Annotated in this window: 187 protein-coding genes and 2 pseudogenes (1 of these 189 cut by a window edge); 83 read left to right on the plus strand and 106 right to left on the minus strand. The window is 71.4% G+C overall.

The genetic code is table 11. The features are described 5' to 3' along the window. From FRCN3DRAFT_RS44770 to FRCN3DRAFT_RS0216345, 6 genes are all read left to right on the plus strand, one after another. Positions 1-813 (plus strand): ABC transporter ATP-binding protein (locus FRCN3DRAFT_RS44770; RefSeq protein ID WP_007520500.1); only part of this gene is annotated, 813 nt, incomplete at its 5' end. 31 nt (positions 814-844) lie between these two features. Further along, on the plus strand, positions 845-1,780 hold the full coding sequence (locus FRCN3DRAFT_RS0216325) for a zinc-dependent alcohol dehydrogenase (protein ID WP_007520498.1): 936 nt from the start codon (positions 845-847) through the stop codon (positions 1,778-1,780). A gap of 29 nt (positions 1,781-1,809) precedes the next feature. Continuing rightward, the gene (locus FRCN3DRAFT_RS0216330; protein WP_051466276.1) at positions 1,810-2,349 is read left to right on the plus strand and encodes a nuclear transport factor 2 family protein; all 540 of its coding nucleotides are present in this window, start codon (positions 1,810-1,812) and stop codon (positions 2,347-2,349) included. A 31-nt stretch (positions 2,350-2,380) separates the two neighbouring features. Continuing rightward, a complete protein-coding gene (locus FRCN3DRAFT_RS0216335) occupies positions 2,381-3,331 on the plus strand; it encodes a 3-carboxyethylcatechol 2,3-dioxygenase (RefSeq protein WP_007520494.1) in 951 nt (316 codons plus the stop codon). A gap of 77 nt (positions 3,332-3,408) precedes the next feature. Next, positions 3,409-4,710 carry an acyl-CoA dehydrogenase family protein gene (locus FRCN3DRAFT_RS0216340; protein ID WP_007520492.1) on the plus strand — a complete coding sequence of 434 codons (1,302 nt, stop codon included), beginning with the start codon at positions 3,409-3,411 and terminating at the stop codon, positions 4,708-4,710. A gap of 79 nt (positions 4,711-4,789) precedes the next feature. Next, complete coding sequence (locus tag FRCN3DRAFT_RS0216345) at positions 4,790-6,073, plus strand: amidohydrolase family protein (protein ID WP_027140650.1); 1,284 nt, start codon at positions 4,790-4,792, stop codon at positions 6,071-6,073. Here the strand turns inward: FRCN3DRAFT_RS0216345 and FRCN3DRAFT_RS0216350 are convergent. From FRCN3DRAFT_RS0216350 to FRCN3DRAFT_RS0216375, 6 genes are all read right to left on the minus strand, one after another. Next, positions 6,042-7,685, minus strand: a complete 1,644-nt coding sequence (locus FRCN3DRAFT_RS0216350; RefSeq protein WP_232794061.1) for a GGDEF domain-containing protein — start codon at positions 7,683-7,685, stop codon at positions 6,042-6,044. The genes FRCN3DRAFT_RS0216345 and FRCN3DRAFT_RS0216350 overlap by 32 nt on opposite strands. 331 nt (positions 7,686-8,016) lie before the next feature. After that, positions 8,017-9,108, minus strand: coding sequence for a vWA domain-containing protein (locus FRCN3DRAFT_RS0216355; RefSeq protein ID WP_007519969.1), 1,092 nt, complete (start codon positions 9,106-9,108; stop codon positions 8,017-8,019). Then, positions 9,108-10,067, minus strand: a complete 960-nt coding sequence (locus tag FRCN3DRAFT_RS0216360; RefSeq protein ID WP_007519967.1) for a VWA domain-containing protein — start codon at positions 10,065-10,067, stop codon at positions 9,108-9,110. Before FRCN3DRAFT_RS0216360 ends, FRCN3DRAFT_RS0216355 begins: the two co-directional genes overlap by 1 nt. Then, positions 10,064-10,951, minus strand: a complete 888-nt coding sequence (locus tag FRCN3DRAFT_RS0216365; RefSeq protein ID WP_007519965.1) for a DUF58 domain-containing protein — start codon at positions 10,949-10,951, stop codon at positions 10,064-10,066. The genes FRCN3DRAFT_RS0216360 and FRCN3DRAFT_RS0216365 overlap by 4 nt, the downstream gene beginning before the upstream one ends. Before the next feature lie 8 nt (positions 10,952-10,959). Beyond that, positions 10,960-12,105 (minus strand): AAA family ATPase, encoded by a 1,146-nt coding sequence (locus FRCN3DRAFT_RS0216370; RefSeq protein WP_007519962.1) that lies wholly within the window; start codon positions 12,103-12,105, stop codon positions 10,960-10,962. A 28-nt stretch (positions 12,106-12,133) separates the two neighbouring features. Further along, positions 12,134-12,922 carry a S1C family serine protease gene (locus FRCN3DRAFT_RS0216375; RefSeq protein ID WP_027140652.1) on the minus strand — a complete coding sequence of 263 codons (789 nt, stop codon included), beginning with the start codon at positions 12,920-12,922 and terminating at the stop codon, positions 12,134-12,136. A 137-nt stretch (positions 12,923-13,059) separates the two neighbouring features. On the opposite strand from FRCN3DRAFT_RS0216375, the gene FRCN3DRAFT_RS57120 reads away from it, so the two are divergent. Further along, a complete protein-coding gene (locus FRCN3DRAFT_RS57120; RefSeq protein WP_269799826.1) occupies positions 13,060-13,191 on the plus strand; it encodes a hypothetical protein in 132 nt (43 codons plus the stop codon). Positions 13,192-13,834: 643 nt separating this feature from the next. Here the strand turns inward: FRCN3DRAFT_RS57120 and FRCN3DRAFT_RS0216385 are convergent. Together FRCN3DRAFT_RS0216385 and FRCN3DRAFT_RS0216395 are read right to left on the minus strand one after the other, a co-directional pair. Next, positions 13,835-14,167 carry a putative quinol monooxygenase gene (locus FRCN3DRAFT_RS0216385; protein ID WP_007519958.1) on the minus strand — a complete coding sequence of 111 codons (333 nt, stop codon included), beginning with the start codon at positions 14,165-14,167 and terminating at the stop codon, positions 13,835-13,837. A 349-nt stretch (positions 14,168-14,516) separates the two neighbouring features. After that, positions 14,517-14,957 carry a nitroreductase/quinone reductase family protein gene (locus tag FRCN3DRAFT_RS0216395; RefSeq protein WP_007519956.1) on the minus strand — a complete coding sequence of 147 codons (441 nt, stop codon included), beginning with the start codon at positions 14,955-14,957 and terminating at the stop codon, positions 14,517-14,519. A gap of 71 nt (positions 14,958-15,028) precedes the next feature. On the opposite strand from FRCN3DRAFT_RS0216395, the gene FRCN3DRAFT_RS0216400 reads away from it, so the two are divergent. Next, complete coding sequence (locus tag FRCN3DRAFT_RS0216400; protein WP_027140653.1) at positions 15,029-15,460, plus strand: MarR family winged helix-turn-helix transcriptional regulator; 432 nt, start codon at positions 15,029-15,031, stop codon at positions 15,458-15,460. Positions 15,461-15,580: 120 nt separating this feature from the next. Here the strand turns inward: FRCN3DRAFT_RS0216400 and FRCN3DRAFT_RS0216405 are convergent, their stop codons facing one another. The 5 genes from FRCN3DRAFT_RS0216405 to FRCN3DRAFT_RS49545 form a co-directional block, all read right to left on the minus strand. Further along, a complete protein-coding gene (locus FRCN3DRAFT_RS0216405) occupies positions 15,581-16,597 on the minus strand; it encodes an asparaginase (protein ID WP_035928133.1) in 1,017 nt (338 codons plus the stop codon). Between the two features lie 231 nt (positions 16,598-16,828). Further along, a complete protein-coding gene (locus FRCN3DRAFT_RS44775) occupies positions 16,829-19,609 on the minus strand; it encodes a tetratricopeptide repeat protein (protein WP_157845221.1) in 2,781 nt (926 codons plus the stop codon). A gap of 355 nt (positions 19,610-19,964) precedes the next feature. Next, complete coding sequence (locus FRCN3DRAFT_RS0216415) at positions 19,965-20,420, minus strand: hypothetical protein (RefSeq protein ID WP_027140654.1); 456 nt, start codon at positions 20,418-20,420, stop codon at positions 19,965-19,967. A 441-nt stretch (positions 20,421-20,861) separates the two neighbouring features. After that, complete coding sequence (locus FRCN3DRAFT_RS0216420; protein ID WP_007517651.1) at positions 20,862-24,881, minus strand: CHAT domain-containing protein; 4,020 nt, start codon at positions 24,879-24,881, stop codon at positions 20,862-20,864. A gap of 482 nt (positions 24,882-25,363) precedes the next feature. Then, the gene (locus FRCN3DRAFT_RS49545; protein ID WP_198535985.1) at positions 25,364-26,254 is read right to left on the minus strand and encodes a response regulator transcription factor; all 891 of its coding nucleotides are present in this window, start codon (positions 26,252-26,254) and stop codon (positions 25,364-25,366) included. A 248-nt stretch (positions 26,255-26,502) separates the two neighbouring features. On the opposite strand from FRCN3DRAFT_RS49545, the gene FRCN3DRAFT_RS0216430 reads away from it, so the two are divergent. Continuing rightward, positions 26,503-27,213, plus strand: a complete 711-nt coding sequence (locus tag FRCN3DRAFT_RS0216430) for an alpha/beta hydrolase (RefSeq protein ID WP_007517648.1) — start codon at positions 26,503-26,505, stop codon at positions 27,211-27,213. Positions 27,214-27,364: 151 nt separating this feature from the next. On the opposite strand, the gene FRCN3DRAFT_RS0216435 is transcribed toward FRCN3DRAFT_RS0216430, so the two are convergent. Then, complete coding sequence (locus FRCN3DRAFT_RS0216435; RefSeq protein ID WP_007517646.1) at positions 27,365-27,805, minus strand: hypothetical protein; 441 nt, start codon at positions 27,803-27,805, stop codon at positions 27,365-27,367. A 220-nt stretch (positions 27,806-28,025) separates the two neighbouring features. Between FRCN3DRAFT_RS0216435 and FRCN3DRAFT_RS0216440 the strand changes: the two genes are divergently transcribed. Then, complete coding sequence (locus tag FRCN3DRAFT_RS0216440; protein WP_007517645.1) at positions 28,026-28,469, plus strand: group II truncated hemoglobin; 444 nt, start codon at positions 28,026-28,028, stop codon at positions 28,467-28,469. Positions 28,470-28,690: 221 nt separating this feature from the next. On the opposite strand, the gene FRCN3DRAFT_RS0216445 is transcribed toward FRCN3DRAFT_RS0216440, so the two are convergent. After that, entirely contained in the window at positions 28,691-29,521 is an 831-nt protein-coding gene (locus FRCN3DRAFT_RS0216445; protein WP_007517643.1) for an alpha/beta fold hydrolase, read from the minus strand. Positions 29,522-29,656: 135 nt separating this feature from the next. On the opposite strand from FRCN3DRAFT_RS0216445, the gene FRCN3DRAFT_RS0216450 reads away from it, so the two are divergent. Next, positions 29,657-30,220: a GNAT family N-acetyltransferase gene (locus FRCN3DRAFT_RS0216450; protein WP_027140655.1), complete on the plus strand. Its 564-nt coding sequence runs from the start codon at positions 29,657-29,659 to the stop codon at positions 30,218-30,220. Between the two features lie 259 nt (positions 30,221-30,479). On the opposite strand, the gene FRCN3DRAFT_RS0216455 is transcribed toward FRCN3DRAFT_RS0216450, so the two are convergent. The 3 genes from FRCN3DRAFT_RS0216455 to FRCN3DRAFT_RS0216465 all read right to left on the minus strand — a co-directional run bounded on the left by FRCN3DRAFT_RS0216455 (position 30,480) and on the right by FRCN3DRAFT_RS0216465 (position 32,461). Then, the gene (locus tag FRCN3DRAFT_RS0216455) at positions 30,480-31,154 is read right to left on the minus strand and encodes an ATP-binding protein (protein ID WP_007517640.1); all 675 of its coding nucleotides are present in this window, start codon (positions 31,152-31,154) and stop codon (positions 30,480-30,482) included. 17 nt (positions 31,155-31,171) lie between these two features. Beyond that, positions 31,172-31,783, minus strand: coding sequence for a dihydrofolate reductase family protein (locus FRCN3DRAFT_RS0216460; protein WP_007517638.1), 612 nt, complete (start codon positions 31,781-31,783; stop codon positions 31,172-31,174). 210 nt (positions 31,784-31,993) lie between these two features. Next, positions 31,994-32,461, minus strand: a complete 468-nt coding sequence (locus FRCN3DRAFT_RS0216465; RefSeq protein ID WP_007517636.1) for a hypothetical protein — start codon at positions 32,459-32,461, stop codon at positions 31,994-31,996. A gap of 468 nt (positions 32,462-32,929) precedes the next feature. Here FRCN3DRAFT_RS0216465 and FRCN3DRAFT_RS0216470 point away from each other — a divergent pair, with 468 nt between their 5' ends. Next, a complete protein-coding gene (locus FRCN3DRAFT_RS0216470) occupies positions 32,930-33,760 on the plus strand; it encodes an SAM-dependent methyltransferase (RefSeq protein ID WP_007517634.1) in 831 nt (276 codons plus the stop codon). 48 nt (positions 33,761-33,808) lie between these two features. Here FRCN3DRAFT_RS0216470 and FRCN3DRAFT_RS0216475 read toward each other — a convergent pair whose 3' ends face one another. After that, positions 33,809-34,738, minus strand: a complete 930-nt coding sequence (locus tag FRCN3DRAFT_RS0216475) for an alpha/beta hydrolase (RefSeq protein WP_007517632.1) — start codon at positions 34,736-34,738, stop codon at positions 33,809-33,811. Between the two features lie 117 nt (positions 34,739-34,855). Here FRCN3DRAFT_RS0216475 and FRCN3DRAFT_RS0216480 point away from each other — a divergent pair, with 117 nt between their 5' ends. After that, a complete protein-coding gene (locus tag FRCN3DRAFT_RS0216480) occupies positions 34,856-35,308 on the plus strand; it encodes a MarR family winged helix-turn-helix transcriptional regulator (RefSeq protein WP_007517631.1) in 453 nt (150 codons plus the stop codon). Between the two features lie 44 nt (positions 35,309-35,352). Here FRCN3DRAFT_RS0216480 and FRCN3DRAFT_RS53110 read toward each other — a convergent pair whose 3' ends face one another. Both FRCN3DRAFT_RS53110 and FRCN3DRAFT_RS0216490 read right to left on the minus strand, forming a co-directional pair. Then, complete coding sequence (locus tag FRCN3DRAFT_RS53110) at positions 35,353-35,490, minus strand: hypothetical protein (protein ID WP_007517629.1); 138 nt, start codon at positions 35,488-35,490, stop codon at positions 35,353-35,355. A 105-nt stretch (positions 35,491-35,595) separates the two neighbouring features. Beyond that, the gene (locus tag FRCN3DRAFT_RS0216490; RefSeq protein WP_007517627.1) at positions 35,596-36,111 is read right to left on the minus strand and encodes an AMIN-like domain-containing (lipo)protein; all 516 of its coding nucleotides are present in this window, start codon (positions 36,109-36,111) and stop codon (positions 35,596-35,598) included. A gap of 366 nt (positions 36,112-36,477) precedes the next feature. Between FRCN3DRAFT_RS0216490 and FRCN3DRAFT_RS0216495 the strand changes: the two genes are divergently transcribed. Next, the gene (locus tag FRCN3DRAFT_RS0216495; protein WP_007517625.1) at positions 36,478-37,317 is read left to right on the plus strand and encodes a MerR family transcriptional regulator; all 840 of its coding nucleotides are present in this window, start codon (positions 36,478-36,480) and stop codon (positions 37,315-37,317) included. A gap of 100 nt (positions 37,318-37,417) precedes the next feature. Next, the gene (locus FRCN3DRAFT_RS0216500) at positions 37,418-37,744 is read left to right on the plus strand and encodes a VOC family protein (protein ID WP_007517624.1); all 327 of its coding nucleotides are present in this window, start codon (positions 37,418-37,420) and stop codon (positions 37,742-37,744) included. A 202-nt stretch (positions 37,745-37,946) separates the two neighbouring features. Here FRCN3DRAFT_RS0216500 and FRCN3DRAFT_RS0216505 read toward each other — a convergent pair whose 3' ends face one another. Next, positions 37,947-39,170: a lipase family protein gene (locus FRCN3DRAFT_RS0216505; RefSeq protein ID WP_198535986.1), complete on the minus strand. Its 1,224-nt coding sequence runs from the start codon at positions 39,168-39,170 to the stop codon at positions 37,947-37,949. A gap of 332 nt (positions 39,171-39,502) precedes the next feature. Between FRCN3DRAFT_RS0216505 and FRCN3DRAFT_RS0216510 the strand changes: the two genes are divergently transcribed. From FRCN3DRAFT_RS0216510 to FRCN3DRAFT_RS0216525, 4 genes are all read left to right on the plus strand, one after another. Then, complete coding sequence (locus FRCN3DRAFT_RS0216510; protein ID WP_007517621.1) at positions 39,503-40,117, plus strand: PadR family transcriptional regulator; 615 nt, start codon at positions 39,503-39,505, stop codon at positions 40,115-40,117. Further along, positions 40,114-40,842: an ABC transporter ATP-binding protein gene (locus FRCN3DRAFT_RS0216515; protein ID WP_007517619.1), complete on the plus strand. Its 729-nt coding sequence runs from the start codon at positions 40,114-40,116 to the stop codon at positions 40,840-40,842. Before FRCN3DRAFT_RS0216510 ends, FRCN3DRAFT_RS0216515 begins: the two co-directional genes overlap by 4 nt. Continuing rightward, complete coding sequence (locus tag FRCN3DRAFT_RS0216520; protein ID WP_007517617.1) at positions 40,839-43,343, plus strand: ABC transporter permease; 2,505 nt, start codon at positions 40,839-40,841, stop codon at positions 43,341-43,343. The genes FRCN3DRAFT_RS0216515 and FRCN3DRAFT_RS0216520 overlap by 4 nt, the downstream gene beginning before the upstream one ends. A 310-nt stretch (positions 43,344-43,653) precedes the next feature. Then, positions 43,654-45,951: a putative bifunctional diguanylate cyclase/phosphodiesterase gene (locus FRCN3DRAFT_RS0216525; RefSeq protein ID WP_232794062.1), complete on the plus strand. Its 2,298-nt coding sequence runs from the start codon at positions 43,654-43,656 to the stop codon at positions 45,949-45,951. On the opposite strand, the gene FRCN3DRAFT_RS0216530 is transcribed toward FRCN3DRAFT_RS0216525, so the two are convergent. After that, entirely contained in the window at positions 45,909-47,096 is a 1,188-nt protein-coding gene (locus FRCN3DRAFT_RS0216530; protein ID WP_051466915.1) for a citrate synthase/methylcitrate synthase, read from the minus strand. The genes FRCN3DRAFT_RS0216525 and FRCN3DRAFT_RS0216530 overlap by 43 nt on opposite strands. Before the next feature lie 141 nt (positions 47,097-47,237). Between FRCN3DRAFT_RS0216530 and FRCN3DRAFT_RS0216535 the strand changes: the two genes are divergently transcribed. Next, positions 47,238-48,602, plus strand: coding sequence for a citrate synthase (locus FRCN3DRAFT_RS0216535; RefSeq protein WP_232794063.1), 1,365 nt, complete (start codon positions 47,238-47,240; stop codon positions 48,600-48,602). A 21-nt stretch (positions 48,603-48,623) separates the two neighbouring features. Next, positions 48,624-49,463 carry a class I SAM-dependent methyltransferase gene (locus FRCN3DRAFT_RS0216540; protein WP_007517609.1) on the plus strand — a complete coding sequence of 280 codons (840 nt, stop codon included), beginning with the start codon at positions 48,624-48,626 and terminating at the stop codon, positions 49,461-49,463. A gap of 215 nt (positions 49,464-49,678) precedes the next feature. On the opposite strand, the gene FRCN3DRAFT_RS0216545 is transcribed toward FRCN3DRAFT_RS0216540, so the two are convergent. After that, positions 49,679-51,307 carry a tetratricopeptide repeat protein gene (locus tag FRCN3DRAFT_RS0216545; RefSeq protein WP_007517607.1) on the minus strand — a complete coding sequence of 543 codons (1,629 nt, stop codon included), beginning with the start codon at positions 51,305-51,307 and terminating at the stop codon, positions 49,679-49,681. Positions 51,308-51,671: 364 nt separating this feature from the next. Between FRCN3DRAFT_RS0216545 and FRCN3DRAFT_RS0216550 the strand changes: the two genes are divergently transcribed. After that, positions 51,672-52,148: a hypothetical protein gene (locus FRCN3DRAFT_RS0216550; RefSeq protein ID WP_198535987.1), complete on the plus strand. Its 477-nt coding sequence runs from the start codon at positions 51,672-51,674 to the stop codon at positions 52,146-52,148. Between the two features lie 912 nt (positions 52,149-53,060). Here the strand turns inward: FRCN3DRAFT_RS0216550 and FRCN3DRAFT_RS0216555 are convergent. Together FRCN3DRAFT_RS0216555 and FRCN3DRAFT_RS54095 are read right to left on the minus strand one after the other, a co-directional pair. Then, a complete protein-coding gene (locus tag FRCN3DRAFT_RS0216555) occupies positions 53,061-53,438 on the minus strand; it encodes an Mth938-like domain-containing protein (protein WP_007517605.1) in 378 nt (125 codons plus the stop codon). Positions 53,439-53,642: 204 nt separating this feature from the next. Beyond that, the gene (locus FRCN3DRAFT_RS54095) at positions 53,643-54,209 is read right to left on the minus strand and encodes a hypothetical protein (protein ID WP_131803646.1); all 567 of its coding nucleotides are present in this window, start codon (positions 54,207-54,209) and stop codon (positions 53,643-53,645) included. An 849-nt stretch (positions 54,210-55,058) separates the two neighbouring features. Between FRCN3DRAFT_RS54095 and pip the strand changes: the two genes are divergently transcribed. Then, positions 55,059-56,054 carry a prolyl aminopeptidase gene (gene pip, locus FRCN3DRAFT_RS0216565; protein ID WP_007511865.1) on the plus strand — a complete coding sequence of 332 codons (996 nt, stop codon included), beginning with the start codon at positions 55,059-55,061 and terminating at the stop codon, positions 56,052-56,054. A 561-nt stretch (positions 56,055-56,615) separates the two neighbouring features. Continuing rightward, on the plus strand, positions 56,616-56,984 hold the full coding sequence (locus tag FRCN3DRAFT_RS0216570; protein ID WP_007511866.1) for a TraR/DksA C4-type zinc finger protein: 369 nt from the start codon (positions 56,616-56,618) through the stop codon (positions 56,982-56,984). Between the two features lie 269 nt (positions 56,985-57,253). Here the strand turns inward: FRCN3DRAFT_RS0216570 and FRCN3DRAFT_RS0216575 are convergent, their stop codons facing one another. Both FRCN3DRAFT_RS0216575 and FRCN3DRAFT_RS0216580 read right to left on the minus strand, forming a co-directional pair. Then, a complete protein-coding gene (locus FRCN3DRAFT_RS0216575) occupies positions 57,254-57,706 on the minus strand; it encodes a YdeI/OmpD-associated family protein (protein WP_007511867.1) in 453 nt (150 codons plus the stop codon). 70 nt (positions 57,707-57,776) lie between these two features. After that, positions 57,777-58,391 carry a TetR/AcrR family transcriptional regulator gene (locus tag FRCN3DRAFT_RS0216580; RefSeq protein WP_007511868.1) on the minus strand — a complete coding sequence of 205 codons (615 nt, stop codon included), beginning with the start codon at positions 58,389-58,391 and terminating at the stop codon, positions 57,777-57,779. 217 nt (positions 58,392-58,608) lie between these two features. Between FRCN3DRAFT_RS0216580 and FRCN3DRAFT_RS0216585 the strand changes: the two genes are divergently transcribed. The 13 genes from FRCN3DRAFT_RS0216585 to FRCN3DRAFT_RS0216645 all read left to right on the plus strand — a co-directional run bounded on the left by FRCN3DRAFT_RS0216585 (position 58,609) and on the right by FRCN3DRAFT_RS0216645 (position 72,876). Further along, positions 58,609-59,466, plus strand: coding sequence for a sugar phosphate isomerase/epimerase family protein (locus FRCN3DRAFT_RS0216585; RefSeq protein ID WP_007511869.1), 858 nt, complete (start codon positions 58,609-58,611; stop codon positions 59,464-59,466). 71 nt (positions 59,467-59,537) lie between these two features. Further along, positions 59,538-60,590 carry a 2,3-butanediol dehydrogenase gene (locus FRCN3DRAFT_RS0216590; RefSeq protein WP_007511870.1) on the plus strand — a complete coding sequence of 351 codons (1,053 nt, stop codon included), beginning with the start codon at positions 59,538-59,540 and terminating at the stop codon, positions 60,588-60,590. 98 nt (positions 60,591-60,688) lie between these two features. Next, positions 60,689-61,954: an amidohydrolase family protein gene (locus tag FRCN3DRAFT_RS0216595; protein ID WP_007511871.1), complete on the plus strand. Its 1,266-nt coding sequence runs from the start codon at positions 60,689-60,691 to the stop codon at positions 61,952-61,954. A 53-nt stretch (positions 61,955-62,007) separates the two neighbouring features. After that, on the plus strand, positions 62,008-62,364 hold the full coding sequence (locus FRCN3DRAFT_RS0216600; protein ID WP_007511872.1) for a VOC family protein: 357 nt from the start codon (positions 62,008-62,010) through the stop codon (positions 62,362-62,364). A gap of 320 nt (positions 62,365-62,684) precedes the next feature. Continuing rightward, positions 62,685-63,269: an RNA polymerase sigma factor gene (locus FRCN3DRAFT_RS0216605; protein WP_232794064.1), complete on the plus strand. Its 585-nt coding sequence runs from the start codon at positions 62,685-62,687 to the stop codon at positions 63,267-63,269. After that, the gene (locus FRCN3DRAFT_RS0216610) at positions 63,266-64,336 is read left to right on the plus strand and encodes a maleylpyruvate isomerase family mycothiol-dependent enzyme (RefSeq protein ID WP_007511874.1); all 1,071 of its coding nucleotides are present in this window, start codon (positions 63,266-63,268) and stop codon (positions 64,334-64,336) included. Before FRCN3DRAFT_RS0216605 ends, FRCN3DRAFT_RS0216610 begins: the two co-directional genes overlap by 4 nt. 201 nt (positions 64,337-64,537) lie before the next feature. Further along, complete coding sequence (locus FRCN3DRAFT_RS44785) at positions 64,538-65,221, plus strand: TetR/AcrR family transcriptional regulator (RefSeq protein ID WP_007511875.1); 684 nt, start codon at positions 64,538-64,540, stop codon at positions 65,219-65,221. Positions 65,222-65,328: 107 nt separating this feature from the next. Then, entirely contained in the window at positions 65,329-65,544 is a 216-nt protein-coding gene (locus FRCN3DRAFT_RS44790; RefSeq protein WP_007511876.1) for a hypothetical protein, read from the plus strand. 226 nt (positions 65,545-65,770) lie between these two features. Beyond that, positions 65,771-66,418, plus strand: coding sequence for a response regulator (locus tag FRCN3DRAFT_RS0216625; RefSeq protein WP_027140663.1), 648 nt, complete (start codon positions 65,771-65,773; stop codon positions 66,416-66,418). A gap of 262 nt (positions 66,419-66,680) precedes the next feature. Beyond that, the gene (locus tag FRCN3DRAFT_RS0216630) at positions 66,681-68,282 is read left to right on the plus strand and encodes a bifunctional aminoglycoside phosphotransferase/ATP-binding protein (RefSeq protein WP_007511879.1); all 1,602 of its coding nucleotides are present in this window, start codon (positions 66,681-66,683) and stop codon (positions 68,280-68,282) included. 172 nt (positions 68,283-68,454) lie between these two features. Further along, complete coding sequence (locus FRCN3DRAFT_RS0216635) at positions 68,455-70,275, plus strand: sensor histidine kinase (RefSeq protein WP_106410465.1); 1,821 nt, start codon at positions 68,455-68,457, stop codon at positions 70,273-70,275. A gap of 172 nt (positions 70,276-70,447) precedes the next feature. Next, entirely contained in the window at positions 70,448-72,520 is a 2,073-nt protein-coding gene (locus FRCN3DRAFT_RS0216640) for a hybrid sensor histidine kinase/response regulator (RefSeq protein WP_007511881.1), read from the plus strand. After that, on the plus strand, positions 72,517-72,876 hold the full coding sequence (locus FRCN3DRAFT_RS0216645) for a VOC family protein (protein ID WP_007511882.1): 360 nt from the start codon (positions 72,517-72,519) through the stop codon (positions 72,874-72,876). The genes FRCN3DRAFT_RS0216640 and FRCN3DRAFT_RS0216645 overlap by 4 nt, the downstream gene beginning before the upstream one ends. On the opposite strand, the gene FRCN3DRAFT_RS44795 is transcribed toward FRCN3DRAFT_RS0216645, so the two are convergent. The 3 genes from FRCN3DRAFT_RS44795 to FRCN3DRAFT_RS0216660 all read right to left on the minus strand — a co-directional run bounded on the left by FRCN3DRAFT_RS44795 (position 72,866) and on the right by FRCN3DRAFT_RS0216660 (position 76,192). After that, positions 72,866-74,185: a nucleotide disphospho-sugar-binding domain-containing protein gene (locus tag FRCN3DRAFT_RS44795; protein WP_007511883.1), complete on the minus strand. Its 1,320-nt coding sequence runs from the start codon at positions 74,183-74,185 to the stop codon at positions 72,866-72,868. The genes FRCN3DRAFT_RS0216645 and FRCN3DRAFT_RS44795 overlap by 11 nt on opposite strands. 157 nt (positions 74,186-74,342) lie before the next feature. Continuing rightward, positions 74,343-74,978: a TetR/AcrR family transcriptional regulator gene (locus FRCN3DRAFT_RS0216655; protein WP_035924845.1), complete on the minus strand. Its 636-nt coding sequence runs from the start codon at positions 74,976-74,978 to the stop codon at positions 74,343-74,345. A 314-nt stretch (positions 74,979-75,292) separates the two neighbouring features. Then, a complete protein-coding gene (locus FRCN3DRAFT_RS0216660) occupies positions 75,293-76,192 on the minus strand; it encodes a LysR family transcriptional regulator (RefSeq protein WP_007511887.1) in 900 nt (299 codons plus the stop codon). A 364-nt stretch (positions 76,193-76,556) separates the two neighbouring features. On the opposite strand from FRCN3DRAFT_RS0216660, the gene FRCN3DRAFT_RS0216665 reads away from it, so the two are divergent. Together FRCN3DRAFT_RS0216665 and FRCN3DRAFT_RS0216670 are read left to right on the plus strand one after the other, a co-directional pair. Beyond that, positions 76,557-77,309 (plus strand): FkbM family methyltransferase, encoded by a 753-nt coding sequence (locus FRCN3DRAFT_RS0216665; RefSeq protein WP_007511888.1) that lies wholly within the window; start codon positions 76,557-76,559, stop codon positions 77,307-77,309. 73 nt (positions 77,310-77,382) lie between these two features. Further along, complete coding sequence (locus FRCN3DRAFT_RS0216670) at positions 77,383-79,506, plus strand: hypothetical protein (RefSeq protein WP_007511890.1); 2,124 nt, start codon at positions 77,383-77,385, stop codon at positions 79,504-79,506. A 40-nt stretch (positions 79,507-79,546) separates the two neighbouring features. Here the strand turns inward: FRCN3DRAFT_RS0216670 and FRCN3DRAFT_RS44800 are convergent, their stop codons facing one another. Together FRCN3DRAFT_RS44800 and FRCN3DRAFT_RS0216680 are read right to left on the minus strand one after the other, a co-directional pair. Further along, complete coding sequence (locus FRCN3DRAFT_RS44800) at positions 79,547-80,977, minus strand: DUF6596 domain-containing protein (protein WP_007511892.1); 1,431 nt, start codon at positions 80,975-80,977, stop codon at positions 79,547-79,549. A gap of 21 nt (positions 80,978-80,998) precedes the next feature. After that, positions 80,999-81,364 (minus strand): YciI family protein, encoded by a 366-nt coding sequence (locus FRCN3DRAFT_RS0216680; protein WP_007511894.1) that lies wholly within the window; start codon positions 81,362-81,364, stop codon positions 80,999-81,001. Positions 81,365-81,904: 540 nt separating this feature from the next. Between FRCN3DRAFT_RS0216680 and FRCN3DRAFT_RS0216685 the strand changes: the two genes are divergently transcribed. Continuing rightward, a complete protein-coding gene (locus FRCN3DRAFT_RS0216685; protein ID WP_007511896.1) occupies positions 81,905-82,330 on the plus strand; it encodes a cupin domain-containing protein in 426 nt (141 codons plus the stop codon). Between the two features lie 109 nt (positions 82,331-82,439). Next, complete coding sequence (locus FRCN3DRAFT_RS51545) at positions 82,440-83,966, plus strand: toll/interleukin-1 receptor domain-containing protein (RefSeq protein WP_007511898.1); 1,527 nt, start codon at positions 82,440-82,442, stop codon at positions 83,964-83,966. Here FRCN3DRAFT_RS51545 and FRCN3DRAFT_RS54100 read toward each other — a convergent pair. Beyond that, positions 83,963-84,127, minus strand: a complete 165-nt coding sequence (locus FRCN3DRAFT_RS54100; RefSeq protein ID WP_007511899.1) for a hypothetical protein — start codon at positions 84,125-84,127, stop codon at positions 83,963-83,965. The genes FRCN3DRAFT_RS51545 and FRCN3DRAFT_RS54100 overlap by 4 nt on opposite strands. A 146-nt stretch (positions 84,128-84,273) precedes the next feature. Here FRCN3DRAFT_RS54100 and FRCN3DRAFT_RS0216700 point away from each other — a divergent pair, with 146 nt between their 5' ends. After that, positions 84,274-85,533: a TIR domain-containing protein gene (locus FRCN3DRAFT_RS0216700; protein ID WP_007511900.1), complete on the plus strand. Its 1,260-nt coding sequence runs from the start codon at positions 84,274-84,276 to the stop codon at positions 85,531-85,533. Between the two features lie 40 nt (positions 85,534-85,573). On the opposite strand, the gene FRCN3DRAFT_RS0216705 is transcribed toward FRCN3DRAFT_RS0216700, so the two are convergent. From FRCN3DRAFT_RS0216705 to FRCN3DRAFT_RS0216720, 4 genes are all read right to left on the minus strand, one after another. Next, the gene (locus tag FRCN3DRAFT_RS0216705; RefSeq protein ID WP_007511901.1) at positions 85,574-87,316 is read right to left on the minus strand and encodes an FAD-binding dehydrogenase; all 1,743 of its coding nucleotides are present in this window, start codon (positions 87,314-87,316) and stop codon (positions 85,574-85,576) included. Between the two features lie 140 nt (positions 87,317-87,456). Next, a complete protein-coding gene (locus FRCN3DRAFT_RS0216710) occupies positions 87,457-88,557 on the minus strand; it encodes a phosphotransferase (RefSeq protein ID WP_007511902.1) in 1,101 nt (366 codons plus the stop codon). Between the two features lie 370 nt (positions 88,558-88,927). After that, on the minus strand, positions 88,928-94,177 hold the full coding sequence (locus tag FRCN3DRAFT_RS44805; protein WP_007511903.1) for a caspase family protein: 5,250 nt from the start codon (positions 94,175-94,177) through the stop codon (positions 88,928-88,930). Positions 94,178-94,346: 169 nt separating this feature from the next. After that, a complete protein-coding gene (locus FRCN3DRAFT_RS0216720; RefSeq protein WP_007511904.1) occupies positions 94,347-95,090 on the minus strand; it encodes a class I SAM-dependent DNA methyltransferase in 744 nt (247 codons plus the stop codon). 198 nt (positions 95,091-95,288) lie between these two features. On the opposite strand from FRCN3DRAFT_RS0216720, the gene FRCN3DRAFT_RS0216725 reads away from it, so the two are divergent. Continuing rightward, positions 95,289-95,549 (plus strand): hypothetical protein, encoded by a 261-nt coding sequence (locus tag FRCN3DRAFT_RS0216725; RefSeq protein ID WP_007511906.1) that lies wholly within the window; start codon positions 95,289-95,291, stop codon positions 95,547-95,549. Between the two features lie 121 nt (positions 95,550-95,670). Here FRCN3DRAFT_RS0216725 and FRCN3DRAFT_RS0216730 read toward each other — a convergent pair whose 3' ends face one another. From FRCN3DRAFT_RS0216730 to FRCN3DRAFT_RS0216750, 5 genes are all read right to left on the minus strand, one after another. Next, positions 95,671-99,216: an ATP-binding protein gene (locus tag FRCN3DRAFT_RS0216730; protein WP_007511908.1), complete on the minus strand. Its 3,546-nt coding sequence runs from the start codon at positions 99,214-99,216 to the stop codon at positions 95,671-95,673. Positions 99,217-99,248: 32 nt separating this feature from the next. After that, entirely contained in the window at positions 99,249-102,623 is a 3,375-nt protein-coding gene (locus tag FRCN3DRAFT_RS0216735) for an AAA domain-containing protein (RefSeq protein WP_027140666.1), read from the minus strand. Between the two features lie 280 nt (positions 102,624-102,903). Next, positions 102,904-103,029: a hypothetical protein gene (locus FRCN3DRAFT_RS57125; RefSeq protein ID WP_269799827.1), complete on the minus strand. Its 126-nt coding sequence runs from the start codon at positions 103,027-103,029 to the stop codon at positions 102,904-102,906. Between the two features lie 693 nt (positions 103,030-103,722). Beyond that, entirely contained in the window at positions 103,723-104,517 is a 795-nt protein-coding gene (locus tag FRCN3DRAFT_RS51550; protein ID WP_007511913.1) for a VOC family protein, read from the minus strand. A gap of 186 nt (positions 104,518-104,703) precedes the next feature. Then, positions 104,704-106,119, minus strand: a complete 1,416-nt coding sequence (locus FRCN3DRAFT_RS0216750; RefSeq protein WP_007511914.1) for an FAD-binding oxidoreductase — start codon at positions 106,117-106,119, stop codon at positions 104,704-104,706. A gap of 213 nt (positions 106,120-106,332) precedes the next feature. Between FRCN3DRAFT_RS0216750 and FRCN3DRAFT_RS0216755 the strand changes: the two genes are divergently transcribed. Beyond that, on the plus strand, positions 106,333-107,886 hold the full coding sequence (locus FRCN3DRAFT_RS0216755; RefSeq protein ID WP_007511916.1) for a DHA2 family efflux MFS transporter permease subunit: 1,554 nt from the start codon (positions 106,333-106,335) through the stop codon (positions 107,884-107,886). Then, positions 107,870-108,472: an acyl-CoA-like ligand-binding transcription factor gene (locus tag FRCN3DRAFT_RS0216760; RefSeq protein ID WP_007511918.1), complete on the plus strand. Its 603-nt coding sequence runs from the start codon at positions 107,870-107,872 to the stop codon at positions 108,470-108,472. The genes FRCN3DRAFT_RS0216755 and FRCN3DRAFT_RS0216760 overlap by 17 nt, the downstream gene beginning before the upstream one ends. Positions 108,473-108,616: 144 nt before the next feature. On the opposite strand, the gene FRCN3DRAFT_RS0216765 is transcribed toward FRCN3DRAFT_RS0216760, so the two are convergent. After that, complete coding sequence (locus FRCN3DRAFT_RS0216765) at positions 108,617-109,468, minus strand: alpha/beta fold hydrolase (protein WP_035928194.1); 852 nt, start codon at positions 109,466-109,468, stop codon at positions 108,617-108,619. A gap of 72 nt (positions 109,469-109,540) precedes the next feature. On the opposite strand from FRCN3DRAFT_RS0216765, the gene FRCN3DRAFT_RS0216770 reads away from it, so the two are divergent. Beyond that, complete coding sequence (locus tag FRCN3DRAFT_RS0216770; RefSeq protein ID WP_083401836.1) at positions 109,541-110,173, plus strand: TetR/AcrR family transcriptional regulator; 633 nt, start codon at positions 109,541-109,543, stop codon at positions 110,171-110,173. Here FRCN3DRAFT_RS0216770 and FRCN3DRAFT_RS0216775 read toward each other — a convergent pair. From FRCN3DRAFT_RS0216775 to FRCN3DRAFT_RS0216830, 12 genes are all read right to left on the minus strand, one after another. After that, positions 110,151-111,299 carry an isopenicillin N synthase family dioxygenase gene (locus tag FRCN3DRAFT_RS0216775; protein WP_007511925.1) on the minus strand — a complete coding sequence of 383 codons (1,149 nt, stop codon included), beginning with the start codon at positions 111,297-111,299 and terminating at the stop codon, positions 110,151-110,153. The genes FRCN3DRAFT_RS0216770 and FRCN3DRAFT_RS0216775 overlap by 23 nt on opposite strands. A 241-nt stretch (positions 111,300-111,540) precedes the next feature. Next, entirely contained in the window at positions 111,541-112,980 is a 1,440-nt protein-coding gene (locus FRCN3DRAFT_RS0216780) for an aldehyde dehydrogenase (protein WP_007511927.1), read from the minus strand. Positions 112,981-113,137: 157 nt separating this feature from the next. Then, entirely contained in the window at positions 113,138-113,794 is a 657-nt protein-coding gene (locus tag FRCN3DRAFT_RS44815; protein ID WP_007511930.1) for a helix-turn-helix domain-containing protein, read from the minus strand. Between the two features lie 138 nt (positions 113,795-113,932). Continuing rightward, positions 113,933-115,027: an ABC transporter substrate-binding protein gene (locus FRCN3DRAFT_RS0216790; RefSeq protein ID WP_007511932.1), complete on the minus strand. Its 1,095-nt coding sequence runs from the start codon at positions 115,025-115,027 to the stop codon at positions 113,933-113,935. 136 nt (positions 115,028-115,163) lie between these two features. Beyond that, positions 115,164-116,717 (minus strand): ABC transporter permease, encoded by a 1,554-nt coding sequence (locus FRCN3DRAFT_RS49555; protein WP_007511934.1) that lies wholly within the window; start codon positions 116,715-116,717, stop codon positions 115,164-115,166. Next, the gene (locus FRCN3DRAFT_RS0216800; RefSeq protein ID WP_007511936.1) at positions 116,710-118,431 is read right to left on the minus strand and encodes an N-acyl-D-amino-acid deacylase family protein; all 1,722 of its coding nucleotides are present in this window, start codon (positions 118,429-118,431) and stop codon (positions 116,710-116,712) included. The genes FRCN3DRAFT_RS49555 and FRCN3DRAFT_RS0216800 overlap by 8 nt, the downstream gene beginning before the upstream one ends. 16 nt (positions 118,432-118,447) lie before the next feature. After that, positions 118,448-119,311, minus strand: a complete 864-nt coding sequence (locus FRCN3DRAFT_RS44825; protein ID WP_007511938.1) for an alpha/beta hydrolase — start codon at positions 119,309-119,311, stop codon at positions 118,448-118,450. A 1-nt stretch (position 119,312) separates the two neighbouring features. Further along, complete coding sequence (locus FRCN3DRAFT_RS0216810; RefSeq protein WP_007511940.1) at positions 119,313-120,167, minus strand: phytanoyl-CoA dioxygenase family protein; 855 nt, start codon at positions 120,165-120,167, stop codon at positions 119,313-119,315. Then, positions 120,164-121,135, minus strand: a complete 972-nt coding sequence (locus FRCN3DRAFT_RS44830) for an ABC transporter ATP-binding protein (RefSeq protein ID WP_007511942.1) — start codon at positions 121,133-121,135, stop codon at positions 120,164-120,166. The genes FRCN3DRAFT_RS0216810 and FRCN3DRAFT_RS44830 overlap by 4 nt, the downstream gene beginning before the upstream one ends. Next, positions 121,132-122,217, minus strand: a complete 1,086-nt coding sequence (locus FRCN3DRAFT_RS0216820; RefSeq protein ID WP_007511943.1) for a 2OG-Fe(II) oxygenase family protein — start codon at positions 122,215-122,217, stop codon at positions 121,132-121,134. Before FRCN3DRAFT_RS0216820 ends, FRCN3DRAFT_RS44830 begins: the two co-directional genes overlap by 4 nt. A gap of 105 nt (positions 122,218-122,322) precedes the next feature. Then, positions 122,323-122,787: a potassium channel family protein gene (locus FRCN3DRAFT_RS0216825; protein WP_007511945.1), complete on the minus strand. Its 465-nt coding sequence runs from the start codon at positions 122,785-122,787 to the stop codon at positions 122,323-122,325. A 233-nt stretch (positions 122,788-123,020) separates the two neighbouring features. Further along, positions 123,021-124,358 (minus strand): cytochrome P450, encoded by a 1,338-nt coding sequence (locus tag FRCN3DRAFT_RS0216830; RefSeq protein ID WP_007511948.1) that lies wholly within the window; start codon positions 124,356-124,358, stop codon positions 123,021-123,023. Positions 124,359-124,540: 182 nt separating this feature from the next. Here FRCN3DRAFT_RS0216830 and FRCN3DRAFT_RS0216835 point away from each other — a divergent pair, with 182 nt between their 5' ends. The 9 genes from FRCN3DRAFT_RS0216835 to FRCN3DRAFT_RS0216880 all read left to right on the plus strand — a co-directional run bounded on the left by FRCN3DRAFT_RS0216835 (position 124,541) and on the right by FRCN3DRAFT_RS0216880 (position 135,691). Then, positions 124,541-125,512, plus strand: a complete 972-nt coding sequence (locus FRCN3DRAFT_RS0216835; protein ID WP_007511949.1) for an NAD(P)H-dependent flavin oxidoreductase — start codon at positions 124,541-124,543, stop codon at positions 125,510-125,512. A gap of 585 nt (positions 125,513-126,097) precedes the next feature. Further along, entirely contained in the window at positions 126,098-127,054 is a 957-nt protein-coding gene (locus FRCN3DRAFT_RS0216840) for a carbon-nitrogen hydrolase family protein (RefSeq protein ID WP_269799828.1), read from the plus strand. A 761-nt stretch (positions 127,055-127,815) separates the two neighbouring features. Continuing rightward, the gene (locus tag FRCN3DRAFT_RS44835; RefSeq protein ID WP_007511956.1) at positions 127,816-129,087 is read left to right on the plus strand and encodes an aminotransferase class I/II-fold pyridoxal phosphate-dependent enzyme; all 1,272 of its coding nucleotides are present in this window, start codon (positions 127,816-127,818) and stop codon (positions 129,085-129,087) included. Positions 129,088-129,288: 201 nt separating this feature from the next. Further along, positions 129,289-129,708, plus strand: coding sequence for a nuclear transport factor 2 family protein (locus FRCN3DRAFT_RS0216855; protein ID WP_007511959.1), 420 nt, complete (start codon positions 129,289-129,291; stop codon positions 129,706-129,708). Positions 129,709-129,783: 75 nt separating this feature from the next. After that, entirely contained in the window at positions 129,784-130,251 is a 468-nt protein-coding gene (locus FRCN3DRAFT_RS0216860; RefSeq protein WP_007511961.1) for an NUDIX domain-containing protein, read from the plus strand. 330 nt (positions 130,252-130,581) lie between these two features. Continuing rightward, positions 130,582-130,704 (plus strand): hypothetical protein, encoded by a 123-nt coding sequence (locus FRCN3DRAFT_RS57130; protein ID WP_269799829.1) that lies wholly within the window; start codon positions 130,582-130,584, stop codon positions 130,702-130,704. Then, complete coding sequence (locus FRCN3DRAFT_RS0216870; protein WP_007511966.1) at positions 130,695-134,000, plus strand: ATP-binding protein; 3,306 nt, start codon at positions 130,695-130,697, stop codon at positions 133,998-134,000. The genes FRCN3DRAFT_RS57130 and FRCN3DRAFT_RS0216870 overlap by 10 nt, the downstream gene beginning before the upstream one ends. Before the next feature lie 45 nt (positions 134,001-134,045). Beyond that, on the plus strand, positions 134,046-134,690 hold the full coding sequence (locus FRCN3DRAFT_RS0216875) for a hemerythrin domain-containing protein (protein ID WP_007511968.1): 645 nt from the start codon (positions 134,046-134,048) through the stop codon (positions 134,688-134,690). Then, a complete protein-coding gene (locus FRCN3DRAFT_RS0216880; RefSeq protein WP_007511969.1) occupies positions 134,690-135,691 on the plus strand; it encodes a pyridoxamine 5'-phosphate oxidase family protein in 1,002 nt (333 codons plus the stop codon). The genes FRCN3DRAFT_RS0216875 and FRCN3DRAFT_RS0216880 overlap by 1 nt, the downstream gene beginning before the upstream one ends. A gap of 32 nt (positions 135,692-135,723) precedes the next feature. Here the strand turns inward: FRCN3DRAFT_RS0216880 and FRCN3DRAFT_RS0216885 are convergent. Further along, positions 135,724-136,230 (minus strand): annotated as a pseudogene (locus tag FRCN3DRAFT_RS0216885) (aromatic ring-hydroxylating dioxygenase subunit alpha); the annotation flags it as partial. A 309-nt stretch (positions 136,231-136,539) separates the two neighbouring features. Between FRCN3DRAFT_RS0216885 and FRCN3DRAFT_RS0216890 the strand changes: the two are divergent. The 3 genes from FRCN3DRAFT_RS0216890 to FRCN3DRAFT_RS0216900 all read left to right on the plus strand — a co-directional run bounded on the left by FRCN3DRAFT_RS0216890 (position 136,540) and on the right by FRCN3DRAFT_RS0216900 (position 139,858). Then, complete coding sequence (locus FRCN3DRAFT_RS0216890) at positions 136,540-138,912, plus strand: 2OG-Fe(II) oxygenase (protein WP_051466280.1); 2,373 nt, start codon at positions 136,540-136,542, stop codon at positions 138,910-138,912. A gap of 303 nt (positions 138,913-139,215) precedes the next feature. Further along, entirely contained in the window at positions 139,216-139,518 is a 303-nt protein-coding gene (locus FRCN3DRAFT_RS0216895; RefSeq protein ID WP_007511972.1) for a nucleotidyltransferase family protein, read from the plus strand. After that, positions 139,442-139,858, plus strand: coding sequence for a HepT-like ribonuclease domain-containing protein (locus FRCN3DRAFT_RS0216900; protein ID WP_232794065.1), 417 nt, complete (start codon positions 139,442-139,444; stop codon positions 139,856-139,858). The genes FRCN3DRAFT_RS0216895 and FRCN3DRAFT_RS0216900 overlap by 77 nt, the downstream gene beginning before the upstream one ends. A 900-nt stretch (positions 139,859-140,758) precedes the next feature. On the opposite strand, the gene FRCN3DRAFT_RS0216905 is transcribed toward FRCN3DRAFT_RS0216900, so the two are convergent. The 5 genes and pseudogenes from FRCN3DRAFT_RS0216905 to FRCN3DRAFT_RS44840 form a co-directional block, all read right to left on the minus strand. After that, positions 140,759-141,766 (minus strand): LacI family DNA-binding transcriptional regulator, encoded by a 1,008-nt coding sequence (locus FRCN3DRAFT_RS0216905; protein ID WP_007511975.1) that lies wholly within the window; start codon positions 141,764-141,766, stop codon positions 140,759-140,761. A gap of 31 nt (positions 141,767-141,797) precedes the next feature. Beyond that, on the minus strand, positions 141,798-143,150 hold the full coding sequence (locus FRCN3DRAFT_RS0216910; RefSeq protein WP_007511976.1) for an amidohydrolase family protein: 1,353 nt from the start codon (positions 143,148-143,150) through the stop codon (positions 141,798-141,800). Continuing rightward, a complete protein-coding gene (locus FRCN3DRAFT_RS0216915; protein ID WP_007511977.1) occupies positions 143,147-144,286 on the minus strand; it encodes an NAD(P)/FAD-dependent oxidoreductase in 1,140 nt (379 codons plus the stop codon). The genes FRCN3DRAFT_RS0216910 and FRCN3DRAFT_RS0216915 overlap by 4 nt, the downstream gene beginning before the upstream one ends. 484 nt (positions 144,287-144,770) lie before the next feature. Further along, a pseudogene (locus tag FRCN3DRAFT_RS56225) lies at positions 144,771-144,881 on the minus strand (flavodoxin); the annotation flags it as partial. Between the two features lie 166 nt (positions 144,882-145,047). After that, positions 145,048-145,554 carry a (2Fe-2S)-binding protein gene (locus tag FRCN3DRAFT_RS44840; RefSeq protein WP_269799857.1) on the minus strand — a complete coding sequence of 169 codons (507 nt, stop codon included), beginning with the start codon at positions 145,552-145,554 and terminating at the stop codon, positions 145,048-145,050. 450 nt (positions 145,555-146,004) lie between these two features. Here FRCN3DRAFT_RS44840 and FRCN3DRAFT_RS54115 point away from each other — a divergent pair, with 450 nt between their 5' ends. Next, positions 146,005-146,313 carry a hypothetical protein gene (locus FRCN3DRAFT_RS54115; protein WP_131803600.1) on the plus strand — a complete coding sequence of 103 codons (309 nt, stop codon included), beginning with the start codon at positions 146,005-146,007 and terminating at the stop codon, positions 146,311-146,313. A 292-nt stretch (positions 146,314-146,605) separates the two neighbouring features. Here the strand turns inward: FRCN3DRAFT_RS54115 and FRCN3DRAFT_RS55115 are convergent, their stop codons facing one another. Continuing rightward, positions 146,606-147,694 carry an aromatic ring-hydroxylating oxygenase subunit alpha gene (locus tag FRCN3DRAFT_RS55115; protein ID WP_007511982.1) on the minus strand — a complete coding sequence of 363 codons (1,089 nt, stop codon included), beginning with the start codon at positions 147,692-147,694 and terminating at the stop codon, positions 146,606-146,608. 133 nt (positions 147,695-147,827) lie between these two features. Between FRCN3DRAFT_RS55115 and FRCN3DRAFT_RS0216935 the strand changes: the two genes are divergently transcribed. Continuing rightward, complete coding sequence (locus FRCN3DRAFT_RS0216935; RefSeq protein WP_083401827.1) at positions 147,828-148,979, plus strand: sigma-70 family RNA polymerase sigma factor; 1,152 nt, start codon at positions 147,828-147,830, stop codon at positions 148,977-148,979. Here FRCN3DRAFT_RS0216935 and FRCN3DRAFT_RS49570 read toward each other — a convergent pair. The 3 genes from FRCN3DRAFT_RS49570 to FRCN3DRAFT_RS44860 all read right to left on the minus strand — a co-directional run bounded on the left by FRCN3DRAFT_RS49570 (position 148,890) and on the right by FRCN3DRAFT_RS44860 (position 151,289). Continuing rightward, positions 148,890-149,381 carry an STAS domain-containing protein gene (locus FRCN3DRAFT_RS49570; RefSeq protein ID WP_007511985.1) on the minus strand — a complete coding sequence of 164 codons (492 nt, stop codon included), beginning with the start codon at positions 149,379-149,381 and terminating at the stop codon, positions 148,890-148,892. The genes FRCN3DRAFT_RS0216935 and FRCN3DRAFT_RS49570 overlap by 90 nt on opposite strands. A 156-nt stretch (positions 149,382-149,537) precedes the next feature. Continuing rightward, positions 149,538-150,116 carry a hypothetical protein gene (locus tag FRCN3DRAFT_RS0216945; protein ID WP_035924855.1) on the minus strand — a complete coding sequence of 193 codons (579 nt, stop codon included), beginning with the start codon at positions 150,114-150,116 and terminating at the stop codon, positions 149,538-149,540. 27 nt (positions 150,117-150,143) lie between these two features. Continuing rightward, positions 150,144-151,289, minus strand: coding sequence for an NAD(P)H-dependent amine dehydrogenase family protein (locus tag FRCN3DRAFT_RS44860; RefSeq protein WP_051466282.1), 1,146 nt, complete (start codon positions 151,287-151,289; stop codon positions 150,144-150,146). Between the two features lie 232 nt (positions 151,290-151,521). Here FRCN3DRAFT_RS44860 and FRCN3DRAFT_RS0216955 point away from each other — a divergent pair, with 232 nt between their 5' ends. Both FRCN3DRAFT_RS0216955 and FRCN3DRAFT_RS49575 read left to right on the plus strand, forming a co-directional pair. Further along, positions 151,522-153,252, plus strand: coding sequence for an N-acyl-D-amino-acid deacylase family protein (locus FRCN3DRAFT_RS0216955; RefSeq protein WP_007511991.1), 1,731 nt, complete (start codon positions 151,522-151,524; stop codon positions 153,250-153,252). A 1-nt stretch (position 153,253) separates the two neighbouring features. Continuing rightward, complete coding sequence (locus FRCN3DRAFT_RS49575; RefSeq protein WP_051466283.1) at positions 153,254-153,916, plus strand: TetR/AcrR family transcriptional regulator; 663 nt, start codon at positions 153,254-153,256, stop codon at positions 153,914-153,916. On the opposite strand, the gene FRCN3DRAFT_RS0216965 is transcribed toward FRCN3DRAFT_RS49575, so the two are convergent. From FRCN3DRAFT_RS0216965 to FRCN3DRAFT_RS0216975, 3 genes are all read right to left on the minus strand, one after another. Continuing rightward, entirely contained in the window at positions 153,900-156,215 is a 2,316-nt protein-coding gene (locus tag FRCN3DRAFT_RS0216965) for a molybdopterin-dependent oxidoreductase (RefSeq protein WP_007511995.1), read from the minus strand. The two genes, FRCN3DRAFT_RS49575 and FRCN3DRAFT_RS0216965, sit on opposite strands and share 17 nt — an antisense overlap. A 182-nt stretch (positions 156,216-156,397) precedes the next feature. Beyond that, positions 156,398-157,078, minus strand: a complete 681-nt coding sequence (locus tag FRCN3DRAFT_RS0216970) for a potassium channel family protein (RefSeq protein WP_007511997.1) — start codon at positions 157,076-157,078, stop codon at positions 156,398-156,400. Between the two features lie 65 nt (positions 157,079-157,143). Continuing rightward, entirely contained in the window at positions 157,144-158,475 is a 1,332-nt protein-coding gene (locus tag FRCN3DRAFT_RS0216975) for a TrkH family potassium uptake protein (protein ID WP_007511998.1), read from the minus strand. Between FRCN3DRAFT_RS0216975 and FRCN3DRAFT_RS57135 the strand changes: the two genes are divergently transcribed. Next, positions 158,452-159,297, plus strand: a complete 846-nt coding sequence (locus tag FRCN3DRAFT_RS57135; RefSeq protein ID WP_083401834.1) for a condensation domain-containing protein — start codon at positions 158,452-158,454, stop codon at positions 159,295-159,297. The genes FRCN3DRAFT_RS0216975 and FRCN3DRAFT_RS57135 overlap by 24 nt on opposite strands. On the opposite strand, the gene FRCN3DRAFT_RS0216985 is transcribed toward FRCN3DRAFT_RS57135, so the two are convergent. The 9 genes from FRCN3DRAFT_RS0216985 to FRCN3DRAFT_RS44875 form a co-directional block, all read right to left on the minus strand. Beyond that, positions 159,266-160,306: an LLM class F420-dependent oxidoreductase gene (locus FRCN3DRAFT_RS0216985; RefSeq protein ID WP_007512000.1), complete on the minus strand. Its 1,041-nt coding sequence runs from the start codon at positions 160,304-160,306 to the stop codon at positions 159,266-159,268. The two genes, FRCN3DRAFT_RS57135 and FRCN3DRAFT_RS0216985, sit on opposite strands and share 32 nt — an antisense overlap. A gap of 242 nt (positions 160,307-160,548) precedes the next feature. Beyond that, positions 160,549-160,947 (minus strand): hypothetical protein, encoded by a 399-nt coding sequence (locus FRCN3DRAFT_RS49580; protein ID WP_007512001.1) that lies wholly within the window; start codon positions 160,945-160,947, stop codon positions 160,549-160,551. Positions 160,948-161,057: 110 nt separating this feature from the next. Next, a complete protein-coding gene (locus FRCN3DRAFT_RS0216995; protein WP_007512002.1) occupies positions 161,058-161,675 on the minus strand; it encodes a LysE family translocator in 618 nt (205 codons plus the stop codon). A 51-nt stretch (positions 161,676-161,726) separates the two neighbouring features. Continuing rightward, complete coding sequence (locus FRCN3DRAFT_RS58170) at positions 161,727-161,951, minus strand: DinB family protein (protein ID WP_007512003.1); 225 nt, start codon at positions 161,949-161,951, stop codon at positions 161,727-161,729. A gap of 15 nt (positions 161,952-161,966) precedes the next feature. After that, the gene (locus FRCN3DRAFT_RS58175; RefSeq protein WP_007512004.1) at positions 161,967-162,398 is read right to left on the minus strand and encodes a hypothetical protein; all 432 of its coding nucleotides are present in this window, start codon (positions 162,396-162,398) and stop codon (positions 161,967-161,969) included. Beyond that, positions 162,391-162,873 (minus strand): SRPBCC family protein, encoded by a 483-nt coding sequence (locus FRCN3DRAFT_RS0217005; protein WP_007512005.1) that lies wholly within the window; start codon positions 162,871-162,873, stop codon positions 162,391-162,393. The genes FRCN3DRAFT_RS58175 and FRCN3DRAFT_RS0217005 overlap by 8 nt, the downstream gene beginning before the upstream one ends. Next, positions 162,873-163,256, minus strand: a complete 384-nt coding sequence (locus tag FRCN3DRAFT_RS0217010; RefSeq protein ID WP_007512006.1) for an ArsR/SmtB family transcription factor — start codon at positions 163,254-163,256, stop codon at positions 162,873-162,875. Before FRCN3DRAFT_RS0217010 ends, FRCN3DRAFT_RS0217005 begins: the two co-directional genes overlap by 1 nt. A gap of 214 nt (positions 163,257-163,470) precedes the next feature. Further along, complete coding sequence (locus FRCN3DRAFT_RS0217015; RefSeq protein WP_007512007.1) at positions 163,471-164,142, minus strand: response regulator transcription factor; 672 nt, start codon at positions 164,140-164,142, stop codon at positions 163,471-163,473. Next, a complete protein-coding gene (locus FRCN3DRAFT_RS44875) occupies positions 164,139-165,320 on the minus strand; it encodes a sensor histidine kinase (RefSeq protein WP_007512009.1) in 1,182 nt (393 codons plus the stop codon). The genes FRCN3DRAFT_RS0217015 and FRCN3DRAFT_RS44875 overlap by 4 nt, the downstream gene beginning before the upstream one ends. 114 nt (positions 165,321-165,434) lie before the next feature. Between FRCN3DRAFT_RS44875 and FRCN3DRAFT_RS0217025 the strand changes: the two genes are divergently transcribed. Then, positions 165,435-166,190 carry an ABC transporter ATP-binding protein gene (locus FRCN3DRAFT_RS0217025; protein ID WP_027140668.1) on the plus strand — a complete coding sequence of 252 codons (756 nt, stop codon included), beginning with the start codon at positions 165,435-165,437 and terminating at the stop codon, positions 166,188-166,190. Continuing rightward, complete coding sequence (locus FRCN3DRAFT_RS0217030) at positions 166,187-167,020, plus strand: ABC transporter permease (protein WP_007512011.1); 834 nt, start codon at positions 166,187-166,189, stop codon at positions 167,018-167,020. Before FRCN3DRAFT_RS0217025 ends, FRCN3DRAFT_RS0217030 begins: the two co-directional genes overlap by 4 nt. Positions 167,021-167,025: 5 nt before the next feature. Here the strand turns inward: FRCN3DRAFT_RS0217030 and FRCN3DRAFT_RS0217035 are convergent, their stop codons facing one another. Continuing rightward, positions 167,026-167,724 (minus strand): vWA domain-containing protein, encoded by a 699-nt coding sequence (locus FRCN3DRAFT_RS0217035; protein ID WP_007512012.1) that lies wholly within the window; start codon positions 167,722-167,724, stop codon positions 167,026-167,028. Positions 167,725-168,056: 332 nt separating this feature from the next. On the opposite strand from FRCN3DRAFT_RS0217035, the gene FRCN3DRAFT_RS0217040 reads away from it, so the two are divergent. Continuing rightward, positions 168,057-168,803, plus strand: a complete 747-nt coding sequence (locus FRCN3DRAFT_RS0217040; RefSeq protein ID WP_007512013.1) for a CoA transferase subunit A — start codon at positions 168,057-168,059, stop codon at positions 168,801-168,803. Then, positions 168,800-169,441: a CoA transferase subunit B gene (locus FRCN3DRAFT_RS0217045; protein WP_007512014.1), complete on the plus strand. Its 642-nt coding sequence runs from the start codon at positions 168,800-168,802 to the stop codon at positions 169,439-169,441. The genes FRCN3DRAFT_RS0217040 and FRCN3DRAFT_RS0217045 overlap by 4 nt, the downstream gene beginning before the upstream one ends. Positions 169,442-169,589: 148 nt before the next feature. Here FRCN3DRAFT_RS0217045 and FRCN3DRAFT_RS0217050 read toward each other — a convergent pair whose 3' ends face one another. Together FRCN3DRAFT_RS0217050 and FRCN3DRAFT_RS49585 are read right to left on the minus strand one after the other, a co-directional pair. Continuing rightward, entirely contained in the window at positions 169,590-175,607 is a 6,018-nt protein-coding gene (locus FRCN3DRAFT_RS0217050; RefSeq protein ID WP_084174258.1) for a WD40 domain-containing protein, read from the minus strand. Between the two features lie 117 nt (positions 175,608-175,724). Continuing rightward, on the minus strand, positions 175,725-177,860 hold the full coding sequence (locus FRCN3DRAFT_RS49585; protein ID WP_007512016.1) for a serine/threonine-protein kinase: 2,136 nt from the start codon (positions 177,858-177,860) through the stop codon (positions 175,725-175,727). 139 nt (positions 177,861-177,999) lie between these two features. On the opposite strand from FRCN3DRAFT_RS49585, the gene FRCN3DRAFT_RS0217060 reads away from it, so the two are divergent. Further along, positions 178,000-178,935: an aldo/keto reductase gene (locus FRCN3DRAFT_RS0217060; protein ID WP_007512017.1), complete on the plus strand. Its 936-nt coding sequence runs from the start codon at positions 178,000-178,002 to the stop codon at positions 178,933-178,935. Positions 178,936-179,170: 235 nt separating this feature from the next. Continuing rightward, a complete protein-coding gene (locus tag FRCN3DRAFT_RS57745; RefSeq protein ID WP_007512019.1) occupies positions 179,171-182,362 on the plus strand; it encodes an AAA family ATPase in 3,192 nt (1,063 codons plus the stop codon). On the opposite strand, the gene FRCN3DRAFT_RS0217070 is transcribed toward FRCN3DRAFT_RS57745, so the two are convergent. Continuing rightward, positions 182,359-182,901, minus strand: a complete 543-nt coding sequence (locus FRCN3DRAFT_RS0217070) for a hypothetical protein (protein WP_007512020.1) — start codon at positions 182,899-182,901, stop codon at positions 182,359-182,361. The genes FRCN3DRAFT_RS57745 and FRCN3DRAFT_RS0217070 overlap by 4 nt on opposite strands. Positions 182,902-183,035: 134 nt before the next feature. On the opposite strand from FRCN3DRAFT_RS0217070, the gene FRCN3DRAFT_RS0217075 reads away from it, so the two are divergent. Both FRCN3DRAFT_RS0217075 and FRCN3DRAFT_RS44890 read left to right on the plus strand, forming a co-directional pair. Further along, a complete protein-coding gene (locus FRCN3DRAFT_RS0217075; RefSeq protein ID WP_007512022.1) occupies positions 183,036-183,710 on the plus strand; it encodes a response regulator transcription factor in 675 nt (224 codons plus the stop codon). A gap of 38 nt (positions 183,711-183,748) precedes the next feature. Continuing rightward, complete coding sequence (locus FRCN3DRAFT_RS44890; RefSeq protein WP_232794066.1) at positions 183,749-185,224, plus strand: sensor histidine kinase; 1,476 nt, start codon at positions 183,749-183,751, stop codon at positions 185,222-185,224. On the opposite strand, the gene FRCN3DRAFT_RS0217085 is transcribed toward FRCN3DRAFT_RS44890, so the two are convergent. Beyond that, a complete protein-coding gene (locus FRCN3DRAFT_RS0217085) occupies positions 185,142-186,110 on the minus strand; it encodes an alpha/beta hydrolase (RefSeq protein WP_007516464.1) in 969 nt (322 codons plus the stop codon). The two genes, FRCN3DRAFT_RS44890 and FRCN3DRAFT_RS0217085, sit on opposite strands and share 83 nt — an antisense overlap. Positions 186,111-186,492: 382 nt before the next feature. Between FRCN3DRAFT_RS0217085 and FRCN3DRAFT_RS0217090 the strand changes: the two genes are divergently transcribed. Then, the gene (locus FRCN3DRAFT_RS0217090) at positions 186,493-187,317 is read left to right on the plus strand and encodes an alpha/beta hydrolase (RefSeq protein ID WP_007516462.1); all 825 of its coding nucleotides are present in this window, start codon (positions 186,493-186,495) and stop codon (positions 187,315-187,317) included. A 77-nt stretch (positions 187,318-187,394) separates the two neighbouring features. Here FRCN3DRAFT_RS0217090 and FRCN3DRAFT_RS0217095 read toward each other — a convergent pair whose 3' ends face one another. The 3 genes from FRCN3DRAFT_RS0217095 to FRCN3DRAFT_RS0217105 form a co-directional block, all read right to left on the minus strand. Next, positions 187,395-188,030, minus strand: coding sequence for a response regulator (locus FRCN3DRAFT_RS0217095; protein WP_007516459.1), 636 nt, complete (start codon positions 188,028-188,030; stop codon positions 187,395-187,397). Positions 188,031-188,117: 87 nt separating this feature from the next. Next, positions 188,118-189,089, minus strand: coding sequence for an LLM class flavin-dependent oxidoreductase (locus FRCN3DRAFT_RS0217100; protein WP_007516457.1), 972 nt, complete (start codon positions 189,087-189,089; stop codon positions 188,118-188,120). A gap of 9 nt (positions 189,090-189,098) precedes the next feature. Then, positions 189,099-191,426 (minus strand): MMPL family transporter, encoded by a 2,328-nt coding sequence (locus tag FRCN3DRAFT_RS0217105; RefSeq protein WP_007516455.1) that lies wholly within the window; start codon positions 191,424-191,426, stop codon positions 189,099-189,101. Positions 191,427-191,692: 266 nt separating this feature from the next. On the opposite strand from FRCN3DRAFT_RS0217105, the gene FRCN3DRAFT_RS0217110 reads away from it, so the two are divergent. The 3 genes from FRCN3DRAFT_RS0217110 to FRCN3DRAFT_RS57140 are packed head-to-tail and all read left to right on the plus strand — an operon-like array spanning position 191,693 to position 193,733. After that, a complete protein-coding gene (locus FRCN3DRAFT_RS0217110) occupies positions 191,693-192,907 on the plus strand; it encodes a sensor histidine kinase (protein WP_007516453.1) in 1,215 nt (404 codons plus the stop codon). After that, on the plus strand, positions 192,904-193,581 hold the full coding sequence (locus tag FRCN3DRAFT_RS0217115) for a response regulator (RefSeq protein ID WP_007516451.1): 678 nt from the start codon (positions 192,904-192,906) through the stop codon (positions 193,579-193,581). Before FRCN3DRAFT_RS0217110 ends, FRCN3DRAFT_RS0217115 begins: the two co-directional genes overlap by 4 nt. A gap of 29 nt (positions 193,582-193,610) precedes the next feature. Beyond that, positions 193,611-193,733, plus strand: coding sequence for a hypothetical protein (locus FRCN3DRAFT_RS57140; RefSeq protein ID WP_007516450.1), 123 nt, complete (start codon positions 193,611-193,613; stop codon positions 193,731-193,733). A gap of 104 nt (positions 193,734-193,837) precedes the next feature. On the opposite strand, the gene FRCN3DRAFT_RS0217125 is transcribed toward FRCN3DRAFT_RS57140, so the two are convergent. From FRCN3DRAFT_RS0217125 to FRCN3DRAFT_RS0217190, 14 genes are all read right to left on the minus strand, one after another. After that, entirely contained in the window at positions 193,838-194,719 is an 882-nt protein-coding gene (locus FRCN3DRAFT_RS0217125; protein ID WP_027140669.1) for a TIGR03854 family LLM class F420-dependent oxidoreductase, read from the minus strand. Positions 194,720-194,818: 99 nt separating this feature from the next. Further along, positions 194,819-197,290: a tetratricopeptide repeat protein gene (locus FRCN3DRAFT_RS0217130; protein WP_007516447.1), complete on the minus strand. Its 2,472-nt coding sequence runs from the start codon at positions 197,288-197,290 to the stop codon at positions 194,819-194,821. 8 nt (positions 197,291-197,298) lie between these two features. Continuing rightward, entirely contained in the window at positions 197,299-197,889 is a 591-nt protein-coding gene (locus tag FRCN3DRAFT_RS0217135; RefSeq protein WP_232794067.1) for a hypothetical protein, read from the minus strand. A 53-nt stretch (positions 197,890-197,942) separates the two neighbouring features. Further along, on the minus strand, positions 197,943-198,395 hold the full coding sequence (locus FRCN3DRAFT_RS51580; RefSeq protein ID WP_232794068.1) for a maleylpyruvate isomerase N-terminal domain-containing protein: 453 nt from the start codon (positions 198,393-198,395) through the stop codon (positions 197,943-197,945). A 73-nt stretch (positions 198,396-198,468) separates the two neighbouring features. Next, positions 198,469-200,121, minus strand: a complete 1,653-nt coding sequence (locus FRCN3DRAFT_RS0217145; protein WP_158072946.1) for a carbamoyltransferase family protein — start codon at positions 200,119-200,121, stop codon at positions 198,469-198,471. Between the two features lie 11 nt (positions 200,122-200,132). Continuing rightward, positions 200,133-202,343 carry a B12-binding domain-containing radical SAM protein gene (locus FRCN3DRAFT_RS0217150; protein WP_007516440.1) on the minus strand — a complete coding sequence of 737 codons (2,211 nt, stop codon included), beginning with the start codon at positions 202,341-202,343 and terminating at the stop codon, positions 200,133-200,135. Positions 202,344-202,442: 99 nt separating this feature from the next. Continuing rightward, complete coding sequence (locus FRCN3DRAFT_RS0217155; RefSeq protein WP_007516437.1) at positions 202,443-203,438, minus strand: hypothetical protein; 996 nt, start codon at positions 203,436-203,438, stop codon at positions 202,443-202,445. Further along, complete coding sequence (locus tag FRCN3DRAFT_RS49590; RefSeq protein ID WP_007516435.1) at positions 203,435-205,465, minus strand: HEXXH motif domain-containing protein; 2,031 nt, start codon at positions 205,463-205,465, stop codon at positions 203,435-203,437. Before FRCN3DRAFT_RS49590 ends, FRCN3DRAFT_RS0217155 begins: the two co-directional genes overlap by 4 nt. Continuing rightward, positions 205,462-206,730 (minus strand): FxsB family cyclophane-forming radical SAM/SPASM peptide maturase, encoded by a 1,269-nt coding sequence (locus FRCN3DRAFT_RS44905; RefSeq protein ID WP_007516433.1) that lies wholly within the window; start codon positions 206,728-206,730, stop codon positions 205,462-205,464. The genes FRCN3DRAFT_RS49590 and FRCN3DRAFT_RS44905 overlap by 4 nt, the downstream gene beginning before the upstream one ends. A gap of 125 nt (positions 206,731-206,855) precedes the next feature. Further along, the gene (fxsA, locus tag FRCN3DRAFT_RS50675; protein WP_027140673.1) at positions 206,856-207,056 is read right to left on the minus strand and encodes an FxSxx-COOH cyclophane-containing RiPP peptide; all 201 of its coding nucleotides are present in this window, start codon (positions 207,054-207,056) and stop codon (positions 206,856-206,858) included. 353 nt (positions 207,057-207,409) lie between these two features. Continuing rightward, positions 207,410-208,339 carry an aromatic prenyltransferase gene (locus tag FRCN3DRAFT_RS0217175; protein WP_007516428.1) on the minus strand — a complete coding sequence of 310 codons (930 nt, stop codon included), beginning with the start codon at positions 208,337-208,339 and terminating at the stop codon, positions 207,410-207,412. A 224-nt stretch (positions 208,340-208,563) separates the two neighbouring features. Next, positions 208,564-212,421, minus strand: a complete 3,858-nt coding sequence (locus FRCN3DRAFT_RS0217180; RefSeq protein ID WP_007516427.1) for an ATP-binding protein — start codon at positions 212,419-212,421, stop codon at positions 208,564-208,566. Between the two features lie 120 nt (positions 212,422-212,541). Further along, positions 212,542-213,453 (minus strand): ABC transporter permease, encoded by a 912-nt coding sequence (locus tag FRCN3DRAFT_RS0217185; protein ID WP_007516425.1) that lies wholly within the window; start codon positions 213,451-213,453, stop codon positions 212,542-212,544. Beyond that, positions 213,450-214,460: a daunorubicin resistance protein DrrA family ABC transporter ATP-binding protein gene (locus tag FRCN3DRAFT_RS0217190; RefSeq protein WP_007516423.1), complete on the minus strand. Its 1,011-nt coding sequence runs from the start codon at positions 214,458-214,460 to the stop codon at positions 213,450-213,452. Before FRCN3DRAFT_RS0217190 ends, FRCN3DRAFT_RS0217185 begins: the two co-directional genes overlap by 4 nt. 106 nt (positions 214,461-214,566) lie before the next feature. On the opposite strand from FRCN3DRAFT_RS0217190, the gene FRCN3DRAFT_RS0217195 reads away from it, so the two are divergent. Then, on the plus strand, positions 214,567-215,328 hold the full coding sequence (locus FRCN3DRAFT_RS0217195) for a TetR/AcrR family transcriptional regulator (RefSeq protein WP_007516421.1): 762 nt from the start codon (positions 214,567-214,569) through the stop codon (positions 215,326-215,328). 224 nt (positions 215,329-215,552) lie between these two features. Further along, the gene (locus tag FRCN3DRAFT_RS0217200; RefSeq protein ID WP_007516420.1) at positions 215,553-216,761 is read left to right on the plus strand and encodes a cytochrome P450; all 1,209 of its coding nucleotides are present in this window, start codon (positions 215,553-215,555) and stop codon (positions 216,759-216,761) included. Here the strand turns inward: FRCN3DRAFT_RS0217200 and FRCN3DRAFT_RS44910 are convergent. The 3 genes from FRCN3DRAFT_RS44910 to FRCN3DRAFT_RS0217215 all read right to left on the minus strand — a co-directional run bounded on the left by FRCN3DRAFT_RS44910 (position 216,706) and on the right by FRCN3DRAFT_RS0217215 (position 221,039). Further along, positions 216,706-217,476, minus strand: coding sequence for an alpha/beta hydrolase (locus FRCN3DRAFT_RS44910; protein ID WP_007516419.1), 771 nt, complete (start codon positions 217,474-217,476; stop codon positions 216,706-216,708). The two genes, FRCN3DRAFT_RS0217200 and FRCN3DRAFT_RS44910, sit on opposite strands and share 56 nt — an antisense overlap. A 48-nt stretch (positions 217,477-217,524) precedes the next feature. After that, positions 217,525-218,403 carry a metallophosphoesterase family protein gene (locus FRCN3DRAFT_RS0217210; RefSeq protein ID WP_007516418.1) on the minus strand — a complete coding sequence of 293 codons (879 nt, stop codon included), beginning with the start codon at positions 218,401-218,403 and terminating at the stop codon, positions 217,525-217,527. Positions 218,404-218,672: 269 nt separating this feature from the next. Then, on the minus strand, positions 218,673-221,039 hold the full coding sequence (locus tag FRCN3DRAFT_RS0217215; protein WP_007516417.1) for a nuclease-related domain-containing DEAD/DEAH box helicase: 2,367 nt from the start codon (positions 221,037-221,039) through the stop codon (positions 218,673-218,675). A gap of 919 nt (positions 221,040-221,958) precedes the next feature. Between FRCN3DRAFT_RS0217215 and FRCN3DRAFT_RS0217220 the strand changes: the two genes are divergently transcribed. Then, positions 221,959-223,107, plus strand: coding sequence for a type III polyketide synthase (locus FRCN3DRAFT_RS0217220; protein WP_007516415.1), 1,149 nt, complete (start codon positions 221,959-221,961; stop codon positions 223,105-223,107). Between the two features lie 403 nt (positions 223,108-223,510). Then, a complete protein-coding gene (locus FRCN3DRAFT_RS0217225; protein ID WP_007516414.1) occupies positions 223,511-224,395 on the plus strand; it encodes a hypothetical protein in 885 nt (294 codons plus the stop codon). 81 nt (positions 224,396-224,476) lie between these two features. On the opposite strand, the gene FRCN3DRAFT_RS0217230 is transcribed toward FRCN3DRAFT_RS0217225, so the two are convergent. After that, on the minus strand, positions 224,477-225,094 hold the full coding sequence (locus FRCN3DRAFT_RS0217230) for a MarR family winged helix-turn-helix transcriptional regulator (RefSeq protein ID WP_007516413.1): 618 nt from the start codon (positions 225,092-225,094) through the stop codon (positions 224,477-224,479). Positions 225,095-225,262: 168 nt separating this feature from the next. Here FRCN3DRAFT_RS0217230 and FRCN3DRAFT_RS0217235 point away from each other — a divergent pair, with 168 nt between their 5' ends. Then, positions 225,263-225,898 (plus strand): FMN-dependent NADH-azoreductase, encoded by a 636-nt coding sequence (locus FRCN3DRAFT_RS0217235; RefSeq protein ID WP_007516412.1) that lies wholly within the window; start codon positions 225,263-225,265, stop codon positions 225,896-225,898. Between the two features lie 202 nt (positions 225,899-226,100). Continuing rightward, positions 226,101-226,628 carry a DUF3291 domain-containing protein gene (locus tag FRCN3DRAFT_RS0217240; RefSeq protein WP_035924864.1) on the plus strand — a complete coding sequence of 176 codons (528 nt, stop codon included), beginning with the start codon at positions 226,101-226,103 and terminating at the stop codon, positions 226,626-226,628. 51 nt (positions 226,629-226,679) lie between these two features. On the opposite strand, the gene FRCN3DRAFT_RS0217245 is transcribed toward FRCN3DRAFT_RS0217240, so the two are convergent. Further along, positions 226,680-228,149, minus strand: coding sequence for an MFS transporter (locus FRCN3DRAFT_RS0217245; protein WP_232794069.1), 1,470 nt, complete (start codon positions 228,147-228,149; stop codon positions 226,680-226,682). A 118-nt stretch (positions 228,150-228,267) separates the two neighbouring features. Between FRCN3DRAFT_RS0217245 and FRCN3DRAFT_RS0217250 the strand changes: the two genes are divergently transcribed. Together FRCN3DRAFT_RS0217250 and FRCN3DRAFT_RS55120 are read left to right on the plus strand one after the other, a co-directional pair. Next, positions 228,268-229,092 (plus strand): helix-turn-helix transcriptional regulator, encoded by an 825-nt coding sequence (locus FRCN3DRAFT_RS0217250; protein WP_051466929.1) that lies wholly within the window; start codon positions 228,268-228,270, stop codon positions 229,090-229,092. A gap of 81 nt (positions 229,093-229,173) precedes the next feature. Beyond that, positions 229,174-229,752: a hypothetical protein gene (locus FRCN3DRAFT_RS55120; protein WP_007516408.1), complete on the plus strand. Its 579-nt coding sequence runs from the start codon at positions 229,174-229,176 to the stop codon at positions 229,750-229,752. A gap of 206 nt (positions 229,753-229,958) precedes the next feature. Here FRCN3DRAFT_RS55120 and FRCN3DRAFT_RS0217265 read toward each other — a convergent pair whose 3' ends face one another. Next, a protein-coding gene (locus tag FRCN3DRAFT_RS0217265) for an ABC-F family ATP-binding cassette domain-containing protein (RefSeq protein WP_007516406.1) crosses the window boundary here: on the minus strand, positions 229,959-230,686 show its end. 967 nt of this gene lie beyond the right edge of the window; the window shows 728 of its 1,695 coding nt (coding positions 968-1,695); its start codon lies beyond the right edge, outside the window — the gene reads right to left on this strand; it ends in the stop codon at positions 229,959-229,961.

Raw genomic sequence — 230,686 nt, forward strand, 5'->3', positions numbered from 1 at the left:
GGGACGACCGGCACCGCCCGGGTCCCCGACGCCGCTGGCACACCGCTGGTGCTCGAGATCACCGGCGTGCGCGCGGGCTACGGCGCCGTGGAGGTGCTGCACGGCGTCGACCTGGCCCTGCGCGCCGGCGAGGCGCTCGCGCTCATCGGCGCGAACGGTGCCGGCAAGACGACGCTCTGCTCGGTCGTCACTGGCGGCCTGCCGGTGACCAAGGGGGTGATCCGGCTCGGAGGCACGGACGTGACGGCGTTGCCGCCGCACCGGCGGGTCCGGCACGGCGCTTTCCTCATCCCCGAGGGACGGGGCATCTTCCCTGCTCTGACGGTGGACGAGAACCTCTCGCTGTGGCTGCCGGGCGAGCCGGACCGGGATGCCGCCTACCGCCGGTTCCCGGTGCTCGGTGAGCGTCGCGGCCAGCTCGCCGGGTCGCTGTCCGGCGGCGAGCAGCAGATGCTGGCGCTCGCGCCGGCGCTGGTCAAGCCGCCGGACCTGCTGATCGTCGACGAGCCGTCGCTCGGCCTCGCCCCGCTGATCGTCGCCGAGGTGTACGCGGCGCTGCAGGAGCTGCGCGCGGCCGGCACGGCGATCCTGCTGGTCGAGGAGAAGGCCCACGACGTCGTCGCGCTCGCCGACCGGATCGTCTTCATGGCCGCCGGCCGGGTGTCCTGGGAGCGGCCGACCGACCAGGTCGACTCGGACCTGCTGGTCCAGTCGTACCTCGGCATCAGCGACGTCTCCGCCGAGCCCGCCGAGCCCGCCGAGCGCCCCGGGGCCGCGAGCGCGATGCCCCAGACCGCCACCCCCCTTGCCTAGTACCCACCGCGTAGACCATGAGGGAGTAACCATGAAAGCCGTACGTGCCGCGGAAGGCGGCGTCCAGGTCGTCGATCTTCCCGAGCCGCCCGGTACCGGCGAACTCCTCCAGATGCGCTCGACGAGCATCTGCAGCTCGGATCTGCTCTACATCTCCTACGGCTGCCGCTTCATCCTCGGCCACGAGCTGGCCGGCGTCGGCGAGGACGGCGGCGGGTACATCGTCGAGGCGATCTACGGCTGCGGCGAGTGTGCCCAGTGCCAGAGCGGGCAGTTCAACCGCTGCCCGACGCACGGCGAGCACTCGCTCGGGTTCAGCGCCGACGGCGGCATGGCGGAGCAGTTCCGCGCGCCCGCCCACCGGCTGGTCCCGCTGCCCAACGGCCTCGACCTGCGCGACGCGGCCCTCGCCGAACCCGCCGCGGTCTCCTGGCACGCGTTACGGCTGGCCGGCACCAGCGCGAACACCCGGGTCGCCGTCGTCGGCGCCGGCGGCCTCGGCCTGCTCGCCGTCGCCGGCGCGCGCCGGCAGGGCGCCGAGGACGTCGCGATCGAGGCGCGGTACCCGCACCAGATCGAGGCCGCCGAACGGCTCGGCGCGAAGATCGGCGTCGAGGGCCAGTACGACGTGGTGGTCGAGGCGGCCGGGAACCCGGCCGCCCTCTCCCAGGCGATCGATCTCGTCGCGCCCGGCGGCACGATCGTCGTCGTCGGGGTCTACATGGGCCCGATCGAGGTCAACTGGCTGCCGCTGTTCCTCCGCGAGGCGCGGCTGCTGCCGTCGGTCGGCTATTGCCACCACGGCTCCGGGCGGGAGATGGCGGACGCCGCGGCCATGCTCGCCGATGACCCCGAGATCGTCCAGACACTCGTCACGCACCGCTTCCCGATCGAGGACGCCGAGGAGGCCTTCCGGGTCGCGGGCGACAAGAAGTCGGGCGCCATCCGCGTCATGCTCGAACCGTAGGAAGCGCCGAGGAGGGTGGCACGGCGGTGATGCACCTGCGTCGGATCCGGCGCGAGCGCGGGCGAGCCCTCCGGGGCGTGGACCAGCGGCTCGACGAGCTGGAAGGCCGGCTGCGCGCGGCGGAGGACCAGCTGGACATCCTCCGCCTGCTCAACCGTTACGGCCCGCTGGTCGACAGCGGGTCGGCGGCCGAGGCGGCCGACCTGTGGGTCGCCGGCGGCGGCTATGACTTCACCGGCGTGACCGGCGACGGCACCCGCGTCGAGGCGCCGCGTGGACTGGCCGCCCTGTACGAGGGCGACGTGCACGCGGGCCTGGTCGCCGCGGGCGTCGCTCACCTCACGGCCACACCCCACATCGCCCTTCACGGTGAGACGGCCGAAGCCGTCGGCTACTCCCTCGTGATCCGCAAGGAGGACGACCGCTGGTTCGTCTGGCGAGCCGCCATCAACCACTGGGCACTGGCACGCACGGCCGACGGCTGGCGAATCACGGAGCGCTACAACCGTGTGCTCGACGGATCCGCCGAATCGCGCGCCACCATGCGCCGAATCCTCGCCAGCCCGTAGAGCACGCTCCGCCGCGCAATCGGAGGTTGCGATGCCTTTGGCTCTTTGCTGCATGTCCCATAGCCCGCTACTCGATATAACCGAACAACGCCCGGAGCTGGAGACGGACGTTCGGGCGGCGCTGTCCGCCGCCCGCGCGTTCGCCGAGGATTTCGCTCCCGATATCGTCGTCGCCTTCGTCCCCGATCACTTCAATGGTTTCTTCTATCGCCTTATGCCGCCGTTCTGCCTCGGGCTGGCGGCCACGACGGTGGGGGACTACGCCAGCCTGGCGGGCACCCTGCATGTGCCGACCGGCCTCGCGTGGGCGTGCGCGCAGGCGGTGCTCGCGGACGGAGTCGACCTGTCGATCTCCCACCGGATGGAGCTCGACCACTCCACCGCGCAGCCGCTGCGCGAACTGTTCGGGGGGCTCGACACCCGGCCGGTGATCCCGGTGTTCGTCAACTCGGCCGCCGCCCCGCTCGGACCGTTGTCACGAACCCGCCAGCTCGGGGCCGCCATCGGACGGTTCTTCGCGGGACGTGACGAGCGGGTGCTGCTGGTCGGCTCCGGTGGGCTTTCGCACGACCCACCGATGCCCACCCTCGACAGCGCGCCCCCGGCCGTGGCCGAGCGCCTCGTGTCCGGTCGTCCCCTGACGCCCGAGGAGGCGGAGCGCAAGCACGCGGGAGCCGTCGCCGAAGGTCTGCGCCTCGCCGACGGCTCCAGTGAGCGCCGGCCGCTGAGTCCCGAATGGGACACCGAGTTCCTCTCCCTGGTCACCAGCGGCGCGTTCACCGAGCTGGACGGGTGGAGCAACGACGAGGTCGGTCGGCATGGAGGCGGCGCGCACGAGATCCGGACCTGGATCGCCGCGTACTCCGCGCTCGACGCGGTGGGTCCCTACGAGGTGACCTATCGCTACTACCGCCCGATTCCCGAGTACATCGCCGGCTTCGCCGTCACCACGGCTCGGCCCGGCGGCACCGGACATCCATGACCGGGACGTCATCCGTGCCCGGCGACACCGGCCGGCGTCGGTGACCGACCTGCCGCGAGTAGAAGGGCTGAGGACCTGTGGGCTGGGATTTCGAAACAGACCCGGAGTACCAGAAGAAGCTGGACTGGGTCGACGAGTTCGTCCGGGAGGAGGTGGAACCGCTCGACCACATCTTTCCGCACCAGCAGTTCGACCCGATGACGGACGAGATGCGCCGGGTGATCAACCCGTTGAAGGAGGAGGTTCGGCGCCAGGGGCTGTGGGCCACCCATCTTGCACCCGAACTGGGCGGCCAGGGCTTCGGCCAGCTGAAGCTGGCGCTGCTCAACGAGATCCTGGGCCGCACCCTGTGGGCATCGGTCGTCTTCGGCACCCAGGCACCCGACACCGGTAACGCGGAGATCATCGCTCACTACGGCACGCAGGCGCAGAAGGACAAATATCTGCAACCCCTGCTGGACGGCGAGTGCTTCTCCAGCTACTCGATGACCGAGCCGCACGGTGGCTCGGATCCGACCCAGTTCACCTGCCGCGCCGTCAAGGAGGGCGACGAGTGGGTCATCAACGGCTGGAAGTACTTCTCGTCCAACGCCAAGACGGCGTCGTTCCTGATCGTCATGGTGGTGACGAACCCGGACGTGAGCGCCTACCGGGGGATGTCGATGTTCCTCGTCCCCACGGACACCCCCGGCGTCAACATTGTGCGTAACGTCGGCCTCTTCGGCGAGCCGATGAACGAGGGTTATCACGCGCTGATCCACTACGAGGACGTGCGCGTGCCGGCGGACGCCCTCCTCGGCGAGGAGGGCCAGGCGTTCGCGGTCGCGCAGACCCGGCTCGGCGGTGGCCGGATCCACCACGCGATGCGCACGATCGGCCTGGCGAACAAGGCGCTCGACATGATGTGCGAGCGGGCGCTCAGCCGAACGACCCAGGGTGGCCTGCTGGCGGACAAGCAACTGGTCCAGGGCTTCATCGCCGACTCGTACGCCCAGCTCGCCCAGTTTCGGCTGTTCGTGCTGTACACGGCCTGGGAGATCGACCGGTACAACGACTACAACCGGGTACGGAAGGACATCGCCACGGCGAAGTTCGTCATGCCCGCGGTGCTGCACGACATCGCGTGGCGGGCGATGCAGGTGCACGGGGCGCTCGGCACGACCAACGAGATGCCGCTGTTCCAGTACGTCCACCTCGCCGCCGTGCTGGGCCTGGCCGACGGCCCGACCGAGGTGCACAAGGTGACCGTCGCGCGCCAGGTACTCCGCGACCACACCCCGGCCGCCGGCATGTGGCCCAGCGAGTGGATCCCCGGGAAGACGGAGGAGGCGCAGCGGAAGTTCGCCAGCGTGCTCGACCTGGAGATCGGGAACCTGTGACAGCCCCGGGCCCGTGTGAGCGCAACGGGCTCGTGCCCATGACATTTCTATCTATTCTATCTATGAGCGGAGGCTCGGCATGAAAGCGGAAGACCTCATCCTGATCAGCGTCGACGACCATCTTGTCGAACCGCCGGACATGTTCGAGGGGCGCCTGCCGGCGAGGTTCACCGACGCGGGGCCGAAGGTCCTCCGTCGTGAGGACGGCTCGGATGTGTGGACGTTCAACGGTTCGGTCATCCCGAACGTGGGTCTGAACGCGGTGGCGGGGCGGCCGAAGGAGGAGTACGGCGTCGAGCCGACCGCCTTCGACGAGATGCGCCCTGGCTGTTACGACATCCACGAGCGGGTCAAGGACATGTCCGCGGGCGGGGTGCTGGGCTCGATGTGCTTCCCGTCGTTCCCGGGTTTCTCCGCTCGGCTGTTCGCGGCCGCGGACGACAAGGACCTGGCGCTGAGCGTCGTCCAGGCGTACAACGACTGGCATATCGACGAGTGGTGCGGCGCCTACCCCGGCCGGTTCATCCCGATGGGCCTGCCGGTGCTGTGGGACCCGCAGCTGGCCGCGGCGGAGGTCCACCGGCTCGCGGCGAAGGGCTGCCATTCGATCACCTTCACCGAGAACCCGGCGACCCTGGGCTACCCGAGCTTCCACGACGCGCACTGGGATCCGCTGTGGAGGGCGCTGGTCGAGACCGACACGGTGCTCTCGATCCACCTCGGCTCGTCGGGCAAGCTCACGTTCACCGCGCCCGACGCCCCGATGGACGTCCTGATCACCCTGCAGCCGATGAACATCTGCAGTGCGGCGGCTGACCTGCTCTGGTCGCGGGTGCTCAAGGAGTTCCCGACGATCAAGATCGCGCTGTCCGAGGGTGGGACCGGGTGGATCCCGTACTTCCTGGAGCGCCTGGACCGGACCTACGACATGCACCACCTGTGGACCGGTCAGAACTTCGGCGGGAAGCTGCCGAGCGAGGTGTTCCGGGAGCATTTCCTGACGTGTTTCATCGAGGACCCGGTCGGTGTGGAGCTGCGCCACAAGATCGGTATCGACAACATCGCGTGGGAGTGCGACTACCCGCACTCGGACTCCAGCTGGCCGTGGCCGGGCGAGGAGCTGCTCAGGTCCGCGGTCGGGGTGCCGGCTGAGGACGTCAACAAGATGTCGTACGAGAACGCGATGCGCTGGTACTCGTTCGACCCGTTCGCGCACCGGCCGAAGGAGAAGAGCACCGTCGGGGCGCTGCGCGCCGAGGTCGCCGGCCACGACGTGGAGATCCGCCCGTTCGACAAGGGCCGCTTCGAGATCAAGCACGACGGCATCTCGCTCAGTGAGATGGCCGAGAGGTCCAACGCCTGACGGCGTCGTGGGCGACGCGCCGCACGACGGTCCGGCGCGCCGCCCACCCCACGGGCGTCTCCCGGCCGTAGGCACTGGTCACCTCGACGTCGATGGCACCGTCGTGACCATCGTGGATGGTCACGACGGTGCCATCGACGCGCTTCGCCCTGTACATGGCCAGATCCGCCTGGTGCAGCAGCATCTCCGACGCGGCGGTGGCGCCGGGCTCCGCGACGGCCAGTCCGACGCTTCCATGCACCGAGCGCGACGCTCCGGCGAGCTCGCAGGGAGCCGCGACGGCCTCGGCGATCCGCTGGCCGAGCCTCCGTGGCTCCTCGGCGGAGCCCTCGAACAGGATCGCGAACTCGTCACCACCGAGCCGGGCGACGGTGTCCTCCCGCCGGACCGCGTGCATGAGCCGGTCCGCGGTCAGCCGCAGCAGATCGTCACCAACCGCGTGCCCGAATTCGTCGTTGACGTTCTTGAAGTTGTCCAGGTCGCAGAACAGCAGGACCAACGGCTGCGGATCGCGGTCGCGGTTTCGCCGGTCGACCGCGTGCCGCAGCCGGTCGTTGAACAGCGTCCGGTTCGCCAGCCCGGTCAGTGGGTCGTGAAATGCCTGGTACAAGAGCTGACGCTGGCTGGCCCGGTAGCCGGCCAGCAGGCTCGCGTTGTCCCATAACGTCACGACCTGTCGGGCCAACGCCAGGGCCAGCAGCCCGAGCAGCGCGAACATCTCCGCCCGCGGGATCGGGCCCGACGTCACCAGCTGCACCAGGGTGAGCAGACCGACCGCGCCCAGCGGCACATACGGCAGCGTCAGGTGCAGTACCTGCAGCAGGCCAGGTCGCTGGTGCGCCCGGTGGTCATGGTCATCCGGCTCGGCCACGGGCGGCGCCGCTGCTCGCGCCGGGGCGACCGCCGCGAGCCCGATCAGCAGCATCGCCGCGACGAACCCGGTGGAGAACGGCGGAGGAACGACCTCCCAGCGGCGAACATCGGCGGCGACATAGCTGGCCGCCACGATCGCGAGCACGACCATGCCCGCCGCGAGCAGACCGAACGCGGGCCAGAAGCGCGGCCGCCGGAACGTGCCGAGCAGGAACACCGTCACCGACAGGGTCAACGCACCCATAGAAAGCGTCGACATCGTCAGGACGGAACCCAGGCTGTACATGTCTCGCAGCAGCGCGTCCCTCAGCACCAGCTCCCAGACGAGCAGCGCCAGCGCGCCGACCACGAGCAGGCTGTCCAGCACGGTCACCGCGAGCCAGCGCCGGCTGGGTAACGGCGGATGCGGGGGACGATCGCTTGGGTACATCCCGAGCGCGCCGCGGCCGTCGGGACCCCGGTCCAGCGGGTCCGTCGGTATCGTGAGCAGCCCGGCAAGCGCGAGCCCGTAGCAGATGAGATAGCCAAGATCGGGTGGGTGCAGCATCGGCAGGTTGGTCCCGGTAGCGGGAGCGGACCACGCGGCCGTGACCACCCCGGCCATCGCCAGGACCGCGGCCGCCCCCGTCAGCCATCGCCACCGTCGTTCGACTCCCCGGTGCCGCCAGCCTTCGACCCCGCAGCACACGGCGGCGGCCGCGGCGGCGACGCTCGCCGCGATGGGCTCTACCAAGACCATCGCCGACCTCGGCGCCGTGAGATCGACCGTCAGCGCGGCCACGAAGAAAGCGACCGCGGCGATCACCATCCGGCGGAAGGCCCGGGGGCCGGCCGACGCTGGCCGAGAGCACGATGCAGCCACCCGGATAAATGTTCCCGCTCCGGCTCATGGTGAATCGGTCCACCGCTCAGGTGTTCCGGTGGAAGTTACCCGGAACAGGAATCTCATTTCATGGGCGGTATTTCTGATGAAACGGGTTCCACGGCGGCCCTCATACCGGGACAGCCCGTCCTGACATGCTGGTGATGGTCGTCGGGCTGCCCGTCGGGTGTGGCCCGGCGACACCCGATCAGCCGCTCTCGCGCGCTGGCCCAGACCTGCTCGGTGGGAGGCGCACCCGGTTCCACCACAGGGACAGAGCGACGGCCGCGGCGACGAACAGGGCGCCGACGCCGGCGAACACGGCGGCGATGTCCTTGTGCCTGTGCGTGACGGTGATGTTGCTGGGGAGCGCGGTCAGCGCGTCCTGAAGCTGCCCGGCGTTCTGCGCCCGGTAGTAGCTGCCGCCGGTGGCGCCCGCGACCTGTCGCAGCGCGTCCTCGTCGATGGTCTGCGGCCTGCGGTCGCCGAACCGACCACCACCCCCGCCGCCGAAGCCCCCGCCACCACCGAAGGGGCTGTCGCCGACCTGCGAGCTGCTGCACACCATCGGCGACGGCGTCGTCGTGCCGAAACCGATCGTGTAGACGCGCAGGCGGCGCGCCGCGGCCTCCTTCGCCGCGGTCTGCGGATCCACGCCCTGGGTGTTCGCGCCGTCGGTGAGCACGACGATGACGTCGGCCGCGTACTGGGACCCGGTGCTGCCACCGTCGAGGTTCACCCCGGTCGGCGGGACGGCCGGGTCGACGTCGGCGATGGCGTCGATGGACGCGAGGATTCCCTGGCCGATGGCGGTGCCGCGCGACGTCGTCAGGGTCTTCAGCGCCGCCAGCAGCTTGTCGGTGTCGTCGGTCGGCGGGACGAGCAGGCCGGCGACGCCCGCGAAGGTGACCAGGCCGATGCGGGAGCCGCCCGGTTGCGCCCGGATGAAGTCGGCGGCCGCCTTCTCGGCGGCGGTGAGGCGGTTCGGGGCGACGTCGGTGGAGCACATGGAGCCCGAGACGTCCAGCGCCAGCAGGATCGTCGTCGAGTTGGACGTGACGGGGACGGTCGCCTGCGGACGGGCCGCGCCGAGCCCGAGCGCGGCCAGCCCGACGAGCAGCAGGGCGGCGGGGACGCGCCGGCGCCACAGCGTCCGGCCCGCCACGGCGACACGGACCAGCGCGACCGACGTGACGCGCACGGCGGCGCGCCGGCGCCGCCGCCGGGCCCACCAGGCGACGGCCGGCAGCAGCGGTATGGCCAGCAGCGTCAGCAGCGCCCACGGCCAGGTGAGCGACATCAGACGACCCTTCCCGTGCGCAGGACGGTGAGGACCCCGCCGGCGGCCAGCAGCAGGATGGCGAACGCGATGAACGCCCCGGCCAGCGGAAGGTCCTCGTTGTGGGTGGTCAGCCGCAGGTCGATGGTCGACGCGACGCCGTCGAGCTCGGGCGTGTCCGACGCGGGGTGGTACGAGCCGTCGGTCGTCTGGGCGATGGCCTTCAGCGTGTCCTCGTCCAGCGCGGTGTGCAGCCGGTAGCCGTCGACGGTGACGACCCCGCCGGCCGCGGTGCCGACGCCGACCGTCTCGACGTGCACGCCGGCGGCCTGGGCGGCGTCGGCGGCGGCCTCGGTGGCTTCGCCGCTGCCGCCGTCCTCGCCGTCGGAGAACAGCACGATGGTCGCCGAGCTCCAGTAGCCGAGGTCGGGCACGGTGCCGTCCGGACCCAGCCGGACGGTCTTGCCCGTGATCGCGGACAGCGAGGTGAGGAGCGCGTCCGCGAGCGAGGTGCCGCCGGTGACGCTCAGGCGGTCGATCGCGGCCTCGGCCTCCGCGTGCTCGGCGCTGGGCAGGTGGGTGGTGATCCCGCCGTTCTGGAAGGCGACGACGCCGACGTTGACGCTGCCGGGCTGGGCGTCGACGAACGCGGTCGCGGCCTTCTTCGCCGCGTCCAGCCGGGTGGGCTCCACGTCGGTCGCGGCCATGCTGTTCGACACGTCCATGGCGACGATCACCGTCCCGGCGGCGCGGGAGACCGGGACGGACGCCGCCGGCCCCGCCGCCGCCACCGAGAGCACCGCGATCCCCGCGAGGCTCAGCCACAGGCCGAACTGGGGGGCACGCCGTCCCGCGGCGGTGGCCACGCCGGCCGCGGCGAGCGCCGCCCGGCGCCGGCGGGACGCCTTCACGGTGGCGACGGCGAGCGCCGCCACGACCAGCGCACCGAGGACGAGCAGCCAGGGAACGGCGAGGCTCACGGCCGCCTCCACTGGGTACTGGCGACGACCCCGACCAGGGAGGTGAGCAGGTCGCGGTCGGTGTCGATCCGGTGCATCGGGACCCCCGCCCTGCGCATGCGGCCGGCCGTCTCGGCCTCGCGCTCCGCCACGGCGTCCCGGAACCGGGCCCGCAGCAGCGGGTCGCTGGAGTCGACGAGCAGCTGCTCGCCGGTCTCGGCGTCCTCGACGAGGACGAGCCCGGCCTCCGGCAGGTCGTCGTCGGCCGCGTCGACGACGCGCAGCGCCACGACGTCGTGCCGATGCGCGAGACGCAGCAGCGGCCGGTCCCACTCGCCGGTGCCGATGAAGTCGGAGACGACGATGATCAGCGACCGGCGCCGCGCCACCGACGCGGCGGTCGCCAACATCGCGGCGAAGTCGGTGGTGCCCGCCGTGGACGGCGCCGCGGCCGTGCGGTCCAGCTCATGGCCGATGCGCAGCACGTGGCCGCGGCCGGTGCCCGGCGGCACCACCCGCGTCGCGGCGCCGTCGTGCAGCAGCGCGCCGACCCGGTTGCCGCCGCGGGCGAACAGCCTGGCCAGCGTCAGCGCGAGCTCGGCCAGCACGTCGTGCTTGCCCCGGCCCGGCGTTCCCACCGTCATCGACGCCGACCGGTCGAGGACGAGCCACAGGGTCAGCTCGCGATCTTCGGTGAACTGGCGCACCTGCGGCTCGTCCAGCCGGGCGGTCGCGTTCCAGTCGATGCGGCGGGCGTCGTCCTCCTCCATGTAGCCGCGCAGGCCGGCGAAGTCGAGGCCCGCGCCGCGGTACGCCGTCCGGTAGGAGCCCAGCACCCGCCCGTCGAGACGGCGGACGACCCGCCACTCCAGCCGGAGCAGCAGCCGATCGGGCGCACCGGTCATCGCGCGGCTCACCGGTCCCGCAGCGGGACCTCGGGCATCGGCACCGCCGTCAGCACGCCGGCGATGACCGTGTCGGGATCGACGTCGTCGGCCAGCGCCTCGTACGACAGCACGACGCGGTGGCGCAGCACGTCGGGGGCGAGCTCGCGCAGGTCGTGCGGCACGACGTAGTCCCTGCCCCGCAGGTATGCCAGCGCGCGGGCGCCCAGCACCAGGTTGATCGACGCGCGCGGGCTGGCGCCGTAGGTGACGTAGCGCTCCAGCTGGCCGAGCCCCACCGTCCCCGGCGAGCGGGTCGCCGTGACCAGCCGCACCGAGTAGTCGACGACGGCCGGGTCGACGTACACGCCCTGGACGCCCGCCCGCATCCGCACCAGGTCCTCGGGGGAGAGGATCGCCTGCGGCGCCTCGGGCGGCCGCAGGGCCCGGTCGACGATGGCGTGCTCCTCCACCGCCGTCGGGTAGCGCACGACGACCTTCATCATGAAACGGTCGACCTGGGCCTCGGGGAGCGGATAGGTGCCCTCGGACTCGATCGGGTTCTGGGTCGCCATCACCAGGAACGGGTCGGGGACGTGGAAGGTCTCGCGCCCGATGGTCACCTGACGCTCCTGCATGACCTCCAGCAGCGCGCTCTGCACCTTCGCCGGGGCTCGGTTGATCTCGTCGGCCAGCAGCAGGTTGGTGAAGACGGGGCCGAGGGAGGTCTCGAACTCGCCGGTGTGCTGGCGATAGACCCGGGTGCCCACCAGGTCGGCGGGCAGCAGGTCCGGCGTGAACTGGATGCGTTGGAACTGGCCGCCGATCGCCCCGGCCAGCGACTTCACGGCCAGCGTCTTGGCGAGCCCCGGCACGCCCTCGACGAGCAGGTGGCCGCCGGAGAGCAGGCCGATCGCCATCCGCTCCAGCAGCATGTCCTGCCCGACGATCGTGCGTTTGACCTCGAACAGCACCTGCTCGAGCGGGCTGGCGCCGGGAGGCACGGCGGTCGCGCCGTGCGCCGTGGCGTTCGCGCCGCCCGCCGTCGCGGCGCTCGCGGGGATGGTGCCGCTTCCCGCGGTCGTCGCGTTCCCGCCGGTCGGCCGCTGGGTGCCGCCGCCCTTGGGCCCCATCAGGGTCAGGTATCGCCGCTCGGCGTCGTCCTGGTTCGACATCGTTATCTTTTGGATACCTTCCGTGATGTCAGATCTGGGGTCCGCGGCCGTCGCCAGGCCCGTTGCCGCCGCCGAGCGCGCTGCCGATGGGCACCGCGAAGCCGATGCCGGCGAACGCGTCGTCATGGCCCGGGTCGGCGATGGAGACGACGATCCCGACGACCAGGCCGTTCGCGTCGAGGAGCGGGCCGCCGGAGCTGCCGGGATTCACCGAGGCGTCGAACTGGATGAGGCCGGTGAAGGTGCCGCTGTCCGTGGGGGCGGTGCGGTCCACACCCGAGATGACGCCCGACGAGACGCTGTAGGTCAGCCCGAGGGGGTTGCCGACGGCGACGACGTCGCCGCCGATCTCGACCCTGCCGCCGAGCGTCGCCGGCACGACGGTCTGCGGCAGGGTTTCCGGGGAGAGCGTCGCGATGTCGGTCTTCGGGTCCGCCGAGGCCACCGTGGCGGCGGACGTGGTGCCGTCGGCGAAGACGAGGCTGATGTCGCCGCCGTCGGCGATGACGTGGTTCGCGGTGAGGACGGTGCCGTCATCGGCGGCGATCACGCCCGAGCCGAGCGACCCGTCGGCCGTGCGCACCACGACCACCGACGGCCCGATCCGCTGGTAGATGTCCGCGACGCTCGGCGTCTTGGCCGCGGTGGGGCTCGCCGACACGGCCGGGTCGGGCAGCGCCGCCGAGCCGTCATCGGGACGCAGCGCGAGCGCCACCACTGTGACGACCAGAGCGACGATGAGGACACCGCAGCCGACCAGCACGCCGAGGGCGCTCCGCGGGCCCCATGCTGCCCGAAGGCCGGACCAACGCGCCATAGCCCGACACTGCGGGCCATACCTTAGCCGTACCTGAACAAACACTGTGGCTGATGCGAAATGCTACCGATTCTTTACCTGATACGACGCAGGAAACCGTGCCGGACTGGCGCACACCTCGGCGGCCGGTATCGGTCGTGAGCTGTCTGCCAGGTGCCGACCCGCAGGTGGCGGTCATCAGGCGAGGTGCCTGCGTCGTGGCCGGCACCGGCACGGGCGGCACCGGCACCGGCACCGGCGGTGGCACCGGCGGTGGCGCGGCCGGCTGAGTGGTCGCGGCCGGCCAGCCACTCGTCGGCGGAGCCGGGCTGGGCGGACTCCTGGCTCACACCAGATCATGGGCGGGCCATGATCTGGTGTGATGTTTGGCGTCCTGGCACGCAAGAACGCAATCACCGTGGAATTGCTTTGGCGATCGCGGAGTCAACCCCGCTTGGAGCCCGGCCCGGGCTCGGTCGGGGCGCCGTCCGGGCGCTCGTGCGGCCGCGTGCTCGTCCTGTCCGACGTCAGAGTCACAACCAGCGCCGTTTCGCGCCCATGACGTCTGACCCGACGCCGGGATCCTGCTGGCGCCCGCCGCGACGCGGGTTAGAAGCGACCGGCCGCCGCTGCGCGCTGCCCGCCCATCCATCCATGGGCTGTGGCGGGCGGGAAGCCGGGATCCGCCCCACAACCCATGACCGGATCCGATGCGAGACCTGAGTAATTAGGGTTCCTCGCTCTGGCTCCGATAAATCCACCAGATGACCAGCGAACTCCAGCCCGGCCGGCCGTCGGCAATTGCGATCGTGCCAGGTAGCCACCCGGGCCGGGCCTGATCGCTGACGGCCTGGGCAAGGCGAAAGGTGGGGTGGGCGATACACCGGGTCGCAGCCGTTCCGCCGTTGCGGTGGTCCGGCCAGCTCCCGCCGGTCAGTCTCCCGCGGGCACGGCCATCTCGCCGAGCAGGGACCAGTCGTCCTGCGGAATGGTCACGTTGACGATGCGCGGGGTTTCGGCCAGATGCTGGGGCAGCATCTGGCGCGCGGCCTGGAAATGCGCGGACTGGACGTGCGCGGCGCCTGCGTCGTCGTCCCGGAATGCCTCCACGAGAACGTATTCCGCGGGGTCCTCGATGCTGCGCGACCAGTCGAACCACAGGCAGCCCGGTTCGCTCCGGGTGGCCCGGGTGAATTCCTCGACAATGACCGGCCACCGGTCCGCCTCCTCGGGCCGGACGCGGAACTTGGCGGTGATGAAGATCATCGGACTCCCTTGTCGACGTCGACTTGGTCGCTGGCATGGGCCGCATCAGGCGCGGGCTGGCCGCATCCGGCACGGCTGGCCTTATCCGGCGCATCCGGCTGGCTGGCCGCACGATGTCGCGCCCATGAAGCCGGTGCCGGTGTCGCGCTGAGACCCTACGCGACGGTCAACCGCCGGTCGCGGCGTGGCGACCACTCATGATCGCCGCGACCGTGTCGTCGCCGTCATCGTTTCGGCGAATTCGCAACCGCGGCAACACGGTGGCGACGATCAACCCAAGCGAGTCGCCGGGCGATCGCTGACGGGGGCGGCTGGGGCGCCATGGTCGTTCCCGCCGAGCGCCTCTTGGTCAGGTCCGCGGGGTGGAGCGGGTGATGCGGAAGGTCGGATGGTCCGCCGGGTCGGGCAGGGCGCGGAAGGACGCGCCGACGGTGGGCATCCGGCCGTAGAGCGCCAGATAGGCGTCGATCAGTGGCGGCCGGGCCGGCGCGGGGACGTCGGTGACCTCGATGTCCTCGGTTCGGCCCTCGTGGTCGAGCCGGCCGTGGCCGGCGGCGGTCAGGTTGAGCGCCCAGTCGGTCTGGCCGCGGGCGGCGATGAGGTACCGCTCGCCGTCGTGTTCGAGGACGGCGACCGGGACCCGTCGCGGGCGGCCGCTCTGCCGGCCGTCCACCGAGAGCTGCCAGACGATCTCGGGGCGGAAGCGGGCCGCCATCCGGTTGCCGACGACGCGGGCGAACCACGGCGGCCTCAGGTAGCGGCGGGACGTGTCGGCGGGGTGTGTGCTCATGGCAACAACCGTAGACATCGAACGTTTCGATGTCAAAGCGTTAGACATCGAAGTGTGAGTATGCTTGCGGCGTGCCTCCCACCCGTTCTCCGATCGGCCTCCACCTGGCACGGACGGCCCGGGTGGTCAGCCGCGCGTTCGACGAGGCGCTGGCGGCCGGCGGCGGGTCCATGCCGCTGTGGCTGGTGCTGCTCAACCTCAAGACGGGCGCCACCCTGGCCAACCAGCGCGAGCTGGCCCAGGCCGTGGGCATCCGGGAGGCGACGCTCACCCATCACCTCAACGCCATCGAGGGCCAGGGTTTGATCACCCGGCGGCGCGATCCGGCGAACCGGCGGGTGCAGACGGTGGAGCTCACCCCGGCGGGGGAGGAGGCGTTCCTGCGGCTGCGCACGATCGTCGTCGACTTCGACCGCCGCCTGCGTGACGGTTTCACCGACCAGGAGATCGCCGGTCTCGAGCGGCAACTCGACCGGCTCGTGAACAACGTCGCGGGCGCCTGACCGAGCCGATTCGACCACCGCGACCGCGACCACAACCGCCACCATCGCTTCGACCGCCGCGGATGCGCTGTCGCCGTGCCGCCGCGCCGGCGGGCGGAGGCCGGCCTCGCGAACTGTGGACTACCGGTGGGAGTCAGGCCCCTCGACCGCGGCGCGGAGGTCCGCCGACCAGCCGAGTGCACCGACCCGCTCGCCGCCACCGGTGACGGGGACCGTCCGCCATCGCTCGACGGACTGGCCCCGGCAGCGCCAGTAGCTCAACGCCGCGGCGAGCAGTGGCCCCAGCCCGCGTGCCGCGCCGTCGTCGAGTTTGGCGGCGAATGACCGCCCGTCGGGCAGCGAGGCGGCGATCACCGCCTCGGCACCGTCCTTGGCGAGCAGACCCGGCACATCCGCGAGGAGGTGCGTGATGGGTCGATCAGTTCCGCCAACGTGCACGGGATGGTCCCTCACCGCCGAGGACACGAGGGCGGCGGATGATCCGTCCGCGGCCCGGCTCAGGGCGGCGAAGGACCGCGCCAGCCCGGTCAGACTGATCGCGTGCGCGGGCGCGCCGCACCCGTCGATCGCGGTCGCGGCGACCGGCTGCCCGGCATACCGCCCGACCGCGTCCCGGATGAGAACCTGCAGCGGATGCGTCGGCAGCCGGTAGGTGCTCGTTTCCCATCCGGCCGCGCGACACGTCGCGAGCATGGCGGCGTGCTTGCCCGAGCAGTTGTGGCAGATCCGCGCCGGCTCGCCACCCTGCCTGACCCACTGGACGCGGGCTTCCTCGCTGCCGGGCCACGCCGGCGGGCAGAGGAGCGCGCCCTCATCCAGGCCCGCGGAGGTCAGGATCGCCCTGGCCGTCTGACGGTGCACGGGCTCGCCGTCATGGCTTGCGGCCGCCAGCGCCAGGTGCTCGCGCCGCCCCGGATAGCCGGCATCGACCATGGCGGCCGCCTGGAGCGGCTTGAGCGCGGAACGGGCGAAGACGGGCCGGTCCGGCGAGCCGAAGGAGACCTCGACCGCGCCGTCGGCATCGAGCAGAACCAGCGAGCCACGGTGCCAGGACTCGACGATTCCCGCCCGTGTCGCCGTAAGCAGGACCGGGTTCGCGACGCTATCCAGATCCACGCCGCCTGCTTGTCCGGGCATGCGCACCAGTATCGGCACCCGTGGTGCCCGCGGCGCTCGGCACTGTCACGAGGCCGAGTCTTCCGCCGCTCCCGCGCCTGCGCGTCTTCATGTCGCCGGAGACACTGTTCTGCCGAGCAAAGACGACGCCTCTCGAAGTGGCGGCTCGTATTGCTGAGCCGTCGGCTTTCGCGATCAAGAAGCATCGACTCGCCGCAGGGCGCTGGCGCGCTGAACTCTCGGCGTGTCTCGTCATGATTCCGATCCGTCTGTCACAAGCGCCTCGCAGGCCGCGAGGTTGCCCCGGGTCGTCCGGCAATTCGGGTGGTCGGGACCGTAGACGGCCTCGCCGATCGCGAGCGCCCGCTGAAACAGCGGCACCGCGTCCCCAACCCGGCCCAGGGTTCGCAGCGCCAACGCCAGGTTGTTCAGGCGCGTGGCGATGTCGGGGTGGTCGGGGCCGTAGACGGCTTGGCCGATCGCGAGCGCCCGTTGGAACAGCGGCACCGCCTCCCCGACCCGGCCCAGGTCTTGCAGCGCCGACGCCAGGTTGTTCAGCACGCTGGCGACGACGGGGTGGTCGGGGCCGTAGACGGCCTCGCCGATCGCGAGCGCCCGCTGAAACAGCGGCACCGCCTCCCCAGCCCGGCCCAGGGTTCGCAGCGCCAACGCCAGGTTGTTCAGGCGCGTGGCGATGTCGGGGTGGTCGGGGCCGTAGACGGCTTGGCCGATCGCGAGCGCCCGTTGGAACAGCGGCACCGCCTCCCCGACCCGGCCCAGGTCTTGCAGCGCCGACGCCAGGTTGTTCAGCACGGTGGCGACGTCGGGGTGGTCGGGGCCGTAGACGGCCTCGTCGATCGCGAGCGCCCGTTGGAACAGCGGCGCCGCCTCCCCGACCCGGCCCAGCGCTTGCAGGGGCAACGCCAGGTTGTTCAGGCGCGTGGCGACGACGGGGTGGTCGGGGCCGTAGACGGCCTGGCCGATCGCGAGCGCCCGCTGGAACAGCGGCACCGCCTCCCCAGCCCGGCCCAGGTCTTGCAGCGTCAACGCCAGGTTGTTCAGATCGGTAGCGACCTCGGGGTGGTCGGGGCCGTAGACGGCCTCGTCGATCGCGAGCGCCCGTTGGAACAGCGGCACCGCCTCCCCAGCCCGGCCCAGGTCGTGCAGCGCCGACGCCAGGTTGTTCAGCACGCTGGCGACGACGGGGTGGTCGGGGCCGTAAACGGCCTCGTCGATCGCGAGCGCCCGTTGGAACAGCGGCACCGCCTCCCCAGCCCGGCCCAGGCCTCGCAGCGCCAACGCCAGGTAGCTCAGCGCGCGGGCGACGACGGGGTGGTCGGGGCCGTAGACGGCCTCGTCGATCGCGAGCGCCCGTTGGAACAGCGGCACCGCCTCCCCGACCCGGCCCAGGTCTTGCAGCACCGACGCCAGGTTGTTCAGGCGCGTGGCGACGACGGGGTGGTCGGGGCCATAGGCAGCCTCACCGATCGCGAGCGCCCGCTGAAACAGCGGCAACGCCTCGGCGGGTTGGGCCTGCTCCTGGAGAAACGTCGCTGTCCGGTCACACAGCCAGGACAGGTCGCCCGCCGTAGCAGGCGGGTCGGCCTGGCAGGGTGCCGCGAGACCAGTCGGATCGTCGGCGCTGTCCAGCACGGTGCGGGCGTGGGCAAGCAGCGCCCACCAGCGTGGCCAGCCTTCCGGGGCACGCGTGATGTTCTCAGGCAGGTCGGCACGCAGCAGCCCGACCAGGACCGCCACCAGCTCCGCGCGGCGGACCTCGCCGAGCTTGCGGCGGGTCGCGGCGGCCACCAACCGGTGTACCCACACCGCCGCGGTGTCCCGACTGGCCAGGCTGTAGCCGACCAGTGCCCCCACCAACCGCGCCCAGGCAAGCCGATCGCCCGCGGCCTCGGCCAGCAGCCCGCCACCGAGCAGCTCCGCCCGGCCCTCGAACAAGTCCAACGGCACCGGCTCCGGCGCGAACAGCGCCAACAGCTCCAGCAACTCCACCGCCGCCGGCGCCGTCACCGACAGCCGCTCGATGGACAGGTCCCACAACGTGGCGACCGTCTCCCCAGCTCGATCCGCGACCCCCCCAAGCGCGATCACGTCCTCCAACCGCTCGACCAGCCAGCTCGCCAGCTCCGCCAGCGGCGTACCGGTCTGCGCACAGAACCCCGCCGCCTGCTCCAACGCCAACGCCAGATCGCCGAGCAAATCGGCCACCCCGTCCGCCACCACCGGATCGACCCCTGCAAGCCGGTCGGACAACAGCGCCACCGACTCCGCCCGAGGCAATGTCGGTACCTGCACCGTCGCGCGCGGCCCACCCCAGCCGGCCCGCCGCGAGGTCACCAGCAGCCGGCCCCACCGGTCCGTCGGCCGCAACGGCGCCACCGCCGCCGGATCCTCGACATTGTCGAAGATCAGCAGCCACGGCCGGCCACGGCGCCGCAGCTCCGCGAACACCGCCGCCGGCTCCGCCCCGGTGGGCAACTCCAACGCCTCGCCCAGCTCAGCCAACCGGCCAGCAATCAGATCCGCCCGCTCCGCCGGCACCCACCACACCACGTCGAACTCGTCCTCATGCCGGTAGGCGTACTCAACCGCCAACGCCGTCTTACCGACCCCACCCATCCCGGCCAGCGCCACCACCGACACCGCAGCCCCCGCGGTCAGTTTGTTGGCCAACTCCGACAACTGCTCCTGGCGGCCCACGAACCCCACCACCGGCGGCGGGACGTTCCACACCGACGGCCCCGCCGGGCCATCGTCCCCACCCGCGGCAAAGACCTCGTTGCTGGGAAACTGCTCGCGGGCTGCCTCCAACAGCCGACGCCTACCATCGCGGACCGCGCCGGCCGCGAGCAGCCGCGAGACCTCCCACCAGAACTCCTCCGCACTCAGCCCATGCCAGGCGGGCTGGCTACGCCGGGGCAGGTCAACCGACACCAACAGCGGCCCCGCCGACATCAAGTCCCCGAACATCTCAGCGAACGCCCGGACCTCCCGGCCCGACAGACCGCGTGCCACCTTCGCCACCCCCGACAGCACAAGCCGACCAAGGGCGCACGGCCCGTCACGCTGGCAACCAGCATCCCATCCGCCACCCGAACCGGATGTTTGACCTTCTAGGGCTCATCGCCAGACTGATCCCACCTGACAGACACCTGTCACGCAGCGGTGAGTCCCCAGCCGGTCGGAGCCCTCCGCGGCGGACCTACCAATCGCTACGTAAAGGGAGCGGTTCCCGGCGGGGCATCGCTGAACGCGTTACACCGTCGTGTTCGAAGCGAAGGGTTCCGTCTCCCGGTGACGCAGGGTTCGTACCCGCTCCCCAGTCCGAGCCGAGCGGACCGGTCAGTTCTCGGTAGAAATGGCAGGGCCCCTACGTGAGACGGTAGGCGAGCTGGCCGAACGGGCAGGGCTCGACGCCGCGGCCCTCCCATCGTGGCGTCCCGTCGGGGCCGAGCCGAGGCTCGAGAACGACCGTCCGCCCGTCGACGGCCACCTCGGGCCAGGTGGTGTTGAGGTTGTCCATGACGTGGTCCTGGAGCGTCGAGGCGATCTCCATCGCTACACCCTCTGGGGTGTCCGCGAGGTCGTCGAGGCCCTTCACGTTGACGAAGCTCTTCCCGATCAAGTCGGCCACCTTGAGCAGCAGCAGATGGGCGGAGGGCTTGGTGGGGATGACCCAGGTATCGATGTCCGGAATCAGCGCTACGACGTCGCCGGGCCGCGCCGGGTCGAAGTCGATCAGCCGCACATCCCAGCCCGCCACGGGCGAGCCGGCGAAGTCGGCCAGGATGGCGGGCAGCCAGGCAGATACCGAGGCGTACTCCACACGAGTCAAGGTACTGACCAGGGTTCCGACGGGCGACGGGTTTATGCGGGCGCACCCTATGCGCATCCCAGGGCTGGTACCGGTCGCGCTGGCGCAGGCTCCAGGCCAGCATCAATTGGCAATGGGGCCGACTCCTGGTCCGCAACCGCGTTGCACACGCCGCACGGCTCGGACGCAGTACGCCGGCCACCGCACCGCCAGACCCCCGTTGACGAAGCCGTCCCCGAAACAGCCCCGAAGAAGCCGAAAGCGGTATAGGGCGATCGGGTAAACCTGCTGGTCAGCATCCCGGCGGAACGGGCAGGACGGCGCCCTCTCGTAGCGGCGGCCTGTCGTGCCGAGTCGCCGATTCTTGCGATCAAGAAGGCAGGGCGGGTACCGCGCGATGGCGGGCGGACGTGCTCGTGGAGCACGCCGTCGCGATTCCCCGCGTCCGCGGGGTCATGGGCCGGTGTGGATGTGGGAGGCCCACAGGGATGGCCGCGCGCTGGCGAGATCACGCAGCCGCCTGGTGGCGGCGTGCAGGGCGGTAGCCGGGTCGACGGGGATCCTCGCGGTCAGCGCCTTGTAGACATCGTCGGCGAGGCCGACGGCGACGCCGTCGTTGATCGGCCACAACGTGGCGATGACATGCCGGTAGCCGGCGAGCTGGAACGCGGACGCCAGATGGATCGCCTCGTCCGGCAGCCGCCCACCGGGACGGGCGGTCGAGCAGGCGGACAGGTAGGCCAGCTCGGCGTCGAGGCGCAGCCGCGCGACATCGACGACGGTGAACGAACGATCTCGGTGGTCGTGCAGCAGCAGCCGACTGGTCGATGGGTTGGCCAGATCGCTTGAGCCGTGGCAGGCGAAGTGCGCCCATCGTCCGGCGGGAAGCGCGGCGTGCACGGTCTTCCACCGGGCCTGCTCCCCGAGCAGGGCCGTGACTCTGCCGGGCAGATACCGACGCAGCGTGGCGAGTTCCGCCTCGGCTCCAGGCAGGTCGAGGCTGGCGTCGTCACCTGGGTTGCCAGGCGGGGCGGGCGTGCGCGGCATGACGACCGCGACCATCCGCCGTCCGTCGGCATCCGCGTGCTCGACGCTCGCGAGGCGGCGAGCGTGCGCCAGAGCGCGCAGGGTCGGAGTGTAGGAGGACACCACCTGATCGATCACGGTCGATGGGTGGGCCCCGATACGGGTCTCGTGCCGCCCCGCGGCATGCACCGGCAGGAACGACAGCATGCCCGACAGGCACCACCACACCCGCGGCAGCGCGCCTTCCGTGAGGGATGCCGCGAGGAGACCGTGCCGATCCATCTGACGGAGAACCGGACTGGCGAGCCGATCCCACAGCCAACCCAGGGTCGTGGACAGCCGGTCCTGCGCCTGGTCCTTCTCGTCCTTGGTCGTCCGCTGCGAGGACAGCGTCTCCACGGCGGTCATGAAGGCGAGCACCTCGTCGAAGACCGCCTGCGGCGTCAGGTCTCCAAGGTCCACAGGCTCACCGGCCCCGTCCTCGGTGAGAACCAGCGCGTACGAGCCGAACTCGGACACGGCAACCATCACGACCGACCCGCCGGCCGCTGCCCTGGCCAGCTCCGCCGCCGACTGCGGACGCAGGAATCCGTTGAACCCCGACCGGTTCCGGATCTCGGCGACCACCTCATCGAACTGCTCGCGGAGCCTCCGCCGGTACTGGACCAGCCCTCCGACGCCGTTCGGGCGACTGGCGTTCTCACCCGCCCCTGGCAGTGCGCCCCACTCGGCCGGCTCGGGCCGGTCGAGTTCAGCCGCCAGTGCGACGAACCGGTCATGTAACTCCGCGTGCCGTGCCTGGAGATCGTTCAGGTCGCCCCGGGTGTCCAGTGCCTGCCCCAGCAACACCCCTCGCCCTTGTTCGAACAGTTCCAGTGCCCGGTCTGGATCACCCGTCCGAACCGCGCACACCGCCGCGTCGGCGCTCAGCCCGCCCACCTCCGCGAGCAGTTCCTCCCGATCCGCCCGTGGCAACTCGCGCGCCACCACCTCACCCTGCAGGCCGAGCGCCGCGGTAAAACCTTCCACCGCCGCCTCCCACCGACCCCCGGCCGCAGCGGCGCTGCCCCACACCCTCGCGGCGCGAGCGCGTTGACGAGGCGACGCGACCTCCATCCCGGTTGCCTGTCCACTGACATTCATGGCGGCTTCCAGATCCGCGGGGTCGCCCGTTCGCTGAAACCGGACATGCAGGAACGTCGCGAGGTTCGCCAGGTACATGGCCTGCTCGGGATGGTCGGGGACCGCGGCCTCGATCGCCGATCGGCAAGCGTCCACCGCGGCGTTCAACTCGGCCGGTTCGGCGGTCCGTTCAAACCTGGTGTACAGGGCCATCCCCAGGTTTGACAGGTACATGGCCGTGTCGGGATGGTCGAATGGGCTCGCCGCCACCGCTTCCCGAGCCGCCTCTACTGCCGCGTGCAGGTCGGCAAGCTCCCTGGTGCGGTCAAAGCGCACCAGCAGAATCGTTCCGAGGTTCGAAAGGTATCCGGCACGGTCGGGGCGATCGCCGGCGGCGTCCGCCGCCGCCTGGCCCACCTCTACCGCGGCATCCAGATCCGTGGGCTCTCCCGTCCGCCCGAACCGGATCCGCAGGGCGAGCCCGAGGTTGGACAGTGTCCCGGCACGACGCGGGTGACCGGCCCCTGTGGCCGCCACCGCTGCCCGGCACATCTCCACCGCCGCGTCCAGATCCCCGAGCAGGCCGGTCCGCTCGGACCGCACCCGCAGCGCGAGCCCGAGGTTGGTCAGATAGATAGCCCGATCTGGGTGGTCAGGGACGATCTCCACCGCCGCCTTGCCGGCCTCGACCGCCGCATCCAGGTCCGCGAGCTCCCCGGTCCGCCCGAACCGCACCCGCAGCGCGAGCCCGAGATTCGACAGCATTCCGGCGCGGCCGGGCTCGTCCGCGGCGGTCGCCGCCACCGCCGCGCGCGCGACCTCCACCGAGGCTTCGAGATCCGTGAGAGCTCCGGTCCGTTCGAATCTCGCGCGCAGCGCGAGCCCGAGGTCCGACAGGCGACCGGCGAGGCCCGGCTCGCCGGGAGCGGTCGCCGCCACCGCTTCACGGCCCGCCTCGACTGCGGCGTCCAGGTCGGCGAGCGCTCCCGTCGACTGGAACCGGAGCAGCAGGGCGGACCCGAGTGCGGACAGGTAGGCGCCGCGGTACGCATTGCGGGCCGTCGAAGCCGCCACCGCCTCCCTGCACATCTCCACTGCCGTGTTGAGATCCGCGAGCGCTCCAGTCTGCTCGGAGCGGTCCCGCAGAACGATCCCGAGGCCGACCAGGTAAGTGGCACGGCCGGGATCGTCGAGTGCCGCGGCGGCGACTGCCGTCTGGCAGGCTTCCACCGAGGCGTCCAGGTCTGCGAGCGCCCCCGTCCACGAGGACCGTATTCGCAGGGCTTCCCCGAGATTTGCCAGGCGTCCGGCATAGTCCGGGTGGTCAGCCGTCGTGACCTCGACGGCAGCCCGGCTCGCGTCGACCGCGGCGTCCAGATCCGGCAACGCCCCGGTCCGCCCGAACCGCGCGTGCAGGGTGCCCCCGAGATTTGCCAGAAACCGAGCATGATCGGGGTGGTCGAGCGCGGTGGCGTCCACGGCCGCCCGGCCCACTTCCACCGCCGTGTCCAGATCCGCCAGCACTCCCGTCCGCTCGAACCGAACCCGCAGGGTCGTTCCGAGGTTGGACAGATACCCGCCCCAGTTCGGGTGGTCGGGCCCGGTGGCGTCCACGGCCGCCCGGCCCACTTCCACCGCCGTGTCCAGATCCGCCAGCACTCCCGTCCGCTCGAACCGAACCCGCAGCGCGCCGCCGAGGTTCACCAGGTACGCGGAGTGGTCGCGGCCACCGGCGACAGCGGCGTCCACGGCAGCCCGGCCCGCGTCGATGGCGGCATCCAGATCCGCGAGGTCGGCGAGGGCACCAGACCGCTCGAACCGGGCCTTGAGAGCCACCCCGAGGTTCGACAGCAGCGCGGCGCGGTCGAACGAGCCCTCCGGGAACGCGGTGAGCGCGCCGCGCAGGAGGTCGGCGGCCGCGCTCAGGGCGACGACGTCGCCGGTACGCAGACCGCGTTCGAGGAGCTCGACGGACTGGTTGGCCCAGTCGTGGGGAATCGCCGGCGAGACGCGCTGCAGTTGATGGAAGTAGGCCCGAGCCTCCACCGGAATCGCCGCGGGCTGGGCCCGGTGGACGGACTCCAACAGCCGAAGCGCGACGGCCAGATCGTGCTGGTCCTCGCCCACGGGCAACAGCAGATAGCGATACCAGTGCACCATGCCCGCCGAGTAGCAGACATCCAGATCCCTCGCCGGATCATGAACCGCCGCCACCAGCGCCTCTACCTCTGCCAACGCCTCGTCGTCCAGCACGACGGACGCATGATGATCGGTCGCAAATCTGGCGAGACGCGCCCGCACCGCGTCGAGTAGACGTTCCCGCATCTCTGAGCCCTCGTGCTCGCCGTATTGAACCGCCCCGGTCCTGCCCACTCCATGCGCTTTTTCGACGTCGTGCTCACGCCTCACACCGATCACTCAGCAGATCTGACCACGAAGGTTCTGAGCCAGGGCAGGCATCCGCCAGTTCCTCGACGTCGGCACCAGCCTCCCACCTGGCAAACCCCGCACAAGGCAGTTCAGGCAATCGCGCCACGGTCCCGGCCTCACCAGCACAGCGACCACTCACGCCAAACCAAGCCCCAAACCACAGATCTTCGCGGTGATGGGGTCGACGTGTACAAGACCCGTCGAACTTCGCTCGTGTGTAACCAAGGGGTGGTACCGATCGTGCTGGCGTAGGGGGCATGGCCGACCGCACTGCCCTGGGGCAGCTTCTCGATCTACAGGTACTCGCCGCGCAGTCGACGCTGTCGCCTGATGACCTCGTCAACGGATCACACGCCGGGCCGCCCTCAACGGTTTGATCAACGAACGCGATGCTTCTCGCCTGTGTCCGTGACGACGTCTGGCGCCACGAGGCCCGCCGGCGGCAGCTCGGCCCTGGTCGGCGGGGCCGGCCCCGCCGAAGCGGACCGGACGCCCGCGAGGCCGAGGCGCTGCGCCAGGAGCACGGCGTTCACGCGGTCGTGCACGCCGAGCTTGCGGTAGATCTTCTCCTGGTGCTTGACGACGGTGCGGGCCGAGATTCCCAGGCGGCGGGCGATCGCCACCGGGCTCAATCCGTCCGCAAGCAGCGCGAGGACGACGGTCTCACGGTCGGTGAGGCCCGCGTCGGCGGCCCTCGGCCCCGGTAGGGCCGGCGGCTCACCGATGGGCGCGAGGCCGCGTCGGAGGCGGTCGGTCTCGCGCAGGTGGCGCTCGATGGCGACGAGCAGCGGCTGCAGCCGGTCCAGGTAGGCTCGTTCGCGGTCATTGAACTCGCGGCCGGTGCGCGCGGCTCCGACGTAGTGCAGCTCCGAGCCGGCTCGCCGCAGCGGGATCAGAACCTGGGCGAACGAGCCTTCGAAGCGCTCCCGCGCCACCACATGCTCCTCCGAGGTCAGCCAGCCGTCGTCGGCGACCTCGCCCAGTGTCCGCGGTGCGAGGTCGACGCCGGTAGCGAAGCTGCGCACCAGCGGATGGACGGCGACCTCGGACGGCGTCCAGGGAATCCGCCCAGTCCAGGCGCCTCCGTCGAGCACCTGCGACCAGATGCCGCCGCTGGGCCACCGGACCTGGAAACAGCCGGCGAGACGAGCGTGGAGCACGGCCGCCAGTTCTCCGCAGACAGCCGGCCAGAACTCATGCGGGTTGTCCAGCAGCGAGATTGTCAAGTCCAGCAGCCGGTTCAGTTCGGCGTGTGACGGTGCTCCCACGATCTGCATCATGGCAGCCCGAGCGCGTCTCATCTACGCAAATCCTCGTATAGCCGGCACGGCGATCGCGCGGCATTCTCTTCGCAAGGGGACGACCGGTGGGTCCGTGGTGTCCGCGGCCGACGCCTGGTTTCGGACGGAGTCCCGGCGCTGCCCGCCGTGGTCCACTCGCCGTCCACGAAACCTGATCGGCCCGACTGCCGGGCTGTTCTCGCGTCCAGACCGTCATGGAGGAGTGATTCTTCGCGATGCCTACCGACAAGCCCGCCATTGTTTTGATCCACGGGGCGTTCGCCGATGCGTCCGGTTGGAGTGATGTGGTCGCGAGGCTTCAGGCCCTCGGCTTCACCTGTTACGCCCCGGCCAACCCGTTGCGCGGTGTGATCAGTGACGGTGAGTATATCCGCGCGTTCGTCTCCACTATCGACGGCCCGGTCGTGCTGGTCGGGCATTCTTACGGTGGCAGTGTGATCACCAACGCCAGCACGGGGAACGCCAACGTCAAGGCCCTGGTCTACGTTGCCGCCTTCGCGCCGGAGGAGGGTGAGGCGCTGGGTGCCGCGCTCGCGCTGGGTGACGGGAGCACCGACCTGGCCAAGCATCTGGTGCTCCGGCCCTATCCGGGCGCTCCCGAGGGCGACGCCGACGCGTATATCGATCCGGAGTACTTCCACGAGTTGTTCTGCGCCGATGTCGACGCGGGGCAGGCGGCGGCCATGGCGTCGAGCCAGCGCGGCTTCGCCGCGTCGTGCCTGTCGACGCCGTCGGGGACGCCAGGGTGGCGCACGATTCCGAGCTGGTATCTCGTGGCGGCGAACGACGCAACGATCCCACCGGAGGCCGAGCGGGTGATGGCGGCGCGCGCCGGCGCGCACACAATCGAGGTGGCCAGCTCCCACGTGGCCATGGTCAGCCACCCGGTGGAGACGGCCGACCTGATCATCGCCGCCGCCAGCTGACGATCGCCGAGCCCGGCCCACCGGCGGTCCCCACGCTCGGTGGACCGGGCTCGGCGCGCGGGTCCGCTTCGATCTCGCTGCTGCCCACCCGCCACCGCCTTGCGGTAAATCGGGCATGTGTAGCCCGGGGTGTGCCGGCCATGCTTGCCGGCTAGATCTCCTCGTCCTTCGCCATCTCGTCCCATGGAAGATCGCGAAGATCGAGGCCAGCGGTCTCATCCGACGGGAGCACCGCGGTGGGCTGCATCCACACCACAACGAGCCGCGATCGGTACAGAGGCGCGTCCGGACCGGTGTCTACGGCGCTGGACTCGAACATCCCGACGCAGATCACTCGGGGCAGCAGTTCCTCGGGTCCGAAGGGTAGGTGCCGCCCGGGCTGTGCTTCCGGATACTCTCTGATCGGTGGAATGACGTGCACAGGCGATCCGGGAAAGCGGTGCGCACCCTGCTGCGGCAGATTTGCGACCATCCTGTCATTGATGTATCTGAACGGGTAGCCCTCGATCAGGCCGTCGTACGTTCCCGTCATCCAGACCTGGCTGAGATAGGTCCGGCGGCCGGACGACAGTGTGATCATGGTGAGGGCCATGCCCCGCAGGCTACCGCCAACGGCTACTTCTTGATCACAGGTGCATGTCGGGCGCCAGCGCCGGGCACGTTGTGTGTGCAATCCGGGGGCGTGCGCGACCAAGGGCTGGTACCGATCTTGGTCGTGCGCGCCCGCGCCGCCGCGCGGTACGCCGGGTGAACGCTTTCTATGGTGTCGGTACGGGGGGTTCTTCTCCGCAACGACGGCCCGGAGGCATCCTGTGACAAAGTCGTTGTACGAGCACGCGGGCGGCGACGAGGGCCTGCATCGACTCGAGGAACTGTTCTACGCGAAGGCACTGGCTGACCCGGTGCTGCGGACACTGTTCACCGAGCGGGTGGCGACCCACGTCGACCACCTGACGTGGTTCACCGCCGAGTCGTTCGGCGGACCTGACCGTTTCACCAGGCAGCTTGGCTTCCAGTATCTCATCGACGTGCACCGCGGTCTGAAGATCACCGATGAGCAGCGGGACAGGTTCGTCACCGCGTATCTCGAGGCGCTGGACGAGGCCGGCATGCCAGACGACGCGCCGTTCCGGCAGGCGTTCCGCGAGCATGTCGAGTTCGGAGCCCAGGTCGCTCAGCAGAACTCTCACGCCGTCACTGACTCCGATCTGCACCCCATCCGCGAGGTACCGACCTGGAACTGGCCGGAGGACTGATCGAAGTGGAGTCCGCCGACACGGGCTCCGCCTCGCGTGTGCGGCGCGGCGGTGGTACCGGTCGTGGTCGGCCAGGATGGCGGGCAGCCAGGCAGATACCGAGGCGTACTCCACGCGAGTCAAGGTACTGACCATGGTTCCGACGGGCGACGGATCTACGCCGAAGCACCCTATGTGCAACCCGAGGCTGGTACCGATCGTCCTGGCTCACGCCGAGCTGGTTACACCGTGGCGAAGGCCGTGAGGATCGCGTCGCGGACCACGGATGGTTGTTCGACCCAGGGGGCATGCCCGGCGGCGTCGAACACGATCCGGCTTGCGGCAGGCAGGGCCGCGAGAAGGGAGTCGGTCGCCTGCCAGGGGCGCGGGTCGTCAGAGCCGAGGAGCATGGTGACCGGTCGACGCAGGCCGGCGGCAAGGGTGAGGAGATCCGCCGTGTCGCGATCCGCCCAGAGCTGCCGATGGGCCGCGGCGTTCACCTCGACGTCCGGGGGGCGGGTAGCCCACAGGGCGGCGGCGTGGTCGAGGGCGGCGGGACCAGGCGAGAAGTCAGGCCGCCACTGCAGCAGGCACCACTCGCGCTCCTCGGCTGGGTCACGTTGGCGACTGCCAAGCTCTGTCCACCGAAGCAGGTCCGCTCCCAGACGGCGCTCCCGCTCGGCGACGTATCCGTCACGAAATCCGTCGCCCGCGCCGACTCCGGCGATGTAGACGACGCCGGCGACATGGCCGGGAAAATGCGCGGCGTAGCGCAGGGCGAGCTCGGCGCCCCAGGAGTGCCCGACCACGCCCCAGCGATCGACTCCTAACGCGGCCCGCAGCTGGTCCAGGTCGTTCACAGCCTGCTCGACGGTGAACCGCCCGCCGCCGCCGTCAGTGGACCGTCCGCAGCCGCGCTGATCGAATCTGATCACCGTGAACACGTCGTCCAACAGCGCGGCCAGGGGCGCGAGGTAATCCCACAGTCCCGGGCCGCCATGGCACAGCACAAGTGGTGGGCCGTTACCGCTGACCGCGGTCCACAACAGCGTGCCGTCGGACAGCTCGACCACGCCGTGATCCTATAACCGTGATCCCGGAGCGGTGCCGATCGCGCTCGCTCACAGACCAGGCGCGGTCGTGTTCCCGATCCACGTCGACCGAGAAACGGGTTGCCGTCGTCGCCAGGCGCCCTTACCGTCCGGCGCGTGAATCTTCGCCGTGAGTCAGCCCGTGATCGGGAGTCCGTGCGAAACGTCGTCACACGGGCATTCGGCGGCGAGCACGGAAAGGTCGTGTCGGGCCTCGTCGACGACCTTCGCGCCACCATCACGCCTGGTGACGGCCTTTCGCTCGTCGCCGAGCACGATGGCAAGGTCGTCGGTCACGCGATGTGGACACGCAACCTGCTCGACGCGCCCCGGCGGCTGGTCGAGGTCCAGGTCCTCAGCCCACTGGCGGTGGTTCCCGAGCACCAGAAACGCGGTATCGGCTCGGCCCTCATCCACCGCGGACTCGACATCCTCGCCGAATCCTCGGTGCCCCTCGTCTTCCTCGAGGGTGACCCCGGCTACTACCGTCGCTTCGGCTTCGTGCCCGGCGGGGACCTGGACTTCCGCAAGCCGTCGCTGCGCATTCCGGACGCGGCCTTCCAGGTCGTCACACTTGCGGCCTACCAGCCGTGGATGACGGGGACACTGGTCTACTCGGAACTGTTCTGGCGGCACGACGCGGTCGGTCTCCGCGAGCCCGAGACGGAGACGATCACCTAGTTGGACGTGCGCGACCCGGGGCCGCTACCCGGCGCCTTTGCGTAGGGCGGGTCACGTCTGGTGGCGGCCCGCCGTGAGCGGTCAGGCCGCGAGCCCTGGGACCACGTCATGCCGGGCGAGCAAGGTGAGCAGGGGTTCGTGGCCTTGGTGATGTCCCACTGCTTCGCGGCGAGGCCGGCGATCCGGACGCCTGCGAGGTTGTTCTCGTACACGCCCGGGCGCTGCTGGTCTGACCCCCGGAAGGCGGGCCCCGCCGACGTCAGGCGTCCCAGCGGATGTGGCGAATTTGGACGGCGAGTTGGCGGGCCTGGCGAATGAGCGGTCTGGTCGCCTCTGGCGCGAGGGCGATTCCCGCGTGTGTGGCGATGTCGTCGGCGACGGCGGAGATGGACAGCTTGTCCGTGTGGACGTGACGGGCGAACGCGGGCATCTGGAGGATGTCGAGGGAACGGCTGAGTCGGCGGCCGCTGTAGCTGCGGGAGGTTTCGCCGCGGCGGTGGATGCGCCTGGTCATGGTCGCGGGGGTCGCGAGCAGGGTGACGTAATGGACGCGGTGTCCGGCGGCTGTGACCGCGGCCGTCAGCTCGGCGAGCAGTTCGGGATTGAGGACGGTCATGGGTGCGATTACGGGGTCCTCGCCGCCTTGTAGGGCCAGAGTGAGCATCTCGCCTACCGCGTGCGGCCACAGGGGGATCTGTCGGAAGTCGATGCGCCGAGCCTTTGGCAGCATCTTGCGCATCGCGAAGCCGAGGTGTTCGGGGTCGCTGACGAAGCTTCCGGGCAGTCTGCGGTGGAGGTTGTAGGCGACCTGGGTCTTCCCGACGGCGTTCGGACCGTTGATCCAGATCAGGGTCGCCACGGCGGGAAGCATAGCCAAGCAGGATTTCGAAAAGATCGGGCGTCCGGGCAACCTCGTGTCCACCACCACCACCACCGGCCGCCGCCTCCGAGCTACGTGCCGATGCGCGCGCGGGGTATGTCGTACACGACGTGGGTGACACGGCTGCCCTGGATGATCTGCGCGGCGTCCGCGAGCAGGACGGGGTCACCGGGCCCACCTACGCCGAAGAACGGCCGGCCGGAGCCGAACACCACTGGCACTACGCTCATCACTACGCGGTCGATAAGCCCGAGCCGCAGTGCCTGGCCGCCGACGTTCCCAGCGGTGACCGTGACGTCACGATCACCTGCGTACTCCCTTGCCTGTGTGATCGCGGCCCTGACGTCGTCGACGAACGTGAACGGCGCCTCGTCGGCGTAGTCCCAGGCAGTCGGTGCCTTGTGGGTGACCACGAAGACATGCTCGCCGGCCGCCGGGCGTCCGTGCCAGCCGTTGGTGAGGTCGAACAGCCGCCGCCCGATCACCGCGGCGGCCACGTTCGCGTGCTGGGTCAGCATGAACTCGGCGGACGCGTGGGTCGTGTGGAACGCCCGCTCGTCGTCGTGAAAGGTCCAGGTGACCTCGCCGTTGCCGTACCAGTCGAACAGCGGTCCGACTGCGTCGTCGAGGTCGGCGACGAACCCGTCCAGGGAGACCGCCGCACTCATGATCGCGATGCCCATGTCTGTTCTCTTCCGCTTGGAGTACCGACGGAGGGGCAGACTGGGCGCGAGCCCTCAACTCATCGGTTGACGAGAAGTGTGGTGAACCGGGTACGGGGACCACGGTTCCGCATCGGAACGGTGAGCCGGGCTCCTGAGTGCGGGCTGCCACTGCCCTGTGCTGTCGGTCGACAAGCCAGCCGCCTTCGCGCCAGGGTTACGGTGACGTCGTCAGGGGCGGTTGAGTGCCCAGGCGGCGGCCAGGGCCAGACCTGTGAAGAGAAGCACCAGCACTACGCCGCCGAGGAAGAAGAACCCGACCGTCTTCACCAGCGCGACAGCCACCGGGACGGTGGCGGCCAGGACGAGGAAGCCGCGGGCGGTGACTGGTGCCCGCAGCAGCGTGAGCCACGTCCTGGCCGGGCCCTGCCCTTCCTGGCTCAGGTCCGTCATCACGGCCGGGACCAGTCGCAGCGTCCCCCACGACAGGGCGGCGAACGCGACGGACAGTCCGAGGGCGTAGAGGAAACCGACTGCGCTGCCGAACGCGTTGAACGACGCACCAGCGCCGACGGCGGTGCAGACGAACGCGAGGTACCAGGGCACGGTCCGGTCCTGTCGGGCCTGGCCGGCCAGCCGGCGAGCCTGCGCCATGCGCTCGGCGCGCCGAGCGCCCCTCGTGGAACCCGCGACGTCCATCGGTGATCTGCTCCCTCCGCACGGCTCACGAACCCACTGATGCTCCACGTCCATCGTCTCGCCCCGGATCCGAGGACGCAGGGAATCGCCGGATTCGGCCGCAGGCCATGGCTCGCGAGCCATGGCCTGCGGCGCTTCCTCCGTCGGCGGTCTCAGGCCGCCGACAGGGCGGTCAGGTGCCGTGACAGGAATGGCCGGCGCGACGACCGAGGTCAGGGGTGTCCGTCGCCGATCCGGAGACGTTGCGGCGGTCGCTGGCGGGCTTCGGACGCTCGATGACTGGCTGTAACCCCGGCACGCCGACATGCCCCGGATGCAGGCGCGTGCGCGGCTCCGGCGGTCGCCCAACGGGGTGGGCCCGTGTCGGAGTGAAGTGTCGATGGTGTAGGAATTGTGCTGATCAGTTCACTACGGGTGTTTGATCATGATATGGGCCGCTTGGCCGGGACTCGACGAGGAAGGACGTGGATGTCCGACCAGCAGCAGGAACTCGGCGCCGCCACCGCGCAGCCGGAGCCAGCCGAGATCGACGTGACCCGGCCGAGCATCGCCCGGGTGTATGACGCGGTCATCGGCGGCAAGGACAACTTCGAGGTCGACCGGGCCATCGCCGCGGAGGCGCTGCGGATCGTGCCGGAGATCGGCGACGTGGGCCGGTACAACCGGGCCATCCTCCGTCGGGGCGTCACCTTCCTGGCCAGGGAGGCCGGGATCCGCCAGTTCGTCGACCTCGGCTCGGGGCTGCCGACCGTCGAGAACACGCACCAGGTGGCTCAGCGCCACGCGCCGGACGCGCGGGTCGTGTACGTCGACAACGACCCGATCGTGCTCGCGCACGGGCGTGCCCTGCTGGCCGAGAACGACAACACGGACGTCGTCACCGCCGATCTGCGCGAGCCGGCCGACGTCCTCGCCCGCCCCGAGATCGCCAAGCACATCGACCTGTCCCAGCCGGTGGGTGTGCTCCTCATCGGGGTCATCCACCATCTCGGTGACGACGAGGACCCGGACGGGATCGTGGCCACCTACCTGGACGCCGTGCCGTCAGGGAGCTACCTCTTCCTGACCCACTTCTGCGCGTCCAGCCCGGATGCTCTGGCGCTCGAGGACGCCATGCTGCGAGATCTGGGCACCGGTCGGTTCCGCACCCTGGAAGAGATCACCGGTTACTTCCAGGGGCTGGAACTACTGGACCCGGGTGTGGTCTACCTGCCCGAATGGCGGCCCGACGAGCCGGTGAACCACCCGTTGACGGTGGGGCAGCGCCTGATGGCCGGCGGGATCGCTCGCAAGCCGTAGCTGTTGGCGTATGTCTGTGTCCAGGCGGCTGAAGCCGGGGGTGGCGGGTCAGGAGACCGGCGACGTCGCCAGGTGCCGTGACAGGAAACGGCCGGCGCGGTCGAGGGCCTCGTCGGCCTCGTCCAGCGCCCCGGTGAAGTTCTGGAACACGTGGGGAACGCCCGGCCAGACCTCCAGCGTGACGTCTACGTCATGAGCACCCGCCTGACCGGCGAGGCGCACGGCGTCGTCGAGCAGGATCTCGTGTGACCCGACCTGCGCGAGCAGGGGTGGGAGCCCGGAGAGGTCGGCGAGCACCGGGCTGGCCAGCGGGTCCGAGGGGTCGTGGCCGGCGAGGTACCAGTCGGCGAGGGTTCCGAGACGCTCGCGGGTGAAAAGCGGGTCGATGCCCTGCTTGGTCCGCAGGCTCGCGCCGGCGAGGGTGAGGTCGGTCCACGGCGAGAGGACGACGGCGGCCGCTGGCTGGGGGAGCCCGGCGTCCCTGACCGCCACCAGCGCGGCGACGGCGAGGCCGCCCCCGGCCGAGTCGCCCGCCACGGCGACGCGGTCGGGACCGATTCCGGAGTCGAGCAGTTCGCGGTAGGCGGCCAGGGCGTCGTCCACGGCGGCCGGGAACGGGTGCTCTGGCGCGAGGCGGTAGTCGAGGGACACCGCCTTCGTTCCGGCTCGGCGTGCGAGCAGCACCGCGAGCCGCGCACCGGTTCGGGCCGATCCGATGGCATACCCGCCACCGTGCAGGTAGAGCAGCACCGTGCCCCCGTCGGCTCCCGCCCGGCCGTCGCGGCTGTCGGCGCCGGCGACGTCGAGCACGAGCGCGGGGCGTCCGCCGAGGGTCGAGTCGCGGGCGGTGACGTCGCCGGGCGGCGGCTGGGCCTGTCGCTGCTCGAACGCGTCGCGCTGCTGCTCGATGGAGGCGGTCTGGTCGTAGGGTGCGTTCCGCAGCAGGGCATCCACCGCGTCGCGCTGTTGCTGGCTCATGTCGGACCTCCATCCACGCTGACGACCCCCGTGGGACGATGGATTCCCGGGAATCCATCGCATGCTCGCAACCGGATTCCTGGGAACTAGATTCCAGGGAATCCAGTGAGTGGGTGGATGGCGACCGAGGTCACGCAGTTGTTCATCGATCTCGTGCGGGTGGAGACCCGGCTCTACAACGCGGTCGACGCGCGGCTCCGGGCGGCGCACGGACTCACCGCCGGGCAGTACCAGCTGATGCAGATCATCAGCGAGCGCGACACCTGCCGGGTCCTCGACCTCGTTCAGGAGACCGCCATCACCGTGGGCGCCGCGAGCAAGGCCGTCGACCGCCTGGAGGCCGCGGGCTGGTGCCGCCGCGCCGCCAACCCGGACGACCGTCGCTCGTCGCTGCTCTCGCTGACCCCGGCGGGATCAGGGCTGCTGGCCCAGGCCCGTCCGACCTTCGAGGAGGAAGTGGCGGCCCGTGTCGTCGGCGTCGTCACCGGGCCGGCTCTCCAGCAGACCGCGATCTCTCTCGCCGCGCTGCGCTTCAGCCTGGAACGGCATCAGCGCGCCGGTGAAGCCTGAACCAGCCCTCGGGCCGGTCAGGCCCGGGATGCGTGTTCTCCTTCTCAGCCGATGACCGCCGGCGCGAGGGCGGCCGCCGTCAGGCGGGCCGGGGTGCCGGTGCCGTCGGCTGGGACGGTCCACAGGTCGGCGCCGTAGCCGCCGGCGAGGGCGTAGGCGACGGTGTGGTCGTCGAGCCACACGGCCTGGTCATCGACGCTGCGAAGAACGGGCCTCCCCTCGGGGAGGCCCGTTCCAGCGCGTGAACCCGGCGGCCGGGACGATCATGCAGGCGGCCGGCGGCGGATCTACCTGGTCGGAATCGACACGGTCACGCAGCCTTCCATACGGTCGACGGCCGGGTGTACGGGCGGCGCGGGCGCGGGTTCACGCAGCCCGATGAAGTAGGTGACCACGCCCTCGAAGTCGCCTCCGAGGCGGACCTGGACGACGTTGGTGGTCGCCGGGACGGGGAACAGGTCACGCGGGGCCGTCGGCCCGCCGCGCTCGTCGTGGGCCGCGGCACCCCGGAGCACCACCTGGACGAACGACTGGCCTCGCACGGCGACGGGAAGGCCAGAGCCGTCCTGGATCAGCGCGGACCGCGGCACATACCGGGCCGTGACGTCCATGGGAGCGGCCGGTTGGAAACCGAACCGGATCAGGTCCGCGTGGGCGCTGGCCGCGTGGACGGTATGGATGCTCGTCAGTACTGGCACGACGGGCGTCGCTGGCGGTCCGCCGGCTCGCGCCGGAACCGTCAGGACGGCCAGGCCCAGAGTGAGAAAGAACAGCGCACTCGCTGCCGTGCACGACCTCTTCATGATTCGCCACCAATTTCCTTTCAGGTCCGGATGTTCCTGCCCGGGCCGTCGCGAGAAAGCCGTGGTGGAAACCGGGCGAGGCGGCGGAGAGCATCCGCCGGCCCGCTGACCAGAAGCCGGAATGAGCGTGTCGCGTGATTGACGTCGGTATGGGTGGCCCACCTCCGTTCGCCGCGCCCAGCATGCGCGACCCCGGAGCCCGCCGCCAGTCGTCCCCATGGCCGTCCACCGCCGGTGGTGGCGACCAGCGGGGCGGGTGCGGCCGGCCGACACCGAAGGGCCGCCACCGGGCCCGACGCCCGCCCTCGAGGATCGCAGCCCGGACGGTATTGACTCTCCCGTTGCCGGAGGGTCGAAGCTCAACCCATGTTCGAACCGGACCCCGTCGTGTCGATCGGTGAGTTCTCCCGCCTCACCTACCTGAGCGTCAAGACGCTGCGGCACTACCACGACGTCGGCCTGCTGGAGCCGGCCTCGATCGACCCGTCGACCGGCTATCGGCGCTACTCGCTGGACCAGGTCTCGCGGGCGCATCTGATCCGCCGGCTGCGGGACCTGGACATGCCGGTGCCGGAGGTGCGCGCGGTCCTGCGGGCGCCCGACGACGGGGCGCGCGACGCGACCATCCGGTCCCACCTGGAGCGGATGGAGGCGGAGCTCGCCAGAACGCGGGGCGTCGTTGCCTCGCTGCGCGAGCTGCTCTCACCCGTACCGGCCGCGCCGCTGGCCGTGACGTTCCTGGACGTGGCGGCGCAGCCGGTCTTCGCCGTACGGGCGACCGTAGCGGCGGCCGACGCGGGTGACTGGTACGCGGACGCACGGCTGCTGCTGGACTCCGCGCTCGCCCACGTCGACGTGCGCGCGGCCGGGCCGCACGGGGCGACCTGGTCCCACGAGTACTTCGAGGACGAGCGCGGCGAGGTCGTGGCGTTCGTGCCGGTCCCGCCCGGCGCCTCGCCTCGCCCGCGGGATGCCGCCGCGGGCGTCGAGGGCGTCGAACTGGCCGGCGGACGGTTCGCCGTCGCCGAGCACATCGGCGGGTTCGACGACTTCGACCGCACGTACGGCGCGCTCGGCAGCCATGTCGTCCGCCACGCGGCCGGCCTCTCGGACGCGATCCGTGAGGTCTACCGCGTCGGGCCGGGCGGCGACGACCCGTCCGCCGCTCGTACCGACGTCTACTGGCCCGTCCAGGCCGCCGCCTGAGAACCGACCCATCCGATCCGACCGACCCATCCGATCCGACCGACCCATCCGACCGACCCGATCTGACCGACTCGACCAACCCGACCGAAAGGGACCTCCGATGTCTCTCGCCATTGCCAACGTGGTCGTCGACAGCACCGACACGCTCGCGCTCGCGCGGTTCTGGTCCGACCTGCTCGGCGCGCCGATCGCCGACGGCGCCACCGCCGACTGGGCGACCGTCACGAGCACGCCGCCGTTCTCCTTCGCGCTCGTCCCGGACAGGAACCCCGGCAAGAACGTGCTGCACGTCGACCTGGCGTCCGCGGACGCCGCGGCCGAGGTCGACCGGGCGGTCGGCCTCGGCGCGAAGCGGGTCGCCGACCACGATGGCTGGACGACCCTGGCCGACCCGGAAGGCAACCTGTTCGACATCGCCGGCCTCTGAACCGCCGGCTGCTGACCTTCCCCTCCGGGACACGCTCCCAGCGCATGATCGTATGGACCAGCTCCTGGGGCAGCCCGTGCCTGTCGGCGAACGTTCCCCGCCATCCCGCGCGGCGTGTAGTCGACCGCGTGGCTGACCACGAGGCGACGCGTCCGCATCGATGGCGCGGCGTGCGACGCGCGTCGCACGCCGCGCGGGCGCTTCACCGCTGGGTGAGGTCGCGCAGGAGCCGCAGTGAACCGAGGGCGGAGACCGGGAGCCGGGCCGTGACCGGCCAGGCCTTCGGTAGCGGGAGGTGCCGCATCGACGGCAGTGGAATCGACGGCAGTGGAACAGGCAGAGGAACACGGCACCGCGGAAGATCGGAGATCTTCTCCGTCCGGTCGTCGCCGTACTCGCTGCGGTGGTTGGCGCAGGCCTCGATGTAGTTCTGCGGGAAGTGATCGGAGATCGTGTAGGGCAACAGCCCGCTGAAGATCGGGATCTGCTCCAGGGGAAACGCGAGGAAGGCCCCACCGAAGCCAAGAATGCTGGGCATCTGGCGGATCGGCCGAGTGCTCGCCGTCCACTGCCCGTCGTAGCGGTACTCGGCGCCGAAGTGGGTGAAGGGGCCGAGGTCGGCGGCCGGTACCCGGGGCACCGGGTCCTGCCGGTAGATGTAGCGAAACACCGGCGCCCGGTACGCCCGCGGCACGGTCGCGTAGCCCTCGTCGATCCCGGCCGGGCCGACCATGGGCTGACCGAAGGTGTAGACGGCCCGCAGCGCCGTACCGAGCTCGTCCTGGTACGCGGGGTCGGTCATGAGCATCAGGCCCATGATCGCTGCCATGGCTCCACCGAGGCTGTGGCCCGTGACGTAGAGCGCCGGTCTTTCGCGGTCGGCGAGCCGCGCGGGCGCGGGTGAAGGCTTGCCGGCGTCCTCCAGGGGCCGCCTCGCCATCGCGAACTGAAGGGTCCGCAGGACCTCGGACCTGGTCGACCGCAGATTCCGGTAGAAGCCGGCGTGCACGGGGTAGGCGCTGCGACCGCCGAGATCGACCAGGCTTGGCTCGCGCGAGTGGATCTCCATGTCCGTAAGCCAGTTCATCAGGCTGGACGGGTCGGTGCCGCGGTATACGAGAATGACGACGTCTCGGTTCTCGCTCTGCACGACGAAAACCGTCGAGCGTATGAGCATGGCGTCGTTTCGCTCGGTGATGATGCGGCACCTGTTGCGGGGCAGGCCCATCCGCACCAGCATGGCGGACAGTGCGTTGATACCCCGCGGCTCGTCAGGGTCGCGCTGGGTGGACTCGACCTCCCCGTACGCGTACCCGGAACAGACCGCCAGAACGTGGCGGACCACGTCATCCGGCTGGTCGTCACGCGCGAGCCCGGCCAGGCGTCGTTCCAGACCTCGATACACCGGGAAATTCTTGCTCTTCACGTCGCGCTTATAAGGTCGAATATCGTCGTAACCCAGAACCTGGGCGTTACTAATCAGCATTTTTCGGCCCTCGAGCTCTGTCCTCGTTTTCCGCGGCCCAGCTTGTCGGCCCCAGTCTCGCGGGCCGTTGCGCGATACGCCGGACGTCGACCGGGCCACGTCCTCGGTGTCGGCTACCCGGTGTCGGCCGGCTGGCTCGCGCGTGAGCGACCGCGGTGCCTGTTGGCCGCCCCGGGCTCATCGGTCAAGGCGCCGGTCCGGGTTCCGGGGGTTGCGGGCAGCGCCTGTATACCGGGTATGCTACTGGGTATACCTCGAAAGGATGGGTGCCCATGAGCGTGCGACATGCCCTGCTGGCCCTGCTGAGCGAGGGGCCGAAGTACGGGCTCCAGCTGCGCCAGGAGTTCGAGGCGCGCACCGGTGAGGTCTGGCCGCTCAACGTCGGCCAGGTTTACACGACCGTCGCCCGGCTGGAACGGGACGGACTGGTCGCCTCCGACGACAGCGAGGACCCGGGGCCGCAGCGGGCCTACCGGATCACGCCGGAGGGGGGCGAGGAACTGGCCGCCTGGCTGCGGACACCGCCGGCGGCAGAGGCTCCGCCCCGGGACGAGCTGGTCATCAAGATCCTGGTGGCGGCACGGCTGCCTGGCGTCGACGTCGCCCAGATCATCCAGGCGCACCGGCGCCACCTGGTCGAGACGATGAGCAGGTTCACCCGGCTGAAGCAGGACGCCACCGAGGACGACCTCGGCCTGCTCCTGGTCGCGGACGCCGAGATCTTCCGGCTGGAGGCGTTCGTGCGGTGGCTGGACGCCGCGGACGCGCGCCTGCGTCACCATGCGCCGGTGGCCGTTTTCCCGGCGGTCCCTTCGACGGCCGAGGGCCCCACCGCCGCGGCGGGGGCGCCGGCACGGCGCGGCTCGGGCGCGAGGGCGGCCCGATGACGACCACCATCCTCGAACTGCGCGGCGTGACGAAGGTATACGGCTCGGGTGCGACCGAGGTGCACGCGCTGACCGACGTCGACCTGACCGTCCGGGCCGGCGAGATGGTCGCCGTGATGGGGCCGAGCGGCTCGGGCAAGTCCACCCTGCTCACGATCGCGGGCAGCCTGGAGCAGCCGACCAGCGGAGAAGTCCTGGTCGAGGGCACCTCGTTCGCCGGCATGTCGGCGGGCGACCGGGCCCGGATGCGCCGCCGGTACATCGGCTACGTCTTCCAGGACTACAACCTGCTTCCCGGCCTGACCGCGGCCGAGAACATCGCGCTACCGCTGGAACTGGACGGGACGCGGGCCAGGAAGGCGGCCGCGGCCGCGCGCCGCGCCCTGGACGACGTGGGCCTCGCCGACCGGGCGCGCAGCTTTCCCGACGAGCTGTCCGGCGGGCAGCGCCAGCGGGTCGCGATCGCCCGCGCGCTCGTCGGCGAGCGCCGGTTGCTGCTGGCCGACGAGCCAAGCGGCGCGCTGGACACCCAGACCGGCGAGGTGGTCATGCGGCTGCTGCGCGGGGCGTGCAAGGCCGGGGCCGCCACGGTGATGGCCACCCATGACGCCCAGCTCGCGGCCTGGGCTGACCGGGTCGTGTTCGTTCGCGACGGCATGATGGTGGACGAGTCCGGCCCGGCGGCCGGCCCGGAGTCGCTGCTCGCCGCGGACGCGCCCCGATGAGCGTGCAGGCGCCACCGCGCCCGCCCGCTCCGACACCCGCTCCCGGTCCCGGGCCGGCCCCGGATGGCCAGGACCGACGCGGCCCGGCCGAGGGCGGGCTGCCGGCCCGGCGGGCGATGGTGCGGTGGGCGTGGCGGATGCTGCGCCGCGAGTGGCGCTCCCAGGTGCTGGTGACGCTCCTGCTCCTGCTGGTCGTGACGGTCGCTGTGGTCGGCGGCACCGCCCTGTACAACGCCCCGCCGCCGTCCGACCCGGTCATGGGCCGGGCCGACACCATCTACATGCTGAGCCCGCGGGACAACACCCAGGCGCTCGCCGCGGACCTCGCGACCCTGCGCGCCCGGTTCGAGGTGATCGACGTCGTCGGTCACACTCCACGGCCGGCCCCGGGCCTCGCGCTCCCGGTCGACTATCGCGCGCAGTCGCCGCACGGGACGTACACCGCCGGGATCCTCGGCCTCGTCCGTGGCCGTTACCCGTCCGGGCCCGGCGAGGCCGCTGTGACCACGGGGATGGCCGAACTGCTCGACCTGCGTCTCGGCGGCAGCGTCGGGCTGGACGGGCACCCGCGGGCCATCGTCGGCATCGTCGAGAACCCCAGCGACCTGAAGGACGACTTCGTCCTGGTGGCGCCTTCGACGGGCCCGCCGCCGAAGTCGGTGTCGGTGTTCGTCGGGGCCGACGTGCGCCACACCGACGACCAGAGCCTGAAGACGCTCTCGCAGCGCATGGGCCATGGGCCGGACCGCCAACGTGTCGTGATCGTCACGCTCATCCTGGCCGGGGCGACGATCCTGCTGCTCCTGGTCGCGTTCGTGGCCGCCGCCGGGTTCGCCGCCCTGGCCCACCGTCGGCTGCGCCAGCTTGGCATGCTCGCCGCCGTCGGCGCCACGGGCCGCCACATCCGACTGATGATGATCGCCACCGGTCTGTTGGTCGGCCTGGCCGGGGCTGTCGGCGGCACCGTCGTCGGACTCGCCCTCTGGCCGGCGGCGACGGGCTGGCTGACGTCGGCCAGCGGGCACCGGGTGGACCGGCTCAACATCCCGTGGCTCCTGGTCGGCGCCGTCGTGGCACTGGCGGTGGGGATGTCGGCCGTGGCGGCGTGGTGGCCGGCCCGGACGGTGTCCAGGCTCCCGGTCACTCTCGCGCTCGCGGGTCGCCCGCCCGTGCCGCGGTCCAGCCGGCGGCCGGCGGCGCTCGCCGTGGTCCTGCTCGCCGTCGGGCTCGGCTGCCTCGCCGCGGGGGAGAAGGACAGCCCGGCGCTGACGGTCGGGGGCACGCTGGCCACCGCGCTGGCGATCCCGTTCGCGGGGCCGTTCGCGATCATGCTGCTCGGGCGGCTCGGCGCCCGCGCCCCAATCGCGGTGCGGCTGGCGCTGCGCGACCTGGCCCGCCACCAGGCGCGGGCCGGGGCGGCCCTCGCCGCGATCAGCCTGGCGCTCGGCGTCCCCGTGGCCGTCGTCGTCGTCGCGACGGACATCCAGGCGACCCCGACGAGCGGGAACCTGAGCGATCGTCAGCTGATCGTCCGCATGGCCCAGCCCGGCGTCCCGGCCCAGGTCATCCCCATCCGGACGGAGTCACAGCTGCGCGACCTGTCGGCGGCGGTCGACCGGATGACGACCGGGCTGCCCGGCCCGACCGTGCTCCCGCTGGACATGGCGTACGACCCGGCCGCGCCAACCGAGGTCGAGCCCGAGGGCGGAGAGCCCGCCCGGCACGCCCAGGAGCTCGAGCTCCCGATGCACGGGCACATGTACGAGGCCGTGTCGGTCTATGTCGCCACGCCGGAGCTGCTGCGGCTGCTCGGCGCCGACCCGGCCGGGATCCCCGCGTCCACCGAGGTGGTCACCAGCCGCGACGGTTCTCTGCGCCGGTTCAGCGCCGACCGTACCGAGGTGGAGCCGTCCACCACCCGGATCCGGGGCAGCGGCTACTCCTCCCTGCCGGACACGCTGTTCACCGCCGGCACGGTGCGTCGCTGGGGGCTCACGCCCGTGCGCGCCGGATGGCTGGTCGAGTCCGCGCAGCCGATCACCACGGCGCAGCTGGCCGCGGCCCGCAGCCTCGCCGCCGAGGCCGGGCTGACCGTCGAGGCCCGCGACGGGCAGGGATCCGTCGGGACGGTCCGGGCCGGCGCCACGGCCGGTGGGCTGCTCGTCGCGCTCGCCGTGCTGGCGATGGCCGTCGGCCTGATCCGGGGCGAGGGTGCCGCCGACCTGCGGACCCTGACGGCGACGGGCGCGACCGCCCGGGTCCGGCGCACCATCACGGCGGCGACGGCGGCCGGCCTCGCCCTGCTCGGGGTGCTGCTGGGAACGGCCGGCGCGGGGCTCGGCCTGCTGGCGGTGTACCGGCACGACCTCGGGGTGTTCGGCCGCATACCGGCGATCTACCCGCTGCTGTTCCTCGTCGGAGTGCCGCTGGCCGCCGCGGTCGGCGGCTGGCTCATCGCTGGGAGGGAGCCGGCGAACATCGCGCGCCGCCGCGGGGACTGACAGCGCCTGGGCAGGACAGCGGGCCGGGCGTTCAGCCGGCCCGAACTCCGTCGGCTGAACGCCCGTGCTGGTCACGCTGGTTGGCCCGATTTCAGCGGTCCCTGTATGGGCAGACTCGGCGTGGGTCGGCTGTGCCCGCGAGGTGAGTTCTCCGGCGCAGCCGGCGGACAGGGGTTTGCTGTATGCGCAGGCGAAGTACGTTATGAAGACCGGCGGTTGGTCGGCGACGCGCCACGTCGCGTTGGCTGGCCTGGTTTATCTCGTTCTCGTGGCTTTGTGCGCGATTCTTCTTCCGTCACATGCGGGTGCCGTGGTCGCTGGTTCCGCGGCCGCTGTCGTGAGCCTGGCGACGGTGGGCTGTCTGGCCTGGACGGCCCGGCGCGCCCAGGGGGCTGACCGGCGGTGGCGACTGCTCATCGAACTGACGCTGGTCCCCTTGGTCTTCGCGCTGGCCTGGCACATCAGCTGGCAGGTTGAGCACGGATCGGCCCACGCGACCCGCCTGCCCAGGTCGGCCGAGGCTTTCCTGCTGATCGTTGCGCTGGCGCTGGCCGGCGTGTTGACTTTCCCTACCGATCCACTCGATGCCGCGGATCGTCGCGTCGGTGAGGGCCGGGCGGGGCGCCGGTGGTATGCGATCACGGTGCTCGACAGCGTGGTGGCCGTCGGTTCCGTCGTGCTCGTCGTGTGGCCGACCCTGTTGGCGCCGTTGGTCCAGGCGCGGCATCTTGACAGCGGCGCCTTGGTGAACTCGGTGGGATCGGTCGTCGGTTTCCTGCTCCTGGTGGCGGGTGTCCTGCTCCTGGCGACGTTCCGACGGCCTCGGTCGGGGCTCGCGCTGGCGCTGCTGGGCGCGGGTCTCGGCGCGATGATGCTGTACTCGGCCATCAACCTGATCTTGACCGTCCAGGGTAGTAGCAGCATTTCACCGACCATGGACGTCCTCGCTGTCGCCAGCTGGTTGCTGATCCTGCTGGCCTGTCTGGTTCCGGTGCCGAGCTCGGCCGCGTCCGTCCGCCGCCGCGATCCGCGGATCCTGTGGCTGCAGGCCGCGCTGCCCTACCTGGCGCTGGGCGTCGTCGGCGGGCTCGCGATCGGCGAGCTGATCGCCGACGGCGCCGTCGGCCGCGTCGAGACCTATGGTCTGCTCGGCCTGCTGTTCGTGGTTGTGATCAGGCAGATGGCGATGCTGGGCGAGAACACCCGGCTGCTCGTGTCGGTCCGGGCGAGCCAGCAGGAGCTGCATCACCAGGCGTTCCACGACCCGCTCACCGGCCTGGCGAACCGGGCGCTGTTCGCCGACAGGATGGAGCAGGCGCTCGCGTTCCGGGACGGCCGGCCGTTCGCGCTCGTGTTCTGCGATCTCGACGACTTCAAAAGGGTCAACGACACGCTCGGCCATGACATCGGCGACGAGCTGCTCCGGATCACCGCGGCCCGGCTCCGCAGCGCCGTCCGGTCCGAGGACACGGTCGCCCGGCTCGGCGGGGACGAGTTCGCGCTGCTCGTCGAGGGCGGCCATGACGACCCGGAGACGGTGGGCACACGGCTGGCCGCGACGATCCGCGCGCCGTGCCTGCTGGCGGGCCGCTCCCGGCCGGTCGGTGCCAGCCTCGGCCTGGTCATGGCCGACCCGGCCCGGCACCCGGTGGCCGACTCCCTGCTGAGGGACGCGGACCTGGCGATGTACGCGGCGAAGCGCCAGGGCAAGGGCGGGCTGGTCGTCTACCGGCCGGACCTGTCCACGCCCGAGTCGGCCCCGCAGATCCGCGCCCATCTCGATCAGGCGCTGCGCGGCGACGATCCCGACAGCGTCCTCGGAGTCCACTACCTGCCGGTGGTCGATCTGCGCTCCTCGCGGACGGTCGGTCTCGACGCCGCGCCGTGCTGGAGCCGGCCGCGGACGGGGCAGTTCTCGTCCGAGTCGCTCTACCGGCTCGCGGACGAGGCCGGGCTGAGCCTGCCCCTGCTCGACGTCGTCCTTCGCCAGACCTGCCGAGACCTGGCGGCGCGCGGCGCTCGCCCCGCCGACGCGCCCGCCTTCGTCACCGTCCCGATGAACCGCGACCTGGAGCAGACACCTGTCGCCGGCATCGTGGACCTCCTCGTCGACCACGACCTGCCCCCGCGAGCGATCATCCTCACGCTCACTGGCACCTGTGGCCAGCCGGACCTGACCGCCGCGGGCCCCATCCTGCGACGCCTCGCCGCCCGCGGCGTCCGTCTCGCCCTCGACGGGGTCGGCGGCGAGGCGAGCATCTTCGCGGCCTGGCAAGCCCTGCCCATTGAGATCATCAGGCTTGACCGGAGTCTCACCCGCGCCGGCGACGCGTCGGCTCGGGAGCGTACCGCTCTGGTCCGGGATGCCATCCTCGCCGCCGCGGCCCGGCTCGACCTCATCGTGATCGCCACCCACCTCGGCGAGCCGGCCCAGGCCCGCGAGCTCGCCGCAGCCGGCTGCCACCTTGGCACGGGCCCCCTCTACGGCCCGCCGCACCCGATGAACGAGGTACCCGCGGCCGTCGACCTCGGCGAGGCCGCCGGCGCGCGAACGCGCGACTGGCGTCAGCCGGTGGGTATTGGCCGCGGTGGCGGCGGCCCGATGTAGCGGGCCGCGGGGCGGATAATCTTGCTGTCCATCGCCTGCTCCAGGATGTTCGCGCTCCAGCCGACGGTGCGTGCCGCGGCGAAGGTCGGCGTGAACATCTCCCGCGGCAGCCCGCACAGCTCCATGACGACGCCGGCGTAGAACTCGACATTGGTGTGCAGCTCGCGGCCGGGTTTCAGCTCGGCAAGGATCGCCACGACCTGCTTCTCCGTCGTGACCGCGAGGTCGACCAGCGCGCCGCCCATGCTCTCGGCGATCTCCCGCAGCATCCGGGAGCGGGGGTCCTCCGTCCGGTACACGGCGTGCCCGAACCCCATGATCCGATCGCCGGCGAGGACGCGCTCGCGGATCCAGCCGTCGATGCGGTCGGGAGTGCCGATCGCGTCCAGGGTGTCCAGCGCCCGGCTCGGCGCGCCGCCGTGCAGCGGGCCGGACAGCGCCCCCAGCCCGCCCACCAGGCAGGCCACCAGGTCGGCGCCGGTCGACGCGATCACTCGGGCCGTGAAGGTCGACGCGTTGAACCCGTGGTCGATCGTGGCGATGAGGTACTGCTCGACGGCGCGGGCCCGGTCGTCGGTCGGTTCGACGCCGGTCAGCATGTAGAGGTAGTTGGCCGCGTATGGCAGATCGTCCCTCGGCTCGACGGGTTCCAGCCCGTGCCGCAGGCGGTGGAGCGCGGTGAGCAGGGTGGGGACGAGCGCCGTCGCGAAGAGCGCGTCGTCGAGCCGTTCGTCGGGGGTCAGGTCATAGAGCGGGCGGATGCCACGGGCCCCGGCGGCGGCGGACAACGCCGCGCCGAGAGAGGCGAGCGGCCTCGCGTCCTTCCCGGACTCCGCCAGGACGGGAAGCAGCTCTCGGAGTGGGCCGGGAAGGTGGCGAAGGGGCGCCGTCCTGGCCTGGAAATCGGCGCGCGCGACCGCGTCGGGCAGCCGCCCGAAGAACAGCAGATGCCACACGTCCTCGAACGTCCGCTTCCGCGCCAGTTCCACGGCCGAGTACTCGCGGTAGTGGTAGAAGCCCTCGCGCCCGCGCACGTCGCCGAGCTCGGTATCGGTGACGACGACTCCGCTGAGGCCCCGGGGCACCGTGACCGTCGACGACTCCCGCACGGCGGTCGAGCCGCCCGGTTCTGTGGTGATCGACATCATTATCTCCTCCGATCGTCACTCTGCGATCATTGATAAATGTTGTCAACGTTGATTACAGTCAACGTGACTTGGGAGACAGGTCGAGGTGGGGAGTCCTCAAGGGGAGGAGTCCTCACAGTGGCTCGAAGGGGAGTCGGAGTGGCGGACGATCGTCCCCGCGCGCGGGACGGCCTGGCGCTCGCCGTCGGCGAGGGCGGCGGCCAGGAGCGCGACCAGAAGCGTGACCAGGAGACTGGCCAGGAGAGATTGACGACCCAGCAGGTCGCCGACCTCCTCGGGGTGAAGACGCAGACGGTGTACGCCTACGCGAGCCGAGGCCTGCTGACCAGCGAGCCGGCTCCGGACGGCCGCGGCAGCACCTTCGACGCCAGCCAGGTCGAGGCTTTGGCCGGCCGGCGCCCGCGGGGCCGGGCGCGGGCCGCCGACCCGGCCGAGGAACAGTTGACGGCGCACACCGGGATCACGCTGAGTGAGCGCGGCCGGCTGTTCTACCGCGGGCGCGACGCCGTCGAACTGTCCACACGGCAGGGTTTCGAAGCGGTCGTCGGCTGGCTGTGGGACCTCGGTGAGGACCTCGGCGACGGCCGTGGCACGAGTCCCGGTGACCCACGCCCCGTCGATCTGCGCGCGTCGGACGAGGTGGTGTCCGCCGTGAGGCGTAACGGCGCGACGCTGCCGGCGCACGTCCGGCTGAATGATCGGCTGCGGGTGGCCGTCGCGGTCGCCGCCTCCGCCGACCCGCTGCGGTTCGACCTCCGCCGGGAGAACGTGCTCGCGAGAGGCGCCGCGGTGATCTCGGTGATGGTGGAGTCGTTGCCGCTGGCAGGCACCCGCCGAGCCACCGAGCCGCCGGGCGTCTCGCTCGCCGAGCGGCTCTGGCCCAGGCTCGCGCCCGGACCCGGCCCCGGCGGCGCGGACGCCGTTGCCTGCCTGGACCGGGCGCTCGTGCTGCTCGCCGACCACGGCCTGGCCGCCTCGACGATGGCCGCGCGGGTCGCGGCCTCGGCCCGGGCGAACCCCTACGCGGTGGTGTCCGCCGGCCTCGGCGCGCTCGACGGCCCGCTGCACGGCGCCGCCAGCGGGCTCGCCCACCGGATGCTGACGGATGTGCTGGCCAGCGGAAACGCCATCGGGGTCGTCTCCGACCACCTGCGGTCCGGGCTGCCGATCCCCGGCCTGGGCGCCCGTCAGTATCCGGGGGGCGATCCGCGGGCCCGGGCGCTGCTGGAGTCGGCGCGTCGCCTCCCGGGCGCCGACGAGATCTTGTCCGCCGTGGACGCGGTGGTGCGGGCCGCGGCCGGGAGCGGCGAGGCGCACGCCAACATCGACCTCGCCCTGGCCGCGTTCACCCTGCTCGCCGGAATGCCCACGGAGGCCGGGGAAGTGATCTTCGCCGTCGCCCGCACCGCCGGCTGGATCGCGCATGCCCTGGAGGAGTACCGGGAGCCGGCGCTGCGCCTGCGCCCCCGCGGCGTCTACACGGGCCCCCGCCCGGCACTCTGATGCTCACAGTAGAACTGGAGAATGGAGGAAGGCACGAACGGCCAGCGGCTCCGATATGCCGACGGTGTTCTCGGTGGTCCGGACGAGGCGGAACGCGTCCGGCTCGCCGCGATGGCCGAGGTCTGTGACCCGACGACGATTCGCGTCTTCGGCGATCTTGGCGTCGACGCCGGCTGGCGGTGCCTGGAAGTGGGCGCTGGCGGCGGGTCGATCGCGGTCTGGCTGGCAGGACGTGTCGCCGCCGCCGGCCACGTCGTCGCGACCGACGTGGACATCCGCTATCTGGCCGAGCTCGCCGCCCCGAACCTGACCGTCCTGCGCCATGACGTGACCCGGGACCCCGCACCCGACGGCGGGCCGTTCGACCTCATCCACGCCCGGTTCGTCCTGGAGCATCTTCCCGAACGGGAGGACGTCCTCGACCGGCTCCTGACCTGGCTGAGGCCCGGCGGCACGATCGTGCTCGAGTCGATCGCCCGGTTCCCCGTCGACTCCGCACCACACGCGCCGTTCCGTGACGCCATGCTCGGCATCGACCAGGCACTCGCGAAGACCATTGGCACGGATTCCGGCTGGGCACGTGGCTTCCCCGGTCCACTGGTGGCCCGGGGCCTCGCCGACGTAGGGATGACCGTCCAGCTACCGACCACCGGCGGCGCCAACGCGTCCGCGCGGTGCTGGACCCTGACGTTGAGCCGCCTGCGTCCGCATATCCGCCGTCTTGAGCTCGCCTCGGATGCCACGCTGGACGAGGCGCTTGACCAGCTCGCCGATCCATCCTTCTTCGACGTCGCCTTCGCGACCGCCATCGCCTGGGGCCGGGTGCCGGTTTCCGGCTACGGAACCAGTTCGCAGGCGTGACGGCGGTAGAGCCCCGTCCGGAGAGATGGTGATCGCTGGTGGTGCATGGGACCGGGCGTCCGCCTGACCGCCGGGAGCGGCTCCGAAAGATCCACGAAATGCCTCGACCCGCGCTACCCACCAACCCCGACAATCGAGAATGCTGTCGGATTCTGCGGCCACTGGCATAGGTGTACCGCGTATCGAAGGTTGCCAGTGCCGCGTCCGGGACTGTTTCACGGGACACTCCCCGCGTCCGGCGACATTCGTCCCGGCAACCCCGCCCCTGGCGGCGATTGATCGCTACCCGGCTCATAGGTGCGTGCCGCCAGGTCGCCCACCTGGTTGAGCGTGTAGGCGAGGTTTTGGGCGGTGGTGAGGGTTTGGGGGTGGTCGTGGCCGAAGGTGTGGCGTTGCCGGGCGAGGGTGTCTTCGTTCAGGGTTCGTGCTGCCTGGTGGTCGCCCAGCTGAATGAGCGTGTAGGCGAGGTTTTGGGCGGTGGTGAGGGTTTGGGGGTGGTCCGGGCCGAGGGTGTGGCGTCGTCGGGCGAGGGTGTCTTCGTTCAGGGTTCGTGCTGCCTGGTGGTCGCCCAGCTGAATGAGCGTGTAGGCGAGGATGTGGGCGGTGGTGAGGGTGTCAGGGTGGTCCGGGCCGAGGGCGCGGCGTTGCCGGGCGAGGGTGTCCTCGAACAGGGTGCGGGCCGCCTGGTGGTCGCCCAGTTCGATGAGCGTGCACGCGAAGTTGTAAGCGGTGGTGAGGGTTTGAGGGTTGTCGTAGCCGAAGACTAGCCGTCGTCGGGTGAGAGCGTTGTCGTACAGGGTGCGGGTTTCCTCGCTCAGGATGCGCATCGCCTGGTGGTCGCCCAGCTGGTTGAGCGTGTAGGCGAGGTTTTGGGCGGTGGTGAGGGTGTCGGGGTGGTCCGGGCCGAGGGTGTGGCGTCGTCGGGCGAGGGTGTCCTCGAACAGGGTGCGGGCCGCCTGGTGGTCGCCCAGCTGAATGAGCGTGTAGCCGAGGTTTTGGGCAGTGGCGAAGGTGTCGGGGTGGTCTTGGCCAAGCGTGTGGCGTTGCCGGGCGAGGGTGTCCTCGTTCAGGGTTCGTGCTGCCTGGTGGTCGCCCAGCTGAATGAGCGTGTAGGCGAGGTTTTGGGCAGTGGTGAGGGTTTGGGGGTGGTCGTGGCCGAAGGTGTGGCGTTGCCGGGCGAGAGTGTCCTCGAACAGGGTGCGGGTGCCCTCGTAAAGGGCTCGTGCCGCCTGGTGGTCGCCCAGCTGGTTGAGCGTGTAGGCGAGGTTTTGGGCGGTGGCGAAGGTGTCGGGGTGGTCGTGGCCAAGCGTGTGGCGTCGTCGGGTGAGGGTGTCTTCGGCCAGGGCTCGCGCCGCCTGGTAGTCGCCGAACACGATGAGCCCGTAGGCGAGGAGGTGAGCGTCGGCGAGGGCATCAGGGTGGTCGTGGCCGAGGGTGCGGCGTCGTTCGGCTAGGCGCAATCCGAGCTGCAAAGGCTCCGCAGGGTCCTTGAGTACGTCAGGATTTGTCGGGCTGGATATGGTCGAGTCCGGGCGCGACGGCGTCGTGCCTGGGAGCGTCGGCATGGCCGGGCCAGCCGACCGGGCGGCGGCACTCGCAAGGAACACGGGGTTTGCCGGAAACAGTGCCAAAGCCGCCGCGAACAACCGTGCGGGACCGTCTTTCACAAGCCCGTTCGTCAGCAGGACCGACACCGCGCCCCAGAATCCGTAGGCATCGGTCGCTGTCCAGGACGGATGCCGGCGAGTTGGCACGCCTGCGGTCGCCAGCACGTGTCGCGCACTGAACGGATCCGGGAACACGTCCGCGAACGCCCCGATCTCGTGCTCTGACAAGCCGCTCATCGGCAGCCACCCCCCGTCGCCCCGACCTAGGCCGCCAGCTGTGCTACGCCAACGACCCCGACTGAATCATTCCATCAGGAGCGGGATAACGCCGCGCACCAGACGGGCTGAACCGACACAGTCCGCGTCTGGCTGCCCGATCCACGTGGGCCGGACCGGTCCACGGTGGACTCGTCGACCGTCCAGGATTCAGGCAACGGCGCTCCAGGAGTCTGGATGCCGTGTGACCTGAGTCACCAATCTCGCTATGGTTCGCCGTTTTACTGCGGTGATTGGCTGAGGCCATGGCTGGCCAAGCGTCCGAGAGCCCCTTGCCGGCCGCCCTGATGTCACCTGGCGGGCACGTGATGCGAAGATCGGAAGGGTGACCTCCGAGGCTTCACCGAGGGCAGAGCAGTCGTACGCCGACCACGACCCCGCCGCGCACCACCCGCATGAACAAGCAAACAACGACGCGGTGGGGCAAGCGGCGATGGTTCGATCCACGTTGATCCTCATTGGCTACTGGGCCGGCGAACGCGCCGAGGGCTGGCCTTCACCGGAGGATTTCATCGACGTGGGCTGGGACGTCGACGAGCGGGACGTCGTCGGGAACTACCTGCGGCGCGGGTTCGTCGCCCGCGCCTACATGGGCCTCTCGCCATGCCGGATCTGCGGTCGCCACAACGGCTCCCTTGAGCTGAGCGACGGAACCTACATCTGGCCCGAGGGACTGGCACACTACGTCGCCGACCACGGCGTACGTCCTCCTGAGCCGTTCGTCTCCCATGCGTGGGCAATGATCGATGCGTTCGAGGCGGCTAGGCGCGACGAATCCTGGTGGCGCAGCCAATACCACTGACCACATAGAGATCTGCACGGCGTGACCACCGCGGATGGCCGCGGTGATCGACCACGGCGAAGGTCTGCGCCGGGCCGCGGGCTGGCCAGGTGGGCAGGGAGGTGCAGCCCCCAGCGGTGCCGGCACCGTGTCACACTGCCCACCCGCCCCGCCACCCCCGAAGATCGCCAGATCTGTAGCCGAATCCGAACCACGAGCCCTCGCTAATTCGGATTGCCGTACAGACCTGGCGATCAAGCGCATTCATCGCCGTCTGGTGGGTGTGGGCGTCAGCGTGGTCCAGCGGCCGGCCGTCCTGTGACCTGGACCATCATTTGCGATGTGGTTAGCCGTTTCGCTGCGGCGACTAGCCAATGGCAGTACCCGCAAACAGAGGGCCGCCGGGCTGGCCAGGCAGGCAGGCAAGTAAGCAACCCCTAGCGCTGCCGGCGCCGCGTCGGACACCGTCCGCCCGCCAGCCGCCGCTGAAGATCGCCAGATCTGTAGCCGAATCCGAACTACGGAGCCTTCGTCAGTTCGGATTGCCCTACAGATCTGGCGATCAAGCACGCTCAGCACCGTCCGATCGGCGCGGGGGTCGGCGTCGGGGTGGTCCGGCGGCCAGCTTGGTTGTGACCTGGGCCACCATTTGCGATGTGGTTCGCCGTTTCGCTGTGGCGATTGACTGGACCTGCGTGGATCTTGCGGCCGGGCCGCCGTCGGCAGGGGCTTGATCACCATCTGTGCCTTCCAGTGGTCGTGATCCGGTCTCGCGGACAACCACCGGAGGGTGGAAACGGCGATCAGCGACCGACGCGGCGCACCGCGCCGCCCGGAGCGGGTCTGTCGCGGTGAAGGATCCGCCGATCCGCCGATCCGCCATCGGCCAGCGCATGACATGCGCCATCGTTCACCAAACGGCACTGCACGGGATCAGCAGGTGCTGTGGAACAGTCCGCCAACCGGCTCTGCCTCGGCGAGCCGGTTGTAGATTTCGACCGCCTCGGTGGTTTCGGCGACGTGGACCACGACCCCGTGCTGCTCCAGCAGCGTAAGCGTCGCCTGGTCCGTCAAAAGGCGAAGTTCCATGCCGCGCGACAGTACGACCGTTGTCGCACCATGGGCTAGGAGTTCCTCGACGTCGGCCGGCTGGATCCCTGGTTCGTGCCGGGTACCGGTCTCCGACCAGTCCCAGTCTCGCCCGCCGCCCGGGTAGAGCTTGAAATCCTTACCCGGTGCCAGCCCCTTGACCCGCATCTCACCCCACGAGACATGCAGGATTCGAGGTGACTGGCTCACCGACTCGGCCACGGCCGTCCTCTCCTCGGTTGCCCGACATGCCAGCCAAGGATCATCCAGCGAGGCTGTTGACCCCGCAAGAGGTAGGGGTCCGGAGATCTGCCGCCGACCACCTCCGCAAGATCCACGGGAAAGATCCTGGAGCTGCCCCGAACCGTCGCCTTGCCTCGGCCGGCTGAGGCAAGAGACCCATCTGGTGCGGCGACACTGGTCCGGTCACACGATTGCCTGGCAGATGCTGGCCAGCCCCATCGCGTGATCGGCCGCCCATTGGGCGCGCCGAGGAAGCGTGTCAAGGACGTCATCGACGTCGCATGGCGCGGAGTCGAGAAGCGCCTCCTCGACCCGGCCGAGTACCTGGTCGCGCTCCAGCTGGGAGAAGGCAAACGCCGCCTGAATGTCCGGTAGCGCTGCCGTGAGCTGGCTCGGGGTCAGGATGAAGTTGCCGAGGAATCCGGGCAGCAACCGGGCGCGCGCTGGTCCGATCGCGTAGAACAACGCCTCGGGAGCAGGCCGTCGACGGGTGACCTGCACATCGGTGAGCACTTCCGATGTGCATTCGTGGGCGAAGGTCCAAAGCTCTTGCCAGCAATCGTGGGTGACGGCGGAGAAGATCTCGGCGAACGACGCGTCCGGCTGGCCGTGGTCGAGCCAGCGCTGCCAACCCGCCTGCAGGTCCTTCCGGGACGCGTATCCGTCGAACAGACTTGTCCAGATGGGGCCCCACCTGTCCAATACCTGGGCGTCAACGGCGGAGACCGCCCACAACATGCTCACGCTCACGTCGGCACGGTACGTCACGGATCTGTCGCCGGCGTCCGGGGATCTCTCGACGCCGGGCCAGTACCCGCTGCGCCAGGGGTGCGGGCGGCTGGGTAGTCACCCCCCAGGTGCAGCGTGGCGGCGAGGTTGGCGGCGACGAGACAGTCGATCACACTCGGCAATGATGTAGTCCACGTCGCCATTCTGTATACGGTTCGCCGTTTCGCTGCGGTCGATGACCGATGGCAGATGACAGCGCTCCGCCACATCGAACACCGCCGGTCTCCAGATGGCGACGTCCACGGGGCGCCGACCGCTGGGCTCCGCACCCTGCCAACCAGCCAGACCTCCGCGCTCGACAACTTTGATCGCCAGTTCTGTATCCGGATCCGAACTGGCCACGGCCCGGAGTTCGGATCCGGATACACATCTGGCGATCTTCGAAGGCGGGGGGTGGGATGAGGCTGGGAAACAGCGCCGGGGCGGGTTGGGATCGGCGCCGCGGGGTGTCGCTGCCTGCCTGGCGTCCGTGCGGTCGCTACGTGGCCCGGCGCCGGCGAGATCCACATCGCCGACTGGTTTGCGGTTCGTCGTTTCGCTGTGGCGACGGACGGATCTGTGCGGATCTTGTGATCAAGCCGCCGTCGACAGAGACTTGATCACTGTTTGCGCCCTCCGGTGGCCGTGATCCGGGCCCGCATACAGCCATCGGAGGGCAGGAACGGCGATCAGCGACCGCCGCGCCGCGCCGCGCCGCGCCGCGCCGCGCCGCGCCGCGCCGCGCCGCGCCGCGCCGCGACGCGCCGACCGGGGTAGGTCCACCGTGGTGAACATCGCGGTTGCGGTCAGGGCCGGCGAGGGAGGAAACAGGTGAGGGAGTTGTTCCCGCCCATCGAGCCGTACGCGCATGGCTTTCTCGATGTCGGCGAGGGCCACCAGATCTACTGGGAGACCAGTGGCGACCCGGACGGCAAGCCCGCGTTGTGGGTGCACGGCGGCCCTGGCAGCGGCGGACGCCGTGGCAGTCGCCGGATGTTCGACCCCGACGTCTATCAGATCGTCCTGTTCGACCAGCGCGGTTGTGGCCAGAGCCGGCCCCATGCCGCTGATCCGGCCGTCAGCCTGGAGCACAACACCACCGAGTACCTGATCGCCGACATGGAGCGGCTGCGCGAGCACCTTGGCATCGAGCGGTGGCTCCTCTATGGCGGCTCGTGGGGCTCGACGCTGATCATCGCCTATGCCGAGCGTCACCCCGACCGGGTCTCGGAGGTCATCCTTGTCGGCGTCACCATGACCAGGCCCGAGGAGATCGACTGGCTCTACCGCGGTGTGGGCCGTTTCCTGCCCGCCGAGTGGGAAGCCTTCCGCGATGCCTTGCCGACGGCGTACCGGGATGGCGATCTCGTCGCCGCCTACAACCGACTGTGCAACAGCCCGGACCCGGCGGTCCGGATGAACGCGGCGCGGTCCTGGTGTGCATGGGAAGACGCCGTCATCGCCCACGAGACGCTCGGAGCCCCGGGCCAGTACGGCAGCAAACCCGACGATGCGCTCCTGGCGTTCGTCCGCATCTGTACGCACTACTTCGCCCACGACGCCTGGCTCGAGGACGGCCAGCTGCTACGCGACGCCCACCGGCTGGCCGGCATCCCGGCGGTGTTGGTCCACGGCCGGCTCGACCTCGCCAGCCCGCTCAAGACCGCCTGGGACCTCGCCACGGCGTGGCCCGACGCGGAACTGAAGGTCATCGCCGAGTCCGGACATACGGGCAGCCCCGCTACACAAGAAGTGATCATGAAAGCGGCTGAACGGTTCAGCCAAGCCGACGCTGGCCCACGGCGCTCGTCCGGCCAATCGAGGTGAACTCTGTCGGCGGCGGCACCATCGGCGGCTGCCGATGGTGCCGCCCGATGCGATCCAGACCGCCATTCGGGATGTGGTTCGCCGTTTCGCCGCGGCGATTGACCGAATCTGTGCGGTTCCTGTGACGGGGCCGCCGCCGACCGGGGCTTAATCATCGTTTCCGCCCTCCGGTGGCTGTGATCCGGTCCCGCGGACAGCCACCGGAGGGCGGAAACCGCGATCAGCGATCAGCGATCAGCGACCGGCGATCAGCGACCGGTCGGCGCGGCGCACCGCGCCGACCGGAGCAGGTGATCGCGGTGATGACTCTCGGCCAGCCGGCCCCTGGCGTGCGCCGCGATTCACTATTTGTTCGCCGTCTCGCTGCGGGCTGACTGCTACGTCTATCTGCGGGTGAGCCAGGCGCGAGGCTGCCGGCCGGCGATGAGCCAAGCCGGCCCGCAGCGTTCCACTCGGCCAGCAGCACCTCGCGCGGCCGCTGCCAGACACCGGCCTTGTGCCAGTCGCGCGGCCGCAGGTCGAGAAGATGACACCTACCCGGATGTATACGATCATGTGGGCATGCCGGAGCAGATTCCCGATCACCTCGACTTTGTGGGCCGCGGCTGGCATCCGTTACTGAGACACCTGCACGAGCAGTTGCTGGCCGTCAGCCCCACCTACAGCGTCCAGCAGGTCAAGGAGAAGTACGGCACCCTGCGTGTCCAGCTCTACACCGGCATGCTGCGCCACCTGAACATGGGGAACACCGACTGGCCCGACCCCGATCAGTCGGCACGCTACAAGGCGGAGGACGACGCGGCGATCGCCCTCGTCCACGCCGCCGAGCAGGAGTCAGCCAGGATCTGTGAGGCCTGCGGCGATCCAGGCGAACCCCGTCAACGCGCCTGGACCAAGACCCTCTGTGACAACTGCGCAGCCCACCGCTGAGCTCGCCATTTTGCTGCGGCGATTGACCGAACCCGCGCGGACCGGTGACCGGGCCGCTGCCAACAGGGACCTGATCGCCGCTTGTGCCCGCCGGTGGTCACGATCTGGCTCTGCGGGCAACCACCGGCGGGCAGAAGCGGCGATCAGCGACCGTGCGACGTACAGCGCCGATTCGGAGTGAGTCCGCCCCGATCACAGGACCTGAACGGGGCCGCGCGAGCCGCATCCGACGTCCGTCGACACTGGCGACGTCCGGACAGCGGGTCGCCTCAGCGGTTGCGGCGCCCGGCGCTCAGGGCCTCGACGGTCTTGGTGATGCGGGTCTGGCGGGTCTCGGGCTTCTTGGCCTCGGTCACCCACCGGACCCATTCCTTGCGGTGCGAGAAGGCGAGCTGGTCGAAGGTCGCCTGCGCGGCGGGCGCGCCCGCGATCGCGGCCGCGAGGTCGTCGGGAACCTCGACGACCCGTGGGGCGGCGTCGAGTGCCAGTTCCACGTCGACCTCGTCCCCGGCGGACACCCCGGCCGCGCTCCGGTTCTCGGCGGAGAGCGGTATGAGATACCGGCCGCCCATGGGCGCGACCGTGGTCCGGTAGGTGTGCGGCCCGATCGTCACGGTGACCTTGGGCCGCTTGCCGCTGTTCAGCTCGGTGACGACGTCCGCGGGCACCTCGATGCCCGTCGCCGTGTTGCCATGCAGCTCGACGGTCGCGCGGAATCTCACCCGTATGAGTATGGCGGCGCCGCGTTTCTCGACGGTCGGCAGTCCGAAGGGGACGGTCAGAAGGGGGCGGTCAGAAGGCGCCGGGATGGACGGCGCGCATGGCGTCGTCGAGGATCCGGTCCAGGGGAGCCTGGCCGTTGTTCCTCTTCCAGGCGCCGTTCGCCGCCTCCAGGCAGGCGAGCGCGGCGCCCACTACCGCTGTGGCCAGCGTGTCGACGTCCGTGCCGGAGCGGGCAGGGGCGAGGCGGGGCGCGACGAGCGGGATGAGCCGGTCATGCCACCTGCACTGCTTCTCCAGGTGCCGGGCCCGCAGGTCGGGATTGCCGTCGACCAGCTGACGGAACGCGAGGGCGTCTCGCGGGTCGCGGGCGGGGTAGGCCAGCAGGACGTCGAAGGCGCGGCGCAGCGCGGTCCAGGCATCCTCGTCCGCGGGCCGGGCCGCCAGGGCGTCTACGAGTGTTCCGCCGACGCTGTCCAGATCGCCGAGAACGACGTCCTCCTTCGACGCGAAGTAGCGGAAGAAGCTGCGGCGGGAAATACCGGCGGCGGCCGCGATCTCGTCGACCGTCGTCGCGTCGTAGCCCTTGCTGGCGAACAGGTCCATGGCGACGGCGAGCAGCTCGGCGCGCACCGCCCGGCGGGTGCGCTCGCGTAGGGGGAGCGCCGTCGCCACCTGAGCCGTCATGATCGCAGTATACCCGGTGCCATAATCGCGGCCTGATATCAAGAGTGGCACTCGGTGTCGTGCCGGGCGTAGAGTGCCGATGCGCGTGGGGCGGACGCGCTCGGCCGGACGGCGAGACATATCCAGCGGAGCGGCCGGTCTGCCAGCCGGGTCGCCGACAGCCTGGCTCGACTCTCGACGTAGAGGAACGCGACGTACGCGACGTAGAGGACACGGGATGCGTGAGGCGCCGGACGGCACCGACTGGGTGCTGTGGTCGGGAACGCTCGGCCTGAACAGTCCGCTCGAGCGGCGGATCGACGCCGCCGTCGCCGGCGGGTTCCACCGCCTGTCGATTAGCCCGCTCGACGTGGCGCTGGCCGAGGAGGCGGGCACCAAACCCGAGGATCTGGGCCTGCGGCTGCGCGACGCCGGCCTGGGCATCGTCCTTGACGGGTTCATGAACTGGTACGAAGGCGAGCCGATACCGGCCGCCCGGTCCGTCGCCTTCACCGCCGACGAGGTGCTGCGCATGTGCGAGGCGCTCCCGGCCGAGTCGCTGACGGTGTTCTCCCGGCCGGCCTGCGAACTGCCGCCAGCGCAGGTCGCCGCGTCGTTCGGCCGGCTGTGTGACCGTGCGGCCGACGTCGGCACCCGCGTCCAGCTGGAGTTCCTCGCGATGATGGCGATCAGCGACCTGCCGGCCGCCGCGGCCGTCGTGGCGGGTGCCGACCGCGCGAACGGCGGCCTGGTCCTCGACACCTGGCACTTCTTCCGCGGCAACCCCGACTACGCCGCGCTCGAGGCGCTCCCGAGCGGGCGGATCTTCACCGTGCAGGTGTCCGACGGGGGAGCCGAGCCGCGGGGGACCATCGCCCAGGACACCTTCCACCGGCTGCTGCCCGGCGACGGCTGCTTCGACCTTCTCCGGCTGTTCCGGGCACTCGACCGGATCGGCGCGCTCGGCTCGCTGGGGCCGGAGGTCATCTCGCCCGCCACGGAGGCCATGGTCCCGCGCGAGGCCGCCCGACTGGCCAGAGACCGGGTACAGGCCCTGATCGACGAGGTGTCCGGCAACGTCACGGAAGAGGAGTGAGCAATGGGAGACGACCGCGGAGCCGCGGACTTACGACACCGGCCCACGCCCTCCGTCGCGGTGGACGCTTCATGATCGCGGCACGGTTACACGCCAACGAGGACGTGCGGATCGAGGAGATTCCCGAGCCCGAGCCGGCCGCCGGCGAGGTGAAGATCGCCGTGGCTCACAACGGGCTGTGCGGCACGGACCTGCACGAGTACTTCTCCGGGCCGCGGGCCTGCACGACCACGCCGCACCCGCTCACCGGCGGGGTTCTGCCCCAGATCCCGGGTCACGAGTTCGCCGGAACGGTCACCGCCGTCGGCGAGGGCGTCACGGACGTCGCGGCCGGCGACCAGGTGTGCGTGGAACCGCTGTACTCCTGCGGTGACTGCGACCGTTGCCAGGCCGGGCTGCCGCAGCTGTGCCGCCAGGTGATGACACACGGGTTGTGCTCACACGGGGGCGGCCTGGCCCAGTTCACCGTCGTTCCCCGGGCGATGGTGCACGCGATTCCCGACTCGATGTCCCTGGCGGACGCCGCGCTCGTGGAACCGATGTCGGTCGCCTTCAACGGTGTGCTCCGCTCCGGAGCCCAGGCGGGTGGGTCCGCCCTCGTGCTCGGCGCGGGACCGATCGGGGTCGGTGCCGTTCTCGGCCTGCGCGCCGTCGGCGTGGACGACATCCTGGTCGTCGAGCCGGTGGCGGCTCGCCGCGCGGCCGTGGCGGCGCTCGGCGTCGCGCAGGTCCTCGATCCGGGCGCCGTCGACGTCACCGACGAGGTGCGCGGCCGGACGAAGGGGCGCGGCCTCGACGCGGTCGTCGACTGCGCCGGTGCGCCCGGGACGTTCGCGCTCGCGCTGGCCGTGCTGCGCGCGCGGGGGCGCTACGTCGGGGTCGCGTTCTCCGACCGGGAGGTGAGCTTTCCGGCCTGGGTGCTGGCCCGTGGCGAGATCGAGCTCACCGGGTCGCTGGGATACGCCCCGGGGGTGTTTCGGCGGGTGATCGACCTGATCGCGGGCGGTGCGTACCCGACGGCGGGGTGGGTCGAGCACGTCGATCTCGACGATCTTCGTGCCGCGCTGCTGGACCTGCGGGCCGGCCGGCGGATCAAGGTCCTGGTCGACCTGCCCGCGGCCTGACGCCCGCCCGCCTCCGCACCCTCCGCACCCTTCGACCTTTCTCACCCTTCCGGACGCCAGCCACGGTGAATGCCAGCCACAGTGAGAGGAGCGGTCCCATGCGCATGGACGACATGATTCTGGTGAGCATCGACGACCACATGATCGAGCCGCCCGACATGTACGAGAAGCACGTCCCGGCCAAGTGGCGGGACGAGGCTCCGAAGGTCATCCGCAACGAGCAGGGATTGGACCAGTGGGTCTTCCAGGGTGAGGGGACCTCGACGAACTTCGGCATGGCCGCCACCGTGGGCTGGCCAAGCGAGGAATGGGGATTCAACCCGGGGACCTACTCGGAGCTGCGCCCGGGCTGCTTCGACGTGCACGAGCGGGTGCGGGACATGAACGCGAACGGCGTGCTGGCGTCGATGTGCTTCCCGACCATGGCCGGCTGGAACGCCAGGACCTTCACCGAGTCGCGTGACAAGGACATCGCGCTCGTGATGCTCCAGGCCTACAACGACTGGGTCATCGACGAGTGGTGCGGCACCTACCCCGGCCGGTTCATCCCGCTGGGCATCGTCCCGATGTGGGACGTCGACCTGGCCGTGAAGGAGATCCGCCGCATCGCGCGGAAGGGCTGCCGGTCCATCAGCTTCCTGGAGGCGCCGCACGCCTGGGGCTTCCCGAGCTTCCTGTCGGGTCACTGGGACCCGATGCTGCGGGCGCTGTGCGAAGAGAACATGGTGCTCTCGCTGCACATCGGCGCCGGCTTCAGCCTGATCAAGAAGCCGGACGAGGCCCCCGTCGACCATCTCATCATCCTGACCTGCCAGATCTCGGCGATCATCGCGCAGGACCTGTTGTTCGGCCCCACGCTGCGGCGCTTCCCGGATCTCAAGGTCGCCCTGTCCGAGGGTGGCATCGGCTGGATCCCGTTCTACTTCGACCGGGCCGACCGGCACGTCCAGAACCAGGCGTGGCTGCACAGCGACTTCGGCGGCCGGCTCCCGTCGGAGGTGTTCCGCGAGCACATCCTGGCCTGCTACATCACCGACCCCTCCGGGCTCGCGCTGCGCGACCGGATCGGCATCGACACCATCGCCTGGGAGTGCGACTACCCGCACACCGACACGACCTGGCCCACGTCGCCCGAGTTCGCCTGGAAGGAGTTCCAGGACGCTGGCTGCACCGACCCGGAGATTGACAAGATCACCTGGCGGAACGCATGCCGCTTCTTCGGCTGGGACCCGTTCGCCCACACTCCCAAGGAGCAGGCGACCGTCGGCGCGCTGCGCGGGCAGGCGGGGGACGTCGACGTGACCCGGATGTCCCGGCATGAGTGGCGCAGGCGCAACGAGGCGGCCGGCATCGGCGTCTTCTGAGTCTCCGTCACAGGCGTCTTCTGACTCTTCTGAGATCGCGGGGTCCACTACCCATGCCACGGTTCCACCACGCCAACCTCGGTGTTCCGCCGGGCCTGGACGACGCCGAGGGCGCGTTTCTCGTCGACGTCCTCGGCTACCGGAAGATGGATGTACCGCCCGACCTCGCCGACGTCGCCCGGTGGTACGAGGCGGACGACGGCAGCCAGATCCACCTGAGCATCGATCCCGACCACCGGCCCGCGGCGCGGGCCCACACGGCCATCGAGGTCGACGAGGACGTCGAACGCCGGCTCGACGCCGCCGGCGTCGCCTACCGGTCCGGCGGCCGGGGCGATCTGGCGGTGACGTTCTGCGCCGACCCGGCCGGCAACCTCTGGGAGCTGCGCCGGCACACGCGAACACCATGACCATGACGTGGTCCACGTCATACACGTGGTCCACGTCATACTCCGACCGGTGATCCGCCCGCGACGGGCGCGCGAATGTGCGGTGACCCCGCGCGCACGTCGCGAGGCGGGGACCGTGAGCGGAGGCCGCGCATGAGCAACGGCGAGATCAGCAGGGGTGGCTACGGGGCATCTGCCCGGTGACGGTCTCCTTCTCGACGCCGGTGTTGGGCGGTGTGGATTCCATTCCGACGTGGCCTTCTTTCACCGCGTGGAGCGGGCCGGACAACCTTGGACCATGCGCTACGATGACCTCCCGCCGGCTGGGGGGTGGACATGCTGTGACGGGCGACAACGCGCACCCGGTGGTGGGGCTCACGCAGCGGGACACGGAGCTGCACGGCCGGCTGGTCGCCGGCGACGAGCGCGCGCTGGACGAGATCTACGCATTGTTCGGAATCCTGGTGCACGCGCTCGCGTATCGGGTGACCCGGGACCGGGACGCCGCGAATGACATAGCCCAGGACGTCTTCGGCTATTTCTGGGAACATCCGCTGGCGTATGACCCCCATCGTGCCGGACTGCGAACGTGGCTGGCGATGCTGGCGCACCGGCGGTCCGTCGACTGGGTGCGCGGTGAGGAGCGGCGCCGCCGCCTGGCCGCACCGGAGCTTCACGGCCCGTTCGAACTGCCAGGCGTGGACGAGACCATCGAGGCGGCCGACACGTCCTGCCGGGTTCGCCTAATCGTGCGCGATCTGCCCGACACCCTACGGACCGCGGTTGAACTGGCGTTCTATCGGGAAATGACCTACCGCGAGGTGGCGGCCGAGCTCGGAATACCGGAAGGCACCGCGAAATCGCGAATGCGAAACGCCCTCGCGCGTATCGCCCGAACTCTCGCCGCGGAAGGCATCGGCGAATGACCATGGGTGACGCGCACCTGCCCGAGGGGCGCCTGAGCGCGTTTCTCGCCGAACAGGCGATGGACCTGTGCGGCGCCGACGAGGCCCGGTTGATCGCCGGGCACACCTCCGCCTGCCCGACGTGCGCGGACGCCTTGGCCTCGATCACGGCTGAGGCCGAGTGGCGGGAGGTCGACGACCTGTTGCTCGCCCTGGGCGACGTCGGCGAGCTTCCCGATGCCCCCGTGCCGGCCCGGCTGCGGGCGCCGGCCCGCGCGCGTCGGCGCCCGGCACCGCGGGTGCCCGCGTTCGCCGCTCCCTTCGCCGCCGCGGCCGGCATCCTCGAGTCGGTGCTGGCCGAGGTGGGCGATGACGCGCTGCGCGGGCCCAGCCCCGTGCTGACCTGGCGGGTGGGCGACCTGGTCGCGCACCTCGCCGCCGGCAACGCCCTGCTCGCGACGGCCCTCGGCGTCGCGGTCGAACCCCCGCCTGGCTCGGCCGTGGGCCTGGTCGGCCACACCGAGCGGCTGCTCGCCTGGGTCACCGGCTGGCCGCGCGAGCGCGTCCAGGCGCTGTGGCGCCACGACGTCGAGGCGATCGCGGCGAGGCTGAACGCCGAGCCGGAACTCGCCTCGCGCCACGTCGAGGTCGACGGTGTCCGGCTGCCGGTCGCGGACCAGCTGACCGCCCGAGCTTTCGAGACCTGGGTACACGCCCGCGACATCGCCGCCGCGGTGGGCATGCGGGTACCCGCACCGCCCGTCGACAGCCTCGGCGCGATGGCGGACCTCGCGGCCAGGCTTCTGAGCACCCTGCCTCCGCGCGCGGCCACCGCCCCCGCCGGCACCGTGCGCCTGACGCTCACGGGCCCGGGTGGCGGCTCCTGGCTGGTCCAGGTCGGCGGCGAGGGCGCCGCCGACCTGCCCACGGCTGACCGGCCCGAGGCCGAGCTGACCCTCGACACCGTCGAGTTCTGCCTGTTGGTCGCGGACCGCGTGCATCCGGCCCGCCTGGACGCCGAGATCTTCGGCGACGACGCCCTCGCCGCCGAGCTCCTCGTGATCGCCCCCCAGCTGTCTGGCCCCTGACCGGAGGCCTGTGCAGCGTGCGCCCGGCGGGGGGGCGCCCGGCCCGCGGCCTGTCGGGCGGGCGCGCGGCCGCGATCCCCGTAACGTGGACAGGATGTGGCCACGCGGGAAAGCTCCGGAGATTCGTGCCGCCTGGCCGCGCCGCGCCGCCGGTCCGGCGGCGGCCGCGGCCATGTCGCCGCCGACGACAGTCTTCCGGTCATGAGCGCGCGGCCGGCTCCCGGCGTGGACGACCTGGCCGCTGACCCGGCGCCGATGTCCACACCAGGCATGGCTCCGGCGCGGACGTCGCGGCAGGCGGACCTGTTCGACGCCCTGCTGGGGATCTTCCTGACGGAGGGGTTCGCCCAGTTCACCCTGGCGGACCTGGCCGCCCGGCTGCGCTGTTCGAAGAGCACGCTCTACGCGCTCGCGCACAGCAAGGAGCAGCTCGCGGTGGCGGTCGCCCGGCATTTCTTCCGCGCCGCTGCCGAGCGGATCGAGAACGACGTCGCCGCCGTGGCCGCGGCGAGCCCCGCCGAGACCGTGGGCGCCTACCTGGGCGGCGTCGCCCGCGAGCTCCGGCCCGCCTCGTCGGCGTTTCGCCGTGACCTGGCGGCGAACCCGGCGACCCGCGCCGAGTACGAGCGCAACACCCGCATCGCCGCCCGCCGGATCCGCGAGCTGGTGGCCGCGGGTGTCGAGGCCGGGGTGTTCCGCGGGGTCGACGCGGCCTTCGTCGGCCAGGCGGCGACGACGGTGATGTCGGCGATCCAGCGCGGCGACATCACCGCCGCCACCGGCCTGTCGGACGCGGACGCCTACGCCGAGTTGGCGAGTCTCCTGCGCCACGGCCTCGCCGGCCCGGTTCCCGGCGCCACCGCCACCAAAGTGCCCGGCTCTTAGCCAGGTAGTGGCCCGAATCTAGCCATCTCCCTGTTGTCGTCCGGGCTTGTTCCGTCCACCATGGGCCTGTGCCGACCTGCGAAGAAATTGCTTCTATCGAGGATTCCGTGGACCGGGCAGCCCACGCGAACGAGCTGATCTGGCGCAACCATCCACGGCCCACGCAGCTGCGCCAGCTGCGGGCGGACGCCCTGCGCGCGGCGCTGCGCGAGGGCACGGACGTGACCGAGATCGCCAGCCGGCTCGGTGTCCGGTCCGACGACATCGCCTGGATGACCAGCCACGAGACGTCCACCTGGCCAGCGCGGCCCGTCACCCGCTGACGCCTCCGCGCGTCAGCGACCCGAACAGCCACGCATCCGCCGTCCGACCGCCCGACTGGCCCGGCCGCCCGGCCGAGTGTTGGGCGGTCGGCGGGAGGGTGGGTCCTACCGTCAGCCATCAGCCGCCGGTCGGGACTAAGGTCCCGGCCGCGCGGTCCGTACCGACCGACGCCGACCGACCAAGCGCGTCACCTGCGCGGCGTCGTCCGCGCGTATGGTTTTGATCATGAGCGATGTGCGGGTGTTCCTCCTGGATGATCACGAGATCGTTCGGCGTGGTATCCGGGAGATGCTCGAGGACGCGGGTGATCTGCGGGTGGTGGGTGAGGCGTCCACGGCGGAGGAGGCGTTGCGGCGGATTCCGGCGGTGTCGCCGGATGTGGCCGTGCTGGATGCCCGGTTGGGGGACGGCAGCGGTATCGATGTGTGCCGTGAGATCCGTTCGGCGCATCCGGAGATCGGTTGTCTGATCCTGACGTCGTATGACGACGACGACGCCCTGTTCTCCGCGATCATGGCTGGTGCGGCGGGTTACCTGCTCAAGCAGATCAGGGGGACAGATCTCGTCGGTGGGATCCGTGAGATCGCCGCGGGCCGGTCGTTGCTCGACCCGGCGGTCACGCAGAGGGTCCTTACCCGTCTGCGGGAGGGGTCGACGGGGGACCCGAAGCTGGCCACGTTGGGGGTCCGGGAGCGTGAGATCCTGCGGCTGGTCGCCGAGGGCCTGACGAACCGGCAGATCGCCGGCCGGATCCACCTGTCCGAGAAGACCGTCAAGAACTACGTCTCCTCGATCCTGGTCAAGCTCGGCCTGACCAGCCGCACCCAGGCCGCCGTCTTCGCGACCCGGCTCGGCGCCGGCTCCCGCGGCTGACGGCGCGCCCTCCCGCGCACCCACCACCTCCCTCCGTCCGCCGGGCGAAACCGGCCAGGACGATGCCGGGTTGCCCGTTTCGCGGCGGTGCGCGCGTGGGCAGGAGTCTCCGATGGGTCCAACCGTCCCGAGCCGGACACGCCAAACGCCGCCGGACGGCGGTCCGAACGGCCCCGCCGCCGGCTACGTCCGGCGCCCCGACAGCACCCCTGGCGACGGCGATGCTGGACGGGCCGCAACCAGACCGCGCCGAGGAGGCCCGATGCCCGGGCACGACACCGTCACCGCCCCCGCGGCCGCGCGCGGCCCGGGTCCCGCAGGAGCCGGCCGGCCCGGGCGGTCAGGGCGGCCCGAACGGGAACGGGCCGCGGGCCCCAGCCGCGGCCGATGGGACGTGGACGCCGTACCGCGCGGCGAGACGACCGAGACGCACAGCGCGACGCTCACCTTCGCCGTTGACCTGGTCTACAAGGTCAAGAAGCCTCTCGACCTAGGGTTCCTCGACTTCCGTACCCGCGAGGCCCGGCTGGCCGCCTGCGAGGACGAGGTCGCGCTCAACCGGCGCCTCGCCCCCGACGTCTACCTCGGCGTCGCCGATCTGCGCGACGGCGAGGGCCGGCTCGTCGACCACGCCGTGGTGATGCGCCGGCTACCCGAGCGACGCCGGCTGTCCACGCTGGTCCGGCGCGGTCAGCCCCTCGACGAGGCGCTGCGGGCGGTCGCGCGCCGGCTCGCCGCCTTCCACGCCGCCTGCGCGACGTCGCCGCAGATCGAGGCGGCGGGGAGCCTCGACACGCTCGCGGGCCTGTGGCGCGAGGGCGTCGAGGGAGTAGCGCCCTTCCGGGACGGCATCCTGGACGGCCAGGTCATCGACGAGATCGACCAGCTCTCGGGCCGCTACCTGGCCGGGCGGGCGCCGCTGCTGGCGGAGCGGATCCGCACCGGCCGGGTCCGCGACGGGCACGGCGACCTGCAGGCCGACGACATCTTCTGCCTGCCGGATGGCCCGCGCATCCTCGACTGCATCGAGTTCGACCAGCGGCTTCGGGTCGGCGACGTGCTCGGCGACGTGGCGTTCCTCGCGATGGACCTGGAACGGCTCGGCGCGCGCGAGGAGGCCGAGCGGTTCGTCGGCTGGTACCGGGAGTTCTCCGGCGAGACGCACCCGCCGTCGCTGGAGCACCTCTACATCGCCTACCGGGCGTTCGTCCGCGCCAAGGTGACCTGCGTGCGGTCCGGGCAGGGGGACGGGGACGCCGCCGACCTCGCCCGTCGGCTGGCCGCGCTCACGCTCGACCACCTGCGCCGCGGCCGGGTACGCCTGGTGCTGGTGGGTGGCCTGCCGGGCACCGGGAAGTCGACGCTCGCCGGCCAGCTGGCCGAGGCCGAGGACGGCTGGGCGCTGCTGCGCTCGGACGTGGTGCGCAAGGAGCTCGCCGGCCTGCCGGTGGACGCGCCGGCGCCGGCGGAGCTCAACCCGGGCATGAACGCCGGGATCTACGCGCCGGCGGCGACCGAGGCCGTCTACGCCGAGCTGCTGCGTCGCGCCGGGCACGCGCTCGCGCACGGCGAGAACGTGCTGCTGGACGCCTCGTGGTCGTCGGCCGCCGCCAGGGCCGCCGCGGCGCGGCTCGCCACCGCCGCGGCGGTCGACCTCGTCGAGCTGCGCTGCGTGACCGCGCCCGAGGTGGCGGCCGCCAGGATCGCCCGGCGGGCGGCCGGCGGGCGGGACGCCTCCGACGCGACGGCGGCGGTGCACGCCGCGATGGCGGCCCGCGCGGACCCGTGGCCGACGGCGACGGTGATCCACACGACCGCCCCGCCCACCGAGTCGGCCGCGATGGCCCGCCGCCGCCTGCGCTAGCCAGCCCCACCCTGTGGCTGCCCCGTCCCCGCCCGTCCCGCGTCTGCCCCGCCCGCGCCGGTCCCGGTCCCGCGGCGCGGCCTGACCTGGCCGGCCGACCACCGGGAAAGTGATGCGAGCAGCGCTGACTGACCCCCACCTCCAGGGGGGCATCGGCTACGGTGTCGGGGACATGGGACCCGATCCGACCGCCCGGCCGGCGCCTGGCGGTGCCGCGCCGGCGCAGCGTGTCGGGGCTCGGCAATCCGAGCCGCCGAGCGAGGAGCGGCCGGGTGAGGAACTGGAGTTCCCCGGCGTCGCCCGGCTCGAGCTCGACGAGCTGCTGCTGCAGCTCGTCGACCGGGCGCAGGACGTCATGGCCACGCAGGGCCGGCTGCGCGGGCTGCTACGCGCGACCAGGACCGTGGCCTCCGACCTCAGCCTCGACGTGGTGCTGCGCCGGATCGTCGAGGCCGCCTGCGAGCTGGTCGACGCCAGGTATGGCGCCCTGGGCGTGACCGCGAAGGGCGCCGACGCGTTGGAGCAGTTCATCCACGTCGGCATCGACCCTCGGCTGGTGGCCGAGATCGGGCACCTGCCGCGCGGCGAGGGCGTGCTCGGCGCCCTGATCCACGACCCGCGGCCGGTACGCCTGGAGAACATCGCGGATCATCCCGGCGCGGTCGGCTTCCCGCCCGGCCATCCGACGATGCGCACCTTCCTCGGTGTGCCGATCCGGGTGCGCGGCGAGGTGTTCGGCAATCTGTATCTGACCGAGAAGCGCGGTGGGCGGGCGTTCACCGCGGAGGACGAGGAGCTGGTGCTGGCGCTCGCCGCGAGCGCCGCCGTCGCGATCGACAACGCCCGGCTCTTCGGCCAGGCGCAGCACCGTGAGCAGTGGCTGCAGGCGTCCGCCGACATCACCCGGCACCTGCTCGGCGACGGTGACCGGCCGCTGGAGCTGATCGTGCGGCGCGCGCGCGAGGTCGCCCGGGCGGACACGGCCGCGCTGGCGCTCGGCGCGCACGACGCGGGGCACCTGCGCCTGGACATCGCCGCCGGCGCCGGGGCGGCGCGGCTGGCGGGTGGGGTACTCGCCGTCGACGAGTCGCTGGCCGGGCGGTCGATCCGCGAGCACGCGCCGCTGTTCGCCGCGGAGGCGCCGGCCGAGATCGCCGAGCTGCTCGCTGGCGAGCCCGACCTCGGCCCGGTGATGGTCGTCCCGTTGATCACCTCGCGTACCAGCGCGGGCGCGGTCATCCTCGGGCGCGGCCGGGGCGCGGAGCCGTTCACCGACGCGGACCTGGAGATGGCGGCCGCGTTCGCCGGGCACGTCGCGATCGCCCTGCAGCTCGCCGAGTCGCGTGCGGCGCAGAACCGGCTGACGGTGCTCGAGGACCGCGACCGCATCGCCCGCGACCTGCACGACCACGTCATGCAGCGGCTGTTCGCCGTCGCGCTCGGCCTGCAGGGGCTGGCCGAGGCGGAGGACCAGCCGAACCGGGCGAAGCGGCTGGCGACCTACGTCGACGACCTGGACTCGACGATCCGCGAGATCCGCCAGACGGTGTTCGAACTGCGAGGCCGGTCGGCGGTCGGCGGCGCGGGCCTGCGGACGGCCCTGCGCGGCATCGTCGACGAGACGACCAGGGCATTCGGCTTCGAGCCGCACCTGCTCGTGGACGGCCCGCTGGACAGCGCCGTCGACCCGGCCGTCGCCGACCACCTGTTCGCCGTGGTGCGGGAGGGCCTGTCGAACGCGGCCAGGCATGCCCAGTGCCGGGGGGCGTCGGTCACGGTGACCGTCGCGGCCGGCTGGGTCAGCGCCGAGATCGTCGACGACGGGGTCGGAATCGGCGAGCCGAGCCGGCACAGTGGGCTCGCGAACATGCGCAGCCGCGCCGAGGAGCTGCACGGCTCGTTCGAGATCGGTCCCGGCCCCGACGGCGTCGGGACCCGCGTCGCGTGGGCGGCCCCCTGTGCCCTGCCGGCACCGATCCCAGACCAGGCCTGAGGGGGGAGTGCCGGCCGTGTCCCACGTGTAGGCCGGGTCTCCCGTGCTACCCGTGCCCCGGCGTGTCGGAGCCGGCGATCCCGGGTGATACCGACAGCTTTCGAATATCGTGTTCTTCCTGGAAGGGTGCCACTAGGGGCAGGATAGTCGTCATGCCGACGGAATATTCGCTATGACCGGCCAGGTCGCGGCGTTCGCGAACACCGTCATCTTGTCGACCTACTTGGCGATCTCGCTGACGATCGCGCGCGGCCTCTGGAAATCGCGCCAGTGGCGCAACAACAAGCTGGGTACTGCAACTGCCGCGATCTTCTTCACCTGCGCGGTCGGGCACGGCCTGCATGCCGTGTTGTACTTCAGCGTCGCCGCGAACCCGTCGGCAGGGGCCTTCCACATACACGGCGGCGAGCTGGGCGGCCTCGGGCTTGCCAGCGCCGTCTGGGACGTGGTCACGGCGTTCGTCGGTATCTGGTACTGGTCACTGCGTGGACGTTTCCCGGCGCTTGTCCGCGGCGCGGCCGTGTTCGAGGACCTGCGGCTGCGCCAGACCGCGGAACGCAAGCTGCGGCTGTCCGAACAGCGATACCGCGGAATTGTGGAGACCACCAGTGAGGGCGTCGTCCTCATCGACGCCACCGGCGCCATCGACTACTCCAACGCCCAGTTCGCCGCTCTCGTCGGTCATACGCCGCGCGAGGTGTACGGCATGACGTTCGCCGACCTGGTGCTGCCCAGCCACCGGGGGCCGCTGCTGGCCGCGCTGGCGGCGGTTCGTGAACGCGGCACCCAGCGCATCGAGGTCGAGCTCGCCCCCGCCGGCGGCTCGCCGGGTGACGGCCGTGGCCACAGGGTGCACGCGCAGATCGCGCTCACCGCCCGCGCCGACAGCGAGACCGGACCGGCCGGGACGCAACGCGCCGCCCTCCCGCCGGCGGACGGCCACGGCCCGGGGGGCGCGACGCCCTCGGACAGCTTCGGCGGGGCGCTCGCGATGGTCGCCGACGTGACCGAGCGGCGCAACGTGGAGGCACAGCTGCGGCAGTCGCAGCGGCTGGACGCGGTCGGCCAGCTCGCCGGCGGCGTGGCGCACGACTTCAACAACCTGCTCACCGTGATCGACGGTTACGCCGCCCTTCTGCTCGGCGAGGTCGAGGGGCCGGTCCGCCGCGACGTCGTCGCGATCCGGGACGCGGCCGCGCGCGCCTCGGCGCTCACCCGCCAGCTGCTCGCGTTCTCCCGCACCCAGGCGATCCAGCCGCAGGCCGTCGACGTCAACGAGCTCGTGGGCGGCGTCGAGGACATGCTTCGCAGGCTGATCCGGGAGAACATCCAGATCGTCGTGCGGGCCGAGGCCCAGAACGCGATCGTCTGGGCCGACCGCGGCCAGCTCGAGCAGGTGCTCATCAACCTGGCGGTGAACAGCCGGGACGCGATGCCCGACGGCGGCCAGCTCACGATCAGCACGGCGCGCGCCCTGCTCACGCCGGCCACGCACGCGCCGGCCGGCATCGGCGTCGACGGCGCGAGTGGCGGCCTGGCGGAGCATGTGCTGCTCACCGTCGCGGACACCGGCGTCGGCATCCCGGAGGAGATCCGCGGCCTCATCTTCGAGCCGTTCGTCTCGACGAAGGAGGCCGGCCAGGGCACCGGGCTGGGCCTGTCGACCGTCTACGGCATCGTCCGCCAGGCGGGCGGCCAGGTGCTCGTCGACTCGGTGCGCGGCGTCGGCACCGTCGTGCGGGTCTACCTGCCGGCCACGTCGTCGGCGCCGAACGCGGCCAGCCCCCGGCGGGACACCGACGAGATCTCCGGCGGGCGCGGGACGGTACTGCTGGTCGAGGACGACGGGCAGGTGCGCCGGCTGACCGAGCGGATCCTGCTCATGGCGGGCTATGACGTGCTGACCGCCGCCGACGGCCCGGAGGCGCTCGAGCTCGCCGAGAACGCGCCCGCCCTCGACATCCTGGTCACCGACGTGATGATGCCGAGGATGAACGGCCGCCAGCTCGCCGACCTGCTGCGCGCGTCCCGCCCCGGCCTGCCGGTGCTGTATGTGTCCGCCTACCACCGGGGCATGATCAACCCGACGCCCGTCGCGTCGCACGGCGTCGCCCACGTGGAGAAGCCGTGCTCGCCGGCGGTGCTCACCGAGAAGGTCAGCGAGCTGCTCGCCGCCGCGAAGACAACCCGCCGCGTCCCTGGCCTGCGTCCTCAACCCACCGGTCTCACGACGGGAGGATCATGATCGGGAAGCTGCAGACGATGGTCCTGGACTGCCCCGACCCGCTCGCGCTCGCCGAGTTCTACGGTGCGCTGCTGGGCCTGTCGGTCACCAAGATCGAGGCGGACTGGGTGGTGCTCGGCGGCCCGGCCGGCGCCCGCCTGGACTTCCAGCTCGCGCCCGACCACGTCCCGCCGAGCTGGCCGGACCCGGCCCGCCCGCAGCAGATGCACCTGGACATCGAGGTCGACGACCTCGACGAGGGCGAGCGGCGGGTGCTGGAGCTCGGCGCGACGCTGCTGTCCAGGGACCAGTCCCCGGACAGTTTCCGCGTATTCGCCGACCCCGCCGGCCACCCGTTCTGCCTGGTCACCGAGTAGTCCCTGCCCTGCGCTGCCGGCCGGAGGGGCGGACGCGGGTCAGCGGGCCGCGCCTGTAAGCGGGGCCGGGCAGGGAGCGGCGAGCTCCTCGACGGCGTCGGCGAGGCGGTCGGGGCCGCCGTTCGCGCGCATCCGCTCGGCCGCGGCCCGGGCCGCGGGCGCGGCCTCGATCGCCGCGTGGACGGCCGCGCGCACGCCGGTCGGCGGTGAGCCGCTTGGCGGGCAGCACCAGGCCGGCGCCGGCCTCGGCGACCCGGCGCGCGACCTCCGGCTGGTCGCGGCCGAACGGCACCGCGACGACGGGCACGCCGGCGGCGATCGCCTTCTGTGTGATCCCCATGCCGCCGTGGCAGACGACCGCGGCCGCGTGCGCGAGCACCGGCCCGTGCGGCACGAACCGCTCCACCCGCACGTTGCCGGCGGACTCCAGCCGCGCCGTGTCGTACGCCCCGCCGAGGGTGACCAGCACCCCTACCAGCTCGCCGCGCAGCGCCTCGACGGCGACCTCGGCGAGCCGCTCGTCGCCCTGGTAGTCGGTCGACGTCGTCACCAGCACCCAGGGGGCGCCCGGCTCGGCCAGCCAGTCCGGCGTCTCGGCCGGCGGGTCCCACTGCTGGGCGCCAACGAAGCGCACGGACTCCGGCAGGTCGGCCCTCGGGTACTCGAGCGGGTCGCCGGTGAGTACCAGCAGCCGGTCGGACGTGAGCACATGGTCGAACGGGCTGGCCAGCGGCGCGAGCCCGGCTTCGGCTCGCATCAGGTTGAGCGGCGGAAGCATCGCCTTCCCGAACTGGCGGATCACCACCGGCCACAGCGCCCGGTCGCGCAGCCGGCCGAGCGGGCCGCGGGCCGGGGCGAGGCCGAGCCCGTAGGGCGGAATGCCCGCCCCGCGCAGCGGCAGCAGTGACGGCAGCGTGGTCGCCCAGCGCGGCCCACCCGCGCGGGCCGCCGCCTCGGCGGCGACGGCGGCGCCGTAGGCGTTGATGTCGACGAGGACGACGTCCGGGTTGAAGGTCTCGATGGCCGCGGTGAGGTCTGCGCGCTCGGCGGGGCCCCGCGCCATCAGCCCGCCCAGTGCCCGTCGCAGACCGTTCGGACCCGTCTCCTCGGCGGGCGTCGCGACCGGGATCGCGTCGATCCGCGGATCGGTGGGGACGGCGTCGAGGCCGGCGTCCCGGGCGACGCCGACGAGCTCCGCGCCGACGCGTACCTGGACGTCGTGGCCCCGGCGGCCCAGCTCCAGCAGGCCGGGGACGAGCGGGAAGAGGTGCCCGGGGGCGGTGGTGACATGGACGAGGACGCGCGCCATCGCTGGCTCCGTTCAGGGGGAAGGGCAGGGTGGGACGCGGCCACGCGGGCCGCGGGTCAGCTGGTGTGGGTGGGCGCCGGCCGAGGCCGGCGAGGTGGGACGTGACGGATGGTCCGCGCGTCGCGACGAGGACGCTCGGGCGTGGTTCGGCGTTGGTTCAGGGGCGGCGGCCGGTCGCCGCTGTCGACGTGGCGAGGCAGGCGGCGATGAGGTCCGCGACCGCGGCCTGGGATGCCTCCACCGTCAGGCCGGCGTCCTGGCGCAGGACGTGCCAGAACTCGACGCCGGTGATGGCGAGCAGCCGGCCCAGCAGGTCGTCGCGCGCCGGTGGCCCCGCGGCGGCGAGGCGGGTGGCGAGCTGGTCGTGGAACGCCGCCTCGACCCAGGCCCGGTGGGCGAGCCGGCCGTCGGTGGCGGTCCCGGCGACCGCGGGTGAGATGTCCTCCTGGCTCAGGGACCTGCGGATGACGGCGCCCCACCGCTCGTACTGGCTGGCGACGCGGGCGGCCACCTCGGCCGGTTCCGCGGTGTCCGGCGCGCCGCGGGCCGCGCCGATCATCGGCCCGACCCATGCGTTCACGGCGGCCACCAGCCCGTCCTTGGTGCCGACCCGGCGGATCACCGTCTGCAGTCCGACACCGGCCCGTTCGGCGACCGCGGCGAGGGTGATCTGGTCGATCGGCCGGTCGGTGAACAGCTCGAGCCCTACGGTCAGGATCCGCTGGGTGGTGGCCTCCGCCGCCACCGCGCGCTCCCGCTGCCGATACGGCCGGGCCGCTCCCGCTTCTTTCACGGGAATTACGATACCGCGAAATATCCCGGCGCGGATCGCCGCCCCCTGTCGTCCGCGCGTCATCGGCCGGTTCTGGACGTCGGGAGGGACAGCTCCCGGACAGATACCGGCACGCCCTCGACGAGGGGGCCCGAGCTGGAATCATGGTCAGCACGGGGGATTACGGGGGACCGCGGGGGCAGGAGGTATGGGGATGCCGGTGACGGCTCCCCATACCCCTGGGTAGCGCGGAACGGCCCGGGTAGCGGAGAAGGACTCCAGCCCGGCTGGCCCGCGCCCGCCGGGTCCCACCTGCCGGGCCGTGCCCGCGTGGGTTATGCCGCGCGGCCGAGGCGCAGGCAGCGGTCGAGGAACTGCGCGGCGGTGGCGGACGGGGGACCGCCGGGTCGAGTGGCGATCACCACCTGGTAGCGAGGCGGGTGTGGCTCGATGGCGAGGAAGCGGATGTCGCGGGTGCGTTCGGCCAGCGACGCGGGGACGAAGGCGCAGCCGATCCGGTAGCGGACGAGGTCGACGACGGTCGCCAGGTCGCTCAACTCCACCTGGGTGCCCCGCTCGGCCAGGCCGGCGGCGGCGAACGCCTTGTCCACGGCGGCGCGCACGCCCCAGCCGGTGGGGAACTCGATGAGGTCGAGCCCGGCGGCCTCCTCGAGGGTGAGCGCGGCGCGGCCGGAGGCGGCGAGCGGGTGGTCGACGGCGCAGGCGAGCGCGACCGTCCCCGTGTGCAGCGCGTGCAGGCGCAGGTCCCGCACCGGCCCGGTGGTGATCAGCACCGCCAGGTCCAGCTCGCCGGCCCGGACCATCGCGGCGTGGGACGTGGCGGCCGCGGGGTCGGGCGTGGCCAGCTGGACCTGGACGTACGGGTGCTCGGCGCGGAAGGCCGCCAGGGCCGCGAGCACCGAGCCCGGGGTGAGGCTGTGCAGGATCCCCAGCGAGAACGTGCCGCGCGCGCCCTCGCGTACCTCGGTGACCACCTGCCTCGCCTGGCGGACCGCGCCCAGCACCCGGCGCGCCTCGGGGACCAGCGCCCGGCCGGCCTCGGTGAGCTCGACGTGCTGTGTCGTGCGCTCGAACAGGTCGACGCCCAGCTCGCGCTCCAGCGACCGGATCGACGCCGACACGCCGGACTGCACCATGTGCAGTCGCGCGGCGGCCCTGGTGAAGCCGCCCTCCTCGGCGACCGCCAGGAAGTGCTCCAGCCTGCGAGGTTCCACGTTCCGTCCCGGTTCTGCTCCAGGTCCCCGCCAGTAATCACTATCAGTGATGAAGCCGGCGAAGATCAATGTCGGACCATGATGGGTCGCGCGCGGGCCGGAAGCGTGACAGCACCCGCGACGGACGCCACCACGCCGTGGCCTGCCTGGTGAGACGTCGCTCCACCGGTCCGCGTTGCGCCGGAGCGCCACCTCGACGCCGGGTCGCCGGGTCGTGGCCGGACAACGGAGTCACTGCGCGCCGCGGAATCCTGGAAAGCCCGCCGAATGTGAACGTGCTGCGGGGAGTGACCGATCAGCGGTGAATCGCGAGCCGGGAGCGCCCCGTTCATCGACGTCCGAGCGGTTCCCCTATCGTGCGGGCATGGTGAAGGCCAGTCCTCGCTGGGTTGCCCGTAACGTGGTCCGCCGGATCCCGCCGGCCAATGCTCGCATGCCGCTGACCATGTGGGCCGGCCTCTGGGGAGGCCCCGCCGGCCCCGGAATCGACGCGGTGTCCATCGTCAAGCGGATCGCCGACCAGGCGGACCATCCGCTGACCGTCGTCCAGATCGGCGCCAACGACGGCGAGATGGGCGACCCCCTGCACGACGTCATCGTCAGCTACGGCTGGCGTGGCGTGCTCGTCGAACCGCTGCCGCACCTGTTCACCGCGCTGCGGAACACCTACCGCGACACCCCCGGCATCGCCTGCGAGCAGACCGCGGTCGGCACCGAGAACGGCTCGATGACCATGTACACCGTCCCCTGGAAGCCCGGCGACCCGGTGTGGGCGATTGGTCTCAGCTCGTTCCGCCGCGACGTGATCCTGGAGTCGGCCAACCTGATGCCGGACATCGCCGAGCGGATCGAGGAGGTCACGGTCCCGGTCATGCGGCTGGACACCCTCCTGGCGAAGCACCAGATCAACCACATCGATCTGCTGCAAATCGACACCGAGGGTTACGACTATGAGATCCTCAAACAGATCGACTTCTCCAGGACCTGGGCGCCCCGTCACCTGATCTACGAGGCATGCCACCTCGGCGACTCGCTGGAGAAGGCGCGGGCGATCCTGCGGGACGCCGGCTACCAGGTCTTTCCGGCGGGCTACGACGACTACGCCTACCGCGACTGAGCCGGTTCCTCTCATGCGCGCCCGCCTCGAACCGGTTTGTGGGATCCTGGCAGAGCGCGCTTGAGAGGAATCCATGGGCGACGAGCAGGACTCGGTGGATCTGGCCGATCTGTTCGGCCTCGATGGAGCGCGCATCCACATCGGCCGCCCACTGGGAGTGGCCAGCCAGGGTCAGCTGCACCTGCGTGACGGCGTCCCCGACACGGCCGTCAAGGTGTTCGCCCCGGCCCACCTGTTCCGCTCGGCGACCGAGCTGCGGGCCAAGCTGACCTGGATGATCGAGCATCCACCGCTCGCCGGGCCCCCCGCCGAGGGTCTGCCGGCCGGTGAGCCGCCGTCGAGCGCGCCGCGCGCCGATGAGCCCACCGCCGATGAGCCGCTGACCGCCGAGCCACTCGTCGGCGGCCCGCCCGCCGCCGAGCAGCCTGTCTCAGGGCAGCCTGTCCCAGGGTCGCCGACGGGCGGGTACGAGGCCTTAGCCTGGCCCCGCGACCTGGTCGTCGACGGCAGCGGCGCGCTGGCGGGCTACACGATGGCCGCCCCTCCCGTCGGGGTCACGATGCGTACGCTCGTCGACCCGGCTGGACTCTTCCGTCCCAGCTGGTTCGAGGACTGGGGTGTGCGCCTCGAGGCGGCCACCCGGCTGGCCGCGGCGACCGCCGTGCTGCACGCGCGCGGCTACGTCATCGGCGACTTCCACGACGACGCCGTGTGGGTGACCTCCACCGGCCGGGTCACGCTCGTCGACTGCGACGCGATGCAGGTGACCACGGACGCGGGCGTGCACCTGTCCCCGGTCGGGCGGCCCGAGGTCACGCCGGCGGAGCTGCTCGCGCAGCGCGGCCGACCGCTGACGGCCGCCGCCGACGAGTACGCGCTCGCCGTCCACCTGTTCGCGCTGCTGATGGGTGGCCACCGGCCCTACACGGGCCGCTGGCGCGGCGACGGCGCGCCGCCGGGCCAGCTGGAGCTCGCCCGCCGGGGCCTGTACGCCCTGGGCGGGCACCGCGACCTCGGACCGCCGCTGGACCTGCCGCCGGCGGACATCCTCCCGCCGGGCCCCCGGGCGATGTTCGGCCAGGCCTTCGGCCCCGGCGCGGGCAGCCAGCACCCCAGGCCGACGGCGACGCAGTGGCAGGACGCGCTCCTGGCGCTCGCCACCGGCCTGCGTGGCTGCCCGCGGGTACCGACGCATCACTTCCGGTCGGGCCTGCCGTACTGCCCATGGTGTGTCCTGGACGAGCAGACCGGCATTCGCGCACCCCGCGCGACACCCGTCACACCCCCGTCCACGCTGCCCACCGCGCCGTGGCTGGCGCTGGCTCCTGGCACGTCCGTCGTGTCGGCGCCGCCCGCGCGGCCGGGTGTCCCGGCCACGGCCGGGACCACTGTCTCGGGCGGCGGCGCCATCCCAGGCGGCGGCGCCGCGGCCGCCGGCGCCACGACGCCGGTGGGCCCGCTGAGGACCTCGCGGCCGCCGTCCGCGCCGGAGCCGCTCGGGATCATCCCCGCCCAGCCGCCGGCGGGGGAGGCTCCGAAGGCTCGCCGGCGGGGGCGCCCGGGCTCACGGTCGGCACCGCGGCGTCTCGCCTCCCGGGTAGCCATGGCGCTGCTGTGCCTGCTCGGCGCCGCGCTGGTCGTGTTCATCGCGCTCGGCACCGTGAACGAGCTGCCCGAGGGTGACCTCGGCGCCGCGGAGGACAGCGGGTCCGGCGCGTCGGCGCACGGCGTCCCCCTCCTGTCCACGAGCAGCCCGCCGGCGTCGGCGCGGGCGGCGCGGTGGCCCTGGGTTGGGAAATGGCGGGGCGTCGGCGCCGCCCCCCGCGCCGAATTCGGCCTGCAGATCGTCGACGACGGGATGGTCGGCGGCCAGGAGCGGTTCACCGCCATGGAGACCTCGGGAAGCTGTCCTGTCCACTACCGGGGGTCGGCCGCGACCTGGCTGGACGATTCGGGCCCTGCTTATCCCCACGACGTCTACGGTCTGGTGCTCGACGCCGAGCTGCCGGTGGGCGCCGATCCCTCCGGCTGCGCGCTGCTGGCCGACCCGGCGTTCTACCGAAGCGGCGGCGCGGAGCCGACCAGCCCCGGGGCGATCCGGATCGAGATGGTCGGCTCGGTCAGCGACGACCTCGCGCGCGCCCGGATGACGGTTCGTCCGGGAGATGCGCTGACCGTGACGATGCGGCGGGAGTGACCCGGACGGGCTCGCCATCGGCTCGGCTCGCGTCGGAGTCCTAGCTCGCGCCGGAGTTGTGGCTCGCGTCCGATTCTTGGTTCGCGTCCGATTCTTGGCTCGCGTCGAAGTCCTGGCTCGTGCCGTCGCCCAGGCTCGCGGCCTTGTCCAGGAGGTAGCGGCGTTCCGGCTCGCTGGCGGTGCGGCGGGCTGCGGCGCGGAAGGCGGCCTCGGCGCCGGCGTGGTCGCCGGCCATCTCTCGCAGGTGCGCGCGGACGGCGAGCAGACGGTGATGGGTCGACATCCGCCGGTCGGCATCGGCGAGCATGTCGACGACCGCGAGCGCCGCCGACGGCCCGGCCACCTGGGCGAGCACGACCGCCCGGCTCAGCGCCGCCATCGGGTTGGGCGCGATCTGCTCCAGCACGTCGTAGAGCCCGAGGATCTGCGGCCAGTCGGTGCTCTCGGTGTCCGACGCCTCGGCGTGCACCGCGGCGATCGCCGCCTGCACCTGGTATGCCCCGACGGGTCCCACCGGCAGCGCCTTCTCGAGCAGCTCGAGACCCTCGGCGACCAGCGCCCGATCCCAGCGGGAACGGTCCTGCCGGTCGAGTGGCACCAGCCGGCCGTCCGCGTCGGCGCGGGCCGGCCGGCGGGCGTCGGTGAGCAGCATCAGCGCGAGCAGCCCCTGTACCTCCGCGTGCTCCGCGGCCCCCTCGGGCAGGAGCCGGGCAAGCCAGCGGGTCAGCCGGACCGCCTCGTCGGACAGGCCGGGCCTGGTCAGGTCGGTCCCCTCGGAGGCCGTGTAGCCCTCGTTGAAGATCAGGTAAAGCACGTGCAGCACGGCGCGCAGCCGGTCACCGAACTCGGCGCCGGCCGCCGGCATCCGGAACTCAGGCCCGGCGGCGCGCACGCTCTGCTTGGCGCGGCTGATCCGCTGCGCCATCGTCGCCTCGGGGACGAGGAAAGCCGTGGCGATCTGCGCGGTCGTCAGGCCGCCGACGGCGCGCAGCGTCAGCGCGACCTGGCTGGGCGGGGACAGCGCCGGGTGGCAGCACAGGAAAAGCAGCCGCAGCGAGTCGTCGTGGTCGGCCGGGCGCTCGGCGTCGGCGGCCCCGGCGACCAGCTCGCTCGCCGGGGTCGCGACGACGAGCCCCTCCTCGCGGCGCCGCCGGGCCGCCTCGGCCCTGATCGTGTCGATCATCCGGCGGCCGGCCACGGCGGCGAGCCAGCCGCGCGGGTTGTCCGGAACCCCGTCGCGCGGCCAGCCGGTCGCCGCCGCCAGCAGCGCCTCCTGGACGGCGTCCTCGCACAGGTCGAACTGTCCCGGGTAGCGGCGCAGCAGCCCACCGAGCACCCCCGGCGCGAGCGTGCGCAGCAGGTCACCGACGGCCGGGTCGCCCACGGCCGGGTCGCCCGCGGCGCCGGCACCCACCGCCCGGCCACCCGAGCCGCCGGCCTGGCTGGTCGCCGGTCCCGTCTCGTCCGCCACCGCGCCGCCTCCCCGGTGCCGTCAGCGCTGGGGCGCCGGCGACTCGTGGGGGAGCGGGACCAGCTCCACCGCCTCGTGCGACGCCCACGGCAGGTCCGCGGCGATCTCGACCGCGCGGGCCTCGTCGGCGACGTCGAGGATGTAGAAGCTGCCCATGAACTCCTTCGTCTCCAGGTACGGGCCGTCGGTCACGGCGGGCACGCCGTCGCGCACCCGGATGACCTTCGCCTCGGCCTCCGTGCCCGAGCCGTAGGCGCCGATCAGCTCCCCGGAGTCGAAGTACTTCCGGTTGAACGCCTCCTGTGCCGCGATCGCCGCCGGCCACTCCTCGGCCGGGATCGACTCCCACGTCTCCTTGGACCCGTAGATCGTCACCAGGTACTTCATCGTCGCATCTCCCCTTCGGGTTCCGGCGCGGTCTACCGGCGCCGACGTCCTCCGGTCGGAGCCGCCGCAGCATTCTCTACATCGGGGCCGAGATGTGTTGCGCGTCACATTGCGTGTGATCGGTCCTCCGCATCGAACCGCCCGTCGTGCCTGCCTGCCTGCCGCCTGTCCGGCGTCGGCCGCCGCGCGGACCCCTCTCCGACCCGCCTCTGGCGAACCGTGTCAGATGGTCGTGCCTATGGGCTCCCGGACCCGACACACATCGCCGGTGCCTTGCTGGGCTGTGTCGGATGAGGGTGTCGCTGGGCACTTTCATCCGACACGATCCGCCATCGGGCTGTGGGTGGGGCTGAGGGATCGACCCCGGGCGGTGCCGCTTCGGGCCGCAGTGCTCCGGACAACCTCTGCGCTCTATGCGCCATGGAGAGCTGTCGATGGCCGGCGTCCACCTGCCGGCGGGCGGCGGGCGGCGGGCGGTGGGCTCACTGTGCCGATGTCGCGGGTGCGCGACCCGAAGCGAGGAGGCGGGATGATGAGGAAATGGGGACCGAACCGAACCGTCCGGTGGAGCTCGCGGCGGCGCTGGCGAGTTTCGAGCAGCTCTGGAGCCCGCGCATCGTCACCCAGGTCAACGACTACGACGTGCGGGTGGCCAAGGTCGCCGGCGAGCACATCTGGCATGTCCACGACGACACCGACGAGTTCTTCCTGGTGATCGACGGAGAGCTGCGGATCGCCCTGCGCGGCCCCGGCGCCGCCGCGCCCGACGGCGAGGCGGGGGAGCGCGAGGTCGTCCTGGGGAAGGGCGCCGTTTTCGTCGTCCCGCGCGGCGTCGAACACAAGCCCTCCTCGCCCGGCGGCGCATCGATCCTCATGTTCGAACCAACGGGAACCTCCACCGTCGGTGACCGTCACGAGGAAGTCCCCGACCACGTCGACGCCACCACGGGCCACCCGCTGGGCTGATCGCGCCGCATCGGCCCGGCGCGACCTGTCCGCTCGGCGATGGAAACGAGACAGGCGCGGGCGACCCGGTAGCATCGCGCCATCGGGCACGTCGTGGCGGGGGTCGTGGATGTCGGAGAAGCTCGAAAAGGACGAGGTCCGGGAGCTCGCGAAGGTGTTTCGCGATCGGACGGCGGCCGACCAGCTACTCCTGTACGTGGGAATGGACGAGCTGGACCTGCCTATTGACGTCAGGAGTTCCCTGATGTACTGGCAGGCGGTCGACGAGATCCTCGACCGCGGGGCGCTGGCCGGCGGGCGTCTCAGGATTCTTACCCGGGCAGCGGAGCTGTACCCGGCGAACATTCTGTTTCCCGGACGGGTGGCCGAACTCCGGAGAGCCGGCCAGGATGGCATGTTCCCGCCACCCGGGGCGTACTACGAGGCGCGCGGGGCGTCGGTCGGCAACACCGGACCAAAGCAGGCCGGAGACTTCGGCGGGGCGTCGCGGGAATCGGTTCACGGCACCGTCGTGGCAATGGACGTCGTCGGGTACAGCGGCCGCGGTGAGGCCGTCCAGCGCGCGGTGCGAAAGGCGCTGCCTCAGCTTCTCTGGAGCGCTGTCAGAGGAGCTGGGATCCCTCCCGAGCAGGTCCAGGACCAGGACCGAGGAGACGGCTACATCGTCTTGATCCCCTCGGTCGTGCCGGTGGAGCGCATTGCGGCGGACTTCGTCCACGAGCTCAGGATCGCGCTCCGGGAGTACAACCAGGAGGGCCGGGATGCCCATGGACGGATCCGGCTGCGCGTGGCCCTGCACGAAGGACACGTCGCTCCCGACGTCCGCGGCGGCTGGGCCGGCGCGCCGATCGTCGTCGCGGCCCGGCTTGTCGACGCCGCCCCCCTGAAGAAGGCGATGGAGGCGTACCCGAACGCAGATCTCGGGCTCATCGTGTCCGACGAGATGTACAGATCCGCGGTCGTGGAGGGCCGGCGCGGGCTCGACATACGGGCTTTCCGCGCGGTGAAGGCGACGGTGAAGGAATTTCAGGAGCGTGCCTGGCTGACGATCCCCGAGTTGGGAGTCAGCTTCGGCCTGGAGACTGAAGAACCGTCTCCTACGCCCGACGCCTCCGCGGGCCGGCGCGTCGATGCCTCCGGTGCCGAGGCGGGGAGGGACCCCGGCACGCCCAGCAGGCCGAACAGCGCCATGCGGGACTTCTTCGTGTCGGCCGCGGAGGACGACCAGGGCTGGGGCTCCTGGATCGCCTGGTACCTCACCAAAGAGGGGTACACCGTGCGCCTTGAGTCCTGGGCTCTGCTCGCGGGCAGCAGGTCGGTCGAGGTGCTGAACGAGGCGCTCGAGTCCTCGAAGCGGACGATCGCGGTGCTGTCACCCGCCTACCTCGCGTCGAAGCAGGTCCAGACCGCCTGGGGGAACGCGTGGCTGGACGATCCCGCCGGTCTGGAACGCACACTGATCCCGGTGCGGGTGGCGCCGTGCGAACCGGGTGGCCTGTTGCGCGGTATCCGCTATATCGACCTGGTCGGTCTTCGCGAGGACGCGGCGAGACAGTATCTCGTCGAGCAAATCCGCCGTGCGGTCGACGGCCGCTACCGTCCGACGACCGCGCCACCCTTCCCCGGCCCGAGTTAGAAGACCTGACGGGTGTGGAGCCAGGAAGACCAGGTCAGGTTCGCGGCCAGTTGGTTGAGCAAGGCTCGGTGGCCGATCTGGCCATACGTGCCCAGATCGGTTCGACAGTGATGGCGAGCGGCAGCGGGGGTGACGTCGGCGATCGTGGCCAGCTCATACATCAGCCAGCAACCTGCCTTCTTCTCAGTACGGTCGCGGACATACCGGGCGACCGGATGGCCGGGGCCGCCTTACCAGTTCGGTGATGTGGTTGTCTAGGCAGGGCGGTGCTCCGGACTCCTGGTTCAGCCCGGGCGGTGATCGGCGTATGCCGGTAGTCGTCCTGGGCCTGGACGTGGCCGGGTTCACCGACCGCGATCCGTACGTGCAGAAGGAAATCCAGAAGGCATGGCCCGAGATCGTCGAGGAGGCATGCCGGAAGGCGCGTATCGCGGAGGACGACCACACGAACCCGCGGAGCCAGGAGCGCGGAGACGGAGGTTTCGTCGCGTTTCGTACCTCCGGTGTTCACAAGGATTTCATCGTGGCCGATCTCGTCCGTAAAATGGGCATCCAGCTCGAATATTACAACCGCTACCGCTTCGGTGACGGCCGGATAAGGCTGCGCGTCGCGCTGCACTGCGGCGATGTCTATTTCGCGGACAGCTGGACCGGGCTGGCGGTGAACGAATGTTCGCGGCTGCTGGAATCCAGTCCGGTCAGGAATGCGCTCGAGGATAACCCGTCGATCGGCCTCGCCGTGATCATCTCGCCGGAGATGTTCAAGGGCGCGGTTGTCGATGGCGAGCAGGGTGTCAGGGTGGACGACTACCAGGAAGTGGAGGTGAAGGTAAAGGAGTTCAGGAGCTCCGCCTGGCTCGGAATCCCGGGCGGCGCGGCCGCCGCCGAGCTGGTGGACTCCCTCGCCGACACCGAGGTGGCGACGCTTGCGGACATCTACGATGGGCGTGGGAGCGCGACCCAGCTCCTCCGGGACGCCGGGATCGATGTCTCGTTGCTCGCACCGGCTCAGGTGAATCCCTGGGAGCGGCCCTTGTCGTCGATGGAGTTCTGGCGCGGGGTCAACGACAGCCTCAGGAGTGGAGCCCTGCCACAGGGGCGCCGCAAGATTCTTGAGCTGGCGCGCTACGACTTCTTCATCTCAGCCGTGCGGGAGGACGAGAGCTGGGCTCAATGGATCGCCTGGATTCTTTCGGAGGAGGGGTATCGGGTCCATCTGGACGATTCGAGCTACGCCCACACCGACGATCTGACAGGTGTGATGAAGCTGTCGAGGCGGTGGCTCGCCGTACTCTCGCCCGCCTATCTGAAGTCTGACCCGTTCGGTTCGGTGTGGAAGCGTGGATGGCAGCGGGATCCAGACCACCTGTGGAGCACCCTCGTCCCTGTCCGTGTTCGGGGGTGCGAGCCGACGGGGGTGCTGGCGAAGATTCCCGGCGTGGATCTCTTCGGACTCGACAAGAATGCTGTAAGGACAAGTCTGATCGAAAGCGCCCGAGGATGGGTGCGAAAAATCGATCGGCCAAACGGCCAGCCGAGGACGCCGGAGATGCCCGACGCGGGATGAGCTGGGCCTTGCGGGCGCCTTACGCGGAATGGCGCAGAGCTCACCCGCCGGTGGCGGCGGCCGCGGCTCGGCCGGCCGCGCGGCCCGAGAAGAGGCAGCCGCCGAGGAAGGTGCCCTCGAGGGCGCGGTAACCGTGGACGCCACCGCCGCCGAAACCGGCGACCTCGCCGGCGGCGTACAGGCCGGGTAGCGGCTCGAGGCCGTCGGGGCGCATCACCCGGCCGTCGAGGTCCGTTTCCAGGCCGCCGAGGGTCTTGCGGGTCAGCAGGTGCAGCTTGACGCCGATCAGCGGGCCGGCCTTCGGGTCGAGGATCCGGTGGGGCGTGGCGACGCGGATGAGCTTGTCGCCCCGGTAGCGGCGGGCCCCGCGCAGGGCGGCGATCTGCAGGTCCTTGGTGTAGGGGTTCGCCATCTCGCGGTCGCGGGCGAGGACCTGGCGCTCGATGTCCTCGTAACTCAGCAGCGGGGTCGGAGTAAGCGCGTTCATGCCGTCGACGAGTGAACGCAGGTCGTCACGGACGACGAAGTCGACGCCGTGCTTCTTGAACGCCTCGACCGGGCCGGGGGCGCCCTCGCCGAAACGGCGCCGCAGCAGAAGGCGGATGTCCTTGCCGGTGATGTCGGGGTTCTGCTCGGAGCCGGAGAGCGCGAACTCCTTCTCGATGATCTTCTGGGTGAGGATGAACCAGGTGTGGTCGTGGCCGGTGCGCTGGATGTGCGCGAGCGTGCCGAGCGTGTCGAAGCCCGGGAACAGCGGCGGGGGCAGCAGGGCGCCAGTCGCGTCGAACCAGAGCGACGACGGGCCGGGAAGAATCCGGATGCCGTGGTTCGGCCAGATCGGGTCCCAGTTCGTGATGCCCTCGGTGTAGTGCCACATCCGGTCGCGGTTGACGATGCTGCCGCCGGCGGCCTCGCTGATGGCGAGCATCCGGCCGTCGACGTGCGCCGGCACCCCGGTGACCATGTGCTTCGGCGGCTCGCCGAGGCGCGCCGGCCAGTTGGCGCGCACCAGTTCCTGGTTGCCGCCGATGCCACCGGACGTGACGATCACGGCCTGGGCGTGCAGCTCGAACTCACCGACACCCGTGCGGGACGACGCGACGCCCCGGGGGGTGTCACTCGGTTCCAGGACGGTGCCGCGCACGCCGTCGACCTGCCCGGCAGTGAGCGTCAGCTCGTCGACCTGGTGGCGGAAGCGGAACGTCACGAGCCCCGCGTCCGCCGCGGCCCGCACCCGGCGGGCGAACGGCTCGACCACACCCGGGCCGGTGCCCCAGGTGAGGTGGAAGCGCGGCACCGAGTTTCCCGGCCCGTCGCCGCCGTAGCCGCCGCGTTCCGCCCAGCCGACGATCGGGAACCAGCGGACACCCATCGCGTGCAGCCAGGCGCGCTTCTCGCCGGCGGCCCACTCGACGTAGGCCCGCGCCCACTGCCGGGGCCAGTGGTCCTCACGCTCCCGGTCGAAGCCGGCGGTGCCAAGCCAGTCCTGCCAGGCGAGCTCGAACGAGTCGCGCACGCCGAGCCTGCGCTGTTCGGGAGAGTTGACGAAGAACAGGCCACCCAGCGACCAGAACGCCTGGCCGCCGAGGTTCGCCTCGTTCTCCTGCTCGACGAGGATCACCCGCCGCCCGGCGTCCGCGAGCTCCGCCGTCGCCACCAGCCCGGCAAGTCCCGCCCCGACGACGATGACGTCCGCGTCGCCACCGCCTCGGCCATCCACCACGTGTACTCCCGTCCACAACGCGTCGCCGACGGGCCGCGCCTTCGGCCCGATGACTGGCATCGTTCGCCCCGGCTACCTTCCGTCCGGGCCAATCGGTCCGTCAACCGGCGCGCCCCGGCGCCTGGCCGACCCTCCAGACCGGCCACAAGCCCCTTCGCCGCGGATCCTCCGAGCCCGTGATCCCGGCGGCCCGACCAAGGTCACCGTTCGAGGGCGGCCAGCGCCGATTCGGACTCCAGTTCGACGTAGGCGGCGGCATAGCGCTCGGCGAGGTTCAGGGAGATCTCCTGGCTCTGGTAGCCGTCGGTGCCGAGGGTCGACAGCCAGATCGTCAGCCCGTAGGCGGCGGACGCCCGGTACTGGAGCCAGGCGTCGTCGAAGGCGGGGCGGGTCGCGTCCGGCACGTCGAGCGCCGTCAGGTACTCCTTGATCAGATCCGTCTCGGCGGCGCGGCGGTCCTCGACGGTGAGTGAGCCGACGAGGAAGTAGCCGACGTCCTGCGGCCAGGCGCCGCGGCGCACGACCTGCCAGTCGAGGAAGCCGACCTCGTCGCCCGGCAGCACGTATGTGTTGCCGATGTGGGCGTCGGCGTGCAGGAGGGTGACTGGCTCGCGGTCCAGCGTGGCGACGTAGCGGGCCCAGATGTCGACGTGGGCGTCGCCGTCGTGCGCGGTCACGGCGCCCGGGAGGCGGTCGCCGCCGCGTTCGAGGCCTCTCGGCGTGTAGGTCCGCAGCCCGGCCTGGAAACCCTCGGTCGGTGCCCAGGTCTGGACCCAGGCGAGGTCCGGCTCGGTGGCCGCGGAGAACTCCCAGTACCGGCTGTGAAGCCTGGCCAGGCCGCGCAGGCCGTTCGCGACCTGATCCACCGTCATCGGGCGGGTCGAGTCCCGTGGGTCGCCACCCCGCCTGGTCACGTCCTCCATGACGATGAGGTAGTCCAGCCCGGGGCGGTCGATGATCACCTTGTAGGAGCGTGGGTGGTCCACGGGAAGCGGGACGCCCGAGGCGAACAGGTCCGGCTCGTTGAAGAGGTTGCCGTTGCGGGCGTGCACCGCCCGATGGACGCCCTCGGCCTTCAGGAAGACCCGGTCCGGGCCGGAGCCCGCGGCGTAGGTGAGGTCGAACCGCGCCCGGCGGTTGGTGCCGTCATCCCGCGCCACCAGGACGACGTCCTCGACCACGGCGCCCGGACAGCTCTCGGCCAGGACCGCCGTGAACCAGGCGGGTGTGACCTCGGCCCAGTCGGCAGGCACCAGTAACGGCGCGAGCCCTTCCGAGGCGCTGATCTCTGCAGACGACATGAGTTCGGAGTATGTGTTTACTCACCTCTTTGGGTCAACCGTAGCCGGCGCCGCGGCGGCGAAGGTCCCAGATCGATAGAATCTCGGTCAGTGACGGTACTGTCGAACCGCGATGCCCTCTTGTAACCGCGTCCTGTTCATGGCGCGGCGCTGGTGCCAGGCACGGGGCAGGTAACATCTCATCTGCGGCGCCAGTTTGACGAATCAGAGCCGACCCTTGAGTGTTACCCTCGATGGTCTCCCGGATGTTGCTCGGCGTGACCGGACTGATGGCACTGGCGAACTTGCATCGACCCGATCAACCTTAGTATCCCATCCGTGCGGCTAGGCGATAGCCGCGAGCGAGCTCGATGCTAGGGGACAGCGAACGTCATTGGCGAACGTGGAAGGCAGCCAGCCCGGAGTTGGTTGCAACAAGAAGGCGGCGATCCGAGGTAATGGCGAGATCCCGGACTACGGTCGCCATCGTGATCTCGGCGAGCAGCCTCTTATCCGAGACATCCCATACTCGGACAAGACCATCGTTGCTGCCAGTGGCGCACAGCAGGTTGGGGCCGTCGGCGACGCAGCGGACGGCGCTGATCCAGCTTGCATGCGTGGTCATGCAATGGCCGACCTGCTCCCGCGTCGCCAGGTTCCAGATGCGGACCGCGCCGTCGTCATCGCCCGTTACGACGACGTCCGCCTCGGCGAGTCGGCCGAACGCGACCGTGTTGACTTCCCCGCCGTGGCCCGCGAACGTCGCGATCGCCTCGCCAGACTCAACGTCCCAGATCCGCGCGGTCGCGTCGCCGGCGGCGCTCGCCAGCAGGCACCGCTCTTGGACCACCGCTGCGGCCAGCTCCATGATCCTTCCAGAATGACCTGTCAAAGACCGAAGTCTAGCTCCAGAGATCTGATCGAGTACAACGATGTTGTCGTCGTCTCCGGTGGCGAGCGCAGGCTTGCCGTCTGCTGTCAGTAGGACTATCCCTTGAAATCTTCCTAAGATCTTTCGGGGATCAGATACGTGCCTCATGTTGTGAATCCAGCATCCATTGATGTCGGCCACGAAAATCGACTCCGGATCGTCGTCGGGAAAGAAGTGCACACCTGTCGCGTAGTAGGCCAGAATTGGCGATAGGTATGTATTTCCGCTTTCCAGATCCCAGATTCGAACGACATCTGTGCCGAAGGCGCCAACCAACCTCCGGGAGTTTCCGTACGATGACACCTGCAGACCGGATACGCTCATATCTCCGCTGCCGATCCTATAAGTCGTGGGTCTGCCGCTCTCGACGTCCCACGGCTGCACCTGGTCGCCCTGTGATCGGGTCACCACGCCTATTAGTTGGCCCTGGGAGGAAATCGCTGTAACCCAGGTGCGGCGGTCATAGAGAGTGTCGATCAGCGGACGTCCGACCTGTCGGCCATCGGCGATGTCCCAGACGACGGCCCGGTCGAAGCATCGGAGGATCGCAAGTTCACGTCCTTCGTGGTGAACGAGGCGGGCACTAAGAACACTACCCGGTCCGGGCGCGGTCTGACTGGCAGGTGTGCCGGTAACCACGTCCCACAGCGTCAGGTTGTTGGCTCGGTCAGTCAGTAGCAGGATCGGTGTACCACCATGGCACGCGTCCGCTAGAACTCGACTGTGCTCGGGGATTTTCGGAAGAGCATGGCCTGAGATCTCCGCAGCGAGCTTCCACAGGTAGCTCGATCCGGTAACGCTAGACGCAATGACGACCGTGCCACCATCGGCCTCCGCGACCATGAGGAAATCCAGGTCCGCGTTCAGCCCGGTCAACGGCTCTACGACAGCCCTGCCGGTGCCCACTTCCCACACCCTCACCGTGCCGTCGACGCTGCCTGTCAGGAGCACCTGTTCGCCGGCCACCTGCGCGAACGTCAGGGCGGAGATGCTGTTGCTGTGCCCGACCAGCGTCGGACCAAGTTGGCGCTGGGTCACCAGGTCCCAGACGCGCACCTCACAGTCGGGGCTGCCAGTGGCGAGAACGTCAGTTCCCCGGGCGTAACCGAGCGCCAAGGCGGTCACGTCCTGGCGATGGCCGCGCAGCGGTGCCGTCACGGGCTCTCCGGTTAGGAGGTCCCAGACCAGTGCGGTCGTGTCCCGACTTCCCGTTACGACGACCGGCCTGCCTGCGACGCTCCCGGTCTGCAGGGCGCTGACGGTCTGGGTGTGTTCGTCCGGAGGTTGTTCGGCCGCGATGTCCCAGATCCGTACGACACGGTCGTCGCCGCCGGTGACCACCACTGGCCGGCTGCCGGCATCGCGCACCGCTACGGCAAAAACCGGTCCCGAATGGCCGACGAGCGGCTGCCCAATTGGCTGGCCGGATTCCAGGTCCCAGATGCGCGCCGTGTCACCGCAAGTCACGACGATCGCGCGACCGCGAAGGTAGCCGAGCGCGAGGCCTTTAATCCCTCGCCGGTGGGCGCCGACCGGCTCGCCGATCTGTTGCCCGCTGGCGATGTCCCACCGTCCCCAGGTGCCGTCGGAGCTGCCTGTCACGACGATCGGCCTGCCCTGCAATAGACCGACGCCAACCTGGTTGACACTGTTCGAATGGCCGATGAAGGGCCGGCCGATCGCCTCACCCGAACCGACCCGCCATACCCTGACCTGGTTGTCGGCGCCGCCGGTCAACAGCACGTCGGCGCCGTCGAGCCGACCCAGCGCGACCGCGTGGACTACGCTACGGTGCCCCACGATCGGCGGCCCTAGCCGGGCGCCGTCGCGCAGCCGCCAAACCAACGCTGCGCCATCCCGGCTGCCGGTGGCGACAATCGCCTCGCCGTCGGATGACCCGACGGCGATCGCCGTGACGCCATTCGTGTGTCCACGTAGCGGCGGGCGGATCTCCTCCCGCGTCGAGAGATCGAGAATGCGGACACAGCCCTCTGCCCCGCCCACGAGAAGTACCGAATATTCATCCAGCTCACCCAGAGCGAGCGCAGTGATGCGCCGGTCGTCGGCCTTGAAGGAACCTCCCAGCGGCTCCAGGCTGAGAAGATCCCAGACACGCACGTTGCCGCCAGCATCCCCAGAGACCACGATCGGCTGACCGTCTAGGTCTCCCAGGACGACGGCGGTGATGGGCTCGGTGTGGCCGCTAATCTGCCGATGAACACCGGTTGGCGACCACCAGGTCCACAGCGTCGACCATGGGAGGTCGACGTCTAGCCGCTCGAGGAGCCCGGCGAGTTCGTCGGCACCGCAGCGGCGAGCGGACAGCTGCAGGTATGCGGCTCGCTCGGGCAGCGGTGCGGTCTCCCGTAGCCGGTTCGCAGTTTGCTCATAGGCCTTGCGGGCAGCCCGTCCCGCCGCCGACTGGACCGAGGAGAAGGCCCGCAGCAGCGTGCCCTGGTCGACCGCGAGCAGAAATCCAGGGTCCTCGACGAGCTGGTCAAGTACGCCACCCGCGGCCGCGTGGGTCGGCAGGTGCTCGCGGACATAGGCGCTGGCCCGCCACCAGTCGCGGCGAGCCGCGTGGTCGTCGGATGCCGTCACACCATCCGAGTTGCCAGCTCGGGGCGGCACCCCGCTCACCAGCGACCGTGAGATGCGCCGTTGCGCGTCCCGCTGCGGGAACCGCGGATCCGACCGCAGGTGTTCGGCGAGCGCTTGGTGGTACAGCCGGTACACCGAGCGGCCGGCGGGGTCGACGACCTCGGCGATGTAGGCGGCGGCCTCCCGCAGCAACGCGCCGATGTCCTCGTCCGTGCAGACCGATCCGGCGAACACGGTCGCCAGCTGCGCCCACAGGATTCCTCGCGGCAGGCCGTGCCCCTCGGCGAAGGCCAGCGGGGCGAGCATGCGGCGCACCCGCTCCTCGTCCGGCCCGAACCGGGCCAGGTAGTCGTCGAAGGCCTCGCCGATCTCCGTCGGCAGCCGGTCCGCCCAGTCCGGGTCCGTGACGTCGATGGGCACCGGCGCGGAGCGCAGACTGCGGGACGTCATCCGGGCCACGAGGAACACACCGTCCGCGCGCTGGGCCACGGCCTGCCCGACGACGTCCGCGAGGTCGCGCTGACCGCGATAGGGCGTCGAGACCTCCGGTTGGTCCTCGGAGAGCAGCACCGCCCGGACGTAACCGGCGATGTCGTCCGCCCCCAGGTATCCGGACCTGTCGATGTCGAGCGTTCGCAATGTGGGCCCGAGCGCGCCTAGCAGGTCACGTCGGGTGCCGACGAGTAGCCGCACGCCGGGAATCTCCGACAGAGGTCGCAGCAGCTCGCGTGCGATGCGCCTGGGCTCTCTGCGCGCGGCGGTGTCGGAGTACGTGCCGGAGCCTGCCTCGTCGAGCGCGTCGACGACGACCACGACACACCCTTCGCGTGCCCGCCGGCTCACCTCCTGCAGCAGCCGGCTGGTGCCGTCGGCGGGCGCGCCCAGTTGGGTGCCGATCTGCTGCACCACCTCCTCGAGCCGCTTGTGCCGGGCATGGACGGCGACGTCGACCACGCCGGCCGGCAACGTCAGCTCGGGATCGACGTCGTCGAGATCGAGCGAACGCCGGTACACCGGGTCCGACATTGCGACGACGCGTCCGAGCACTGCGGACTTGCCCGATCCGGGATTGCCCGTAACGATGCGTCCCTTGCCATCCGATTGCTCGTCGGTCAGCCAGGAGACCAGTTCGCGCAGCAATTTCTCGCGGCCTCGGAAGTACAGTCCTCGTTCGGATTCGTACTCGACGCCGCGGGAGCGTGGGCCGAAGTGGTCGACGAGGTCGCGCTTCGCGGCGAGCAGTTGGGTCTCGAGATCCGTGCCAACTGGCGGAAGTGTCTCCTGGTAGCCGGTGTTCGGTAGAAACGGAGCAAGGCCGGTTACCAGCCCGGCCGCCAGTTCCGTCCGTTGGTCCAGGCCGTGCTCGCGGAACAGCGTGTTGATCGTGTCGACCAGCTCGGCCAGGTCGATGAAACGCTGCCGCTGGCCGGCGCGCACAGCCGCCGCGTCGACGGCGCGAGGCAGCAATGCACCGAACGCGCCGTCTACCGCCTGGTCCGCGGCTCGGGCCGACGACAGGAACCACATTCCGGTGCTCGCGTTCGACGTGGAAAGCCGGCGGCTCAGGGACTGGAGCGCGAGGGTAGCGCCGTCCGCGGCACCAGCGCCTGCGTAACAGGCGTCGAGCAGAAGGAGGACGTTGCCGAGCTGGCCGCCGGTGAGGATCCGCACCAGGTCCTCGGTGGCGAGCGCGCTCGCCGCGAGGTCATCCGACCGGCTGTCCCAGCACAGCAGGTAGTGCCGGTCGCCGTCGACCGTCACGCCGTGGCCGCCGTAGTAAAGGGTGACCAGGTCTTCCGGGCCCAGCGCGGCGTCCCGGCACCAGTGGCTCAGCACCTCCTTCACGTGGGACGCGGACGAATACTGCCCGAGGCCAGGCAGAGGCACCTCATAGCCGAGGTCAGTGAACAGCCGGGTCACTCTCGCGACGTCCTGCCCGACGGCGGGGAGTTCACCGTGTGGAAGGTGGGCGTAGCGTTCGACGCCGACGCATAGAAGAAACCGCCGACCGGTCGGCGCTTTGGTCATGGCTGCCCCCGTTGACGGGCCCTTGACTCCCGCCGAGACGTCGAATTCGCCATTCCCGCCGACCGGGCGGCGAACGATCACGAGGGATCCTAGCGTGCGCCGATCGCGCGGCAGCCCCGTTCATATGCGCGGATGGGCAGGATTTGTCGTTGACCCTGCCGCGACTGACCCCATCAGGTCGCGACCACGGCGGCACACAGCGGTGATCAATCAGTCGCGTACTCCCGGGCGAGCGTGGCCGGGGGCGAGGCTACGGCGCGGTCGGCTTCTGCCAGATCGAGATGTGCTGGCGGCTTTCGCTGGTGAAGGGGGCTCCAGACCAGGTGGACCAGCGATCGCGCAGACGGAGCCCCGCAAGCCTGGCCATCAGGTCGAGCTCCGCCGGCCAGACGTAGCGGAACGGGATCGAGCGGACCGTGCCGCGGCCGTCGACGATCTCGACGTAGTTGGAGCTCATCCGCTGGGTGGCGACGTCGAACACGTCGTAGGACCAGCTCTGCGAGCCGACGTCACACGGCAGGACGTTCTGCCCGGGCGGCAGGCTGCGCAGCGCTGGCACGTTGACCTCGACGACGAAGCAGCCGCCCGGCTCGAGGTGCGCGGCGGCGTTGCGGAAGACCTCGACCTGGCCATCCTGCGTCGTCACGTTCTTGATCGTGTTGAAGACCAGGTAGGCGACGGTGAACGAGCCCTCGACGGTCGTCGTCGCGAAGTCGCCGATCGTCACGTCGACCGTGTCTCCGGCCGGTTTCGCCCGCAACTGGGCCACCATCGCCCGGGAGAGGTCGATGCCGTGCACCGGTACGCCCCGGCGGGCGAGGGGGAGGGCGAGGCGTCCGGTACCGACGCCGAACTCCAACGCGCGGCCATCGCCGGCAAGCTCGGCCAGGACGTCTACGGCAGGATCGACGTCCTCCGGCGCGAACCGAGATGCCTCCGTGGCGTCGTACCGGGCCGCGACCGCCTCCGGAAAGTAGCCATCCTCATCAAGCACCCAGGAACCGTATCGGCGGGATTTTGGCCGCGCGAACGAATTTCGGCCACCTCGTGGTTCGGTTCCCGCCTGCTCACCGGTGTCCGTCAGGTCACGGGCGGGCGCCGCGCCGGCGAGGTTTACCGCCCCCGTCCGCGGGCGATCTGCGTCAGACAGGCACGCGAGCTGGGTGCCGGGCGACCAGGTGAGGAGAGGGACGTGGCGACGAGCGACACCGACGAGACGCGCGACACCGACGAAAAGGGCTACCGGCACGTCAACTTCTTCCGCGCCATGCTGATCAAGGCCATGGGCCCGGCCGAGCTCGGCGAGAACGGCCCGCTGACCGGCACGAAGTACGACCCCGCGCTGAAGAAGGAGAAGGCGCAGCGGAAGTGGCGGCAGCGGCGGGCCAAGGTGGCAAGCCAGGGGGGCGAACGCCAGCGGGCCGCGCACCAGGAACCAGAACACCACCACTAATAGCCGCGGCCAGCGCGCGGCGCGGCTAGCCGCGGCGCGGCCAGCGCGCGGCGGCGCCCGGTGCGCGGTGCGGTCAGGGCGCGGTGTGGTGAGGGCGTGGTGTGGTGAGGGCGTGGTGTGGTCAGGGCGCGGTGGCGAGCTCGGTGAGCAGCGCCCGTGCGTCCCGGGCGACACCGGCCATGCCGCGCCGGTCCGCGCGTTCTGCCACGTCGCGCAGCTCCGCGTCGTCGACCGGCCCGCCGGCCCGCGCCGCGAGCTGGGCGGCGAACAGCCGGCAGCGCAGCAGCGAGCCGATGCCGTGGGTACGGGCGGCGAGCTCCGCGGCGGTGCGCAGGTGGGCCCGCGCCGCCGGCAGGTCGTCGGCCAGGGCGGCGAGCCGCGCGAGGCCGAGGGCGACGGGGCCCACCATGCCGCACTGCCCGATGTTGGCGGCGCAGTGCGCGACGGGGGCCAGCCGGGCCGACAGGATCTCCACCTGCTCCCGCAGGCCGCGGTCGGCCACCGCATGCGCGAGCATGGTCAGCCGGCCGTGGGTGGTCCAGGTGACCGGCTCGAACCGGGCGATCTCGGCCGCTACCAGCTCGTCTGTGCCGGGACCGCCCTGGGTGATCGCGGCCAGCGCCGCGGTCCACGGGGCGGACATGTCGACCGGCAACGTCTCGTCCGGCTCGTGCGGCCGGCCCTGTTCCCAGCGCAGGGTCAGCAGGGCAGCCTGGTAGGCGCCGCTCTGGTACAGCTCCGTCTCGCGGTGCAGCTCGGAGGCGTGCCGGTAGGTCGCCTCCGCGGCGGTCAGGTCGTCGTCGCGCCACAGCGCGAGAGAGCCCTGTGCCCAGCGGAACTGCACTCGGCTCGCCGGCAGCCGCAGCAGGTCACTGCCGACGGCGCCGAGCCGCACGTGGTCGGCCGCCGTCGGGTCCCCGAGTGCCGTCTTCGCCAGGTATCGCAGGCCGTGCGCGATCACCTCATCGAGCTGGGCGCTGGCGTGCGGCACCGCGGCGAGCCGGTCGAGCAGGTCGAGGGATTCGGCGGCCCGCTCGGCGATTCCGGAGAACGCCAGCGCCCGGCCGAGCAGGGCGTCGGCCAGGGCCTCGTCGTCACCGGTCTGCTCGGCGAGGTCGATCGCCCGCTGGCTGAGCAGGTCGGGCACCGAGCCGTCCGGGTCGTAGCAGCTTCCGACCGCGAGCGCGGCCAGCACCCGGACGCGGGCGACCGGGTCGGCGGTGACCAGCGTCTCCAGGCCGGCGAGGCGGGCCAGCAGCGGCGCCGGGTCGTCGCCGTAGGCGGGCCACGGCCATGAGCCGCTGGTGCGCAGCAGGGCGGCGGCGAGCCTGCCCGCCGAGTCCAGCCGCCCGCGGCGCACCGCGTCGAGCAGGCCCGCGTCGACCACGTCGAGCAGGGTCTGCCCGCGGCCGGCCCTGGCGAGTGCCGCCACCCGCGCGACGACGACCTCGTCCCGGTCGACGCCGGGACCATCGCCGGAACCACTGCCGCGACCGCCGGTGGTCTGGTCGAGCGCGTCGAGCGCCTGTCCCCACCAGTGCGCCGCCGCCTCGGAGTACCACCGGCGCTCCGCGTCGAGCGCCGCCGCCCGGCAGGCGTCGAACACGTCGGCGGCGTCGGCGAGCGGCCAGGCCGCGACGAGATGCGCCGCCCGCCGGGAGAGCGCCTCGCCGCCCCCGGCCGGGCCGAGCGCCTCGGCGACCCGCAGGTGCAGCCGCTGGCGGCGCAGGCCGGAGATGCCGGCCACGACCTCGTCCCGCAGCAGGGCGTGCGCGAACATGTACCGCCCGGTGCCGGCGGCCTGAACGATGACATGCTCGTCCGCGGCCTCGTCCAGCAGGTCTGCGAGCTCGTCGCGGTCGAGCCGGGTGACCCGTCCGAGCAGGTCGATGTCGAGGGTGTCGCCGATGACCGCGGCGGCCCGCAGCACCTGCATGACGGCCAGGTCGAGCCCGGCGAGCCGCTGGCCGAGCACCGAGCGCACGGCCACCGGCACCTGGCCGCTGGCCCGTTCCTCGGCGGGCAGCCGGGCGTACTCGCAGACGAAGAACGGGTTGCCGCCGGTCCGGTCGGTGAGCTGGGCCGCCTCGGCGGCGTCGAGGGCCTGCCCGCTGACCCGGCCGGCGAGCTCGGTCACCTCGGCTTCGGTGAGCGGCGGGACGGCGAGGCGCCGGGAGCCGTGCCGGCGGGACACGGCGGCGAGCAGCCGGGCGAGCTCGGGGTTCCCGGAGACGTCCCGGGCGGTGGCGACGACGGCGAGGCCGGGGAACGCCGCCGCGCCCGCGAGATGGGTGAGCAGCCGCAGCGACGCCGGATCCGCCCAGTGCACGTCCTCGGCCACGACCAGCAACGGCCGGGCCGCGGCGGCGTCGGCCAGCGCGTCGGCCACCCGGTCGTAGACGACGAACCGGGCCGCGTCGGCGTCGACGCCGGCCGGCGGGGTCAGCAGGTCGTCCGGATCGGCGCCAAGGTCACGCAGCAGCTGGCGCAGGGGCCACCATGGCGGCACCACGTCGTCGGGGCATCCGGTGCGCGAGACGACCCCGCCGGCCCGCTGCCAGCTGCCCGCGGCCTCCTCGGCGAGCCGGCTCTTGCCGATTCCGGCCGGGCCGGTCAGGACCATCCAGCGGCCGGGGCCGGCGATCGCCTCGGCGAGCGCGGACTCCAGCGCCGCCACCTCCCGGGCCCGGCCGACCAGGTCGTCGTCGACCGATGGCGGCCGCGCCCGGTCCGTCATGGTGCCGCCGGTCGCGTCGGCGTGGGCACTGGTGGCGCCGGCGTTGGTGGCGCCGGCCGCGCCAGGAGCGATGCCGCTGGTGGCGACGGCCAGCCCGACACCGGCGACACCGGCGGTGCCGGCGCGGCTGGTCGGATCCGACGAGACCGGGGTCGCGGGCCACGCGTCGAGCTCGCCATCCTGGCGCAGGATCGCGCCCTGCAGGTCGCGCAGCGCCGGGCCGACGTCCAGGCCCAGCTCCTCGTCCATCCGCCGGGCCTGCTCGCGGAACACGTCGAGCGCCTCCGCGGCCCGTCCCGCTCGATAGAGGGCGACCATGCGCAGCCAGCAGGCCTGCTCGGCGAGCGGCGTGGCGAGCAGCAGCTCACGGGACCGCGAGACGGCGGCGGTGACCCGCCCGACGCCGAGGAGGCCCGTGATCGCGTGCTGCTCGCACTGCGCCCACCGCTCCTCCACGGACGCCGCCGCCGCCAGCACCCACGGCTCGTCGGCGAACTCGGCGAGCAACGGTCCCCGCCGCAGCGCCGCGGCGCGCTCGGTGGCCTCGACGGTCGCCGGCCAGTCACCGGTCTCGGCCGCGGCGCGCGCCCGGTCGCATTCCCGCTCGAACAGCCGCAGGTCGATCTCGTCGGCGGCGACGTCCGCGACATAGCCGGGGTTGCGGCGCACGATCGGCGACGTCGCCCGCTCGTCGTCCCGCAGCAGCCGGCGCAGGTTGGAGATATGGGCGTGCAGGCTGGACAGCATGCTCGGCGGGTGTTCGTCGCCCCAGACGGCGTCGGCCAGGCGGTCGACGGAGACGACCCGGCCCGCGTCGAGCAGCAGCGCCGCAAGCACGGCGCGCTGCTTGGGCCCGCCCAGCGCGACCGGCCGCCCGTCGCGGACCACCTCGACCGGGCCGAACAGGCGGTAGGACGGCACGCGTCTCATGATGCCCGCCGCCGGAGCGTTCTCGCCCGCCGTCAGGCGCTGGAGCCTGCGCCACCGCGCGGCGTCCTCCTCGTGGCGTTGTCATCCCGGGGGAGCTGTTGCTGCGTGCCGCACGCGGGGCACACCCAGTGCCAGCCGTCGCCCTGCGCCCTCGCGGATCGGGCCCCGTCCATGACGGCGCCCTCTTTAGGGCAGGAGGGTGGCTCGGCGAGCTGGGCCGCGCGTTCGTGGCGGAGGACCTGCGCGGCGAACCGCCGTCCCCGGTGGCGAATCATGATCTCGCGGCGGCCGGTGCTGGAGAGCGTGTTGTAGCTGCCGACGAAGACGGTCTCGTCGTCGACGATGACGATCTTCTGGTGCATCTGGCGGAGGCGGACGAGACGGCTCACGGCGCCGGCAAGCTCGCCGAGCCGGCGGTCCTGGTGTCGGCTGCTGGCGCGCTGGCGCCGGTGCACCCAGTCCTTCTCGTCGACGACGAAGGCCGTGACCGTCACGCCACGGTCCCGGGCCCGGGCGAGCAGGGGCACCAGCGCGTCCTGGCGGGCTCCGAACCACGGCGACCAGATCCACACCGAGTGGTTGGCGTCCTGGATCGCGTCCCGCACCGCCGTGACGTAGCCGGCTTCGTCGTAGATCCTCTCCACGACGACGTGCCCCTGGAACGCCTCCCACAGTTCACCGACCAGCGGGTCCGTGGGCGGGGCGTCCTTCCCGTCCGGGTCGGGGAGCCCGAGGAGGTCGACGGCACGGACAACGTGGATCGTGCCGTCGCGGACCAGCTGCCCGACCGCGCCGAGCGTGGAACGGGCGTACGCGGCGGCGACCGCGCGCCGGCTCACCAGCAGGTAGGCCCGATGCCGAGCACGGGTGATGGCGACGTTGAGAAGCTTCGCCCCCTCACGGTCCATCGGCCGCGCGGAGCGCAGCGACGCCCGGGCCGCCCAGCCCGGAACGCCGCCGTCCTCGACCAGATCGACGATGGCGACGTCGAACTCTCGGCCCTGGAACGTGTGGGCTGTTCCCGCTTCGACGGGCGGGTCGCCGCCCAGCGAGCCAACATCGTCGAGGTAGTCGACGGTGGCGAGGGCCTGCGCACGGTAAGGGGTGATGATTCCGGAGCTCTCGCCGCGCTCGCGATGATGCTCGGCGAGTGCACGGGCGAGAAGGCTGCCCGCCAGCCACCATCGCCCGGCCTGGCCGGCCGGCAGGCGCACCCGCCCGAGCTCGTCGAGTCCGAGGCCGTCAAGGCCGTCGGTATCGACGAGGACGATCTGGGCGTCGTCGGCCGAGGCCGGCGCGGGCCGACCGGCGACGAGCACCCCGTCGTAGGCGATCCTGTTGGCCAGCTCGACCAGCTGCGGGCCGAAGCGGCGCGTGGTCCGCAGGGCCACGCAACCCGGCATGGCCAGCGCGGTCGCGGGTTCGGTCACGCCCACCAGCGCGAAGCAGTCCTGCAAGAGCCAGGGGGCATGCGGCGCGGATTCGTCCACGGTCGGCCGGACGGGGCCAAGTTGGCGGAAGTCACCGAGCAGGACGACGGTCTCCTGGGCCTTCGCCGCGGCGAGCAGAAGGTCGGGGAGCAGCGCGGCCGCCGCCTCGTCCACGAACACGGCGTCATACGGGCCGTCGTAGACGGCCGAGTGGATCCGGAACCGGGTAAGGGTCGCCGCGACGAGGCGTGCCTTTCTGATGATCGCGGGCTCTGTCTCGGTTCGGGACTTCTCCAGCGCTTCCAGGACCTGCTCGTAGCGTCGTTCGAGCGCACTGCGCTCGTCCCGCACAGACGCGGCTGTCTTCGACAGCACCGCGCGTTCGTCCGCCAGGGCGGGAAGCCCCGCGCGCTCGGCGGCCTCGATGACGGCTCGATCCCGGTCGGACGCCCCGGCGCGCGCCAGAATCTGGGCACGAACCGCCCGAAGCCGTTCGACCTCCTGGTAGGCCGCATCAAGGGAGGCCTGTGCCCGCCTGAGGGCCTTCCGGGCATCGGCCACGGCGCCCTGCCGCCGGGTGACCTCGCCGGCCGTGACCGGCGCGGCGGCCGACTCATGCTCGGCGGCCAGGGGCGTTGCCAGCGCACGGTGCTCGTCGGCCAGCCGCCGGGCCTCGTCGTGCTCCCACGTCGCGGCGGCGAGCGAACGTTCGGCTTCGGCCACGGCCGCGCCGAGGCGGGCCTGTTCGGCTCGGTTACGCAGCCAGGCTCGTGGCGTGCCGCCCGGAAGTGCCGCGCGTCGTTCGCGTAGGGACGTCAGCCGTCTTCCCACGGCCCGGAGGGAGCCGGCCGCCGCGACGGCGTGGGCATCCAACCGGGCCGTCTCCGCGCGAAGGCGGCTGGCCTCGGCCAGCCGTTCACTCACCGCGCTGATCGCTCCCAGCTCGTCGCAGGCGCGCACCCAGGCGGCGTGCAGCTCGTCGCGCGCGCCCTCGGCAGCACGCAGCCGCGACTCGGCGGCGCTCAGCTGGTCTGTGCGCGCCGCGAGGGCACGGTCCCGCTCGACGCGGGCCTGGGCGGCGCGGTGAGCCACGAGCTCGAAGCCGTCGAGGCGTTCGTCCAGCTCCTGAAGTCGCGCCAGCGCGGGATCACCCTCGAGCTGGCGGATCTTCTGCTCCAGTTCCGCCAGCTGGCCCGTCAGTGTCCGCAGGCGTGCCTGCACGAGGCGGGGGAGTGAGACCCGGTCGTCCTGAGCGATCCTGGCGAGGGCGGGCGGGCCCACTCTGACCAGTTCTCCGGCCGGCGGGTCGCGGGCGAGGACGACGCCGAGTAGTGCGTTGTCGACGGCGATGTTCGTCGCGGAGACCAGCAGCACCCGCTTTCCTCGGGTGAGCAGGTCGTCGATGGCTCTCGCGAGCACGGTTGTCTTACCCGTGCCCGGAGGACCCCAGACCATCCGTACACCGTTGGTCGTACAGGCGTGGTAGGCGCGCGCCTGGTCGCTGGACAGTCCGGGGGCCTGGTTCACCGTTGCCAGTACGGGAGTGAGAATGCCGTCGACTATCTGGCTGGCGAGTCCAGGGTCGCCCAGATTCTTCCAGCACTCGACGAGGTTGCGCTCGAGGTAGCCCGCGGCCCTCGCGGTTCCCCACAGCCACAGGCCGGTGTGCGGCGCGTGCGGAGCGACGCGCACACGCAGTTCACTTCGCCCTTCCTCTACAGCGGTCACCCGGTACGTCATCCGGTCCGATGCGTCCGTTCCCCGGGGTGCGAGGTGCAGGTCGATCATGGCATCGACGCCGATCGGGCCCCGGGCCGTCGATACGGCGTACACGCCCTCGTCTACGCGGCGTGCCTGCGCAAGCGGTCGCGGTCGCGGCCGATCTCGGCGGTCGGGCGGTACCAGGGTCTGCGCGGCGGTGGTGACCTGCTCGACCCAGCTCGGCCGCACGAGCGCCTCCAGCATCGAACGGAGCACTGCTGACTCTGGCGGCAGAACGCCGAGGTACCAGTTGGTGACTATAGGGATCAATCGTAGGTCGATGTGTCGCCGTGGAAGGCTGTTTGTGACAGGGGTGCCCTCGTACGTGGCCAGGGTGGAGTACCGACTCGGGATCAAGATCGATCGAAGCGTGCCTCGGTCGTCGACGGTCGTGACCCGACCTGGGCCGTTCGCCGAACGACCGGCTTGCCGAGCTGGGTGATCATTTTCTTCGGCGACGGGCGGCCGATCGGTGCCCGGCGGGCCGACGTCCTGGCTACTGCCCCGGCAGGTCGGCGCTCGAGGCGGTGGCGGTGTGCCAGAGGCGGTGCTGGGAACGGTCCTGGGTCATCGACCTGGACATCGAGAAGTTCTTCGACACCGTTCCGGATGAAGAGATCATCCTGGCGGTGCAAAGGCACAGCGAGCACCGGTGGGTGCAGCTCTATGTACGTTGGCAGCCGCGTGGTCAAAGATCACCGGCACGCTCGCTCGGCCGGGCGGCCATGGGAGGCAGACCCGCAGGTCGTAGTCGTCGTCGCCAAGTCACAGGTGGAGCCTGCCGGCAGCGGTGGCCGTCGATGGCAGTCAATGATCCGGTGGGATTTTCGGAGCTGGGACTCCGAGAATCTCACCAGATCATGAACAGGCCGAGGATCTGGTGGGATCTTGGGTGCGGCTCGGCGCGCTGCTCGTGGGTTTCCCGCCAGACAATCAGAAGGAGAAGTCCATCGGCGGCACTCGGCCTCGTGGCTACCTGAATGTGTCGGTCGACAGGTCGAACGTCACCGTTGTCTTACCGTCAGGGGCTCCGCCTGGCGATGTCGCGTCCGCCGTCAGCGTGAGAACGCCGTTGTTGGCGCTGACGAAGGACAGAGGTCCGGCGGCGGCGCTGTCCGTGAAGAGGCCGATTCGCTTGAAGCGCTGGTCCGGGGCATTGGACTCGCCGGCATAGACGACCAGCCACTGGCCGATCCAGCGAGGCTGACCAGGGGTTTTGGCATTGCGAGCCCTGTCGGCGCGGGGGCACGGAGTCCCGGGTGCCGCGATGCGGGGCCTGGGCGATGCCCGGCGGTGCGGGGAGCGGCGTGGGCGCTCAGCTTGGCTCGTGGTCCTCTCCGTCCGGGCTGGCGATCACGACGGTGTAGCCGTCGGGATCCTTCAGCCAGATCTCGCGGTGTGCCGGGCCGTTGCCCTCGCCGCTGGGCGGGTTGCGCATGGGCGGGTGCACCACCGCCGCGCCGAGCCGTCCGGCGCGCTCGACGGCGCCCTCGAAGTCGGCGACCTCCCCGAACCACAGCACCGCGCCGTTGCCGATCGGCTGGTCGGGGTCGGCGAGCTGGCCGTGGCCGTGCTCGACGTCCCAGCGGTGCAGCTGCAGGACGAGGGTGCCGTCGGCGGTGACGAGCCGCTCGTAGTCCTTGCCGCCGTGGTCGGAGCGCAGCCCGAGCAGCTCCTGGTACCAGCGGCTGGACGCCTCGACGTCGCGCGCGACGACCAGCGGCTGCGGCCGCGGCGGGCCGGCCGGCACCGCGATGCCCAGCCTGTTGCCGGCCGGATCGCTGACCTGGACGAGGTAGCGGATGCCGCCCTGCCGTCGCGGCCGCCCGAGTACCTGGCCGCCACGCAGCTCGACCAGGCGCAGCGCCTTGTAGAGGTCGTCGGCCATGAGCCATAGCAACGGCCCGCCGGGCCCGACCGGTAGGTCGGTGGTGAGCTGGCCGATGAGGCCCGGCGCGCGGAAGCCGACCGCGCCCGTGCCCTGGCCAGGCTCGTCGACCTCCCAGCCGAACACATCCCGATAGAACGCGGCGGCGGCGGAAAGGTCGACCGCCGGAATCCACAGATAACCAACCGGGCTTCCCGTCCCGGATGTCGTCACGCCGCTCATGTCACGCCTCCCGCCCAAGCACACGAACGAGTGTCCAGCACGCCGATCGTCGGCCGCGATGCGGGCGGGCTCCGATGGGCAGTGATCGTCTGTGCGAAGTCACAGATGTGGGCCTTGATCACGAGGGCGGTGGCTGGCAGCCCAGGTCGGTGCCTGGGCTGCTCGCGCGGACCGGCGAGTGTGTGGTCAGGAGCGGGCGCGGGCGGCGGCGGCCGCGCGCACCGGGTGTGCCGACGCGATCCGGCCGTTCGGGTCGTAGCTGGCGGTCAGCGTGGCGAGCCGGGACAGGGCGGGCGCGTCGTACTTGCGCGCGACCAGCGCCGGGTCGGTGGTCGCGCCGAAGTTCGGCGCGCCGAGGCCGCCGGACCACGGTTCCATCGCGGCCATCACCTCGGTGGCGTGGCCGGTCGTCGCCGCGGCCAGCGGCGGCGCCGCGATGCCGATCGTCAGCAGCGAGTAGGCGGCGTCGCGGTGGCAGACGGCGCTCGGCTGACGGGGCTCGCGGGCGAGCGCCCCGCCGAGCAGCCGCAGCTCGACGATGACCTGGGGGCAGTCGGCCGCGGGGCCGGTCAGCGCGAGCAGGGTGCGCACCGCCGTGTCGGGCAGCTCGCGCAGCAGCACCGCCTGCTCGTGGACCGGCATCGGGTCGACCGGATCGGCGTGGATCATGCCGAGCGCGGGGAACGGCAGGACGTCGACACCGCCGAAGATCACCGGTGCCAGGCCGCGGATCGGGTCGATCACCCGCTCACCGTCGGCCGGGTCGCCGACCCAGGCGAACCGGACCGCGACGGTGCAACGGCCGGCGAGCGGGGCCGGCACCGCCGGCATCGGCGGCAGCCGCAGCACGGCGATCGACGTCGACGCCTGCTCCGGCAGCGCCGCCGACCAGGTCTTCCACGCCGACATGACCCGGTCGGCGTCCGCGCCGTCGAAGTAGAGGCAGCCGCCGTAGATCTCCTGGACGTCCAGCAGTTCGAACTCCACGGCGGTGACGACGCCCAGCGCGCCCTTGCCGCCGCGCAGTCCCCAGAACAGCGCCGGGTTCTCGGTCGCGGTGGCCCGGCGGGCCACGCCGTCGCCGGTGACGACGTCGAACGCCGTCACCAGGTCGCTGCCGTAGCCGAAGCTACGGGCGACCGGCGACAGGCCACCGCCGGTGAGGTAGCCGACGACGCCCACGTGCGGGGCGGAGCCGGCGAGCGCGCCGAGGCCGTGCACGGCGGCGGCGTCGAGCACCTGCTGCCAGCGCACCCCGGCGCCGACCCGGGCCAGCCGCCGCACCGGGTCGATGGCGACCTCGTCCAGGGCGCCGGTGTGCACCAGCAGGCTCGGGCGGGTCTGGGCCAGAGCCCCGTGCCCGGTCGCCTGCACCACGACGTCGAGGTCGTGGGCGTCCGCGAAGCGCACCGCCGTGGCGACGTCGGCGGGGTCGGCGACCGCGACGACGGCTACCGGCGCTGTCGGCACCGCCACGTTCCACGGGGTCGCGGCCGCCAGGTAGGCGTCGCTGCCGGGCAGCAGGACCTGGCCGTTGATCTTCTCGGCGAGGGCGGCGAGCGCGACGACGAGGGACGGGGTGTCGGAGGCGAGCGTCGACATGGTGGCTCCCTGATGGGGCGGTGACCTGCGGGGTCACGAAGTGGAATGCGCCACCATGTCGCCCGGCGCTTGCGCGCCACTTGGGACCGCAACCGCCGTCCTTGCGGCCCGCTTGGCGCGGCCTTTCGACCCGGCGACGGCTCGCTTGGCGTCCTCCCAAAAATGGGTGTTACCTTCTTTTGGAGGAAGCATTTATTAGGAGGAGGCTGTCGCATGCGTGGACCGGGGACGCGGCGGTGGTGGGCGTTGGGAGCGGTCAACCTGAGCGTGCTCGCCGTCGGGCTGGACGGGACGGTCCTGTCGGTGGCTCAGCCGACGCTGTCGACGGCACTGGGCGCGTCGCAGTCGGACCTCGTCTGGTTCTCCGCCGGCTACCTGCTCGTACTGGCGGCGGCCGTGCTGCCCGTCGGCCTGGCGGGTGACCGGTTCGGCCGCCGCCGCGTCCTGCTCGCGTCCCTGGCCGTGTTCGCGTTCGGGTCCGTCCTCTGCGCCACCGCGGAATCGATCGGGGCGTTCCTGGCGGGACGGCTGTTCCAGGGGCTGGCCGGCGCCGGCATCACGGTGATGGCGCTGTCGGCCCTGGTCGTCCTGTTCGACGAGGAGGAACGTCCGAAGGCGGTGGGGATCTACCAGGCCGTGACCTTCCTTGCCCTGCCGCTCGGCCCGATCCTCGGCGGCTGGATGCTGTCGCGGTTCTGGTGGGGCTGGGTGTTCCTGCTCAATGTGCCGGTCGTCGTGCTCGCCGCCGTGATCGGCTTCATCCTGATCCCGGAGTCTCGGTCGACGGAACGGCCGGGGCTGGACCCGGTCGGCACGGCGGCGTCGGCGTCCGGGCTGGCACTGGTGATCTATGGCCTGGTGCGGGCCGGGGAGCGCGGCTGGGGCAGCCCGGACGCGGTGCTGTCGACGGCCGTCGGAGCCGCAGTGGTGACCGGGTTCGTCTGGTGGGAGCACCGGCTCGGCCGGCTGCCCACCGGCCGGCCACTGGTCGACCCACGGCTCCTGCGGCCGGGCCCGTTCCTGTGGGGATCGGCGCTGGCCGCGGTCGCGGGCCTGGCGATGATCGGCGTGCTGTTCACGATGCCCCAGTACTTCCAGGGCGTGCAGGGAACCGGCACCCTCGGCAGCGGCCTGCGCCTGCTCCCGCTCATCGCCGGCATGGTCGTCGGCGCCGGGCTCGCCGGCCGGCTCGCGTCGGCGGTCCCCGCGCGGTCGGTGACAGCGCTGGGATTCCTGCTCCTGGCCGGTGGCCTCGCCGTGGGGGCCGCCTCCGCGCCCACCTCCGGCCTCGCGTTCACGGCCGGCTGGACGGCACTGGTCGGCGCGGGCACAGGACTGGCCCTGTCCGCGTCGACCGCGGCGGCGCTGGCCGGGCTGTCGGCTGAACGCAGCGGCACCGAGTCCGCCGTCGTGCAGGCGTTCAACAAGACGAGCGGCCCGCTCGGCACGGCGATCACCGGCAGCGTCCTCGTCGCGGCCTACCACGCCCGGCTCGGCGACGCCGCGTTGCCGACGGCGGTGGCCGCGCCCGCGCACCGGAGCCTCTACGACGGCACGGCCGCCGCGCGGGCAGCCGGTGCGCCCGGACTGGAACAGGCGGTCCGGACGGCGTTCGTCGACGGCATGAGCGCCGCGTTCCTGGCGGCGGCCGCGATCGCCACGCTCGGAGCGTTCGCGGCCCTGGCCCTCCTTCCCGGCCGGCGATCCCGTAGAACGGAGTCCGGCCAGTCGATCGAGGAAGGGACGGCCGATGCCGCCGCGCACTGACCCGGCCACACCCGGCCTGCGAGAACGCAAGAAAGCCAGGACACGAGCCACCATCCAGGCCCACGCCCTGCGGCTGTTCCACGAGCAGGGCTACCAGGCCACCACCGTCGAACAGATCATCGACGCCGCCGAGGTGTCGGAGACGACGTTCTTCCGCTACTTCCGCACGAAGGAGGACGTCGTCCTGCACGACGACCTCGACCCCCTGATCATCGAGGCCTTCCAGAACCAGCCCGCGGAGCTCACGCCCATCCAGGCGATCCGGGCGGCGATCCGCCTGCAGTTCGACCTGCTCACCCCGGACCAGCGGCGGGCGGTACAGGAGCGCACCTCGCTCATCGTCGCCGAGCCCGCCCTACGCGCCGCCATGCTCGACCAGATCTCCCAGGCGATGCTCCTGCTCGCCGACGCGATAGCCGACCGGGTGGGCCGCCCGAGGGATGACCTCGCCGTGCGCACCGTCGCCGGCAGCGCGATCGGTGCCATGCTCGCGACCCTGCCGGCCCTGGCCGAGAACTCCGACGCGGACCTGCCCGACCTCGTCGACCAGGCACTCGGCCACCTGGAGGCCGGCCTACCGGTGTGACCCGGCGCCGGATCCGGCCAGGCGGGCGTCCGGAGATGGGGTCACCTGCCGGTTCTCCGCCGACAGCTCGGCCGCGGGCGCCCAGGGATTCCTGAACGCCGCCGGCCCCGCGACGAGGTGGGCGACGTGATCGCCGGCCTCGTCTCAGGTCGTGGCGAGGATGGCGGCGGCTACTCGGTCGGGGTGGTCGAGGGGGAGGAACGTCCGGCCGCCCGCGACGGTCTCGAAGGTCGCGTCGGCGAAGGCACCGGCCAGGCGCCGACCGAGGTCGACGGGGAAGTAACCGTCGTCGTCGCCCCAGAGGACGCGCACCGGGCCGGCTGTCTGCTTGAGCCGGGTCGAGACGTCGAGCAGGTCGTTCGGATCGATGCCGCGGGCCACCTTGGCCAGGTCGCGGCGGATCCTCCCGTCGGCAAGCGGCCTGACCCAGCTTCCGGTCAGCTCGGGGTCGAAGGGCTGGCTCGCCAGGGGGCCGAAACCGAACCGCCCGTGCCGCAGCCGAGCCGACCGGAGCCCGGGGGCCATCGCCGCGACGAGCGCCGGGTGGCGAAGGGCGCGGATCAGCGGCACGAGGGGCGGCGGGGGAAAGGCGTCGAAGGCGTCGCAGTTGGTGAGCACGACGCGGCCGATGGGGGCCGGGTCGGTGTCGAGGACGAACTGGGCTATCGCGCCGCCGGTGTCGTTGCCGACGAGGGTGACGTCCCGCAGGTCGAGGGCCGCGATCAGGTCGAGCGCGAGGCGGGCGACGCCGCGTGGGGTGAGGTCGGCGTCGGGACGCATCGGCGCCGGATGGGCGCCGAGGGGCAGGGCCGGCGCGTAGCTGCGCACGCCGTGCTGGGCGAGCAGGTCGGCCACGGCGGCCCATAGCCGGCCGTCGACGAGGAGGCCGTGCAGGAAGACCACCGGCGGCCGGTCCGATGCCTGTGGCCCGGCCGCGCGGTAGGAGACCTGGCCCTGGGGGAGATCGATGACTTCGAGGGGAGGTGAGGCTTCCACACGAAGGAACATACCGACAGCCTGTATGTAAAACAACGGTCCAGAAGGGGGGAGAATCTGGCTGTGCCCGCGATGCCAAGCCCGGAGATGCCAGGCCCAGAGCCGAAGCCCGCCCGGCGCCGTCAGGTGGACCGGTCCGCGGCGACGCGGGCGGCGCTGGTGGCCGCCGGCCGGCGGCTGTTCGCCGCGGAGGGCTTCGCCGCGGTCGCGACGGAGGCGATCGTGGCCGCGGCCGGGGTTAGCCGTGGGGCGCTCTATCACCAGTTCGTCGACAAGACCGCCCTGTTCGCGGCGGTCGTCGAGGCCGTCGAGGCGGACGTCGCGGCCCGCCTCGCGAGCGAGGTCGCCGACGCGGGCTCGAACGACCCCATCGAGGCGATGCGGCTGGCGGCGAGTGCCTGGCTGCGGATCTGCGTCGAGCCGGAGGTCCACCGGATCGTGCTGCTCGACGGCCCGTCGGTGCTGGGCTGGGCCGAGTGGCGGGAACTGTGCCAGCGCCACGTCTTCGGCCTCATCAGGGACGTGCTCTCGTGGGGGATGGAGATCGGCCGCATCCGGCAACAACCGGTGGGCCCGCTTGCCCACGTCCTCATGGGCGCCAGCGACGAGGCGGCCCTCTACATCGCCCGCGCCGCCGACACCGAGACGGCCCGCGCGGAGATGATGGACGCTCTCGACCTCGTCATCGACGGTCTGATGCGCTGACGGTGTCGGTGTCCCCGGTGCCGAACAGCAGTCCGATCTTCGCCGCGAGGTAGTCGCCCGCGGTCCATCCCGCGGTTCCCGCGGCGGTGGTGCCCGCTGCGGTGGCGGTGGTCTGGCACTGAGCGGCGACCGGGGCCCGGTGGTCGGGGTACTGGAAGTAGCTGAGGCTCGTCCGGGCCGGCTGGGGGCCGGGCCCCGTCGGTGCGACCACCCGGTGCCAGGTGCTGTTCCAGCGGCCGGCGCTGGTTGCCGCGAGCAGATCGCCGACGTTGACGACGAATGCACCGGCCGGGACGTCGACAGGTAGCCAGGTTCCGTTCCGGAGAATTTCCAGACCAGGCTGGCCGTCCACCGCGACGAGCGTGAAGAACCCATAGTCTGTATGCGGACCAGCCCGCCAGACACCCGGTTTCGGCGGGCCGTCGAATGCCGGGTAGTGATTCACGCGCAGCCCGCCGAGCGGCTGTCGGAAGAGTTCGTCGAACGCGTTCGGATCGTCGCGAAGGGCGGCTCCGCACACCCGCAGCAACTGCCGGCCCAACCCGTCGACCGCGGCCCGGAACGGCTCGAGCGCCGCCCGGAACCACGCCACGCGATGGTCCGGCCACACATCGGCGGCCGACCACGGGCCCGGGTGGGTGGATCCGCCGTGCGGGGCCAGGCAGTAGGTCTCGGAAAGATCCGGCACGCGGGCGGTGCCGGCGGCGCCGGCCTCCTCGCCCTCGTCGTGGCCCGTATCCAGCCGGGATGGTGGCGTCCCGGCTGCCATCATCGGTGTCACCGCGGCCGTGGCCGCCTGGCTCTCGCCGCCGAGCCGGACATAGCCGCGCCGAAGGGTCGGATGGCTGCGCGCCCGACTGCGTTCCTTGATCTCCTGGGGCAGGTCGAAGAACCGCGCCGAGGCGCTGATCGCGTCGGCCATCAGCGACGGCGCGACGGTGTGGTCGACGACGCAGAAGAAGCCGGCGCCCTGGCAGGCGGCGTCCACCGCGGCGACGATGGAGGCGAACGCCGAACCCGACTCGGTTAGTCCGCGCAGTGACAATGTCGGCGCGGTGAGCTCGTCCCGGACGGTGGCCGCGGAACTCCTCTGATCGGTTCGCCGTGGCCGGTCGATGTCTCCCACATCCTCGATGGTCGCACGATCATTGTTTCGGATCTAATACCGCCCGGAGGTCGTTCGGCGAACGAACATGGCCGGACAGGAAACCTCCGTGAAACGGGCACGCGTTCTGATGGAGATGGGCGCCGCCGGCGGCGGGAGGATGGGTTTTCGCCCACCAGCCGGCTGCCGGCGCCGGTCGCCGTACGCCGTGTCCAGAGGCCGGTGGGGTGAGTTCCGGCCCGCTGGGCACGGCGGGCGTGGTTCAGTCCAAGGGAGGAAGGCCGACGGACTTGGTCTCCAGGTAGAGGCTGAAGCCCGCCGTACCGCACTCGCGGCCGATGCCCGAGTTCTTGAAGCCGCCGAACGGCGCGTCGGGTGACTGGAACGCGCCGTTGACGCTGACCATGCCGGTCCGCACCCGGCGGGCGATGTCGACGCCCGCGGCCACGTCGGCCGTCCACACCGAGCCGGACAGGCCGTACTCCGAGTCGTTGGCGATCGCGACGGCCTCGTCGGGGTGGTCGTAGTCGAGCACGCAGACCACCGGACCGAAGATCTCCTCCCGGGCGATCCGCATGCTGTTGTCGACGCCCACGAACAGCGTGGGCTCGACGAACCATCCGCGCGGCTGCGACGCCGGCCGGCCACCCCCGGTCACGATCTTCGCGCCGGCGTCCCGGCCGATGTCGAGGTAGCCCTCGACCCGGTCGCGCTGGCGCCTGGCGAGCAGCGGGCCGATCTGGGTGCCGAGGTCGGCCGGGTCCCCGACCGTCATCGCCGCGACGGCCTCCGCGAACGCGTCGACGAACTCGTCATGGCGCCGCCGCGAGACGAGGATCCTGGTCTGCGCGACGCACGCCTGGCCGGAGTTCAGGAACGCCATCGGCAGCAGGTCGGCGACGGTGCGCTCCAGCGGCGCGTCGTCGAGGATGATCGCGGCCGACTTCCCGCCCAGCTCCAGGCTCACCCGCGCCAGGCGCTCGCCGCACCAGGCGGCGACCTGCCGGCCGACGGCGGCGCTGCCCGTGTACGCGACCTTGTCGACCTGCGGGTGGCGTACCAGGTGGGTGCCGGCGACGCTGCCACCCGGGACGATGTTGACGACACCGGGCGGCAGCCCCACCTCCCGGAGGATCTCGGCGAGCACGTACGTGTCCAGCGGGCTTTCCGGGGCCGGCTTGAGCACGACGCAGCAGCCGGCGGCGATCGCCGGCGCGACCTGCGCCACGGCGAGCAGCAGCGGGAAGTTCGACGGGACGACGCACGCGACGACGCCGACCGGCTCATGCAGGACCAGGGTGCGTCCGCCCTCGCCCAGGTGCTCCTCGAACGGGAACTCCCGGGCCAGCGCCGCCGCCGCGCGCAGGAACGCGATCGGAGCGGGTACCTGGCCGGCGGCGACGAACGAGGCAGGGGAGCCCATCTCGGCGATGATGAGCGCACCGACCTCGGCGCCGCGCCGTTCCAGCAGGTCGGCGGCGCGGTCGAGCAGGTCCGCGCGGTCGGCGACCGGGAGGCGCGGCCACGGGCCGGTGTCGAACGCGGCCCGCGCGGCGGCGACCGCCCGTTCGATGTCGGCCGGCGTCCCGTCCGGAACCCTTCCGACGATCTCCTCGGTGTACGGCGAGATGACGTCGATCGTGGCGTCGCCCAGTGGGTCGAGCCAGTCGCCGTCCGTGTAGAGGTGGGTGTGAACGTGCACAGGTGCTACCTCGGTTCACGATTGTCGGCCGTGCCCGGACGTCGCGGCGCGCGCGACGTCCGGGCACGGTGGGACTCCTGGGATCAGCCGCCCAGAATCGGCGCCGCCCGACGCGAGAGGTCGCCTGGCGCGAAAGGTTGCCTAGCGCGAAGGATGCCTAGTGCGAAAGGTCGCCGCAGGACCTGTTGATCGCGCGGGAGGCGGGCGTGCTCAGGCTTGCCAGCTGGTCGCCGCGCGCGACGACGTCGAACTCGTCGCCGACGATGGCGGCGAGGAACCGGTGCGGGCCGGCGCCGACGATCCGGTACCGGTGCGGTGTCCCGCCGGCATAGGACACGGCGTCGCCGGGGCCTAGCTCGTACTGCTTCCCGTCGACGTCGGCCACGTACTCACCGGCGAGGATGAGAACGAACTCGTCGTTGTGATGGACCGAGTACGGCTGGAACTCCCGCCAGCCGCCGGTGAACTCGATCGCCCTCAGCTGCCGGTTCGCCGGGGTGAGGGCCGAGGCGTTCGAGCCGGGGTCGAGCTCGTCCTGCACCAGGCCGACCCGCTCGGCGACCCGGACGACGTCGGCCTGGCCGCCGGTCTGGCCACTGGACAGCAGCGACAGCGCGCTGGTGCCGAGCGCGTGGGCGATCCGGTCGAGCGACCGCATGCTGGGCAGGGCAAGACCCCGTTCGATCTGCGAGAGGAACGGCTGCGAGAGCCCCGCCTCCTGCGCCACGTCCTGCATCGTCCGCTCCAGCGCCTTGCGTCGACGCCGGATCGCCACGCCGACCTGAGCGCTCAGCTCGGTCCTGGTGTCGCCCACACCTCACCCCTTCCGACGGTGCCCCCGGCGCGGATGGACTCCGGCGAACATACCCGCCATGATCCGGCCGCCGGGCGGCCCGGGCGCGAACACCCGCGGCCCACCGTGGCTCCTCTGACTCCTGTAACCCCGATGTCGTCACGCGGAAAGCAGCGACGTCTTCCCGTCGTATGCCTCCGTGAGGAACGAGAGATCGACGAGCTTGTTCACGTCGGGAAGCTCGGTACGGCCGGCCGCGCGGATCCCGGCGTACACCGGACCGGAGATGTAGTCCTTGTCCATCCAGAGGATGCCCTTCTTGCGGGTCACGTCACTGACCCACAGCTTGATCTGCTTCTTGTTCTCGGTGAGCTGGCCCTCGTAGTCCAGCGCGAGATCGACGCCGTACTTCTCGGCGGACAGATGGGCGCCCAGCTCCGGGTCCTGCATGTTCTTCTCGTGCCCCTTGATCGTCGCCCGCAGGAACCTGACGACGGCGTCGTGGTTGGCGTCGAGGAAACTGCGCTTGGCGATGAGCGCGTCGGCGTAGAGCGGCACGCCGAATTCGGTGAGGGTCGCGGAGAACACCTTGAGACCCTGCGCCTCCAGCACACTGACCTGGTTCGTCGTGTAGCACAGGATGGCGTCGACCTGGCCGTTCGCCAGGGGCGCCGGGTCGGCCCCGATCTGGATGAACTTGTAGTCCTTCGGGATACCGTTCACCTTGAAACAGGCGTCGATCATGGACGGCGAGGAGCTGTCCCCGCCGAGCGTTTTCCCGACCAGGTCCTTGATGCTCTTGATGTTCGGGTCCAACCAGGCGAAGCCGACCGGCGACTCCTGTAGGGTGGCCGCGAACATCACGAAATCCGCGCCCTGCGCCGCCGCGTCGATGATCTTCAGGGTGTCGGAGGCGAGCCCGATCCCGGCCTTGCCGGCCTCCAGGACCTGCACGTTCTCCGGCGCGTTCGGACCGCCGCCGATCCAGTCCGGCGCGATGTTCTCGTCGGCGTAGTAGCCCTGGTCGTCGCCGACCCAGAAACCCGCCCACTCGACGTTCTTGACCCAGGAGAACACGGTGCTGACCTTGGTGCCGGCCGACGCGGCGGCCGCGGTCGACCCCGACGAGGAGTCGTCGCCGCAGGCGGCGAGGACCGTCGGTCCGAGCAGCGCGGCCCCGCCGAACAGGGCGGATCGACGCAGCAGGGACCGGCGGGAAAGCTGGGCGGACGAGACCGCCCCGGACTTGGCCATTGTCTGGTTCCTTCGCTGACGAGAGTGAAATTGATCAGATCAATATTCGGGCGTGTGGGTAGGCGGGAGAGTGGGGCGCCCGGCGGCGCCCGGTCAGGACATTCGGGTCAGGACATCCGGGCTGAGATCGCCCGGCTCAGGACATCCGGGCCGAGACCGCTCGGCCGATCCGGTCGGCGACACCGAACGCGACCATCGACAGCACGACGATCGACAGCGCGACCGCCCAGGCCCGGCCGATGTTCTGACGCCCCATCGCGTCCGCGAACAGGCGGCCGAGCCCACGCTGGCCGATCAGGTACTCGCCGACGACGGCCGCGATCACGCAGACGCCGGCGGTGAGCCGCATGGCGACGACCATGTCGCGCAGCGAGGCCGGTAGGACGACGAACAGGAACCGACGGGGGCGCGGCGCGCCGACGACGGCGAGCAGGTCCAGGGCGCCGTCCGCCGACATCCGCAGGCCCTTGAGGGTGTAGGCGAAGGCGGGGAAGAAGGAGATCAGCACGCAGATGGCGATGATGCTCCAGTCGTTGTAGCCGATCACCGCCGCGACGGCCGGCAGCAGCGCCAGCGTCGGCGCGGTCCTCGCGACGATCACCATCGGGGTCAGCAGGCCACGCAGCAGACCCGACCACCAGGTGGCGATCGCGAGCAGGGCGCCGACGGCGAGCCCGATCGCCCAGCCGGACAGCCCGAGGCGCACTGTGAACAGCGCGCTGCGCAGGAACAGGCCCGGCGTGTCGGCCAGCTCGCCGCCGACCGTGCCCGGCGCCGGGACCAGCAGCGGGCTGACCCCGCTCGCGTCGACGTAGACCGCCCAGCCGGTGACCGCGAGGACGACGAACGCGAGCCAGCCGACCAGCCCGCGCCAGCCGGCGCGGGAGCGGGCCGGCAGCGCGGCGGTGTCGGTGGCGCGCAGCGCGAACCGGTGCTCCACGCCCCGCTCGACCAGGCTGAGCAGGCCGTACGTGACCATCGTGACCGCGGCGATGAGCAGGCAGACGGCCCACAGCAGGGCCGGCCGGTAGTTCTGCATCGAAGTGAGCAGCAGCAGCCCGAGCCCCCGGCTCGCTCCGAACCACTCCCCGAACACCGCGCCGATGATCGCCGACGGGAGCGCGAGTTTCACCCCGAGGACGAGCGAGGGCACCGCGTTCGGCAGCCGGACGAGCAGCCAGTGTCGAAAACGGGGCGCACCCAGCGCGCCGAGCAGGTCCTCCTGCTGCCGCGACCCGCCGGCGAGCCCCGCGCTGACCGTCACGAACGCCGGGAAGAACACGGCGAGCCCGGCGATGACGACCGGGGTCTGGTCCCGCGGGACGACGATCATCAGCAGTGGCGCGAGCGCGATCCACGGGATCGAGTTCAGCGCGATCGCGGCTCCGCCGATCGCGCTGCGCGCCCGCGGGACCATCGAGCTCAGGGATGCCGCCGCGACCGCCAGCGCGAAGCCGAAGCCGAAGCCGCTCGCGGCCCGGCGGAACGTCGCGCTCGCCGCCCGGCTGATCAGCTCGGAGCGGCCGGGCCGGTCGAACTCGTCCAGGATGGTCGTGAGGGGAAGCCAGGTCTTCCCGAAGGTGCCCGCCCGCCCGGTCCACTCCCAGAGCACGACGAAGACGACTGTGCCGAGCACCGGAAACAGGAACGGGCGGGCGGCGCGCGACAGCCGGCTCAGCTTCTCAGACAAGGGCCACCGTCCTGGTGTCCCTGCCGCCGCGCAGGAGGGCACCGGCGCGGGCGGCGGTGAACTCCCCGTCGACGACGGCGTCGGCGCCGCCCACCAGCACCCGGTCGATGCCGGTCGCCTCGGCGTACAGCCGTCCCGCCCCGCCGGGCAGGTCGAACCGGGTGTGGACCGGGCCGGAGCCCACCGTCGCCGGGTCGAGGATGACGACGTCGGCCCAGGAGCCGACCGTGAGGCGGCCGCGCCCGACCAGGCCGTACAGGTCGGCCGGCACCGAGGTCAGCATCGCCACGCCCTCCTCGAGTGAGATGACGCCGTGCTCGCGGACGCCCTCGGCCAGCAGCACCGTCGTGTACTGGAAGGACGCGAACAGGTCGAGGTGCGCGCCGGCGTCGGAGGCGCCGACGACGGCCCGCGGATCACGCCAGACCCGCGCCCGCGCCGCCCAGTCGGCCGCGCTCTCCTCGACGACGGAGCCGAACGCGGTCCGCAGGTCGTCGGCGACGACGACGTCCAGCAGCGCGTCGAACGCCGTCGTGCCCGCCTGGCTGGCGAGCTCGGCCGCGGTCCGCCCGAGGGCCGGTCGCAGCGCCGGATCGAAGACCTCCAGGATCTGTTTGCGGTCCCAGTCGGTGATGTGCGGCAGGGGGTTGTCGGCGCTGGCCGCGCCGGCGAGCAGCCTCGCCCGCACCGATGGGTCGGCGAGCGCGCGCAGCTTCTCGTCGTGCGGGAGCCACAGCACGTCCGCCCAGCCGGGGATCGCGTCGAGCATGAAGCCGCTGTGGAAGCTGAGGCGCAGCGCGGTCGTCATCGGCGCGGTCAGCGCGACGACCCGGCCGCCGCGCTCGGCGGCGTGGCTGCCGGCGGCGAGCTTCGCGGTGGCGTCACCGGCCGTGCCGGCGGTGACCGGCAGCACGTTCCAGTTGAGCGGGCGCTGCGCGGCCACCGACATGGCGGCCATCAGGTCGAGGATCTCCTCGTCGAACGACGCGGTGACGTGCGGGATGAACTCCAGCGACGTGCCGGGGAAGTCCCGGCACACCTCGCACAGCGCGAGCACCTCCTCCCTGGTCGCCACCCGGGACGGCACCCTGCCCCCCTCGGCGTCGTTGTGGGTGCGCGACCACGACGACGAGAAGCCCAGGGCACCGGCACGCAGGCCGTCGGCGAGCAGCTCGCGCATCGCGGTGATCTCCGCGTCGGTCGCGGCGCGTTCCAGCGCCTGGCCGCCCATGACGACCCGGCGCAGCGCCGAGTGCCCGACCATGAACCCGGCGTTGACGGAGAGCGTCCCGTCCAGCCGGTCGAGGTACTCGGCGGTCGAGCGCCAGTCGAACGGCACCCCCTGCTGGAGGGTCTCCAGCGGGATTCCCTCTACCCGGGCGAGCATCCGCATCAGGTAGGCGCCGTCGGCCGGGTCGTCCGACAGCGGGGCGATCGTGAACCCGCAGTTGCCGCCGACGACGGTGGTCACCCCGTGCAGCGGCGACGGGCTGAGCGTCGGGTCCCAGAACGCCTGGGCGTCGTAGTGGGTGTGCAGGTCGATGAAGCCGGGCGCGACGACCCGGCCGGACGCGTCGACGGTCCGGCGGGCCGGCTGGCCGCGCAGGTCGCCGACGGCGACCACCCGCCCGTCGGTGACGGCGACGTCGGCGGGCCGGCGTGGCGCTCCGGTGCCGTCGACGAGGGTGCCGCCGACGATCAGAAGATCGAACAAGGGTGGCTCCTTGGCCTCATCGCGGCTCGTCCGGATCGGGGCGGGCGTCGGTCAGGAACGTGTCGACCAGGCAGGTGGTGTCCTCGAAGCGCTCCCAGGCGACCATGTGGCCGCAGTCGAGGGTCGTGACGAGAAGCTGGTCCCCGAGCTGTCGGCGCAGCTGGGCGAGCAGGGTGGGGGTGACCACGCCGGCCTGCCCGGCGACGACGACCAGCGTCGGGCGGGCCGTCGGGATCTCGGGCACCGGGCGGCACAGCTCACCCAGCCCCGCGATGACCGCGGGCCGGCTGAACCGGAACCGGTACCGGCCGTCGGCACCCTCGAACAGGTGATGCTCGATCTCGGTGCGGACGGCGGGATGCACGCCGCCGAGCTGCGCGGCCGCGCCGACCCGCAGCGACCCGGCGAGCGCCGTGCTGTCCGGCGAGGACCTCAGCCAGCCCGCGCTGCGGGCGACGATCGCGGCGTCGAGGTCCGGCCAGCCGTCGGCGGCGAGCATGCCCTCGGCCTCGGCCGCCATCAGCGCCGACGGCCGGGCGATGCCCGGGTCGAGCAGGACGAGCCGGCGCAGCCGCCCGGGCGCCCGGGCCAGCAGGCGCAGCCCGACCGCGCCGCCGTAGGAGTGGCCGACCAGGTCGACGGTCCCGGCACCGAGGTCGTCCAGGGTGTCGAGGACGTCGTCGACGAGCTGGTCGAGCGACCACGGCGGCTCCCACGGCGAGAAGCCATGCCCGCGCAGGTCGACCGCGAGGGTCCGCCGGGCCGGCCACCCCTCGGTGGCGAGCCGTTCCCAGCGACGCGCGTGGCCGGTGATCCCGTGGATCGCCAGCAACGGCGGCCCGGCCGGGTCGCCGTACCGCTCGACGTTGAGGACCGCCATGTCAGCGCCCGCTGGCCCGCGTCGCCGAGTTGTCGAACCGGCCGTCCCAGGCGCCGGCCTCGATGGGGGCACCGGAGCACCACTTGCCGCGCACGTGCCGGCGGATCGCCTCGTCGTTGCTCGGCCGGCTCGCCGCGTGCCACAGGTGGCTGTGGTGGAACAGCAGGTCGCCGCGCTGGCAGTAGACCGCGACCTCGCCCGGCACCTTGCGGTACCGCTCCGGGCGGTTCGCGGGCGGGGTCCGGTGGCTGCCCGGCAGCATCCGCAGGAAGCCGTTCTCCGGCGAGGTGTCGTCCAGGTTGACGGTGAACGCGACCGCCGGCCAGATCGGCATGTTCGGCGTCGACTCGAAGTCCGGGTGCCAGACGAGGCCCTTGTAGAGCGAGGCGCCGCGGGCGTCGAGGTACATGACGCCGTGCCGGTCGTAGTCGTAGAAGAAGGAGTCGCCGCCGAGCAGGCGCGGGGCGAGCGAGCCGATCAGCGAGCCGCGGATCATACGGTCGACCAGCGCCGAGGCCTGGGTCACGTAGACGACGTAGTTGCGGAACGGCAGCCCGTCGACGAGCACCTCGCCGGGTGGTTCCAGCTCGGCGGCGCCGTGCCGCGGGTCGAGCTCTCCCCGCATGAGGGCGGTGTGCAGCCGGACCAGCTCGGCGTCGAGCTCGTCGACCTCCGCCTCGCGCAGCGCGCCGCGGACCAGGACGAACCCGAGCTCGTCGAAGATGCGGGCGAGCTCGTCGCCGGCGGCCTCCTCGGCGGCGGCCGCGCCGGCGGGCACCTCGACCAGCCACGGTTCGAGGGTGGCGGCGAGCCGCTCCCACGGTGGCTGCTCGGTCTGCGGCCGGGTGTCGGTCACGATGAATCCTCCGTGTCTGGACCGGCGGCGCCAGTCCGAGCGTCGTCGGCCTCGGTAGTGAGCAGGGCGCGGGTCAGCCGGTCCTCCAGCTCGTGGAAGGTGGGATCGGTCAGCAGCTCCAGGCCGCGCGGGCGGTCGAAGGGCACGGTGACGACGTCGACGACCCGCGCCGGCCGGGCGCTCATCACCACGACCCGGTCGGACAGCAGCACCGCCTCGTCGACCGCGTGCGTGACCATCAGGGTCGTGATCCGCCGTTGCGCCCAGATCCGCTGCAGCTCGAGGTTGAGCCGGCGGCGGGTGACGGCGTCCAGGGCGCCGAAGGGCTCGTCCAGCAGCAGCACGTCGGGCCGCAGGACCAGCGAGCGCGCGATCGACACCCGCTGGCGCATCCCGCCCGACAGCTCGCGCGGGCGCAACCCGGCCGACGCCGTCAGGCCGACCAGCTCGATCAGCTCGTCGACGAGCTGCCGGTCGACGCGGCGGCCGACCGCCCGGAACGGCAGCGCGATGTTGCCGCGCACGTCCAGCCAGGGCAGCAGGGCGTGATCCTGGAAGGCGATCCCGAGCCGGTGCTCGGACACGACCTCGGCGGGCGGGCGTCCGAGCACGCGGACCTCGCCGCCGGACGGCGCCTCCAGGCCGGCGACCATCCGAAGGGCCGTCGACTTCCCGCACCCGGACGGGCCGAGCAGGGAGACGAACTCGCCGCTGGCGACCTCGAAGCCGACCTCGTCGAGGGCTCGCAGTGCTCCTCGGCGACCGGTGCTGAAGGTCTTGGAGACGGCGGTGAAGCTGATCCCGGGGCTGGCGGCGGCTCGGGGAGAGGGTACGGCGGCGGGTTTCCCGGCGACGGCCGGGACGCCCGTCGGGGTGCTGGGGGAGGCGGTGTCGGCGGAGGCGGTGCTGGCCGTGGTGGCTGTCGTGTCGTCCACGGTGGTGCTGGCCGTGCTCGCGGCGGCGGTCATGCAGTCACCTCGTTGCGGTGGTGCCCGGTCGTGGCGCGTGGCGCGACCCGGCCGAGCTGGGCGAGTTTTGTCGTCAGATAGGCGCCGGCGGTGATGGAGACGGGTTGACCGGCCGGATCGACACCATCGATCACGGCGTCGTGGTTCGGGAACTGGAAATGGGCGATGCTTGTGCGGGCCGGGTACGGCGGCTCGCCGGCCGGCACCGCGACCCGGTGCCAGGCCGAACGCCACCGTGCCCCGCTCAGCACGGCGAGCAGGTCGCCCACGTTGACGACGAGTCCGTTCGGTGGGCAGGTGACCGGAACCCAGGTCGTGCCGACCTTGACCTCCAGGCCGGGGTGGCCGTCGACGGCCAGGATGGTGAGCGTCCCGTAGTCGGTGTGCGCGCCGCCGCGCCGCCGACCGGTCTCGGGGCGGGTGGCGAGCGCCGGGTAGTGGTTCGCCCGGGTGGTGCCGATCGGGCGGGTCACCAGGGCGTCGAAGGCGTACGGGTCGTCGCGCAGGACGAGCCCGCCCACGCGCAGCAGACGGTGCGCGAAGAGCTCCATGGCCCGCCGGTAGGCGATCCAGGTCCGCTGGAAGTGGGGGAGGTGGCGCGGCCAGATGTTGCCGGCCGTGAACGGCCCCGCGTCGACGGGCGGCTCCGGGCCGATCGCGAAGGTCTCGGAGAGGTCCGGCGGTTCCGGCGCCGGGTCGCCCGGATCCGATGGCACGGCCAGATGGGCCGGACCGGCCGGACCGGCGGTCCGGGCGGGGCCGGGCGTGGGCGCGGCGGCGAGCGCCTGGGCTTCGGCGCCCAGGCCGTAGTAGCCGCGTTGCACGCCGGGCGGGCAGTCGAGGCGCAGACCGTCCTTGACGGCGGCGCCGGACCCGAACAGGTCGCCCGCGGCGGTGAGCGCGGCCGTGGTGAGGGTCCGATCGACTCCGTGACCGACAGCGACGAAGAAGCCGGTCGTGGCGCAGGCGGCGTCGACCCGGGCGGCCACGTCGGCCAGCGCGGTGGCATTACCTGACTCAATACCGCCGACATCGATCACCGCCAACCCCTGGCCCTGCGGCTCGGCGCCTCCCGATCTCATGGCCAAATATTGATGGGATCTATTTTCATCGAGATGACTGGACCGTTACGGTCCCGCGTCGACGCGGCCGGCAGCCGACCAGCCGACCGGGGCCAGACAGAATGATCACTCTTGGTGATGGTTCAGGGCGCTTTCGATGCGGCTCAGCCGGGCGTCGATCGTGCGGAGCAGCGCTTCGACGTCGGGGTCGCGCGGATCCCCGGCGACCGCGGGACGGGCGGTGCTCTCCGCCGGTATCCGTTCGATCTGGGCGCGGCGGACGAAGCTGGACGTGACCCAGGCGGTCACGATGGAGAGGAAGGCGATCGACTCGAGCATGATGAACGAACCGATGAGCCGGCCGGCCGCCGTCCCCGGCACGACGTCCCCGTATCCCACCGTGGTGACGGTCTGCAGCGCCCACCACATACCGATCCCGACGTTCGGGACGCTTCGTGCGTCGACGACCCGGATGACGACACCACCGACGAGCACGGTCAGCGTCGTCGCGGCGATGATGACCCGCATCGCGCGCCGGGCCGAGAGTGGCTGGGTGGCATAGGTGCGCAGGATCCGGTTCAGAACTCTCATGTTCGTCCCCTCCCACCGTCCCGCACGTGGAGGTCGGCGCCGTCGGATGTGGGGCATCGTCCGCGGACGGACCTGGCCCGCGGCCATGCTCACACGCCGTCGCGGGCCATGCCCGGCACGGACACCCCTGGCGCGACGAGGCTGAGTGGAGTCGACGGCGCGGCGCCCACGCTCACGGGGCCGGCAGCCGGTGATCAGCCGCGCTCTGGTCCGGTCCCGGGCGTTCCGGGTTGTCAGGACGGGGTGAAGGTCACCGGCAGGACGGTCAGGCCGCGTACCCAGATCGCCTGGTTCCAGAGGAGGTCGTCGGCGGGGACGGCGAGGGTGAGGTCGGGCAGCCGGTCGAGGAGCACCTCGATGGAGGTCTGGGCGATCACTTCGGCGAGCTCCTGTGCGGGGAACGGGCAGCGGTGCTCGCCGTGGCCGAAGGTCAGGTGGGCCTGGTTCCCACCAGAGCCGGCGGACGGGTCGGGGCGCACGTCCGGGTCGGCGTTCGCCGCGGCGGCGCCGATCACCAGCATGTCGCCGGCCTGGATGCGCTGACCGCCGAGCTGGCCGGTGTGTACCGCCCAGCGCCCGGTGAAGTTGGCGATCGGCGGGTCCTCCCAGAGGACCTCGGCCATCGCCTGCCCGACGCTGCGCCGCCCGCCGGCCAGCGTCGTCGCGAATCGGGCGTCCGCCAGCAGCAGCCGCAGGGTGTTCCCGATCCAGTAGGCGGTCGGCTGCTGGCCGGCGGCCAGCAGCACGAAGATGTCCTGGAGAGCCTCCTCGTCGGTGAACGCCGCCGGATGCGTGATCAGCCGCGAGATCGCATCGAAGCCTGGACTGTCACGCCGCAGCGTGATGAGGCGGGTCACCAGCGCCATGAGACGGCCATGCGCCGCCAGCGCGTCCGCGCCGTGGTCGAAGAGCGTCACGAGGTCCTGGACCATCTCGGAGGTGTCCTCGTCCGGGATGCCGAGCATTCCCGCGACCGCCCGGGCCGGCATCACGTGGGCGTATGAGTACATGAGTTCGGCCTGGCCGCGGTCGGCGAACGCGTCGACGAGTTCGTCGGCGATCCGCTCGCACCGGTGGCGCAGCTCGAAGGGGTCCACGGCGGCGAGCACCTCGTGGATGGCGTCCGAGTGCCGGGCGTGCTCGGTGCCGGTCACCCAGCTGACCGAGTCCGCCTTCCCGAGGGCTGGCCGCAGCGGCCAGTCCGGCGGGACGAGGTCCCAGGCGTTCCACCGAGCCGAGTCGCGGTCGTAGAGGTCGCCGCGGCTCGCGACGAAGTGCGCCTCCCGGTAGCCGAGGACCAGCCAGGCCGGGATGTCGCCTTCCAGCAGCACCGGCGCGACCGTGCCGTGCTCGGCCCGCAGCCGGCGGTACAAGCCAGCCACGTCATGGCTGATCGAATCCCCGTAGAGGCGAGCGGCGCCGGCATGCGCCGGGTAGCGCGCCGGGAGGTCGCCGGCCGGCCCGGCGGTCGATCCGCCGGCCGGTCCACGAGCCGATCCGCCGGTCGGGACGGGCTGCTCGCTGGCGTGCCGCGTGGCCTCGGCCATCAGGTCGGTCCTCGGGTCGGCCATCGTCGTCGTCTCCCCGTTGCGCTGTGATCATGTGCGTCTGGTGTTCCGGTGTGACCGGCGATCATGCCAGGGATGGGCTGGCCCGGGATCGCCAGGGCCGAGCTGGGCTGTTCGTCCGTCGTGGCCATGCCGGCGCTGTGCCTGGCCCGATGGAACGGGGGCCCGGCTGTCATTGTCGACGGATGCGCACGCCCTTCTGTGACCTGATCGGCATCGAAGTGCCGATCATGCTTGCCCCCTTCGGGCCATGGGCACAGGTGGGCCTCGCCGCCGCCGTGTGCAATGCCGGAGCGCTCGGCAGCGTCGGCACCGCCGTCCGTGAGCCGGCCGAGCTGCGCCGGCAGTGGGAGCAACTGCGCGAGCTGACCGATCGGCCCTTCGCGATCAACCACACCGGCCGCCCGTTCGACCCGGCCGTGTTCGACGAGATACTGGCGGCGAGACCGGCGGTGGTGTCCTTCCATCTTGGTGTTCCAGCCGCCCGGATCGCCGAGGCGCACAGCGTGGGCGCCCGCTGGATCCAGCAGGTCGGTGACCGGCGCGGCGCCGAGCTGGCGCTGGAGGCCGGTGCCGACGTGCTCGTCGCCCAGGGCTGGGAGGCCGGCGGTCACGCGGGCTGGGTCGGAACCATGGTGCTCGTCCCGCAGCTGGTGGACCTCGCGGGTGAGGTGCCCGTGCTGGCGGCCGGCGGGATCGCCGACGGCCGCGGTGTCGCGGCCGCGCTGGCCCTCGGCGCGCAGGGGGTGCTGCTCGGGACGCGGTTCCTCGCCAGCACAGAGATGGACATCGATCCGGCCTGGAAGGGGCGGATCCTCGCGGCCGACGCCACCGAGGCGGTCAAGGTGACCCACAGCGAACAGGTGTTGCCGCCGTTCACGCTCGACCTCCCGCCGGGCCCGCCACCAGCGCCCCGTGCGTTGCGGACGCCGCTGGTCGACCAGCTGGCGGCCGATCCGGGCGCCGTCGACGCCGACGAGTTCCGCGCGACGTTCCTGGCTGACGTACGCGCCAACCGCGGACACGAAAGCCTGCCGTTCACCGGCCAGTCCGCCGCCCTGGTGCGCGACATCGCCCCAGCCGCCGAAATCATCTCGCGTCTCCTCACCCAGGCGGAGACGGCACTGGCAGACGCGCGCCGCGCCGTTTCCGGATGAGGCGGACGTAGCGGGCCCGCTCTGCCGTCGACATCACGTCGTGAGGCAGGGTTGGGGGTGGCATTGCGAGCAGGTCCGCGGGCGGGCGCTGCCGCCCTACCGGCCAGTTCCTCGGTGATCGCTGTTTGTGCCCTGCCGTGGTTGCCGGCGGGACACAATCGCGACCACCGGAGTGCCGAAACGGCGATCAAGCCGCGGGCCCGACCGCTGGGGGCGGCAGTGGTGAACTTGCGGGTCACGGTCGTCTGCGCGAAGTCACAAATGTAGTGCTTTGACCAGGGCTGAGGATGAGGTTTCCCCGGAGTTCGGCAGGCGAGCACTCCAGCCTCACTGGCCAGATGGACCGCCGGCGGCAGACATGAGTCCGCCGGCCTCCTGACCCAACACGCGGAACCCGGCACCGATCGCGGCGAAGGCGTCATCTAGGCGCGGCGCGCCGAGACAGCTGGTGCCGGCACGCCGTTGCCCGCCGGACTCCGCACCCCGCCGGCCTCCAGGAGTGTTGGCCAAGGACAGCCCTATCGGTACGGAATACTAAGGCTATGGCTGGTCAACTGATGTCAGGAAGCCGTGCCTAGGCTGACGGTGGCGACGTGCCAGTTTCCGGTGGACGCCGACGTCGCGCGCAACGGCCGATATGTCATGCGCCAGATGCGGTCTGCGCGAGAGCAAGGGGCGGGTGTCGCCCACTTTCCAGAGGCATGCCTGTCGGGGTACGCGGGATCGGACTTTCCGAGCCACGAAGGATTCGACTGGGAGTTGCTCGAACGTGTCACCCGGCAGGTCCTAGCGCTGGCTCGCGAGCTTCGATTGTGGGTCGTGCTCGGCTCGGCACACCGTCTAGCAGATGATCATAAGCCCCACAACAGCCTGTACGCCATCGATGCGACCGGCAGCATCGTCGACCGGTACGACAAGCGCTTCTGCTCCGGCGATCCGGCGGAAAGTACCGGCGACCTGGCGCACTACACGCCCGGCGACCATCCGACCATGTTCACGATCAGCGGCGTTCGGTGCGGTGCGCTCATCTGCCACGACTACCGGTACCCAGAGCTGTACCGTGCCTACAAGCGCGACGGTGTCCAGCTGATCTTCCATTCCTACCATGCCGCCCACATGAAGCCTGAGAAGGTGGCGGCCATCCGCGCTGCCGTCGGTGAGGACCTGCAGCGCCTTAATCCCGGCAGCACCTATGCCGGCATCACCATGCCAGCGATGATGACCGCGGAGGCGGCGGCCAACCACGTCTGGATCAGCTGCCCGAACTCCTCTGCCCGGGAGAGCTGTTGGGGCGCCTTCTTCGTCCGTGCCGACGGCGTCACCACCGGACGACTACCGCGCAACCGGGCCGGCGTGCTGATCTCCACCGTCGACACCGGGGCCGCGCTCTACGACTCCACCGCGGCCTGGCGCACCCGCGCGATGGCGGGTGTGCTCCACAGCGGAACCCTCGTACACGACGCCCGTTCCACGCAGCGCACGTGGCTATGGTCGGCTGACCAGACCGTCGCGGGCGAGGACGACACTTCACGTGAGAAGTGACCTCGTCTCAGCGCGCGGGGGAAAAGGCGCATCAATCGGGGCCCTGCGCTGGGGTGACGTTTGGTGTGGTTGTGCGGACGGCGCGCTGAGCTTCTCATCGCAGGGCGGCGCCACTTCTCGACGGAGAACACGGCGTTGACGGTGGTGAGCCGTTCGGCTGTACTGGCCGCCAGTGGCTGTCGGTGATCTGGTGGGATTTTCGGAGCTGGGACTCCGAAAATCCCACCAGATCATGAACGGGCCGATGATCTGGCGGAATCCTGGGCGCGCTTCCTTGCGCTGCTTGTGGGTTTTCACGCCCGACGATCGGAAGGAGAGGTCGATCGGCGTTCTGACGAGAACGTGCAGGTCGGAGTCGTCGGGGCAGAGCAACAAGCGTATGCGCGGCTCTCGACCGTCTCCATCGGGGTCTCCGACGACTCTTTTGGCGTCCACACACCCACGCTGATCGGCGATCTGGCCTACGAGTCGCTCGGGCACACCACCGTCGCGTTCACCCCGCGTTGCAGGTAAACGACCCGACCCGACCCGGCAGCGACCGACGATGGCCGCCTTCTTGTGATCAGTTGATATGCGGGTGGCTGGATGATGGTTTATATCCACCCGGGGTGGAGCCGGTTCCGGGCCCGGAAGGGCGGCGCGTGCCGTATTGGGTGGCTGAAAATCCTCGTTGGACCCTCTCCGGTAACGTCGGTGGCCGATGTCAGGCGATCGCTCGGGAGCGGCGCGATGGCGGGCCCGAACGAGGGGGAGAAAGCCGCGTGTCGGTGTCCGAACGGTCCGAGGTGCTGGCGCGCGTCGAGGAGACGTTCAAGCGGGGGATACCGCTTGGCCTGATGCGCGCGGTCGCCACCGACGAGGTCAGCGACGGGCGCACGGTCACGGTCGACGGCCGCCCCCTGGTCAATGTCGGGTCCTGCAGCTATCTGGGGCTTGAGACCCATCCGGTCCTCACCGAGGCCGTCGCGAGCGGCGCGCGGCGTTTCGGGACGCAGTTCGCCTCGTCGCGCGGATACCTGTCGGCGCCGCTGTACCCGGCTGCCGAGGCGGCGCTCGAGGACCTGTTCGGCCGGCCGACCGCGCTGTTCACGAGCACGACGCTCGGCCATCTGGCCACGATTCCGACGCTGGTCGGCCCGGACGACGTCCTGCTGTTGGACGCGCAGGTACACGAGACGGTCCGGCTCGCCGCGGTGCACGCCAGGGTGAACGGGACCACCGTCGAGACGGTGCCGCACAACAGCGTGCGGGTGGTCGACCGCCGGGTCAGGGAGCTCGGCCCCGGCACCAGCCGGATCTGGTACGCCGCCGACGGCCTCTACAGCATGTACGGCGACCTGGCCCCGGCCGAGGCGCTCAGCGAACTCGTCGAGCGGCACGACAGGCTCTGGCTCTACGTCGACGACGCGCACTCCATCTCCTGGACGGGGCGGCACGGGCGCGGTCACGCGCTGGAGCGGCTTAGCCCGGCGGCGCTGGAGCGCACGGTCGTCACCGGGTCGCTGAACAAGTCGTTCGCGGCCACCGGCGGCGCGATCACCTTCCCCGACGCCGCCAGCCGTGACCTCGTCGCCGGGCTGAGCGCCCCGAGCATGTTCTGCGGCCCCGTGCAGCCGCCGATGCTCGCCGCCGTGATCGCCTCGGCCGAACTGCACCGGTCCGCCGAGGTGGCCGAGCGTCAGTCGCTGCTGCTGGCGCGGATCAGGCTGTTCAACGAGCTCGCGCTCGCCAGGGACCTGCCGCTGCTCACCACGGACGAGACACCGCTGCGCTACGTCGGCACCGGGCCAGACGTGGTCTGGTCGCTCGCGGTGCGGCTGCGCGACGCCGGGTTCTTCGTCAACGTCGCGGTGTATCCGGCGGTGCCCAGCGCGCGGGAGGGGCTGCGGCTGACGCTCACCCTGCACCAGACCGAGGCCGACGTCGAGAACCTGGTCGACGCGATCGCCGACCAGCTCCCCCTCGCCCTCGCCGACCAGGGCCGCACCCCGGCCGACCTGCACCGCCTGCGCCGCCGCGTACGCGGTACCTGACCCTGACCCTGACACTGGCCGTAGGCGGACGGCGACCTGACCATGACCCGGCCTCACCTGATCGGGAGTGTTCGAGAGCGGCGGCCTGAACGGACGTGGTCGACGACGAGCACGGTCAGACCGGCGTCGTGGCCGTCGCCGTGGTGGGATGACGTTCCGCGCAGAGCGGGCAGAGCGGGCGGGACGGGAGAGGCGGTACGCGTGGACGTCGAGACGTTAGGCGCGATCGAAGAGATCAAGCAGTTGAAGGCGCGGTACTTCAGACTGCTGGACACCAAGAAGTGGGACGAGTGGGCGGACGTGTTCACCGAGGACGTGACCGTCTGGGTCGAGGACGTACCGGACACCACGTTCGCCGGCCGGGACAGCTTCGTCGAGACGATCAGCACGACCCTCGCCAGCGCCGTCACCACGCACCACGGGCACATGCCGGAGATCGAGGTCACCGGGTCGGACACGGCCCAGGGTGTGTGGGCGATGTTCGACTACGTCCAGTGGGCCGAGCCGGCCACCACCCTCCAGGGTTACGGGCACTACCACGAGCAGTACCGCAGGGACGCCGACGGGCGCTGGCGGATCAGCTCTCTGCGCCTGCACCGCCTGCGGACCGACTTCTCCTGACGGGCTGCCCGACGGATCTGCCCCGACACGGACCTGCCTCGGCCGCTCGGCCCGCCGTTGGCGGAAGATAGGCGTGTGGGACGGATCGACTACTACCACGACCCGAACGCGCCGCGGGCGAACGCGCTGGTCGTCGGCGGCTGCGCCGTCGTCCCCGGCGCCGATGGCCGGATCCTCCTGCAACGACGGGCCGACAACGGGGAATGGGCACTCCCGGGCGGCGGCATGGACATCGGGGAGACGTTCGCCGACTGCGTGATCCGGGAGGTCCGAGAGGAGACCGGGTTCGACGTCGTCATCGAGCGGATCGTCGGCATCTACTCGGACCCGGGGCACGTCTTCGCCTACCCCGACGGCGAGATCCGCCAGCAGTTCTCGATCTGCTGCGCCTGCGCGATCGTCGGCGGTGAGCTGGCCGTGAGCAGCGAGTCGACCGCGGTCGCTTTCTTCACGCTCGACGAGCTCGCCGACCTGCACATGCACGAGACTCACCGGATCCGCATCCGCGACTGGCTCGCGAACACCGCCCCGGTGCTGCGGTGACGACGACGGCCTAGCCGACGAGTTCCTGGGCCGCGGCGAGCTCGGGTAGCGATAGTCCGCCTCCACCGTCCACGCCGTGCGGCGCACCGGGTACGGATCGACGGCGAGCGCCTCCCTGTTGCCGAACGTGTCGGTGTGCAGGACGGAGAAATGCGCGATGTCGCAGAAGAGACATCAACAAGGGTGCTGGGCCCGTCAGGGGCTCGCCGTCGCCGTGGCTCTCAGCAGGTGGTCCGTGATGACTGGACCAGCGGGCCGGTGGCCAGGACGGTTCGGCGCTCACCGCGGGTTTCGTAGAGTTGGGATCAGCGCTGTGTGGTGGGGAGGGCCGTGAGTGCTGTGACTCGCTGGTTCGACACGGCGGGGCCGTGCGTGCCGAGCAAGTACTACGACCAGGCGTGCAGCCGTCTGAAAGCGCTCGTCGACGCATCCAACGAGTACCTGTGCGGCTGAACGTCCTCGGGCCCATCGAACTCGTCGTGGCCGGGCAGGCTGTACCGGTCGGACCGCCGAAGCGGCGAGCCCTCCTGGCCCTCCTCGCGATGCACGCCGACCGCGTGCTCCCCGCGGACCTCCTGGCCGACCGGCTGTGGTCCGGCAACCCACCGACCAGCGCCCAGGGGAGCTTGCAGGTCCATATCTCCAACCTGCGGCGCCGACTGGAGCCCGACCGGCGGCCCGGCACGACCCCGACCGTCCTGGTCAGCGCCGCCGACGGGTACGGCCTGATGACCGGCGGGCTCGGCCTGGACACAAGGGACTTCGAGACGCTCAGGTCGGCCGGGTCCGGCCATCTGGCCGAGGGTCGGCACAAGGAGGCGGTGGACGCCCTTGCCGAGGCGCTCGACCTGTGGCGAGGCGACCCGTACGCGGACGTGCGGTCCGAGGGGTGGGCGCAGCCGGAGATCGGGCGTCTGGAACAGGTGCGGCTCGACGCGGTGGAGGGGCTGGCCACGGCCCTGCTGGAGCTCGGCCGCCACACGGACGTGCTCGCGCGGCTGGACTCGTTCGTCCGCGAACACCCCCTTCGGGAGCGGGCCTGGGAATTGCTGGTGCTGGCCCACTACAGGGCGGGTCGGCAGGCTGCGGCCCTCGACTGCCTGCGAAGCGCGCGGGAGGTGCTCGCCGCGGAGCTGGGCATCGACCCCGGGCCGCGGCTGCGTGAACTCGAAGGCGCGGTGCTGCGCCAGGACGCCACGCTGCTCCCGCCGCAGCGGCCCGCCACGGCGTCACCCCCGCGGCGGCCTCCGGTGCCGACGCCGAACCAGACGACGGCGCGCGGGGCTCCTGAGCCCGCGGCGGACCAGCCGGTCTTCGTCGGCCGCGAGAGCGCGCTGGCGTTCCTGCACGAGGCGGCGAAGGCGTCGTCCGCCGTCGGGCAGGTCGTGCTGGTGGACGGCGAGCCGGGCGTCGGCAAGACGAGCCTGCTGAGGCGGTTCCGCGCGACCGCCGACGTGCCAGTCGGCTGGGGGTCGAGTCCCGACCACGAGACCGCGCCCGCCCTGTGGCCCTGGGAACGGGTCCTGCGCGACCTCGCCGCCACGGCCCCGGAGGCCACCCTGCCCGACGAAGTGGGCAGGTTCCTGACGGGCGGGCTGGAGGCGATCCCGGCATCCGACGCGCAGGGGGCGCGGCTGCGGTTCTTCGAGGCGGTCGGCGCGTTCCTGGCTGCCGCCGGCCCGGTGATAGTCGTGCTGGAGGACATCCACGCGGCGGACGACGCGACGCTGCGGCTACTGGTCCACGTGGTGTCCACCAGCCGGCCGGGCCTGCTGGTGGTGGCGACCTTCAGGCGGCACGAGGCGTCGGCGCTCACCGGCACGCTGTCGGCGCTGTCGCGGCTCGGCGCGCGCAGGCTCGGGCTCGACGGGCTCGCCACCGAGGAGGTCCGGGTGCTCGTCCGGGAGTTGTCCGGCCGCGACCCGGGCAGCGGCAAGGCCGAGGAGCTGCGCTGGCGCACCGCCGGGAACCCGTTCTTCCTCACGGAGCTGGCCCGGGCGGGCGAGGAGCTGCCGCAGGGCGTGCTGGACGTGGTGCTGCACCGAGTGGCGAGCCTGGGGGAGGAGGCGGCCCGCCTGCTGGAGCTCGCCGCGGTGATGGGCGACGAGTTCGAGGCGGGCGTCCTGGCCCAGGTCGCCGGCGGCACGGTCGGCGACCTGCTGCGGCCGCTCGACCTGGCCCTCGACGCGGGGCTGGTCCGGGAATCGTCGTACCGGCTGGGCGGGTACGAGTTCGCGCACGCCCTGGTGACCGACGCGTTGCTGTCGCGCCGGTCGCGGCTGTGGCGGGCGCGCGTGCACGAGCAGGTCGCGGGCGTCCTTGCCCGCGTCCACGGGGACCGGGACGACCTCGCGGCGGTGATCGCGCGCCACTGGCTGGCGGCGGCGGAGTTGGGCGCCCAGCCCGCTCGGATGGCGATGGGCTCCTGCGCCCGCGCCGCGCGGGCGGCCCTGCGGCGGCACGCGCCCGACGACGCGGCCGTGTCGTGGCAGGAGGCGCTGGCGGCGGCCGAGCTGGCCGGGGCCGGCCCGGCCGAGCGGTTCGAGCTCGCCGTCGGGCTGGCCGAGAGCCGCTACGCCGCCGGGCGGTTCGACGAGGGCTACGAGGCCGTCGAGCAGGCGCTCGCCCTGGCCGGCACGGACCCGGACCTGGCCGTCCACGCCGCCGACATCGCGATGGGGCACGGCGTCTGGGTGCCCTTCCGGTACGGCCTTGACGTGGCCGCCGTGCGGGACTCGATGGACCGGGCCGTGCGAGAGCTGCCGCCGTCCAGGCCGGCCTGGGCGACGGCACAGGCCGTCCGGGCCGTCGTGCTCGCCCAGACCGGTCGCGAGGACGAGGTCGACCCGGTCTCGTCGCGGGCAGTGGCGGCGGCCGAGCGCCTGGGTGACCCCGCCGTGGCGCGGCGCGTGCTCCACCTGCGGCTGCTCGCCCTGCAGGGACAGGACTTCATCGAGCAGCGCGCCGAGACCGCGCGGCGCCTGCTGGCCGAGCCGGACCTGTCGTCCCAGCTCAGGGTGATCGCACAGCTCTACCTGTTCGATCATCTCGTGGAGTGCGGCAGGGTGCCGGCGGCCCGCGTGCTGCTGGCGGAGATCGACGCGCTGCTGCGCGACCTGCACAATCCCACGCTGGCCATGCAGGCGGCCGTGGCGCACGTGGGGCTCGACCTGCTCCAGGGCGTGCCGGACCCGGCCCGCCACTTCGAGCCCGTCAGGGCGACGCTGTCGTTCGCCGATCTCGCCTACTTCGAGGCGAGCCTGCTCGCCGTACGGGCCGAGACGCTCATCCAGCAGGACCGCCTCGGCGAGGAGGCGGCGTGGATCGAGGAGATGTCCCGGCGTACGGGACTGGCAGGGTTCGCCTACGCCCTGGCGTACGCGCTCGCGGACCTGGGCGAGCGCGAGCGCGCGCGGCGGCTCCTGGTGGAGACCCCCCTGCCGCCGCGTGACTACCACTGGGCGATGGCCGCCATGTGCCGGCTGCACGCTGCGATCCGGCTCGGCGAGCTGGACGTCGTGCGGGAGGTCTACGACGCGTTCCGTCCCTTCGCCGGGCTGCTGCACGTGAACGGCACGTGCAGCACCGTCGACGGGGCGTACGACGGCCACCTGGGGGAGGCGTTGCTGGCGCTCGGGGACCACGAGCGCGCGCGGGCCCACCTGGAGGAGGCGGTACGCCTGCTGGAGCAGGCGGGCGCCGGCTACTGGCTGGCAAGGGCCCGACAAGCGCTCGGCAAGTGCACGTAAAGGCAGGTCGCGCACTCTGTTTCCGACACGTGAGGGAACAGACTGATGATCATGCCAGAACACCTGACCGGATTCCTGATGATGCACGCCGGTTTCCGCGCCGAGCTCGGCCGCCTGGCCGCGGCGTGCGCGAACCCGCGTGACGACGCGCACGAGGAACTGCTGGAGGAGCAGCTCGCGCTCGTGCTGGACATGCTGCACGCCCACCACTCGCACGAGAACGCCAGCCTGTGGCCCACGCTCGTCGGCCGCGCACCGGAGGCGGCGGATGTGCTGGCCGAGCTGGAGTCCGAGCATTCCGTGCTCGACCCGCTCATGGTGGCCGCCTCCGATCGCGGGGTGCCCCTGGCCGAGCGCGCGCCCACCCTGTGGCGGCTGCACGAGCTCGTCAACGAGCACCTCGACCACGAGGAGCTGACGGCCGTTCCGGTCATGCTCCGCTACCTCACCCTCGACGACGTCGAGGCCGACAAGCGCCAGGCGATGGACGACTTCGGCCGCCGCCGAGCCCCCGTCATCTTCGGCTGGCTCGCCTCCAGCGCGGACGCCGACCTGCTCTCGAGGTCGTACGCCGACCTGCCCGTCGTGGCCCGGCTCATGTTCCGCCTGTTCTGGTGGCCGGCCTACCGGCGGCGCTTCACCCGCCTGTACGGCGCCACCATTCCCGCGAACGCTCTCCTGGAGTCGTGATGACCGCATCCGCTTCGACCACCTGGCCGCACGACGTGGCCGACATCTTCGACCGCGCCATGGTCTGCGAATACGCCTCGCTCACCCGTGACGGCCGGCCCGTCACCTGGCCCGTCACGCCATACGTCGGCGCGGCCGGCAGTTTCGACGTGAGCACCGGGCTCACCTACCCCGACAAGGCCGAGCGCGCCCGGCGCGACCCGCGCGTCGCGCTGCTCTGCTCCAGCGCCGACGGCACCGCGCTCGACGGTGTCCATCCCCGGGTGCCCGTCGTCCTCGTGCAGGGCCGGGCGACCGTACGCGACGCGGATCTGCAGGCCAACACCGACCGGTACGTCCGCGCGTCGCTGGCCAAGACCGGCGCCGGGTTCGCCGGGATGCCGTGGTTCCTGGTGAAGCGGCTGGGATGGTATTTCGCTCGCATCTGGGTGGAGGTCACCCCCGAGAGGATCCTCTGGTGGCCCGAGGGCGACCTGTCCAGGACGCCCGAGGTCTGGACGGCCCCCGGGGACGTCGTGGTCCCAGCCTCCGACCCCGCTCCCACGGGCCCCCGGCTGCCGAGCCGATCGGCCCCGCCGGCGGACTGGCGGCCGTTCGCCGATCGCACCGCCCGCCTGGGCGAGCCCGTCGTGACCATGGTCGCCGACGGCATGCCGCTGGCGGCGCGCACCCGCTCGGCCGTACGCACCGAGGCCGGCTTCGACGTGCGGCTGCCGGTGGGCGTCCAGGCTGCCGAGGGGCCGGTGTGCCTGACCTTCCATCGGCACGGTCCGGCCATGGAGTGGCAGGAGAACGTGGTGCTCGTCGGGACGGCGACCGCAGAGAGCGACCGGCTGAGCGTGCGGGTCGAGCGGGTCCTGAATGACTGGAGCCTGTCCGGGAAACGCCGTGAGCGGAACCGTTCCTTCCTCGGCCAGGGCAAACTGCTCAGGAAGCGCCTGGAGGTCGAGGCCGCCCGCCGCGACCAGCCCGTCCCCCGCGTGCGCCGCCCCCACGCCTGACTCCGTCCGCGAATCCCGCGGGAGGCAGCTGGTCAGCCGGCGAAGCCGAGGTCGCGCAGGGCTTTGCGGTAGGCGAGGCCGAGGGCGTCGAAGGCGCGGTGCACCTCGTCGGTGGCGGCGAACACCCTGGTGGGCCGTTGGGATTCGACGATGGTCTTGTCGGGTGCCCAGATCCTGTCCTCGACGGCCTGCAGGCCAGCGCCGTCCACCGGGCCGTTCCCGTAGACCGCCGGGTCGAAGGCGGCCATCCAGTACAGCCGTAGCGTCGTCGCCGAGGTGGGCGCGCACACGGAGAACAGCACGCTGCGCGGCCCGCTCGCGCCGCCGAGCCAGACGGCGAACGGCAGTTCGATCCGGTACTGGAAGAGCGTCTCGCCGACGGGGCGGCGCCCGTCGGGGCCCGGCTCGGCGACGGGGTTCACGCTCGGGTAGCGGTAGTCCGCCTCGACCGTCCAGGCTGTGCGGCGCACCGGGTACGGGTCGACGGCGAGCGCCTCACCGTTGCCGAACGTGTCCGTGTGCAGGACGGAGAAATGCCCGACGTCGCAGAAGAAACATCAACAAGGGTGCATGACCCGTCAGAGGCTGCCCACCACCGCGGCTCCCAGCTCCCTGCAGGCTGCACGGGAGGCCTGGTCCACTGACCGCGCGTGACGAGGACGGGGACAGGACCTGCTTCCACTTCAAGCCCGTTGCGGTGGTCTCGACGCCCCGGACCGCGCCGCCCCGTCAGCGTAGGGGCGCGCCAACCGCGCGCCTCGCGCGAGGTCGTGCATCCGATTCTCGTCGAACGAGTTCGGATCTCTAGAGTTCGGGCGCAGGTTCCGCGTTCCCAGGTGTGCAGGAGGATGCTGACGGTGACGGTGACGGCGACACCAGCGCGTGACCGGTTGGCCAGGACATTGCGCGGTGACGCAGAGCCCGCGTTCGGCGTGGCGCTGACGGCGAGGACGGATGACCTGAGTCTTGAGGTCGAGGGCGTCGGGCCCGTCGCGTTCCCGGTGCGGCCCGTGCAGGCCCGCGAGCTGCTCGGCCTCGGTCACCCTGCCCGTTTCGGCCGCGGCGAGGAGACGCTGACCGACCGCGGCGTCCGGGACACCTGGGAGATCCCGAAGGACCTTGTTCGCGTGAGGTGGGACGACGACGCGCTGAACGCCATCCTGACAACGGCGAAAGACGATCTGGGCCTACCGATCGCCGCCGAGCTGACGGCCGACCTTCATTCCCTCCTCGTGTATGAGCCGGGCCAGTTCTTCCGCGCCCATCAGGACAGCGAGAAGGACGACTCGATGATCGGCACCATGGTGGTGACGCTGCCGTCCAGTTACACCGGCGGCGAGCTGGTGGTGCGCCACCTCGAGGAGGAGAAGACCTACCGGGGCTCGAAGACGGCGCTGTCACTGGTCGCCTTCTACGCCGACTGCCGGCACGAGATCCTCGAGGTGCGGTCAGGGTACCGGATCGCGCTCACCTACAACCTCCTGCTTGGCGGTGATACCTCCTTGCCTGAAGGCGACGAGGGAGCAGTCGCCGAGCTGACCGCTATCCTCCGCGAGCACTTCGGCACGCCTGTGCCCAGCCGCTACGGCCCGCGCGCGGCCACCTCGCCGAGCCGGCTCGCCTACCTCCTCGACCACGAGTACACCCCCCGTGCGCTGGGCTGGAGCGGGCTGAAGGGGGCCGACGCCGCACGCGGGTCCCTGCTGCGGGCCGCGGCCGACCGGGCGGGGTGCGAGGCCGTCCTCGCGCTCGCCGACATCAAGACGACGCACAGCGCCTACGAGGCAGACGACGACTACGAGTACCGAGGCCGGTACTGGGATGACGATGACGATGACGAGGACTCGGGCAGCTCGGGCGACTACGAGATCCAGGAGCTGATCGACTCCGAGGTAACCCTCACGCACTGGACCGGCCCGGACGGCACCCGACTGGAGAAGACCTCGCTGTTCGTTGGAAGCGACGAGGTATGCGCATCCACCGGGACCGACGACCTCGAGCCCTACTCCTCGGAGTACGAGGGGTACATGGGCAACTGGGGCAACACGCTGGACCGCTGGTACCACCGGGCCGCGGTCGTCGTCTGGCCCCGGGAGCAGGCCTTCGCGAACCGCGCCGAAACCTCACCAGGCTGGGCTCTCGACGAACTCGCCGCGATGGCGGCCTCCGGTGATCTTTCAGGCGCCCAGGCCGCCGCGGCGACGCTCCAGCCGTTCTGGGACAGCTCGCTGCGCGCCCGGACGCCGGATGACAAGGAGAGGATCTCTGGACTCTTCGGTAAGGCGCTGCGGGCGGCAAGCGTCGTCGAGGACCCGGCGACAGCGACGATGCTGCTGGACCCGTTCCGCGTGGAAAGCCTGACCACTGGTGACATCGACGCATTCGGAAGGCTCGTCAGCGGTTACGGCCAGCAGTGGACCGCCGGGTTGCTGCGGACCTGGTTTGGTGCGGCGCAGCCGGCGTGGGCATACGCCGGCGGACCGGAACGGCGGCAGTGGGTGGCGGACGAGCTCCCTGCCCTGTGTGCGGGGCTGCACGCCGCGCACGGGGCCGGCGCTGCGGCGGCGCGGCAGCTCCTCGACCTGGTATGGAAGTGGGCCGCCAAGGATATCGACACAACGTTCGCCTCGTCGTCGCCCAGCTACCGCGACACGGCACTCGCCGCCCTGGCCAGACCGCTCGCCTCCGTACTGACAGCCGCCGCCGCGATGACGGACGCGGGCACCCGGGACGCGGTGATCGGCCATCTCCGGCAGAGAGACGACGCTGTCACCGGGCTGGAGATGCCGGCGCTGCGCGCCGCGGCGGAGCTGCCCGACGACGGCACACACGCCGAGGTCGGCTTCGACGACTTGGCCGCGGACTGCGCGGCACGGCTGCGTGCCCGGCTGGCTCAACCGCCGCGCGCGTCCGGTGACTGGTCGATCGAACTGCCCGCGGGCGGCTGCTCCTGCGACCTGTGCGGCACCCTCCGCGCATTCCTGGCAGACCCGGACCAGCGCACGTTCGACTGGCCGCTCGCGGAGAAGCGCAGGCAGCACCTCCACTCCCGCATCGACGCCGCCGAACTACCCGTCAGCCACGTCACGAGGAGGCAGGGCCGCCCCTACACACTCGTTCTCCGCAAGACCGACGCGCTGTTCACCGACGAGGTCGAGGCACGGGCCAGGGACCAGGAGAACCTGGAGTCGCTCGCGGCAGCATGGAATCTCGGCACTTGATTCTCTGACGGTCTGACCAGCGTGGGCCGGTAGCAGCGCAGGCACCCGCGTCAGTCAGCTTCTCGCGGCACGCTGGCGAACCGCTCGACGTAGCGATGCACCGCCCGGGCACCAGCTACGCCCCGCCCGCCGCTCGCCCAGGTGCTCGACAGCGAGCGCTGTCCGCTGGCGAGCCGGGTCGGCACCGCCGCTGGCGAGGCTCGCGGCAGCGCGCGCACGTATTGCTTCGGCCACCGAGTGGTCCGATCCCGCTCAAGCGCACAGGCCGCGGGGTCGGGCACAATCTTCCCAGAGGAGGTGGGCATGCATCCGTTGATCGAGGCCAGGCGAGCGGAGATCCAAGGGCTCTGCCGTCGGCTTGGCATCCGCCGCCTCGACCTCTTCGGCTCCGCGACCGGCGAAGCCTTCGACCTGGGCAGCAGCGACGTCGATGTCCTCGTCGAGTTCGACGCAGACCGCGCCGGATTCGACTACTACGGCACCTACTTCGCCCTCAAGGAGGGACTCGAGCGCTTGCTGGGCCGCGCCGTTGACGTCGTCAGCGTCACGAGCATCCGCAACCCCTACTTCCGCGACCAGGTCATGCGCACCAGGCAGCCCCTGTAGGCAGCCTGACTCGCGCAAGTATCTCTGGGATGCCGCGAACGCGGCCGAACTCGCCAGAAGCTTCGCCCACGGCCAGACCTTCGCCGACTATCGGGCGAACGCGATGCTCCGCGCCGCCGTCGAGCGCGAGTTCGAGATCATCGGCGAGGCGCTCAACCAGCTCTCCAAGGTCGCCCCGGACCTCGCCGCCGCGATCCCCGAACTCCCTCGAATAGTCGCCTTCCGGAACATCCTCATCCGTGGCTACGCCACCGTCGACGACGCCCTCGTCTGGCAGGTACTCCAGGAAAAACTCCCCGAGCTCGAACAAGTGGTCCGCAGAATGCTGGCCGAAGACTGACCCGCCTGCGCCGAGGCCGACCACCGCGACGTCGCGGTTGAGCAGCCGGTGCCGGCCGGCGAGCACCAGCCCGAAGCCCCTGCGCCGAGCCGTCCATCGAGCTCGATGTTCGGCAGCGAGGCAGCCACCGACGCCGGTCGACGATCACCCGGCACGCCGATCGGGACACCCAGCCACCTGGGCACCCCCGGCATTTCCATGGTGGTGGTGCCCGCATCGTAGCTATTCCCGCCGCGGGCCGTCCTCGCCCCGTCACGGAAACGGATCTCCATGCGGATGGGGCCCCTCGACGCAGTCTCGGTTCGGTCGCGTAGGCGCTTCCACTTCAGCCCGGTGGCGATGGCCTCGACCCCGCGGATCTCCCCGATCATGTCGCTGTTGCCATGGACGTAGAGGGCGTATGGACGGCCGACTTTCGCTTCCAAGATCGGATAGTGGGCGCAGTCGCAGAAATGTGCCGAACCCTGGTCGCGAATACGTCACTTCTCGTAATCACCCGCCTGGCCAGGCGGAACGCGCGACCCACGAGGCGAGGCGTCGGTCAGCTACGGCATCAGGCTTGCGGCCACCGCGGCCCCAGCTCCCAGCACGCCTCTCGATCTTTCGCGTCCGGCGTGCCGAGCACCGTCACCGGCTCATGTAACCGCTTCCACTTCAGACCGGTGGCAATCGTCTCCACGTTTCGAACCGCGCCCGTGGTGTCGGAGCCACCGTGGACGTACAGGGCATACGGCCGACCGATAGTTGCTTCCAGGCAGGGGTAAAACGCTTGATCGCGGAACCTGCGGAAAGTCGCGTACCCCGCGCGGTTACGTTGCATATCCGATGAGGGTCGGCGCCACGGTGAGGCCGCCGACCGGTTGCCCACGGCGCGGCCTTGGCCAGGGCTTCCCGTGCGGGTCACACTTTGGCTCGTTCGCCGCAGGAGCTGCGGGCGACCAGTGCGGGTTCGAAGGCGATGCTGACCGGCTCGGCGGGGGGGTCCACGACGAGTTCGGCTGCCCGTCGGCCCATCTGGTATGAGGGCTGAGTGATCACGGTGATGCCGAGCGCGGGGGCCCAGGAGAAGTCGTCCATCGTCAGGAAGGCGATGTCGTCGGGGATGGCGATTCCTCGCGCGGTCAGGGCCGCATGGACGGCGACGGTCAGGCGGCCGGCCGTGCAGGCGAGCGCGTCCAGCGGCCTGCGTCGATCGTCCGCGCGCGTGAGGAGAGTGCCGACGGCCCGGTCGACCTCCTCCTCCGTGGTCGCGGCGGTCACCGCGTCCTCGGGCAGGGACTGACCTCGTTCGGCGCAGGCCTGCCGCAGCCCCGCGACGCGGTCGATCTGGGATGGGCGTTCCCCGGAGGTGACGACGCCGATGGACGACCGCCCGCACTCGATCAGATGCGTGGCCATCAGGCGACCGGCCCCGACGTGATCCAGACTGACCGAGTGCAGACCGGACGGCGGATCCTGCGCGGTGCGCGCCACGATCACACAGGGCGTGCCGTTCTCGGCCATATGTCGGGTACGGCTGTCAGTCCTCTCGTCGGTCGTCGTGATGAGCCCGCGCACCCGGTGCTCGTCCATCATCCGAATGAGGTCGATCTCATGATCGACGTTCCGGAAGGTGTTGGCGACCAGGACGAGGCTGTCGTTGGCCGCGGCCACGTCGTCGATGCCGCGCAGGAGGCCGAGATAGAAGGGGCTGCTCAGGTCACGGATGACAACGCCGAGCGCGCTGGAGCGGCCGGCGAAGATGCCCCTGGTCAGCGCGTTGGGGGTGTATTCGAGACGGGTGACCGCATCCCACACTCTGGTAGCCGTCGTCTCCGTGACGGCTCCGCCGTTGAGGACACGGGAGACCGTGGCAGTGGACACGCCGGCACGCGCGGCGACGTCGCCGATGGTGACTCGCCTCGCCATGGATCCTCCGCACGTTTTGGGGGCCCGCTGGTCAGCGCGTGACGCGCCGGCCGGTTCGGACAACGACCTCGCCGCCGATCATGACCGTATCCACCGAGTGCAGCCGCGCGGGATCCGTCACCACCAGGTCGGCGATCGCCCCCGGCACGACGCGGCCACGCCGAGGAGCCAGACCCGGGATGGCGTCGGCGACGTTGGCGGTCGCCATCGCTATCGCGGCCGGGAGCCTCACGGAGCCCGCGCGGACGGACTGGTCGATCGCCAGCAGGATCGGGTCGTGGTGTCCGCCCGCGTAGTCGGTGGAGATCGTGTCGACCAGTCCCGCGGAGAGCAGCGCGTAGAGCAGCTCCGGGCCTGTCGTGAGGCGGCGGGCGCCGAACGTGTCGAACGTGGAGACATCCACGATCGCGCCCGCCTCCTTGAGTCGTTCGGCGTGGCCCAGAGCCTCCCGCAGCTCAAAGCTCGAATGGTTGGAATGCCCGGCGATCAGCGTCACGTCCGTCCTCGCGATGGAGGCGACCTGGGTCATCGAGGCGGCCGCGTTGTGTACCAGGACCGGGACACCCAGCGCGCGGGCCTGCTCGGCCGCCTCGGCGAGCCCGCGCAGAGCGACGTCGAACGCGGGCAGCACGATGGCCGAGACGAGCTCGCGCACCTCCTCGACCGACAGCCTGCCGGTCAGGCCCGCGGCCGCGAGTGCCTGCTCTACGGCGTCCCGGTCGAACGCTGACGCCGCGATGTGCCGACCCAGCACCGCGATCTTCAGCCCGTTCGCCTGCCGCGCAGTGATCGTCACTCCGGTGCGTCTCTCGACCTCCGCTGGGATGTACAGGTAGCTCGCCCCACCCCCGCCGAGGGTGTGCCCTGCCCCGATCTCGCCGAGCGCGACCGCACCGGCGCCGACGGCCCGACGTGCGGTGAACATCCGGTTCGCCTCGGTGAGACCGCCGCCGTCCGCGACCGCCGCCGCCCTCAGACAGGCCGGGGTGTTGCAGGAGGCCAGCCCGATGTTGACCGGATGCACTTCGTCGGTGCTGGCGAGGTCCGCCGCGGTGACGAAGCCGTCCACGCAGAGCACCGTCGTCGTCCCCTCCAGCAGGTGTCGGTCGAGATTGGCCAGCACCTGCTCGCGTGGCAGGGCCACATGCCCGCTGGGGAACAGCGGTCCGTACGCGGTGCCGTGGGTGTGGTTGTTGATGAGACCGGGAATCACCAGCATTCCGGCACCGTCGACGATCTCGTCGGCGGTGCCGTACGCCTCGGTGGGACGCGAGGGAATGATCTCGCGGACGGCGTCTCCCTCGACGATGATGTCGACACAACGTCGCGTGTCTCCGCCCCGGCCATCGACCAGATCGCCGCCGTGCAGGACGACTGTGCTCACCGTTGCTCCCCCTGTCGGCTCGCCGGGCGGAACCGCTCGAACCGGAACGCGGCCAGGGCGTCGTCCCGGTCCTCCCCGAGCACCTCGGCGGCGACCAGGTCACCCGCGTGGATGCTCAGGGTCGCGCCGCTGTGCGAGACGGCGAAGTGGAAGTTGGGTAGTTCGACCGCGCGTCCCAGCACCGGGAGGCCGTCCCCGGGAATGGGCCGTTCACCGACACGGATGCTTTCCACCGTCGCGGCCCGGGTCCCCGGATAGAGCGCGCGGCCCGCCTCCAGGATGTTCTCGACCGCCGACGGGTCGACACTGATCTCTCCGGTGCCCGACACACGCACGGCGCCGTCGATCTCGTGGGTGTGCAGCAGCAGTCGCCCGGCCCCGTCCGGACGAAGATGGACGCGCGGCGCGTGAACAACACGGGACACCGAAACCGCGACCGGGGACGTGTAGACGAGCACACCACGGGTGTTGCGCATCGGCAGGGCCAGGCCGGCCAGCCGGGCGATCGCGCCGGCTCGCGGCCCCGCGCAGTTCACGACCGCGTCCGTGGAGAGCTGCCGTCCCGAGGCAAGTCGGACCGCACGCACCGCACCGGCCGGGGCGACCAGGCCGATGACCGCATCGCCCGTCACCAGCTCGGCCCCTCGGGATACTGCGCTGGAGAGCAGGTAGCCGATCAGGCGGGCCGGCTCGATCCACCCCTCGCGCGGAAAGTAGGCGATCCCGTCCGCGGGAAGTTCCCCGGGGGCGATGTCCGGTTCGAGATGCAGTACCTCGGCCCGGCTCAGCCAGCGCGCCTCGTATCCGTAGTCGAGGACACCGCCGACCTTCCTCCGCAGGTGCGCGCGCTCGTCGTCGTCGGCGGCCCACTGCAGGTTGCCGCCCTCGTGGTACCAGTCGCTGCCGGGCACCCGCGCAGCCAGCCGCCGGTGGGCTTCCATCCCCGCGACGCCGAGATCATGGTAGGAGCGTGGATGCTTGGTGGAGGAGTTGGTCCACGAGAACGTCGAACCGGAGGCACCACCCGCCGGCGCACCGGCATCCACGAGAACGACGCTGGCGCCTCGCCGCGTCAGCGAGGCCGTCACCGCCGCGCCGTAGACGCCGGCACCGATGACGACCACTTTCGGGATCATGCTGATCTTTCCTTCCTTGGCCGTTCGGGTGATCGGAGAAGAGGGACAACCGGCGGGGACTCGGCCCGGCAACGCCTGGTCCGCGCACCCAGCGATAGCGGGAAACCCATGGCCGACGGCCGAAACGCGCGGCTTGCCCGGATCGGTCACAGCGATGCGACCTGCGACGCAGCCATGCCTGCCGGGTATGTAACTAGTTTCATTGACCAAAGGAACTGTAGGCATGCACGTTCAGGTGGGTCAACGGGTAGGGGGCAACAAAGCCCCTGGCCCGGTTGAGATCACAGCCCGGGACCACAGCAGGGCGTTCCACTCGGCCTCGGTGGACAGTCGGTACCCGTCCCCGGTGGCGACGTCCCACTCAACCCGACCTTCGCCCGCACCGGCCCGATACGCGGGGGGCAGTCCCGCCTGGCGCGACAGCGCGTTGCAGAACCGGACCGCGTCCCACCAGGAGACGCTTTCCCTGGCAGCCGACCGCCCCGTACAGCGCGTACGGCCGCCCGACCGTCGCTTCCAAGATCGGGTAATACACGGTGTCGAAGAAGTGCTTGAGCGTGCCGCTCGGGTAGCGGATGTTGGCCCGGGTGCCGACCGGGACGGGTGTCGCCAGCCCGCGGTCCTCGATCTCGGGGGAGCGCGGACGTGGCCGAGCCTCGTCGACCAGACCCGCCTACACCGTGCCGGCGACCTCAGTGACTGGACCCGTCGCGCTGAGATCGCGTTCGGGAGGATCTGCCCGGGCCGCCGCGGGACGATGGTCAGCCGGCGAAGCCGAGGTCGCGCAGGGCCTGGCGGTAGGCGACACCAAGACCATCGAAGGCGCGGTGGACCTCGGTCGCGGCGAACACCCGGGCCGGGCGCTGCGACTCGACGATCGCCTTGTCGGGTGCCCAGATCAGATCCTCGACGGCCTGCAGGCCGTCGCCGTCGACCGGCTCGTCGCCGTGGACGGCCGGGTCGAAGGCACTCATCCAGTACAGCCGCAGCGTTGTCGCCGACGTCGGCGCGCTGACCGAGAACAGCACAGAGCCAGGACCGTTGGCGCCGCCGAGCCAGACGGCGAACGGCAGCTCGATCCGGTACCGGAAATGAGTCTCGCCCACTGGCCGGCGGCCGTCCGGGCCTGGTTCGGCCACCGGGTTGACGCTGGGGTAGCGATAGTCGGCCTCGACCGTCCACTCGGTGCGGCGGACCGCGTACGGATCGATCGCCAGCACCTCGCCGTTGCCGAACGTGTCCGTATGCAGGACCGAAAAGTGCCCGATGTCGCAGAAGAAACATCAACAAGGGTGCTGGGTCCGTCGGAGGCTCGCCGCCGCCGTGACCCCCCAGCACGCAGTCCGCGATGACTGGACCAGCGGGCCGGTGGCCCGGACGGTTCGGCGCTTACCGCGGGATCCGTAGAGTTGGGATCAGCGCTGCGTAGTAGGCAGGATCGTGAGTGCTGTGACTCGCTGGTTCAACACGGCTGGCCCGTGCGTCAAGGACGCGTAGTTAGGTCGTGGTGGGGGTCGTCAAGTCGGTTGTTTGTGGCCGCCGTCGTGGCGCCCAGCTCCCAAGCTGCCCCTCGGTCGGTTTGCCCGAGATTGTCCACCAGGGTGCGGGATGCCTACCTTTGTTATTCTGGACAGATGTCTTCAGAAGTCGGTTGCGGCGAGTGCACAGACGACGACGCGGCCGTCGCGTGGGAACGGTCTCACGGTCTCATGGTCGTCGTGAGCATCGCCGACGAGTCTCACTTCTTCGGCTCGGTGCGTCGCTGTCGTTCGTGCGGTCAGAACTACGCGTCGATTTTCTGCGAGACCGTCGACTGGGTCGACAGCGATGATCCACAGTACCAGCTGCTGATCCCTGTGACCGCGACTGAGGTGCGGTCGCTCGCCGAGGCGGGTGAATATGATGTCGAGGCGGCGCTTGAGGATCTTTCGCCCGAACGCTATCTCTTCAGCGGGCGAGGAAAAGGTGAAATAGAGTGGTCGAAGCACTGGGCAAGAGGCCAGGTCACCGTGCCGCGTCATGACTGATTTCCACGCGCTCATCGGGCCCGGAGGCCTGGGGCGGCGCGTGCCAGTTACCGTCAACGGGTCCTGCGGACGCTTCCACTTCAGACCCGTCGTGATCGTCTCAATGCTACGGACCGCGCCAGTGGTATCAGAGCCACCGTGAACGTAGAGAGCGTGCGGCCGACCGACGGTTGCTTTCAGGTAGGGACAATAGGCCTGATCGAAGAAGTGCTTGAGTGGACTAACTAGGTAGCCAACGTCGGGGCGGGTGTCGCCGCGCCGCGCGGGTGTCGCCGCGCGGCAGCGGCGGTGGTCAGCCGGCGAAGCCGAGGTCGCGCAGGGCTTTGCGGTAGGCGAGGCCGAGGGCGTCGAAGGCGCGGTGTACCTCGGTGGCGGCGAACACCCTGGTGGGCCGTTGGGATTCGACGATGGTCTTGTCGGGTGCCCAGATCCTGTCCTCGACGGCCTGCAGGCCAGCGCCGTCCACCGGGCCGTTCCCGTAGACCGCCGGGTCGAAGGCGGCCATCCAGTACAGCCGTAGCGTCGTCGCCGAGGTGGGCGCGCACACGGAGAACAGCACGCTGCGCGGCCCGCTCGCGCCGCCGAGCCAGACGGCGAACGGCAGTTCGATCCGGTACTGGAAGAGCGTCTCGCCGACGGGGCGGCGCCCGTCGGGGCCCGGCTCGGCGACGGGGTTCACGCTCGGGTAGCGATAGTCCGCCTCCACGGTCCAGGCTGTGCGGCGCACCGGGTACGGATCGACGGCGAGCGCCTCCCCGTTGCCGAACGTGTCCGTGTGCAGGACCGAGAAGTGCCCGACGTCGCAGAAGTTCTCGACCTGGCGGGCGGCCTGGCCGGCCCAGTCCTGGACCGTGCCGACGTAGTGCGGCCAGCCCAGGTCCTCGATCTCCGGGAAGCGTGGCCGTGGCCGCGCCTCGTCCGCCTCGTCGGCGAGGCAGGCCCAGACGAGCCCCGCTGCCTCGGCGACCCGCACCGGCCGGGCGGCGATGAGGTCCGGGACGCGCTGGCCCGGCTGCTGGGGGATGTCGACGCACCGACCGGCGCCGTCGAAGGCCCAGGCATGGTACGAGCAGCGCAGCCGGCCATCGGCGTCGATCTCACCGCTGGACAGCGGCACGCTCCGGTGCGGGCACCGGTCCACCAGCGCGGCGACGGTGCCCGGGCCGGCCGAGCCGGAGGTGGGCCGGCGCCACAGGACCAGCTCGACGCCGAGCAGCAGGGCGCGCACGGGGGCCGCGCCGACGTCCGACGATCGGGCCACCGGGTGCCAGTACCGCGCCGACGCCGCGAGGAACGCCGCGTCGAGCGCCGCGTCCTGGTCGGGGCGGTTGGCGGTGGCGGTGGTGGCGGCGACGAGGGGGGCGGAGTCGACGACGGTCACCAGCGGACCCTAGGCCGGGCCCGTTGCGGCCATGTTGCCTGCGCGCAAGCGAACGGGGTCCGCGACCCGGGCCGGGCGTGTCCGGCTGGACCGCCCTAGCGGTTTTGTCGGACCCAGGGTGCATCATCGGGCTATGACGCAGGGCACGTCTGGACCTACCGGCACTGGATCTACCGGCACACAGGTTGCCGGCACGCTCGTGGCCGGCACGCCGGTGGGCAGCCGCGCGGAGCTGGAAGAGCGGATGGCCGGCCACCGCTCCGAGCTCACCGGCTACTGCTACCGGATGCTCGGCTCGCCGTTCGAGGCGGAGGACGCCGTGCAGGAGACGATGATCCGGGCGTGGCGCAGCCTGGACCGGTTCGAGGGCCGCGCGTCGCTACGGACCTGGCTGTACCGGATCGCGACGAACGTCTGCTCGGACCACGCCGCCGGTCGGGCGCGGCGGGCCCGGCCGATCGACCTCACCGGCCCGTCCGGCCCGGCGGACGCGCTGCCCGCGCCGCTGCCGGAGGCGACCTGGATCGTGCCGGCGCCCGACGCGGCGGTGTTCTCCGGCGCCGCGGCCGGCGCCGGAGGCCCGGCCGACCCGGCGGAGCTGGCCGTCGCGCGCGACTCGGTGCGCCTTGCCCTCGTCGTCGCGCTGCAGCGGCTCGCGCCACGCCAGCGGGCCGTGCTGATCCTGCGCGAGGTGCTCGGCTGGTCGGCGGCCGAGACCGCGGAGCTGCTCGACACCACCGTCGCCTCGGTCAACAGCGCCCTGCAGCGGGCCCGCGCCACCCTCGCGGCCTCGCCCGCCGCCGAGACCGACCAGCTGCGCCCCGCGGACGAGGAGCAGCGTTCGCTGCTGGCCCGCTACGTCGCCGCGTTCGAGAGCTACGACATGGAGGCGCTCACCGCGCTGCTGCACGAGGACGCGACCATGACCATGCCGCCGCTGGAGCTCTGGCTGCGCGGCCCGGTCGACATCGCCGAGTTCATGCTCGGCACCGGCTCCGCCTGCCGGAACTCCCGGCTGGTGCCGACCGTCGCCAACGGCAGCCCGGCCTTCGGCCAGTACCACCTGCTGGCGCCGGGCGAGGCCGAGCACTACACCGCGGTCCACGCGGCCGTCACCGGGTCCGAGGTCTCCCCACTGCCGGACGGCGCGGGCGAGGACAGCTACGTCCCGTGGTCGCTGATCGTGCTCGAGCTCTCAGAAGGCAGGATCGTCGAGGTCAACCACTTCCTGGACACCGACCGGCTGTTCCCGCTGTTCGGCCTCCCGCCGTTCCTCGAGGGCTGAGCCGGCCGCGACGGGCTCGGCCGGCACGCTGTCCGTCGCCAGCACGCCGGCCAGGCCCGTCAGCTCGAGCACGAGCGACAGCCGCGGCTGGACCCCGTCCAGCCGGAAACCGCGGCCCAGCCGGCGGGCGGTGAGCCGCAGCCGGGCGAGGACGTTGACGGTCGCCAGCGTCGGGATCCGTACGGCGGTCACGTCGCAGACCACCGTGCGCGCCCACGGGGCGGCCAGCAGCGCCGCGGCGAGGGATTCACAGCGGGACTGGCCGAGCTCCGCGGTGGCGCGCTGGCCCGAGATGGGGTCGAACCGCCACCGGAGCTCGTCCGCCGGGGGAGCGGCGGTGCCCGCCGGCCGGGGTGTTCCCGCCGGCTGGGCTCCGCCCACCCGTTCCTCGCACCTGCCCACGCGTTGGCCTCCGGATCCATCGGGACACCGACGGTCGCGGCGGCCCGACGTACTGACTGCCCGGCGGGGCGTGACTCATCGCGGCGGCCTCGGCGGACAGCCCGGATGTGCCGGATGTGCCGCCCGGAGTGGCGTGGTGGCGCGTGGCGGCGGCGGTCAGGAGCGGACGGGCAGGCCCACGCGGTCGGGGACGACACGGTCGATGCCGTCGAGGAGCCGCTCCGAGGGTTCCGGCCACCAGCGTCCGGCGGGCAGGGCCACCAGGGCACGGCGCAGCTCGCGGGCGTCCGAACGAATCGGAACCACCCGCGCCGGCGCGGCGGCGGCGAGCACACCGAGGTACCAGTGCCTTCGGGTCGGCGGCCAGCCGTCCGGATCGAGCAGCACCAGGCTGTCGGGCATGTCGGCCTCGCCGCGGCGGAACCGGGCGACGGCCGCGCTCACGGCGACCTCCAGGTCGCCCACCTGGCCGGCCTCGTCGTAGCGGGCGACCCAGGCGGCGGCGACCTCGGCGAGCGGGTCCGCGTCGTGCACCACGTAGGGCGTGGCGACGGCGCGGCACTCCTGCCAGGCCGCCGCCGCCCGCGCGCCGGGCGGCAGGGTGTCGTCAGGGAGCACGACGGTCACGTTCGTCGCGCTGGCCAGCGGGGCCACGACCGAGCGGGTGATCCTGTCCGGCGTGGCCGCGGGGTCCGGCCCGACGACGCAGACCACAGTCGAGGAAAGCCGATGCACACCGCGACGCTACGCCGCGGCGGCGCCTCACCGGGAGGTCTGGCCGCTGACCTGACCAGTTCGCGGGCGGGCCGCGATGTTCCGGCCGGCGATGCTGCGACCCGCGATGTTGCGGCCGGCGACGAGAGACACGTCCGCCGCGCCGAGCAGCCCTGGCCTCGCCGCGCAGACGGTGGGGATCGCGTTGACGGCGCGCATCGCGGTCGCGGTCAGGCCGTTGTCGGACTCCGGCGGATCGAACACGAGCTCGCACCGCATGGTGGGGCTGCCGACGATCTCCACGCGGTAGGCGAGGGTGTCGCCGGCGGTGCCGTGCGGCCATTGCGGTGCGACGTCGTCGGCCATGCGGTTGACGTGCTCGAGGACGACGAGGCGCCTGCCGTCGAGCATTCCGCGCACCTCGAACCGGACCCCGGCCGTGCTGCCGGCGGGCAGCGTGCCGATCGCGGTGTCCAGGTCGCGGTCGAGCACGGCGCGTTCGTAGTCGGTCTCGATCGCGTCGAGCCGCACCTGGAGCACGTCGGCGATCGCATCGACCACACCCCGCCAGGCGCCGGCGAGGATCGCCGGGTCGGCCAGGAAGCAGCCGAAGTCCGTCGCCTCGCCGAACCCGAACGCGAACCGGAGAGTGTTGGCGTCCGGGTAGTCGGAGTAATCGGCGATCTCCTGGATCCTGATCGACCTGATCTCGTCGCAGGCCGCCAGCAGGGCCATCGGCAGGATGTCGCTGGCGAAGCCCGGCTCGATGCCGGTCGCGAAGAACGACGCCCCGCCCGCCGCCGCGGCGGCCGCCAGCGGGTCCCGCAGCGCGGGCTCGGCGGTAGGCGGATGCGTGAGCCCGGCGAAGGACGTGGTCACCACGTTCGTACCGGCCGAGAGGAAGGGCGCGACGTCGGTGACGGCGGTGCCGTCGAACGCCGCCGGGCCGAAGTAGGCGAGACAGTCCGCGCCCGCAGCGGCGAGGGCGGCCGCGTCATGGGTAGCGGTCACCCCGGTGGGATCCGGCAGGCCGCACAGCGCGGCGGCGTCCTGGCCGACCTTGTCCGCCGAGTGGACGTGGAGACCTACCAGCTCGAGATCTGGATGGTTGATGATGCCCCGAAGCCCGAGCCGGCCGGTCGGGCCGGTACCCCAGTGCACGACCCTGATCGTCACGGAACGCAACTCCCGCATAACGTCCGCATATTGCATACATTATTCGCTGTCGGGTGGAGGGGCAACGGGATCCGCGGGGTAACGGGATCCGCAGGGCGACGGGATGGGTGGGGCAGCGGGATGGGCGGGGTGGTGGGCGCGGGCGCGCTGGCCACGCCGCCGCGCCCACGCTCGGCGCCCTCGCCGTTTCGGTTGAAGGCCAAGATTTTTCTTTCTAGAGTAAGAAAAATCGCTCTTCGGGAGGTGGGCTGTGGCCCCGGACTTCGACCAGGTGATTCGCTGCGGGACCATCGTGGACGGCAGCGGTGGCGAGCTGTTCGAGGGCGATGTCGCGGTCGCGGGCGGCAGAATCGTCGCCGTCGGCCGCGTCGACGGCACCGGGCGGGAGGAGATCGACGCCCGGGGGCGACTGGTGACGCCCGGATTCGTCGACATCCACACCCACTACGACGGTCAGGTGACGTGGGAGCAGCGCCTGTCGCCGTCCTCGGGCCATGGCGTCACCACGGCGGTGATGGGCAACTGCGGTGTCGGGTTCGCTCCGTGCAGCCCTGAGAACCGGGCGCTGTTGGTCAAGGTGCTGGAGGGCGTCGAGGACATTCCCGAGATCGTCATGGCGGAGGGGCTGCCGTGGACGTGGGAGTCCTTCCCCGAGTACCTGTCGGTGCTGGCGGGACGCGCGGCGGACGTGGACTTCGCGGCGCAGGTCCCGCACGCGGCTGTCCGGGTGCATGTCATGGGGCGGCGGGGGGCCGACCGGGAGGCGGCCACCCCCGACGATCTCGACGAGATGACGCGGATCGTCGCCGAGGCGGTGACCGCCGGGGCGTTCGGGGTCAGTACGTCGCGCAGCATCGGCCACCGGACGCCGGATGGCCAGCTGGCGCCGACGGTGGGCGTCGAGGAGGCGGAGCTGCACGCGCTGGCGCGCGGCCTGCGCCAGGCCGGCGCCGGCGTTCTTCAGCTCATCGCCAGCCAGGGCGAGCACGACCCCCGTGCCGAGGTGGCCCTGTTCCGGCGGCTGACGGCGACGTCAGGCGGCCCGCTGTCCTTCACGCTCGTCACCACGCAACGCTTTCCGGAACACGCGGGGCTCTACCTCGAGGCGCTGTCGGCCGAGAACCGGGACGGCCTTCCTGAGATACGCGGCCAGGTGTTCCCGCGTCCGGTCGGCGTCGTGCTGGGACTGGATCTGTCCTTCCACCCCTTCGTCTTCAACCCGAGCTACCAGCAGATCGCCCACCTGCCGCTGGCGAAGCGCGTCGACGCGCTGCGCGATCCGGCACGCAGAGCACGGATCCTGTCCGAGCGGGCCGAGCACCCGAATCCCGTCTTCCAGTTCTTCGCCGGCCAGGACGCCAACCTCTACGTCATGGCCGAGGTGCCCGACTACGAGCCGGCACCGGACACGAGCGTGGGCGCGCTCGCGGCCGCCCGCGGCGTCAGCCCGCGAGAGCTGATCTACGACCTGATGGTCGACAGCGACGGGCTCGCGGCATTCCTGCTGCCGGCCGGCAACTACGCGGGGGACAGCCTGGAACCGGTGCGCCTGCTCATGCAGAATGCCCACACCATCATCGGGCTCGGCGACGGCGGAGCGCACTACGGCACGATCAGCGACGGCAGCTACCCGACGACGCTGTTGGCCCACTGGACCCGTGACCGCACCCGAGGCCCGAAAATCCCGTTGTCGGCGGCCGTGCGGATGCTGAGCCGGCCGAACGCCGAGGCGGTCGGTCTCCATGACCGTGGCCTGCTAGCACCGGGTCTCAAGGCCGACCTCAACGTCATCGACTACGACGCCCTCACGCTGCACCGGCCCGTCGCGGTCCGGGACCTGCCCTCCGGGGGACGACGGCTGGTGCAGAAGGCGGAGGGCTACGCCCTCACCATGGTCAACGGCGTCGTCACCTACCGTGATGGGCAGCCGACGGGTGCGCTCCCCGGAAGGCTGGTGCGCAATCCCGCTACCGTCACCTGACGTGGCCGAACGCCGAGCAGACCTCGAACGCCGGGCAGACCTCGAAGGTCGAGAAGGCCTGGAAGCCGGCGCGAACCTAGAAGCCGGTGCCAGCCGGACCGGGCCGGTGTCGCCTGGCCGGCGCGGCCGCCCGCGCAAGGTGACGGTCGACGACATCATCGACGCCGCCCTCGAGATCGGGCTCGACCAGGTGACCATCCGCAAGGTGGCCGACGCGCTCGGCATGACCGTGCCGGGAATCTCCTACCACGTGCGAACCCGCGAGGAGCTTCTCGCATTGGTCATGGCACGGGCCGTCGACACGTTGTTTGCGTCCGGCCCCGAGCCGGCCACGTCGTTCGACGAGACGGTCACGCGGTTCGCCGAGGGTCTGTTCGCCTGGTTCCGCGCGCATCCGATCCTGGTCACGCAGGTTGCGCAGGGCCGCATCCTGGAGGAGAACGTCGAACGGCATCTAGGGCGGTTGCTGCGGGCCGCGGGCCCGAGCGAGACGGACCGGGCTCGAGCCCTGGACGTCGTCTCCCAGGTGACGGCCGCCGTCATCGGCGCGGCCGTCCTCGATGCGGCCCAGGACTCGCGCGAGCGGGCCGGAAACCAGGAGCAGAAGCCGCCGCGTCCGGACCACTACGCCGCGGTCCGGACCGTGCTCACGGCACTGCTGTGACCTGCCCCGGCGCGGTCTGGCCCTGGGCGGTCTGACCCTGGGCGGTCGCGGGACGCACCTGGCAGGGCACCCCGTTGACCGCGATCGTGCCGCTCGGCACGTCCAGCACGTCGCCCGGGTTGAGCAGGTTGGAGTTGATGCCGGGGCGTCGGGCCGCCACGGACATCCGCGTGCCGGCCACGTCATGACCCCAGCCGTGCGGCAGGCTGACGACGCCGGGCATCATCTCGTCGCTGACCTCGACGGAGACGGTCAGCCGGCCCTCCACCGTCGACACCTCGGCCAGCTGGCCATCGGCCAGCCCGGCCCGCGTGGCGTCCCGCGGGTGGATGAGCAGGGTGCAGCGGTTCGTGCCCTTGTTCAGCGCCGACACGTTGTGCATCCACGAGTTGTTCGAGCGCAGGTGCCGACGGCTCGTCAGCACGAACTCCGGCTCGGCGCGGTCGAGCCGCGCGGCCAGGCGCGGGACATCCCGGGTGAGCAGGTCGTGCACCAGCTCGACCGTGCCGGACGGTGTGTCCAGTACCTCGGCGAGGCGGCCCTCGCCCAGCGGCCCGAACCAGACCCCGTCCGGGTGCCGCCGCACCTTCTCCAGCGTCCAGCCGTCCGGCCGCTCGCCGCAGCGGTCGCCGAACTCCCCGGCGCGCACGCTCAGATCGACCAGCCTGGCCGGCCCGCGGCCGTGCAACATGGGCAGGATCTCGGCCGGGTCGCGGCCCGCCAGCGGCTGCCCCGGCCGGGCGGCGACCCCGATGAGGCCGGCGGTGTACAGGTCGTCCAGCGCGGCGACGTCGACGTCGGGCGCCGGCGTACCGAGCACCGTGCCAGCGAGGCGCAGCAGGATCTCCCATTCGGCCGGCCGGTCGGCGGGGGCCGGGAGGACCGGGCCGTTCCACTTGAACGCGGACTCGACCGCGTACATCCAGTACAGGTCGTCGGCGTGGCCGCGCTCCAGCGGCGAGAGCCCCGGCAGGATCACGTGGGCGTGCCGCGTCGTCTCGTTGAGCCAGTTGTCCACCGCGATGAACGCGTCCAGCCTCGGCAGCGCCGCGTCCAGCCGGGCCGAGGCCGGCGCGGAGATGACCGGGTTGCCCGCCACGCTGATCAACGCCCGCAGCCGTCCCTCGCCAGGCGTGTCGATCTCCTCGGCGAGGCAGCTGACCGGGAACTGGCCGAACACCTCGGGCGCCTTGCGAACGCGGCTGGTGTAGCGGTGGAACTCCCAGCGCTCGCCCGTCTGGTCGGGCCTGCGGGCGAACCCGGGCCCCCACGCCGCCGACCGCGGGAAGCAGACGCCGCCGGGGGCGTCCAGCGACCCGAGCGCGACGTTGAGCACGAAGATCAACCAGGTGGCGAGCGTGCCGAACTCCTGCGTGCAGGTGCCGATCCGTCCGTAGATCGCGGGCGCTCGCGCGGCGGCGAGGTCCCGCGCCAGGCCGCGGATCCGCTCGGCGGGGATGCCGCAGGCGCGGGCGACCTGCTCTGGGGCGAAGGGGACGGCGAGCGCGAGCACCTCGTCGAGACCGCTGACCAGGCCGTCGAGGTGCGCCGGCCGGCGGACCAGGCCCTCCTCGGCCATCGTTCGCAGCAGGGCGAACAGCAGGAGCGCGTCGGTGCCCGGCCGGATCGGCAGCCACTCGCCGGCGGCGTCGGCGGTACCGGTGCGCCGCGGGTCGACGACGAGGACTCGGCCGCCGCGGCCGCGGATGGCCTGAAGCCGGCCGGTCATGTCCGGCGCGGACAGCATCGAGCCCTGTGATGCCGCCGGGTTCGCGCCGAGGATGACGAGGTGGTCGGTCCGGGCCAGGTCCGGCACCGGCCCGGCCCACATGCCGCCGAACAGCAGCGCGCTGACCAGGTTGAGCGGCCACTGGTCGACGGTGCCCGGCGTGTAGATCGCCTTCATGCCCACCGCGCTCGCCATGCCGACCAGTGCGCCGATGTACTTGACGAGATCGAGGTTGTGCGCGACCGGGTTGCCGACATAGACGGTCAGCGCGGCCGCGCCGTCCTCGTGCAGTACTGGGCGCAGCACCCGCTCGACCTCGGCCCAGGCCTCGTCCCAGCTGACGGGCCGGTGGGTGCCGTCGGCGCCCCTGACCATCGGCTGGCGCAGCCGGTCCGGGTCCTCGTACAGGTGCCCCAGCGCGGTGCCCTTCGGGCAGATGTAGCCGCGCGACCAGACATCGTCCGGGTTGCCCTTGATGCTCTTGACGCGGCCGTCGATGGTGGCTACCCGGAGTCCGCACATCGCCTCGCAGAGTGGGCAGGTGGCGCGATGTTCCACGACAGCACCCATGCCGCTCCTTCTCCCGGACCATCGCGTCCCAGGCCATCGTGCGGGCAACCGAGATCACTGCTTGATGGATAATGTATACGACTGTATGTGCGGATGTGGGCCGATGGCGTCGACCGAAGGAAAGGCGCGGTGGGTACCGACACGGCGGCGATTTCCACCGGGAAGCTCCGACGGGGAGAGCCTCAGGCGGGACGGGCGCCGGTGGTCGCGGCGAAGCGTTCGACCTCGTCGGTGTGGCCGGTCACGATGATCAGGTCGTCGCGGTCGAGGACCGTGTCGGCCACGACGTGGGTGAACTCGGTTCCGGGGCGCTTCACCCCGACGACCGTCACCCCGAACCGGGTGCGGGGCCTGGCGACGTCCATCGTCGCCCCGCAGATCGACCCGGGAGCGCGTAGCTTCGCGACCGCGAACCCCTTGTCGAACTCGACGAAGTCGATGAGCCGCCCGGAGAGCAGGTGCGCGACCCGCTCGCCGGCGTCGCGCTCGGGGTAGACGACGTGCGACGCGCCGATGCGTTCCAGAATCCGGCCGTGCTGGCGGGTGATCGCCTTCGCCCAGACCTCCGGGACGCCCAGGTCGAGCAGGGTGCCGGTGGCCAGCAGGCTCGCCTCGATATCGACGCCGATCGAGACCACGGCCCGGTTGAAGCCGTCGGCGCCCAGCTGGCGCAGCGCCACCTCGCTGGTCGCGTCCGCCTCGACGACGTGGGACAGCGTCCCCGACCACTCCTGGACGAGGCCACGGTCCGTGTCGACGGCGACGACGTCGTGTCCGAGCCGCTGCAACGACTCGGCGAGTGTGCTGCCGAACCGGCCCAGCCCGATGACCAGTACCGCGTTCGGGTGCATGTCCCGGCCCACGCCAGCCCCGCCTCCGCTCCCACCGCTCCCACAGCCACGCCGCCTACGCCACCCGCCCGGGTCGGTCAGCCCACGATCGGGCGTTCCTCGGGCAGCCGGTACAGCCGGCGCCGTTCCCGCAGCGCAAGCGCCGATGCCAGCGTAATCGGGCCGATCCGACCGATCAGCATCAGCGCGATCAGGACGTACTGGCCGAACGCCGAGAGCTCGCCGGTGATCCCGGTGGACAGGCCCGCCGTGCCGAACGCCGACGTCACCTCGAACAGCGTCTGGTCGAGGGTGTGCGGACTGGAGACGAGCAGGCACAGCGTGCCGGTGACGACAAGCGCGATTCCCAGCAGTGCCACCGCGACCGCCTGGCGCAGCGCGGCCGGCGACACCTGCCGGCCGAACGCGTCGACGGTGTCGTCGCCGCGCGCCTCCGCGACGATCGCGAAGAACAGGATCAGGAACGTCGTCACCTTGATGCCACCGGCGGTGCTGGCGCTGCCGCCGCCGATGAACATGAGGATGTCGGTGACGACCAGGGTCGCCGGCTGGACGGCGCCATAGTCGAACGTGTTGAACCCGGCGGTGCGGGCCGTGACGCTGCCGAAGAAACCGCCGAGCAGCTTGTCATCGGCGCCGAGCGGGCCGAGAGTCGCCGGGTTACGCCATTCCAGTGCGAGAATGGCCGCGATGCCGCCGACGAGCAGGATCCCGTAGCCCAGCAGCGTCACCTTGGTGTGCATCGACCATCGTCGGGGCGTGCGCAGCTCGTGGCGCAGCTCGAACAGCACCGGGAACCCCAGCCCGCCGAGAATCGCGGCCAGCCCGATCGTCACCACGACCACCGGGTCATCGGCGAAGGACATCAGATTGTCGCTGTACAGCGCGTACCCGGCGTTGTTGAACGCGGTGACCGCGTGGAAGACGCCGTGGTAGGCGGCGCGTCCCGCCGGCATCCCGTGCCCGAGCCATAGCCGAGCGAACAGCACCAGCGCCGCCGCGCCCTCGATGGCCAACGTGATCAGGGCGACGCCCCGGAGCAGCCGTCGGAGGTCGCCGATCCCGACCGTCTGGGTCTCGGTGGCGGCGAGCAGCCGGATCCGGACGCCCAGCCGGCGAGACACCAGCAGTCCCAGCAGTGACGCCGTCGTCATGAACCCCAGCCCGCCGAGCTGGATCGCGGCCAGGACGACGACCTCACCGAACGTCGACCAGTGGGTCGGGGTGTCGACGATCGCGAGCGCGCCGCAGCTCGCGCCGGTCGCGGAGAACAGCGCCTGCAGGAACGTCGTGTGCTGCCCGGCCTCGGCCGACAACGGCAGGCGCAGCAGCAGCGTGACCACGCCGACGGTCGTCAGGAACGCCGCCGCCGTGAGCTTCAGCGGATGGCCGAGACGCGTCGTGAGCACCCGGCCAAGCCCACCTCCTCGCCGTCGCCGCGGCTCCGGCGTCACCAGCGACGACTCGTCACCGTCCACGCGAGGGCCGAGAGGAACCCGAGGGTGCGCCAGGCGGTCGACGGGGCGCGGGACGTCCGGCGACCGCGCATCGACCGGGTGGTCGTCGGGCAGGCGGTTGCCGACGGGTCCCGACGGCGGACCACTCACCGTCACCCCTGCTCCCTACGCCCGCGTCACGTCTGCCTGTCTACCTGCCCACTGACTACTGCTTACCGCCTCGAATCCTGCCAGGCCGCCGGAACCTGGCATCGTCGTGCTGTGCCCGTTGATCCGGCCGGCTACAACCACGCGGTGGTCGTGGATGTGTTCGGTGCCCTGAGCGCTGACGCGCTGCGCTCCGCGCTCGCGGCGGTGACCGCGCGCCACGAGGCACTGCGTACCGTCGTCGAGGTCGCCGACGGCCGTCCGCGCCCGCGGGTCGTCCCGACCCCGCCGCCCACGGTCGAATGGGCCGACATGACCGACATCGCGCGGATGGACGGGCTGGACGGACAGGGCATGACCTACGCGGTCCGCAGCAGGGTTGATCGCGCGTTCGACCTGGCCGGCGAACGGCCACTCCGAGTGACCGTCTTCCGGATCGATGACGGCTTCCACCGGCTACTCCTGGTGCTCCAGCTGGTGCCGCGCCACGACGCGACGAACGACGCGGCGCACGAGTGGTCCGACGGCCCGCTGCTCGCCGACCTCGCCGCCGCCTACGCCGCCCGCGTCGCCCACGCCGGGCCGAGCGCCGCGGTCAGCTGGTCCAGGCGCGGAGCTGCTCGATGAGGGCGAGCCGGGAGCGGTGGTCGCCGGCGAGCGGGGTGACGGTGAGGGTGGTCGCGCCGGCCTCGGCATAGGCGGCGAGGCGCTCGCGGACGTGGCCCTCGGGGCCGATCAGGGCGTTGGCGCGCAGCAGCTCCTCGGGGACCGCGGCCTCGGCTTCCTTCTTCTTCCCGGCGAGGTAGAGGTCCTGGATGAGGGCTGCCTCCTTCTCGTAGCCGTAGCGCTGGGCGAGGCTGTTGTAGAAGTTGCGGCCCTTGGCGCCCATCCCGCCGATGTAGAGCGCGAACATCGGCCGCATCAGGTCGAGCAGTTCGTCGGTGCCCTCGCCGATGGCCAACGGCGCGCCGACGACGACGTCGAGCGGGCCGAGTGCCGGGTCGCGCCGCGCCCCGCCCGCGGCGAGCGGCGCCCCCCAGACGTCACGCGCCCGCTCCGGGTGGAAGAAGAACGGCTGCCAGCCCTCGGCGAGCTCCGCGGCCAGTTCCACGTTCTTCGGGCCGATGGCGGCGATGAAGATCGGGATGCGCTCGCGTACCGGATGGTTGATGAGCTTCAGCGGCTTCCCGAGGCCGGTGCCCCGGTCGGCCGGCAGCGGCAGTGTGTAGTGCTTGCCCTGGTACTCGACCCGCTCGCGGCGCCACACCGCCCGGCAGATCTCGATGATCTCGCGGGTGCGGCCCAGGGGAGCGTCGTAGGGGACACCGTGGAAGCCCTCGATGACCTGCGGGCCGGAGGAGCCAAGCCCGAGGGTGAACCGGCCGCCGGAGACGTAGTCCAGCCCCGCGGCGGTCATCGCGGTCAGCGTCGGCGTGCGGGTGTAGATCGGCAGGATGCCGGAGGCGAGCTGGACATGCTCCGTCCGCGCGGCGAGGAAGCCGAGCTGGCTCACCGCGTCGAACGAGTACGCCTCGGGCACGAAGACGATGTCCAGCCCGGCCTTCTCGTAGTCACCGAGCTCCGCGGCCGTCTCGGTGAACCCGCCGCTGTAGGCCAGCTGCATCCCGATCCGCATCCGCCCCGCCTCCCGCCCTCGTCACCGCGCGCCGTGCGCCCCACGTCGTGTCGTGGGTCACCGTACCGGCCGCCCGCGGGACAGTCCCCCGGACACCTGGGAGGCCGGGCGTCCTGTCAGACGTCAGGGGCGCGACGAGCACCCTTCCCTACCCCTGGCGTCTGACAGGACGCGCCGCGGCGTCGGACAGGATGAGCGCGCGACCGCACGCAGGCCCAGGACGAACGCCGCCGGGCACAGCACTAGGTTGTGATCTTGTAGTTCTCCAGTGGCAGCGTGAGCGCGGCCTCGTCCTGCCCCCGCACGATGATCGTCCCATCCTCGGCGAAGGTCACGGACTTCTCGAACGAGCCCGGGAGGTCGTATCTGAGGTAGGTGAACGGGCTGGCGTAGGCCGTCACACGAGGGGCGGTGGACGCGCCCTTCCGGTGGAGCACCCCCAACTCGCCGTGTTCCGAGCCGTCGTCGCGGAGTTGCACGCAGTAGCCTTCGCCCTTGCCGGCCAAAGAGGGGTCACACACCTCGGCCACGATCCGGGGTGTCCGATGATCCCCCGCGATGGAGAAAAGGACGACCCCGAGAAGCGTCAAGGCGACGCCGACAACGAGCCCCGCCGCACCGATGCCGACCAGCCTTCTCATGCCGCCATCCTGCATCTGGTGCCTCGGGGGTGGGCCAGACCCCTCAACCCTTCTGGGTCCCGAACCTCGTGCGACCAGGATCGGATCGGATTGGATCGGCGGCTGTCGCGTCAGGGCTCGACGGCGAGGCGGACGCCGAAGGCGATCAGGACGAGGCCGGTGACGCGGTCCACCCAGCGCCGGACCGGGCCGTCGGACAGCCAGCGCCTCACCGGTCCCGACAGAGCGAGCAGCGTGAGGTAGTAGAGGGCTGCCAGCGCGACGAAGATCCCGCCCAGCAGCAGCGACGTCGCGGCCACCGGGGCGCCCTCGGGGATGAAGCCCGGCATGAAGGTCATGAAGAAGACCCCGACCTTGGGGTTCAGCAGGTCGGTCAACAGGCCCGAGGTGAAGCCGCTTCCGATCAGGCCCCGGCGAGGCTCGGCCGCCGCGCCGGGGTCGCCGTGGGACCTTGCCCGCAGCGTGGTCAGACCCATCCAGCCGAGATAGATCGCGCCGACGATGCGCAGCGCGAGGTACCCGTCGTGGCTTGCCGTCAGCAGCGCGGACAGCCCCAGCGACGCGGCGACCACCCAGATCGACAGGCCGGTCATGGCGCCGAGCGAAGCCCGCAGGCCGAGCCGGCGCCCGCCGTTCATCAGGTTGCGCACCACGACCAGCGTGTCCGGCCCCGGCAGCAGCACGACGAGCACGGACGCGACCGTGAAGGTGGTAACCGCGACGAGCATCCATCGAGACTAGGACGCCGGCGTACCCGGCGAAACCGCGTTTGCCAAGCCTTACGGTGCCGTGCCTGACGGCGCGAAGAACGGGTCGCGGCCGATGAACCCGAGCATCCGGGTCTGGGCGTCCGACCCATCCGGGACCGGCACGCGCGGTCCGTACTGCCCGGACGACCGGATCACGTCCTCCATGCCCGCCATCCCGTCCAGCAGGACGGCGCACAGCCCTGGGTCGAGACGGCTGTCCTGGCCGGTGGCCCTGGCCAGGTCCCAGGTGTGCATGAAGACGTCGACCGTCTAGAACTGGTCGACCGCGGCCGGGAGCGGGATCTCGCCGATGTGCGGGTTGCGCAGTATCCGGTCCGCCGTCGCCGGATCGTCGAGCAGGGCCTGCACGGCGCCCGCGTGTACGCGCCAGGCCTCGACCGGGTCGTCGTCCACCGACGGTCCGTGGGCGAGCTCGATCCCCGTTCCAGCCGCGAGGAAGGCCGGGAACCACTCGCACAGGTGGTGGACGACGTCGCGTGCCCGCCACTCGGCCACGGGGGACTGCGCGTCCCAGTCGGCGGTGCCGAGCACCCGGTCGGTGAACGTCGCCGCGATGTGCCGGTGGCGTTCGGCCGGCCGGTCGGCGAGCGCGACGAGGTCCACGAGGTCGTCGGGGCTCGCGAGGCCCACAAGGCCGGCGGGTGAACCGCCGATGCCCTGCTCGCGGCTCGTCTCAGGCATCGCCGGCGGCCAGGAGCGCGTCCAGCTTGGCGTAGCCCTGTTCGATGCCGACCTCCATGCCGCTGCTGACGAAGGCGTCGCGACCTTCGAAGCTGTCGACGAGGGACTGGGCGTGCAGCCGGGTGCGGCCGTCGCCGAGGTCCTCGAACCACAGGGTCTCGAGCGCGACGCTGTCGGGCACACCCTCGTAGGTGAACGTCTGCACGAGCCGGTCGGGGCGGATCTCGTGGAACGAGCCGTGGAAGGCGAACTCGGCGCCGTCCCGGTGGGCGACGTAACGCCAGCTACCGCCGGTGCGGGCGTCCCAGTAGTCGATGCGGTTGTCCATGCCGTCGGGGCCGGCCCAGCGGGCGAACAGCTCCGGATCGGTGTGCGCCCGGAACAACTGTGCCGGGGTCGCGGCGAAGTCCCGGGTGATCCGGACCAGCGGCACGTTCTGGTCGGCCTCGATGCTGACAGATTTCGTGGTGGTCATCAGGCGCTCTCCCTGTTCTGCGTGGCGTTGCCTGTGCGGGTGTCGTTCTCGTTCGTGTTCTCGTCGTCGTCCATGGCGGCGAGGACGGCGTCGAGGCGGCGGTAGCGCTGCTCGGCCTGGCGGCGGTACCGCTCCAGCCAGGCCGTCGCCAGGTCGAAGACCTGCGCCTCCAGGTGCACCGGGCTGCGGTGGGTGCCGTCCGCGCGGCTGACGAGGCCCGCCTGCTCCAGCACCTTGAGATGCTTGGACACCGCCTGCACGGAGACCGTGTAGGGCGCGGCCAGCTCTCCGACCGTGGCGTCCCCATCGGTCAGCCGCGCGACCAGGTCCCGCCGCGTCGGGTCGGCGAGTGCCGCGAACACCTGGGACAGCTGGTCCACCATTCCCTCGACTCCTCAGCTCCCTCAATTCCTCAACCAACCGGTTGATGAGAAGACTAGGGCGGTCGACCTTCGACGTCAACCATCTGGTTGAGGTACGCGTGTCGAGGGTCGGTGTGAGGGGTTGTCGAGCGCGGGGTGGCCGTCGGCGGCGCGCACAGGGCACGCTGGGGAATTCGTTGGTCAGCGGTCCATAACGGAGGGCCGGCGAGGCTGTCTACGGGGCGCCGGGGTGGATGAGCCCGGACTCGTAGGCGGCAATGACGGCCTGGGTACGGTCACGCGCCGCGAGCTTGGTGAGGATGCTGCTGACGTGTGTCTTGACGGTCTCGTTGGCGATGTAGAGCCGAGCGGCGATCTCGGGGTTGGAATGGCCGGCGGCGAGCATGCGCAGGACGTCGGTCTCACGCGCGGTGAGTTGGCTGAGCCGGTCGGGTCGGACGCGGGGCCGGACGCGGACGAACTCGTCGATGAGGCGCCGGGTGATGTCGGGGGTGAGGAGGGCATCGCCGCGGGCAACGACGCGTACGGCGTCGAACAGGGTCGTGGCCGGTACGTCCTTGAGGAGGAACCCACTGGCTCCCGCGGAGAGCGCGTCGTAGACGTACTCGTCGAGGTCGAACGTCGTGAGAACGATCACCCGGGGCGCGGGTGCGAGCGTGGTCGTGATGGCGCGGGTGGCGGCGATGCCGTCGAGGACGGGCATGCGGACGTCCATCAGGACGATGTCGGGGCGATGTGCGGCCGCGGTTCGGATCGCGTCCTGTCCGTCGCGTGCGGTACCGACGACGACGATGTCGTCGCGGGTCGCCAGCAGGGCGGAGAAACCGGCCCGGACGATTCCATCGTCGTCGGCGACGAGCACCCGGATTGGTGCTGGCGCGGTCATCGGTTCCGGTGGAGGGGTAGCTCCGCGACGACCTCGAACCCACCGTCGGTCCTGTGCCCGTGGCGCAGGGTCCCACCCACGGCGTCGACCCGTTCACGCATGCCGACCAGTCCGAGTCCGGCGCTGTCGGCGGGCCCGGCCAGGTTCGGAGCGCCGTTGCTGATCATCAGGCGGAGCAGGCGCGGCGTGTAGGCAATCGCGAGGTCGACGTCGGCGCCGGGAGCGTGGCGACGGGCGTTCGTGAGGGCTTCCTGGATCACCCGGTAGGAGACGAGGTCGGTGCCGGCGGGGAGCGGGGATGGGCTGCCGCTCACGGTGACGGTGACCACCGTGCCCAGGACGCGGGTGGCCTCGATCAGCGCGGAGAGCTGGTCGAGGCCCGGGCGGGGTGCGCGAGCCGGTTCGGGCGGGCTGGCCGCGGCGCCGTCGCGGGGTGCGGCGGGGGAACGGATCACCGTAAGGATGTGTCGCATCTCGGCGAGCGCGTCGCGGGCGGACTCGCCGATCGCGGCGAGTCGCGTGCCGGCGAGCTCAGGCAGGTCAGGCGTCGTGTAGCGGGCGGTCTCGGCCTGGATCGCGATGTGCGAGATGTGGTGGGCGACGACGTCGTGCAGTTCCCGCGCGATCGCCGCGCGGTCGACCAGGATCGAGCGCTCGCGCAGCGTGGACGTATGGGCGACGGCGAGCGCCTCGTGTTCCGCGATGATCGCGTTTCGGTTCCTCAGGAGCCGGCCGAAACCGAGCGCCGCGGTCACGACGGCGAGCAGCAGGTAGCCGGCGGCTCCCGGCTCGGCGGAGTTGAACGGCGTCACGGCGTTGACGAGGAACAACGCGCCGATCACACAGGTGTCGATCGCCGTCAGCCGGTAGGCGGCCACCGCGCACACGATCATGAGGCCTGCCCCGGCGGCGACCGGGATTGGCTGGGCCTCCGGGAAAAGGAAGCCCAACGCCGCGGCCACGGCGATCGCTGCCGCCGTGCGCGGGAGGCGAACGACGAAGCCGAGGGGCACGGCGATCACGATGGATGTCAGGAACCGGTCGTCGAGGCCCACCTGGGCCGCTGCCGCGACCAGGAGCGTTCCCGCGGCGCCGATCCATGCCCATGGCATCGCCAGAATGCCGACCAGCGTGCCCTCGACGCGGCCAACGATCGTCGGGCGGACTCGTGTGCTCATCGCCGACCAGTCTGTCTGGCCAGCCGGTGATCCCGCATCGCTCGCTCGGGGGAGGCGGACAACCGCTCCCGTGGGGGATCCGCCACCGACGTGGCCGTCCCTACCGTCCCGGCCATGCGATCGAACCTTCCACAAACCGGCCTGACATTTGAGGCGCTGACGAAACGGTTCGGCACCGTGGTCGCGCTCGATGACGTCACGTTCACGGTGCCGCCAGGGACAGTCACCGCTCTCGTCGGCCCGAACGGCTCTGGCAAGACGACCTCGATGCGCATCGCGCTCGGGCTGGCCAGCCCGAGCGCGGGCCGGGTACTGGTCGGGGGCCAGCTTTACCGGCACCTCGATGCCCCGCTCACCCGGATCGGCTCGCTGCTCGACGCCACCGCCGTGAACCCCGGCCTGACCGGCCGCACCCATCTGCGCTGGCTGGCGGCGGCGGGTGGCATCTGCGCGGCCCGAGTCGACGCGCTCCTCGAAGAGGTCGGTCTCGGCACCGCCGCCCGCCGCCGGGTCGGCGGATATTCGCTCGGTATGAAGCAGCGGCTCGGCGTTGCCGCGGCCCTTCTTGGCGACCCACCGATTCTCATGCTCGACGAACCGATGAATGGACTCGACCCGGAAGGCATGGTCTGGTTTCGCCGGTTGGCGAGGAGCCTCCGCGACGAAGGCCGGGCTGTTCTCGTCTCCTCGCACCTGATGCGCGAACTCGAAGGCATCGCCGACCGCGTCGTCGTGATCCACCGCGGTCGCATCGCCGCCGACGCCAGCATCGCCTCGCTGCTGACGGGCAGCCCCGACGCCGCCGACCGTCCCAGTCTCGAAGACGTCTACCTGCGAGTCGTCACGTCACCCGAGGAGGTCCGTCCATGACCCCGAACTCCATGACCCCGAACTCCGCGACGCCTCACCGTCCCGGGACCGTCCGGACTCGTCCCAGGGTCGTCCGGGCGGAATGGATCAAGACCGTCGGCAGCCGCGGCATGCTCACCGCGATGGGCCTGCTCGCCGCACTCCCGGTCGCGTTCTCCGCGCTCGTCGTCGCCAACACCCCCTCCACCGACCCGCCCGGCGTACCCGGCGACGACGACATCGTCGCCAACACCCTCGTAGGCGTGCTCGTCGGCGTCATCATCGCCGCGGTCGTCGGCGCGACAGCGATCGGCAACGAGGAACGCTCAGGCATGATCTCGACCAGCTACACCGCGACCCCGCGTCGCCACCGGGTGATCCTCGCCAAGGCGTCCGTCGCCGCCGCGATCACCCTCGTCATCGGCATCGCCTCGTCCTGGGCCTCCTATCTCGTGGCCCGCCCGCTCCAACGAGGTCAGGGTTATGTCGCCCCCAGCTACCCCGAACCCGACCTGTTCAGCGGGCCATCCCTGCGTGCGATCGTCGGCACCGGACTACTGACCGCCTTGATCGCCGTCTACGCCGTCGGCATCACCGCGATCGTGCGGCGTACCTCGGTCGCGATTCCGGTCGTCGTCGCGACGCTCCTGCTACCTGGCCTGCTCGCCAGCAGCGACCGCATACAGGAGTTCGCACAGCGCTGGACACCGTTCGGCGGCTTCTCCATCCAACACACCGTGCAACGCCCCGACTACTTTGCCGGCCCCTGGCACGGCCTGGCCGTCGCCGCGGCCTACACCGCCGTCGCCCTCGCGGCCGCCGTCTCACTTGCTCATCGCCGTGACAGCTGACGGGGTCACAGACGATGGGCGATTGTTGAGATGATCTCTTCGATGTAGACGTCGTCGAGGCCGTGGCCGGCGCGGGAACGGGCGTGCAGCGTGTTGTCCCAGGTCTCGGAGATGCCGGTCCAGGGAGAGTCGTCGGGGGCGAACAGCACCAGGTGCTTCGCCGACGGGTCCATCAGCGCGGATGTGCTGTCCTCGTGGCCCCACTGGTCGAACAGCGCGTCGAAGTCCTTGGCGATGTTCTTGGGGTAGTGGGCGGTGGCCTTGGACCGGTGCAAGCCGAGCGGGTGTGCCGGCGCGTCGGTGAACATGACGATGACGTGATGGGCGCGGGGCAGCTCGCGCTCCCAGGACGCCTGGATCGCCAGCGCCAGCGCCTCCAACGCCGACTCCGGCGCGTCGCCACCACCGGTCGCGCGCAGCGCCCGCACGAACTTCTGGAACTGTTTCGCCTCCTTCGGGAGCATGAAGAACTCCGACTCCGCGATGGCGTCGTCCGCCCGGTCCCCGAAGTCCCGGAAGGCGATGACCTTCAGCCGTAGTTGGCCCAGGGACTTGCCCTTCGCCGCGACCGTGTCGGCGAGGCGGTTGTGGAACGTCAGGGCGTCGTTCTTCACCGTCTCGATGATCGAGGACATGCTGCCGGTCACGTCGATGCACAGCACGATGTCGACGGCGTACGGCGGGTTTTCCCGCGGGCGGCTCATGCTCCGGAACCCCTCCTCGCGGGACGGCGGTCCGGGAAGGATGTCGAGAGCCGCCCCAGGGGACATGCTGACCCCGCGGCGGCGTCGCCCAGCGCGGAGTGTCGCGAAGTTGATCCGCTCCCGAGCGGCGGGGTGGGCGGGCGCGATCAGCGGGTGGGCTGGGACGATCGACGGGACGGGCTGGGACGAACAGTGACGAGGTCGAGCCGGCCGGCGCTGGACGGGTCCAGATCGGCACCACTAACCTGACGACGGTTAGCGGGCGCTAACTGGTGGGCTGTCGTCGGGCAGGATGGTCTGACCTGGTGGGCGACTCGGGAGGCGGGTGAGCGGTGGACAAGGTGGTGGCGGTCGCGGCCGACGCGGTGGCGGGCATCGGCGATGGCGCGTCGTTGGCGGTCGGCGGCTTCGGGTTGTGCGGTATTCCGAGTGTGCTGATCCAGGCGCTTCTGGATGCCGGCGTGACCGGGCTGCGGACGGTCAGCAACAACTGCGGTGTGGACGGCTGGGGCCTGGGCATGCTGCTGCGCGCCGGCCGGATCGCGCGGACCACCGGGTCCTACGTCGGGGAGAACAAGGAGTTCGAGCGGCAGTTCCTCGCCGGCGAGCTCGAGGTCGAGCTCGTCCCGCAGGGGACGCTCGCCGAGCGGCTGCGTGCCGGCGGCGCGGGCATCCCAGCCTTCTACACCCCGGCGGGCGTCGGCACCCAGATCGCCGACGGTGGCCTTCCGCTGCGCTACGACGGCAAGGGCGGTATCGCGCTCGCCTCCGAACCCAAGGAGACCCGCGTCTTCGACGACACGGAGTACGTGCTGGAGCGGGCGATCGTCTGCGACTTCGCGCTGGTCCACGCCTGGAAGGGCGACCGGCACGGCAACCTGATCTACCGGGAGAGCGCGGCGAACTTCAACCCGCTGTGCGCCTCCGCCGGCAGGATCACCGTCGCCGAGGTCGAGGAGCTCTACGAGCCGGGCGAGCTGGACCCGGCCGAGGTGCACACTCCCGGCATCTTCGTCCAGCGTGTCCTGCACGCGCCCGGCGTCGAGAAGCGCATCGAGAAGAGGACGGTGACGGCATGAGCCGCACGCGCGCCCAGCTGGCCGCACGCGTCGCCCAGGAGCTTTCCGACGGCCAGTACGTGAACCTCGGGATCGGGCTGCCGACGCTCGTCCCGAACTACCTTCCGCCGGGCGTCACCGTCGTCCTGCACAGCGAGAACGGCGTCCTCGGCGTCGGGCCCTACCCGACCGAGGACGCCGTCGACCCGGATCTCATCAACGCCGGCAAGGAGACGGTCACCGTCCTGCCCGGAGCGGCGTACTTCGACTCGTCGGCCTCGTTCTCGATGATCCGCGGCGGCCATGTCGACGTGGCCGTGCTCGGCGCGATGCAGGTCGCGGCCAGCGGCGACCTGGCCAACTGGATGATCCCGGGCAAGATGGTCAAGGGCATGGGCGGCGCGATGGACCTCGTCCACGGCGCCCGCCGGGTCATCGTCATGATGGAGCACACCGCCAAGGACGGCAGCCACAAGCTCGTCGAGACCTGCACCCTGCCACTCACCGGCAAGGCCTGCGTCCACCGCGTCATCACCGACCTCGCCGTGCTCGACGTAGTCCCCGGCACCGGCTTCGTCCTGCGCGAGCTCGCGCCCGACGTCACGGTCGACGAGGTCCGCAAGGCCACCGGCCCGGACATCACCGTCGCCTTGGACTGAGATCGCTTACCAGGGCGCACTCCATGGGTCATTGAATCTCGCGTTCGGCCGGTCTGGAAGGTCGTGCGCCTGGCCGGCTTCGCTGCCGTAAAGCCGGCCAGGCGACCATCCGGCGCCGGCCGCTTCATTTGCTCCCTACTGCCAGCATTCATCCTTCTGCCGACGGCGGCGGAATCGCCCTCAGACCCTCGACATACGGGTCGAGCTCTCCCGGGCCGAACCGACAGAGGCGTAGCTGCCACCAGAAATCGCCGTCGACCTCGCCCTCGGCCGTGTAGCTCCCGTCCGGCCAGAGCGTGGCCCAGCCACCGTTCCTCAGGCCGAGAAGAATGGCACGCAGCTGCCCATTCGCGAGCTCCCAGAGCCGGCAGGTGCCGTCGCGACTGATGCTCGTGGCGGTAAGGCCGTCCGGGGATATCTGTACGTCGGTGACGTCGTCGAAATGTCCGTGCAGAACGTGTCGGGTGGTGCCCGTGGTGGTGTCGCAGATGCGGATGGTTCCGTCGATGCCCGCGGTGGCGAGGTGGATGCCGTCGGGGGAGTAGGAGACGGCCCGAATCCAGCCGGCATGTCCTGCGAGGGTGTGTTGGGTGGTGCCGGTGGTGGTGTCCCAGATATGGACGGTTCCGTGGCTGCCGGCGGCGAGGTATAGGCCGTCGGGAGAGTAGGCAAGGGCTTGGATCGTGTCGGCGTGTCCTGCGAGGGTGTGTTGGGTGGTGCCGGTGGTGGTGTCCCAGATATGGACAGTTCCGTCGTCGCAGGCGGTGGCAAGGTGGATACCATCGGGAGAGTAGGCAAGGGTGCGGATCACTCCGGTGTGTTCTGTGATGGTGCGTTGGGTGGTGCCGGTCCCGGTGTCCCAGATTTGGACAGTTGTGCTGTCGCCGCCGGCTGCGAGCTGTGAGCCGTCGGGAGAGTAGGCAAAGACCAAGCCCCAGCTGGCGTGTCCCGTCAGGGTGTGTTGGGTGGTGCCGGTGGTGGTGTCCCAGATATGGACAGTTCCGTCGTCGCTGGCGGTGGCGAGGTGGGTGCCGTCGGGGGAGTAGGTGAGGGCGCGGACCGGGCTGGCGTGTCCCGTCAGGGTGTGTTGGGTGGCACCGGTGGTGGTGTCCCAGATGTGGATGGTTCCGTCGTCGCGTCCGGCCGCGAAAGAGCGGCCATCCGGCGAGTACATGAAGACCGTCAGGCGGGTGTTCCTGGAGGCGGTGTGTTGGGTGGTGCCGGTGGTGGTGTTCCAGATATAGGCGGTTCCGTCGCTGCTCGTGGTGGCGAGCTGTGTGCCGTCGGGGGAGTAGGCGAGCGCCCAGACCACGCCGGTGGATCTTGTGAGCGTGTGTCGGGTGGTGCCGGTGGCGGGGTTCCAGATATCGACGGCTCCGTCGAGGCGTGTGGCGGCGAGCTGCGTGCCGTCGGGGGAGTAGGCGAGTGCTTCCACCCCTGGGAAGTGTCCGGCCAGGGTGTGTTGGGTGGTGCCGGTGATGGCGTCCCAGATATGGACGGTTCCGTTGTCGCCTTTGCCGGCGAGCTGTGTGCCGTCGGGGGAGTAGGCGAGTGCCCAGACCATGCCGGTGTTTTCGGCCAGGGTGTGTTGGGTGGTGCCGGTGGTGGTGTCCCAGATTTGGACGGTTCCGCCGGTACTCGCCGTGGCCAGCTGTGTGCCGTCGGGGGAGTAGGCGAGTGCCCAGACCATATCGGTGTTTTCGGTCAGGGTGTGTTGGGTGGTGCCGGTGGTGGTGTCCCAGATTTGGACGGTTCTGTCGCTGCTGGCGGCGAGGTGCAGGCCGTCGGGGGAGTAGGCAAGGGTGCGGACGATGCCGGTGTTTTCGGTCAGGGTGTGTTGGGTGGTGCCGGTGGTGGTGTCCCAGATGCGGACGATCTTGTCTCCCATGGCAGCCGCGATGCGGTCGTTGCTGGGGGAGAAATGGATCAGTTCGATTCGGCCGGTGTCGGCAGTGAGCGATGCAACGATCGTTTCGGTTTCTGTGTCGACGAGGACGAGCATGTTGCCTGCCGCGTAGGCGAGCAGGCTGCCGTCTGACGAGAAGGTGGGAGCTGAGGCCGAGGCTGAGGCTGGGCGTATCCGAACGGCCGGGGCGTCGCGACCGGTCATCCCGGCCGCGCTCAGCGCAGGGTGGTCGGAGGTCTCAACATCCAGGACACAACCGACGACAGCCGCTCGGTACCAGAGGCTGCCTTCGACGGCTATGCCGAGCAGGGAGCAACGGGTCAGTCGGCTTTGGGTGAGGTCGGTGCCCACCAACCGCGTGCCGTCGAGGTTCGTCTCGGTGAGCGTCGCCCGTACCATGATCGCCCCGTCCAGCCGGGCGCCGCGTAGCACGGTGTTCGTCAACGTGGCGCCGGTGAGGTCGGCGCCGGTGAGGTCGGCATCGGTGAGGTCGAGGCCGGAAAGGTCGGCACCGTCCAGCCGGGCACCGGCGAGCCGGGCACCGCGGCTGGCCTCGCTGTCGAGCGTGCGGGCGAGGGTGAGGGCGTTGTGTCGCGCGGCGTTGGTTGCCGCCGGGTTGCCAAGGACCACCCGGGCCCAGCGGACGACACTGCCGGTCCCCGCGAGGTCGGCGACGAACGAGGCCATCAGGGTCGACATCACGCGGCGGTCGAGCAGGTCGAAGACGCCCCCGCTCGGGGTGCGCAACCCCTCGGCGCAAGCGGTCGCGACCAGGTACTCCATGACCGATTGGTGCACGAACGTGAAGGCGTCGTCGCCAGCGCGCACGAGCAGGGTGCCGGAGCCGACCTGGTGGGCGGCATGGTGCTTGTCCAGGCCGTGGGCATCCAGCGTGGTCAGGACGCGCTCAGTGATCTCGGCGAGCTGCCGGCTGCTGACGGTGCGGTCGGTGGACTGCCAGAGCTCGAGCGCCAGCGCCTTCACCGCTCGGAAGCGATCGTCGGTGGTGAGTCCGGGCACGGCACCGGTCGGATGCGCCCGGCGTGACTCGGACTCCATCCAGGCGTCGAGCAGCTCCGTGTACAGGTCGGCCGGCGTCATGGTGCCGGTGGCGGCCTGGACATGGCGCAGCCGGTCCTCGTCGAGGCGGGCGATGAAGCTGAGCATGCGCGGGTTGCGGGCAAGCCCGAGTAGCCCCTCGAGGCCGCGGATGAAGGCGAGGCGTTGCCTGGCCTGGTCGGCGTCGCCGTCGTAGAAGCGGGTCAGGAACTCCTCGATCTGCGCCTCGGTGAAGTCGTTCAGCTCGATGACGCGCCGGCCGGTGGCCAGATCCAGCCGCTGGGCGAGCGCGGTGCGGACCTGGTCGTCGGAGCGGAAGTGCTGGCTTCTGCTGCTCAGGACGAGCTTGGCCTGGCCTTCGAGCGCGCCGAGCAGCGTGGTGAGGTGCTCGGCGGCGCGCTCGTAGGTGACCCGCAACGCCAGCTCGTCGAAGCCGTCGAACAGCAGGACGACCCGGCCGCTGCGCAGCATGTACCGGAACCGTTCCTGGTCGAAGCGGCTCACGCCGTGGCCGACGAGGTGCGCGGCCACCAGCTCGTCCAGGCCGAGGGACTTCTCCAGGCTGCGAAGCTCGACGAGCATCGGGATGACGTGCGGCAGGCGTTCGGGCAGCGTTCGCGCGAGTTCGTGCAGCAGGAAGGTCTTGCCACGGCCGAAGTCGCCGAGGACGAGCACCATCCTGCCCTGGTCGTCACCGATCCATTCGGTGAGCTGATCCAGCGCGTCCCGCTCGGCCGTGTCGGCGCCGCCGCGCACGAGGTCGAGAGCTCGAAATCCCTGCGGTAGGTACAGCGACGGTGGGTAGAGGGGGTCGCGATCGAGACGGCCGGTCTGCGCGTCCACATACGAACGCAGGTCGATGAGCCCCTGGTATTCGACGAAGCTCATCAGTTGGATGCCCTGGCGGTAAGCGGCCCTGACCAGCACGGCTGGCGCCGGCGCGCCGCCGTAGACGAGGACCGAGACCAGACTCGGGTCGAATGCGCCGTACACGTTGTGTACACGCGTGGCGAACAGGTCGACGTCCGCCGGGTCCGCTGCGCCCTCGAGCACTCCGACCGGATGCTGGGCGACGATCGCGCCGTCGCGTGAGGTCACCCGGAGGTATCTGGGGCTGTCCGCGGTCGCGGCGATCTCGATGACCGTGGCCGATCCGTGGCTGGCGGCGTGGCGCAGCCGAGCCACCTCGGCGACCCTGTCGATCAGCCGCTCCCGCGTCGCCGGCTCCGACCTGTGCGACGTCAGCGCCTCCTTGATCGCTCCCTCCAGGGCCCGGTCCTCTGCCAGGGCGGCGGGGAAGGTCGCCTCGGTCGCCTTCCAGGACTGTGCGAGCCGCCGGCCGCCCGTGCCGTCGACGTCGTCCGAGACGGTGAGTACCGGCCAGTGCGTGAGCCGCGGCCCGGAGGTCGCCGGATCGCCAGTCGATGCCTGCGTTGCACGTGTTGGGCCGCTCGGCGGCGGACCTCCACTGTCATGCCACCGGCGAGACGCGGTATCCCACCCGCGCGTTCTACGGGTCATACCCGCCGGGTCGATCCGCACCAGGCCATAGGCCGGACCGTCGGCGTCGGGTGTGGGGGCGTCCCCGGTCCGCCTGGCGCCGGGGCCGGGCCTTCGGGCAACGGGTGCCTTGGCTGCTGCCTCCCGTACCCGCGCGCCGAGCAGGATCGATTCGACCCGGTAAATCTGGTTGGCGCTGAGATCTCCGGTGAATGCTAGGTTCAGGCCGCGGTATACCTGCTGGGCGCCACTGATGTCGTCCCAGGACGGGTCCGTTCTCAGTAGCTGGTGAATGATGCCCAGCCGTAGCCAGTCGCGGCGCGCGTAGTCGGCGAGTCGCTCGGCAAACCACCGAGACTGGGCGTCGCCCAACTCGGGACGATCGTCGTCCGGGCTCGTCGCCGCGATTGTCGAGTTCACTCCAGCGATCACGAGTCTCAGCTCGTCGACGCGGAACAGCGACCATTCTTGACCGATGGTGAACACGGGCCCGTCCGCCGACGTCGCCCGGACGTCGCCGTAGAACTCCTCGATCATCGCGGCGTAGTGGCGCCATTTCGGGAAGAACGGTGGCTGCGGCTCGACCTCGTCCGCCTCGCAGCTGTCGAAGTAGGCACGGCACGCCGCCGGATTGACATCCCTGCGGCCCGGCACCATCGCGAGCCGAGTTCTGGGCAGGCCCCACTCGCCGAGCAGCCGGTCGAACAGCTCGACGGCCCGCCGGTACTCGCTCGCGCGGCCGTGCTCCGCGAGGTCCCCGGTCACGACCACGAGATCCGGAGCCCACCCGGCGCCGAACCCGGCCACGTCCCGGGCGATCAGATCTCCCAGTTCGTCGACCGGCACCGGTGTGTCCGCCTGGCCGGCCCGGAGCGAGGGCAGGTGCAGAACCGTCACGCAGTCGCGCGGCGCCCTTACCGCCGACGGCGCGCCGGGGCCGCCGGGGAACGGTGCTGGCGGGGCGACAGCTTCCGCCGGTGCCCCGGACGTCTCGCGGGATGGCCCGGGCCACGGCACCGTTGCCGGCTGGCCAGGCGGCCGGAGGCCGGCGAGCAGACGTTCATCCGCCTGAATCTCGTCGCAGCCGACGAGGTCGAGCGGCATCAGCGCCTTCAACAGGGGTGTGAGCGCGCAGTGGCCGACGATGACCGGAACGAGGAAACCCTCGCGCTCACGCGCCTCGTCCAGGGCGGCCCGCCGCTGGGCCGCGCCGTGTGTGCCGTTGGCGAGATAGTGCTCTGAGACGATGGCAATGACCCGGTCGGCGCGTGCGAGCGCGGACTCGGTGCGTTCGACGAGGTTGCTGCCCGCTGGCCAGTGCCATTCCTCGTATTCGACATCGTAGCCGGCGCGCTGGAGCCGGTCGGCGATCCACCGAGCCCAAGGCCGGTCCGGCCCAGCAACGCTTACGAACAGCCGCTCGGCACCGCTGCTGCCGGTTCCATCCCCCATGAACAAAGCGTGGCAGACCCTGTGCGCAGTACACCGTCGGGCTCGCCGGCGCACGGCCTGACAACGGCGCGGATCGCGTCGGGGAGTGGGTGCCGGGCGCCCCCTCGTGAGCTTCGTCCGCCGAGGGGGAGGACCAGCTCGCATACTCGGCCGGCGATCTTTGGCGCCCCTGGACGCTGCCGGCCGCGTTGATCGCGGGCCGGGTATGCGTAAATACGACAAATCGGGGTGTGTGGCATCGGTTGGCATACCCAGGTGGCGATCATGGCCTGAGTTTCGCCGGTCGAACCTCGGTGATCGCCGCCAGTGGACGAGAACGAGCGTTCGGCCACCTGCCCGCCGCTGTCCCCGGAGATCTGCGGGAGGCTAGTAGTTCGGGACCGGGACCTTGGGGCCGAGGCCCACGGAGTTGCGGGCCTGGATGGCGGTCACGTATTCCGGGCATCGGCCCGCCGGCATGCAGTGCGTGTAGACCGTGCCCGTGGTCGTCACGGTGTACGGCGGGTAGTTGGGGTTGTCCCGCGTGATGGTGACGACGTAGTCGACGCTGCCGGCACCGCCGCGGTCGGCGGGTGCGGACCAGCGCACCGTCACGGTGCCGGAGCCGTTGCCCGCCAGTTGGTCGACGGTGGCGACCACTCCCGTCACCGGGCCGGGCGGCACGCAGCCGACGGCGTTGACGGCGGCGGAGTCGGCGCTGCCGCCGGGGCCGACGGCGGTGACGACGAACGTGTGGGTGTCGCAGTCGGGTACCGCGACCGTGACCTGGCGGGCGGGGGGCACGGACCGCCCCGCCGCGCCATCGCCGCTGATCCGGTAACCGGTGACCTCGCCGCCGGACGGTTGGTTGATCGTGAGCAGGACGACACCGGAGCGCGGGGCGGCCGTGACCGACGGCCGCGCCGGCGCGGGCACCGACGGCGCGGCGGGGGTCCTCGCCGTGGTGGCCCTGCTGCCGAAGCCTGCGCCGGGACCCGTCGGCGTCGGCGATGGAGCGGCTGTCGCGCTCCCGTTTCCGTCGTCGGACGTCGCCGCCGACGGTGTCGTCGGTGACGTGGACGGGCCGCCGCTCGCCCCGGCTCCCGCCGCGCCGACGGACGAGGACGCGGCTATCCCCGAGGTGTCGCCGGCGAGGTCGGCCTGCTGGCCGTGGCGCAGCACCGCGGCCAGGCCGGTGCCGACGAGCGCGAGGACGAGGACCACCACGACCGGGATGAGCACCGCCGCGCGGCGTGGGAACCAACGACCCGCCCGTCCGGCCTGGTTCGGGCCCGGCGGGATCGGTTGGCCCAGGCGCCAGGAGCTGGACCGGGGCGCGCTGGTACGGGTGGTGAACACGTCGTCGGACTCGCCGGTCCCCGCGCCGGATTCCGGCCCGGACTCCAGTGCGAGACGGCTGGCGCCCGTCGGATCCGGCGAGACCGGGCCGGTGAGCGCGTACGGGCCGCGGGGGCCGCTGGTGCGGGTGGCGTTGAGGTCCGGCGTGGGTTCCGCGTCGCGTTCGGGGTTCGCGTTCTGTCCGGGGTTCGCGTTCTGCTCGGGCTTCCCGTTCTGCTCGGGCTTCGCGTCCGGCCGGGGCGTCGGGCCGGACGTGCCAGCGGCCGCGGGCGGAGCCCACGGACGGGCGGGCAGGCCGGCGAGCGTGGGGGCGAGCACGGCGAGCGTCGCGGCGGCGTGCTCGGCGGTCGGGCGCAGATGAGGCTGCTTGGCGAGCATCGCCAGGACCGCGTCCCACAGGGGATCAGCCAGCCCGTCCGGCCGGGCCGGTGGCTCGTTCAGGTGGCGCAGCAGCACGGTCACGGCCGGGCCGCCGACGAACGGCGGAGATCCGGTGAGCAGCTCGTAGAGCAGGCAGCCGGCGGAGTAGACGTCGACGGCCGGCGTCGACGGTTCGTGGGTGGCGAGCTCGGGGGCGAGGTAGGCGGGGGTGCCCAGAAGTCCGGTGCTGCGGGTGAGTGCCGGGCCTTCCAGCTGGCGGGCGATGCCGAAGTCCGTCAGCACGGCGTCACGGCCGCGCAGCAGCACGTTCTCCGGCTTGACGTCGCGGTGCACCACCCCGGCCTCGTGCGCGCGGCGCAGGCCGAGCAGGATCTGCCCCGCCAGCCGGGTCGCGTCCGCCGGCGGGAGGGCGCCCTCGCGGCGCAGCAGGGCGCGCAGGTCGCCGTCGGGAAGGTGGTCCATGACGATCCCGACCCGGTCGCCCTCGGCGATGAGGCGATGGATCCGCACGACGTGCGGGTCGGCGATCCGGGCGACCAGCTTGCACTCCTGCAGCAGCCGCGCCACCACCTGCGGCTCGTCGGCCAGCTCCGGCCGCAGCAGCTTGACCGCGACCGTCTCACCGTCCGGCCCGACCGCCCCGCGCACCTCCCCGGTCGCGCCCCGCCCGAGCAGCTCCCCGATCTGGAGGTCTCCCAGCACGAACCCCGCCGGAGCGGCCAGTGCCAGTGGCACCGATGGCGCGGCCTCGTCGGTGTCCGCGCTACCCGGATCGATGCTCACCGTGGCCCCCGCGTCTCACGGGGTGATTCTCCCACATGTCGCATCTGCCGGGATCTGTGTTGCGACGTGTGTGCGCGAGCGCCACCACCAGCAGGGTCGTAGTGTCGCCGTCGGGAGCTGGGATCTTTCGGGAGGGCGCATGCGGACGCGACCACTGGGCGCGACGGGACCCGCCGTGTCGGTCGTCGGGCTGGGCTGCAACAACTTCGGCATGCGCATCGACGCCGAGGCGAGCGCGGCCGTCGTGGGGGCGGCGCTCGACGCGGGGATCACCCACTTCGACACCGCGGAGATGTACGGCGGGGGGCGTTCGGAGGAGTTCCTGGGCGCCGCGCTCGGCCCGCGCCGCGACGAGGTCGTCATCGCGACCAAGGTGATGAGCCGCCCGAAGGGCGAGCCCTACACGCCTGGCATCCTGCGCACCCGGATCCTGGAAGGCGCCGAACTCAGCCTGCGCCGGCTCGGCACCGACCGGATCGACGTTTACTACCAGCACTTCGTCGACGCCGAGGGCTCGAACGCCGAGGCGATGGAGGCCCTCGACGATCTGGTCCGCGCGGGCAAGGTGCTGCACGTCGCGTGCTCGAACGTGACCGCCGCCGAGATCGAGGAGCGGGCGGCGTTCGCCGAGGAGCGCAAGGTCGCGGCGTTCACCGCCGCCCAGGTCGAGTGGAGCCTGCTGAACCGCGCCGTCGAGGCGGAGATCGTCCCGGCGGCGGTCAAGGCCGGCATGGGGATCATCCCGTACTTCCCGTTGGCCTCGGGCCTGCTGTCCGGCAAGTACGCGGCGGGCCAGCCGTTCCCGGCCGGCAGCCGGCTGGCGGCGGCGCCGTACTTCGCCCAGGCGGCGACTCCCGAGAACTTCGCCTACATCGACGACCTGACCGCGTTCGCCCGCGAGCGCGGCCGCACGATCCTGGAGCTGGCGATCGCCTGGCTCGCGGCGCAGACCGGCGTCTCGTCCGTGATCGCCGGCGCCACCCGACCCGAGCAGGTCGCCGCCAACGCCGCCGCCGCGGCCTGGGAGCTCACCGCGGAGGATCTCGCCGCGCTGCCTGAGCCACCCACGGCCTGACCGGCCACGGTCTGACCGGTCCATGGCGTCGCCGCGCCAAGGGCGCCGCGGTGAGGGCCCGCGGTAAGTCCTTCTTTTCACACCCGTGTGATCGGGCGCCGGGTCAGCCTAGGATCGCTATCAGCGCATCGCACCCCACTTGTAGGTAGTTGCGCCTGGTCGCGGCGATCCCTGCCCGCGATCGGGCGGCGACCGGTGGCCCCTCGCGGGGAGAAGAGAATAGGTCGTTCGACACGTGTCGGTGTCAGGTCACGGTTGGTCAGGTCACGGCGGACCGGGACCACGCCTGGGCGGTGGCGGTGTCGGCCTGGTCGGGCGGCGGGAAGCGCTCGAGCTGGTCGACACGCTCCTCACCGGGCTCACCAGGCCTGCCCCGACCGGCGCGGCCTGGCTGCTGCGCGGCGGCCCGGGCATCGGCAAGACCGCGCTGCTGGACGCCGCCGCCGCGCGGGCCGGGGCCGAGGCGATCCAGGTACTGCGGGTCTCCGGCGTCGAGTTCGAGGCGGACATCGGCCTCTCGGCGCTGCACCAGATGCTCTACCCGCTGCGCGACCTGGTCGACGACCTGCCCTCCGGCCAGCGGGCGGCGATGAACCAGGTGCTGGGTCTGACGGACGGGCCATACCCCGAGCCACTGGTGGTCTCGTCGGGGGCGCTCGCGTTGCTGGTCGCGGCGGCCTCGAGGACGCCGGTCCTGATGCTCGTCGACGACATCTCCTGGATCGACACCTGGAGCGCGACCGTCCTCGGCTTCGTCGCCAGGCGGATCGCCGGCCATCCGATCCTCTTCCTCGCCGCGGCCCGGCCTGGCGGTGACACCGTCTTCCACCGCATCGGGCTGCCCGAGCTGGAGGTCGCTCCGCTGCCGGGCGACGAGGCGGCGGCGCTGCTCGACGCCCGCCACCCGGGGCTCGCGCCGCGCGCCCGGGAGCGGCTGCTCGGCGAGGCGGCGGGCAACCCGCTCGCGCTGCTGGAGCTGCCGGCGCTGCTGACGGAGCCACAGCTCGCCGGCCGGGAGGTGCTGCCCGCCCAACTGCCGCTCTCGCGCCGGCTGGAGGCGCTGTTCGCCAGCCGGGTGCGCGCGCTGTCGGTGCCGACGCACCGGCTGCTGCTGATCGCCGCGCTCGAACCGGCCGCGGACCTGGTCACCGTCCTGCTCGCCGCCGGTGGGGCCGACGGCCCAGGCGGGGCCGACGCGCCCGCGCCGACGATCGACGACCTCGCGCCGGCCGAGGCGGCCGACCTGGTCCGCGCGGACCATGCCGACGGGCAGGTCGTGTTCCGCCATCCGCTGATCCGGTCCGCCGTGGTGCAGATGTCGTCCAGCGCCGACCGGCGGGCCGCGCACCGTGCGCTCGCCCGGGTGCTGCGCGCCCACCCGGACCGGCGGGCCTGGCACCTGGCCGAGGCGGCGCTCGGCCCGGACGAGGAGGTCGCGGACGCGCTGGAGGAGGCGGCGCACCGCGCGCTCGCCCGCGGCAGCGCCCCGGCGGCGATGCGCACCCTGATCCGCGCCGCCGGGCTCACGCCGGCGCCGGTCGACCGGGCCCGCCGGCTCGCCGAGGCCGCCTACAACGCCAACCGCTGCGGCCAGCTCGACATCGCCAACCGGCTGCTCGGCGAGGCCCGCCGCATCCATGCCGCGACCGAGACGACGGGGGCGCGGCTCAGCCACGAGGCGGCGACCGAGGCGAGCCTGCTCGCCTACCGGGAGGGCGACGTCGATGCCGCCCACCGGCTGCTCGTCACCGCACTGGCCGCCGCGGACAGCGCCGTCGAGGCCGACTGGGTCAACGAGACGCTGTTCATGCTGCTGGTGATGTGTTATCACGGCGGCCGCGCCGAACTGTGGGAACCGCTCGTCGCCGCCCGCGCGCGCCTCACCGCCACCGCCACCGCCGCCGCCAGCGGCGGCGGGAGCGGCGCGGCGGGCGGCGTGGGCGCCGGGGGCGACACCTCGGGCGGCGGCGGGACGATCCTCGTGGAGCTGATGTGGCTATGCCACGACACCCTGGGCGACCCGGCCCGCACCGCCCACGGGGCGCGCGAGCGGCTGCGGGCGACGGCCGCCGGGCTGTCGTCCGACCCGCAGCCCTGGCAGGTGAGCCGGCTGTGCTTCGCCGCCCAGTATGTCGACGCGCTCGACGAGTACCGCGACCTGTGCCGGCGGATGGTCGCCCGCGAACGTGACGACGGCTCGATCATCAGCGTGATCAGCGGGCTGACGTTCCTCGCCGTCGACTTCTACCTGCGCGGCCAGTGGGACGAATCGGCCGCGATCGCCGAGGACGGCCTCGGCCTCGTCGCCGCGTTCGGCTACCAACTGCTCGCCGGCGCGTTCCGCTTCGTCCTGGCGATGATCGCCGCGGCCAGGGGTGACCTGGAGGCGGCCAGGGTGTACAGCGACACGACCGCCGCCTGGGTCGAGCCGCGCCGGATCGTGCAGCAGCAGGCGTTCGTCTGGCACGCCCGCGCCGTCGCCGCGCTGGCCCAGGGCGACTACGAGGACGCCTACGCCCACGCCGTCCGGATCAGCCCGGCCGGCACGCTGGTCTCGCACGCTCCGCACGCGCTGTGGGCGGTCGGCGACCTGGTCGAGGCCGCGGTGCGCACCGGGCGGCTCGACGAGGCACGGGCCCATGTGGCGGCGGCGAAGGAGGCGGACCTCGCGGCCGTCTCGCCGCGGCTGGCGCTGCTCGTCGCCGGCGCCGAGGCGTTCGTCGCCGACGGCGCGGACCGGCAGGCCAAGGCGTTCGAGGCGGCGCTCGCCGTGGCGGACGCGGCCCGGTGGACGTTCGACCATGCGCGGCTACAGCTCGCCCACGGCGAGGCGTTGCGGCGCGACCGGGAGATCATCCGAGCCCGCCGGCCGCTGCGCGAGGCCCTGGAGACGTTCGACCGGCTCGGTGCCCGCCTGTGGGCCGACCGGGCGCGGTCCGAGCTGCGCGCCGCCGGTGTGACGGTCGCGGCCCGGCCACTGTCCCCATCGGCCGTCGGCCTGGCCGCCGAGCCAGGCGGACGCGGCCTCGGCGGGCGCGGACAAGGGCGCGGGCGCCGCCGCGGGTGCGGGTCCCGCCGCGGCGGTCGCGGCCGGGCCGGGCCGGTCCGCTGGCCGGGTCGAGCGGCTGACGCCGCAGGAGCTGCAGATCGCCCAGCTCGCCGCGACCGGGCTCACCAACAAGCAGATCGGCGAGAAGCTCTTCCTCGGCCACCGCACGGTCAGCGCCCACCTCTACCGGATCTTCCCCAAGCTGGGGATCACCTCCCGGGCCGCACTGCGCGACGCCCTCGACGCCTACGCCGCCGACCTCGCGGACGCCGCGGAGTAGGTGGACCAGCCGCGGGCGGCCGCGAGCACCGGGCGGAACCGCGCCCTCCGTCAGGGAGACGCGGTCGCGCCCGGGTGCCGCGTGCGCCCGCGCGTTAGTCCTGGCGGCGCTGCGCACCTTCCGTCGCGCAGACGAATCCCTTGTCACCGGTGCCGTCGCCGGTGCTGCCGCCCACGACCGCCAGGACAGGACCCTCGGCCTCGCCCGGCTTCGGCAGCGCCTCGGCGTCCGCGCCGGTGTAGACCTTGCCGTCCTTGACCACCATCGGGACGCCGGGCTTGGTCTCGCCGACCAGCTTCCCGTCGAGGTAGACCTTGCCGTCCTTCACCTGGAGGTCCGGGGCGCCCGGCGGCTTCGGCAGCGCTTCGGCGTCCTTGCCGACGTAGACCTTGCCGTCCTTCACCGCCACCGGCTCGCCGGGCTTGGCCGTGCCGACCAGCTTCCCGTTGTGGTAGATCTTGCCGTCCTTCACCTGGACGTCGTCGACGCCCGCGCCGCCCGGTGCGGGGCAGGTCGCCGGGTGGCCCGAGGGACCCTCGGAGCCGGGCAGGGCCCCGGCGGCGTTGGCGGCCGCGGCGCCCGTGCCGGCGAGCCCCAGGGTGATCGCGCTGACGAGGACGATCCGGCGGATGCGCATGGTGCACCTCCTGTTTCTCGGTGGCCCCCTCGTTGGGGCCGGCGCCAGCGTCCCGTTCGCCGGCTGAGGCGCTCCTGAAGCCGGCTGAAGTGATCTTCAGGTCGTCTTGAGGTCCGTTCCGTCAGGCTGTGGTCATGCGAGTGCTGCTGGTGGAGGACGAGGAGCGGTTGGCCGGCCTGCTGCGGGGCGGGCTGGCGGAGGAGGGATTCGCGGTCGACGTGGCGCACAACGGCCGCGAGGGCCTGTGGATGGCGACCGAGCAGCGGTACGACGCGATCGTGCTCGACGTGATGCTGCCGCTGCTCAACGGGTACGCCGTGTGCCGCCGCCTGCGGGAGGCCGGCAACTGGACGCCGATCATGATGCTGACGGCGAAGGACGGCGAGTACGACGAGGCCGAGGCGCTGGACACCGGCGCGGACGACTTCCTGTCCAAGCCGTTCTCGTACGTGGTGCTGCTCGCTCGGCTGCGCGCGCTGGTCCGGCGCGGCGGGCGGGAGCGACCGGTCGTCCTGACCATGGGCGACCTGTCGGTGGACCCGGCGGGCCTGCGCTGCCGCCGCGGCGAGACGGAGATCGCGCTCACGCCGAAGGAGTTCGCCGTGCTGCACGCGCTCGCGCGGCGCCCGGGCGAGGTGGTCTCCAAGGCCGAGCTGCTCGAACAGGCCTGGGACTTCGCCTACGACGGCGATCCGAGCATCGTCGAGGTGTACATCAGCGCGTTGCGCCGCAAGATCGACGCGCCGTTCGGCCGGTCGAGCCTGGTGACGGTGCGGGGAGCGGGCTACCGGCTGGACGGGGGCTCCTGATGCGCTGGCCGGGTTGGCAGGGCTGGTCGGGTTGGTCGGTGCGGCTGCGCGCGACCGTCGTGGCGACGGTGATGGTCGCGTTGGCGCTGGGGGCCGCGGGCGCCGTCCTGGTCCTGACGCTGAAGGGCAGCCTCGAGTCGGGCGCCGGCCAGGAGGCGGCGCGGCGGGCGGACGCGGCAGCCGCCAGTCTCACGAAGGGCGAGGAAGGAGACCAGCCCGGCCAGCCAGGACTGGTCATCACCAGCTTCGTCGCACCTGACCCCGACGTGCGGGTCGAGGGCAGTGCCAGCATCGAGGCCGGCGCCGCCGGCGGCCCGAGCATGTCGGTGAGCCTCGGAGGCGGCGTGGCGGCCGGGCAGGCCTGGGGGTACGGCTACGCCACCGCCGAGCGCCTGGTCACCACCTCGGCGGGGCCCGTGACCGTGTCCGCGCGCGTCTCGCTCGAACCGGCCCGCGCGGCGCTGACGGTGCTGCGCAACCTGCTCCTCGCGGGCCTGCCCGTCCTGCTGCTGCTCGTCGCCGGGCTGACCTGGCTGCTGACCGGGCGGGCGCTCGCCCCGGTCTCGGCGATCCGCTCGACGTTCGCCGACATCACGGCCACCGACCTGCACCAGCGGGTGCCGGTGCCCCGGTCGGGCGACGAGATCGCCCGGCTGGCGCGGACGATGAACGCGACCCTCGACCGGCTGGAACGGGCGGTGGAGCGGCACAGGCGGTTCGTCGCGGACGCGGCGCACGAGCTGCGCAGCCCGCTCGCGATCCTGCGCACCCGCCTCGAGCTGGGCCGGCGGCAGGCGCCAGGGTTGGTGGGGGAGTCGCTCACGGACGTCGACCGGCTGCAGGCGCTGGCCGCCGACCTGCTGCTGCTCGCGAGGCTGGACGCCGGCGAGCCGCTGCGCGCCGACGAGGTCGACCTGGGCGAGGTGGCCGCCGAGGAGGCGTCACGGCCCAGGCGGGAGGACATCCGGATCTCCCTGGATGTCGCGCCCGACGTGGTCGTGGCCGGGTCGGCGGCGCACCTGCGCCGGATGGTCGGGAATCTCGTCGACAACGCCGTGCGGCACGCCGAGTCGACGGTGACCGTGCGGGTCGTGGCGCCCGCGACCGTGCAGGTGTCCGACGACGGCCCGGGCATTCCCGCCGAGCATCGCGAGTCGGTGTTCGACCGGTTCACCCGGCTCGACGAGACACGGGCCCGCGACGGCGGTGGCAGCGGGCTCGGCCTGGCGATCGCCCGGGACATCGCGCGCGCCCACGGCGGCACGCTGCTGGCGGTCGAGCCAGCCAGCCGGCCGGGCGATCAGCCCGGTGACGGCGCGCCGGGAGCGTGCCTGCGGGCCGAGCTCCCGCGCGTCGCGGGCGGCCAGGCGCGCGCGCTGGCCACGGTGGAGGCCGCGGCCGGGGCCGCCGCGCCCGCTGGCGCTCGGCCGGTCAGACCGCGAGGGCCCGGCGCAGGAAGAAGATGGCCTGGGCGATGGCCGCGTCCGCGGCGCAGGTGGAACGCAGGGCGTTGAGCACGACGAAGCCGTGGACGATGCCGATGTAGCGGACGGCGGTGACGGTGACGCCGGCCTGACCCAGCCGGGCGGCGTAGGCCTCGCCCTCGTCGCGCAGGACGTCGGCCTCCGCAGTGATCACCAGCGCGGGCGGCAGGTCCGCGAGCGTCTCGAGGCCGGCCCGCAGCGGGCTCGCGAGGATCTCGGCGCGGCTGGCCTCGTCGGGGGCGTACTGGTCCCAGCTCCAGCGCATCAGGTCACGCGACAGCACGTAGCCGTTGGCGAACCGCTGATAGGACGGGGTGTCGACGTCCGCGTCCGTGACCGGGCAGAACAGCACCTGGGCGGCGAGCCGGGGGCCGCCGTGCTCCTTCGCGAGCAGTGTCACCGCCGCCGCGAGCCCGCCACCGCCGCCGTCACCGGCGACGGCGATGTTCTCGACGTCGAGGCCGTTGTCCGCGCCGTGCTCGGCGACCCAGCGGGCGGCGGCGAAGCACTGGTGGACGGCCGCCGGGTAGCGGGCCTCCGGCGCCCGGTCGAACTCCGGGAAGACCACCGCCGCCTGCACGCCGACGGCGAGCTCGGCGACGAGGCGGGCGTGCGTGTTCGCGTCGCCCATCACCCAGCAGCCGTGCAGGTAGAGCACCACCGGCAGCCTGCCGGTCACGCCGATCGGCCGGACGATGCGCACCCCGACCGTCACTCCGGCCGCGGCCGGCCCGCAGGGGATGGTCAGCTCCCGCGTGTCGACGGCGGGGGCGAGCGCGGGGCCGGACTGGATCTCGTCGAGCCACCGGCGGCGCTCGGCCAGCGACACGTGGCGCGGGTCGAGCGACTTCGCCGCGTCCTCGACGAACGCGCGCGCGGCCGGCTCCAGCACCGGGTCATGGGCGGAGTTCGGCATGAGCGGCTCCTGGAAGGTCGACGGCTTACTTCCGGTGCCAGACTCATGGCTCCGACCACCCAGGTCATCCGTCATCTAACTGTCCCCGCGGTGATCCTTTGACGTTCCGGCGGCAGGCGCGCGGACCGTTCTCGCCGAGCCCTGCGCTCCCCGGCCGTGGGGACGAGCGCCCAGGAACGCGTAGCCTGACGGGGGAGTCGCCCGGCAACGGATACCCAAGTTCGACGGTGACTTCACGGTGCGCGGCACAGTCGACTGACTGAAGGCAGGCTCCCGCGCGAGGCCGCATCGTTGTACGCAACATCCCGCCCGGCCCGAACGCCCAGCCCTGACGACGGGGCGTGGACAGCAGCCGGGGCGGCCGAAGCAAGGGGGCACACCGATGACCGATCCCACCCGCATCCCCGTCGTGTTCGTGCACGGGCTGTGGATGCACCCGTCGAGCTGGGACAGCTGGATCGAACTGGTCGACGAGGCGGGCTACAGCGGCCTCGCGCCGGGCTGGCCGGGTGACGCCGCCACCACCGAGGCGAGCCGTGAGAACCCCGGCCCGCTCGCGAACCGGGGCATCGCCGAGATCACCGAGCACTACGCCGAAGCCATCCGCGCGCTGCCGCAGGTCCCCATCGTCATCGGCCACTCGTTCGGCGGCCTGATCGCGCAGCGCCTGCTGGGGATGAACCTCGCCCGCGGCGGCGTCGTCCTCTCCCCGGCCCAGTTCAGGGGCAACCGCAAGCTGCCGCTCGCGCAGTTGCAGTCCGGCTTTCCGGTGCTCGGCAACCCGGCCAACAAGAAGAAGACGGTCCTGCTGACCCAGGCGCAGTTCCACAAGGGGTTCGCGAACGCCGTCTCCCGCGAGGAGTCCGACGACCTGTGGACCCGCTACGCCATCCCGGGGCCCGGGCTGCCGCTGTTCCAGGCGGCCACCGCGAACTTCTCCAAGAAGACCGAGGCGACCGTCGACGTGGCCAGTGAGCGCGGCCCACTGCTGATCATCGCCGGTGGCAAGGACCGGACCGTGCCGGCCGTGACGTCGAAGGCCGCCTACGGCCAGTACGCGAAGAACCCGTCGGTGACCGAGTACCACCTGTTCGAGGACCGGGCCCACTCGATGGCGATCGACAAGGGCTGGCGCGAGGTCGCCGACGTGGCGCTGAGCTTCCTGTCCCGCCAGGGGCTGGCCGCCACGTCGCAGCAGGTCGGCTGACCGGTTGGCCGTACAGGCGAGGCGCCTTCCGGGTGAACCCACCGGGAGGCGCCTCGCCGCACGTCCGGCGCCGTGCGCTACCTGCCGGCCTTGGTGGCGAAGACGGCGGCCTGGGTGCGGCTGGTCAGGCCGAGCTTGACCAGGATCGAGGAGACGTAGTTCTTGACGGTCTTCTCGGACAGGTGGATCCGGCCGGCGATCTGCCGGTTCGTCAGGCCCTCGGCGACCAGCCGCAGGATCTCACGCTCCCGGACCCCCAACGTGGCCAGCTTCGGGTCCCCCGTCGACCCCTCCCGCAGACGGGTAAGGACCCTCTGCGTGACCGCCGGGTCAAGCAACGACCGGCCCGCGGCGATCTCACGGATCCCACCGACGAGATCTGTCCCCCTGATCTGCTTGAGCAGGTAACCCGCCGCACCAGCCATGATCGCGGAGAACAGGGCGTCGTCGTCGTCATACGACGTCAGGATCAGACAACCGATCTCCGGATGCGCCGAACGGATCTCACGGCACACATCGATACCGCTGCCGTCCCCCAACCGGGCATCCAGCACGGCCACATCCGGCGACACCGCCGGAATCCGCCGCAACGCCTCCTCCGCCGTGGACGCCTCACCCACCACCCGCAGATCACCCGCGTCCTCGAGCATCTCCCGGATACCACGCCGAACGATCTCGTGATCATCCAGGAGGAACACCCGCGGACCATTCATGATCCACACGATACCGCGCCGGCCGGAACGGGACGGACACCCTGGCGAAGCCGCCGTGACGGTAGCCCTGCTCGGGCGACTGGGCTCCTAGGCGAACGCCGGTAGTACCTCGTGCTCAAACAGCCGCAGGCTCGACCAGGCCAGCTCGACCGGAATCCCCCCGCAGAACGGATGAAAGTGGGCGAAAGGCGCCGGCGTGGCCTTCAGCTCCTCGACGTACTGATCAGGCGTCAGCACGCGGAACCGGCCGGCCGACCGCAACGCGTCGGCGTCCGACAGCACGCGGTAGGGAGTCGCGATGTCGTCCTGGGCCTGCCAGGCGCCGTACGCGTTCGTGTGGTGCAGGAAGAAGGGCGCCAACTGCCGCCAGCCCTCTTCGGGGTCCTTCGCGAGTGCCACGGTCCCGGTCGCGCCCGTCGAACCGGGTCCCGGGTCCGGACGCCCGAGCCGCTGGACCTCGTCACGGTAGAACTCCCAGACCCGCGGGTCCGTGGGGACGAAACCGTCGGCGATCCGTGCCGCCCGCCGCGCCGCGCCCTCGCTGCTGCCCCCGAGCGAGATCGAGGGGCCGCCGGGGCGGAAGGGCGCGGGCGTGAGGTGCACGCGGCGTCCGCGGTACTCGAAGGGCTGGCCGGTGAAGGCCGCCTTGAGTGTCGAGACCACCTCGGTGACCCGGCGGGGACGTTCCTTCATCGGCACGTCGAAGAGCGCGAACTCCTCGCGCACGTAGCCGGCGGCCACGATGAGGTCGACCCGTCCTCTGCTCAGGTTGTCGAGCACGATCAGGTCCTCGGCCAGCCGCAGCGGGTCGTGGAACGACGCGATGAGTGCCGTGATGCTGAAGCGGACGTCCGTCGTGCGTGCCGCCATCGCGGCGAGCATCGGGACAGGGCTCGGTAGGTAGCCGTCCGCCGATCCGTGGTGCTCCGCGACGGTGATGGTGGTGCAGCCCAGCCGGTCCGCCCACTGCGCCATGTCGAGGGCGGCGGCGTAGCGGTCCGCCGTCGAGGTCTGGGCGAACTCCGGGTTGCGGAAGTCGAAGTGCAGGCCGAAGCGCATGCCGGCATGCTAGGAGGTCGCGGCCGGCGGGACCATAGTTTGACTTGGTTTAATTACCGCGGCGCGGCACCCGGCCGCGCCGCGGGTCGGCCTCGTCAGCCGGCACGTCAGCCGGCGCGCTTCGCCGCGTCTGCTGCCACCGGCCCGGCGTCCGCCTCCGGCCCGGCGTCCGCCACCGGTGTGTGGACCGCGATCGGTGCGCGTTGCCGAGGTACGTCGGCGCCGTGGGCGCACCCGCGGCAGCCGGCGGTCGAGCCATCGGGGTAGCCACCAGTTCGCGCGCCCGAGCAGGGCCATGGCCGCCGGGACGAGCACCATGCGCACGACCGTCGCGTCGAGCACGATCGCCACCGCCAGCCCCAGCCCCAGCATCTTGACCAGCGGCGACGGGTCCACGACGAAACCGAGGAACACCACCGTCATGATCAGCGCCGCCGACGTGATCACGCGGCCGGTGCCCGCCATCCCGCGTGCCACCGCCTCGGCGTTGTCGCCGGTGGCGTCGTACTCCTCCCGGATGCGCGAGAGCAGGAAGACCTCGTAGTCGATGGACAGCCCGAACAGCACCGCGAAGAAGATCGTCGGCATCGGCGACGCGATCAGGTAGGTCTCGTGCAGGCCGAAGAGGCTCCCGAGCCACCCCCACTGGAACACGGCGACGAGGACGCCGTAGGAGCCGCCGATCGACAGCAGGTTCAGGACGGCGGCCTTCAACGGCAGCACCAACGACCGGAACACCACCATGAGCAGCAGGAACGACGCGATGAGGATCGCCGCGATGAAGATCGGCAGGGTGTCGGCGAGCTGGGTGGTCAGGTCGTCGGTCATGGCGGTCAGGCCGGACACGGCGACGTTGTCGGGGACGAGGCCACGGACGCGGGCGAGGGTCGCGGACGTCGCCGCGTCGGCGGGCTCCGTCGTCGGCAGCGCGCGCAGGACGGCCGTGTCCCCCGCGGCCGACACCCACGGCTCGTCGACGGTGACGATTCCCGGGTCGGCGGCGACCTGGGCGGCGAGCGCGGGCAGGTCGGCGAGCCGCGCGCCCGGCTCGCGCAGGTCGGCGACGAGCAGCAGCGGGCCGTTGACGCCCGGGCCGAAGCCCTCGGCCAGCAGGTCGTAGGCACGCCGGTGGGAGGTGCTGGTCGCGTCGTCGCCCGCGTCCGGGAAGCCGGTCTGCATCGACAGTGCCGGCGCGGCCAGCGCGAGCAGCAGGGCCACCGCGCCGAGCAGGTACGGCAGCGGCCGGCGGGAGACGCGGTGCGCGAAGCGCCACCAGACGGTGTCCTCGGCGCGCCGGGCCGCGCCCCGGGCGCGCCGGCCGCGGCGTGCCAGCCGGCCGGCGTCGATGCGGTCGCCGAGCAGCGTGAGCAGCGCCGGCAGCAGGGTCAGGGCGCTGGCCACGGCGAACAGGACCACAAGCGACGTGCTGAGCCCGATCGACGTGAGAAACCCGAGGCCGGTCAGTGTCAGCGCGGCCATCGCGACGACGACGGTGCCGCCGGCGAGCAGCACGGCCATGCCCGACGACGCCATCGCGTTCGACAGGGCGGCGCGGTTGTCCTGGCCGCGACCGCGGTTCTCCCGGTACCGGGCGACGACGAACAGGGCGTAGTCGATCCCGACGCCCAGGCCGATCATCGCGCCGATCGTCGGCGCCGCCCCGGAGACGTCCAGAAGGTTCGCCAGCAGCGCCACGCCGCCGAGGCCCGCGGCGACGGTCACCAGGGCCAGCGCGATCGGGACCAGCGCGGCCACGACCGTGCCGAACGCGGCGACCAGCACGACCAGCGCGACCAGCAGGCCGATCGCCTCGGTGCTGGACGTCCCAGACTCGGCGTTGATGAACGCGGCGTCTCCGCCGAGCTCCGTCACGACGCCGGCGTCCCGCGCCGGCGCCATCGCCGCGGTGACCGCCGTCAGCGTTGACGGGTCGACCGCCTGCGCCGGCAGGTCAAAGGTGATCTCGGCGAAGGCGATCCGCCGGTCGGGGGAGACCGCGCCCACGGCGAAGGGATCGGTCACGGCCGCGACGTGCTCGACCTGCCCGACGCGGGTGACCGCGGCGGCGACGGCCGGCCGCCCGGCGTCGAGGCGCTGGCCCGCGGGCACGGCGAACACCGCCAGGGCGCTGCCACCGGCCGCGGCGGGGAAGCGTTCCTCGAGCAGCTCCTGTGCCTGCTCGCTCTGGCTGCCGGGCGCGACCAGATCGTCGACGAAGGAGCCGCCGACCGTGCCCGCCAGGGCCAGCAACAGGGCGGCGACGAGCATCCAGGCGGCGATCGTGAGCCTGGGTCTGGACGCGCTCGCGTCTCCGATGCGGCGCGTGAGCTGCTTCATGGCTGCGTTCTCCTGAACGTGCGTACGAATGCGAACCGTGGCCTGACTGTGCTCGCCGCGACCAGGTGTCGTCTTCCGCCGGCGGAGGGTCTGGGCGGTCCGCCGCGGGGCGGTTGCGCGGGCCCGAATCCGGGGTCGCTCTCCGCCTCGCGGGGGAGAGGGGAATAGGCCCGAAGACGGGCGACCGCGCATTCCCGCTCGCATACCGTGGGCCGGTGCTCGCCTGCGAATGCGCGGCAGACCGCCGTGCCGGTCACTGAGAAGCGATGACGAACCAGCCGCCCTCGTGGGGGCCGCCCGTGGCCGCGCCGAGAAGGTTTCGGGGCCCCTTCGCCCGCTGGCCGCGGACCGCGGACATCGCGCTCGCGCTCCTCGCCTACTTCATGACGGTGTTCGTCGTGGACGGCCCGGGCGACAGCAGCTCGCTGCGGTCCGTCGCCGACGTGCCGGTGCTCGTCCTGGTCGTCGTCACCGCGGTCGTCCCGGCGCTGTACTGGCGCCGGCGCGTGCCGCTGGTCGCGCTGTGCGTCTCCCTGGCCGGCTGGTGCGTGCTGCTCGCCGGCCACGACGCGACGCTCGGCTGGCCGACGATCTTCTCCCTCTACGCGATGGGCCGCTACGCCGAGCCGGACTGGCACGGTCCGGCGGGCGTCACCGCGGGTGTCGTCCTGTCCACCGTCGACGGCCTCGACGACCCGGGCCCGTGGTGGCAGGTGCCCGTGCTCGCCACCGTCGTCATGGGCGGCGCCTGGTACGTGGGGCGCCGGCTGCGGCTGCGGCGGGAGCGCCTGGCCCGCCAGGCCAGGGACGAGGTCGACCAGGCCCGCCGGATCGTCGCCGAGGAGCGCACCCGCATCGCCCGGGAGCTGCATGACGTCGTCGCCCACCGGGTCAGCCTCATGACGATCCAGGCGAGCGGGGCCCGGGCGATCGCCACCGAGGACCTGCCGGCCGCGCTGCGGGCGATGAGCGCCGTGGAGGAGGCAGGGCGCCAGGCGCTGGACGAGCTTCGCCATCTGCTCGGTGTGCTGCGGCCGGAGTCCGACCTGGATGACCTGCGGCCGCAGCCGAGCCTCGCGGACCTGCCTCGGCTCATCGAGCAGGTCCGCGAGGCCGGCGCCGACGTGACGCTGGCGTCCGACGGCCTGCCGGTCGACCTGCCGGTCCGTACCGACCTCTTCGCATACCGCATCATCCAGGAGGCGCTGACCAACGTGCTCAAGCACGCCGGTCCCGGTGCCCCGGCCCAAGTCCGCCTGTGCGCGGAGCGGAACGGGATCGCCATCGAGATCCACGACGAGGGGCGCGGCACCGCTGGCGCGGCCACGGGCCAGGCCGCGCCGCCCGGTCCGGGAGGTCACGGCATCATCGGGATGCGGGAGCGGGCGCTGCTGCTGGGCGGGAGCCTCGAGGCGGGGCCGCGTGCGGACGGGGGGTTCCGAGTGGTGGCTCATCTGCCGATCGAAGGAGAGCCCGCGTGAGCATCCGCGTCCTCATCGTCGACGACCAGGCACTGGTCCGCGGGGGCCTGGCCATGGTCCTGCGGGTACACCACGACATCGACGTCGTGGCCGAGGCCGGAACCGGACTCGAGGCGATCGAGGCGACCCGCCGGTCTCGCCCCGACGTGATTCTCATGGACATCCGGATGCCGGAGATGGATGGCCTTGAGGCGACGTCGAGGATTCTGGCCGAGGCCGACTGGGATGTTCGGGTGCTCATCCTGACCACGTTCGACCCGGACGAATACGTCTACGAGGCACTACGTGCCGGCGCGAGCGGCTTCGTGCTCAAGGACATCCCCGCCGACCAGCTCGCCGGCGCCGTGCGCACCGTGGCCGACGGCGGCGCGCTGCTGGCGCCGTCGATCACCCGGCGCCTCATCGGGCGGTTCACCGAGCGCCGGACCGTCGGTCCCGCCGTCTCGCGCCGGGTGGAACGCCTGACCGACCGGGAACGCGACGTGGTGGTCGCCGTCGCGCGAGGGTCCAGCAACTCGGAGATCGCCAGGGAGCTGTTCATCGGACCGGCCACCGTCAAGTCGCACATGTCGAGCGTTCTCACCAAGCTCGGCCTCCGTGACCGTGCCCAGGTAGTGGTCTTCGCCTACGAGAGCGGACTCGTCGAGGCCGGCGACCATGACATCGGCAACTGAGGCAAGTCCACCATCGACGACCAGCGCCGGTGCTCGCCGGGAGCACGGACCTGGACGAGAGCGCCTACTCGCGGCTGACGGGCATCGAACCGGGGGACGTGGACCTGCTCATCACCCACGACGGCCCGTACGGAATGTCGCGCGACCTCTGACGGCCTTCGGCCCGTTCCACGGCGAAGGCCGAGAACGTCCGGCATGACGTCGGCGGCGTGGCGGGCCGGGCCCTGATAGGAATTGCCGGCCCGTCACTGCGGCTTCATGTCTGCAGAGGCATCAGCTCTCTTGCGAAGGCATCGACAAAGAGTCCGGCGGAAGCCGGCGGAACGGCCGGATACACGACGAACTTACTGATTCCGACCTTCACGAAATCCTCAATCGCGTCCCGGGCGGCGTCCCATCCGACCGGCATGAGTTCGGCTGGATCGACGTCCGGTCGATAGGCGCGCAGCGCCTCGACCTGACTGGGTGCGAGCCCGTCCAGAGACATCTGCAGCATAAGGCCGAAATGTTCTGGATCGATTCGTCGGCCGGCTAGGTCGGCCTCTTCATTGATGATCTCGATACCGGCGGCGGCTTCTTCGGGTGTGATCATTCCGCCAAGCCAGCCGTCGCCTAGACGTGCTATCCGGCGCAGCGCCGCGGGTGAGGCGCCGCCAAGCCAGATGTCGAGCGGGCTGGCGGGGAGCTCGCCGAGCCCGAACTCGCGGACGGTGAAGAACTCTCCCTGGAAAGTGACGTTCGGTTCGGAAAGCAGCCGCCGTAGAAGCAACAGGGCCTCATCGAACACGGCGCCGCGGAGCCCCGCCGGGACGGGGAAAGCGTCCCACTCGGAGCGACGGTACGGACGGACACCGACCACCGGCAGGACCCGGCGCGGCGCGAGGGATGAGAGGGACGCCAGCTGCTTGGCGAACAGGACCGGATTGCGGCCGGGTAACACGGCCAACCCCGCTCCGACCTTGAGTCGATCGGTGCGCGCCAATGCGTATGCCATTCCCGTCATCGGCTCGATGGACGGGGTCGTCAGCTGTTCGGAGAACCACAGGGAGTCGACAGCACAGCTTGCCACCTTATCCACCAGGGACGGTAGCTGGGGACCACGGACCGATGCGAAGCTGAGACCTATCCGGACCTTCACCGTTCCACTGTGAACGCTCTCGGCCGTCGGGATCAATGGTTTCCACCAGGCGACCTTCGATGCTTCGCACTCGGTTCTCCGACGGCATGGCCTCGCCGCTCAGCCTCCGACCTGCGGCCGGCGGGCCGAAGCGATGTTGTCACGCAGCACGGCGAGCAGCGGATGATCTTTATCGAGCACCCTGGTCCCTTGTTCCAGAGACTTCTCGTATATCTCCATGGCTTCCGTCGGGCGGCCGGCGAGCTCGTACGCCCTACCGACGTTGCTATGTGAGGCGATCGTGTCGGGATGATCGTTTCCCAGAATCCGTCGCCGGCCGGCCAGCGTCGCCTCGAAGAGGGGGATCGCGCTGTCCAGCCGTCCGGCGGTCTGATGGACGTGGGCGAGGTTGTTCTGCGAGATCAACGTCTCAAGATGGTCCTCGCCCAGCACCCGACTATGCGCCGCCAGGGTCGCCCCGAAGATCCGGGTCGCCTCATCCAGGTGGCCCGCGGCCTGGTGGGCGGAGGCAAGGTTGTTCGACGAGCGCAATGTCTCCGGATGGTCCTCGCCGAGCACTCGCCGGCGGTCCCTCAGCACCGCGTCGAACAGCGGGAGCGACTCATCGAGGCGGCCCGCGACCTGATAGACGTGGGCGAGGTTGTTCCGCCAGCGCAGCGAGTCCGGGTGGTCCGCGCCGAGCGTCCGTTCCGCGTCGGTCAAAGTGGACTCGTAAAGTTCGATCGCCTCGTCCAGCCGGCCGATCCACGTGTATCCGTACGCCAGGCTGTTTCTCGTCGAAAGGGACACGGGGTCGTCGACGCCGAGGATCCGCTCCGCCTGAGCCAACGTGCGCTCGTAGATCCGGACCGCTTCGTGAACTCGCCTCGACTGCTGGTAGACGATCCCGACGTGGTGCCGGGAGTCGATGGTGTCGCGGTGATCGGTGCCCAGGACCCGTGACCGGTCGGCGAGGTTCGCCTCGAACAGGCTGATGGCGTCGTCGAGCCGCCCCGACCGCCGGTACGCGTCCGCGAGGTGGTGCCGGGAGGCGAGAGTGTCGGGATGGTCGGGGCCGAGAAACGTCTCACGATCGTCCGCGGCCCGTCGCAACAGGGGAACAGCGGTCGGAACCTGGCCGTGCTCCATAAGGTAGGCCGCCGCCTGGACGCGGCACCACGAGACGTCAGCCGCGAGATGTTCCGGGGTCTCGCCGAGGTAGCCAAGCGTGGCCACGAGATGCGGCAGAATCCGCCGAGCTGGCGGCCACGAGGGCGGGTTCCGCACGAGATCCACCGGCATCGCGTCGCGGAACAGGCCGACGAGCGTCTCCAGAAGCCGTGCCCGTAGCCCGTTGGTCATGGCCAGTCGCGTCACGGCGCCGATCAGCCGGTGCACGGCGATCGAGCCGCCCTCCCGCCGAGCCAGGCTGTATCCGACGAGTGCGCCGACCGTGTCGGCCCACGCCACCGGGTCCTCGGCCACGTCCGCCAAGGGCGAGCCGCCGAGGCGTCCGCGAGAAGGAGAGAAAAGATCGAGAGGGATCGGCGCGGCGTCGCACAGCGCGGCCAGTTCGAGGAGTTCCACCGACGCGGGATTCTCCTTGCGCAGACGGTCCACCGATATTTCCCACAGGCCCGCGACCCGCCCTTTCGCGATCATCCGGTTAAAATATTTCTCCAGGAGCTTGAGGTACTCGGCCGGAGGTGTTCTGGTCGTGGTCAGGTATCCAGCCGCCTGTTCGACCGCCAGCGGCAGGTCACCAAGCAGCGCCACGATCCGCTCGGCCAGATCCGGCTCGATGTCGCGGACGCGCAGTGCCAGCAGCCGAGCGGCGTCCGATCGGGCCAGCGTCGGAACCGTCAGCGCGACGCCGAGTGCGTCCATTCCGGTTCTGCGCGAGGTCAGCAGGACCTGACCGCCTCCGGATGGGCGAAACCTCGCGACCGCGTCGAGGTCCTCGACGTTGTCGAAGATCACCAGCCACGACTGGCGGCGGGACAGCACCGACCAGACGGACGCGGCGTCGGAGTCCGGCGTGAGACCGAGCGGTGCAGCCAGCGCGGAGATGTTGGTGGCGACCGCGTCGGCCTGGTCGGCGGCGACCCACCACACGACCTCGAACTCGGACTGGTACCGGTAGGCGTACCTGATGGCTAGCGCCGTCTTGCCGACGCCGCCCATCCCCTCGAGGGCCACCAGCGCGACCAGATTCGACGCACGCAGCGACTCGTGGACGGCGGCGAGCAGTGAGTCCCGCCCGACGAGCCGGACCGGGCACGGCGGCACGTTCCACACCAGGGGCCAGTCGCGCGGCCCGTTCTTGCCCGAGCGGGCACAGAACACGGAGTTGTCCGGGAAGTCGCTGCACGCGGCCGCCAGCAGGCGGGTCGGGCCGTCGGCCAGGATCCCGTTGGCGAACAGCTCGGAGACCGCGGACCAGAACTGCCAGCCACTAGTTGCAGACCACGCCGGGTGCAGCCCCGGCGAGAGGCCCGCCTTGGTGAGCAGGAGGCAGGCTGACTCCCGATCCGGGAACGCGTCGGCCAGCGCTTTGATCTGGTCGTCGCACAGCCGGTCGAGGTCGGTCATGGCAGGCGTCAGACCGGCGGGCTGGTGATGGCCGCGTCGACCGGCCATGACCGCGCGTCGAGCTCGGACTGAAGCTGTTCCGTGATGGACCGTAGTGCCGCGAAGTAGCTCGGCCAGGGCGCACGGCGCGCGCGGGCGAAGAACCAGGAGACCACCTCGCGCGTGTCGAGTTCGGTCTCGAGCCGGTGCTCGACGACACTGATCCGGACGGGTTCGCTCCGATGCACCTGGTTCACTGCCCGGCTCAGGTCGCTCAGCAACGCGACGATAGCCTGTCGCTCGGCACCGTCGCGTGGATAGAGGCCGATATGGCGCTCGACCGGCGCCAGGACCGTCTCAGGGTAGCTGTGACCTTCGCAGCTCGTGTACGTGATGTAACCCAGCCGCTCGGCGAGGATTACCACCAGCGGCCGGATACCCGGTTCGAGCGCGGCACGGAACTTCGGGTGCCACCGCGACAGCGCGTGCCCGCGATAGTTTCCCAGCTCGCCGGTCTCGCTTATGTTGCCGAACCGGCTTTCCTGGAGCGAGACCGCCTCCAGGTTGCGTGGATGCCCGGGCTCCTCCCAGCTGGCCAGAAAGTCCTGAAATCCCGCCATCCGGTTCGTGTTGAAGAGCGCGCGGCCTCCGCGGCGCCATCTGGCGGTGTGCATCAGTGCTCCGCGAGTACCACTCGGACGTCGGCCGCGTGCTCTTCGAAATGAGCGCGGACGACACCATAGGTCGATTCGACGGTTTCCCGGCCACGGAAGTTCTGGACTCCTCTGTTTCCCCATTCTTCAGCCTGCACGGTCGACAGGATCGAGGCGAGTCGGTGGTGTCCGCGGTCGAACTTTCGGCGGATTGAAGCGCCGTCGGCCCGACGTGCCCCCCACACGGTCATGACGTTGTTTATCCGGTTTCCCACCGTGACTGGGGGTGTGAAACTGAGGCTCCTGCGTGCTCCGCCCAAGCCAGACGCGAACAGCTCCTGACCCATGGCCAGGTGGTACATGATCTGACGAACGGTCCATTCCGAGCCGGGTGGCCGACGCTCCCAGTCCTTCTCTCGGATCGTCGCGACGAGTTCGTGGAAGTCCGCCCGCACGGAGTTCAGCTCAGCCATGAGCCGCGCCTGGGTCTCGCCGCTCGGCGTCGGTTGCGCGGCTTGGTCAGGGAACACGTTCTGCTCCTTATGGTCATGTGCGTCCGGTGAGGGCGCTCCTCTTCTGGATGACGAGTCCTTCGACGACCAGCGCGTCCAGCGCGCTGGACGCGAAGCTGCGGATCGCGTCGCCGACGTTGTTCACAATCGACTCGCCGGACAGGTTGAAGGACGTGTTGAGGAGTGCCCCACGCCCGGTGCGCTCCTCGACGGCCTCCAACAGATGGTGGAAACGGGGATTCATCCGGTGCGACACGACCTGTGCCCGCGTGGTGCCGTCGACATGAACCGCCGCGGGTATCGCTTCCCGGGCGACGTCGGTCGTGGGGAGTGCAAGCAGCATGTAGGGCGAGTTCGTACGTCCGATGAGCTCGGGCGCGCCGCGGTCGAGAATCGCCGGAGCGAGCGGACGCCAACTCTCCCGGCCCTTGAGGGCGTTCACTCGGTCTCGCATGCCAATACTGGCAGGCAAGGCGAGAATTGATCGATTACCCAACGCGCGCGGGCCGATCTCACCGCGGCCCTGCATCCAACCTATCACCTGGCCTTGGGCCAGCAAGTCGGCGGTATAGGCGAAGGGGTCGGGCGGCTCGGTGAATGGCAGACGCAGTTCACGCAGCCGGTCCGCGACCAGAGTCTGGTCGACGGCCGGTCCGTGATATGGGTGTTCCAGCGGCTCGACATCGGTTCCGGCGGCCGCGGTCAGCCACATGGCCGCGCCGAGCGCGCCGCCGCCATCGTGCGCCGCGGGCACCACGTAAAGATCGTCAACGAGGCCGCTGAGCGCGATCGCGCCGTTGGCGCTGCAGTTGAGGCCAACCCCTCCGGCGATGACCAGACGCCGCGTGTCGTAGCGGGTGGTCGCGACGCGGGCGAGGTGCAGCATCACGAAGGTCAGGCGTGTCTGCGCACTGGCCGCGATATCGGCCTGATGCGGTGAGAACGCTGGCTGCCGGCGGGGGAGCCCTGCTCCGACGTCCCAGAAGTGGCGAGGTGGTCTGGGCGGCCCGAAACGGTCCTCCAGCCAGCGGAACCAGTGCGATGTCAGGGTCGAGAAACGCTCACCGGCGTCCAGGCCATCGACATTGGGCAGGTCCACCCGGTAGCCGTCCGGCTCCACCTGGATGGGTTCGACCGGATCGTTCGCCCTGCCGTATGCCGCGAGCCCCATTGTCTTCCCCTCGGCGTGGCCGCCGAGACCCAAATAGCTCGTGACACAGGTGTAGAACTGGCCAAGCGAGTGGCCTATCCCGAAACGTTGGTCAAGCCGCAGAGAACCTCCATGCCCGTAGCCGATGCTGGTCGAGACGTCCTCGCCGTTGCCGTCGACGACGACGACGGCGGCTTCGGGAAGCCCTGAACCGTAGTAGGTCGAGGCGGCGTGCGCGAGGTGGTGGTCGACGTACTCGACGGGAGGTCTCGGCTCGCCACGCCACATCTCGTGGCCGAGATATCGGTCGACGAAATGCTTAAGGTACCGGGCTGACGGATCCCGTGCCGGGTCCCACGAGGCGGCGACGTGATCCAGGTCGCCCAGCCGCACGCCTGCCTCAGCCAGGCAGAACATGGTCGACAGCAGCGGGAGCGTGCCCGGAGCGTGCGGCGTACGAACTCCGCGTTCCTCCTCCATCATCGCGATCAGCCTGCCGTCCCGTAGCAGGCAGGCGGCCGCGTCGTGGCCGAACACCCCGCTGATTCCTAGGACCAGCATGTCAGGCCTTTTCCCGTGTCCTGGCGCTCGGTGCGCGTCACGTCGACGAACCCAGCCGACACCAGGGCTGTCAGTCCGCGCAGGACCGCCGGCTCGACCTCCCGCTCGTCCATCCCGAACCTGCTGGCCACCACGCCGATGAGGACGGCCACCCGATCCGAATCCAGAGACTCGAGCGCTCCCGCGAGGAGGGCGTCAACCTGGACGAAGCCGTCGCGACCGGCCTGACTGACGAGCAGGCAGGCTCGCGACCGGGCCTCGACCTCTCCTCGTGCGATGCCCGCCACGTCCCAGGAGGCTCCAAGCCAGGCAGCGGGGTGGCGCCAGGACAGTCGATCGTCCCGTTCGAGGACGCTGGTGCCTGCGCTGGTGTCGGTGTCGGCGCGTGGCTCGGCCCGCGGGGTCCGGGCCCGCCAGGAGCCGGCGCCATGCCGCTCGCGGAACAGGGAGACGTGCGCCACGTGCGCCAGGGGCATCTCCAGCGTCTCGTCCAGCCGGGACTTCGAGGCGACGTATGCCCGACCTCGTTCTTCGGATGGACGGTCCGAACGGTGCTCGAAGCTGTGCCGGAATATCTCGCCTTGCCCGTCGTGGACGGTGACGCCGAAGTCGGCGGAGCGCTCGAACACCGGGGTGCCGTCGAACAGGACGAAGTCGGTGTAGGTCACCGCGTCGATCGCAGCGGAATGTTGTTCGAGAAAACGGGCCGTGGCCTGCGCCTCGGTCGACGTCTCGGTGGGGAAGCCGTGTATCACGAGTGCATGTACGCCGATTCCCGCCCGGGCGCAGTCCGCGATGACGCGTTCGACGGTGTCCAGTCTGGTTCCCTTGTCCATCAGGTCGAGCACACGCTGGCTCGCGCTTTCGAGGCCGAACCAGATCTGTACGCAGCCGGCCCTGGCCATAAGGTCGAGAAGCTCGCGTGTGAAGGCCGGCTCGAACCGGGCTCGGCAGAGCCACCGAAACCGCTCGCCGCGCCGCAGGATCTCCGTGCTCAGGCTCCGCGCGTGTGCTGGCGAAAACAGCATGTCCCGGAAGTGGAACCAGCGCGCTCCGTGCCTCCTCCGGAGTTCCTGAAGATCATCGACGACGCGCGCCGTCGCGCGGCCGCGGAAGCTCAGGTGGTTCGTGGTGATCGCGCAGAAGGTGCACTTGCCCCAATAACAGCCACGGGAGGTGAGAAGGGAGATGACCGGCTCGGGGAAGAGATACCGATTCAGCTCGAGGTCCCGGTAGTCGGGGGTCGGGAGGCTGTCGAGGTCGGTGACATCGAATCTGGTGGGAGCGGCCAGGTGCTCGTCGCGGTATGTGGCGACATTGGCTGGTCTCTCGTCGATGTCGCGTCGTGACCGTGCGAGCCGCGTCACCTGGTCGAGCGCGGCCTCCGAGTCGTGGTAGATGACGCTGTCGACCAGCTCGAACAACCGAGGATAGTCCGGGTGTCGCTCGTGCCTGAGATAGCGTGCAAAAGTGACCTGGTCCTCCAGGTTTCCCAGGACCGTGACGTGACCGTCGAAGCCGGCGGAGCGCAGCGCGACCAGGAGCGTGACCAGCGGGATCATCTGGTCCGGGTGGACGTACACCATCGCGATGCACGTGGGCCGGCACGAAACGATCTCGGGCAGCGCGGCGGAGGCGACATAGTCGACGTAGGGATTGGTGCCCGCGTCGGTAGCGGCCGCGATGCACTCGTCGAGCGAGGTCTGGTCGTGAGCCGGGCGGAAACGCTGAAGCCCGATCTCGGTGGGAGCGTGCGCGAGCGAGATCAGGTCCCATGCCCGGTTCATCGTCCGGACAGCGCGGCGATGCCTGGCGATGTCGTAGAAGGCGTCCGAGCGTATGCAGTCCAACGCGTCGGCTATACCGGAGAGAGTGTGCTCGCCGGACGCCAGCGCGTCGGCGAGAGCAAGCACACGCCGTCGCTGAGGCGCCGCCAGGTTTGGCCTCGCTCCCAGGTCCGCCCACTCGAGCAGGAGCCGTTCCCGCGTTCTTCTCAGGTACGGAACTGACAGGAAGTAGAGGGTTGAGCCGAGGTTGAGATCGTACGCCCGGGTCCGCAGGCCCCGCGCCCGCATCGACGCGGTCAGGCTCGCCAGCTCGTGTGGCGCATGGGGGTAGTACCAGTGCGGAGGGAAGATGACGGCCAGGTCCGCGGCATCGTGTGCCGGCGGCCTGCATGTCGCTGCCTCAGGTGTCACCAGAAATGCTCCGTTTCCGAGCGTGTCTGGTCGGCGACGTTCGGCCGAGATTCGGACGGAAGGGCGGACTGACGCCTCGCGACACCACGACGGTCCTGGTCAGCCAGCGAAGTCGACCACGAACGGTACCTCCGGGCCGTAACGGTCGCTGACGGCTTGGTAGGTGCTGATCACAGAACTGCCCTGGTAGATCCGCACGACATCCCCCTCGATCTCGACACCGTCACCCGAGCTCAGGTCCGCCCCCAGGCGCTTGTTAGGACGATTGCTGGGAACGGCGCGCGCTGCACTGTAGTTGACGCGACCCGCAGGGGTGACCGTGCCGTCGAGCCGGAAGGCGTCCCACTCGGACAGAACGACATACGGACGACGTAGCTGTTCGTCGACATAGGCGGCGAGATCAGGGCACACCTCGATGACCGCGTCTCGCACCGCCCGTGCCCGTTCCAGGCTCGCGGGACAGTCGAAGGAACACGGCAGGTGCACGGAATAGCTTAGACCGCTGTGTTTGAGGAGGCTGTTGCAGAGGTAGGACGCCGATTTCGTGCGGCGGAACGCCTGGTAGAGATTGTTGTCGTGGTTCCAATCATTGTGTCGGGCGAAGAAGCGTCGGCAGCACTCGGGGTACCCCAGATGGTGCCCGAAGTGAAAATGGTCGATCCACGGCTTGTCGACGACGCGGCCGTCGATCGCCAACGGGTACCAGCCATGGGCCACGGCCGCGTCGAGCCCACGCTGGTCGCGGGCGAGGAACACGTGGGCTGCACCGGTCGGGGCATGCCAGGGCGGATATCCGCGCGCCCGCGTGGTGTTCAGCTGGCTGCCACCGATGATCTCGTCCGTCTCCGCCGGATCAGCGATGAACCCGAAATAAGCGTTCACCACGGCGAACAGGCCCAGTCTCCGGGCGAAGGCCATGAACGTGTCCAGATCGCGCGCGTCGACCCAGTCGTCCAGTACAGGCTTGGCGCCGGCCAGCAACGCGACGAAGGCAACAAGCTGACCGGGTCCCCGCCGCAGCGAGACATACTCGCGCAGGGGATCCGGAAGCGGAACGGGCGACAGGGCGTCGGGTGCCGAGGGAAGGCCGTTCATCGCGTCTCGCACCCGATCCAGCGCAGCAGGAGCAGGTACGTGGCCACGGACTCATTGCCGAGGGCGTCGTCGTCCGGGCTCCTTCGGACACCGAGCCCGGCAAGGGTCGAACGGTCCGTAACGTGCGCCGAGGTGAACGCGACGACGAGAGCCAGGTTGAACAACGCGGTGTCGGCCTCCTCCCGGAATCCGAGGTGGCGTAGCGCAAAGGCGAGGTCACGCCAGAGGTCGACGTTGTCCGGCGCGCCGTCCAGGCAGCGTGCGTACCGCTCTGCCGCATGCGCGTACCGTCGTTCGACGTAGGCGAGGTGTCCGGTGAGAAGCCAGATCACGCCGTCCTCACCGTCGGCTTCTCGCAGGCTGCTCGCCAGCCGGGCGAACTCGGCGGGTTCGACGACGCTCAGGCGGCCGAGCAGGTCGAGCGTCGGGTCACGGCGACCCGCGTGGTCGGCCAGCCGATTGGTCGGTATGACGGTAGGCAGACCAAGCAGCTGGCACGCCTCCAGGGCTACCTTGTCGGCTGACGTCATCGGTTGGGTGGGGGCGGGCAGGCCAGCCAGGACCAGCGAGTCCTGGAGAGCGGACGGACAGGCGCCGGAGCTTGGCCGACGCTTTCCGCCGGCATGCGCCCAGCGCTGGGCGAGCCGTCCCAGGCGGCTGTCTGTCTCGTGCCGCGGCTGATCGTGTCGTTCCAGCCACCGCGCTCTGTGCTCGAGCAGCTCGCCGCGGACCGCCCGCGCGACCTCGGGTGGCACAGTGATCTCGGGAAGATCGTCCAGACGCGTCAGCAGCTCGCCGAGAAGCGTCTTCCCGACCTCCGTGAGCTGGGCGTGCTCAAGAAGTTGGTCGACGCCGGTCCGTACCTGCTCCCGCCGACGGGCGAACTCCCGGACGGCGCGGTCCTGGCCGGCGGCGCTGGGGTCCACCGCGGCGCACGCCGCCCAGAAGACGACGACGCTGTAGAAGGAAAACACCGCATGAAGTAGACCGTGGAGAGGCCTCGCGTCGTCCCGCCAGGGTGAATAGCACCGGGAATGCTCAGCCTGACCGACAACAAGCGGGTCAATGTCGAGAAGAGCGTTGAGCTTGTTGTGGTAGTACTCGTGCAGCAAAGCCTCGGCAAGCTGGAAAGGTGCGCCGCTCCAAGACATCTGCACCATACCGAATGTTTCTGCCGTGGCGGCGCTGCGGTGGATGGTCGGCGACTGGCTCACCAGCGGTACCAGTACCTGGATGTACTCGCTCACCTCGGCCGCGCCGGCCGGGAGCACCCGATGCAGTAGCGCGACGGCGTCCCCTGCGGCCGACAGCCATCGGCGCGCTGCCTCGTCGGTCAGCCGCTCGAAGTCGTGCGAGGGAAAACCGGTGCGTAGGAGCGGATCGACGTCGTTGAGCTCTAGGCGCCCCGCCAGACGTTCTAACTCGCGAACACAGACCCCTGCGGGCCGCGGGCCGGCCATCGTGTCACGGGGTGATTCGACGGAGATGGCCGGGCCGTCGGGCAGCTCCACATCGAAGCGTCCACCCGGACTGACCGAGCAGGTGACCTTCGAGCCGGCGTACTCGCGGGGCGCCTCGACCACGATGCCCAGCCCCGGGAGGCATATTCGTCCGTCGTGGTCAAACGCCAGCGTCAGTCGGCCACCGCGATGACGCGCCGTCGCAGAAAGGGCGAACGATCCCAGTAGCCTTAGGTGCGACGCTACCTGCCCGTCAGGAAGATTCACATGGGATCGGCTGATGACGAACGTCTCCGCCAGATCGCACCAGCGGCCAAAGGATGGATAGCCGGCGGCCAGGCTGACCTGCTCGGCCGGGCATTCCTTCAGCATCTCGTAGGCGGCAAGGAAACCCGAGCGCTCGGCGAGCTCGGGTGCGTCGGATCTCAGGCGGCGAGCGACGAACGCGAGCTGCAGTATCCGTTTCCGGACCTGCGCCCGGTACAGGCCGTTCAGGAGGTCGGAGCTGGTGCCTGGACCGACGAAGTCCCGCACCGCGCCGGAACTCAGCACTAGCTGGTCTTTCATGCACCGATAATTTCGTGCCGCGGGTTCGCCGTTCTCAACACGCCGACATCGACTCGCATACGCCCGGCGATGTGGAGTATCAGCTTCAGCAGGTCGGCACAGTACACCGAGGGGTTCCGGAAACCGGACTCCGCTCGGAACCTGTGCGGATAGTAGCCTCCTCCGCAGACATCGCGGACCTCGCAGGCCAGGCAGGTGTGATGGAGTGCATCGACACCGACCTGGCGAGCGATCACGGACGGGTGACGCAGTGCGTCGTCGAACGAGTGGGTGAAGACGTTCATAGCCAGTGAAGGAGCCCCGTCGAAGACCGCCTTGAGCGAGTCGACGCCCTCAAGCTCGCCGCCCGTGTCGATCGTAATGAGTGTCACCGGGCTGAGGCCAATCGACTCGAATCCGGTCGTCCCGCCCAGGATGAGATGCATGATCTCCTGGAAGATTCTGATCTGTGTCGGAGGCTTCCTGCTCAGATACCAGTGGTCGAAAATCTGGATGAGCCAGTCAGCATATGGCGTCAGGGTGAGGTCCTCCTTGCCCGGCGGACGTCTGTCTGCGTCCCCCAGGCGAAAGAGGAAATCGATTCCGGGTGGGTTGAAGGACAGTAACTGGTTGTAGGTGGCAAGTGGGTCCTCTTCGATGTCTATGACGCACAGGATGGCGCCGAACACCTTCCGGTACTCCGGCTGCTCCAGCAGTCTCAGCGCGCGTTCTACATGGTTGTAGCTGGGCTGGCCGTTGCGGAACGGGCGATGGACATCGTTCGTGCGGCGCTCTCCGTCCAGGCTGATACCCAGCCGGATGTCCAGCTCCGCCAGCAGCTGGCACGTGGCCTCGTCCAGCAGCGTGCCGTTGGACTGCATCAGGAAAACGATCTCCGTGAGATCGCCCAGCGCCGCCTGCATGATGCTGACGAATCTGCGGATATAGTCCAGACCGGCCAGGAGCGGCTCGCCGCCGTGCAGCACGATGTTTATCTTCTCGAGATCGTGCGTCCGCACGTGGTCGCGAATGCGTTCCGCGAGGCGGTGGATTACCGGCTCGTCCATCAGTCTCGGCTTCTCCCGCCACGACTGGTCGGCGAGGTTGTACACGTAGCAGTAGTCGCAGTTCAGGTTGCAGCGAGTATGGATCTTGCAAAGGAACAGGCGGAACGGCTCTGGTCGCCAACCCGACGAGACGAGATCGTCGAAGTCTAGGTCCGACGGCCCGGGCCAGGAATGAGCACCGGATCCGCGGCTGACGAGAGGTAGCTGGACACGGTCCACTGGCGGGTCCTTCGCGAACGCGTCGAAGAATGAAGGAACGCGGTGCTGGCGAAGGGGCGGAGTCTTTCGAAAGGTTCGCCAGAGGATAGCGGCCGGCCCGAACCCCGACCAACCTTCGAGTTCCGCTACCAGGTACCCTGCGAGAAGGAGCTGTTGTGGGTGGTGCTGGTGTGGGCGCTGATGCCATCCGACTTCATGCCCGACTCGCGGGACAGCCGCCGAAGCGCCTGCAGAAGCGCCGAGTCGTCCGTCGCGTCCAGCTCGGCTAGAGCGACGTCGGAGATGTCGACGAGCGGCATTTTGTCCTGCGCCTGGCTGCTTCCCATCGCTGCTGGCCCCGTTCATGGAAATTACGACACCGAGTGTGATGAAGGGTAACTCGGTGGAGAATACCCGTCAAGCTGCCTCAGGGCGTTTCTTCGGACTGGGACTCATGGCCGCCGGTACTCCCTTAGCGGCGAATAGGCGCAGGTCAAGGCCCTTCTGGGACGAAGTGTTCGGGCGTCCGCGTGGTGCCCTACGCGTAGCGCATCGAAGGATCGACGGAAGGCTGCCGTCAACTCGGCTGACCGGCGTGCTCGGTCCCGCGCGGAATGGCCCCGGCGGATCGCCGGCCTGGAGCGGGCGACCCGCGCGACCCGTCGGTGCCGGCCTCTCGGTCCCTCTGGGGGTATTTGTACTAACTCGGCAGGTATAAGATGCTTCCGCGCGCTCGGGCCGCTGGCAGCGCCCGTGCGTAGCTCTTCTCAAGCTTCGTGTAGGGAGCGGCGGCGCCAAAGGACCATGCGACGTTGACCTGGGGATCGGTACTCAACGTCGGCGACTGCTTCAAGAAGATCCGCAGTCGTTCAGGCAGGGCGGGCAGGCTGCGACCGGCCTGCGGGTCGAGGTAGGGTACGTTAAGTCCGTAGAGCGACCAGCGGTGCATGCCTGGGCTGTTCCAGCTGAAGGTCATTCCCAGGCAGGCAGCAGCCGAAAGCGCGGCAAGCATCCGCGCCTGGTCGGGCACGTCCTCGGTCGCACCGCCGGTCTCGCCGACCAGCCGGCGTAGCCAGTCCGCGGTGGCGGTACCCGGCTCAACGACGGTGTAGACGTTCATTGTCTGATGCTGGAAGTCCGATGCGACGAAGAACGCTCGTGGCATCGCGTGACGCTCGAAGAATTCCGCGTGCGCCGGCACCGCCTCGGGGATCGTCTCCAACATGAACAGGTCTGAAATCGGCCGTAGCCCTGTGAACGTCCAGCACTTGGCCAGGCCATAGCCCGTGTCGAAATCCAGGCCCGCCCGCGCCGCGCCCGGGAGCCGCAGAAGGATCTCGCGCTGCAACATCCCGATCGGAGAGTCGCAGGACCGGAGCAGGCCGTGTCGACGCGCGGTGTCCAGCGGGTCCTGCTCACTACTGTGGAAGAAGCGGTAGTACAGCCCGTCTCCCGCCCTGCTGGTCGTCTTGAGCTGGACGACCGAGGAACCTATCTCCGAGTCGAAGGTCTCGATGGACCGGCGGACCTTCGACTCGTCAAATCGAGCGCCCACGGCTGTCGCCGCGTCGCGGAGGTCGAGGATGAAGCGGGCGGAATCGTGGGGGGCTCGATCGATGTCTTCGGCCACCAGTCCTCCAGCGAACCTGTCGGTGTGATGGCAAAGGTAGCCGTGATCGTCACCGTCTACCCGCCAATTCACCCGGGTCGGGCACGACATCCCGGATGCCGCGCGCCCAAGACGCCTTCGTCGACGCGGCCAGGGCGAACGGGTGACGCTCGGTGTGCCCGTGCCACCCGTCCGGCCGTTGCCGGCAGGGCCCCGGGCGGCGTCGACCGCCCGTGGTTCACCGTTCAGGCGGGCCCGCCCGCGACCGCGCGACGCAGGTCGGCCACGGAGGTCGCGCCCAGCCGTTCCCTGGCTGCCGCCAGGGTGAGTCGGACCGTGCGCGGCGTGAGGAACAGCGCCTCGGCGATCTCGCTTTCGCCGGCGCCGGCGACGTGCCTGGCCACGATCTGGCGTTCCAGGGTGGTGAGGCTGGTGGCGGCGGGCGCCCGAGCCGCGAGCGGCTCGCCGGCGTCCGCGAGGTGGCCCGCGATCTGCCGGTAGAGCCCGGCCGCGCCGCACCGCCATGCCAGGTCGGCGGCGCGGACGAGCATCGGCACGCCCTGCGCCGGCGCGCTGTGCATCGCCAGCGCGTGCAGCGCGCGAGCCTGTTCCAGGCGGGCCCACGTCGGCTCCAGCAGCGCCGCCGCCTCCCGCAGTTCGTTGACCCCATCCACGCCGCGCAGTTCACCCAGCAGCCGCAGCGTGCGGCCGACGAGGCTCGGCGCGCCCCAGGCCCGGGCCAGGGCCAGCTCCTGCTCGACCAGGGAGATCGCCTCGGCGCGCCGGCCGAGTCCGGCCAGCGCCTGCGCCCGCAGCGACCGCCACGGCCGCCAGCCTGGGTTACGGCCACAGGGCATCAGCGAGCGGACCTCATCCAGGCTCGCCAACGCCTCCGCGTGGTGGCCCTCGGCGGTCAGGACACGGGCATGCATCTCCCCGAACAGCCGCGCACCCTCCGCGAACCGGGGCTGGTGGCGAATGCGGTCCACCAGGCTGCGGGCCGCCGCAAGGTCGCCCTGATCAAGCAGCGTCCCGATCGAGTACGAGTCGCTGTACGCCGAACCGAAACTCACGCCCCAGGCCACCGACTGCTCGCTGACGGTCTGGAACGACTGGTACGCCTCGCGCAGGTCGCCCCGCTCCCACTCGAGGAAGCCACGCCACAGGTTGGTCGCGAGCGCGCCGAACACGGCGCCGCGCTGGTACGCGTGGGACAGCCCGTCCTCCCACAACGCCTCGGTCTCCTCGCCGGCGAGGTGCAGCGTCACGCCGGCCACCGCCCACAGCAGCCCGACGTCCACCCGGGTGAGCACGCCGTCGGCGCTGGCGAAGCGGGCCAGCTCGACCGCCCTCGCCCGGTCCACCCCGTCGAGCGCGGCCTCCCACGCGAGCGCCGAGGCCAGCATCCGGGCGCCCGGACCGTCCCCGACCACGGCCGGCTCGGGGCTGCGCCGCCAGACCGCCGGGTCGACGTCATGCATGTAGCCACCGATCCGGGCGAGGCCGAGCAGGCCCTGCCGGTCGTCGTCGAGCTCGGCCGGCAGCTCGGCCGCGACCCGGTAGGCGAACCGGGTCGCCTCTCCTGGCGTCCCCGCGAAGATCATTGCCCTGGCCAGCATCTGCGCCACCTGCGCGCGCTGCGGGGCGAGGTCGAGCGCCTCGTAGGCCTCGGTCAGGTGGGTCACCGCCGCGACCCCGTTGCTGAGCACCTCCACCCGGCCGAGATCGAGGAGCAGGAGCGCCCGCACGGCCGGCTCCGGCTGTTCCTGCAGTGCACGGGCCAGGTAGGCGGCCGCGGCGTCGGGGGCTCCACGGTCGGTCGCTCTGGCCGCGGCCTGCCGTAGGACGTCGACCACCCATGGGTCGTCGCGGTGCGGGACCTGGAGCAGGTGCGCCGCGAGCTGCTCGGGGGCCGCGCCGGCCTGGTGCAGCGCCCGGGCGGCCCGGTCATGGTGCAGCTGCCGCTCGCCGGGCGGGATGTCGCGGTAGACCGCGTCGGCGACGAGGGGGTGGACGAAGCTCAGCGGGTACTCGTCGCGCAGGACCTCGGCTCGCGCCAGCGCGCCGACGGCGGCCGCGGCCGCGGCCTCGGACAGGCCGGCCAGGGTGGCGACGATGGGCAACGCCGCCCCGCTGCCCAGGATCGCGATCCACCTGGCGACGACCGTGCTGTCGCGGGGCAGCCGGGCCAGCCGCATCAGGACCAGGCTCGACACGGCCCGCGAGCCGATCGCGGTGACGGTGTCGGTGTGGGTGGTGTCGGGCCGGACTCCCTCGGCCTGCAGCGCCCGCAGCAACTGCCGCAGCAACAGCGGGTTGCCGGCGGTGGTCCGGTGGCAGGCGGCCACGAACCCGTCCTCCGCGGAGTCACCGAGCCGGTCGCGGACCAGGTCCGCGACGCCGTCCACGGTGAGCGGGGCGGGGCGGATCCACACCGTGGCGGGATCATGGGTCAGCTCGGCGAGCAGGCCCTCGTCGTCGTGCGGCTCACCGGTGCGCAGGGTGGCGACGACGAGCAGGGGCAGGCCTTCCGCCCGGCGTACCAGGTAGGAGAAGAACCGCAGCGACGCGCTGTCACACCACTGCAGGTCGTCGATGGCGAGCACCACCGGGCCGTTCGAGGTCAGGTGGACGGTCAGCCAGTACAGCCCGTGCAACACCGCCATCGATCCGTCGGCGCGCTGCGCCGGTTCCCCCGCCGGTCCACCCGCGGACAGGGGCGGGGTGGCGGCCTCGGCCGGCGCGGCCTGGTCGACGTCGAACACCGTCGCCGCCCGCGCGGCCGCCCCGGCCAGGGCATCCTGGCCAGCCGCCGGCGCGGCCACGGACGCCTCGAAAAGCTGGCGCACGGTGCCGAAGCCGTACTCCTTCTCCAGCTGGCTCCCGCGCGCGGTGAAGATCCGCGCCGCCCGCGCGGCGGCGAGGCGGCGGGCCTCCGCCAGCAGTCGGGTCTTGCCGATCCCGGCGGGGCCCTCGATGACCACCACCCGCGCCTGGCCGGCGCACGCCTCGGCCACGCAACCGGCCAGCTCGGCGACCTCGCGGTCGCGGTCGACCAGGTCGTCGGGCGCCGGCGGCCGCCGCTCGGGCGGCGGGCCGAGCGTCGTCGTAGCCCCCGTCGCTGCTCCTGATGTCGCGGGCGCGGGCGCCGGTGCGGGCATCGCCGCCGAGGTCGACGGCGTGAGACGGCCCGGCGACGGTGGGTGACCCGCTGACGGCGGGCGTGGTGTCGACGGTGGCTGCAGGGCGGGGGACTGGCTGAGCACCTCGACCTCCAGGGCACGCAGCGCCGGCCCCGGATCGACCCCGAGCTCCTCCGCGAGGACCTCCCGGGCCCGGCGCAGTGCCCGCAGCGCGTCGCCCTGGCGATGCGAACGGTAGAGCGCCAGCACGAGCAGCCGCCACCGCTCCTCCCGCAGTGGCTGCTCCGCGACCAGCGCCTCGACCTCCGGCACCACCACCGCGGTCTCGCCGCAGGCGAGGCGGGCCGCGAGCAGCTGCTCGCGGGCCACCTCCCGCAGTTCGGTCAGCCGCGCCACCTCCGCCAGTGCCCACGGCTCGTCCCGGTACTCGGCGAGCGCGGGCCCCCGCCACAGCGCCAACGCGCCCGCCAGCGCGGCGACGGTGCCGGCCGGGTCGGTGCCCGTGCCCGTGCCCGTCTCCGTGCTCGTGCCGGCCCGGCGCACCAGCGTTTCGAACCGCCAGGCGTCCACGGCGTCGGGGCCGACCGTCAGCGCGTAGCCCGGGCCCATCCTGGCGATCACGGAGCCACGGGACCGGGCGTGGCGATCCGGCTCGAGCCGCCGCCGCAGGTGGGACACATACGACTGCAGGGCGCCACTCGCGCCAGGCGGCGGCTGGTCCCCCCACAGCAGGTCGACCAGCCGGTCGGCGGGAACGGCGTCGCCGCGGGCCAGCACGAGCAGACCGAGCACCGCGCGCTGGCGCCGTCCACCGAGGTCCAGGACACCGCCGTCACGCGTGACGGTCAGGTCACCGAGCACGTTGACGCGCAGTCCGTCCTGCGCGCTCGTCAGGTCTCGGTCACCGACGCCGGCTGGAACCGCGGCGTCGGGTGCCGAGCCGTCGGCGGTCGTCCGCACGGTTCGCCCCCTCCGCGCCACCTGCGGCCGGCGCGTATCGCCGAATGTACGACAGGCCAGGTCAGTAGGTCGCAGGTTGCCCGCAAGGTTCCCGGCGGACGGTGGGGAGTTGCGCCCGGCTCAGCGGCCGTGCGTCGCGAACGCGCGCACCGCCAGCGGGATGAAGACCGCGAGCAGCAGGGCGGACCAGGCCAGCGCCGCGACGACCGGATGCGCCAGCGGCCAGGCGGCGGAGGAGGCCCCGGGCGCCTCGTTGCCGAACAGGTCGCGGGCCGCCGCGGCGACGGCGCTGATCGGGTTCCACTCGGCGATGACCCGTAGCCACGCCGGCATCCCGGTCGTCGGCACGAACACGTTGGTGACCATGGCAAGCGGGAAGACCAGCACGGACAGCTGCGCGGCGGTGTCCTCCCGGCCGATGGCCAGCCCGAAACCGACGCCGATCCAGTTCGTCACGAACCGGAAGAGCAGGAGCAGCGCCACCCCGGCCGCCGCGTGGGACAGGCCGTCGTGCGCGCGCCACCCGAGAGCGAGCGCGAGCCCGAGCAGCATGACCAGGACGGCGGCGCTGACCACCAGGTCGGCCGCGGTCTGCCCGAACAGCGTGGCGGAGCGGGAGATGGGCATCGTCCGCAGCCGGTCGGTGACGCCGCGCCCCGCGTCGCGGGCGGCCCCGGTCATGCTCGGCATGATGCCGTTCGCGGCGATCAGCGTGAACAGGCCAGGCATCAGGTACTCGCGGTAACCCGCGTCGCCGGGCACCCGGATGGCGCTGCCGAAGATGTAGCCGAACACGACGAGCATCGTCAGGGGCGCCAGCAGCGAGGCCACGATCAGCCCCGGCGAGTGCCGGTAGTAGAGCAGCACGCGCAGCGCGAGGGTCCACGCGTCGGAGATCGCGAACCTCACCCGTCCGGTCAGGGAGGCTGGGGGGAGGCTGCCTGCGGGCGTGCCCCCGGGACCGGACGCCGGGGCGCCCAGGCCGTCCGCCTCGCCGGGAAGGCTCCGGCCGCTCGGGACGAGGGTGCTCACGGTGTCACCGCCGCGGCGAGGTCGAGACCGGCGGCAGGCTCTTCGGGCCCGGTTCGCCCGGTCAGGGCGAGGAAGACGTCATCCAGCGACGGATGTCCCAGCGCGACGTCGAGAACCTGGACGCCGGCGGCGTCGAGGTCCCGGACGAGCGCGGGCAGCACGACCGGGTGGCCAGGACCGCTGACCGCGACGACCCGGCGCTCGGTCTCGTAGCGCGCGGGCTCGCCGCCGGTGAGCGCGGCGAGTACCGCCGCGGCCGCGTCCAGCTGGGTGGCGTCCGCCAGGGTCACCTCGACTCTGGTGCCGATCGCGGCCTTGAGCGCGCCCGGCGAGCCGGAGGCGATGAGGCGGCCGTGGTCGAGCACGGCGACGTCGTCGGCGAGGCGGTCGGCCTCGTCGAGGTACTGCGTGGTGAGCAGCACCGTGGTGCCGTCCGCGACGAGCTCCCGCACGATCGTCCAGATGTCGTTCCGGCTGCGTGGGTCCAGCCCGGTGGTGGGCTCGTCCAGGAACAGCACGGCGGGGCGGACGACCAGGCTCGCGACCACGTCGAGACGCCGCCGCATGCCGCCGGAGTAGGCGCGGACCAGCCGGTCGGCCGCGTCGGCCAGCCCGAAGCGTTCCAGCAGCTCGTCGGCCCGCCGGCGGGCCGGGCGGGCACCGAGATGGTGCAGCCGCCCGATCAGGCGCAGGTTCTCCCGGCCGGTGATGCCCTCCTCCAGCGCCGCGTGCTGGCCGGCGAACCCGATCCGCCGGCGTACCTCGTCGGGATGGCGGACGACGTCGAACCCGGCGACGTGGGCGCGGCCGGCGTCCGGGCGGGTCAGGGTCGCCAGGATCCGCACCGCGGTGGTCTTGCCCGCGCCGTTGGGCCCGAGCAGCCCGCACACGGTGCCGGCAGGAACGGCCAGGTCCAGGCCACTGAGTGCGAGCGTGTCACCGAAGCGCTTGTGGATGCCCTGGACCTCGATGGCCGGGGGGCCGGAAGAGCTGCTGGGTGGGCTCATGGGCACACCTTTCTAGGTACAGCGTACGTAGAAGAGGCGCTCAAGGTACCACGGGCGACGGCGTACGCTGTACGGCGCCAGGAGTCCGAACCCGAGGTGATCACAGATGCCGTCCGGCTCGTCCGGCCCCGCCGGGTCCGATCGGACCGCTCCGGCGAAGGTCGCGCCGGGGATGATCTGGCTTCGCCCGGAACGCAGCGGCCGTGGGCCGGAGCCGGTCCACAGCCGGGCCGAGATCGCCGCCGCCGCGATCGGCCTGGCGGATGCCGCCGGCCTCGAGTCGGTGTCCATGCGCAAGGTCGCCGCGGCCATCGGCGCTGGCACGATGTCGCTCTACAACTACGTGCCGAAGAAGGAGCATCTGTTCGATCTGATGCTCGACGCGGCCGCGGGCGAGATCATGCTCCCCGACGAGCCGTGCGGCGACCCGCGCGCCGACCTGACCCGGCTGGCCCGCGAGACGCTGGCCGTGATGCGCCGGCACCCCTGGGTGCCCGGCCTGACGGCCACCCGCCCCTCGATGGGGCCGAACGCCCTGCGCTGCGTCGAGTTCTTCCTCGGCGCCCTGGCCGGCTCACCGCTGGACGGCGCCACCAAGATGGAGATGTTCGCGCTGCTCAGCGGTTTCATCACCCAGTTCGCGGAATGGGAGCGCACCGCGGCGGGCCAGGCCGCCGAGCAGTGGCAGGTCGACCTGGTCGCCTACCTGGGCACGGTGATCGCCACCGGTCGCTACCCGCATCTCGCCGCCGCGTTGACCAGCGGCGCGGGCACGCCGCCGGCGGACGCGGACACGATCTTCACCCGGTCGCTGGCCCGCCAGCTTTCGCTGATCCTCGACCCGCCAACGGATCAGCCACGGTCCTGACCAGTGCTCCGGTCCTGACCGGCGCTCCACCCTGGACGCCGCTCGGGTATGGCGTTCGCCAGGCGGACTGGTGGCAGGACGGGGCCATGGCGATCCCGCCGCGCACACCCGTTCGTCCTCAACGTGGAACCGGTGGAACGGCGGGACGAACGAGCGGCCGGACCAGGTTGCCTGGATTTTGTACCTGGTATAAATTGCGCGCCAGGCAGCGACAAGGAGATGAGATGTCGGTTGACAGCGCGTCGTCGAGCGCGGCCCCCGCGGCCGGCAATCCCATGGAGAACCCGGCGTTCCTGGCCGCCCCGCAGGCGATCTTCCCGGGGTTACGGGCCAGGGGCGCGCTGCCGCTGGGCGACCGGGGCGTGCTGCTGACCCGCGGCGCCGACATCGCCGCCCTGCTCACCAACCCCGAGGTCTTCTCCTCCGGCATGGCGACCACGCAGACGGGCACCGAGCGGCCGCTGATCCCGCTGCAGATCGACCCGCCGAAGCACCGCGAGTACCGCAAGATCCTCGACCCGCTGTTCTCGCCGCAGCGGATGAAGGAGATGGACGGGCCGATCACCCAGCTCGCCCGCCGCCTCGTCGACGCGATCGCCGCCGAGGACGAGGTGGACTTCGTCCAGCAGTTCTCCCTGCGGTTCCCGTCGCAGGTCTTCCTCACGCTGCTCGGGCTGCCGCTCGACGAGCTGCCCACCTTCCTGGAGATGAAGGACGGCTTCATCCGGCCGGAGTCCATCACCGGGCAGCCGCGCGACCACGAGGACTCCGTCGCGCTGCTGAAGAAGACCGCGTCGGCCGTCTACGAGTACTTCGACGCCGTCATCGCCGACCGGCGGGCCGCTCCCGGCGACGACATCGTGAGCCGCTTCCTGGAAACCGAGGTCGAGGGCGCCCGCCTCAGCCACGAGGACATCCTCGACATCTGCTTCCTGTTCCTCGTCGCCGGGCTCGACACCGTCTCGGCCTCGCTCGACTGCATGATGCTGCACCTCGCGCAGCACCCTGACCGGCGCGCGTCGCTCGTGGCCGACCCGGCGCTGATCCCGGGTGCCGTCGAGGAGCTGCTGCGGTGGGAGTCGCCGGTGATGATGGTGGCGCGTTTCGCGACCCGCGACACGGAGATCGGCGGCTGCCCGGTCCGAAAGGGCCAGGTGGTCACCGGCCTGCTCGGCTCGGCGAACACCGACGAGCAGGAGCTACCCGACCCGGGCGTCGTCCGCTTCGACCGCGACCCGAACCGGCACATCGCGTTCGGGCGCGGGCCGCATCGCTGCCTGGGCTCCCACCTGGCCCGTCTGGAGCTGCGCATCGCCCTGCGGGAATGGCACGCGCGCATCCCGGACTACCGGGTGCCGGACGGTTTCGAGCCCGGGTTCACGACGACGATCCGCTCGCTGACGACGCTTCCCCTCCGGCTAGGCGGCCGCTGACCCAGGTCATGGCCTGGGTCACGGCGGCGCGGGACTCGTCGGTGTGGTCGAGGTTGTCGAAGCTGTGCTGCCCGCCGGGGACCTCGATGAGGTCCACCGCGACGCGGGCCGCCCGCGCGGCGGCGAGAAACACGTCCTGGGTGCGGGCGGCCTCCGGGTACTCGCGCCCGACCCGGGTCAGCAGGATCGGCAGTCTCGCCGCGGCCGGCGGCTCGGCCACGGTGCCGGCCGAGCCGTCCGCCGCGCCGTCCGCCCACCCTGGCGGCGGGACGAGCAGCGGGTAGGTCAGGGCAATGCAGCGCAGCCACGGCGGCGGGGCCGCGAGCCAGCGCGTCGCGAGCGGGCCGCCGCCGGAGAAGAACCACAGCGCGACGCGGTCGGGGTCGACGCCCGGCACGCCGCGGGCCTGCTCGACGGCTGAGGCGACATCCTGCGCGGCGGCAGGGTAGTCCGCCACTCTGTGCAGCCGATGCTCGACGGTCACGCCCGCCAGGCCATACGCGGCAGCCAGTGCCCCGTAGCCGAGGAACGTCGGCCAGTCCCGCGGCCTGGGGTGCGCCTCGGGCGGCACCGGACCGCCGTGGACGAACACGACGGCGGGCCGCGGCGCCGCGGCGTCCAGCCGGTCCGCGTGCACGTCGATGATGCCCAGGCGCTGCCGTTCCACCGGCGCGACGTCGAGAACGAACGGGTGCATGAACGGAGGGACTGCCATTGCCCCATCCTTGCGTCGCACCCGCAGGCCCGCTACCGAGTAGCGGCGTCAGCGCGCGGCGACCAGGGCGGCGAGGTCGAGGGCGTCGCCGTGCACCTCGGCCAGCCAGTCGTCGTCGAGGTAGGCGAAGGCGTCGGTGTCGGTGTCGAGCAGGCCGATGCTGCCGGCCGTCACCCGCTGCTCGGGGTTCGGCGGCGTCGACTCGCCGCGGGTGACCCTGGGGCGTACGAGCTGGGCGAGCGCGTACGAGGTCGTCCGGCCGTAGACCCGGGGGCCGTTGGGGTGGTGGTAGTGGCCGCTGATGTGCAGGCGCGGCTGCAGGTGTTCCAGCAGCCGGGTCAGCTTCGTCGAGCCCTGCACGTCGCCGCGGTAGTTGCGGGACATCCCGTACGGGCCGTCGTGGGTGACGAGGAGGTCCACCGCGCCCGGATCGAGCGCCATCAGGCGGCCGTAGGCGGTCTCATCGAGGTCCATGTACCCGGCGGCCTCGATGAGCCCGAGGAACGCCGTGCGCTGGCCGGCCACCTCGACGATGCTCCCGCAGGAGACATGCCGGAAGGCGCCGAGCGGGTCCACCGGCACGATCTCGGCGCCCGCGGCCGCGGCGTGCAGGGTCTCCAGCCAGTCGTGGTCCTCGTGGTTGCCGCTCACGAACAGCGCGGACGGGATCCGGCCGAGGGCGAGACGGATGCCGCCGGCGAACGAGGGCGACGGGTCAAGAAGCCGCAGGAAGTCACCCTGGGCGGGATGATCACGCCCGAACCTGCGGGTTGGCTCGTCGTACCGCTCCTCCGACGGGTACGCCCCCAGGTCCCCGACCTGGACGACGGCGTCGAGCCGGATCCCCCGGCGTTCCTGGAGCAGTATCGCCGCCCCCAGCGCATGCTGCACACACCCGTGGACGTCGCCTACAAAAGCGATGTTCATTGCTTTTCGACCTTTCAGCAGAGCCATGCGGACATGGCTCGGCACGGTCGAGCGGCGCAACGATGTGGTGTCAACCACCGGCCTGGACGCAACAATGCTGTTTCCAGACCGGTGACTCACATCCCAGCGCTCCACCGCCGTCTCGACGACCGAGCCGCTTCGAGCATCACACCCGCCCGAATGCCCGTCAACGCCCGCCGCTGCCGCGCCCCGCGGCCCACCACGGGAGCCGGCTCGCGGGGAGATCCCGAACAGCCGTCTCGGCCGCGTCAGCTGGAAAGTGCCTCGCGCGCCGGGACCTCGCGGATACCAGCCCAGACGCTGTCGCGCGCCCTCGTGATGGCGACGTACAGCTGCCGGCGCTCCAGCTGGCTGCGCTCGCGGAAGGCGTCGGCGGACTCGGACGGCCGTCGCGGGCCCGGGAAGAGGTTGCGGTCGGGAATGCAGACGTGGGCGAAGTCGAGGCTCTTCACCCGGTGGTACGTGCCAACCTTGACCGCCTCGTGGCTGGCTCCGTCGTAATCCCGGAGGGAGACGGCCGGAATCTTCCGCTCGGCAAGGACGCGAAGCCAGTGCGCGGCCGCCGCGTTGGTCGGCACGAGCACCGCCATGTCGCCGAAACGCACGTTCCGGTCGTCGTGGAACTGGGCGAGGTGCTCGCAGAGCGCCGCGTCCTGCGCGACGGCGTCGGCGACCGTGACCTCGTGGACCTCGCCTCCAGGCCGGTCGACGTCGACCTCGCGCCGTCCCTGTTCCGGTATGCCGTCGAGGTCGTCGAAACTGTCGTCGACGACGACCGCCTGGGCGTAGCGCAGGATCTTCTCGCCGTTGCGGTAGTTGCGGGTGAGCACGGTGGAGCGTCCGACGACGGAGACGCCGGCCTCGGCGAGGGTGAAGCCACCGGGATAGATGGACTGCTGGCCGTCGCCGACCACGAGAAGCCCGTCCGGCCGGTCGCCGACGAACGCGTGCAGGAGCTGCAGGCCGACGCACGTCAGGTCCTGCACCTCGTCGACGATCACCGCGTCGTACCGGCGCTCGGAGCTGCCGCGCACCAGGTCCCGGGCCAGCAGCAGCGCGTCGTCCCGGTCGAGGACGCCGCGCTCGGTCCGGAGCTGCTCATACCGCTCGTACAGCTCCCACACGGCCCGGCGGTGGCCTGGCTGCAGGGGAGTGCTGCGCCCGACGCGCGCCAGCCTGGCGTACTGCCCGAAGGTGGTCAGGCCTCGGCCCTTGATGACTGTCGCGATCTCGTCCTGCCAGTACTTGTGGGTCAGGCCGAGCCCGGGAAGCACGGAGAACTGCCCGACCTGCGCCCAGGCGCGCCAGAAGCAGGTTTCTGCGACCTCCTGCTGGTGGCGGTCCGCGAGGCCATGCTCACGAAGACAACGCGCGGCGACGGCGTGGACCGTGGCGAACTCGATCCGGTCGACCTGCTCGGGGGCCATCCGGGTGAGCAGGGCACGGTAGACCGGCCCCAACGTGCGCACCAGCGAGGTGAGCAGCACCCGTTCCCCGCGGGCCGCCAGGTACTTGGCGCGGTGCAACGCGACGACTGTCTTGCCGGTGCCGGCCGCGCCGCGCACGCGGGCCGGACCCGACCAGTGCCGGCCGGAGAGGCGGGCCTGCGTCGGATGCAGCCAGGTCATCCAGGTCTCGATCGGCTCCCGGGCGGCGGCGTCGAGGAGCTCCCGCCACAGCTGCTCGCGGCTCAGCAGAGCGCCCTGCTCCGGCTCGCCACCCGCCGTGATCTCAGGACTGGCCGTACCGGCCGCCCCGGCCGCTCCCGTCGTCCCGGCTGACCTGGCGCCGTGCGGGACCGCGCGAGCTGGCGGAACCGGCGGCGGCTCGGTCGGGCCGGTCCGGCGCGCGACCGGGTGGCGGGCAGGCCGGGCGGGCGGCCCCGCGGCGACCGCGGAGCGAGGCATCGGCGGGCAGCCGTCCGCCAGGCAGCTCAGCAGGCGTTCGACCAGGCCCGAGGCCAGCCGGGCACCCCGGCGGCCCAGGTGGAGGGCCAGGTCCCCCTCACCGATGACCGTCACCCGGTCGAGCTGCGCCCGTACGTTCCGACGCCCGGCCAGCACCAGCAGCGGAACCACCTCGGTCGGTGGCAGGCCCGCGTTCGCGAGCACCTCTTCCACGGCGACGGTCTGGTCCTCCAGCTTGCGCAGGTCGTCGGCGGCGTCGGCCTCTCCTCGGAACAGCCGGCCGCCTTCGACGGTGACGTCCCGCCAGTTCTTCACGTCGAGCACGAAGACGCCGCCGGAGCCGACGACGATGGCGTCGATGTTGGCCCGGCGGGTTCCAGGCCACTGCCGGTCCGGCAGCACATGCCACCCGGAGTCGTCCATGCCGATCAGCACCCGGACGACGCTCTGCTCGGCCCGGCCGCCGGCCTCCCAGCGCTGTCGGTGCCGACGTAGCTGGCGCAGCACGTCCGTCAGCTGCTGGATCTGCCGCTGGACACCGTCGATCTCCAGGCCGAGCTGGACGGCCTGGCCGAAGGCCGACGGCCGCGCGGGCGGGTCGACGTCTCGGATCGGCGGCGCGTCGGGGCCAGCCAGGCCGGCGGTCGGCGCGGGGGTGGCGGGGGTGGCGGCGGTGAGGAAGGCCGCTGGCTGCTCACGCGAAAGCACGTCACTGCCCCCTCACCTTGGGTCACAGGTGAGAGTACGGCAATGAGTTCTCGTTTGCCTGTGTTTGTGAATGGCTGTGGTCTATCGACCCCAAGGGGAGTGGTTGTCGCCGGGCGCGCGCGTCTGCCTTCGAATGCCTGTTCGAAATTGTCGGTCCCTTTGGGTGAAGGGGACCGGATGTCGCTACTGGGCACCTTGATCGGGTGTCGCGATCGGGTGATCGGGGTGCCGTCGCCGGGCGGCGCGATCGAGCGTGGGGGTACGCGACTGGGCGCGAGGGCGGGCGTAGGGGTGCCGCGACTGAGCGCGAAGGCGGGGCGCGTCGCCGTTGGCGCGCCCCGCCTCTCTCCGTGTGCCCCTTGCGTGGCTTTTAGACCATCCGCCAGAAAAATTTGATTCGACGTCGTCTGGCGGGTCGCGCCCGGCGCCGCTTCGGCGACGCCGGCCCGGCGACCTCCCCGCCTGGCGACCTCCCCGCGCCGTGCGCTGGTCGCCGGGGCGGTGGCCGTGGAATGGCGTGCGGCCCGGGTGGTGCCTGAGAGCTGGGTCACATTGGCGGTCGAATGCACCCGGAACACCGGCGAAGGGCTGTTCGCGCGTCTTACGCTTTTGTAGGCCAAACAGGGGGTAATTTCGCCACGCCACCATCGGGTAGTCGGCGGTGGCATCACGTGCCGCGCCACTGCGGCGCGCTCTTTCCTTTCTCGGGTATTCCGGTTCCCTCTTCCTCTCCCTTTCGTTCTCTATCCATCTTCCGTGAGGCCATACGGCGACTGCGCCGTATTGGTCCGCCTTCCTGCGCCGATGAAGCTCGCACCGGCGACGTACCTGGCCGTGGCACCGCCGGGCATCGTGCCTCCTCCGTGTCCAGCAGATCTTCACCACGGCAACCGTCAGGTCACGCCCACCCGGAGACGAGATGCCCGCCGGAATTTCTCCCGTGATGCTCGCCGTGAGTGCCGCCGCGCCCGGTGAACCGATCGCCCAGACCGACATCTGGGACGACTTCTACGCCCCGGTCTTCGACGCCGTCCCGGATGCGCGCCGGTTGTTCGTCGAGACGAACACCGTCGCGCGCCGACATCTGAACTGGGACCCGAGGACCGCGTTCCGCGACGGCTTCCCCGCGGTCGGCGCGCGGGTGGACGCCTGGGAGCGGTGTGCCGTCGAGCTCGGCCGGCGCACGCTGCCCGCCGTCCTCGCTGGCCAGGACCGCGCCAAGGTCGGCACCTTCGTGATGGTGAGCACCAGCGGCTACGCGTGCCCAGGCCCGGACTCCCAGCTGGTCGCGGAGCTCGGTCTGCGCCAGGACATACGGCGGGTGTCCATCGGCCACATGGGCTGCTACGCGGCGCTGGTCGGACTTCGGGCCGCGATCGACGCCCTCGCGGCCCGCCCGGACGAGTTGGTACTGCTGACGTGCGTCGAGGTCATCTCGGCCCACTTCCGCTCGGAGCCGACCCGCGAGCAGGCGGTGACGCACGGCCTGTTCGGCGACGCGTGCGCGAGCGTGCTTCTCGGTGCGGTCCCCGACGGTGCCGCCCCGCCGACGCTTCCGCCCCATCCTCTTTCCGGGATACCGGCGCCCGCCGCGGCGGATCCTGGGGATGCCGCGGTGCCGATCGGCGCGCGGGTGCTGGCGACCCGCACCGAGGTGGCACCCGGTACGGCCGACCAGATGTCGATCCGGGTGCGTGAGGACGCCTTTCATCTGCGGCTGTCGCCGGCCATCCCGTCGCTGCTGCGCGAGAGCACCCCGGGCTTCGTGGAACGCCTGCTCGCCGGGACCGGCGTTGGTGTCGGCGACATCCGGCACTGGGTGCTGCACCCGGGCGGCCCGAAGATCGTCGACAAGGTGGGCGCGGCGTTCGGGCTGTCGGACGCGCAGCTGCGGCCGTCCCGGGAAACGCTGCGCGACTATGGCAACTGCTCGTCGGTGACGGTGCTGCTCGCATTGCGCCGGCTGCTGACGGGCGATGAGGGGGAGAGGCCGGTACCCGGCGACCTAGCCATCCTGATCGCCTTCGGGCCTGGTCTGACGACGGAGGCCGCGCTGTTGCGGTTCTGACTCGACAGCGGTCCGGGGCGTTTCGTCGACCAGTACGTACGCTGCGTCGACCCGGGGCTCGTGGGGCGCTTGCGCTTGTCGGGCCGGCGAGGACGTCGTCTCGGACCTCCCCCCGCTGAGGTCCGAGACGACGTCCTCGACAGCCTTCCTTGAGGGTGCCCCCATCCCTCAGGTCACCAGGCAAAGGCCCCCAGTGCCCTCCTTGGCCCGGTGCCGAAGCCCAAGCCTGGACTAGTCCGATCGGCGTCGCCAGCCTCGGAGATTGGTCCTCCCCCGTTCGACCTCGAAGGGCCGACCTCGCACGTTCGAGGATGTTCCGGCGTGCGCGGTCGGATCTCTTGCTACGCTGTGGATCTCTGTGGTACCGCCAGCGTCTCGCGCAAGGGGTACGACCTTGACGGATGTGCCAGCCGAGGACCTGTCCACGCTCCTGTCCGGCCTCATGCGCGCTGCCCGGCGCAAGACCGACGCCGGCCGGCAGGCGCTCGCCAACGACGGGCTGACCCGTGAGTACCTGGAAGCCGGGCTGAGGTTGATCGACACGCAGCTCGGTCCCGGCGACGGCGCTGATTCCGAGGACCGGCCGCTGTTCCGCTGGCTGTCGCAGCGCGCGGTCATCGACGAGGTCAGCCAGGGAGGCCGGCTGCGCGGCTCGGAGGGCAGCTTCCGTGACCGCTGGCCCTACCAGCCCGACTACATCCGCGATGTGCTCGCGTACAGCCTGCGCGGCGCGCACTGGCGGGGCTTCCTGGACAGCACCGAGAACGCCCGCAACCGGCTCGCCGACGCCGAGGACGCGGTCCGCGCCGTCCACGACGCCGGCTACGACGACCTGACCGCCACCCGGCGCACCCCCGCGCTGCGCGCCCAGCTGATCGGCGCCGCGATGGCCGAGCGCGACGAGATCGCCCGCACGACGCTGCAGGAAATGTACCGGATCAGCACCCAGGCGTGGCTCGAGGCGTACGAGAAGACGGTCGCGGTCCGCGGCCTGCGCATCCGCCCCGGGCTGACCCTCGAGGACATCAACTTCATCATGACCGCGACCGCCGAGGGAATGCAGCTTCGCCTCATGGTCGAACCGGACGACGGCGTCATCGACCACGAGAAGCGCACCTCGCTGCTCGGCACCGCGGCCCTCGCGCTGATCGTTGCCTGCTTCGACCACCTCGGCGACGGCATGAGCCTGGAGGACGTCGTCGCCCTCGCCACCAGCCCTGGTCCGAAAGTCCAGGATGAGCCGGGCGACGGCACCCAGGACGCCGGCGGCACCGCCGGCCTCGGCTGACCCGGCTTCCGAAGCGGAGACTCCCGCGCGATCGGGCCGGTCCTGCACGTCCTGCCGGTCCTGCCGGTTCCGCCGGAAGGGCTAGCCGGCCGCGCCTGGCAGGGGGTCGTTCTGGTCGAGCTGACGGGTGGCGGCCTGGCAGGCGGACTCGACCTGGGTCGGGTCGAGGACGACGAGGTGCGCGACGACCCGGCGGGCCATCGCGGTGAAGGCCGCCCGCTCGTCGGCGGACAGCGGGGCGAGCACGTGGTCCTCGACGAGGCGTAGCCGGGTCTGCGCGTCCTCGTAGGCGGCGCGGCCGCGCTCGGTGCCGACGATCCTGCGGGCCCGGCGGTCGGCGGGGTCCGGCTGGCGCTCGACGAGGCCCGCCTTCTCCATGTCGTCGACGAGGCGGACCATGACCGTCCGGTCGATGCCGAACCGGCGGGCGACCTCGATCTGGTTCGGCGCCTTGCCATGGACCGCGTCGCCGAGGACGCGCAGGCCGCGCAGGCCGCCAGGCAGCGAGTCGATGGCGGCCGAGGCGGTGATCAGGTACCCGTGCTGGATCTGACCGACCAGCCAGCCGACGTCCTTCGTGATGTCGTCGTCGTCGGCCGCGTCGCAGGCCGAGAGGTCCGCTGGGACACAGGGCTCTTCGAGAGCGCCAGGCGCGTCCGGGCGCGGCGCGTCCGGCTGGGCTCCCGTCAGCTGCGTCACCGGATCACCATACCCCGGAACACAACCCGATCGTCTGTGTTTAAGATGAGCGCCACAGCAGTTAATCTACTTGAGAGACGATCTGGATGCAGACGATCTGCCTGTAGATGATCTGTCTGGTAACCGACCGGACCTCCGGTCCCACGACGCCCTCACGAGGAGAGCCCGATGTCCCACCTGCTGCACCTCGACTCGAGCATCGCCGGCGACAACTCGGTCTCACGCGCCGTGGCGCGCGAGTACGTCGCGGCCTGGCAGGAGAGGAACCCCGGCGGCGCGGTGACCCACCGCGACCTGGCCGCCGCTCCGCCGGCTCACCTGGACTGGACCATCGTCTCCGCCGGCATGACCCCGGAGGAGCAGCGGACGCCGGAGCAGACCGAGGCGCTCAAGGCCCGCCACGGCTACATCGGCGAGGTCACCGCGGCCGACGAGGTCGTGATCACCGCTCCGATGTACAACTGGTCGCTGCCGACGACCCTGAAGTCCTGGATCGACCAGCTGATCATCCCTGGGGTCACGCTGGCGGACGCGGAGAACCCGGGCCTGTTCAACGGCAAGAAGGTCACCGTCGTCACCACGCAGGGCGGCTCCTACTCGCCGGGGGCTCCGAAGGAGGGCTGGGACCACGTCTCCCCGTACCTCGAGCACGTGCTGGAGGCCCTCGGCGCGGACAACGTCGAGTTCGTCAACGTCGAGATGACGCTGTCCGTGGTCAACCCGGCGCTGGCCCAGTTCACCGACGTCTTCCACGCGTCCCGCGCCGCCGCGACCGAGAGCATCAAGGCCCGCGCCCTCGTCTGAGCCGACCGGTGAGCCTCATCGGCCCACCCGGCTGACCAGCGCCCGCCGGTGCCCGCCATCCGTCCCCGAGACCGATGGTGGGCGCTGGCGGGCGTCGTCGCCAGGCGGGTGTCCGGCCGCGGCCGTGCTGCCGGAGACGGCCGTGCCACCGGAAGCAGCGAAGGCGGCGTGGGGCGGGTAGATCGTTGCTACTGTGCCCGGTGTGGGACAGGAGCAGCCGCGGTGGGAGCTGGCGCAGGTCAACATCGCCCGGCTGCGGGAGCCGCTGGACAGTCCGCGGCTGGCTGACTTCGTCGCCGCGCTCGACCCGGTCAACGCGCTGGCGGACGCCGCCCCCGGGTTCCGCTGGCGGCTGCAGACCGAGGACGGCGACGCCACCGCGGTCATCGCGTTCGAGTGGGACACCGGGAGCAGCGCCGGAGTGATCGTCAACCTCACCGTCTGGGAGTCGGTGGAGGCGCTGGCCGCCTTCGCCTTCTCAGGGCTGCACCGCGAGGTGCTGCGCCGCCGCCGGGAGTGGTTCGAGGCGATGGCCGAGGCCTACGCGGCCCTGTGGTGGGTCCCCGCCGGCCAGTGGCCTTCCACCGCCGACGCCGAGGACCGCGTCCGCCACCTGCGCGCCCACGGCCCCACCCCCCGGGCCTTCAGCCTGCGCAATCACTTCCCCCCGCCGGACCAGCCCGTGGCCGGCCCGAGCGCCGGCCGGACCGACTGGATGTGCCCGGCCTGACCGACCGGCCGAAGCCCGGCCCCGGCGTTCCCCTCAACCTCGCGGCGAGCGTCAGCCGGCCTCGGCCGCCATCGCGGGGGCTGGGCGCGGCGCTCGCAGGCCGCGGGCGATGAGCAGTGCGCCGGCGAGCACCACCGCGGCGTCGACGCCGATGGCCAGGCGCAGGGCGGTCAGGGAGTCCAGGCCGCCGGCGGCGATGGCGACGGCGCTCATGACCGGCACCCCCAGCGCGATGGCGACCTGCTGGGTCATCGTCGCGACGCCGGTGGCCAGGCCCTGCTCGTGGTCGGGCAGCCCGGACGTCGCCGCCACCATGAAGCCGACGATCGCGCACACGTGCCCGATCGCGCCGACGAAGGTCGTCGCGGCCACCAGCCACAGCGAGCCGTCCGTGTCTCCCACGAACACGAGCAGACCGGTCAGCACCGACTGGACGGCGAGCCCGCCGACGACGGCGCGGCGCACCCCGAACGCGGCGGTCACCCGGGGCCCGACCACACCGCCGAGGATCGCGCCGGCTCCCATCGCGACCAGCATCAGGCCCGTCTGGAGCGGGTTCAGGCCGAGCACGTGCTGCAGGTACATCGTCAGGAGGAACACCAGCGCCGGCTCCATCGAGAACGTGACGAACCCGGCCACGTTGCCCCAGCCCACCGTGCGCCGCGTCAGGATCGTGACCGGCACGAGCGGATGGGAGTGGTGCCGCTCGGCGGCCCAGAACCCGGCGAGCAGGGCCACGGCGGCCAGGACGCAACCGATGGCCCACGGGTCGTCGGCACCGTGCTCGCCCAGCCGGGTCGCGCCGTAGACGAGCGCGAGCAGGCCTGACGTCACGAGCGCCGCCCCCGGAAGGTCCAGCCGGGTCCGCACCCTGGCTGCCGGGTCGGCCAGCACGAACGGCGCGACCGCGACGACGACCGCGGCGATCGGCACGTTGATGAGGAACGCCCAGCGCCAGCTCGCCACGTCGGTCAGGACGCCGCCGAGAATCGCGCCGCAGGTGAACCCGGTGGACATCATCACGCTGTTCAGCCCGAGCGCGCGCTGGCGGGCCGGGCCCTCCGGGAAGGTCGTGGTCAGCAGCGACAACGCGGCCGGGGTGACCGCCGCCGTCGCCAGGCCCTGCGCGGCGCGGGCCGTGAGCAGGAGCGCGGGACTGGTGGCGAGGCCGCCGAGCAGCGAGGCGAGGCCCAGCGCCGCCATGCCGACGAGGAAGACGCGCAGCTTGCCGACGTAGTCGCCGATGCGGCCGAACAGGAGCGTGAAGCCGGCGGCGCACAGCGCGAACGCCGTCGCGATCCACTGCGCGTTCGCGTCGGAGAACCCGAGGTTCGCCCCGACCGTCGGCAGCGCCACGTTCAGGACCGAGAAGTCGACACAGAGCGTGAACTGGGAGGCCAGCAGCAGCACCAGCACGAGCGCCTGGCCGCGGCTCATGCGGGCGGTGGCCGGGGCGGCCGGGGTGGCCGTGCCGGCCGGGTGCGCCTGGTCGGTGGTCGCGGTGGAGGTCAGTGTGGTCACGCTGCCCACGGTGCGTCCGCCGGCCGATGCCAGCGACCGCCCTGCGCCGCCACCCCTCGGCGTGACTACCACCGGCAGGGATACCCAGCGTTCCCCGCGGTCCGGCACGATGGAGGTCATGGCGACCGAGCTAGGCGACTTCCTGCGCACCCGGCGGGCCGCGGTCAGCCCCACGGACGTCGGGCTCGTCTCCTACGGCGCGCGGCGCGTCCCCGGCCTGCGCCGCGAGGAGCTCGCCCACCTGGCCGGCGTGAGCCCGACGTACTACACGCGCCTGGAGCAGTCCGACCACCACAACGTCTCCGACAGCGTCCTCGACGCGCTCGCCCGGGTGCTGACGCTGACCGACGCGGAGCACGAGCACCTGCGCCGGCTGGCCCGCCCCGAGCCCCGGCCGGTCCGCCGCCGCCGCGTCGAGCGGCCGCGGCCCGCGGCGCTCGGGCTCGTCCACGCCGCACCGGGGCCCGCGCTCCTCGTCGACCACCGCAACGACGTGCTCGCCTGGAACGCTCTAGGCCACCGGCTTCTCGGCCTCGGCTACCCGTTCGAGGCACCGGACGACATCCGCGACCGGCCGAACTTCGCCCGGATGTTCTTCCTGGCGCGGGGCGGGCGCGATCTTTACGCCGAGCCGGACAACATGGCCCGGCAGCTGGTTGGTTTCCTGCGCTACTCCTCTGGGCTGCACCCCGACGACCACGATCTGAGCTGCCTGGTCGGCGAGCTCGTCCAGCGCAGCGACCAGTTCGCCGCCCTGTGGGCCAGGCACCCCGTCCTGGACTGCGGCCACGGCGTGAAGAAGTTCCAGCACCCGCTGGTCGGGCGCCTCGACCTCACCTACGAGGCGATGCCGCTGCCCGGGAGCAGCCACCGCATGGTCCTCTACCACGCCGACCCCGGCACCCCCGCCGCCGACGCCCTCGCCCTGCTGGCCCGGCGCTGACAGCGGCCCGACTCACGGACCACCACGTTCCTCACTGTCTGGAACCACGAGGAGCACTCCCACGGCGTCACGCTCGGCTCGGTGCTCGCCGCGCACGGCGAGCCGCCCGGCGACGAGCGCAACGCCGCGGTCCGCGACAGCCAGGGTCGCCTCGACGGCGTGAAACCTGTGCTGTCCGCCGGGGCGTCCTCACTTGTCGGCGACGACTTCGTCGCCGTGCACATGAGCTGGGGCGCGGTGAACGAATGGACCACCAGGTCGGGCTACGCGCGGCTGATCGAGCGCGAGCGACACCCCGCGCTGTCCGGGCTGAACCTCAGTCGGTCTTGTGTTCGTTGCGAGTCGGTCCTCGAGGTGGCCCGTGCGGTCGCGGACCGCGGCAAGGACGAGGTGCTCGCAGCGTCGCCCGTCGAGTCGGTCCAGGTCACGGTCGACCTCCCCGGCATGATCGCAGAGGGTGTTCAGATGCACACGGCTGAAATGGCCGTGGAAGGCCGCGCGCGGCCTGGGTGGGTAGCCTGGCCCAGCTCCACGCGCGACGGGACGAGGTGGTTGTCCGCCGAGGCGCGGGCGCAAACGCGAATCGTGTCGGATCAGCCAGTCTCTGGGCTCGCCTATCTGACACACATCGACGGGGTCGGGGCGAACTGTGTCGGATAGGCCTGCCTATGGACCTGCCCAAATGCCACAGTTCAAGCTCGGAGGCCACCCCGGCGCGACACGGACGGCTCGGCTTCGGCTCCCTGTCGGGCCGGCCGTTCGACCCTGGGCTGACCTGGGCCTGGGTCAGGCCGCTCGCTGACGGACGGGTGTGCCGCGACGTGGCCAAACTGGCCCGTGGCATCGACCCGGCGACCTGGTGATCATCAGACAGTCGACTCGGTGACCTTGCCGTCCTCGACGACCAGGCGGCGGGTGACGTGGACGGCGTCGAGCATGCGGCGGTCGTGGGTGACCAGCAGCAGGGTGCCGGGGTAGGTGTCGAGGGCGGACTCCAACTGCTCGATCGCGGGCAGGTCCAGATGGTTGGTGGGCTCGTCGAGGACCAGGCAGTTCACGCCGACCGCCTGCAGCAGCGCGAGACCGGCCCGGGTCCGCTCGCCAGGCGACAGGGCCCCGGCGGGGCGGGTCATCTGGTCGGCGCTGAGGCCGAACTTGGCGAACAGGGTGCGGACCTCCGCCATCGCCCAGCCGGTGGCGCGCTCGGCGACCGCGAGCGTGCTCTCCTCGCCGCGGAAGCGGTCGCGCGCCTGGTCGACCTCGCCGAGGCGCACCCCGGAGCCGAGCGTCGCCTTACCGGTGGCGAGCGGCACCCGGCCGAGCAGCGCCGCGAGCAGCGTCGACTTCCCGCCGCCGTTCGGCCCGGTGATCACGATCCGGTCCGCCCAGGAGATGGTGAGATCGACGGGGCCGAGCCGGAACCCGCCCGCGCCGCTCGCCGCTTCGTCGCCGGACGCCGCCGGTGCCGGCGCCGGCGGGTAGGCGACGACGGCGCCGGCGAGCGCCGCGACGACGTCGCCGGAACGGGGCGCGGCGGCGATCGTCATCCGTAGCTGCCACTCCTTGCGCGGCTCCTCGACCTCCTCCAGCCGGC

It is taken from the genome of Pseudofrankia saprophytica, from assembly GCF_000235425.2.
Classification (GTDB): domain Bacteria; phylum Actinomycetota; class Actinomycetes; order Frankiales; family Frankiaceae; genus Pseudofrankia; species Pseudofrankia saprophytica.

Excerpts from the sequence above, each read along its gene's own strand:
- FRCN3DRAFT_RS0216665 (WP_007511888.1), top strand. The coding sequence starts at position 76,557 with ATGGTGAAGGCCAGTCCTCGCTGGGTTGCCCGTAACGTGGTCCGCCGG.
- FRCN3DRAFT_RS0216875 (WP_007511968.1), top strand. The coding sequence starts at position 134,046 with ATGATCATGCCAGAACACCTGACCGGATTCCTGATGATGCACGCCGGT.
- FRCN3DRAFT_RS0216430 (WP_007517648.1), top strand. The coding sequence starts at position 26,503 with ATGCCTACCGACAAGCCCGCCATTGTTTTGATCCACGGGGCGTTCGCC.
- FRCN3DRAFT_RS0216595 (WP_007511871.1), top strand. The coding sequence starts at position 60,689 with ATGCGCATGGACGACATGATTCTGGTGAGCATCGACGACCACATGATC.
- FRCN3DRAFT_RS0217015 (WP_007512007.1), bottom strand. The coding sequence starts at position 164,142 with ATGACCGCGCCAGCACCAATCCGGGTGCTCGTCGCCGACGACGATGGA.
- FRCN3DRAFT_RS0217130 (WP_007516447.1), bottom strand. The coding sequence starts at position 197,290 with ATGACCGACCTCGACCGGCTGTGCGACGACCAGATCAAAGCGCTGGCC.
- FRCN3DRAFT_RS0216730 (WP_007511908.1), bottom strand. The coding sequence starts at position 99,216 with ATGAGACGCGTGCCGTCCTACCGCCTGTTCGGCCCGGTCGAGGTGGTC.
- FRCN3DRAFT_RS0216420 (WP_007517651.1), bottom strand. The coding sequence starts at position 24,881 with ATGCGGGAACGTCTACTCGACGCGGTGCGGGCGCGTCTCGCCAGATTT.
- FRCN3DRAFT_RS0216760 (WP_007511918.1), top strand. The coding sequence starts at position 107,870 with ATGCCGCCGCGCACTGACCCGGCCACACCCGGCCTGCGAGAACGCAAG.
- FRCN3DRAFT_RS0216830 (WP_007511948.1), bottom strand. The coding sequence starts at position 124,358 with ATGGCCGACCCGAGGACCGACCTGATGGCCGAGGCCACGCGGCACGCC.
- FRCN3DRAFT_RS0216600 (WP_007511872.1), top strand. The coding sequence starts at position 62,008 with ATGCCACGGTTCCACCACGCCAACCTCGGTGTTCCGCCGGGCCTGGAC.
- FRCN3DRAFT_RS0216585 (WP_007511869.1), top strand. The coding sequence starts at position 58,609 with ATGCGTGAGGCGCCGGACGGCACCGACTGGGTGCTGTGGTCGGGAACG.
- FRCN3DRAFT_RS0217110 (WP_007516453.1), top strand. The coding sequence starts at position 191,693 with ATGACGAACCAGCCGCCCTCGTGGGGGCCGCCCGTGGCCGCGCCGAGA.
- FRCN3DRAFT_RS0216965 (WP_007511995.1), bottom strand. The coding sequence starts at position 156,215 with ATGGGTGCTGTCGTGGAACATCGCGCCACCTGCCCACTCTGCGAGGCG.
- fxsA (WP_027140673.1), bottom strand. The coding sequence starts at position 207,056 with ATGGGAAGCAGCCAGGCGCAGGACAAAATGCCGCTCGTCGACATCTCC.
- FRCN3DRAFT_RS0217025 (WP_027140668.1), top strand. The coding sequence starts at position 165,435 with ATGCGATCGAACCTTCCACAAACCGGCCTGACATTTGAGGCGCTGACG.
- FRCN3DRAFT_RS0216710 (WP_007511902.1), bottom strand. The coding sequence starts at position 88,557 with ATGTCGTCTGCAGAGATCAGCGCCTCGGAAGGGCTCGCGCCGTTACTG.
- FRCN3DRAFT_RS0216680 (WP_007511894.1), bottom strand. The coding sequence starts at position 81,364 with ATGAAGTACCTGGTGACGATCTACGGGTCCAAGGAGACGTGGGAGTCG.
- FRCN3DRAFT_RS0216510 (WP_007517621.1), top strand. The coding sequence starts at position 39,503 with ATGAGCGTGCGACATGCCCTGCTGGCCCTGCTGAGCGAGGGGCCGAAG.
- FRCN3DRAFT_RS0217155 (WP_007516437.1), bottom strand. The coding sequence starts at position 203,438 with ATGAACGGCCTTCCCTCGGCACCCGACGCCCTGTCGCCCGTTCCGCTT.
- FRCN3DRAFT_RS0216580 (WP_007511868.1), bottom strand. The coding sequence starts at position 58,391 with ATGACGGCTCAGGTGGCGACGGCGCTCCCCCTACGCGAGCGCACCCGC.
- FRCN3DRAFT_RS44910 (WP_007516419.1), bottom strand. The coding sequence starts at position 217,476 with ATGGCAGTCCCTCCGTTCATGCACCCGTTCGTTCTCGACGTCGCGCCG.
- FRCN3DRAFT_RS0216395 (WP_007519956.1), bottom strand. The coding sequence starts at position 14,957 with ATGAGCACACACCCCGCCGACACGTCCCGCCGCTACCTGAGGCCGCCG.
- FRCN3DRAFT_RS0217200 (WP_007516420.1), top strand. The coding sequence starts at position 215,553 with ATGTCGGTTGACAGCGCGTCGTCGAGCGCGGCCCCCGCGGCCGGCAAT.
- FRCN3DRAFT_RS0216670 (WP_007511890.1), top strand. The coding sequence starts at position 77,383 with ATGGGCGACGAGCAGGACTCGGTGGATCTGGCCGATCTGTTCGGCCTC.
- FRCN3DRAFT_RS0216590 (WP_007511870.1), top strand. The coding sequence starts at position 59,538 with ATGATCGCGGCACGGTTACACGCCAACGAGGACGTGCGGATCGAGGAG.
- FRCN3DRAFT_RS44795 (WP_007511883.1), bottom strand. The coding sequence starts at position 74,185 with ATGGCGCGCGTCCTCGTCCATGTCACCACCGCCCCCGGGCACCTCTTC.
- FRCN3DRAFT_RS0216370 (WP_007519962.1), bottom strand. The coding sequence starts at position 12,105 with ATGTCGAACCAGGACGACGCCGAGCGGCGATACCTGACCCTGATGGGG.
- FRCN3DRAFT_RS0217070 (WP_007512020.1), bottom strand. The coding sequence starts at position 182,901 with ATGCGCATCCGCCGGATCGTCCTCGTCAGCGCGATCACCCTGGGGCTC.
- FRCN3DRAFT_RS0216335 (WP_007520494.1), top strand. The coding sequence starts at position 2,381 with ATGCCTTTGGCTCTTTGCTGCATGTCCCATAGCCCGCTACTCGATATA.
- FRCN3DRAFT_RS0217035 (WP_007512012.1), bottom strand. The coding sequence starts at position 167,724 with ATGAGCCGCCCGCGGGAAAACCCGCCGTACGCCGTCGACATCGTGCTG.
- FRCN3DRAFT_RS0217135 (WP_232794067.1), bottom strand. The coding sequence starts at position 197,889 with ATGGCGGGATTTCAGGACTTTCTGGCCAGCTGGGAGGAGCCCGGGCAT.
- FRCN3DRAFT_RS0217235 (WP_007516412.1), top strand. The coding sequence starts at position 225,263 with ATGTCCCACCTGCTGCACCTCGACTCGAGCATCGCCGGCGACAACTCG.
- FRCN3DRAFT_RS0216435 (WP_007517646.1), bottom strand. The coding sequence starts at position 27,805 with ATGGCCCTCACCATGATCACACTGTCGTCCGGCCGCCGGACCTATCTC.
- FRCN3DRAFT_RS0216985 (WP_007512000.1), bottom strand. The coding sequence starts at position 160,306 with ATGCGGATCGGGATGCAGCTGGCCTACAGCGGCGGGTTCACCGAGACG.
- FRCN3DRAFT_RS0216630 (WP_007511879.1), top strand. The coding sequence starts at position 66,681 with ATGCCCGGGCACGACACCGTCACCGCCCCCGCGGCCGCGCGCGGCCCG.
- FRCN3DRAFT_RS0216465 (WP_007517636.1), bottom strand. The coding sequence starts at position 32,461 with ATGGACGTCGCGGGTTCCACGAGGGGCGCTCGGCGCGCCGAGCGCATG.
- FRCN3DRAFT_RS0216635 (WP_106410465.1), top strand. The coding sequence starts at position 68,455 with ATGGGACCCGATCCGACCGCCCGGCCGGCGCCTGGCGGTGCCGCGCCG.
- FRCN3DRAFT_RS0216490 (WP_007517627.1), bottom strand. The coding sequence starts at position 36,111 with ATGAAGAGGTCGTGCACGGCAGCGAGTGCGCTGTTCTTTCTCACTCTG.
- FRCN3DRAFT_RS58170 (WP_007512003.1), bottom strand. The coding sequence starts at position 161,951 with ATGCACACCTGGGACCTGGCCAGGGCCACCGGCCAGGACAGCCGTCTC.
- FRCN3DRAFT_RS0217190 (WP_007516423.1), bottom strand. The coding sequence starts at position 214,460 with ATGAGCCCACCCAGCAGCTCTTCCGGCCCCCCGGCCATCGAGGTCCAG.
- FRCN3DRAFT_RS0216530 (WP_051466915.1), bottom strand. The coding sequence starts at position 47,096 with ATGTCGATCACCACAGAACCGGGCGGCTCGACCGCCGTGCGGGAGTCG.
- FRCN3DRAFT_RS0216325 (WP_007520498.1), top strand. The coding sequence starts at position 845 with ATGAAAGCCGTACGTGCCGCGGAAGGCGGCGTCCAGGTCGTCGATCTT.
- FRCN3DRAFT_RS0216345 (WP_027140650.1), top strand. The coding sequence starts at position 4,790 with ATGAAAGCGGAAGACCTCATCCTGATCAGCGTCGACGACCATCTTGTC.
- FRCN3DRAFT_RS0216460 (WP_007517638.1), bottom strand. The coding sequence starts at position 31,783 with ATGGGCATCGCGATCATGAGTGCGGCGGTCTCCCTGGACGGGTTCGTC.
- FRCN3DRAFT_RS0216825 (WP_007511945.1), bottom strand. The coding sequence starts at position 122,787 with ATGAGAGTTCTGAACCGGATCCTGCGCACCTATGCCACCCAGCCACTC.
- FRCN3DRAFT_RS44875 (WP_007512009.1), bottom strand. The coding sequence starts at position 165,320 with ATGAGCACACGAGTCCGCCCGACGATCGTTGGCCGCGTCGAGGGCACG.
- FRCN3DRAFT_RS0217105 (WP_007516455.1), bottom strand. The coding sequence starts at position 191,426 with ATGAAGCAGCTCACGCGCCGCATCGGAGACGCGAGCGCGTCCAGACCC.
- FRCN3DRAFT_RS0216915 (WP_007511977.1), bottom strand. The coding sequence starts at position 144,286 with ATGATCCCGAAAGTGGTCGTCATCGGTGCCGGCGTCTACGGCGCGGCG.
- FRCN3DRAFT_RS0216700 (WP_007511900.1), top strand. The coding sequence starts at position 84,274 with ATGCCGGTAGTCGTCCTGGGCCTGGACGTGGCCGGGTTCACCGACCGC.
- FRCN3DRAFT_RS0216770 (WP_083401836.1), top strand. The coding sequence starts at position 109,541 with ATGCCAAGCCCGGAGATGCCAGGCCCAGAGCCGAAGCCCGCCCGGCGC.
- FRCN3DRAFT_RS0216470 (WP_007517634.1), top strand. The coding sequence starts at position 32,930 with ATGTCCGACCAGCAGCAGGAACTCGGCGCCGCCACCGCGCAGCCGGAG.
- FRCN3DRAFT_RS0216500 (WP_007517624.1), top strand. The coding sequence starts at position 37,418 with ATGTCTCTCGCCATTGCCAACGTGGTCGTCGACAGCACCGACACGCTC.
- FRCN3DRAFT_RS44785 (WP_007511875.1), top strand. The coding sequence starts at position 64,538 with ATGAGCGCGCGGCCGGCTCCCGGCGTGGACGACCTGGCCGCTGACCCG.
- FRCN3DRAFT_RS0216645 (WP_007511882.1), top strand. The coding sequence starts at position 72,517 with ATGATCGGGAAGCTGCAGACGATGGTCCTGGACTGCCCCGACCCGCTC.
- FRCN3DRAFT_RS0217045 (WP_007512014.1), top strand. The coding sequence starts at position 168,800 with ATGAGCCGCACGCGCGCCCAGCTGGCCGCACGCGTCGCCCAGGAGCTT.
- FRCN3DRAFT_RS0216480 (WP_007517631.1), top strand. The coding sequence starts at position 34,856 with ATGGCGACCGAGGTCACGCAGTTGTTCATCGATCTCGTGCGGGTGGAG.
- FRCN3DRAFT_RS0217090 (WP_007516462.1), top strand. The coding sequence starts at position 186,493 with ATGACCGATCCCACCCGCATCCCCGTCGTGTTCGTGCACGGGCTGTGG.
- FRCN3DRAFT_RS44825 (WP_007511938.1), bottom strand. The coding sequence starts at position 119,311 with ATGGCGGTCCTCAACGTCGAGCGGTACGGCGACCCGGCCGGGCCGCCG.
- FRCN3DRAFT_RS0217075 (WP_007512022.1), top strand. The coding sequence starts at position 183,036 with ATGCGAGTGCTGCTGGTGGAGGACGAGGAGCGGTTGGCCGGCCTGCTG.
- FRCN3DRAFT_RS0216895 (WP_007511972.1), top strand. The coding sequence starts at position 139,216 with ATGCATCCGTTGATCGAGGCCAGGCGAGCGGAGATCCAAGGGCTCTGC.
- FRCN3DRAFT_RS0217250 (WP_051466929.1), top strand. The coding sequence starts at position 228,268 with ATGGCGACCGAGCTAGGCGACTTCCTGCGCACCCGGCGGGCCGCGGTC.
- FRCN3DRAFT_RS54100 (WP_007511899.1), bottom strand. The coding sequence starts at position 84,127 with ATGTATGAGCTGGCCACGATCGCCGACGTCACCCCCGCTGCCGCTCGC.
- FRCN3DRAFT_RS0216385 (WP_007519958.1), bottom strand. The coding sequence starts at position 14,167 with ATGATCTTCATCACCGCCAAGTTCCGCGTCCGGCCCGAGGAGGCGGAC.
- FRCN3DRAFT_RS0216905 (WP_007511975.1), bottom strand. The coding sequence starts at position 141,766 with ATGGCGAGGCGAGTCACCATCGGCGACGTCGCCGCGCGTGCCGGCGTG.
- FRCN3DRAFT_RS0217100 (WP_007516457.1), bottom strand. The coding sequence starts at position 189,089 with ATGCGCTTCGGCCTGCACTTCGACTTCCGCAACCCGGAGTTCGCCCAG.
- FRCN3DRAFT_RS0216790 (WP_007511932.1), bottom strand. The coding sequence starts at position 115,027 with ATGGCCAAGTCCGGGGCGGTCTCGTCCGCCCAGCTTTCCCGCCGGTCC.
- FRCN3DRAFT_RS0217005 (WP_007512005.1), bottom strand. The coding sequence starts at position 162,873 with ATGACCACCACGAAATCTGTCAGCATCGAGGCCGACCAGAACGTGCCG.
- FRCN3DRAFT_RS0216365 (WP_007519965.1), bottom strand. The coding sequence starts at position 10,951 with ATGACCGGTGCGCCCGATCGGCTGCTGCTCCGGCTGGAGTGGCGGGTC.
- FRCN3DRAFT_RS0216935 (WP_083401827.1), top strand. The coding sequence starts at position 147,828 with ATGACGCAGGGCACGTCTGGACCTACCGGCACTGGATCTACCGGCACA.
- FRCN3DRAFT_RS0216570 (WP_007511866.1), top strand. The coding sequence starts at position 56,616 with ATGCCGGAGCAGATTCCCGATCACCTCGACTTTGTGGGCCGCGGCTGG.
- FRCN3DRAFT_RS57135 (WP_083401834.1), top strand. The coding sequence starts at position 158,452 with ATGGCCGAGACGCGTCGTGAGCACCCGGCCAAGCCCACCTCCTCGCCG.
- FRCN3DRAFT_RS58175 (WP_007512004.1), bottom strand. The coding sequence starts at position 162,398 with ATGCCTGAGACGAGCCGCGAGCAGGGCATCGGCGGTTCACCCGCCGGC.
- FRCN3DRAFT_RS0217060 (WP_007512017.1), top strand. The coding sequence starts at position 178,000 with ATGCGGACGCGACCACTGGGCGCGACGGGACCCGCCGTGTCGGTCGTC.
- FRCN3DRAFT_RS0216820 (WP_007511943.1), bottom strand. The coding sequence starts at position 122,217 with ATGAGATCGGGAGGCGCCGAGCCGCAGGGCCAGGGGTTGGCGGTGATC.
- FRCN3DRAFT_RS0216375 (WP_027140652.1), bottom strand. The coding sequence starts at position 12,922 with ATGGCGCGTTGGTCCGGCCTTCGGGCAGCATGGGGCCCGCGGAGCGCC.
- FRCN3DRAFT_RS0216540 (WP_007517609.1), top strand. The coding sequence starts at position 48,624 with ATGGAGGAAGGCACGAACGGCCAGCGGCTCCGATATGCCGACGGTGTT.
- FRCN3DRAFT_RS49590 (WP_007516435.1), bottom strand. The coding sequence starts at position 205,465 with ATGAAAGACCAGCTAGTGCTGAGTTCCGGCGCGGTGCGGGACTTCGTC.
- FRCN3DRAFT_RS0217195 (WP_007516421.1), top strand. The coding sequence starts at position 214,567 with ATGCCGTCCGGCTCGTCCGGCCCCGCCGGGTCCGATCGGACCGCTCCG.
- FRCN3DRAFT_RS0216495 (WP_007517625.1), top strand. The coding sequence starts at position 36,478 with ATGTTCGAACCGGACCCCGTCGTGTCGATCGGTGAGTTCTCCCGCCTC.
- FRCN3DRAFT_RS0216705 (WP_007511901.1), bottom strand. The coding sequence starts at position 87,316 with ATGCCAGTCATCGGGCCGAAGGCGCGGCCCGTCGGCGACGCGTTGTGG.
- FRCN3DRAFT_RS0217220 (WP_007516415.1), top strand. The coding sequence starts at position 221,959 with ATGCCCGCCGGAATTTCTCCCGTGATGCTCGCCGTGAGTGCCGCCGCG.
- FRCN3DRAFT_RS0217050 (WP_084174258.1), bottom strand. The coding sequence starts at position 175,607 with ATGCCAACCGATGCCACACACCCCGATTTGTCGTATTTACGCATACCC.
- FRCN3DRAFT_RS0216995 (WP_007512002.1), bottom strand. The coding sequence starts at position 161,675 with ATGCTCGTCGCGGTTACCACCTTCACGGTCGCGTCCGTGCTCGTCGTG.
- FRCN3DRAFT_RS0217095 (WP_007516459.1), bottom strand. The coding sequence starts at position 188,030 with ATGAATGGTCCGCGGGTGTTCCTCCTGGATGATCACGAGATCGTTCGG.
- FRCN3DRAFT_RS0216350 (WP_232794061.1), bottom strand. The coding sequence starts at position 7,685 with ATGGTCTTGGTAGAGCCCATCGCGGCGAGCGTCGCCGCCGCGGCCGCC.
- FRCN3DRAFT_RS0216330 (WP_051466276.1), top strand. The coding sequence starts at position 1,810 with ATGCACCTGCGTCGGATCCGGCGCGAGCGCGGGCGAGCCCTCCGGGGC.
- FRCN3DRAFT_RS0216610 (WP_007511874.1), top strand. The coding sequence starts at position 63,266 with ATGACCATGGGTGACGCGCACCTGCCCGAGGGGCGCCTGAGCGCGTTT.
- FRCN3DRAFT_RS44830 (WP_007511942.1), bottom strand. The coding sequence starts at position 121,135 with ATGACCGCCGCCGCGAGCACGGCCAGCACCACCGTGGACGACACGACA.
- FRCN3DRAFT_RS0216355 (WP_007519969.1), bottom strand. The coding sequence starts at position 9,108 with ATGTCGCTCACCTGGCCGTGGGCGCTGCTGACGCTGCTGGCCATACCG.
- FRCN3DRAFT_RS0216515 (WP_007517619.1), top strand. The coding sequence starts at position 40,114 with ATGACGACCACCATCCTCGAACTGCGCGGCGTGACGAAGGTATACGGC.
- FRCN3DRAFT_RS0216625 (WP_027140663.1), top strand. The coding sequence starts at position 65,771 with ATGAGCGATGTGCGGGTGTTCCTCCTGGATGATCACGAGATCGTTCGG.
- FRCN3DRAFT_RS49580 (WP_007512001.1), bottom strand. The coding sequence starts at position 160,947 with ATGAGAAGGCTGGTCGGCATCGGTGCGGCGGGGCTCGTTGTCGGCGTC.
- FRCN3DRAFT_RS0217010 (WP_007512006.1), bottom strand. The coding sequence starts at position 163,256 with ATGGTGGACCAGCTGTCCCAGGTGTTCGCGGCACTCGCCGACCCGACG.
- FRCN3DRAFT_RS0216545 (WP_007517607.1), bottom strand. The coding sequence starts at position 51,307 with ATGAGCGGCTTGTCAGAGCACGAGATCGGGGCGTTCGCGGACGTGTTC.
- FRCN3DRAFT_RS0216880 (WP_007511969.1), top strand. The coding sequence starts at position 134,690 with ATGACCGCATCCGCTTCGACCACCTGGCCGCACGACGTGGCCGACATC.
- FRCN3DRAFT_RS44860 (WP_051466282.1), bottom strand. The coding sequence starts at position 151,289 with ATGCGGGAGTTGCGTTCCGTGACGATCAGGGTCGTGCACTGGGGTACC.
- FRCN3DRAFT_RS0216835 (WP_007511949.1), top strand. The coding sequence starts at position 124,541 with ATGCGCACGCCCTTCTGTGACCTGATCGGCATCGAAGTGCCGATCATG.
- FRCN3DRAFT_RS0217030 (WP_007512011.1), top strand. The coding sequence starts at position 166,187 with ATGACCCCGAACTCCATGACCCCGAACTCCGCGACGCCTCACCGTCCC.
- FRCN3DRAFT_RS0216685 (WP_007511896.1), top strand. The coding sequence starts at position 81,905 with ATGGGGACCGAACCGAACCGTCCGGTGGAGCTCGCGGCGGCGCTGGCG.
- FRCN3DRAFT_RS0216405 (WP_035928133.1), bottom strand. The coding sequence starts at position 16,597 with ATGCCCGGACAAGCAGGCGGCGTGGATCTGGATAGCGTCGCGAACCCG.
- FRCN3DRAFT_RS57125 (WP_269799827.1), bottom strand. The coding sequence starts at position 103,029 with ATGATCTCTTCATCCGGAACGGTGTCGAAGAACTTCTCGATGTCCAGG.
- FRCN3DRAFT_RS0216475 (WP_007517632.1), bottom strand. The coding sequence starts at position 34,738 with ATGAGCCAGCAACAGCGCGACGCGGTGGATGCCCTGCTGCGGAACGCA.
- FRCN3DRAFT_RS51580 (WP_232794068.1), bottom strand. The coding sequence starts at position 198,395 with ATGGCTGAGCTGAACTCCGTGCGGGCGGACTTCCACGAACTCGTCGCG.
- FRCN3DRAFT_RS0217085 (WP_007516464.1), bottom strand. The coding sequence starts at position 186,110 with ATGCCGAACTCCGCCCATGACCCGGTGCTGGAGCCGGCCGCGCGCGCG.
- FRCN3DRAFT_RS0216520 (WP_007517617.1), top strand. The coding sequence starts at position 40,839 with ATGAGCGTGCAGGCGCCACCGCGCCCGCCCGCTCCGACACCCGCTCCC.
- FRCN3DRAFT_RS51550 (WP_007511913.1), bottom strand. The coding sequence starts at position 104,517 with ATGAGCGGCGTGACGACATCCGGGACGGGAAGCCCGGTTGGTTATCTG.
- FRCN3DRAFT_RS51545 (WP_007511898.1), top strand. The coding sequence starts at position 82,440 with ATGTCGGAGAAGCTCGAAAAGGACGAGGTCCGGGAGCTCGCGAAGGTG.
- FRCN3DRAFT_RS0216755 (WP_007511916.1), top strand. The coding sequence starts at position 106,333 with ATGCGTGGACCGGGGACGCGGCGGTGGTGGGCGTTGGGAGCGGTCAAC.
- FRCN3DRAFT_RS0216750 (WP_007511914.1), bottom strand. The coding sequence starts at position 106,119 with ATGTCGACGCTCGCCTCCGACACCCCGTCCCTCGTCGTCGCGCTCGCC.
- FRCN3DRAFT_RS0216890 (WP_051466280.1), top strand. The coding sequence starts at position 136,540 with ATGCTGACGGTGACGGTGACGGCGACACCAGCGCGTGACCGGTTGGCC.
- FRCN3DRAFT_RS0216640 (WP_007511881.1), top strand. The coding sequence starts at position 70,448 with ATGACCGGCCAGGTCGCGGCGTTCGCGAACACCGTCATCTTGTCGACC.
- FRCN3DRAFT_RS0217210 (WP_007516418.1), bottom strand. The coding sequence starts at position 218,403 with ATGAACATCGCTTTTGTAGGCGACGTCCACGGGTGTGTGCAGCATGCG.